The organism is Variovorax sp. Soil_C_17 (assembly GCF_057657265.1).
On the sequence record NZ_JBDGIT010000002.1, the window covers coordinates 837267 to 1057930 of the forward strand.

General features: G+C 67.4%; 204 protein-coding genes, 5 tRNA genes and 1 riboswitch (2 of these 210 cut by a window edge). Of the genes, 90 read left to right on the top strand and 119 right to left on the bottom strand.

Annotated elements, in window-relative coordinates; all coding sequences use genetic code 11:
• The 14 genes from AC3A6Y_RS12450 to sctV all read right to left on the bottom strand — a co-directional run.
• Positions 1 to 921, bottom strand: the 5' end (the start) of a protein-coding gene (locus tag AC3A6Y_RS12450) for a DUF4781 domain-containing protein (protein ID WP_487868534.1). It extends 7929 nt beyond the left edge of the window; 921 of the gene's 8850 nt are visible here — the first part of the coding sequence; it begins with the start codon at positions 919 to 921; its stop codon lies beyond the left edge, outside the window.
• A gap of 43 nt (positions 922 to 964) precedes the next feature.
• A complete protein-coding gene (locus tag AC3A6Y_RS12455) occupies positions 965 to 1996 on the bottom strand; it encodes an EscU/YscU/HrcU family type III secretion system export apparatus switch protein (RefSeq protein WP_487868535.1) in 1032 nt (343 codons plus the stop codon).
• A 6-nt stretch (positions 1997 to 2002) separates the two neighbouring features.
• Complete coding sequence (gene sctT, locus AC3A6Y_RS12460) at positions 2003 to 2785, bottom strand: type III secretion system export apparatus subunit SctT (protein WP_106558162.1); 783 nt, start codon at positions 2783 to 2785, stop codon at positions 2003 to 2005.
• Between the two features lie 2 nt (positions 2786 to 2787).
• The gene (locus tag AC3A6Y_RS12465) at positions 2788 to 3291 is read right to left on the bottom strand and encodes a serine kinase (RefSeq protein ID WP_487868536.1); all 504 of its coding nucleotides are present in this window, start codon (positions 3289 to 3291) and stop codon (positions 2788 to 2790) included.
• 2 nt (positions 3292 to 3293) lie between these two features.
• Positions 3294 to 4631: a FliI/YscN family ATPase gene (locus AC3A6Y_RS12470; protein WP_487868537.1), complete on the bottom strand. Its 1338-nt coding sequence runs from the start codon at positions 4629 to 4631 to the stop codon at positions 3294 to 3296.
• The gene (gene sctL / locus AC3A6Y_RS12475) at positions 4628 to 5266 is read right to left on the bottom strand and encodes a type III secretion system stator protein SctL (RefSeq protein WP_487868538.1); all 639 of its coding nucleotides are present in this window, start codon (positions 5264 to 5266) and stop codon (positions 4628 to 4630) included. The genes AC3A6Y_RS12470 and sctL overlap by 4 nt, the downstream gene beginning before the upstream one ends.
• A complete protein-coding gene (locus AC3A6Y_RS12480; protein WP_487868539.1) occupies positions 5248 to 5940 on the bottom strand; it encodes a SctK family type III secretion system sorting platform protein in 693 nt (230 codons plus the stop codon). The genes sctL and AC3A6Y_RS12480 overlap by 19 nt, the downstream gene beginning before the upstream one ends.
• A 16-nt stretch (positions 5941 to 5956) precedes the next feature.
• On the bottom strand, positions 5957 to 6739 hold the full coding sequence (sctJ, locus tag AC3A6Y_RS12485) for a type III secretion system inner membrane ring lipoprotein SctJ (RefSeq protein WP_487868540.1): 783 nt from the start codon (positions 6737 to 6739) through the stop codon (positions 5957 to 5959).
• A gap of 7 nt (positions 6740 to 6746) precedes the next feature.
• The gene (locus AC3A6Y_RS12490) at positions 6747 to 7169 is read right to left on the bottom strand and encodes a hypothetical protein (protein WP_487868541.1); all 423 of its coding nucleotides are present in this window, start codon (positions 7167 to 7169) and stop codon (positions 6747 to 6749) included.
• A gap of 71 nt (positions 7170 to 7240) precedes the next feature.
• Positions 7241 to 7447: a hypothetical protein gene (locus tag AC3A6Y_RS12495; RefSeq protein WP_068672726.1), complete on the bottom strand. Its 207-nt coding sequence runs from the start codon at positions 7445 to 7447 to the stop codon at positions 7241 to 7243.
• Between the two features lie 144 nt (positions 7448 to 7591).
• Entirely contained in the window at positions 7592 to 8740 is a 1149-nt protein-coding gene (locus tag AC3A6Y_RS12500; RefSeq protein WP_487868542.1) for an FHA domain-containing protein, read from the bottom strand.
• 5 nt (positions 8741 to 8745) lie between these two features.
• Entirely contained in the window at positions 8746 to 10575 is a 1830-nt protein-coding gene (gene sctC, locus AC3A6Y_RS12505; protein ID WP_487868543.1) for a type III secretion system outer membrane ring subunit SctC, read from the bottom strand.
• Positions 10576 to 10592: 17 nt separating this feature from the next.
• Positions 10593 to 10859: a type III secretion system export apparatus subunit SctS gene (gene sctS / locus AC3A6Y_RS12510; RefSeq protein WP_487868544.1), complete on the bottom strand. Its 267-nt coding sequence runs from the start codon at positions 10857 to 10859 to the stop codon at positions 10593 to 10595.
• 43 nt (positions 10860 to 10902) lie between these two features.
• Positions 10903 to 12978, bottom strand: coding sequence for a type III secretion system export apparatus subunit SctV (gene sctV, locus AC3A6Y_RS12515; protein WP_487868545.1), 2076 nt, complete (start codon positions 12976 to 12978; stop codon positions 10903 to 10905).
• A gap of 288 nt (positions 12979 to 13266) precedes the next feature.
• Here sctV and sctQ point away from each other — a divergent pair, with 288 nt between their 5' ends.
• Both sctQ and sctR read left to right on the top strand, forming a co-directional pair.
• A complete protein-coding gene (gene sctQ, locus AC3A6Y_RS12520; protein WP_487868546.1) occupies positions 13267 to 14346 on the top strand; it encodes a type III secretion system cytoplasmic ring protein SctQ in 1080 nt (359 codons plus the stop codon).
• Between the two features lie 17 nt (positions 14347 to 14363).
• Positions 14364 to 15023 carry a type III secretion system export apparatus subunit SctR gene (gene sctR / locus AC3A6Y_RS12525; RefSeq protein ID WP_309903936.1) on the top strand — a complete coding sequence of 220 codons (660 nt, stop codon included), beginning with the start codon at positions 14364 to 14366 and terminating at the stop codon, positions 15021 to 15023.
• A gap of 9 nt (positions 15024 to 15032) precedes the next feature.
• Here the strand turns inward: sctR and AC3A6Y_RS12530 are convergent, their stop codons facing one another.
• On the bottom strand, positions 15033 to 15437 hold the full coding sequence (locus AC3A6Y_RS12530; RefSeq protein WP_487868547.1) for a RidA family protein: 405 nt from the start codon (positions 15435 to 15437) through the stop codon (positions 15033 to 15035).
• Positions 15434 to 16132, bottom strand: a complete 699-nt coding sequence (locus AC3A6Y_RS12535) for an FMN-dependent NADH-azoreductase (RefSeq protein WP_487868548.1) — start codon at positions 16130 to 16132, stop codon at positions 15434 to 15436. Before AC3A6Y_RS12535 ends, AC3A6Y_RS12530 begins: the two co-directional genes overlap by 4 nt.
• Before the next feature lie 124 nt (positions 16133 to 16256).
• Between AC3A6Y_RS12535 and AC3A6Y_RS12540 the strand changes: the two genes are divergently transcribed.
• Entirely contained in the window at positions 16257 to 17186 is a 930-nt protein-coding gene (locus AC3A6Y_RS12540) for a LysR substrate-binding domain-containing protein (protein ID WP_487868549.1), read from the top strand.
• A 13-nt stretch (positions 17187 to 17199) separates the two neighbouring features.
• On the opposite strand, the gene AC3A6Y_RS12545 is transcribed toward AC3A6Y_RS12540, so the two are convergent.
• The 20 genes from AC3A6Y_RS12545 to AC3A6Y_RS12640 form a co-directional block, all read right to left on the bottom strand.
• Positions 17200 to 17559, bottom strand: a complete 360-nt coding sequence (locus AC3A6Y_RS12545; RefSeq protein ID WP_487868550.1) for a DUF1428 domain-containing protein — start codon at positions 17557 to 17559, stop codon at positions 17200 to 17202.
• 260 nt (positions 17560 to 17819) lie between these two features.
• Entirely contained in the window at positions 17820 to 18290 is a 471-nt protein-coding gene (locus AC3A6Y_RS12550; RefSeq protein ID WP_487868551.1) for a hypothetical protein, read from the bottom strand.
• An 83-nt stretch (positions 18291 to 18373) separates the two neighbouring features.
• Positions 18374 to 19282, bottom strand: a complete 909-nt coding sequence (locus tag AC3A6Y_RS12555; protein WP_487868552.1) for an SDR family oxidoreductase — start codon at positions 19280 to 19282, stop codon at positions 18374 to 18376.
• 103 nt (positions 19283 to 19385) lie between these two features.
• Positions 19386 to 20324 carry a glutathione S-transferase family protein gene (locus AC3A6Y_RS12560; protein WP_487868553.1) on the bottom strand — a complete coding sequence of 313 codons (939 nt, stop codon included), beginning with the start codon at positions 20322 to 20324 and terminating at the stop codon, positions 19386 to 19388.
• Positions 20325 to 20346: 22 nt separating this feature from the next.
• On the bottom strand, positions 20347 to 21984 hold the full coding sequence (locus AC3A6Y_RS12565; protein WP_487868554.1) for an isovaleryl-CoA dehydrogenase: 1638 nt from the start codon (positions 21982 to 21984) through the stop codon (positions 20347 to 20349).
• 25 nt (positions 21985 to 22009) lie between these two features.
• Entirely contained in the window at positions 22010 to 23026 is a 1017-nt protein-coding gene (locus AC3A6Y_RS12570) for an NADP-dependent oxidoreductase (RefSeq protein WP_487868555.1), read from the bottom strand.
• Between the two features lie 12 nt (positions 23027 to 23038).
• Positions 23039 to 23500 (bottom strand): PaaI family thioesterase, encoded by a 462-nt coding sequence (locus AC3A6Y_RS12575; RefSeq protein WP_487868556.1) that lies wholly within the window; start codon positions 23498 to 23500, stop codon positions 23039 to 23041.
• Positions 23501 to 23676: 176 nt separating this feature from the next.
• Positions 23677 to 24471, bottom strand: coding sequence for an SDR family oxidoreductase (locus AC3A6Y_RS12580; protein WP_487868557.1), 795 nt, complete (start codon positions 24469 to 24471; stop codon positions 23677 to 23679).
• A gap of 43 nt (positions 24472 to 24514) precedes the next feature.
• Entirely contained in the window at positions 24515 to 24718 is a 204-nt protein-coding gene (locus AC3A6Y_RS12585) for a hypothetical protein (protein WP_487868558.1), read from the bottom strand.
• Positions 24718 to 26550 carry an acyl-CoA dehydrogenase gene (locus AC3A6Y_RS12590; RefSeq protein ID WP_487868559.1) on the bottom strand — a complete coding sequence of 611 codons (1833 nt, stop codon included), beginning with the start codon at positions 26548 to 26550 and terminating at the stop codon, positions 24718 to 24720. Before AC3A6Y_RS12590 ends, AC3A6Y_RS12585 begins: the two co-directional genes overlap by 1 nt.
• A 3-nt stretch (positions 26551 to 26553) precedes the next feature.
• Entirely contained in the window at positions 26554 to 27729 is a 1176-nt protein-coding gene (locus AC3A6Y_RS12595; protein WP_487868560.1) for an acetyl-CoA C-acyltransferase, read from the bottom strand.
• A 28-nt stretch (positions 27730 to 27757) separates the two neighbouring features.
• Positions 27758 to 29329 (bottom strand): M20 family peptidase, encoded by a 1572-nt coding sequence (locus AC3A6Y_RS12600; protein WP_487869052.1) that lies wholly within the window; start codon positions 29327 to 29329, stop codon positions 27758 to 27760.
• On the bottom strand, positions 29250 to 31352 hold the full coding sequence (locus AC3A6Y_RS12605) for a 3-hydroxyacyl-CoA dehydrogenase NAD-binding domain-containing protein (protein ID WP_487868561.1): 2103 nt from the start codon (positions 31350 to 31352) through the stop codon (positions 29250 to 29252). The genes AC3A6Y_RS12600 and AC3A6Y_RS12605 overlap by 80 nt, the downstream gene beginning before the upstream one ends.
• 180 nt (positions 31353 to 31532) lie before the next feature.
• Complete coding sequence (locus tag AC3A6Y_RS12610) at positions 31533 to 32228, bottom strand: ABC transporter ATP-binding protein (protein ID WP_487868562.1); 696 nt, start codon at positions 32226 to 32228, stop codon at positions 31533 to 31535.
• Between the two features lie 2 nt (positions 32229 to 32230).
• Positions 32231 to 33001, bottom strand: a complete 771-nt coding sequence (locus AC3A6Y_RS12615; RefSeq protein WP_487868563.1) for an ABC transporter ATP-binding protein — start codon at positions 32999 to 33001, stop codon at positions 32231 to 32233.
• A complete protein-coding gene (locus AC3A6Y_RS12620; RefSeq protein WP_487868564.1) occupies positions 32998 to 34371 on the bottom strand; it encodes a branched-chain amino acid ABC transporter permease in 1374 nt (457 codons plus the stop codon). The genes AC3A6Y_RS12615 and AC3A6Y_RS12620 overlap by 4 nt, the downstream gene beginning before the upstream one ends.
• A gap of 2 nt (positions 34372 to 34373) precedes the next feature.
• Positions 34374 to 35321 (bottom strand): branched-chain amino acid ABC transporter permease, encoded by a 948-nt coding sequence (locus AC3A6Y_RS12625; protein ID WP_487868565.1) that lies wholly within the window; start codon positions 35319 to 35321, stop codon positions 34374 to 34376.
• Positions 35322 to 35420: 99 nt separating this feature from the next.
• Entirely contained in the window at positions 35421 to 36659 is a 1239-nt protein-coding gene (locus AC3A6Y_RS12630) for a branched-chain amino acid ABC transporter substrate-binding protein (protein ID WP_487868566.1), read from the bottom strand.
• Positions 36660 to 36821: 162 nt separating this feature from the next.
• The gene (locus AC3A6Y_RS12635; RefSeq protein ID WP_487868567.1) at positions 36822 to 38468 is read right to left on the bottom strand and encodes a 3-(methylthio)propionyl-CoA ligase; all 1647 of its coding nucleotides are present in this window, start codon (positions 38466 to 38468) and stop codon (positions 36822 to 36824) included.
• Positions 38469 to 38619: 151 nt separating this feature from the next.
• A complete protein-coding gene (locus AC3A6Y_RS12640; protein WP_487868568.1) occupies positions 38620 to 39921 on the bottom strand; it encodes a UDP-N-acetylglucosamine 1-carboxyvinyltransferase in 1302 nt (433 codons plus the stop codon).
• 170 nt (positions 39922 to 40091) lie between these two features.
• Here AC3A6Y_RS12640 and AC3A6Y_RS12645 point away from each other — a divergent pair, with 170 nt between their 5' ends.
• The 5 genes from AC3A6Y_RS12645 to AC3A6Y_RS12665 are packed head-to-tail and all read left to right on the top strand — an operon-like array spanning position 40092 to position 43611.
• Positions 40092 to 41573 carry a protein adenylyltransferase SelO gene (locus AC3A6Y_RS12645; RefSeq protein ID WP_487868569.1) on the top strand — a complete coding sequence of 494 codons (1482 nt, stop codon included), beginning with the start codon at positions 40092 to 40094 and terminating at the stop codon, positions 41571 to 41573.
• Positions 41570 to 41980: a peptide-methionine (R)-S-oxide reductase MsrB gene (gene msrB, locus AC3A6Y_RS12650; protein ID WP_487868570.1), complete on the top strand. Its 411-nt coding sequence runs from the start codon at positions 41570 to 41572 to the stop codon at positions 41978 to 41980. The genes AC3A6Y_RS12645 and msrB overlap by 4 nt, the downstream gene beginning before the upstream one ends.
• Before the next feature lie 2 nt (positions 41981 to 41982).
• Positions 41983 to 42522, top strand: coding sequence for a septation protein A (locus AC3A6Y_RS12655; RefSeq protein WP_487868571.1), 540 nt, complete (start codon positions 41983 to 41985; stop codon positions 42520 to 42522).
• A complete protein-coding gene (locus tag AC3A6Y_RS12660) occupies positions 42519 to 42782 on the top strand; it encodes a BolA family protein (protein WP_309962319.1) in 264 nt (87 codons plus the stop codon). The genes AC3A6Y_RS12655 and AC3A6Y_RS12660 overlap by 4 nt, the downstream gene beginning before the upstream one ends.
• Before the next feature lie 49 nt (positions 42783 to 42831).
• Positions 42832 to 43611 (top strand): peptidylprolyl isomerase, encoded by a 780-nt coding sequence (locus AC3A6Y_RS12665; RefSeq protein WP_487868572.1) that lies wholly within the window; start codon positions 42832 to 42834, stop codon positions 43609 to 43611.
• A gap of 199 nt (positions 43612 to 43810) precedes the next feature.
• Here the strand turns inward: AC3A6Y_RS12665 and purL are convergent, their stop codons facing one another.
• Positions 43811 to 47860, bottom strand: a complete 4050-nt coding sequence (purL, locus tag AC3A6Y_RS12670) for a phosphoribosylformylglycinamidine synthase (protein ID WP_487868573.1) — start codon at positions 47858 to 47860, stop codon at positions 43811 to 43813.
• Between the two features lie 120 nt (positions 47861 to 47980).
• Here purL and map point away from each other — a divergent pair, with 120 nt between their 5' ends.
• The 3 genes from map (at position 47981) to AC3A6Y_RS12685 (ending at position 51932) form a co-directional block, all read left to right on the top strand.
• Positions 47981 to 48805 carry a type I methionyl aminopeptidase gene (gene map, locus AC3A6Y_RS12675; protein ID WP_487868574.1) on the top strand — a complete coding sequence of 275 codons (825 nt, stop codon included), beginning with the start codon at positions 47981 to 47983 and terminating at the stop codon, positions 48803 to 48805.
• Entirely contained in the window at positions 48805 to 51423 is a 2619-nt protein-coding gene (locus AC3A6Y_RS12680) for a [protein-PII] uridylyltransferase (protein ID WP_487868575.1), read from the top strand. Before map ends, AC3A6Y_RS12680 begins: the two co-directional genes overlap by 1 nt.
• Before the next feature lie 104 nt (positions 51424 to 51527).
• On the top strand, positions 51528 to 51932 hold the full coding sequence (locus tag AC3A6Y_RS12685) for a DoxX family protein (RefSeq protein ID WP_487868576.1): 405 nt from the start codon (positions 51528 to 51530) through the stop codon (positions 51930 to 51932).
• Positions 51933 to 51941: 9 nt separating this feature from the next.
• Here AC3A6Y_RS12685 and def read toward each other — a convergent pair whose 3' ends face one another.
• From def to smc, 5 genes are all read right to left on the bottom strand, one after another.
• Positions 51942 to 52481: a peptide deformylase gene (def, locus tag AC3A6Y_RS12690; RefSeq protein ID WP_487868577.1), complete on the bottom strand. Its 540-nt coding sequence runs from the start codon at positions 52479 to 52481 to the stop codon at positions 51942 to 51944.
• Between the two features lie 38 nt (positions 52482 to 52519).
• Complete coding sequence (locus tag AC3A6Y_RS12695; protein ID WP_487868578.1) at positions 52520 to 52945, bottom strand: hypothetical protein; 426 nt, start codon at positions 52943 to 52945, stop codon at positions 52520 to 52522.
• A gap of 101 nt (positions 52946 to 53046) precedes the next feature.
• The gene (gene ligA / locus AC3A6Y_RS12700) at positions 53047 to 55134 is read right to left on the bottom strand and encodes an NAD-dependent DNA ligase LigA (protein ID WP_487868579.1); all 2088 of its coding nucleotides are present in this window, start codon (positions 55132 to 55134) and stop codon (positions 53047 to 53049) included.
• Between the two features lie 27 nt (positions 55135 to 55161).
• Positions 55162 to 56259 carry a cell division protein ZipA C-terminal FtsZ-binding domain-containing protein gene (locus tag AC3A6Y_RS12705; protein ID WP_487868580.1) on the bottom strand — a complete coding sequence of 366 codons (1098 nt, stop codon included), beginning with the start codon at positions 56257 to 56259 and terminating at the stop codon, positions 55162 to 55164.
• Positions 56256 to 59771 carry a chromosome segregation protein SMC gene (gene smc, locus AC3A6Y_RS12710; RefSeq protein ID WP_487868581.1) on the bottom strand — a complete coding sequence of 1172 codons (3516 nt, stop codon included), beginning with the start codon at positions 59769 to 59771 and terminating at the stop codon, positions 56256 to 56258. Before smc ends, AC3A6Y_RS12705 begins: the two co-directional genes overlap by 4 nt.
• 108 nt (positions 59772 to 59879) lie before the next feature.
• On the opposite strand from smc, the gene AC3A6Y_RS12715 reads away from it, so the two are divergent.
• The 3 genes from AC3A6Y_RS12715 (at position 59880) to AC3A6Y_RS12725 (ending at position 62572) form a co-directional block, all read left to right on the top strand.
• Positions 59880 to 60635, top strand: coding sequence for a hypothetical protein (locus tag AC3A6Y_RS12715; protein ID WP_487868582.1), 756 nt, complete (start codon positions 59880 to 59882; stop codon positions 60633 to 60635).
• Between the two features lie 340 nt (positions 60636 to 60975).
• Positions 60976 to 61440 carry a type III secretion system chaperone gene (locus tag AC3A6Y_RS12720; protein ID WP_487868583.1) on the top strand — a complete coding sequence of 155 codons (465 nt, stop codon included), beginning with the start codon at positions 60976 to 60978 and terminating at the stop codon, positions 61438 to 61440.
• Between the two features lie 46 nt (positions 61441 to 61486).
• On the top strand, positions 61487 to 62572 hold the full coding sequence (locus AC3A6Y_RS12725; RefSeq protein WP_487868584.1) for a hypothetical protein: 1086 nt from the start codon (positions 61487 to 61489) through the stop codon (positions 62570 to 62572).
• Between the two features lie 321 nt (positions 62573 to 62893).
• On the opposite strand, the gene AC3A6Y_RS12730 is transcribed toward AC3A6Y_RS12725, so the two are convergent.
• Positions 62894 to 63052 (bottom strand): hypothetical protein, encoded by a 159-nt coding sequence (locus AC3A6Y_RS12730; protein WP_487868585.1) that lies wholly within the window; start codon positions 63050 to 63052, stop codon positions 62894 to 62896.
• Between the two features lie 294 nt (positions 63053 to 63346).
• On the opposite strand from AC3A6Y_RS12730, the gene AC3A6Y_RS12735 reads away from it, so the two are divergent.
• The 6 genes from AC3A6Y_RS12735 to AC3A6Y_RS12760 all read left to right on the top strand — a co-directional run bounded on the left by AC3A6Y_RS12735 (position 63347) and on the right by AC3A6Y_RS12760 (position 69449).
• On the top strand, positions 63347 to 64297 hold the full coding sequence (locus AC3A6Y_RS12735; protein WP_487868586.1) for an ADP-ribosyltransferase: 951 nt from the start codon (positions 63347 to 63349) through the stop codon (positions 64295 to 64297).
• 189 nt (positions 64298 to 64486) lie between these two features.
• Complete coding sequence (locus AC3A6Y_RS12740; RefSeq protein ID WP_487868587.1) at positions 64487 to 64633, top strand: hypothetical protein; 147 nt, start codon at positions 64487 to 64489, stop codon at positions 64631 to 64633.
• A gap of 119 nt (positions 64634 to 64752) precedes the next feature.
• Positions 64753 to 65190, top strand: a complete 438-nt coding sequence (locus tag AC3A6Y_RS12745) for a CesT family type III secretion system chaperone (protein WP_487868588.1) — start codon at positions 64753 to 64755, stop codon at positions 65188 to 65190.
• Between the two features lie 44 nt (positions 65191 to 65234).
• Entirely contained in the window at positions 65235 to 66713 is a 1479-nt protein-coding gene (locus AC3A6Y_RS12750) for a hypothetical protein (protein WP_487868589.1), read from the top strand.
• 513 nt (positions 66714 to 67226) lie between these two features.
• On the top strand, positions 67227 to 68612 hold the full coding sequence (locus tag AC3A6Y_RS12755; RefSeq protein WP_487868590.1) for a hypothetical protein: 1386 nt from the start codon (positions 67227 to 67229) through the stop codon (positions 68610 to 68612).
• Between the two features lie 144 nt (positions 68613 to 68756).
• Positions 68757 to 69449 (top strand): P-loop NTPase family protein, encoded by a 693-nt coding sequence (locus AC3A6Y_RS12760; protein WP_487868591.1) that lies wholly within the window; start codon positions 68757 to 68759, stop codon positions 69447 to 69449.
• Here AC3A6Y_RS12760 and AC3A6Y_RS12765 read toward each other — a convergent pair.
• The 6 genes from AC3A6Y_RS12765 to AC3A6Y_RS12790 all read right to left on the bottom strand — a co-directional run bounded on the left by AC3A6Y_RS12765 (position 69419) and on the right by AC3A6Y_RS12790 (position 74924).
• Positions 69419 to 69955: a disulfide bond formation protein B gene (locus AC3A6Y_RS12765; protein WP_487868592.1), complete on the bottom strand. Its 537-nt coding sequence runs from the start codon at positions 69953 to 69955 to the stop codon at positions 69419 to 69421. The two genes, AC3A6Y_RS12760 and AC3A6Y_RS12765, sit on opposite strands and share 31 nt — an antisense overlap.
• Before the next feature lies 1 nt (position 69956).
• Positions 69957 to 71042 carry a sulfate/molybdate ABC transporter ATP-binding protein gene (locus tag AC3A6Y_RS12770; protein ID WP_487868593.1) on the bottom strand — a complete coding sequence of 362 codons (1086 nt, stop codon included), beginning with the start codon at positions 71040 to 71042 and terminating at the stop codon, positions 69957 to 69959.
• Positions 71043 to 71066: 24 nt separating this feature from the next.
• The gene (cysW, locus tag AC3A6Y_RS12775) at positions 71067 to 71966 is read right to left on the bottom strand and encodes a sulfate ABC transporter permease subunit CysW (RefSeq protein WP_487868594.1); all 900 of its coding nucleotides are present in this window, start codon (positions 71964 to 71966) and stop codon (positions 71067 to 71069) included.
• Complete coding sequence (gene cysT / locus AC3A6Y_RS12780) at positions 71963 to 72853, bottom strand: sulfate ABC transporter permease subunit CysT (RefSeq protein ID WP_309962276.1); 891 nt, start codon at positions 72851 to 72853, stop codon at positions 71963 to 71965. The genes cysW and cysT overlap by 4 nt, the downstream gene beginning before the upstream one ends.
• Positions 72854 to 73858, bottom strand: coding sequence for a sulfate ABC transporter substrate-binding protein (locus tag AC3A6Y_RS12785; protein WP_487868595.1), 1005 nt, complete (start codon positions 73856 to 73858; stop codon positions 72854 to 72856).
• Positions 73859 to 74006: 148 nt separating this feature from the next.
• Positions 74007 to 74924 (bottom strand): LysR family transcriptional regulator, encoded by a 918-nt coding sequence (locus AC3A6Y_RS12790; protein WP_487868596.1) that lies wholly within the window; start codon positions 74922 to 74924, stop codon positions 74007 to 74009.
• A 134-nt stretch (positions 74925 to 75058) separates the two neighbouring features.
• Here AC3A6Y_RS12790 and AC3A6Y_RS12795 point away from each other — a divergent pair, with 134 nt between their 5' ends.
• Complete coding sequence (locus tag AC3A6Y_RS12795) at positions 75059 to 75706, top strand: FMN-dependent NADH-azoreductase (RefSeq protein ID WP_487868597.1); 648 nt, start codon at positions 75059 to 75061, stop codon at positions 75704 to 75706.
• 98 nt (positions 75707 to 75804) lie between these two features.
• On the opposite strand, the gene AC3A6Y_RS12800 is transcribed toward AC3A6Y_RS12795, so the two are convergent.
• The 3 genes from AC3A6Y_RS12800 to AC3A6Y_RS12810 all read right to left on the bottom strand — a co-directional run bounded on the left by AC3A6Y_RS12800 (position 75805) and on the right by AC3A6Y_RS12810 (position 77868).
• The gene (locus tag AC3A6Y_RS12800; RefSeq protein WP_487868598.1) at positions 75805 to 76362 is read right to left on the bottom strand and encodes an NADPH-dependent FMN reductase; all 558 of its coding nucleotides are present in this window, start codon (positions 76360 to 76362) and stop codon (positions 75805 to 75807) included.
• Positions 76363 to 76427: 65 nt separating this feature from the next.
• A complete protein-coding gene (gene epsC / locus AC3A6Y_RS12805) occupies positions 76428 to 77333 on the bottom strand; it encodes a serine O-acetyltransferase EpsC (RefSeq protein WP_487868599.1) in 906 nt (301 codons plus the stop codon).
• 139 nt (positions 77334 to 77472) lie between these two features.
• Entirely contained in the window at positions 77473 to 77868 is a 396-nt protein-coding gene (locus AC3A6Y_RS12810; protein ID WP_487868600.1) for a calcium-binding protein, read from the bottom strand.
• On the opposite strand from AC3A6Y_RS12810, the gene AC3A6Y_RS12815 reads away from it, so the two are divergent.
• Positions 77843 to 79870 (top strand): calcium-binding protein, encoded by a 2028-nt coding sequence (locus AC3A6Y_RS12815; protein ID WP_487868601.1) that lies wholly within the window; start codon positions 77843 to 77845, stop codon positions 79868 to 79870. The two genes, AC3A6Y_RS12810 and AC3A6Y_RS12815, sit on opposite strands and share 26 nt — an antisense overlap.
• Positions 79871 to 80149: 279 nt before the next feature.
• Positions 80150 to 80461: a hypothetical protein gene (locus tag AC3A6Y_RS12820; RefSeq protein WP_487868602.1), complete on the top strand. Its 312-nt coding sequence runs from the start codon at positions 80150 to 80152 to the stop codon at positions 80459 to 80461.
• A gap of 54 nt (positions 80462 to 80515) precedes the next feature.
• Here AC3A6Y_RS12820 and AC3A6Y_RS12825 read toward each other — a convergent pair whose 3' ends face one another.
• The 6 genes from AC3A6Y_RS12825 to AC3A6Y_RS12850 form a co-directional block, all read right to left on the bottom strand.
• Positions 80516 to 81490, bottom strand: coding sequence for a hypothetical protein (locus AC3A6Y_RS12825; RefSeq protein WP_487868603.1), 975 nt, complete (start codon positions 81488 to 81490; stop codon positions 80516 to 80518).
• The gene (locus AC3A6Y_RS12830; RefSeq protein WP_487868604.1) at positions 81487 to 81954 is read right to left on the bottom strand and encodes a hypothetical protein; all 468 of its coding nucleotides are present in this window, start codon (positions 81952 to 81954) and stop codon (positions 81487 to 81489) included. The genes AC3A6Y_RS12825 and AC3A6Y_RS12830 overlap by 4 nt, the downstream gene beginning before the upstream one ends.
• 204 nt (positions 81955 to 82158) lie before the next feature.
• Positions 82159 to 82440 carry a response regulator transcription factor gene (locus tag AC3A6Y_RS12835; RefSeq protein WP_487868605.1) on the bottom strand — a complete coding sequence of 94 codons (282 nt, stop codon included), beginning with the start codon at positions 82438 to 82440 and terminating at the stop codon, positions 82159 to 82161.
• Positions 82437 to 83858 carry an HlyD family type I secretion periplasmic adaptor subunit gene (locus AC3A6Y_RS12840; RefSeq protein WP_487868606.1) on the bottom strand — a complete coding sequence of 474 codons (1422 nt, stop codon included), beginning with the start codon at positions 83856 to 83858 and terminating at the stop codon, positions 82437 to 82439. The genes AC3A6Y_RS12835 and AC3A6Y_RS12840 overlap by 4 nt, the downstream gene beginning before the upstream one ends.
• Positions 83855 to 85990, bottom strand: a complete 2136-nt coding sequence (locus AC3A6Y_RS12845; protein WP_487868607.1) for a type I secretion system permease/ATPase — start codon at positions 85988 to 85990, stop codon at positions 83855 to 83857. Before AC3A6Y_RS12845 ends, AC3A6Y_RS12840 begins: the two co-directional genes overlap by 4 nt.
• Positions 85991 to 86353: 363 nt before the next feature.
• Positions 86354 to 87376 carry a sulfate ABC transporter substrate-binding protein gene (locus tag AC3A6Y_RS12850; protein WP_487868608.1) on the bottom strand — a complete coding sequence of 341 codons (1023 nt, stop codon included), beginning with the start codon at positions 87374 to 87376 and terminating at the stop codon, positions 86354 to 86356.
• Between the two features lie 141 nt (positions 87377 to 87517).
• Here AC3A6Y_RS12850 and AC3A6Y_RS12855 point away from each other — a divergent pair, with 141 nt between their 5' ends.
• The 3 genes from AC3A6Y_RS12855 to AC3A6Y_RS12865 are packed head-to-tail and all read left to right on the top strand — an operon-like array spanning position 87518 to position 90622.
• Entirely contained in the window at positions 87518 to 87793 is a 276-nt protein-coding gene (locus AC3A6Y_RS12855; protein WP_106558389.1) for an oxidative damage protection protein, read from the top strand.
• Positions 87794 to 87809: 16 nt separating this feature from the next.
• On the top strand, positions 87810 to 89726 hold the full coding sequence (gene mnmC / locus AC3A6Y_RS12860; RefSeq protein WP_487868609.1) for a bifunctional tRNA (5-methylaminomethyl-2-thiouridine)(34)-methyltransferase MnmC2/FAD-dependent 5-carboxymethylaminomethyl-2-thiouridine(34) oxidoreductase MnmC1: 1917 nt from the start codon (positions 87810 to 87812) through the stop codon (positions 89724 to 89726).
• Entirely contained in the window at positions 89723 to 90622 is a 900-nt protein-coding gene (locus AC3A6Y_RS12865) for a transglutaminase family protein (protein ID WP_487868610.1), read from the top strand. Before mnmC ends, AC3A6Y_RS12865 begins: the two co-directional genes overlap by 4 nt.
• A 272-nt stretch (positions 90623 to 90894) precedes the next feature.
• Here the strand turns inward: AC3A6Y_RS12865 and AC3A6Y_RS12870 are convergent, their stop codons facing one another.
• Complete coding sequence (locus tag AC3A6Y_RS12870; protein ID WP_487868611.1) at positions 90895 to 91827, bottom strand: LysR family transcriptional regulator ArgP; 933 nt, start codon at positions 91825 to 91827, stop codon at positions 90895 to 90897.
• 70 nt (positions 91828 to 91897) lie between these two features.
• On the opposite strand from AC3A6Y_RS12870, the gene AC3A6Y_RS12875 reads away from it, so the two are divergent.
• The 4 genes from AC3A6Y_RS12875 to AC3A6Y_RS12890 all read left to right on the top strand — a co-directional run bounded on the left by AC3A6Y_RS12875 (position 91898) and on the right by AC3A6Y_RS12890 (position 95814).
• Positions 91898 to 92542, top strand: coding sequence for a LysE/ArgO family amino acid transporter (locus AC3A6Y_RS12875; RefSeq protein ID WP_487868612.1), 645 nt, complete (start codon positions 91898 to 91900; stop codon positions 92540 to 92542).
• Between the two features lie 228 nt (positions 92543 to 92770).
• On the top strand, positions 92771 to 93385 hold the full coding sequence (trhA, locus tag AC3A6Y_RS12880; RefSeq protein WP_487868613.1) for a PAQR family membrane homeostasis protein TrhA: 615 nt from the start codon (positions 92771 to 92773) through the stop codon (positions 93383 to 93385).
• A gap of 22 nt (positions 93386 to 93407) precedes the next feature.
• Entirely contained in the window at positions 93408 to 94157 is a 750-nt protein-coding gene (locus AC3A6Y_RS12885; RefSeq protein ID WP_487868614.1) for an extensin-like domain-containing protein, read from the top strand.
• A 49-nt stretch (positions 94158 to 94206) separates the two neighbouring features.
• Positions 94207 to 95814, top strand: a complete 1608-nt coding sequence (locus AC3A6Y_RS12890; protein ID WP_487868615.1) for an MFS transporter — start codon at positions 94207 to 94209, stop codon at positions 95812 to 95814.
• A 49-nt stretch (positions 95815 to 95863) separates the two neighbouring features.
• Here AC3A6Y_RS12890 and AC3A6Y_RS12895 read toward each other — a convergent pair whose 3' ends face one another.
• Positions 95864 to 96658 carry a hypothetical protein gene (locus AC3A6Y_RS12895; protein ID WP_487868616.1) on the bottom strand — a complete coding sequence of 265 codons (795 nt, stop codon included), beginning with the start codon at positions 96656 to 96658 and terminating at the stop codon, positions 95864 to 95866.
• A gap of 66 nt (positions 96659 to 96724) precedes the next feature.
• Positions 96725 to 97336 (bottom strand): tetratricopeptide repeat protein, encoded by a 612-nt coding sequence (locus tag AC3A6Y_RS12900; RefSeq protein ID WP_487868617.1) that lies wholly within the window; start codon positions 97334 to 97336, stop codon positions 96725 to 96727.
• Between the two features lie 205 nt (positions 97337 to 97541).
• On the opposite strand from AC3A6Y_RS12900, the gene AC3A6Y_RS12905 reads away from it, so the two are divergent.
• The 8 genes from AC3A6Y_RS12905 (at position 97542) to AC3A6Y_RS12940 (ending at position 104809) form a co-directional block, all read left to right on the top strand.
• Positions 97542 to 99320 (top strand): nitrite/sulfite reductase, encoded by a 1779-nt coding sequence (locus AC3A6Y_RS12905; RefSeq protein WP_487868618.1) that lies wholly within the window; start codon positions 97542 to 97544, stop codon positions 99318 to 99320.
• Between the two features lie 82 nt (positions 99321 to 99402).
• Positions 99403 to 99825 (top strand): DUF934 domain-containing protein, encoded by a 423-nt coding sequence (locus AC3A6Y_RS12910; protein WP_487868619.1) that lies wholly within the window; start codon positions 99403 to 99405, stop codon positions 99823 to 99825.
• Positions 99822 to 100442, top strand: coding sequence for a phosphoadenosine phosphosulfate reductase domain-containing protein (locus AC3A6Y_RS12915; protein ID WP_487868620.1), 621 nt, complete (start codon positions 99822 to 99824; stop codon positions 100440 to 100442). Before AC3A6Y_RS12910 ends, AC3A6Y_RS12915 begins: the two co-directional genes overlap by 4 nt.
• 43 nt (positions 100443 to 100485) lie before the next feature.
• A complete protein-coding gene (cysD, locus tag AC3A6Y_RS12920) occupies positions 100486 to 101439 on the top strand; it encodes a sulfate adenylyltransferase subunit CysD (RefSeq protein ID WP_487868621.1) in 954 nt (317 codons plus the stop codon).
• A complete protein-coding gene (locus AC3A6Y_RS12925) occupies positions 101439 to 102779 on the top strand; it encodes a sulfate adenylyltransferase subunit 1 (protein WP_487868622.1) in 1341 nt (446 codons plus the stop codon). The genes cysD and AC3A6Y_RS12925 overlap by 1 nt, the downstream gene beginning before the upstream one ends.
• A 36-nt stretch (positions 102780 to 102815) precedes the next feature.
• Positions 102816 to 103145, top strand: a complete 330-nt coding sequence (gene fdxA, locus AC3A6Y_RS12930; RefSeq protein WP_487868623.1) for a ferredoxin FdxA — start codon at positions 102816 to 102818, stop codon at positions 103143 to 103145.
• The gene (locus tag AC3A6Y_RS12935) at positions 103103 to 104164 is read left to right on the top strand and encodes an NAD(P)/FAD-dependent oxidoreductase (RefSeq protein ID WP_487868624.1); all 1062 of its coding nucleotides are present in this window, start codon (positions 103103 to 103105) and stop codon (positions 104162 to 104164) included. Before fdxA ends, AC3A6Y_RS12935 begins: the two co-directional genes overlap by 43 nt.
• A gap of 87 nt (positions 104165 to 104251) precedes the next feature.
• Positions 104252 to 104809, top strand: a complete 558-nt coding sequence (locus AC3A6Y_RS12940) for a phosphatase PAP2 family protein (RefSeq protein ID WP_487868625.1) — start codon at positions 104252 to 104254, stop codon at positions 104807 to 104809.
• Between the two features lie 12 nt (positions 104810 to 104821).
• Here the strand turns inward: AC3A6Y_RS12940 and AC3A6Y_RS12945 are convergent, their stop codons facing one another.
• On the bottom strand, positions 104822 to 105082 hold the full coding sequence (locus tag AC3A6Y_RS12945) for a TIGR04438 family Trp-rich protein (RefSeq protein WP_487868626.1): 261 nt from the start codon (positions 105080 to 105082) through the stop codon (positions 104822 to 104824).
• A 104-nt stretch (positions 105083 to 105186) separates the two neighbouring features.
• Here AC3A6Y_RS12945 and AC3A6Y_RS12950 point away from each other — a divergent pair, with 104 nt between their 5' ends.
• Positions 105187 to 105492, top strand: a complete 306-nt coding sequence (locus tag AC3A6Y_RS12950) for a c-type cytochrome (protein ID WP_487868627.1) — start codon at positions 105187 to 105189, stop codon at positions 105490 to 105492.
• Positions 105493 to 105498: 6 nt separating this feature from the next.
• Here AC3A6Y_RS12950 and AC3A6Y_RS12955 read toward each other — a convergent pair whose 3' ends face one another.
• Positions 105499 to 106020 carry a LapA family protein gene (locus tag AC3A6Y_RS12955; protein WP_487868628.1) on the bottom strand — a complete coding sequence of 174 codons (522 nt, stop codon included), beginning with the start codon at positions 106018 to 106020 and terminating at the stop codon, positions 105499 to 105501.
• 97 nt (positions 106021 to 106117) lie between these two features.
• Positions 106118 to 108106 carry an acetate--CoA ligase gene (acs, locus tag AC3A6Y_RS12960; RefSeq protein WP_487868629.1) on the bottom strand — a complete coding sequence of 663 codons (1989 nt, stop codon included), beginning with the start codon at positions 108104 to 108106 and terminating at the stop codon, positions 106118 to 106120.
• 189 nt (positions 108107 to 108295) lie between these two features.
• Here acs and AC3A6Y_RS12965 point away from each other — a divergent pair, with 189 nt between their 5' ends.
• Positions 108296 to 108916: a YqhA family protein gene (locus AC3A6Y_RS12965; protein ID WP_309962199.1), complete on the top strand. Its 621-nt coding sequence runs from the start codon at positions 108296 to 108298 to the stop codon at positions 108914 to 108916.
• A 7-nt stretch (positions 108917 to 108923) separates the two neighbouring features.
• Here the strand turns inward: AC3A6Y_RS12965 and fumC are convergent, their stop codons facing one another.
• A complete protein-coding gene (gene fumC, locus AC3A6Y_RS12970) occupies positions 108924 to 110321 on the bottom strand; it encodes a class II fumarate hydratase (RefSeq protein WP_487868630.1) in 1398 nt (465 codons plus the stop codon).
• A gap of 123 nt (positions 110322 to 110444) precedes the next feature.
• Here fumC and AC3A6Y_RS12975 point away from each other — a divergent pair, with 123 nt between their 5' ends.
• From AC3A6Y_RS12975 to AC3A6Y_RS12985, 3 genes are read left to right on the top strand one after another with little or no spacing between them, the layout of a single operon-like run.
• Positions 110445 to 111995: a fumarate hydratase gene (locus AC3A6Y_RS12975; RefSeq protein ID WP_487868631.1), complete on the top strand. Its 1551-nt coding sequence runs from the start codon at positions 110445 to 110447 to the stop codon at positions 111993 to 111995.
• Positions 111992 to 112798 (top strand): glutamate racemase, encoded by an 807-nt coding sequence (gene murI / locus AC3A6Y_RS12980; RefSeq protein ID WP_487868632.1) that lies wholly within the window; start codon positions 111992 to 111994, stop codon positions 112796 to 112798. Before AC3A6Y_RS12975 ends, murI begins: the two co-directional genes overlap by 4 nt.
• Positions 112799 to 112815: 17 nt before the next feature.
• The gene (locus AC3A6Y_RS12985) at positions 112816 to 113580 is read left to right on the top strand and encodes a PA3715 family protein (RefSeq protein WP_487868633.1); all 765 of its coding nucleotides are present in this window, start codon (positions 112816 to 112818) and stop codon (positions 113578 to 113580) included.
• On the opposite strand, the gene AC3A6Y_RS12990 is transcribed toward AC3A6Y_RS12985, so the two are convergent.
• The 13 genes from AC3A6Y_RS12990 to AC3A6Y_RS13050 all read right to left on the bottom strand — a co-directional run bounded on the left by AC3A6Y_RS12990 (position 113544) and on the right by AC3A6Y_RS13050 (position 128672).
• On the bottom strand, positions 113544 to 114884 hold the full coding sequence (locus AC3A6Y_RS12990; RefSeq protein ID WP_487868634.1) for an MFS transporter: 1341 nt from the start codon (positions 114882 to 114884) through the stop codon (positions 113544 to 113546). The genes AC3A6Y_RS12985 and AC3A6Y_RS12990 overlap by 37 nt on opposite strands.
• A gap of 81 nt (positions 114885 to 114965) precedes the next feature.
• Entirely contained in the window at positions 114966 to 115598 is a 633-nt protein-coding gene (locus AC3A6Y_RS12995; protein WP_487868635.1) for a DUF6806 family protein, read from the bottom strand.
• Positions 115599 to 115620: 22 nt separating this feature from the next.
• Positions 115621 to 115713 (bottom strand) — tRNA-Leu (locus tag AC3A6Y_RS13000).
• Positions 115714 to 115801: 88 nt separating this feature from the next.
• Positions 115802 to 115875 (bottom strand) — tRNA-Cys (locus tag AC3A6Y_RS13005).
• A gap of 76 nt (positions 115876 to 115951) precedes the next feature.
• Positions 115952 to 116027: transfer RNA gene (locus AC3A6Y_RS13010), tRNA-Gly, on the bottom strand.
• Positions 116028 to 116081: 54 nt separating this feature from the next.
• Positions 116082 to 118523 (bottom strand): endopeptidase La, encoded by a 2442-nt coding sequence (gene lon, locus AC3A6Y_RS13015; protein ID WP_487868636.1) that lies wholly within the window; start codon positions 118521 to 118523, stop codon positions 116082 to 116084.
• 123 nt (positions 118524 to 118646) lie between these two features.
• Positions 118647 to 119912 (bottom strand): ATP-dependent Clp protease ATP-binding subunit ClpX, encoded by a 1266-nt coding sequence (gene clpX, locus AC3A6Y_RS13020; protein WP_487868637.1) that lies wholly within the window; start codon positions 119910 to 119912, stop codon positions 118647 to 118649.
• Positions 119913 to 120051: 139 nt separating this feature from the next.
• The gene (gene clpP, locus AC3A6Y_RS13025) at positions 120052 to 120660 is read right to left on the bottom strand and encodes an ATP-dependent Clp endopeptidase proteolytic subunit ClpP (RefSeq protein WP_487868638.1); all 609 of its coding nucleotides are present in this window, start codon (positions 120658 to 120660) and stop codon (positions 120052 to 120054) included.
• A gap of 87 nt (positions 120661 to 120747) precedes the next feature.
• Entirely contained in the window at positions 120748 to 122061 is a 1314-nt protein-coding gene (tig, locus tag AC3A6Y_RS13030; protein WP_309962182.1) for a trigger factor, read from the bottom strand.
• A gap of 28 nt (positions 122062 to 122089) precedes the next feature.
• Positions 122090 to 122176: transfer RNA gene (locus AC3A6Y_RS13035), tRNA-Leu, on the bottom strand.
• A gap of 112 nt (positions 122177 to 122288) precedes the next feature.
• Positions 122289 to 125468, bottom strand: coding sequence for an efflux RND transporter permease subunit (locus tag AC3A6Y_RS13040; RefSeq protein WP_487868639.1), 3180 nt, complete (start codon positions 125466 to 125468; stop codon positions 122289 to 122291).
• A gap of 10 nt (positions 125469 to 125478) precedes the next feature.
• Positions 125479 to 126654: an efflux RND transporter periplasmic adaptor subunit gene (locus tag AC3A6Y_RS13045; protein WP_487868640.1), complete on the bottom strand. Its 1176-nt coding sequence runs from the start codon at positions 126652 to 126654 to the stop codon at positions 125479 to 125481.
• 104 nt (positions 126655 to 126758) lie between these two features.
• Positions 126759 to 128672: a potassium transporter Kup gene (locus tag AC3A6Y_RS13050; protein ID WP_487868641.1), complete on the bottom strand. Its 1914-nt coding sequence runs from the start codon at positions 128670 to 128672 to the stop codon at positions 126759 to 126761.
• A gap of 60 nt (positions 128673 to 128732) precedes the next feature.
• On the opposite strand from AC3A6Y_RS13050, the gene hpnC reads away from it, so the two are divergent.
• Genes hpnC through hpnE form a run of 3 tightly spaced genes read left to right on the top strand, consistent with a single transcriptional unit; the run spans position 128733 to position 131754 of the window.
• Positions 128733 to 129647 carry a squalene synthase HpnC gene (gene hpnC, locus AC3A6Y_RS13055; RefSeq protein ID WP_487868642.1) on the top strand — a complete coding sequence of 305 codons (915 nt, stop codon included), beginning with the start codon at positions 128733 to 128735 and terminating at the stop codon, positions 129645 to 129647.
• Positions 129644 to 130483 (top strand): presqualene diphosphate synthase HpnD, encoded by an 840-nt coding sequence (gene hpnD, locus AC3A6Y_RS13060; RefSeq protein ID WP_487868643.1) that lies wholly within the window; start codon positions 129644 to 129646, stop codon positions 130481 to 130483. The genes hpnC and hpnD overlap by 4 nt, the downstream gene beginning before the upstream one ends.
• Positions 130480 to 131754, top strand: a complete 1275-nt coding sequence (hpnE, locus tag AC3A6Y_RS13065) for a hydroxysqualene dehydroxylase HpnE (protein ID WP_487868644.1) — start codon at positions 130480 to 130482, stop codon at positions 131752 to 131754. Before hpnD ends, hpnE begins: the two co-directional genes overlap by 4 nt.
• Before the next feature lie 73 nt (positions 131755 to 131827).
• Here hpnE and AC3A6Y_RS13070 read toward each other — a convergent pair whose 3' ends face one another.
• Positions 131828 to 132553 (bottom strand): HAD family hydrolase, encoded by a 726-nt coding sequence (locus tag AC3A6Y_RS13070; protein WP_487868645.1) that lies wholly within the window; start codon positions 132551 to 132553, stop codon positions 131828 to 131830.
• A 15-nt stretch (positions 132554 to 132568) separates the two neighbouring features.
• On the opposite strand from AC3A6Y_RS13070, the gene hemH reads away from it, so the two are divergent.
• Positions 132569 to 133597 (top strand): ferrochelatase, encoded by a 1029-nt coding sequence (hemH, locus tag AC3A6Y_RS13075; RefSeq protein WP_487868646.1) that lies wholly within the window; start codon positions 132569 to 132571, stop codon positions 133595 to 133597.
• A gap of 12 nt (positions 133598 to 133609) precedes the next feature.
• Here the strand turns inward: hemH and AC3A6Y_RS13080 are convergent, their stop codons facing one another.
• The 8 genes from AC3A6Y_RS13080 to AC3A6Y_RS13115 form a co-directional block, all read right to left on the bottom strand.
• Positions 133610 to 134116, bottom strand: coding sequence for a DUF1993 domain-containing protein (locus AC3A6Y_RS13080; RefSeq protein WP_487868647.1), 507 nt, complete (start codon positions 134114 to 134116; stop codon positions 133610 to 133612).
• Positions 134117 to 134162: 46 nt separating this feature from the next.
• Positions 134163 to 135038 carry an alpha/beta fold hydrolase gene (locus AC3A6Y_RS13085; RefSeq protein ID WP_487868648.1) on the bottom strand — a complete coding sequence of 292 codons (876 nt, stop codon included), beginning with the start codon at positions 135036 to 135038 and terminating at the stop codon, positions 134163 to 134165.
• Positions 135035 to 136099 carry a branched-chain amino acid ABC transporter permease gene (locus AC3A6Y_RS13090; protein WP_487868649.1) on the bottom strand — a complete coding sequence of 355 codons (1065 nt, stop codon included), beginning with the start codon at positions 136097 to 136099 and terminating at the stop codon, positions 135035 to 135037. Before AC3A6Y_RS13090 ends, AC3A6Y_RS13085 begins: the two co-directional genes overlap by 4 nt.
• A gap of 10 nt (positions 136100 to 136109) precedes the next feature.
• A complete protein-coding gene (locus AC3A6Y_RS13095) occupies positions 136110 to 137096 on the bottom strand; it encodes a branched-chain amino acid ABC transporter permease (protein WP_487868650.1) in 987 nt (328 codons plus the stop codon).
• 19 nt (positions 137097 to 137115) lie between these two features.
• Entirely contained in the window at positions 137116 to 137844 is a 729-nt protein-coding gene (locus AC3A6Y_RS13100) for an ABC transporter ATP-binding protein (protein WP_487868651.1), read from the bottom strand.
• Positions 137841 to 138674 carry an ABC transporter ATP-binding protein gene (locus AC3A6Y_RS13105; RefSeq protein ID WP_487868652.1) on the bottom strand — a complete coding sequence of 278 codons (834 nt, stop codon included), beginning with the start codon at positions 138672 to 138674 and terminating at the stop codon, positions 137841 to 137843. Before AC3A6Y_RS13105 ends, AC3A6Y_RS13100 begins: the two co-directional genes overlap by 4 nt.
• A gap of 7 nt (positions 138675 to 138681) precedes the next feature.
• Entirely contained in the window at positions 138682 to 139878 is a 1197-nt protein-coding gene (locus AC3A6Y_RS13110) for a substrate-binding domain-containing protein (RefSeq protein ID WP_487868653.1), read from the bottom strand.
• 267 nt (positions 139879 to 140145) lie between these two features.
• Entirely contained in the window at positions 140146 to 141678 is a 1533-nt protein-coding gene (locus AC3A6Y_RS13115; protein WP_487868654.1) for a sigma-54 interaction domain-containing protein, read from the bottom strand.
• Positions 141679 to 141898: 220 nt separating this feature from the next.
• Here AC3A6Y_RS13115 and AC3A6Y_RS13120 point away from each other — a divergent pair, with 220 nt between their 5' ends.
• The 4 genes from AC3A6Y_RS13120 (at position 141899) to AC3A6Y_RS13135 (ending at position 148137) form a co-directional block, all read left to right on the top strand.
• Positions 141899 to 143383 (top strand): efflux transporter outer membrane subunit, encoded by a 1485-nt coding sequence (locus tag AC3A6Y_RS13120; protein WP_487868655.1) that lies wholly within the window; start codon positions 141899 to 141901, stop codon positions 143381 to 143383.
• 14 nt (positions 143384 to 143397) lie between these two features.
• Positions 143398 to 144552 (top strand): efflux RND transporter periplasmic adaptor subunit, encoded by a 1155-nt coding sequence (locus tag AC3A6Y_RS13125; RefSeq protein ID WP_487868656.1) that lies wholly within the window; start codon positions 143398 to 143400, stop codon positions 144550 to 144552.
• The gene (locus tag AC3A6Y_RS13130) at positions 144552 to 147683 is read left to right on the top strand and encodes an efflux RND transporter permease subunit (RefSeq protein WP_487868657.1); all 3132 of its coding nucleotides are present in this window, start codon (positions 144552 to 144554) and stop codon (positions 147681 to 147683) included. Before AC3A6Y_RS13125 ends, AC3A6Y_RS13130 begins: the two co-directional genes overlap by 1 nt.
• Before the next feature lie 100 nt (positions 147684 to 147783).
• Positions 147784 to 148137 (top strand): hypothetical protein, encoded by a 354-nt coding sequence (locus AC3A6Y_RS13135; protein WP_487868658.1) that lies wholly within the window; start codon positions 147784 to 147786, stop codon positions 148135 to 148137.
• 18 nt (positions 148138 to 148155) lie between these two features.
• Here AC3A6Y_RS13135 and AC3A6Y_RS13140 read toward each other — a convergent pair whose 3' ends face one another.
• The 3 genes from AC3A6Y_RS13140 to AC3A6Y_RS13150 all read right to left on the bottom strand — a co-directional run bounded on the left by AC3A6Y_RS13140 (position 148156) and on the right by AC3A6Y_RS13150 (position 151467).
• Positions 148156 to 149436 (bottom strand): erythromycin esterase family protein, encoded by a 1281-nt coding sequence (locus AC3A6Y_RS13140; RefSeq protein ID WP_487868659.1) that lies wholly within the window; start codon positions 149434 to 149436, stop codon positions 148156 to 148158.
• Between the two features lie 14 nt (positions 149437 to 149450).
• Entirely contained in the window at positions 149451 to 150248 is a 798-nt protein-coding gene (locus AC3A6Y_RS13145) for a hypothetical protein (protein WP_487868660.1), read from the bottom strand.
• 145 nt (positions 150249 to 150393) lie between these two features.
• Positions 150394 to 151467, bottom strand: a complete 1074-nt coding sequence (locus AC3A6Y_RS13150; protein ID WP_487868661.1) for an alpha/beta fold hydrolase — start codon at positions 151465 to 151467, stop codon at positions 150394 to 150396.
• Between the two features lie 125 nt (positions 151468 to 151592).
• Here AC3A6Y_RS13150 and AC3A6Y_RS13155 point away from each other — a divergent pair, with 125 nt between their 5' ends.
• Entirely contained in the window at positions 151593 to 152252 is a 660-nt protein-coding gene (locus AC3A6Y_RS13155; RefSeq protein ID WP_487868662.1) for a trimeric intracellular cation channel family protein, read from the top strand.
• Positions 152253 to 152264: 12 nt separating this feature from the next.
• Here the strand turns inward: AC3A6Y_RS13155 and AC3A6Y_RS13160 are convergent, their stop codons facing one another.
• Complete coding sequence (locus AC3A6Y_RS13160; RefSeq protein WP_487868663.1) at positions 152265 to 152966, bottom strand: Crp/Fnr family transcriptional regulator; 702 nt, start codon at positions 152964 to 152966, stop codon at positions 152265 to 152267.
• A 189-nt stretch (positions 152967 to 153155) separates the two neighbouring features.
• Here AC3A6Y_RS13160 and AC3A6Y_RS13165 point away from each other — a divergent pair, with 189 nt between their 5' ends.
• Positions 153156 to 153557: a hypothetical protein gene (locus AC3A6Y_RS13165; RefSeq protein ID WP_487868664.1), complete on the top strand. Its 402-nt coding sequence runs from the start codon at positions 153156 to 153158 to the stop codon at positions 153555 to 153557.
• A gap of 39 nt (positions 153558 to 153596) precedes the next feature.
• On the opposite strand, the gene AC3A6Y_RS13170 is transcribed toward AC3A6Y_RS13165, so the two are convergent.
• The 3 genes from AC3A6Y_RS13170 to AC3A6Y_RS13180 form a co-directional block, all read right to left on the bottom strand.
• Positions 153597 to 155114: a tripartite tricarboxylate transporter permease gene (locus AC3A6Y_RS13170; RefSeq protein WP_487868665.1), complete on the bottom strand. Its 1518-nt coding sequence runs from the start codon at positions 155112 to 155114 to the stop codon at positions 153597 to 153599.
• 1 nt (position 155115) lies between these two features.
• On the bottom strand, positions 155116 to 155673 hold the full coding sequence (locus AC3A6Y_RS13175) for a tripartite tricarboxylate transporter TctB family protein (protein ID WP_487868666.1): 558 nt from the start codon (positions 155671 to 155673) through the stop codon (positions 155116 to 155118).
• A gap of 85 nt (positions 155674 to 155758) precedes the next feature.
• Positions 155759 to 156718, bottom strand: a complete 960-nt coding sequence (locus AC3A6Y_RS13180) for a Bug family tripartite tricarboxylate transporter substrate binding protein (RefSeq protein ID WP_487868667.1) — start codon at positions 156716 to 156718, stop codon at positions 155759 to 155761.
• Between the two features lie 104 nt (positions 156719 to 156822).
• Between AC3A6Y_RS13180 and AC3A6Y_RS13185 the strand changes: the two genes are divergently transcribed.
• From AC3A6Y_RS13185 to AC3A6Y_RS13225, 9 genes are all read left to right on the top strand, one after another.
• Positions 156823 to 157503, top strand: a complete 681-nt coding sequence (locus tag AC3A6Y_RS13185) for a response regulator (RefSeq protein WP_487868668.1) — start codon at positions 156823 to 156825, stop codon at positions 157501 to 157503.
• Positions 157500 to 158915, top strand: coding sequence for a sensor histidine kinase (locus AC3A6Y_RS13190; RefSeq protein ID WP_487868669.1), 1416 nt, complete (start codon positions 157500 to 157502; stop codon positions 158913 to 158915). The genes AC3A6Y_RS13185 and AC3A6Y_RS13190 overlap by 4 nt, the downstream gene beginning before the upstream one ends.
• 17 nt (positions 158916 to 158932) lie before the next feature.
• Entirely contained in the window at positions 158933 to 159361 is a 429-nt protein-coding gene (locus AC3A6Y_RS13195; RefSeq protein WP_487869053.1) for an RNA-binding S4 domain-containing protein, read from the top strand.
• A gap of 44 nt (positions 159362 to 159405) precedes the next feature.
• On the top strand, positions 159406 to 160215 hold the full coding sequence (locus AC3A6Y_RS13200) for a PPK2 family polyphosphate kinase (RefSeq protein WP_487868670.1): 810 nt from the start codon (positions 159406 to 159408) through the stop codon (positions 160213 to 160215).
• Between the two features lie 129 nt (positions 160216 to 160344).
• Positions 160345 to 160521 carry a hypothetical protein gene (locus AC3A6Y_RS13205; RefSeq protein ID WP_487868671.1) on the top strand — a complete coding sequence of 59 codons (177 nt, stop codon included), beginning with the start codon at positions 160345 to 160347 and terminating at the stop codon, positions 160519 to 160521.
• 183 nt (positions 160522 to 160704) lie between these two features.
• On the top strand, positions 160705 to 160836 hold the full coding sequence (locus AC3A6Y_RS13210) for a hypothetical protein (RefSeq protein WP_487868672.1): 132 nt from the start codon (positions 160705 to 160707) through the stop codon (positions 160834 to 160836).
• The gene (locus AC3A6Y_RS13215; RefSeq protein ID WP_487868673.1) at positions 160823 to 162049 is read left to right on the top strand and encodes an NAD(P)/FAD-dependent oxidoreductase; all 1227 of its coding nucleotides are present in this window, start codon (positions 160823 to 160825) and stop codon (positions 162047 to 162049) included. The genes AC3A6Y_RS13210 and AC3A6Y_RS13215 overlap by 14 nt, the downstream gene beginning before the upstream one ends.
• 99 nt (positions 162050 to 162148) lie before the next feature.
• Positions 162149 to 162748 carry a hypothetical protein gene (locus tag AC3A6Y_RS13220; protein WP_487868674.1) on the top strand — a complete coding sequence of 200 codons (600 nt, stop codon included), beginning with the start codon at positions 162149 to 162151 and terminating at the stop codon, positions 162746 to 162748.
• A 256-nt stretch (positions 162749 to 163004) separates the two neighbouring features.
• Entirely contained in the window at positions 163005 to 164024 is a 1020-nt protein-coding gene (locus AC3A6Y_RS13225; RefSeq protein WP_487868675.1) for a S1 family peptidase, read from the top strand.
• A 326-nt stretch (positions 164025 to 164350) separates the two neighbouring features.
• Here the strand turns inward: AC3A6Y_RS13225 and AC3A6Y_RS13230 are convergent.
• From AC3A6Y_RS13230 to cysS, 6 genes are all read right to left on the bottom strand, one after another.
• Positions 164351 to 164443: transfer RNA gene (locus tag AC3A6Y_RS13230), tRNA-Ser, on the bottom strand.
• 22 nt (positions 164444 to 164465) lie between these two features.
• Complete coding sequence (locus AC3A6Y_RS13235; protein ID WP_487868676.1) at positions 164466 to 165734, bottom strand: aspartate kinase; 1269 nt, start codon at positions 165732 to 165734, stop codon at positions 164466 to 164468.
• A gap of 82 nt (positions 165735 to 165816) precedes the next feature.
• Positions 165817 to 166785, bottom strand: a complete 969-nt coding sequence (tilS, locus tag AC3A6Y_RS13240; RefSeq protein WP_487868677.1) for a tRNA lysidine(34) synthetase TilS — start codon at positions 166783 to 166785, stop codon at positions 165817 to 165819.
• A 35-nt stretch (positions 166786 to 166820) separates the two neighbouring features.
• The gene (locus AC3A6Y_RS13245) at positions 166821 to 167801 is read right to left on the bottom strand and encodes an acetyl-CoA carboxylase carboxyltransferase subunit alpha (protein ID WP_487868678.1); all 981 of its coding nucleotides are present in this window, start codon (positions 167799 to 167801) and stop codon (positions 166821 to 166823) included.
• Between the two features lie 15 nt (positions 167802 to 167816).
• Complete coding sequence (locus tag AC3A6Y_RS13250) at positions 167817 to 168473, bottom strand: DNA-3-methyladenine glycosylase family protein (protein WP_487868679.1); 657 nt, start codon at positions 168471 to 168473, stop codon at positions 167817 to 167819.
• A 16-nt stretch (positions 168474 to 168489) separates the two neighbouring features.
• A complete protein-coding gene (gene cysS, locus AC3A6Y_RS13255) occupies positions 168490 to 169869 on the bottom strand; it encodes a cysteine--tRNA ligase (RefSeq protein WP_487868680.1) in 1380 nt (459 codons plus the stop codon).
• Positions 169870 to 170063: 194 nt separating this feature from the next.
• Between cysS and AC3A6Y_RS13260 the strand changes: the two genes are divergently transcribed.
• The 5 genes from AC3A6Y_RS13260 (at position 170064) to AC3A6Y_RS13280 (ending at position 173378) form a co-directional block, all read left to right on the top strand.
• A complete protein-coding gene (locus AC3A6Y_RS13260) occupies positions 170064 to 170648 on the top strand; it encodes a tetratricopeptide repeat protein (RefSeq protein WP_487868681.1) in 585 nt (194 codons plus the stop codon).
• A 63-nt stretch (positions 170649 to 170711) separates the two neighbouring features.
• Entirely contained in the window at positions 170712 to 171287 is a 576-nt protein-coding gene (locus AC3A6Y_RS13265) for a peptidylprolyl isomerase (protein ID WP_487868682.1), read from the top strand.
• Between the two features lie 20 nt (positions 171288 to 171307).
• Entirely contained in the window at positions 171308 to 171817 is a 510-nt protein-coding gene (locus AC3A6Y_RS13270; RefSeq protein WP_106558751.1) for a peptidylprolyl isomerase, read from the top strand.
• 2 nt (positions 171818 to 171819) lie between these two features.
• Complete coding sequence (locus tag AC3A6Y_RS13275) at positions 171820 to 172581, top strand: UDP-2,3-diacylglucosamine diphosphatase (protein ID WP_487868683.1); 762 nt, start codon at positions 171820 to 171822, stop codon at positions 172579 to 172581.
• The gene (locus AC3A6Y_RS13280) at positions 172581 to 173378 is read left to right on the top strand and encodes a M90 family metallopeptidase (protein ID WP_487868684.1); all 798 of its coding nucleotides are present in this window, start codon (positions 172581 to 172583) and stop codon (positions 173376 to 173378) included. The genes AC3A6Y_RS13275 and AC3A6Y_RS13280 overlap by 1 nt, the downstream gene beginning before the upstream one ends.
• A 15-nt stretch (positions 173379 to 173393) precedes the next feature.
• On the opposite strand, the gene AC3A6Y_RS13285 is transcribed toward AC3A6Y_RS13280, so the two are convergent.
• Both AC3A6Y_RS13285 and AC3A6Y_RS13290 read right to left on the bottom strand, forming a co-directional pair.
• Positions 173394 to 176219, bottom strand: coding sequence for a DUF349 domain-containing protein (locus tag AC3A6Y_RS13285; RefSeq protein WP_487868685.1), 2826 nt, complete (start codon positions 176217 to 176219; stop codon positions 173394 to 173396).
• Between the two features lie 94 nt (positions 176220 to 176313).
• Positions 176314 to 180117 (bottom strand): DUF748 domain-containing protein, encoded by a 3804-nt coding sequence (locus tag AC3A6Y_RS13290; protein WP_487868686.1) that lies wholly within the window; start codon positions 180115 to 180117, stop codon positions 176314 to 176316.
• Between the two features lie 595 nt (positions 180118 to 180712).
• On the opposite strand from AC3A6Y_RS13290, the gene AC3A6Y_RS13295 reads away from it, so the two are divergent.
• From AC3A6Y_RS13295 to nrdR, 3 genes are all read left to right on the top strand, one after another.
• Positions 180713 to 181555 (top strand): lytic transglycosylase domain-containing protein, encoded by an 843-nt coding sequence (locus AC3A6Y_RS13295; protein WP_487868687.1) that lies wholly within the window; start codon positions 180713 to 180715, stop codon positions 181553 to 181555.
• A 37-nt stretch (positions 181556 to 181592) separates the two neighbouring features.
• A riboswitch (ZMP/ZTP riboswitch) is annotated at positions 181593 to 181719 on the top strand.
• A gap of 42 nt (positions 181720 to 181761) precedes the next feature.
• On the top strand, positions 181762 to 183006 hold the full coding sequence (gene glyA / locus AC3A6Y_RS13300) for a serine hydroxymethyltransferase (protein ID WP_487868688.1): 1245 nt from the start codon (positions 181762 to 181764) through the stop codon (positions 183004 to 183006).
• 19 nt (positions 183007 to 183025) lie between these two features.
• The gene (gene nrdR / locus AC3A6Y_RS13305) at positions 183026 to 183469 is read left to right on the top strand and encodes a transcriptional regulator NrdR (RefSeq protein WP_487868689.1); all 444 of its coding nucleotides are present in this window, start codon (positions 183026 to 183028) and stop codon (positions 183467 to 183469) included.
• Here nrdR and AC3A6Y_RS13310 read toward each other — a convergent pair whose 3' ends face one another.
• The 6 genes from AC3A6Y_RS13310 to AC3A6Y_RS13335 are packed head-to-tail and all read right to left on the bottom strand — an operon-like array spanning position 183470 to position 190047.
• Positions 183470 to 183931, bottom strand: coding sequence for a type IV pilin protein (locus AC3A6Y_RS13310; RefSeq protein ID WP_487868690.1), 462 nt, complete (start codon positions 183929 to 183931; stop codon positions 183470 to 183472).
• Between the two features lie 7 nt (positions 183932 to 183938).
• Positions 183939 to 187373, bottom strand: a complete 3435-nt coding sequence (locus AC3A6Y_RS13315) for a pilus assembly protein (protein ID WP_487868691.1) — start codon at positions 187371 to 187373, stop codon at positions 183939 to 183941.
• A 25-nt stretch (positions 187374 to 187398) separates the two neighbouring features.
• Positions 187399 to 187974, bottom strand: coding sequence for a pilus assembly PilX family protein (locus AC3A6Y_RS13320; RefSeq protein WP_487868692.1), 576 nt, complete (start codon positions 187972 to 187974; stop codon positions 187399 to 187401).
• Positions 187971 to 188930: a PilW family protein gene (locus AC3A6Y_RS13325; protein WP_487868693.1), complete on the bottom strand. Its 960-nt coding sequence runs from the start codon at positions 188928 to 188930 to the stop codon at positions 187971 to 187973. Before AC3A6Y_RS13325 ends, AC3A6Y_RS13320 begins: the two co-directional genes overlap by 4 nt.
• Positions 188927 to 189481 (bottom strand): type IV pilus modification protein PilV, encoded by a 555-nt coding sequence (pilV, locus tag AC3A6Y_RS13330; RefSeq protein WP_487868694.1) that lies wholly within the window; start codon positions 189479 to 189481, stop codon positions 188927 to 188929. The genes AC3A6Y_RS13325 and pilV overlap by 4 nt, the downstream gene beginning before the upstream one ends.
• The gene (locus AC3A6Y_RS13335) at positions 189478 to 190047 is read right to left on the bottom strand and encodes a GspH/FimT family pseudopilin (protein WP_487868695.1); all 570 of its coding nucleotides are present in this window, start codon (positions 190045 to 190047) and stop codon (positions 189478 to 189480) included. The genes pilV and AC3A6Y_RS13335 overlap by 4 nt, the downstream gene beginning before the upstream one ends.
• A gap of 169 nt (positions 190048 to 190216) precedes the next feature.
• Here AC3A6Y_RS13335 and ribD point away from each other — a divergent pair, with 169 nt between their 5' ends.
• The 11 genes from ribD (at position 190217) to AC3A6Y_RS13390 (ending at position 199836) form a co-directional block, all read left to right on the top strand.
• Entirely contained in the window at positions 190217 to 191335 is a 1119-nt protein-coding gene (gene ribD / locus AC3A6Y_RS13340; protein ID WP_487868696.1) for a bifunctional diaminohydroxyphosphoribosylaminopyrimidine deaminase/5-amino-6-(5-phosphoribosylamino)uracil reductase RibD, read from the top strand.
• 44 nt (positions 191336 to 191379) lie between these two features.
• Entirely contained in the window at positions 191380 to 192033 is a 654-nt protein-coding gene (locus AC3A6Y_RS13345) for a riboflavin synthase (protein WP_487868697.1), read from the top strand.
• On the top strand, positions 192030 to 193190 hold the full coding sequence (gene ribBA, locus AC3A6Y_RS13350; protein WP_487868698.1) for a bifunctional 3,4-dihydroxy-2-butanone-4-phosphate synthase/GTP cyclohydrolase II: 1161 nt from the start codon (positions 192030 to 192032) through the stop codon (positions 193188 to 193190). The genes AC3A6Y_RS13345 and ribBA overlap by 4 nt, the downstream gene beginning before the upstream one ends.
• Before the next feature lie 31 nt (positions 193191 to 193221).
• Positions 193222 to 193692, top strand: a complete 471-nt coding sequence (ribH, locus tag AC3A6Y_RS13355) for a 6,7-dimethyl-8-ribityllumazine synthase (protein WP_487868699.1) — start codon at positions 193222 to 193224, stop codon at positions 193690 to 193692.
• An 11-nt stretch (positions 193693 to 193703) separates the two neighbouring features.
• On the top strand, positions 193704 to 194237 hold the full coding sequence (gene nusB / locus AC3A6Y_RS13360; protein ID WP_487868700.1) for a transcription antitermination factor NusB: 534 nt from the start codon (positions 193704 to 193706) through the stop codon (positions 194235 to 194237).
• 82 nt (positions 194238 to 194319) lie between these two features.
• The gene (locus AC3A6Y_RS13365; protein ID WP_487868701.1) at positions 194320 to 195519 is read left to right on the top strand and encodes a pyridoxal phosphate-dependent aminotransferase; all 1200 of its coding nucleotides are present in this window, start codon (positions 194320 to 194322) and stop codon (positions 195517 to 195519) included.
• Entirely contained in the window at positions 195516 to 195980 is a 465-nt protein-coding gene (gene ybgC, locus AC3A6Y_RS13370) for a tol-pal system-associated acyl-CoA thioesterase (protein ID WP_487868702.1), read from the top strand. The genes AC3A6Y_RS13365 and ybgC overlap by 4 nt, the downstream gene beginning before the upstream one ends.
• A complete protein-coding gene (gene tolQ / locus AC3A6Y_RS13375; protein WP_106558768.1) occupies positions 195977 to 196693 on the top strand; it encodes a protein TolQ in 717 nt (238 codons plus the stop codon). Before ybgC ends, tolQ begins: the two co-directional genes overlap by 4 nt.
• 19 nt (positions 196694 to 196712) lie before the next feature.
• Positions 196713 to 197150 (top strand): biopolymer transporter ExbD, encoded by a 438-nt coding sequence (locus AC3A6Y_RS13380; protein ID WP_106558769.1) that lies wholly within the window; start codon positions 196713 to 196715, stop codon positions 197148 to 197150.
• A 3-nt stretch (positions 197151 to 197153) separates the two neighbouring features.
• Positions 197154 to 198119 (top strand): cell envelope integrity protein TolA, encoded by a 966-nt coding sequence (tolA, locus tag AC3A6Y_RS13385; RefSeq protein WP_487868703.1) that lies wholly within the window; start codon positions 197154 to 197156, stop codon positions 198117 to 198119.
• Positions 198120 to 198384: 265 nt separating this feature from the next.
• Positions 198385 to 199836, top strand: a complete 1452-nt coding sequence (locus AC3A6Y_RS13390) for a hypothetical protein (protein ID WP_487868704.1) — start codon at positions 198385 to 198387, stop codon at positions 199834 to 199836.
• A gap of 44 nt (positions 199837 to 199880) precedes the next feature.
• On the opposite strand, the gene dnaE is transcribed toward AC3A6Y_RS13390, so the two are convergent.
• Positions 199881 to 203381: a DNA polymerase III subunit alpha gene (gene dnaE / locus AC3A6Y_RS13395; RefSeq protein ID WP_487868705.1), complete on the bottom strand. Its 3501-nt coding sequence runs from the start codon at positions 203379 to 203381 to the stop codon at positions 199881 to 199883.
• A gap of 63 nt (positions 203382 to 203444) precedes the next feature.
• Between dnaE and AC3A6Y_RS13400 the strand changes: the two genes are divergently transcribed.
• Positions 203445 to 204230: a sulfurtransferase gene (locus AC3A6Y_RS13400; protein ID WP_487868706.1), complete on the top strand. Its 786-nt coding sequence runs from the start codon at positions 203445 to 203447 to the stop codon at positions 204228 to 204230.
• 31 nt (positions 204231 to 204261) lie between these two features.
• Here the strand turns inward: AC3A6Y_RS13400 and AC3A6Y_RS13405 are convergent, their stop codons facing one another.
• The 4 genes from AC3A6Y_RS13405 to AC3A6Y_RS13420 are packed head-to-tail and all read right to left on the bottom strand — an operon-like array spanning position 204262 to position 206983.
• On the bottom strand, positions 204262 to 205179 hold the full coding sequence (locus tag AC3A6Y_RS13405) for a pirin family protein (RefSeq protein WP_487868707.1): 918 nt from the start codon (positions 205177 to 205179) through the stop codon (positions 204262 to 204264).
• A gap of 16 nt (positions 205180 to 205195) precedes the next feature.
• The gene (locus AC3A6Y_RS13410) at positions 205196 to 205759 is read right to left on the bottom strand and encodes a flavodoxin family protein (RefSeq protein WP_487868708.1); all 564 of its coding nucleotides are present in this window, start codon (positions 205757 to 205759) and stop codon (positions 205196 to 205198) included.
• Positions 205760 to 205789: 30 nt separating this feature from the next.
• Positions 205790 to 206230 (bottom strand): DoxX family protein, encoded by a 441-nt coding sequence (locus tag AC3A6Y_RS13415; RefSeq protein ID WP_487868709.1) that lies wholly within the window; start codon positions 206228 to 206230, stop codon positions 205790 to 205792.
• A 51-nt stretch (positions 206231 to 206281) separates the two neighbouring features.
• Complete coding sequence (locus AC3A6Y_RS13420) at positions 206282 to 206983, bottom strand: pirin family protein (protein ID WP_487868710.1); 702 nt, start codon at positions 206981 to 206983, stop codon at positions 206282 to 206284.
• Between the two features lie 156 nt (positions 206984 to 207139).
• Here AC3A6Y_RS13420 and AC3A6Y_RS13425 point away from each other — a divergent pair, with 156 nt between their 5' ends.
• The 4 genes from AC3A6Y_RS13425 to trmB all read left to right on the top strand — a co-directional run bounded on the left by AC3A6Y_RS13425 (position 207140) and on the right by trmB (position 210894).
• Positions 207140 to 208093 (top strand): LysR family transcriptional regulator, encoded by a 954-nt coding sequence (locus AC3A6Y_RS13425; RefSeq protein ID WP_487868711.1) that lies wholly within the window; start codon positions 207140 to 207142, stop codon positions 208091 to 208093.
• A 67-nt stretch (positions 208094 to 208160) separates the two neighbouring features.
• Entirely contained in the window at positions 208161 to 209231 is a 1071-nt protein-coding gene (locus AC3A6Y_RS13430) for an NAD(P)/FAD-dependent oxidoreductase (protein ID WP_487868712.1), read from the top strand.
• Positions 209232 to 209245: 14 nt separating this feature from the next.
• The gene (gene gluQRS, locus AC3A6Y_RS13435) at positions 209246 to 210160 is read left to right on the top strand and encodes a tRNA glutamyl-Q(34) synthetase GluQRS (RefSeq protein WP_487868713.1); all 915 of its coding nucleotides are present in this window, start codon (positions 209246 to 209248) and stop codon (positions 210158 to 210160) included.
• Entirely contained in the window at positions 210160 to 210894 is a 735-nt protein-coding gene (trmB, locus tag AC3A6Y_RS13440; protein WP_487868714.1) for a tRNA (guanosine(46)-N7)-methyltransferase TrmB, read from the top strand. Before gluQRS ends, trmB begins: the two co-directional genes overlap by 1 nt.
• Before the next feature lie 3 nt (positions 210895 to 210897).
• Here trmB and AC3A6Y_RS13445 read toward each other — a convergent pair whose 3' ends face one another.
• Entirely contained in the window at positions 210898 to 211335 is a 438-nt protein-coding gene (locus AC3A6Y_RS13445; protein ID WP_487868715.1) for a hypothetical protein, read from the bottom strand.
• A gap of 209 nt (positions 211336 to 211544) precedes the next feature.
• Here AC3A6Y_RS13445 and AC3A6Y_RS13450 point away from each other — a divergent pair, with 209 nt between their 5' ends.
• The 3 genes from AC3A6Y_RS13450 (at position 211545) to AC3A6Y_RS13460 (ending at position 214727) form a co-directional block, all read left to right on the top strand.
• On the top strand, positions 211545 to 212705 hold the full coding sequence (locus AC3A6Y_RS13450) for an ABC transporter substrate-binding protein (protein WP_487868716.1): 1161 nt from the start codon (positions 211545 to 211547) through the stop codon (positions 212703 to 212705).
• A 156-nt stretch (positions 212706 to 212861) separates the two neighbouring features.
• The gene (gene ku, locus AC3A6Y_RS13455) at positions 212862 to 213809 is read left to right on the top strand and encodes a non-homologous end joining protein Ku (protein WP_487868717.1); all 948 of its coding nucleotides are present in this window, start codon (positions 212862 to 212864) and stop codon (positions 213807 to 213809) included.
• Between the two features lie 84 nt (positions 213810 to 213893).
• Positions 213894 to 214727: a tetratricopeptide repeat protein gene (locus AC3A6Y_RS13460; protein WP_487868718.1), complete on the top strand. Its 834-nt coding sequence runs from the start codon at positions 213894 to 213896 to the stop codon at positions 214725 to 214727.
• A gap of 162 nt (positions 214728 to 214889) precedes the next feature.
• On the opposite strand, the gene AC3A6Y_RS13465 is transcribed toward AC3A6Y_RS13460, so the two are convergent.
• The 4 genes from AC3A6Y_RS13465 to AC3A6Y_RS13480 form a co-directional block, all read right to left on the bottom strand.
• Complete coding sequence (locus tag AC3A6Y_RS13465) at positions 214890 to 216323, bottom strand: methyl-accepting chemotaxis protein (protein ID WP_487868719.1); 1434 nt, start codon at positions 216321 to 216323, stop codon at positions 214890 to 214892.
• Positions 216324 to 216467: 144 nt separating this feature from the next.
• Positions 216468 to 216686 carry a hypothetical protein gene (locus tag AC3A6Y_RS13470; RefSeq protein ID WP_487868720.1) on the bottom strand — a complete coding sequence of 73 codons (219 nt, stop codon included), beginning with the start codon at positions 216684 to 216686 and terminating at the stop codon, positions 216468 to 216470.
• 109 nt (positions 216687 to 216795) lie between these two features.
• A complete protein-coding gene (locus AC3A6Y_RS13475; RefSeq protein ID WP_487868721.1) occupies positions 216796 to 218184 on the bottom strand; it encodes a phenylacetate--CoA ligase family protein in 1389 nt (462 codons plus the stop codon).
• A 103-nt stretch (positions 218185 to 218287) separates the two neighbouring features.
• A complete protein-coding gene (locus tag AC3A6Y_RS13480; RefSeq protein WP_487868722.1) occupies positions 218288 to 219235 on the bottom strand; it encodes an adenylate/guanylate cyclase domain-containing protein in 948 nt (315 codons plus the stop codon).
• Positions 219236 to 219614: 379 nt separating this feature from the next.
• On the opposite strand from AC3A6Y_RS13480, the gene AC3A6Y_RS13485 reads away from it, so the two are divergent.
• Positions 219615 to 219872: a hypothetical protein gene (locus AC3A6Y_RS13485; protein WP_487868723.1), complete on the top strand. Its 258-nt coding sequence runs from the start codon at positions 219615 to 219617 to the stop codon at positions 219870 to 219872.
• A gap of 61 nt (positions 219873 to 219933) precedes the next feature.
• Here the strand turns inward: AC3A6Y_RS13485 and AC3A6Y_RS13490 are convergent, their stop codons facing one another.
• Positions 219934 to 220664, bottom strand: the 3' portion of a protein-coding gene (locus AC3A6Y_RS13490; RefSeq protein WP_487868724.1) for an LD-carboxypeptidase. It continues 208 nt past the right edge of the window; only the last 731 of its 939 coding nucleotides appear in the window; its start codon lies beyond the right edge, outside the window — the gene reads right to left on this strand; it ends in the stop codon at positions 219934 to 219936.

Genomic DNA, 220664 nt, shown 5'->3' on the forward strand with positions numbered 1-220664 from the left:
ATCGGCGTCCTTCGCGGCCTGGCGGCCGTCGGCCACCTGCTGCTCGCCGTCCTTCTGCACGGTGTACTGCTCGCTGCGCAGCTGCCGCATCGCGGGGCTCTCGGCCTTGACGGCGTCCTTGGCCTGGTCGAGGTACTTGTCGATGCTGGCGGGATCGATCTCCTCGCCCTTCTCCACCGCTTCGCGCAGCTTGGCGGCCTGGGCCGCGATCGCCTTGTCCGGGTCCTCGCCCTGGGCCTGGGCCTGCACCGCCGCCTCGCGCATGTCCTGCGCGGCAGCCGCCTGCCATTCGTCGACCGCCCCGTCGAGCTTGGCCAGGTCCTCCGCCTTGGGGTCCTCGCCGCGGGCCTGGGCGGCGAAGACAGGCTTGGCGGCCTTCTCGGCCTTGTCGAGCAGGGCCTGGGTCTGCGGGTCGGCAGGCCGTTCGGCGGCGGGCGCTGCACCGGGTGGCGCGTCGTAGAGGGCCACCGTCTTCTTCGCGGCATCGACCTCGCTCTGCGCCGCGCGCGTGCCCTCGGAGGGATCGTTCTGCGGCCGGCGCTGGCGCACGTCGTCCAGCTTGGAATCGGCCAGCGTCTTCTCCTTGTCGCGCAGGCTGGCGGTGGCCTCCTTCTTGAGCGCGTCGGTCTCGTCCTTGCCGGACTGGGCGCGCAGCTTCTCGGCGTCGGCCTGGTCGTTCTTGTCCTTGCTTTGGGCCGCCTTGGCCTCGGCCGCCTCCGCCGCCTTGCGCGCCTCGTCGGCCTTCTTGCGCGCCTCTTCCGCGAGGCGCCGCGCTTCCTCGGCACGGCGCTTGGCCTCCTCGGCCGCGCGGCGTGCCGCTTCTTCCGCGCGCCGTCGCGCTTCCTCGGCGGCGCGCAATGCGGCCGCGTTGTCGATCGCGGCCTGGCCTGAGAGATGGGAGGAACCAGCGGGTGCAACCATGGTGTGGTCTCGGTGTCGTTCAGTTACTAGAAGGAAAAGGGGTCTACTCGACCCCTTGCGCCCATCGCAGCAGCTTCGCCACCGGCGCGAACAGCGAGCGCGGAATGGCCTGGTCGACCGGCACCTCGGCATAAAGACGCTCTGCCAGCTGCGGCTCGAACTCCATCGGGACCAGGCCTTCGCCCGCATGCCGCCGGATCTGCGCCGCAACCTCGCCTTCGCCGCGCGCAATCACCCGCGGCAGGTCCTTCTCGCCCAGGTACTGCAGCGCCACCGCGGTGCGCGCCGAATGGATCACCGCCGAGGCCGTGCGCACCCGGTCGCCCAGGCTCGCATACACCGCCTCGAAATGGGCCGAGCGGCGCCGCGACTGGTTGAGCGGATCGCCCTCGACCTCCTTGTATTCCTGGCGCAGCTCCTCGATGGACATGCGCTGCTGCTTCATGAACTCGTAGTGCTCGTGCGCGTAGTCCACCATCGCCATCAGCGCATAGATCACCACCGCCCAGCCGAAGGCCACCAGCACCATGTGGGCCGCCGCCCGCATGATGGTGCCGGGGAAGGCATAGCCCAGCTTCAGCGCGCTGTCGACGAAGCCGCGCACCACGATGTACATCAGCGCCGCGAGCAGCATCGTCTTCACGCTCATCTTCAGCAGGTTGACGAGGTTGCGCGTCGAGAAGATGCGCTTGGCGCCCTCGGCGGGGTTCATGCGGTTGACATCGGGCTTGATCCGCTCCCAGGCCGCGACCCCGCCCACCTGGAACAGCGAGCCCGCGATGCCCGCCACCGCGGCGATCGCCATGATGGGCAGCGTGCCCCACAGCAGCGCCTCGCCGGTGTGCAGCAGCAGCTCGGCGAAGCGGTCGTCGGGCCGCGTCAGCAGCGCGGCGCTGGTGGCATGCAGCCACAGCTCGCGCAACAGGCTGTAGAGCGCCTCGCCGCCCAGCCAGACCGACACCAGCACCACCGCGAACACGCTGGTGGAGGCGACGTCGGCGCTGAACACCACCTCGCCCCGCTTGCGCGCATCGCGCAGGCGCTTGGGGGTGGGCTTCTGGTCCTTCTCGGCCATCGTCGGCTACAGGGTGGCTCTCAAGAAGTCGAGCACCCCGTTCTCCGGCCGCAGGAATTCCTGCAGCGACTCGTACACGAAGAAGACGAAGAGCAGCATCATCAGGTGCGCCAGCAGGCTCTTGAGCGGCTGCGAGAACACGAAGACGTTGAGCTGCGGCGCCACGCGGCTGATCAGGCCCATGCCCAGCTCGACCAGCAGCAGCACGAAGATCACCGGCGAGGCGAGCTTCACGATCCACAGGAACAGCGTGTCGCCCTGCCGGATCGCGAACTGCTCCAGCACCGCGCCCACGTTGGGGAAGAAAGAGCCCACCGGCCACAGCCGGTAGGAGTCGACGATCACCCCCAGCATCGCCAGCAGCCCGCCGGCTGCCACGAAGAGCGTGATCACCAGCCAGCCCAGGAATTCGCCGGTGGGCCCGTTCTCGTGGCCGGCCACCGGGTCGAAGAAGGAGGCGTTGGCCGAGCCGGTCTGGAAATCGATCAGGTCGCCCACGCTCTGGATCGCCCAGATGAAGATGCCGAAGCCCAGGCCCAGCAGCAGGCCGATCAGCGCCTCCTTGCCGGCGATCAGCACCCAGGTGCCGATGCCCACCTCGGGCATGGCACCGGCGGCCGGCGACATGAAGATCGCGAGCATCAGCAAGAGCCCGTTGCGCACGATGCCGGTCATCATCCCGCCCGAGAGGAAAGGCACGACCGCGAAGATCGCGAACAGGCGCGGCAGCGTGAGCACCACCGACGAGAAGAACTTCTCGATGTTGGCGAGCTCGAGGGCGCTTTCCATGGCTACACGGTTCTCTGCGCGGCCCAGGCCTGCGAGGCTGCTTCGTCGGCGGCCTCGTCCTGGCGCGTCTCCTGCAAGGCCAGGCGCTCGGCGCGGGCGCGCTGCTGCATCTGCCGCGCCTTCTCCAGCTCGCCGCTGGCGTCCCGCAGCGCCTGGCGGCTGCGGGCCAGCACATCTTCGCGCTGCGCATGCAACTCGCCCGCCTGCACGGCCTGCCGTTGCGCCTGCGCGATCTGCGCATCGAGCGCGCCGCTCCAGGCGCCGGCATGGCGCAGCTGCGCGACATTGCATTGCCCGCCGGCCAGCGCGCCGACCGTGGCCTGCCAGTGGGCGGCCTTGCTCTGCACCTGCGCTTCGCGCCGGGCCTCGGCCTGCCGCAGCTGCGCGCGGCTTTGCTCGGCCGCGTCGCGGTCGCGCGCGACCACGCCCAGGGCAGCGGTCTTCTGGCGCTCGCGCACGTCGATCAGCAGCTTCCAGTCGATGCCGCCGGCGTTGCTGCCGCTCATGGTCAGGCCTCCTCCCGGAAGCGCTGCAACGCGGCCAGGCAGGCGTCGTAGTCCTGCCGCGAATCGGGCGGCTGCGCAAGAAAATCCAGCATCGCGGGCCGGGCCCGGATGGCCGCGTCCGCCAGCGCATCGCTGCCCGGCTTGTACTCACCGATCTGCACCAGCAGCTCCATCTCCTGGTACTTGGCCAGCAGGCCGCGGAAATGCGCCGCGGCCTCGCGGTGCGCGCGCGAAGTCACCAGCGGCATCACGCGGCTGATGCTGGCCAGCACGTCGATGGCCGGGTAGCGGCCGGCGGCGGCGAGCTTGCGCGAGAGCACGATGTGGCCGTCGAGGATGGAGCGCACCTCCTCGGCGATCGGGTCGTTCTCCTCGTCGCCCTCGGTCAGCACCGAGTACACGGCGGTGATGGAACCGGTGCGGCCCTGCCCCGCGCGCTCCAGCAGCTGCGGCAGCATCGAGAAGATCGAGGGCGGGTAGCTGCGCCGCGTCGGCGGCTCGCCGCTGGCCAGGCCGATCTCGCGCTGGGCGCGCGCAAAGCGCGTGAGCGAATCCACCAGCAGCAGCACCTTCCTGCCCTGGTCGCGGAAATGCTCGGCGATGGTGGTGGCCACATAGGCCGACTTGATGCGCTCCATCGGCGGCCGGTCGGAGGTGGAGACCACCATCACCGTCTTCGCCAGGCCCTCGGGGCCCAGGCTGTGGGCGATGAACTCCTGCACTTCGCGCCCGCGCTCGCCGATCAGCGCGATCACGTTGACCTCGGCGCTGGAACCGCGCGCCAGCATGCCGAGCAAGGTGCTCTTGCCCACGCCCGGCGGCGAGAACACGCCGACGCGCTGGCCTTCGCCCAGCGTGAGCAGCGCATCGACGGCGCGGATGCCGGTGGGCAGCGGCGCCTCGATCATGCGGCGCTCCAGCGGGCTCACGGGCTCGCGGTGCACCGGCAGCTGCGTGCGCGCGGCGAGCGGGCCGCGCGCGTCGATGGGCTGGCCCAGGGCGTCGAGCACCCGGCCCAGCAGCGCATCGCCCACCGGGCAGGCATGGCCGCGGCCGGTGGGCAGCACCTCGGTCAGCGCCGAAATGCCGGTGATGGGGCCGAGCGGCGTGAGGATGGCGGTGTTGCCGCGAAAGCCCACCACTTCGGCCAGCAGCGGCGGCTCGCCCGGCGTGACCAGCTCGCACAGCTCGCCCACGTGGGCCTGGATGCCGGAGGCGTCGATCAGCATGCCCACCGCCTTGCTCACGCGCCCGCGCATGGCCACCGGCGTGATTCGCCCGAAGGCCTGCTCGAGGTCGGCGACGATGTCGAGGGCGCTGGCGGCCGGCCCCCGGCTCATGACGCAGCTCCTGCCGCGGGCAGCAGGCCGCCGCGCTCCACCGCGCGGCGGAAGGCCTCGAGCTGGGCCTCGACGCCGATCTCCAGCACGCCCGAGGCGGTCTGCACCACGCAGGCACCGGGTGCCAGCGTGGGGTCGGGCGCGAGGCTCAGGCTCATGGTCCATTGCGCCTCGTGGCGCAGCCGAGCCAGCACTTCGCGCAGCGTCGCTTCCTGGGCCGGCGCGACGCGCACGGTGACGAAAGGCTCGCTGCGGATCAGCGTGTCGACGCGCAGCAGCGCGGCTTCGAACAGTGCGGCCGGATCGGCGCCGGCGACGAACTGCCCCACCGCCTTGACCACGATCTGCGCCATCGACGTGCGCAGCGCCTGCATCTGGCGCTCCGCCGCCAGCGCCTCGGACACCAGTTGCGTCGCGTATTCGGCCTTGGCCTGCTGCAGGCCCTGCTCGTAGCCCTGGCGGCGGCTGGCCTCCGCCTCCTGCTGCGCCTGCCGCGAGATGTGCCGCGCCTCGCGGCGCGCGGCCTCGACCACGGCCGAGGCGTCGAGCAGGGCCGCGTACTCGTGTTCCTTGAGCACCTTGCGCTCGCTCAGGAGCTGCAGGTTCTCGGTGGTGATCAGAAAAGCCAGTCCCATTGCGGCAGTCTTTCGGGAACGATGCAGGAGAGCATCAGCTCGTGGAGTTGGCGGGCCTGGTGCGGCTCGAAGCGAGGCAGCGCCAGCGAAGAGACACGCCGCGGCAGCTTGTGCTGCAGGCGGCGCAGCACCGCCTCGCCCTCGGGCGCGAAGGCGCCCAGCAGCAGGCGATGGCCGCGCTCCAGCACGATGCGGCCGGCGGCGATGGGGCGCTGCTCCAGGGTCGAGTGGTTCATGCGCAGCTCGCCGAGCTGCGGCACGCGCTCCAGCACGAAGTCCGCCGCGTCGGCATCGAAGCGGCAAGCCTGGCGGCGCAGCTGCCGGCCCGCGCCCGCGCGCAGCCGGAACAGCGGCAGATGGGCGCAGAAGCCGAGGTAGGCGGCGAGCCGGCGCAGCGCGCGCGCATCGAGCAGGGCCAGGCGCTTGAGGCGCGAATCGAAGTTGTAGTCCGCCGAGGACGGTGGCGCCTGGTCGCGCCGCAGCAGATCGGCCAGCACCGCGCGGCCGCCCTCCCCCAGCCTCGCGGGCACGCGGTGCTGCGCGGGCCAGTGAGCGGGCAGCCAGCTGGGATGCAGGTCGTGCTCGGGATGCAGGTTGAAGCGCATCACCAGGCGCACCAGGTCCATCGGGCCCGGGGCGGCCTGGGGCGGGCTGGTTTCGGCGGCGACCGGCATGGGCGTGCGAAAGCCTTCAGCGCCTGAAGACCTGGCTGCGCGACCAGCTGCGCCAATCCAGGCCTTGGCGGCGCAGCAGGCCGGGCAGCACCATGAGGCACACGGCCGCCGCGAGCAGCAGGCCGAGCAGCAGCATCGCCGTCTGCGTGGAGAGAAGGCCCAGCACCAGCGGCTGCGTCGCGGCGTGAGCCGCCGGCGTCGCCGCGGACCGGCGCGCCTCGAACAGCGAGAGCGAGACCTGGTCGTGCGTCAGCCCTTCGATGCTGTGCGCCACCATGTCCTTCACCGCCGGCGCGAGCAGGCGCAGGTCCACGTCGGGCCGGTGCTTGATGAAGACCGCCGCCGACGAGGGCCGGATCTTCTCGGACAAGGGATCGTTGGCCGGAATGACCACGTGCACGCGCGCGGCGACCACGCCATCGACATTGCGCAGGGTCTGCGACAGCTCCTGCGAGACGGCGTAGATGTAGCGCATGCGCTCCTCGGAAGGCGTGGACACCAGGCCCTGCTTCTGGAACACCTCGCCCATGGTGGTGTAGCGCTCGGCCGGCAGGCCCTGCGTGCGCAGCACGTCGAGCGCCTGGCCCAGGCGGCCCTGCTCCACTTCGACCTGCCAGCTCGTGCCTTCGAGCTTGCTCTTGGCGGCGTCGATGCCCTCGCCGGACAGGGCGGCCACGATCTCGTTGGCCTCCTGCTCGTTGAGGTTGGAGTACAGCGGGACCTTGCAGCCGGCCAGCGCGAAGAGCAGCAGCAAGACGGCCAGCCAGCGGATGCGGGCGATGAAGGCGATGGGGTTCACGGCTGCCTCACTGCTGGTTCTTCAGCAGCGTGCCGAACAGGCTGGTCGCGGCGCTGGCCAACCCGGTGGAGATGTGCATCTTGGCGAACATCATGTGCGCCTCCATCGCGTGGTCGGTCATCACGAACATGGTCTTGATCGGGTCCGACAGGTCGATGGACTCGAGCATGCTGTGGCGCATCTCCTCGTAGGAGCGCACGTTGCCCGAGAACTGCGCGGCCAGCGACTTGGCCGCATCGCCGATGGCGCTGGGCCCGGCCACGGCCGGCGGCGGGGCCTGCACGCCCTGCATCATGTTGGCGAACATGCGGGTGTCGCCCGGATCGAAGCGCGTGTTGCCCGCGCCCTGTTGTTGCTGCTGCGCCGCGCCGGGCCCGGCGACTTCGGGCGGCGGCGCACTGGCGGCGGCCGACGCGATGGGATCGGTCATGGTTCAGCTCCTGCGGAAGGAAGAAACGGCCGCGCGATGCTCCTGGGGAAGCAGCGCGCGACCCGGGGCCATCAGGACGACTTCGCCGACTGGCGGATGTCGTTGCCGGTGGACTTGGCGACTTCGCCGCCGGCGGCGCTGGCACCGTTCACCGTGTGGGCGGTGGAGGCCGCACCCTGGATGCTGGTCGATGCCGCCATGCTGGCGGACATCAGGCGCGCGTTGTCGGCCGCGGCCTGGTTCATTTGCTGGATCGAGTTGTCGACAGAGCCTGCCATTTCATTACTCCTGGTTGATGGGGAATCACTGCGGTTTGAAAGCCCCGTCCGGGTAGGACGAAGCCATTCCACGCGGCGCGCAGGGTCGCTGTCGCCGCATGAAATCGGGAGGCGGGCGCGGAGTGCCTTCGTGCATGCATCTCCTCACCTCGCAGGTTTGCCGTTGTTGGGCACGCCGCCGCTCAGGACCAGCCCGTCGGCGTCGATGCGCTTGAGCTCGGCGCCGGAGCGCAGCACCGAGCCCTCGTAGTAGCGGTTGCCGTTGGACAGCTGGATGTGGCGCAGGCCGTTGCCGTCCTCGGTGATGCTCACCATGCGCGCGGGCAGCACGCTCTGCCAGCCCTGCCATTGCGCGCGCAGGTCGGCGTCCTTGTTGTCGGGCTGCGGCTTCTCGCGGTACTGCACCTTGTCGGAAACCAGCACGGCAGGATGCAGGTCCTCGCTCAGGCGCCGGATCTTCTGGCGCACCGCGGCATCCTCCACCGTGCCGCTCAGCACCAGGCGGCCCTGGCCCGTGTAGGTGACGGCCACGCCGGGGTCGCCGACGTAGCGCCGCGCCTGCTCGACCATGTCTTCCGCCGAATGCACGTTGACGGCGACCTTGCCGCCGAAGGGCGCCATCGCGCGCTGCAGGGTCTCGCGGCGCTGCTTCGATTCGACATAGCCCTTCACGCCGAACTGCCCGCCCGGTGCCGCGACCACCTCGACCTCGGGGAAGGGTGCGAGCGCCTTCTCGACCTCGGCCAGGTTCACCCGGCCCAGGCCGGCCGCGGACGCGCCGCGCTCGCCGCCCACCCACAGGGCCGCGAGGCCGAGCACGGCCAGGAGCGCCACGACGCCGCCGGCCCAGTGACCCACGCGCGGCCCGCGGCGCTGCGGCGCCAGCGCGTTCGCCTGCGCATGGGCCGCGGCATCGGGCGCGGCGGCGAACATGCGGTCCTCCTGCACGGCGGCCGGGTAGCTGCGGTCGAGCTGGAAGTCGATCTGCCCCACGCTCACGATGTCGCCGGCCACCACGCTGCGGCGCGGCTGCTGCATCTCCTCGCCGTTGAGCCGGGCCGAGGCCGTGCCCAGGCGCTGCATGGAGACGACCAGCTCGCCGACGGTGAAGACGAGGTGGCGCGGCAGCACGTCGCCGCCCGGCAGCATCACCTCGCACTCGCCGCCCGAGCCCAGCACGTTGATGCCGGGCTTCAGCGCGATGGTGCGGCCCTTGACCGCGCCGCTCAGGAAGCGCAGGCACCAGCCGGCGTTGGGGGCCGGTGCGGGGTCGAAGGCAGGGTCTTCGCGCATCGCCGTCACTCTCCGGGCGTCGCCGGCGGCGTGGCCATCGACACCGGCGTGGCCCTGGGTGCCGGCATGGGTGCCGGGGTGGAGATCGGCCCCAGCGGCAACACCGGCGCCGAGGCCGCGGCGCCCGGCACCACGAGGCGCGGGGTCAGCAGGTAGAAGCGCTCCATGTTGACCTGCTTCTTGTCGCTGTACTTGAAGAGGTTGCCCACGCCCGGGATGTCCTTGAGCACCGGCACGCCGGTGGTCGCGTTGGTGCGCTCCTCCGACGAGTAGCCGGCGATCAGCAGGCTCGCGCCCTCGTCCACCAGCGCCTGGGTGTTGACGGTGCGGCGCCGCACGATCGGGATGCGGTCCACGGCCTGGCTGCTGAGGTCGCCGTCCACGATGTCGATGGACATCATCACGCCGCGGCCGCTCTTCTCCTCGATGATCAGCGGCGTCACGCGCACCGCGGTACCGGCGGTGATGCTGAAGAGGCCCGCGTCCTGGAAGCCGTCGACGCGCACGTAGAACTCGCTCAGGTTCTCGAGCACGGCCTCGGTGTTGTCCAGCGTCATCACCTTGGGCCGCGCGACGAAGTTGGCGTCGCCGTTGGTGGCCAGCGCCGTGACGCGGGCCAGCAGGTAGTTGCGCGCGCTGTTGCCGATGGCGGCGGTGAGCATGCTGCCCAGCGGCGTCACCGGCTGGCCGGCGGCATTGAAGCCGCCGATCTGCCCGGCTTCGGAGGTCGCGCTGTCCCAGGTCAGCGGGCCGCGGTCGCCGCGGCCGGTCTGGAAGTCGCCGTGCCGGCCGTGCAGGCGCCAGTCGATGCCCAGGCTGCTCAGCGTGTCGGAGCTGATGTCCATGATCGTCACTTCGATCTCGATCAGCCGCGGGCGCACGTCCATCGATTCGATCAGGCGCTGGTACTGGCCCATGCGCTCGGGCGTGTCGCGCACCAGCACCGCGTTCATGCGGGTGTCGGCCTGGAACTGCGGCAGCTCGTTGCCGAAGCCCGCGGGCATGCCCACGCCGCCTGCGTCTGCGCTCGCGGGGCCCGCGCCGGGCATCTCGATCTTGGGCGCGTTGATCGACTCGCCGCTGCGCAGCTTGATCTGCCGGCTGGGCCCGACCGAGAAAGGCGCGCTCGGCCCGCGGCCGCTGCTGCTGCCCGGCGCATTGCCGTTGCGGCCGTAGAGGCTGCGCAGCACGTTGGCCACGCCGGGGATGACGGTCTCCTTGCCCGAGCGGTTGATCTTGAAGTCGGCCGCCCAGGCGTACTTGAGCGGGAACAGCCGGATCTCCGCGCCATCGGCCAGCGCGCTGCGCTGGTCGGCGAGCTTGACCGCCTGGCGCACCATCTCGACGTAGCGCCTGGGCCCGGTCACGTGCACGCTGGCATCGCTCTCGCTGATCGACAGCGGATAACGCTCGTCGGAGATGCGCAGGCGCACCAGGGTCTCGGCGATGCGGCTGGCGTTCTCGGGCGCGATCGGCAGCACGTCGCTGCGCGAATCCGCCGCCAGGTCGATGTAGAGGAAGGCGCCGTCGTAATACCAGGTCAGACCGTTGACCGCACACACGCTGTTGAGGATGTGCTGCGCCGGCCCCGAGAACTTGCCGCTGATCACGCCGCTCACCTTCGGATCGATCACCGCCGTGATGTTCTGCGAGGTGGCGAGCTCGCGCAGGAAGTCGGCCATCGGCTTCTCGTTGGCGACGATCTGGAAGGGCCGGTTGTTGCTCCAGCGCAGCTCGGCCGCCCCCGCGGGCTGCGCGGCGGCGAGCAGCAGCGTGGCCAGGCCCAGCAGCAGCCAGGCCTGCTGCCCGGCGCTGCGGGCTTTGCGCAAGGGCATGACGACCATGGCCCAGCTCACGGCAAGGAGGTGAGCGTGTGGAAGGCACGCTCGGCGAAACCCATCACGTCGCGGCCCATCCAGCCGGCGGTGGCGATGATGGCGACCATCACCGCGATCATCCGGATCGACTGGCCGATGCTCTGGTCCTGCACCTGCGTCACCGCCTGCAGCACCGCCACCACCAGCGCGGTGACGGTGGCCACCACCACCACCGGCAGCGAGATCCAGAGCACGAGCAGCAGGCCCTCGCGGGTGATGTCCAGGATGTTCTGCGGTGTCATGGGGCTGTGGGCTTCGCTCGGTGCGCAAGGGGCGGTTCATCGATCAATGGGCCTGCGGATTGGTGACCCAGCCCACCGGCTGCAGGGCCACGTCTTCGTCGACTTCCTGGTAGGACAGCACGGGGAGCGTCGGCGCCACCGGCTCGATCAGGGTCTTGATGTAGCGGCGCACGTCGGAAGACGCGATGGCCACGACGCGGTTGGCGGTCGAGCCGAGGATGCGGCGCACCTGCTCGCGGATGTCCTGCGTCACGGCCGGGCTCAGCAGCAGCAGGTTGCCGCGCGGCGAACGCTCGACCGCGTTCTGCACGCGCTCGAGCAGGCTGGATTCGAAGAGGATGGCCTCGAGCTGGCGGCTCGGGCCGACGTAGCGGCTGGTGATGTAGCGGCCGAGGTGGATGCGCACCAGCTCGGTCAGCGCGATCGAGTCCTGCTCCTTGGGTGCCCAGATGGCGAGGCATTCGAAGATGGCATGCAGGTTGCGGATCGGGATGCCCTCCTGCAGCAGCCGGCGCAGCACCTCGGCGATGCGCTGCGGCGAGGCCACGCGCGCCACCTCGGCCGCGAGCTCGGGCGCATCGCGCTGTACGGAATGCAGCAGGCGCTGCACTTCCTGCAGGCCGATCAGCTCGCGCACGTTGCGGCGCACCGCATGGTCGACGTGCAGGCCCACCACCGCCTCCGCCTCCCAGCTGCGGAGGCCGGGCTGCGCGCCCTGCACCCACACCACGCGCGCGAAGGGGCCGAAGGGTTCGGCCACCTGCGCGCCTGCGGGCGGCGTGGCGGCCTCGGCCGGGTCGAGCAACTGCCACCCCGGCCGGAGCAAGCCTTCGGACACCACCACGTCATGCACCAGCACCTGGTAGCCGTGCTCGGGCAGGCCGGCCGCATGGGCCAGCTGCAGGCGCGGGAACACCGGGCCCAGGTCGGATTCGACCGCGGTCTTGACGCCGGCGAGCTGCTGGTCGAGCGCATGGCGGTCCACGGCGCCGCGCAGCGTGTCGGACAGCCGCACCGCGAGCGGCGAGGCGATCGCGTGGCCGCTCTCGCCCTCCTCCTCCTCGGGCACGCCTTCGCGGTGCGAGATCCAGCCCGGCGTGCGCCGCCGCGCGCGCACGCTGCGCATCGCCAGGCCCAGGCCGATGATCGCCGCGGCCAGCAAGCCGAACACCCACTTGGGAAAGCCCGGCACCACCAGGAAGCTGGCCACCGCAAGGCCCGCGATGATCAGCGCGCGCGGATGCGCCATCAGCTGCTCGCCGATCTGGCTGGCCAGCTGCGCGTCGCGGCGCTCGCCGCTGCCCACGCGGGTGATCACGATGCCGGCAGCGATCGAGACCAGCAGCGAGGGGATCTGCGAGACCATGCCGTCGCCCACGGTGAGGATGGCGTAGCGCTGCAGCGCGCCGGACAGGCTCATCTCGTGCATCAGCGTGCCGATGGCGATGCCCGCGAGGATGTTGACCAGCGCGATCACGATGCTCGCGATGGCGTCGCCCTTGACGAACTTCATCGCACCATCCATTGCGCCGTGCAGCTGGCATTCCTGCTCCAGCACCTGGCGCCGCTTCTGCGCCTGGGCCGAGGAAAGCACGCCGGCGCGCACGTCGGCGTCGATGCTCATCTGCTTGCCCGGCATGGCGTCCAGCGCGAAGCGCGCCGCCACCTCGGCCACGCGCTCCGAGCCCTTGGCGATCACGATGAACTGGACGATGGCGATGATGAGGAAGACCACGCCGCCGACCACCACGTTGTTGCCGACGATCAGCTTGCCGAAGGTGTCGATGATGTGGCCCGCGTTGGCCTGCAGCAGGATCAGCTTGGTGGAGGCGATGTTGAGCGCGAGCCGGAACAGCGTGGTGAAGAGCAGGAGCGATGGAAAGGTGGAGAGCGACAGCGCCGAGGGCACGTACATCGCCACGATCAGCAGCACCAGGCTGATCGCCAGGTTGCTCGCGATCAGCAGGTCCAGCAGCGGCGTCGGCAACGGCAGCACGAAGAGTGCGACCACCACCACGAGAAGGCCCGCGAGCAGCAGATCGTTGTAGCGGCCGGCGTTCGCGAACAGGTCGCGCAGGCTGCCGCGGTACGGCTGCAAGGAGGGGGCGGGGCTCGCCATGGTGGTGTTGCTGTTGGAGTTTGCTGGCCTTGCGGACCGGCGCCACGCGCCGGCCTCGAACGTGAAAAAGATCACGTCGCGGCGGACTCTAAGTGGCACCCTCTGTTTACGGCAACCACGAGTTCTCGTAGGAATCTGCGCTCCTGTCGCACGGATGGCACTACGCATTTGCGTACTACCTGCCCCGGGTTGCTTTCGCTAAGCTGCGCCGCAATGCGACAGCGGCCCGCTGCCCGCGCGGAATGTGGACAGTGACAGGACCCAGCGATTTGTTCAACGAAAGCACGCATGCCCGCGCAGGCCGCTGAGCCGGTGACCGCGCTCGGCGAGGCGCGTGCGCTGCCGCGGGCCGATCCTGCGAACGTGCGTGCGCTCAACCGCTTGTACGGCGGCGCGCCGCCGCGCGAGCTGGTGGCGCGCGACGTGCGCTATCGCCTCGCGTGGCGGCACGACACGGCGCCGGCGCCCGTGGTGCGCGAGAGCTTTCGCTTCAAGCTCGGCGCGCATGCGGGCCACCTGGGCCTGGATGCACCGAGCCTGCAGGCGCTGCTCGGCGAGCGCCGCCTCGAGCTGCTGCCGCGCGAGCTGCGCTACATCCTCTTGGCCGACGCGCTGCATCCGGTGGCCGATGCGCTGGAGAAGGCGCTGCGCCTGCATTTCGAATGGCAGCCGCCGGAGGCCAGCGATGCCGTCGCGCCGGCTTGCGACCCGGAACGCGCGGCCTTCTTCGTCGCCACGGCGGCCGAGGGCGGCGCGGCCTTGCGCGGCTTCGTCCAGTTCGACGACGGCGCGACGCTCGATGCCCTGGTGCCGGCCGATGCGCAGCGCCATGCGGCGCGTGGGGGCGCCGCCTTCGATGCGTTGCGGCTGCCCGTTCATTTCGCGATCGGCAGCACGCCGATCCAGCTGCGCGAGATCAACAGCATCCGCGCCGGCGACATCGTCGGCATCGAGCAATGGAGTTCCTCGGGCGCCGCGATCGTGGTCACGGCCGCGCTCGGCGGGCCTGCGGGCCGGCAGCTCACGGCCTTTGCCGAGGGCTCGCGCATCACCGTTTCGCAAACCAAAGACAGCGCCATGAAGCCAGACACCCCCGCCCCCACCGCCGCTGACGCCAGCGTCAACCTGCCGATCGACCGGCTCGATGCGCTGGAGGTGGCGCTGCGCTTCGAGGTCGGCGAGCTGTCGCTGTCGCTCGGCGAGCTGAAGAGCATCCGCGCCGGCCACGTGTTCGAGCTCGGCCAGCCGCTCAACCGCAGCCCGGTGCGCATCCTGGCGCACGGCAATGTGCTGGGCAAGGGCTACCTGGTCGCGGTGGGCGACCGGCTGGGGGTGCGCGTGTCGGAGTTCGCGCCCGGCGAAGTCTGAGCGGGCTGGCGGCAAAGATGCAGGGCGGACTCCCCGAACCCCTCACGCTGGTCGCGCTGATCGTCGCCTTCGGCGTCGCGCCCTTCGTGGCGCTGATGGTGACCAGCTACACCAAGCTGGTGATCGTGTTCGGCCTGCTGCGCACTGCGCTGGGGCTGCAGCAGACGCCGCCGAACATGGTGCTCAACGGCATCGCGATCATCCTGTCGGTCTACATCATGGCGCCGGTGGGCATGGACGTGGGCGACGCGCTGCGCAACCGCAGCTTCGGCGCCAAGGGCGAAGGGCTCAACGACATCGTGGCGGTGATCGATGCGGCCAAGGCGCCGCTCAAGGAATTCCTGCAGAAGCACACGCACGAGCGGGAGCGGCAGTTCTTCCTGAAGTCGGCCTCCAACATCTGGCCCCAGGCCCGGGCCGAGCAGCTGCGGGCCGACGACTTCATGGTGCTGGTGCCGAGCTTCACCCTGAGCGAGCTGACGCGGGCCTTCCAGATCGGCTTCATCATCTACCTGGTGTTCGTCGTGGTGGACCTGATCGTGGCCACCGTGCTGCTCGCCCTGGGAATGTCGATGATCGCGCCCACGACGATTTCATTGCCCTTCAAGCTGCTGCTGTTCGTGATGCTGGATGGGTGGACGCGGCTGGTGCACGGGTTGGTGTTGTCGTATCGGTGATGGCCGGCCCTAGGCGAGCACCACCGCCGTCGCCTCGACCTCGAACAGCATCCCGTCCAGCGCCAGCCGCGGCACCGGCACCAGCGTGCAGGCGGGCTTCGGCGCGTCGCCCCAGACGCGGTCGAGTTCCGCGGTGATCGCCTTCAGCCGCTCTTCGTCGTGGCCCACCACCAGCAACAGCAGCCGCGCCACGTCCGCGGGCTCGGCATCGACGGACGCGAGCGCGATGCGCATGTTCGAGAGGGCATTGCGCACCTGCGCAGAGAAATCGGCTGGCAATGTACCGTCGGTCCTCTCGGCGCCCTGCCCCGACACGAGCACGAACCGGCATCCCGGAGGGACGTTGGCGAGATGCGAGTAGCCATTGGGGCCCGGGTCGTAGAGGCCGCGCGGGTTGACGAACTGTATGGTCATGCGTTTTCCGTAATGAGTTGAACATGCTGGGCAGAGAGCTGGTCGACCAGGCGATCGACCGCACGCTCGGCCTGCACCAGCGACTGTGCCAGCATCTCGCCGCCGAATTCATCGTATTCGACCGCGAGTTCATGCACCTCCTCGATGCCCATGTAGCCGAACACCGAGCGCACGCTGGCTTCCGTGTGGTTGAGGTGCGCGATGCGCTCGCCCTTGCCGTAGCCGAAGTCGCCGCGCGAGCCCAGCAGCACCAGGCGCTTGCCCGCGTCGGCCAGCAAGGGCCAGTAGGGTACCTCGCCGCGCGCACGGTCGAAGCCGAAGGTGCGGCCCACGCGCACGATGTTGTCGATGTAGGCCTTGAACTGCGCGGGCACGCCGAAGTTGTACATGGGCAAGCCCACCACGATCAGGTCGGCCGCGATCAGCTGGTCGACGAGTCGATCGCTCTCGGCCAGGGCCTCGCCCATCCACGGCTCGCGCGCCTCCGGCGGGGTGAAGGCGGCGTGGATCCATGGGCCCGTCACGTGCGAAGGCGGCCGGGCGCCGACGTCGAGGTAGTCGATGCGGTCCTGCGGGCGTGCCGCACGCCAGCGCTCGACGAAGCGCGCCGAGAGCCGGCGCGTGTGGGAACCATGGGGATCGATGCCGGAGCGCCCCGGCCGGGCGCTGGCGTCGATGTGCAAAAGCGTGCTCATGAAGAAGGCCTTCCTTGGAATCGATGGATGAAACTGGCTCGTGTGTCGTACCCTCGGGCGACACCCTTGCCTGCATCGAATCTAGAGCTGCTTTCGCCGCGCCGCAAATGACGATTTCTTTCCGATGGATGAGCTGAATTCACTCGTGAGGCCACCTCGCCGGCTTCCGCCGCTGTCCGCGTTGCGGGCCTTCGAGGCGGCCGCTGCGCATGCGAGCTTCCAGCGCGCCGCGGCCGAGCTCTCGGTCACGCCCACCGCCATCAGCCACCAGGTGCGCGGCCTCGAAAGCACGCTGGGCCAGCCGCTGTTCCGACGCCTGACGCGCCAGCTGGCACTGACGCCCGCGGGCCTGCGCCTGTTCCATGCGCTGCGCGAAGGCTTCGACACGCTCGAAGCGGGCGTGCAGGCCTTGCGCGCGCGGGCCGAGGGCGAGACGGTCACGCTCACGGCCAACACCGCCTTCGTCGCCAAGTGGGTGCTGCCGCGCATCGCGGCCTTTCGCAGCGCCTGCCCCGGCATCGAGCTGCGGCTCGATGCCAGCGATACGCTGGTCGACCTGGCGCGCGGCGATGCGGACCTCGCGATCCGCTCCGGCCGGGGCGACTGGCCCGGCCTCGCGACGGCGGAGCTGATGGCCGAGCGCTACGCGCCGCTGTGCAGTCCCGCGCTGGGCCTGAAGCGCGCGCGGGACCTGCCGCAGCACCGCCTGATTCATTGCAACTGGCAGCCGAACGCGAGTGCGCCCGCGCAATGGCCGCGCTGGTTCTCGGAAGCGGGCCTGGCGATGCCGAAAGCCCGCTCGCGCGCGGCGGCCGCGGGCCTCACCTTCTCTGACGAGACGCATGCGATGCTCGCCACGCTCGCCGGCCATGGCGTCGCATTGCTGAGCCTCACGCTCGCAGCCGAAGAACTGCGCAGCGGCGCGCTGGTGCAGCCCTTCGGACCGGCGCTCGACACCGGCCGCTATTTCCTGGCCGCGGCCAGGGGCCGCGAGCGCGAGCCGGCGATACGGGCCGTGTGGACGTGGATCGCGGCGCAGGCCGGCCGGGCCTGAGCCGCGTGCGGGATCAGACCGAGACCAGCGTCTCGAAGCCACCCCAGAACATGCGCTTGCCGTCGAAGGGCAAGGTCTTGGGGTCCATCATGTCGGCCAGCCGCGGATCGCTCATCACCTTGGCATTGACCTCGTCGCGGTGCGCGCGCGATTCGTACACGATGTACGAGAAGACGACGAGCTCGTCCTCCTTCAGATTCACGGCCTGCGGGAAGGACGTCACCTCGCCCGACTTCACATCGTCGGCCACGCACTCGCGGTACTCGAGGGCGCCGTGCTCGCGCCAGATCTTGCCCGCCTTGGTGGCCATCTCGCGGTACTGCTCGATGTTGCGCTTGGGGACCGGAAGAACATATCCGTCGACATAAGCCATGCAGATCTCCTTGGATGAGGGAGGCGACAGCGTAGTGCGTGCCGGGACGATCGCAAGTGCCGGCACAGAAGCCCTGACGGCACCTCGCCCTTCCTTGCCCTTGTGCAACATTCCTCGGAAATGTCCCCGCCGAAGGTGGACAAGCTTGTGGAAAACTGCGGGAGCAACTGCCCGAAGCCTTGTCCCACAAGGCCTGCCGCCGGATTGCCTGTTGAAGAAGCAGTGGGTTACAACAAAACGCAACAAGTACAACCAAAGAACTATTTTTCTCGGAGCCACGCCTCGGCGCAGGCCTCGAACAGCGGGATGCTCTGGTCGACTTCGTCGTGCAGGAAGCGACGCGCACCCTCCCGCGCATGGCCATCGAGCGCCAGCCAGGCCTCCCACAGGCGGCTGTCGGCGGGCGGCGGGGTCGCCTCCCAGACGAGCGCGACGATGGGCAGCGTCTCCGCGGGCGGCAGGTCGGACCAGATGATCCCGAGCCTGGACAGCATGTTCGGTTCGTCGCTCAGCTCGATGCCGGTGCGGACGTGGCCGTCCTCTTCGACGATCACCGGACTGAGGCCGCCGGAGAGGATGACGCTCAACAGCTCGGCAGGGCCCGCATGGCGGATCCATTCGTCGGCGCGTCGTGCCAGCTGGGCGCCGAGATCGGCTTTGGTCAGTTGCGCATGCACGGGGACGTAGTCGCGCCGCGCCGCTTCGGGCGTTGCGTAGGCGTGGTTCAGCATCGAGCCAGTGTGGCCGAAGCAGGCGAACTGTCTGCCAGCCAAGGCCTACGCGGAGGCCCTCCCCAGTCCGACCCGGCCCGGGATCAGTCGGCGCCGCGCAGCTGGGCGCGCAGCCGCGCGCCGATCTCGGGCCGCTCCAGGAAGGGATCGGCCGGATTGGCGATGGAGACGATGTTCTCCATGCGGCTCCTCACGTTGCCCAGCGCCTTGGGATGGCTGAACACGTAGAACTGGTTGGCGCTGATCGCTTCGAAGACCTGGTTCGCCACCTCGGCGGCCGTGACCTTGCCGCTGCTCACCGCCTTGTTGCTCATGGCCTGGCCGATCAGCTGGCTCCGGGTGGGCTTGTCGGCCGCCAGCGCGCCGGGCCGGTTGCGCTCGCTGCTGGTGATGCCGGTGGGCACGAAGTAGGGGCACAGCAGGCTCGCGCCGACCTGGTCGGTGATGAGCTTGAGGTCCTGGTAGAGGGTTTCGGTGAGGCTCACGACCGCGGCCTTGGCGGTGTTGTAGATGCCCATGTTGGGCGGCGTCAGCAGGCCCGCCATGCTGGCGGTGTTGACGATGTGGCCGCGCCACGCCGGGTCCTTGGCGGCCGCCTCGAGCATCATCGGCGTGAACAGGCGAACGCCGTGGATCACGCCCCAGAGGTCGACGCCGAGCACCCATTCCCAGTCCGCGACGGTGTTCTCCCAGACCAGTCCGCCGGCACCCACGCCCGCGTTGTTGAAGACGAAATGCGGCGCGCCGAAGCGCTCCTTCACGTCCCTTGCAAGCTGTTCCATCTGGCCCGCGTCGGCCACGTCGACCTGGCGTGCCATGACCTGGGCACCGGCCGCCTCCATTTCGGCACGCGCCTTGTCCAGCGCGTCCGGCTGCACATCGACGAGCACGAGGTTCATGCCGCGCGCTGCGCCGATGCGCGCGCATTCGAGGCCGAAGCCGGAGCCGGCGCCGGTGAGAACGGCGGTGGTGCCTTGGAAGTCCTGGATCATCGGGGGTCCTTGTTTGCGAAAGAAGACATCCAAAATTCTGGCTGCCCTTCCGCGAGTTCTGCGTAACCTCTGCGACTTCTGCGCCCGGTCGACGCTTTCGCGTTCAGGCCTCGACCTTGCGCAGCGCGAACCCGATGCGCGGAAAGTGCACATGCACCGTGCCCGCACGCGGGTCGGTGCGGCGCAGCGTGTAGTGCGTGCGGGTTGCAGCCATCAGTTCGCCCTCGCTCGGCTCGGGGCCGAAGCTCTCCGCGGTGACCGTGACGCGCGTGCCGAGCGGGATGCCGTGCTCGTCCTGGAAGGTGCTGTCGGACAGCAGCGTGTGCGGCGTATTGGCGGCCGCCACCGCAATGGCCTGGGCGGCGTCGAAGGTCTCCATCGTGCCGTGGCCGATGGCGGCCATGCGGTCCATCCAGTCGCTCACCGCCGGCGTGATCTGCAGGATGCCGGCCATGGAGGGCGTGCGCTTGCGGGTGAACCACAGCGCGTGGTAGCAGGCGAAGTCGGCCACGGTGGGATAGGCGCCGACCAGGTAGTCGGTGTCGTCGAGCATGTCGGACATGCGCCGCAGGTAGGACTTGTAGGCCGCCGCGGCGTCGCCGGGCCGGTGCCGCACCATGTTGACGCTCATGGCCTTGCGGTCCTCGGCGAAGGCCTTCGCGGCCTCGGGCGGTGCCTTGGCGAAGAGGTCGGCGAGGCCCTGGCCGCTGATGCTGTAGGCCATGGAGGCCCAGAAGAGCGTGGTGTCGCCCCACTGGGCAACCACGCGCTCCAGGCCCTTGCCCGGCTCGGGGTACAGCGAAGGCAGCGGGGCCACGTGCTCCAGCACGTCGCAGATGAGCGAGGTGTCGCAGTAGATGTCGGCGCCGATCTGCAGCACCGGCGTGCGCCGGTAGCCGCCGGTGAGCGCGACCAGGTCGGGCTTGGGCGCGATGTTCGGAATGATCACGGACTTCCAGGCCAGCTTCTTGTAGCCGAGCACGAGGCGCAGCTTCTCGGAAAAGGGCGAGGTGGCGTAGTGGTGGAGGATCAGGTCGGGCATGGTTCTTTTTGCGTTCTTGCGCTCACCGGGGCTGGGCACGCGCGATGATCGAATCGAAATCGGTGCCGGCGCCCAGGGTGCCGAAGGCCTGGCCCCAGTCGCCGCCGAGGCGGGAGGCGCAGAAGGCGCCCGCCGCGGGCGATGCGGTCTGCACCAGCAGTGCGGCCTGCACGGCCAGTGCCACGTCCTGCGCGAGGCGGCGCGCCTCGGCTTCGGTGGCCATGGCCTCGATGCGCGCCGGGAGCGCGTCGGCCAGGCGGTCGAGCGCCACATCGCCGCCGCGCGCCGGCTTCAGCTCCTGCGCCAGGGCGGCGACGGCGTCGCCCTTGCGCAGGCCGCGCAGCAGGTCGAGCGCCATGATGTTGCCCGCACCTTCCCAGATGGAGTTGAGCGGCATCTCGCGGTAGATGCGCGCCATCGCGCCCTCGCCGCCCTCCTCCACGTAGCCGTTGCCGCCGAGGCATTCCATCGCCTCCTGCGCGAAGTGGCTGCCGCGCTTGCAGATCCAGAACTTGGCGACGGGTGTGAGCAGGCGCGCCATCAGGCGCTCGTGCGCGTCCTCGGGACGGTCGATGGCGCGCGCCAGGCGGATCGCCAGCGCGGTGGCGGCCTCGCTTTCGAGCGCGAGGTCGGCCAGCACGTTCTTCATCAGCGGCTGATCGACGAGCGGCTTGCCGAAGGCCTGCCGCTGGGACGTGTGGTCGAGCGCGAGGCTGAGGGCCTGGCGCATCAGGCCGCTGGTGCCCAGCGCGCAGTCCAGGCGCGTCATGGTGCCCATTTCGAGGATCTGCGGGATGCCGCGGCCCTCCTCGCCCACCAGCCAGGCGCTGGCGCCGTGGAACTCGACCTCGGCGCTGGCGTTGGCCTTGTTGCCCAGCTTGTCCTTCAGGCGCTGGATGCGGATCGCATTGCGGCTGCCGTCGTCCAGCACGCGCGGCAGGAAGAAGCAGCTGAGGCCCGCCGGGGCCTGCGCCAGCACCAGGAAGGCATCGCACATCGGCGCCGAGAAGAACCACTTGTGGCCGGTGACCTCGTAGCGCTCGCCCCAGCCATCGCTGCCGGCGCGCACGGCGCGGGTGGTGTTGGCCCGCACGTCGGAGCCGCCCTGCTTCTCGGTCATGCCCATGCCCATGGTCACGCCGGGCTTGTCGCGCCAGGGTTTGAGGGCCGGGTCGTACCAGAGGCTCGCGAGCTTGGGGCTCCAGTCGGCATGGATCGCCGCATTGCCGCGCAGGGCGGGCGTGACGGCGTAGCTCATGGAGATGGGGCAGAGGATGGAGGGCTCGAGCTCGGTGAAGAGCATGAAGCCGGCGGCGCGCTGCACGTGCGGGGAAGCCGACTCGCCCGTCCACGGCGTGCCGTGCAAGCCCGCCCCCACCGCCGCCTTCATCAATGCGTGGTAGCTCGGATGAAACTCGACCTCGTCGACGCGCCGCCCGAATCGATCGTGCGTGTGCAGCACCGGCGGGTGGGTGTTCGCGAGCCGCGCATGCACCTGCATCTCCCGTGAGCCGAGCACATCGCCCAGGTGTTCGAGCGGCGCAAGCTGCAGCTGCGGCGCGTTGAATTCGAGCGCGTCGCGCAACGGCCGGTTGGCGTCGAACAGGTTGTAGTCCGCCAGCGGCTCGGGCTGGTTGAAGACCTCGTGCGTCGCATCCATCACGGCCTCCTTGCGCGCGTGAAGCCTAGATCAGCTTCACCAGTTGCTTGCCGAAATTCTTGCCCTTGAGCAGCCCCAGGAAAGCCTCGGGCGCCGCCTCGATGCCCTGCGCGACCGACTCGCGCGGCCGCAGCTTGCCGCTCGCGACCAGCTGGCCCAGCTCGGCCAGCGCCTCGGGCCAGACTTCCATGTGCTCGCTGACAATGAAGCCCTCGAGCTTGATCCGGTTGATGAGGAACAGCGCCGGGTTGGCCAGCGGCAGCGGCTGGCCGTCATAGCCCGCGATCATGCCGCACAGCGCGATGCGCGCGAAGGCATTGGCGCGCAGCAGCACCGCGTCGAAGATGTAGCCGCCGACGTTCTCGAAGTAGCCGTCGATGCCGTCGGGGCAGGCTTCCTTGAGCGCGGCGCTCATGCTCTTGACGTCGGGGTGCTGGCGGTAGTCGATGCAGGCATCGAAGCCCAGCTCGTCCTTCACGTACCTGCACTTGTCCGCGCCGCCCGCAATGCCGACCACGCGGCAGCCGCGCGCCTTGGCCAGCGCGCCGAAGGCGCTGCCCACCGCCCCGGCAGCGGCGGTGACCACGAGCGTCTCGCCGGCCTTGGGAGCGATGATCTTCACCAGCCCGTACCAGGCGGTCACGCCCGGCATGCCGACGGCGCCGAGGTAGTGCGACAGCGGCACATGGGTGGTGTCCACCTTCTTCAGGGCGCCGGGCTGCGAGGCATCGACCACGCTGTATTCCTGCCAGCCGCCGAAGCCGACCACCTTGTCGCCGACCGCGTACTTGGGGTGCCGGCTCTCGACCACCTCGCCGGCGGTGCCGCCCTGCATCACCTGGCCGAGGGGCTGCGGCTGGGCATAGCTCTTGGCGTCGTTCATGCGGCCGCGCATGTACGGGTCCAGGCTCAGGTAATGGTGGCGCACCAGGACCTGGTTGTCCTTCAGCGGCGGCGTCTGCGCAGTGACGAGCTTGAAGTTGGAGGCGACGGCTTCGCCCTCGGGGCGGTTGTCGAGCAGTTGCTGGCGATTGGTGGGCATGTCGAATTTCAGTTAATCGGTGGAGGGCGGACGCATGGCGTTCGCGCTGCCGGGGCCGGTGGGAAGGCGACGCTTGACGTACTTGAAGGTGCCGGTGGCATGGGCGCAGACGCGCTCCTGTTCATCGTAGATCGTGGCTTCGGTGAAGGCCAGCGTGGCGGTGCGGTGCATCAGCCGGCCGCGCGCATGCAGCGGGCCGACCGAGGGCCGCATGAAGCTGGTCTTCATCTCGATGGTGACCACGCCGAGCTCGGGCGTCTGGCTGCGAGCGGCGGCGGCCATGGTGATGTCCAGCAGCGTCATGCAGGCGCCGCCGTGGGTCACGTCGAAGGTGTTGAGATGCTCGGGCTTCGCCGTGTAGCAGATCTCGGATTCGCCGCCCTCGAACTTCGTGAGCTCGAAGCCCAGGTGGCGCGCGAAGGGAATCCGGCTCGCGTAGGAGCGGATGTCGATGTCGTCGGCGCTGGAGGCCATGTCAGCGACCGCCCGGCCGCCCGAAGGGCGCTGAGCGCCCCCTCGGGGGGCAGCGATATACGAAGTGACGAGCGTGGCGGCCTTGCATATCAGCGCCCGCCCGGCCGCCCGAAGGGCGCTGAGCGCCCCCTCGGGGGGCAGCGATACACGAAGTGAGAGCGTGGGGACCTTGCATGTCACGCACCGAGGACCACGCTCACCCCGCCGTCGACGGCCAGCCACTGGCCGGTGATGTGCTTGCCGGCATCGCTCGCGTACAGCAGCGTGATGCCCTTGAGGTCTTCGTCGTCGCCCAGCCGGCCCAGCGGGGCATGGGAGGCCATCTTGTCCTCGCCCAGCGACTTGATCAGCCCGGCCGCCATCTTGGTCATGAAGAAGCCCGGGCAGATCGCGTTGACGTTGATGTGGTACTTGCCCCATTCGGCCGCCAGCGTGTGCGTGAAGCCGATCACCGCGCTCTTGGAGGTGTTGTAGGCGAGGGTCTGCATCTCGGGCGGATTGCCATTGAGGCCGGCGATGGAGGCGATGTTGATGATGCGCCCGCTCTTCTTCGGGATCATGTAGCCGCGCGCGACCTGCTGGGCGAGGATGAAGTAGCCGCGGACATTGAGGTTCATCACCTTGTCCCAGGCCTCCACCGGGTGGTCCTCGGCCGGCGCGCCCCAGCTGGCGCCCGCGTTGTTGACGAGGATGTCGATCGCGCCCATGCGCTCCAGGGTCTCGTCGGCGAGGCGCCGCGTGTCCTCTTCCTTCGAGCAGTCGGCGGCGATCCAGCGGGCATCGATGCCGGCCGCCTGCAGCTCGGCCGCGGCCTGCTCCAGGTCCTCGGCCTTGCGCGAGCTCAGCATGATCCTGGCGCCGGCCTCGCCCAGCGCGTGGGCCATCTGCAGGCCCAGGCCGCGGGAGCCGCCGGTGACCAGGGCGGTCTTGCCGCTCAGGTCGAACAGTTGCTGGATGCTTCGTGCGCTCATGATCTCTTCTCCGGGCTCGGGGGGGTTGTGTCGATGTGCCCGGTCATGGCTTGAGCCTCGATCGAACGTAGATGAGAACGACGCCGACGATGGCCAGCGCCACGCCCGGCATGGCCATCGACCAGCCCAGCGCCTCGTTCACCCGGCCGGTCGCGATGCCGAGGATCAGCAGGAACAGGCCGCCGTAGATCAGGACCCAGATCCATTTCTCGAGCCTGGCATGGGGCTTGGGAGGGGGTGTGGTCATCAGAAGGCTTCCTCGGGAAGGGTTGCGCAGGTCGGGTCGCGGCGCTCCACCACCTGGAGCCAGGCGCCGATCTTGGGCAACTCGTAGTGAAAGAAATAGTCGGTCGCGCCCACGCGTCCGGCCGTGGCCGGCAGGGCTTTGGAGGCATCGCCGGCCAGGGCATGCTCGGCGACGTCGAGCCAGATCCAGGCCAGCACCGTGTGGCCGAAGGCCTGCATGTAGGGCACGGCATTGGCCAGCGCTTCCTGCGGGTTGCCGGTGGCCCAGGCCGCGCGGGTGGCGCTGCCGATGTGCTGCAGGGCCTCGGCCAGCGCCTTGGCATGCGCAGCCAGCGAGGGCATGCGCGCGGCGCGCTCGATGGTGTCGGTGATGCGCCCGGCCAGCAGCTGCAGGCCGCGGCCCTCTTCCATGAGCACCTTGCGGCCGAGCAGGTCGGCGGCCTGGATGCCATGGGTGCCCTCGTGGATCATGTTCAGGCGGTTGTCGCGCCAGTACTGCTCCACCGGGAAGTCGCGCGTGTAGCCGTAGCCGCCATGCACCTGGATCGCCAGCGAGTTGGCCTCCAGGCACCACTCGCTGGGCCAGCTCTTGGCGATGGGCGTCAGCACCTCCAGCAGGAGGCGCGCGTCGTCGGCGGCCTGGGCGTCGCCGGTCTTCTGCTCGTCGACCAGGCGGGCGCAATAGAGCTCCAGTGCCAGCGCGCCTTCGCAATAGGACTTCTGTGCCAGCAGCATGCGGCGCACGTCGGCGTGCTCGATGATGCGCACCTGCGGCTTCGCGGCGTCCTTGCCGGCCGGGCCGGCGGGCCGGCCCTGCGGCCGGTTCCTTGCGTACTCCAGCGAGGCGTGGTAGCCGGCCATGCCGAGCATGGTGGCCGCGGTGCCCACGCCGATGCGGGCCTCGTTCATCATGTGGAACATGCAGTGCAGGCCCTTGCCGGGCTGGCCCACGAGGTAGCCCACCGCACCAGGCTTGCCGTCGACCGGGAACCTGCCTTCGCCGAAGTTGAGCAGCGTGTTGGTGGTGCCGCGCCAGCCGAGCTTGTGGTTGAGGCCGGCGAGTGCGACGTCGTTGCGCGCGCCGGTGAGCCGCCCTTCCGTGTCGACCATCTTCTTCGGCACGATGAACAGCGAGATGCCCCGCGTGCCCGGCACCAGCTTGCCGTTCTCGTCCGGGATCTTCGCCAGCACGATATGAACGATGTTCTCGGTCAGCTCATGGTCGCCCGCCGAGATCCACATCTTGTTGCCCGTGAGCCGATAGCGCGGCCCCAGCGGATCGTCCTGGAAGTCCGGGCCGTCGGGCACGGCGCGGGTCGCCACATCGCTGAGGCTGGAGCCCGCCTGCGGCTCCGACAGGCACATGGTGCCCGCCCACCGCCCCGAGAACTCGTACTTCGCGAACACCGCCTGCTGCATCGGCGTGCCGTGCACCATCAGCAGGTTGGCGTTGCCGCTGGTCAGCATGTTGGAGCCGATGCTGACCGAGGCCATGGCGAAGAAGCTGTTGGCCGCGGCCTGCAGGGTGTAGGGCAGCTGCATGCCGCCGATCTCGTAGTCCTGCGCGGCGCTGAGCATGCCCGATTCGACAAAGGCCTTGTGTGCATCGTGCGTGGCTTGCGGCAGGATCACCTTCTCGCCGTCGAAATGGGGCTCCTGCGTGTCGACGACGCGGTTGAAGGGCGCGTACTTCTCGCGCGCGATTCGTTCGCAGGTGTCGAGCACCGCGTCGAAGGTCTCACGCGAATGGTCGGCAAAGCGCTCCCGCTCGTTGAGGGACTCGGCGTGGAGCCAGTCGTAGAGCAGGAAGTCGAGCGTTGGGCGAAGGCTCATGGCTCAGAGAACCTCGAACACCCCTGCCGCGCCCATCCCGCCGCCGATGCACATCGTCACCACGACCTTCTTCGCACCGCGGCGCTTGCCCTCGATCAGCGCATGCCCGGTCAGGCGCTGGCCGCTCACGCCGTAGGGGTGGCCCACCGCGATGGCGCCGCCGTTGACGTTCAGGCGGTCCCCGGGAATGCCCAGCTTGTCGCGGCAGTAGATCACCTGCACGGCGAAGGCCTCGTTGAGTTCCCACAGGTCGATGTCGTCGATCTTCAGGCCGAGGCGCTTGAGCACCTTGGGGATCGCGAACACGGGGCCGATGCCCATCTCGTCGGGCTCGCAGCCCGCGACGGCGAAGCCGAGGAAGCGGCCCAGGGGCTTCAGGCCCTTCTTCTCGGCGTACGTCTCCTCCATCACCACGCAGGCGCCGCCGCCGTCGGAGAACTGGCTGGCGTTGCCGGCGGAGATCAGGCCGCCGGGAATGGCCGGGCGGATGCCGGCGATGCCTTCCTTGGTGGTGCCGGGGCGAATGCCCTCGTCGTTCTCGACCGTGACTTCCTTGGTGCGCAGGCCCATCACCGGGTCGGCCACGCCGGCCAGCACGGTGATCGGGGCGATCTCGTCCTTGAACAGGCCCTTCTCGAGCGCGGCCGCGGCCCTCTGCTGGCTGGCAGCGCCGTATTCGTCCATGGCGTCGCGGCCGATCTCGTAGCGCTTGGCCACCTGCTCGGCGGTCTGCAGCATGTTCCAGTAGATCTCGGGCTTGTGCTTGACCAGCCAGGGGTCGGCCAGCATGTGCTTGTTCATCTCGTTCTGCACGCAGGAGATGCTCTCTACGCCGCCGGCCACGTAGACCTCGCCCTCGCCCGCCACGATGCGCTGCGCGGCGGTCGCGATGGTCTGCAGGCCCGAGGAGCAGAAGCGGTTGATGGTCATGCCCGAGGTGGTGATGGGCAGGCCGGCGCGCAGCGCGATCTGGCGTGCGATGTTGGCGCCGGTCGCGCCCTCGGGGTTGGCGCAGCCCATGATGACGTCGTCGACCTCCGCGGCGTCGATGCCCGCACGCGCCACCGCGTGCTGCACGGCATGGCCGCCCAGGGTGGCGCCGTGCGTCATGTTGAAGGCGCCCTTCCAGCTCTTGGCGAGCGGCGTGCGGGCGGTGGAGACGATGACGGCGCGGGTCATGGTGAGGTCCTTTGAAGAGATTGGAGGATTACTGGGGCTGCGCGGTATTGCGCAGCAGCTGGTGATAGAAGCGGATCATCTCGACGTAGTTGGCGATCGAGATGCGCTCGTTGGTGCCGTGAAAGCGCGACAGGTCCTCGGGACGGGCGCGCACCGGCGAGAAGCGGTAGACCGCGTCGCTCAGGATCGTGAAATGGCGCGAGTCGGTGGCGGCGATCATCAGGCCGGGCGCCACGATGGCATCGGGGAACACCTGGCGCACCGACTGGGCGATGGCGCGGTAGCCCAGGCTGTCGGTGGGCGACACCGGCGATGGCTCCGAATTGCCGGGATAGGCCTTGATGGCGATCGCGTCGTTGTCGATGGTCTTGCGCAGATGGGCTTCGACCGAGGCGAGGCTGTCGCCCGGCAGCACGCGGAAGTTGACGGCCGCCTCGGCGCGGCCGGGCAGCACGTTGTCCTTGTTGCCGGCGCGCACGATGGTCAGCGCGGTGGTGGTGCGCAGCATGGCATTGCTGCTCGTGCCCTTCTCGAGCTGGCCCTGTACCAGCGGCCCGAACAGCCAGAGGTTGGACAGCGCGAGGCGGTTGAAGCCGGTCATCTCGGGCGCGAGCGTGGCGAACATCTCGCCGGCCACGCCGCCGATGGCGGCCGGCATGGGGTTGGCCTCGAGCCTGGCCAGCGCGGTGCTCATGCTGCCGATGGCGGTGCGCGGGGGCGGCATGGAAGAGTGGCCGGGCGCCTGGTCCAGCGAGAGGAAGAAGGTGCCGTAGCCCTTCTCGGCCAAGCCGATCAGGGCGGCCGGCTTGTCCAGGCCCGCGAGCACGCCATCGGTCACCAGCAGGCCTTCGTCGAGCACCCATTCGAGCCGCACGCCGCGCGACTTCAACAGCTCCGCGATCGGCTTGGCACCGCGCAGGCCGCCGACTTCCTCGTCGTCGCCCGCGACCAGGTAGATCGTCTGCCGCGGCTGGAAGCCCTGGGCCACCAGCATCTCGATGGCCTCCATCTGGGCCAGCAGGTTGGCCTTGTTGTCCCAGGTGCCGCGGCCCCAGACGAAGCCGTCCTTGATCTGGCCGCTGAAGGGATCGGCCGCCCAGGCCTTCTCGGTGCCCGGCGCGATGGGCACCACGTCCTGGTGCGCCATCAGCGCGATGGGCCTGGCCGAGGAATCGCTGCCGGTCCAGGTGTAGAGCAGCGCGTGGTCGCCCACCACCTCTTTCTTGAGCGTGGCATGCAGCTTGGGGAACTGCTGCGCCAGGTAGGCGTGGAGCTTCTTGAATTCCTCGCCGCCGGACTGCAGGCCGTCCATGCCCGAGACGGTGCGGATCGGGATGGCGCCCGCCAGCCGGTCGGCCGCCGCCTTCTCGTCGACCACCACCGGCTGCGCCGGCGGCACCTGCAGCTGCAGCGAGGGGCGGCGCCAGGTGTTGCCCGCGATCACCACCGCCAGCACGACCACGGCCAGCAGCAGCGTCCACAACACCCGTTTGACCATGGCCTGCCCTCGCTCGCCTGCGTCAGCTGAACTGCTTGCCTTCGGCCACCAGCTTGCGCAGCAGCGGCGCGGGCTGCCAGAAGCTCGCGTCGTCGCGCGGATTGCGGGCGAAGCGCTTCATGGCCTCGGCCACGTTGTAGAGGCCGACCTGGTTGGCATAGTGCATCGGGCCGCCGCGCCAGATCGGGAAGCCGTAGCCGGTGAGGTACACCATGTCGATGTCGCCGGACTTGGAAGCGATGCCGTCCTCGAGGATGTGCGCGCCCTCGTTGACCAGCGCATACACCAGGCGCTGCACGATCTCCTCGTCGGAGATCTTGCGCGGGGTGATGCCCAGCTCCTTGCGGTGCTCCTCGATCATCTTGTTGACCAGCTCCGAAGGGATCGCATCGCGCTTGCCCGCCTGGTAGTCGTACCACCCTGCCCCGGTCTTCTGGCCGTAGCGGCCGAGCTCGCACAGCTTGTCGGCCGTGCGGCTGTACTTCATGTCCGGGTACTCGACCGCGCGGCGCTTGCGGATGGCCCAGCCGATGTCGTTGCCGGCCAGGTCCCCCATGCGGAACGGGCCCATGGCAAAGCCGAACTTCTCGATGGCCTTGTCGACCTGCTGCGGCGTGGCGCCTTCGTCGAGCAGGAAGCCGGCCTGGCGCGAGTACTGCTCGATCATGCGGTTGCCGATGAAGCCGTCGCACACGCCCGAGACCACGGCGGTCTTCTTGATCTTCTTGGCGACTGCCATCACGGTGGCGAGCACGTCCTTGGCGGTCTCCTTGCCGCGCACCACTTCCAGCAGCTTCATCACGTTGGCCGGGCTGAAGAAGTGCATGCCGACCACGTCCTGCGGGCGCTTGGTGAAGGCGGCGATCTTGTCGACGTCGAGCGTGGAGGTGTTCGAAGCCAATATGGCGCCGGGCTTGGCCACCCGGTCCAGCTCCTTGAACACCTTCTCCTTGACGCCCAACTCCTCGAACACCGCCTCGATGATGAGGTCGGCGTCCTTCAGGTCGTCGTAGGCCAGGGTGGTGGACAGGAGCGCCATGCGCTGCTCGTACTTGTCGGCCTTGAGCTTGCCCTTCTTGACCTGGGCCTCGTAGTTCTTGCGGATGGTGGCGATGCCGCGGTCCAGCGCCTCCTGCTTCATCTCGAGGATCTTGACGGGGATGCCCGCGTTCAGGAAGTTCATCGTGATGCCGCCGCCCATGGTGCCGGCGCCGATCACGCCCACCGATCGGATGGTGCGCTGGGGCGTGTCTTCGGGCACGTCGGGAATGCGCGAAGCCGCGCGCTCGGCCATGAACAGGTGGCGCAGCGCCAGCGATTCGGGGGTGAACATGAGCGCGGTGAAGAGCCGGCGCTCCTCGGCCATGCCGTCGTCGAACTTCATCTGCGTGGCGGCCTGCACCGCGTCCACGCACTTCAGCGGCGCCGGGTAGTTCTTGGACATGCCGCCGACCATGTTGCGCGCGAACTGGAAGTACGCGTCGCCCTGCGGATGCTTGCACGGCAGGTTGCGCACCAGGGGCAGCTCGCCGCCCTTGGCGGCCACCGACTTGGCGAACTCGACCGCCTCCTCGAACAGCGACTCGGGCGAGGCGGCCAGCTTGTCGAAGAGCTTCTGGCCGGGCAGCGAGGCAAGCAGTTCGCTCTTGACGGGCTCGCCGCTCACGATCATGTTGAGCGCGGTTTCCACGCCCAGCACGCGCGGCAGGCGCTGCGTGCCGCCGGCGCCGGGCAACAGGCCCAGCTTGACCTCGGGCAGCGCGACATTGGTGCCGGGGGCGGCCACGCGGTAGTGGCAGCCCAGGGCGAGCTCGAGGCCGCCGCCCATGCAGACCGAATGGATGGCCGCGACGATGGGCTTGGTCGAGGCCTCGAGGGCGAGGATCACGCTCAGGAGATTGGGGTCCTGCAGCGCCTTGGGCGTGCCGAACTCCTTGATGTCGGCGCCGCCGGAGAAGGCCTTGCCGGCGCCGGTGATCACGATCGCCTTGACGGCCGCGTCCTCCAGGGCCTTGGACAGGCCGTCGGTGATGCCGGTGCGCGTCGAGAAACCGAGGCCGTTGACCGGGGGATTCGCCAGGGTGATCACGGCGACATCGCCGAGCACTTTGTATTCAGCCGTCATGCTGCGTTCCTTTGGGATGGGAGAGGATCGAAAAACCGGGTTGGAGGGATGCAGCATGCACCTGGCTACGCTGCACCGCATCTAAAAAGCACGGACGTTCTTTTTTTGGGAAATTCTAGGCCTTTCCCGGAGGCCGGCAACGGCCTCCAGTCGCTGGCGAGACAAAGTCCCGGCCAAAGATCAGACCTCGAGCCACTCCTTGCGCGTCGCGGCATCGGCGCGCAGGCTGTTCGGCGTGCCGTCGAAGACGATGCTGCCGTGGCCCATGACGAGCGCGCGGTCCGAAATCGCCATCGCGATGGTCAGCTTCTGCTCGATCAGCAGCACCGAGATGCCCTTGTCCTTGAGCGTGCGCAGGTACTGCCCCACCAGCTCGACGATCTTGGGCGCCAGGCCTTCGGTGGGCTCGTCGATGATGATCAGGTCGGGGTCGCCCATCAGGGTGCGGCACAGCGTCAGCATCTGCTGCTCGCCGCCCGAGAGCACGCCGGCCTCGGTGTGCTGGCGCTCCTTGAGGCGCGGGAACATGCCGTACATGTCGTCGAAGGACCAGCGGCTGCCCTTGCCGCTGCCCTTCTGCCCGAGCAGCAGGTTCTGGTGCACGGTGAGCTTGGGGAAGATGTCGCGGTTCTCGGGCACGTAGCCGATCCCCATGTGGGCGATCTCGTAGGCCTTGCAGCGCAGGATGTCCCGGCCCTTCCAGTGCAGGCCGCCCTCGGCATGCACCAGGCCCATGATGGCCTTGGCGGTGGTCGAGCGGCCGGAGCCGTTGCGGCCCAGCAGGGCCACGATTTCGCCGGGATTGACCCCGAAGGAAACGCCATGCAGCACATGGCTCTTGCCGTAGTAGGCGTGGATGTCTTCGAGCTTGAGCATGTTCAGTGCCCTCCTGCCTGGGCATCGGCCACCGACGAGCCGAGGTAGGCCTCCTGCACGCGCGCGTTGGCGCGCACCGCCGCCGGCTCGTCGAAGGCGATCACCTCGCCATACACCACCACCGCGATCTTGTCGGCCAGGCCGAAGACCACGCCCATGTCGTGCTCCACGGTGAGCAGGGTCTTGCCGACGGTCACCTGCTTGATCAGCGCGATGAAGTGCGCCGTCTCGGTCTTGCTCATGCCGGCGGTGGGCTCGTCCAGCAGGATCACGCTGGCGCCGCCGGCGATGGTGACGCCGATCTCCAGCGCGCGCTGCTCGGCGTAGGTGAGGTTCACCGCCAGCACATCGCGCTTCTTTTCCAGGTGGACCTGCCGCAGCAGTTCCTCGGTGCGCTCGTTGGCGTCGTCCAGGTTCGAGAGGAAGCGCAGGAAGGTGTAGCGGTAGCCCAGGCTCCACAGCACGCCGCAGCGCAGGTTTTCGAAGACGCTGAGCTTGGGGAAGATGTTGGTGATCTGGAAGCTGCGCGACAACCCCAGGCGGTTGATCTCGTAGGGCCGGCGGCCATCGATGCGCTGGCCGTGCAGCAGCACCTCCCCGCTGGTGGGCTCGAGGCGTCCGCTGACCAGGTTGAAGAGCGTGGACTTGCCGGCCCCGTTGGGCCCGATGATGGCGATGCGCTCGCCGGCTTCGACCGCCAGGTCCACGCCGCGGATGATTTCGGTCTTGCCGAAGTTCTTGCGAAGCGCCTTCAGTTCCAGTGCATGCGTCATGCCGTCTCCCTGCGCTTGATCTCGACTTCGATTTCCTCCTGCGCGTGGCCCCAGGCTTTCGCGAAGCGACGGCGCGCCCATTCCACCAGCGCCACGCCCACCACCAGCAGGGCGCCGGCACCGGCCCAGCTGGCCACGCTCGTGGTGTCGAGCTCGACCCCCATGAAGTTGAGCTTGGGCCCGATCGCCGCGTTGAGCTGGATGTGATAGATCATTTCGACCAAGGCCGCCGCGCCGACCACCATCACGGCGCCGGTGAGGATGAGAAGGCCGTACAGGCTCCACAGCGGCTTGAACTTGCCGAACTTGGCGACCCGCAGGTTCATCATGACCAGGCTCGCGATGCCGCCCGGCGCAAACATCACCATGAACAGGAACACCAGGCCCAGGTACAGCAGCCAGGCCTTGGTCAGCTCCGACAGCAGCACCGAGGCCAGCACCAGCAGCACGGCGCCGATGATCGGCCCGAAGAAGAAGGTGGCGCCGCCCAGGAAGGTGAACAGCAGGTAGCCGCCCGAGCGGACCGTGCTCAGGCTGTCCGAGGCGTTGACGATCTCGAAGTTGATGGACGCCAGCGCCCCGCCGATGCCGGCGAAGAAGCCGGCGATGATGAAGGCCAGGTAGCGCACCCATTGCGTGTCGTAGCCGATGAACTCGACGCGCTCGGGGTTGTCGCGCACCGCGTTGAGCATGCGGCCCAGCGGCGTGCCGGTAAAGGCGAACATCAGCGCCGTGGAGACGAAGCAGTAGGCCGCGATCAGGTAGTACACCTGGATCTGGGGTCCGAAGGTGAGGCCCAGGAAGGGCGTGCCGTAGACGCGGTTGGTGGTGACGCCGCCCTCCCCGCCGAAGAAGCCCGGGAACATCAGGGACATGGCCGCAACCAGTTCGCCGATGCCCAGGGTGATCATCGCGAAGGTGGTGCCGGACTTCTTGGTGGTCACGTAGCCCAGCAGGATGGCGAAGCCCGCGCCCGCGAGGCCGCCGACCAGCGGGATCGTCACCAGCGGCAGCGGCACCGCGCCCTTGGTGGCGAGGTTCATCGCATGCACCGCGATGAAGGCCCCCATGCCGGTGTACACCGCGTGGCCGAAGCTCAGCATGCCGCCCTGCCCGAGGAGGATGTTGTAGCTCAGGCAGATGATGATGAGATAGCCGATCTGCGACAGCATGGTCAGGGCCAGGCTGCTGCGGAAGACCAGCGGAGCGACGATCAGGCTCACGGCGAAGAGCGTCCAGATCAAGGCGCGCCCGATGTTCCAGGGCTTGAAGCGGTAGTACGCGACCGGTTGGCTTGCGCGCGCCGCTCCGGCCCGCTCCGCCGGGCCGCCCACCGGCTCGAAGCCGTCGTGCGCCACGTTCTTTGTCATGTTCATCCCTCCCGCTTACCCAGCAGGCCCTTGGGCCGGAAGATCAGGATCAGCACCAGCAGCAGGTACGGCAGGATCGGGGCGATCTGCGCGACGGTGAGCTGGAGCAGGTCGTAGCCCGGGGTGCTGGCCGTCACCGCGACGCCCAGCGCCTGCAACCCGGAGGCGAGCGACTCGTCGATGGCCACCGCAAAGGTCTGCAGCACGCCGATCAGCAGGGACGCCAGGAAGGCCCCGGCCAGCGAGCCCATGCCGCCGACCACCACCACCACGAACACGATCGATCCGACGGCGCCGGCCATGGCCGGTTCGGTCACGTAGGTGTTGCCGCCGATCACGCCGGCCAGGGCAGCCAGCGCCGCGCCGCCGCCGAACACCAGCATGAACACGCGCGGCACGTTGTGGCCCAGCGCCTCCACCGTTTCGGGGTGGGTCAGCGCGGCCTGGATCACCAACCCGATGCGGGTGCGGGTCAGCAGCAGCCAGACCGACACCAGCATCAGCAGCGCGAGCAGCATGATGAAGGAGCGCGACTTGGGGAACTGCGTTCCGAACAGGGTGAAGAGCGGCCCCTGCAGCTGCGGCGGCAGGCCGTAGGGGACGGTGGCGCGGCCCCACACCAGCTGCACCAGTTCCAGGATCAGGTAGGACAGCCCGAAGGTCACGAGCAGCTCGGGCACGTGGCCGAACTTGTGAACGCGCCGCAGGCTGTAGCGCTCGAACAGCGCGCCGAGCGCGCCGACCAGCAGAGGCGCCACGATCAGCGCGGGCCAGAAGCCCAGCACCCCGGAGATCGTGTACGCGAAGTAGGCACCCAGCATGTAGAAGCTGGTGTGCGCGAAGTTGAGCACGCCCATCATGCTGAAGATCAGCGTGAGGCCCGAGCTCAGCATGAACAGCAGCAGCCCGTAGCTGAGGCCGTTCAGGAGGGAGATGGCAAAGAATTCCACGAGGTCTTCGTCGTCGTTGCAGCCGCGATGGCCAGGGCTAAAAAAAGCGCCGGGGAGCGACTTGCATCACCCGCCGGCGTTTTGCTGGTGGAGCCTGGCTCAGGGCGCCGGACGCTTCATCTCGCACGACGTGGGCGTGCTGGCGATGTAGGGCTCGAGGTACTTCACGGGCGCGAAGGTGTAGCCCGTGTTCTCCACGTTGTACTTGTACTTGGCGTCGACCTTCTGCCACTTGGAGATCCAGAGGCCCTGCTGCAGCTGGTGGTCGGTCTTGCGCATCTCGGATTCGCCGTTGAAGCCCTTGAACTTCAGCCCTTCCAGGGACGCGGCGACCTTCATGGGGTCGGTCGACTTGGCCTTGGCCATGGCGTCGCCCAGCATCACGATCGCGTTGTAGATCGAGAAGGTGTAGAAGTCGTCGTTGAACTTCGCCTTGAACTCGTTCATGAGCGTGCCGAGCTCGCCGGTGTAGTTCGAGTGGTTGTAGGCGATCTGGTAGACCTCGAGGTCGCCGCCCGACGCGAGCGCCGTGGGGGTGCCGGACACGCCCGCGTAGTAGGCGTAGATCGGGATCTTCAGGCCGGAGTCGTTCAGCGCCTTGATCAGCAGCGTCATGTCCTGGCCCCAGTTGCCGGTGACGATGGTGTCGGCGCCCGACTGCCTGATCTTGGCCACGTAGGGCGCGAAGTCCTTGACCTGGCCCAGGGGGTGCAGGTCGTCGCCGACGATCTTGGCGTCGGGCCGGTTGCGCGCCAGGCCTTCCTTGAAGTACTTGGAGACCTGCTGGCCGTGCGAGTAGTTCTGGTTGATGAGGTAGACCTTCGAGATCTTGGGCTGGTCCTTCATGAAGGAGGTCAGCGCCGCCATCTTCATGGAGGTGTCGGCGTCGAGCCGGAAGTGCGAGTAGCTGCACTTCTCGTTGGTGAGCACCGGGTCGACCGCGGCGTAGTTCAGGTAGACGATTTCCTTGCCGGGGTTTCGCTCGTTGTGCTTGGCCACGGCGTCGGCCAGCGGCACCGCCACGTTCGAGCCGTTGCCCTGCGTGACATAGCGGAAGCCCTGGTCGCTGGCCGCCTTCAGCAGGTTGAGCGCCTCCTGCGGGGAGCTCTTGCTGTCCATGCCCACGACCTCGAACTTGACCCCGGCCGCGTTCCTGGCGCCGCTGAGCTTCTCGGTGACGAGCTGCCAGCTCTTGAGCTGGTTCTGGCCGACATTGGCGAAGGGGCCCGAAAGGCCCTCGATCATCGCGATCTTCACGGTCTCGCCCTTCTGGGCCAGAGCGCCGGTGGCGATGGCGGCGAGAATGGCCGCGCTTGCAAGTCTCAGTGCGAATTTCATTGCTGTCTCCTGGTCATGCTGCAATGCGAGATGAGGTTACTGGTCTTTGCACCCCCGCCCGTCAGGGAATGCCCGTAAGAAGCCCGCCGCGGGGGCGCTTTCTATCACCCAGGCGACAGGCCGCACCGCGCAGGTGCTACCGGCCGGTAGGATGGCCGGGCATCAGCACTCCGGCAGCTTGTAGTCGCGCAACTGCTCGCGCAGGCGGGTCTTGAGGATCTTGCCGGTCGCGCCCAGCGGGATCGCCTCGACGAAGACCACGTCGTCGGGCACCTGCCACTTGGCCACCGTCTTGCCGCCGTAGAAGGCCAGCAGCTCCTCGCGCGTGAGCTCGGCGCCGGGCTTCTTCACCACGACCACGATCGGCCGCTCGTCCCACTTGGGGTGCGCCACCCCGATGCAGGCCGCCATCGCGACTGCCGGATGCGCCACCGCGATGTTCTCGATGTCGATGGAGCTGATCCATTCGCCGCCGGACTTGATCACGTCCTTGCTGCGGTCGGTGATCTGCAGGAAGCCGTCGGGGTCGATGGTGGCGACGTCGCCGGTGGGGAACCAGCCGCGGCCGCGCGCGTCGGGCACCAGCGGATCGCCGCCCTCTCCCTTGAAGTACTCCTTGACCACCCACGGACCCTTGACCAGCAGGTCGCCGGAGGCCTTGCCGTCCCAGGGCAGTTCCTTGCCCTGGCCGTCGACGATCTTCATGTCGACGCCGAAGATGGCCCGGCCCTGCTTCATGCGGATCGCGGTCTGCTGCTCCGGCGGCTGCGAGAGATGCTTGTTCTTCAAGGTGCAGAGCGTGCCCAGCGGCGACATCTCGGTCATGCCCCAGGCGTGCAGCACGTCGACGCCGTACTGCTGCTGGAAGGCGTTGATCATGGCCGGCGGGCAGGCCGAGCCGCCGATCACGGTGCGCTTCAGGGTGGAGAAGCGCAGGTCCTGCGCCTGCATGTGGCCCAGCAGCATCTGCCAGACGGTGGGCACGCCGGCCGCGAAGGTGACGCGCTCGCTCTCGAGCAGCTCGTAGACCGACTTGCCGTCGAGTGCCGGGCCGGGGAACACCAGCTTGGCGCCGGTCAGCGCGGCCGAGTACGGGATGCCCCAGGCGTTGACGTGGAACATCGGCACCACGGGCAGGACGGAATCGCGGGCCGACAGGTCCATCACGTCCGGCAGCGCGGCGGCGTAGGCATGCAGCAGCGTGGAGCGGTGGCTGTAGAGCGCGGCCTTGGGGTTGCCGGTGGTGCCGCTGGTGTAGCACATGCTCGAGGCCGAGTTCTCGTCGAAGGTCGGCCAGTCGTACCGGTCGGACAGGGGGCCCATCCAGGCCTCGTAGCTGACCAGGTTGGGGATGCCGCTGTCGGCGGGCAGCTTGTCGGCGTCGCACAGCGCGATCCACTTCTTGACGGTGCCGCACTTGGCGTGCACGGCCTGTACCAGCGGCAGGAAGGTGAGGTCGAAGCACAGGATCTGGTCTTCGGCGTGGTTCGCGATCCAGGCGATCTGGTCCGGATGCAGCCGGGGGTTGATGGTGTGCAGCACGCGGCCGCTGCCGCTGACGCCGTAGTACAGCTCCAGATGGCGGTAGCCGTTCCAGGCCAGGGTGGCCACCCGGTCGCTGAAGATCAGCTGCTCCTGGTCCAGCGCGTTGGCGACCTGGCGCGCACGCGATGCGATCCGGCGCCAACTGCTGCGGTGAATGTCGCCTTCGACCCGCCGCGAGACGATTTCCCCGTCGCCGTTGTGGCGTTCGGCGAACTCGATCAGCGACGAGATCAGCAATGGTTGGTCCTGCATCAAACCCAGCATCGGAAGGCTCCTTCAAGCAACAGATCGTGAAAATGCGGGGGCCGCGGCAACGGCCCCTTCAGCACCTGAGATTCACGCAATCTTCGCGGGATTCGGCAATGACAAAAACCCGCAGAGCACTGGCCCGACCTGTCGCGTCGGCGTCTTCGCCCTACTCCTCCTGGGTCCACTCCACGCGCACCCCCAGGCTGCGCAGGTTCTCCACGAAGCGCGGATGCGCACGCCGGATCGGCGCCGCGTTGCGGATCTCCGAGCGCCCCTCGATGCTGGCCGCGACCATGAAGAGCGCGATCGCCACGCGGATGATGTAGGGGCTCTCGACCACCGCCGGCGCGAGCGGCCCGCCGCCGAAGGTGATCAGCCGGTGCGGGTCGGACGAGAACACGTGGGCGCCGAACTTCGACAGCTCCCCGGTCCAGCCCAGCGCGCCGTCGTACACCTTGTTCCAGAACATCGCGTTGCCCTGGGCGCGCACGCCCAGCGCGATGAAGATCGGCAGCAGGTCCACCGGGAAGTAAGGCCAGGGCGCGGCCTCGACCTTGGTCAGCACGTTGGGCGTGAAGGGGGCCTGCACCTTCAGCGGGCCGCTGCGGCGGGCCTCGGACCAGCCGTCGCGGTGCACGATCTGCACGCCGAACTTGGCGAAGGTGCGGTCGATCAGCGGGAACTGGCCGGGCGCGCTGTTGCGCACCTGCACCTCGCCGCCGGTGATCGCGCCCAGCGCCAGGAAGGTGGTGATCTCGTGGAAGTCCTCGTCGAAGCGGAATTCGCCGCCGGCCAGCGGCGCACCGCCATGCACGGTGAGCTTGGAGGTGCCGATGCCCTCGATGCGTGCGCCCATCATCGCCATGAAGCGGCAGAACTCCTGCACGTGGGGCTCGGAGGCGGCGTTCGTCAGCGTCGAGATGCCGGTGGCGGCCACGGCGCAGAGCACGAAGTTCTCGGTGGTGGTGACGGAGGCGTAGTCCAGCCAATGGTCCACGGGCCGCATGCCCTCGGACAGGCGCACCAGCAGCGAGCCCTCGGTGCGCTCGACATGCCCGCCGAAGTGGCGGAAGACCTCCACATGCGGGTCGATCTCGCGCACGCCCAGGGTGCAGCCCTTGACGTTGTCCTCCAGCCGCGCCACGCCGAAGCGGGCGAGCAGCGGCGGCACCAGCATGATCGAGGAGCGCATCTCCTCCGGCAGGCGGTGGCGCGTGGCGTCGAAGGCGGTGTCGCGGTGGTGCAGGTCGAGCGTGCCGGTCTCGCGGTCGAGCCGCACCTCGCTGCCCAGGGCCTGGAAGATCTCGAGGATCTTGCGCACGTCGGTGATGTCGGGCACCCCGTGCAGCCGCAGGGGCTCGCGCGTGAGCAGGGTGGCGCAGAGCACGGGCAGCACCGCGTTCTTGTTGGCCGACGGGCTGATCCGGCCGCGCAGGGGAGCGCCGCCGTGGACGATGAGACTGGACATGGAGGGAAGAACTTGGGGGTGGGGAGGCGCGAAGGAAATCGCGAGGCCGCACTCTAACGGCTGGCGGGAGCGGAAAGCTCGATATCGGCCCGATGCACACAAATGGAAACAGAAAGGCCGCGATGGCCTCTTCTCGGCCCGGGCATCGATGGGTACGGGACAATTGCCCCATGAGCATGCTTGCAGACGAAGCCGAAGTGGTCGACCTCGGACTGGACTGGACCGCCGGTTTCTCCACCCTGGGCCCTGCCTTCTTCACCGAGCTCAGGCCCACGCCCCTGCCCGCGCCCTACTGGGTCGGGCGCAGCGCTGGCCTGGCGCGCGAGATCGGTCTGGACGAAGCCCGCCTGGACTCGGACGACGGCCTCGCGGCCTTCACCGGCAACGTGCCGGTCGCCGGCACCCGCCCGCTGGCCAGCGTCTACAGCGGCCACCAGTTCGGCGTCTGGGCCGGCCAGCTGGGCGACGGCCGGGCCATCCTGCTCGGCGAGACCGCGAGCGGCTGGGAGCTGCAGCTCAAGGGCTCGGGGCGCACGCCCTACTCGCGCATGGGCGACGGCCGGGCGGTGCTGCGATCCAGCATCCGCGAGTTCCTCTGCAGCGAGGCGATGCAAGCGCTGGGCATCCCCACCACGCGGGCCTTGTGCGTGACCGGCTCCGATGCGCAGGTGGTGCGCGAGGAGATCGAAACCGCCGCGGTGGTCACGCGCGCCTCGCCCAGCTTCATCCGATTCGGCCACTTCGAACATTTCGCGGCCAACAACCGCGTCGACGAACTGCGCGCGCTGGCCGACTTCACGATCGACCGCTTCTACCCGGACTGCCGGACCAGCGAGCGCTTCGGCGGCAACGTCTATGCGGCCTTCCTCGAGGCGGTGAGCGAGCGCACCGCGGCGCTGCTCGCGCAATGGCAGGCCGTCGGCTTCTGCCACGGCGTGATGAACACCGACAACATGAGCATCCTCGGGCTCACCATCGACTACGGGCCCTTCCAGTTCCTCGACGGCTTCGACCCGCGCCACATCTGCAACCACAGCGACACGGGCGGACGCTATGCCTACAACCAGCAGCCCAACGTCGCCTACTGGAACCTGTTCTGCCTGGCCCAGGCGCTGCTGCCGCTGATCGGCGACCAGGAGGTCGCGGTGGCCGCGCTGGAGTCGTACAAGACGGTGTTCCCCGAGGCCTACGAGGCGCGCATGCGCGCCAAGCTGGGCCTGCCCGGGGCCGCGCCGGGTGACCGTGCGCTGATCGAAGGCGTGCTCAAGCTGCTGGCGCAGGAGAAGGTGGACTACACGATCTTCTGGCGCCGCCTCGCGGACCTGCAGGCGGGCGGCGACCCGGCCGCGGTGCGCGACCTGTTCCTCGACCGTGCCGGCATCGAGGGCTGGCTCCAGTCCTTCGGGCAGCGCCACGCGCAGGTGCCCCCGGCGCAGGCGGCACAATCGATGCGCGCGGCCAATCCGAAGTTCGTCCTGCGGAACCACCTGGGCCAGCAGGCGATCGAATCGGCGCAGAAAAAAGACTTCTCGGAAGTGGCGACCTTGCTGGAGCTGCTCGAAACCCCATTTGAAGACCACGCCGGCCACGAGGCCTATGCCGGCTTCCCGCCCGACTGGGCTTCCACCATCGAAATCAGCTGCTCATCATGACCGCACCCGTCCAGAAAACCGATGCCGAATGGAAGGCCATACTGGCCGAGAAAGGCGCCGAACCCGCCGCCTTCGAAGTCACCCGCCACGCCGCCACCGAACGCCCCTACACCGGCAAGTACGAGGCGCACTGGGAAGACGGCAGCTACCACTGCATCTGCTGCGGCGCCAAGCTCTTCGAATCCGCCACCAAGTTCGACGCCGGCTGCGGCTGGCCCAGCTTTTCGCAGGAGGCGGTGCCCGGCGCCATCAAGAACATCGTCGACCGCTCGCACGGCATGGTGCGCACCGAGAACGTCTGCGCCAACTGCGGCGCCCACCTGGGCCACGTGTTCCCCGACGGCCCGACCGAAACCGGCCTGCGCTACTGCATGAACTCGGCCTCGCTCGACTTCCAGAAGCGCTGAACATGAAGTTGCTGCTCGACTTCTTCCCGATCCTGCTGTTCTTCGGCGCTTTCAAGCTCTACGACATCTACACCGCCACCGGCGTGCTGATGGCGGCCACCGTGCTGCAGATGGGCATCGCCTGGTTCAGCGAGCGCCGGCTGGCGCCGATGCAGAAGGCCACCCTGGTGCTGATCCTGCTGTTCGGCTCGCTCACGCTGCTGCTGCACGACGACCGCTTCATCAAGTGGAAACCCACGGTGCTCTACGGCGCGATGGCGCTGGCGCTGGCGGTGGCGCTGTGGGGCTTCAAGAAGAACTTCCTGAAGATGCTGCTGGGCGCGCAGCTGGAGCTGCCGGCCCAGATCTGGGCGCGGCTGAACGTCGCGTGGATCGCCTACTGCGTGTTCATGGCCGTGATCAACGGCTACGTGGCGGCCTATTTCAGCACCGAGGCCTGGGTGAACTTCAAGCTCTGGGGCTATGCGTTCCCGATCGTGTTCCTGGTGGCGCAGGGGCTGTACATCTCGCCGTATCTCAAATCGGACAAGCCCGCAGCATGAGCCTTCCGACTTCTGCCGACCTCGAAGCGCGCCTGCGCGCGACGCTGCAGCCGACCGTGCTCGAGGTGATCGACGAGAGCGCGGCGCATGCCGGCCACGCGGGCGCCAATGCCGAGGGCTACGGCACCCATTTCCGGGTGCGCATTGCCTCTCCTCTCTTCGAGGGAAAGCCGCGCGTGGCGCGCCATCGGCTTGTGTATGATGCGTTGCAACTTTTCATCGCACAGGGCCTTCACGCCATCGCCATCGAGACGCTTTGAAGCGCTTTGTTTCCCGCCTCTCCGGGCGGCAAAAGTACCCCCTCCCCTTATGAAGAAACAACTCCTGCAGGCCGCAGCCGCCGTCGCCCTTCTTGCTGCCCTCCCCGCCTTCGCGCAGAACGCGGCCATCGTCAACGGCAAGCCGGTGCCCAAGGCGCGCATGGACGTGCTGGCCCAGCAACTGGCGGCCGCCGGCCGGCCGGTCACGCCGGAAATGCAGGGCCAGCTGCGTGAAGAAGTGGTCGCCCGCGAGATCTTCATGCAGGAAGCCCAGAAGCAGGGCCTGGACGCCACCGACGACTACAAGAACCAGTTGGAGCTCGCGCGCCAGGCCATCCTGATCCGCCAGCTGTTCGACAACTACCGTAAGGCCAACGCGGTGTCCGACGCCGATGCGCAGGCCGAGTACGACAAGTTCGTCGCGGCCAACGGCGGCAAGGAATACAAGGCGCGCCACATCCTCGTTGAGAAGGAAGACCAGGCCCAGAAGATCCTGGCCGACCTGAAGAAGGGCGCCAAGTTCGAGGACCTCGCCAAGAAGCAGAGCAAGGACCCGGGCTCCGGTGCCAACGGCGGCGACCTCGACTGGGCCGCGCCCGCGAGCTTCGTGCCCGAGTTCTCGGAAGCGATGATCAAGCTCAAGAAGGGCGAGACCACCCCGGCCCCGATCAAGTCGCAGTTCGGCTACCACGTCATCCGCGTGGACGACATCCGCCAGGCCCAGTTGCCCAAGCTGGACGAGGTCAAGCCGCAGATCGTGCAGCAGTTGCAGCAGCAGCGGCTGCAGAAGTACCAGGAAGAATTGCGGTCGAAGGCGAAGGTCGAGTAAGCGCGTCGGCTGCGCTCGACAAACAAAAACGCGGCCACTTGGCCGCGTTTTTCTTGGCACCCTCGAACCAGCGCAATACTGACTGGCCTTCGAACAATGGAACAGTTCGAGCTCGCCTTCGATCAACAAGAACCGTTCCAAGAACCGTTCGGGCTGAGCTTGTCGAAGCCTCGCGAAGCGCTTCGACCCTTCTGCCGCCCTACCCCACCCACTTGCGCGCGTTACGCCAGATCCGCATCCACGGGCTGAGCGCGCTCTTGTCCCCCGAGGTCCAGCTCATCTGGACATTGCGGAACACGCGCTCCGGATGCGGCATCAGCGCGGTGAATCGCCCGTCGGCCGTGGTCACCGAAGTCAGGCCGCCGGCACTGCCGTTGGGGTTGAAGGGATAGCGCTCGGTCGGCTGGCCGTCGTTGTCGACGTAGCGCATCGCGGCGATGGCCCTGGCCGGGTCGCCGCGGTGCTTGAAGTTCGCATAGCCCTCCCCGTGCGCCACCGCGATGGGCAGCCGGCTGCCGGCCATGCCGGCGAAGAACAGGCTGGGCGAGTCGAGTACCTCCACCATCGACAGCCGCGCCTCGAAGCGCTCGCTCTGGTTGGTGGTGAAGCGCGGCCAGGCTTCGGCGCCGGGGATGATGTCGGCCAGCTCGGCGAACATCTGGCAGCCGTTGCACACGCCCAGGCCGAAGGTGTCGGCGCGGCCGAAGAAAGCCTTGAACTGCTCGCTCAGCTTCGGGTTGAAGGTGATGCTGCGCGCCCAGCCGATGCCGGCACCCAGGGTGTCGCCGTAGCTGAAGCCGCCGCAGGCCACCACGCCCTTGAAGTCGGCCAGGTCCGCCCGGCCGGTCTGCAGGTCGGTCATGTGGACGTCGAAGGACTCGAAGCCGGCCTCGTGGAAGGCGTAGGCCATCTCGACGTGCGAGTTGACGCCCTGCTCGCGCAGGATCGCGACCTTGGGCCGCGCGAGGTTGAGGAAAGGCGCCGCCACGTTCTCCTCGGCGCCCGGCGCCAGGTGTACATGGCGGCCCGGGTCCTGCGGCTCGCCGGCGGCGGCGTGCTCGGCGTCGGCACAGTCGGGGTTGTCGCGCTCGCGGCAGATCTTCCAGCTCACGGCGTCCCAGACCTGGTGCAGGTCGTGCAGGCTGGCGCTGAAGACGGCCTTGGCATCGCGCCAGACCTCCACCTTGCCCTTGCCGGCTTCGATGGCCGAGGCGTCGGGGCGGGTCTTGCCGATGAAATGGCTGTAGGCGCTGAGGCCGTGCGCACGCAGCGTCTGCATCACCTCGTTGCGCTCGGCGGTGCGCACCTGCAGGAGCAGGCCCAGCTCTTCGTTGAAGAGCGCCTTCAGCGTGAGCTCCTCGCGCCGGGCGCTGACCTGGCCGGCCCAGTTCTTGGCGTCGCCGTACTCGGCGCGACTGTCGCTGATGCCGTCGCCCTCGGTCACCAGGAGGTCAACGTTGAGGGCGATGCCCACGTGGCCGGCAAAGGCCATTTCGCACGCGGCGGCGAACAGGCCGCCGTCGCTGCGGTCGTGCAGCGCCAGGATCTTGCCCTCGGCGCGCAGGGCGTTGACGGCGGCGACCAGCTTGACCAGGTCCTGCGGATCGTCGAGGTCCGGCACCACGTCGCCGCTCTGCCCCAGGGTCTGGGCCAGGATGCTGCCGGCCATGCGCTGCTTGCCGCGGCCCAGATCGATCAGGACCAGCGTGCTGTCGGCCTCGCTCGCATCCAGCTGCGGCGTGAGCGTGCCCCGCACATCGGCCAGCGTGGCGAAGGCGCTGACGATCAGGCTCACGGGCGAGCTGACCTTCTTCTGCTCGCCCTCTTCCTGCCACTGCGTGCGCATGGACAGCGAATCCTTGCCGACGGGGATCGAGATGCCGAGCGCCGGGCAGAGCTCCAGGCCCACGGCCTTGACCGTCTCGTACAGCGCAGCGTCCTCGCCCGGCTCGCCGCAGGCCGCCATCCAGTTGGCCGAGAGCTTGACGCGCGAGAGCTCGATGGGCGCCGCCAGCAGGTTGGTGATGGCCTCCGCCACGGCCATGCGGCCGGAGGCCGGCGCGTCGAGGGCGGCGAGCGGGGTGCGCTCGCCCATGCTCATGGCCTCGCCGGCAAAGCCGGTGTAGTCGGCCAGCGTCACGGCGCAGTCGGCGACCGGCACCTGCCAAGGGCCGACCATCTGGTCGCGATGGCTCAGGCCGCCGACGGTGCGGTCGCCGATGGTGACGAGAAAGCGCTTGGAGGCGACGGTGGGATGGGAGAGGACGTCGATGGCGGCTTTCTGCAGCTCGACGCCGGTGAGCTCGAGGGGCTTGAAGGTGCGGGCCATGGACTGCACGTCGCGCAGCATCTTCGGGGGCTTGCCCAGGAGGACGTCCATGGGCATGTCGACGGGCGGGGTGCCCTCACCCCTGTCATCGGCTTCCATCAGCCCATCTGCCACGATCAGCTGCCGCTCTTCCGTCGCGACACCCACCACGGCGAACGGGCAGCGCTCGCGCTCGCAAAAGGCCTTGAACAGTTCGAGCGACTCCGGCGCGATCGCCAGCACATAGCGCTCCTGGCTCTCGTTGCACCAGATCTCCTTGGGCGCCAGGCCCGACTCCTCCAGCGGCACGGCGCGCAGGTCGAAGCGCGCGCCGCGGCCGGCGTCGTTGCTGAGCTCGGGGAAGGCATTGCTCAAGCCGCCCGCGCCGACGTCGTGGATCGCCAGGATCGGGTTGGCATCGCCCTGCTGCCAGCAATGGTTGATGACCTCCTGCGCGCGCCGCTCGATCTCGGGGTTGCCGCGCTGCACCGAGTCGAAGTCCAGCTCGGCCGCATTGGCGCCGGTCGCCATGGAGCTCGCCGCGCTGCCGCCCATGCCGATGCGCATGCCGGGGCCGCCCAGCTGGATCAGGAGCGAGCCCGCCGGGAACCGGATCTTCTTCGTCTGCCCCGCATCGATGCTGCCCAGGCCGCCCGCGATCATGATCGGCTTGTGGTAGCCGCGCTGCAGCGTGTCGCGGTCGCTGAAAATCGCCTGCTCGTACTCGCGGAAGTAGCCCAGCAGGTTGGGCCGGCCGAACTCGTTGTTGAAGGCGGCGCCGCCGAGCGGGCCCTCGGTCATGATCTGCAGCGGACTGGCGATGTGCTCCGGCTTGCCGTAGCTGCCTTCGGCAGGCCAGAGCTTCGACACCGTGAAGCCCGTCAGCCCCGCCTTGGGCTTGGAGCCGCGGCCGGTGGCGCCCTCGTCGCGGATCTCGCCGCCGGCGCCGGTGGAAGCGCCCGGGAAGGGCGAGATCGCCGTCGGGTGGTTGTGCGTCTCGACCTTCATCAGCACGTGGTTCAGCGCGTCCTGCTTGCCGTAGCGGCCCGCGGCCGAGGCGGCGACGAAGCGCTCGACCGGCGAGCCCTCCATGATCGAGGCGTTGTCGGCGTAGGCCACCACCGTGTGCTGCGGGTTCTGGCGTTCGGTGTGCCTGATCATCGAGAACAGGCTCTGCGGCTGCGCTTCGCCGTCGATCACGAAATCGGCGTTGAAGATCTTGTGCCGGCAATGCTCGCTGTTGGCCTGCGCGAACATCATCAGCTCGACGTCGCTGGGGTTGCGGCCGAGGCGGGTGAAGGCGTCGACCAGGTAATCGATCTCGTCCTGCGCCAGCGCCAGGCCGAAGCGCGTATTGGCTTCGACCAGCGCGGCGCGCCCGCCGGCCAGCACGTCGACCTGCGCCATCGGCTGGCCCGGCAGCTCGGCGAACAGCGCCGCCGCCTGCTCCACGCCGGGGAGCACCGATTCGGTCATGCGGTCGTGCAGCAGCGCGCCCAGGGCGGCCAGCCGCTCGGTATCGAGCACCGGCGCCTTGCCCAGCAGCGGCGCCTTCAGCACGAGGTGGTACTGCGTGACGCGCTCGACACGGCGCAGCGCCAGGCCGCAGTTGTGGGCGATGTCCGTGGCCTTGGAGGCCCAGGGCGAGACCGTGCCCAGTCGCGGCGTGACCACCAGCGTCGGGCCTGACCTGGCGGGCGCCTCGAAGGGCTCGCCGTAGACCAGCAGGGCAGCGAAGCGCTCGCGCTCGGCGCCTTCCAGCGCGTGGTCGGTCGCGACCAGATGGACGAAGCGGGCCGAGAGGCCTTCGATGCGCGGCTCGATGGCCTGCAGCCGGGGCAGCAGCTGCCGGGCCCGGAAACCGCTGAGCGCGCTGCCGCCCTCGAAGAAGGTCACCACCGGGGCGACGGGATGGGAAGGCGCATTCAGGGGCAAGGTCACGATCGGGGTCGGCCGGCGGGCCGCGTTGGAAACCAGGGGAATGGAGGCGGCGGCCGCTGACTGGGGCCATCCGCGCCAAGCCCGCGATTTTAAACGGGCCGAATGGGATAATTCGGGCCCATGAGCATCACCTACAAAGACGCCGAGGGCGTGGCCGGCATGCGCATTGCATGCCGCCTCGCTTCCGAGGTGCTGGACTACCTGACCGCGCACGTCAAGCCCGGCGTGACCACCAACGAGATCGACAAGCTCGCGCACGACTACATCACGCAGGTGCAGGGCGCGATCCCCGCCCCCCTCAACTACATGGGCGCCTCCAGCGTGCCCTACCCCAAGTCCATCTGCACCTCGGTCAACCATGTGGTGTGCCATGGCATCCCGAACGACAAGCCGCTCAAGAAGGGCGACATCGTCAACGTCGACGTCACGGTCATCAAGGACGGCTGGCACGGCGACACCAGCCGCATGTTCGTCGTGGGCGACGCCTCGATCGCGGCCAAGCGCCTGTGCGTCTTCACCTACGAGGCCATGTGGCACGGCATCGTCAAGGTGAAGCCGGGCGTTCACCTGGGCGACATCGGCTTCGCCATCCAGCGCTTCGCCGAGAGCAACGGCTTCTCGGTGGTGCGCGAGTTCTGCGGCCACGGCATCGGCCGCGGCTTCCATGAAGAGCCGCAGGTGCTGCACTACGGCAAGCCCGGCACGCTGGACGAGCTCAAGCCCGGCATGACCTTCACCATCGAGCCCATGATCAACGCCGGCAAGCGCGACATCAAGGAAGACGCCCGGGGCGGCCAGTACGACGGCTGGACCATCGTCACGCGCGACCACTCGCTGTCGGCCCAGTGGGAGCACACGGTGCTGGTCACCGAGACCGGCTACGAGGTGCTCACGCTCTCGGCCGGCAGCCCGCCGCCGCCCGCCTTCGCCACCGCCTCGGCTTGATGCTGCCGGCGGGCCTTCGGGACGCAGACGTGGTGGACATCCCTTCGCTGCGCGACGCCTACCGCACGCACAAGCTGGCGCTGTTCGACCAGCTGCGCAGCGCGCGCGCGCCCACGCGCAGCGTCCACACCGTGCTGCGCCAGCTCGCGAGCCTGGCCGACGAGGCGCTCGCCGGGCTGTGGGACGACGCCGGCTTCGGCAACCGGCTCGCCCTGGTCGCGGTCGGCGGCTTCGGGCGCGGCGAGCTGTTCCCCTTTTCCGACGTCGACGTGCTGCTGCTGCTGCCGCAGGACCATGCGACCGATGTCGATCCGTCGCGCATCGAGGCCTTCATCGGCCATTGCTGGGACGTGGGGCTGGAGATCGGTTCCAGCGTGCGCACGGTGGACGAATGCCTGGCCGAAGCCGCCAAGGACGTCACGGTCCAGACCTCGCTGCTCGAATCCCGCCTCGTCGCCGGCGACAAGAAGCTCTATTCGGCCTTCCGCAAGAGCTTTCTCGCCGACATCGACCCGCACGCCTTCTTCGCCGCCAAGACGCAGGAGATGCGGCACCGGCACCAGAAGTACGAGAACACGCCCTACGCGCTGGAGCCCAACTGCAAGGAATCGCCCGGCGGGCTGCGCGACCTGCAGATCGTCCTGTGGGTGACCAAGGCGGCCGGCTTCGGCAGGCGCTGGGACGACCTGGCGAAGAACGGCCTGGCCACTGCCTTCGAGGTGCAGCAGATCAAGCGCAACGAGGCCCTGCTGAGCCTGATTCGCGCCCGCCTGCACCTGATCGCCAACCGGCGCGAGGACCGCCTGGTGTTCGACCTTCAAACGGCCGTGGCGGCCACCTTCGGCTACGTCGGCGAATCGCAGCGAAAGTCGAGCGAGGCGCTGATGCGCCGCTACTACTGGGCGGCCAAGGCGGTGACGCAGCTCAATCAGATCCTCTTGCTGAACATTGCCGAGCGGCTCAATCCGCAGGAGGAGCAGGCCACCCGTATCAACGACCGCTTCTTCGAGAAGGGCGGCCTGATCGAGGTCGCGAGCGACGACCTGTACCTCAAGGACCCGCACGCGATCCTCGAAACCTTCTTGCTCTTCCAGAAGACCATCGGCGTCAACGGCCTGTCGGCGCGCACGCTGCGCGCGCTCTACAACGCACGCCACGTGATGGACAGCAAGTTCCGCAACGACCGCGTGAACCACGCGACCTTCATGCGCATCCTGCTGGAGCCGCGCGGCATCACGCATGCTTTCAGGCTGATGAACCAGACCTCGGTGCTGGGCCGCTACCTGCGGGTGTTCCGCAGCATCGTCGGTCAGATGCAGCACGACCTGTTCCACGTCTACACGGTCGACCAGCACATCCTGATGGTGCTGCGCAACGTGCGGCGCTTCTTCATCGTCGAGCATGCGCACGAATACCCCTTCTGCTCGCAGCTCGCGGGCGGCTGGGACAAGCCGTGGATTCTCTATGTCGCGGCGCTGTTCCACGACATCGCCAAGGGCCGCGGAGGCGACCATTCGGAGCTCGGCGCGCGCGACGTGCGGCGCTTCTGCCGCCAGCACGAGATCCCGCGCGAGGACGCGCGGCTGATCGAGTTCCTGGTGTCGGAGCACCTGGTGATGAGCCAGGTCGCGCAGAAGCAGGACCTGAGCGACCCGGAGGTGATCGCCCGTTTTGCACAGCGCGTGGGCAACGAGCGCTACCTGACGGCGCTCTACCTGCTCACGATCGCCGACATCCGCGGCACGTCCCCGCGCGTGTGGAACGCCTGGAAGGGCAAGCTGCTCGAGGACCTCTACCGCTCGACGCTGCGCGCCCTGGGCGGCCGCATGCCCGACCCCGGCGCCGAGGTGGAGGCACGCAAGCGCGAAGCGCTGGTGCAGCTGGCGCTGCATGCGCAACCCTTCGAGGCCCACAAGGCGCTGTGGGAGACGCTCGACGTCGGCTACTTCATGCGCCACGACGCCTCCGAGATCGCCTGGCACACCAAGCAGCTGTCGCGGCACGTGCCGCCCAAGAATGTGCCCGTGGACCCGCACGCACCGGCCATGGTGCGTGCCCGGCTCTCGCCGGTGGGCGAGGGGTTGCAGGTGGTGGTCTACACGCCCGACCAGCCCGACCTGTTCGCGCGCATCTGCGGCTACTTCGAACAGTCCTCCTTCAGCATCCTCGACGCCAAGGTGCACACCGCCACCAACGGCTATGCGCTGGACACCTTCCAGGTCGTCACCACCTTCATTCCCGAGCACTACCGCGACCTGATCAGCATGGTCGAGACCGGCCTGGCCAGGACGCTGGACGAGGCCGGCCCCCTGCCCGCGCCCAGCAAGGGCCGCGTGTCGCGCCGGGTGCGCAGCTTCCCGATCAAGCCGCGAGTCAGCCTGCTGCCCGACGAGAAGGCGCAGCACTGGCTGCTCAACATCTCGGCCAGCGACCGCGTGGGCCTGCTGTACTCGGTGGCGCGCGTGCTCGCGCGCCATCACCTGAACCTGCAGCTCGCCAAGATCACGACCCTGGGCGAGCGCGTGGAAGACACCTTCCTGATCAGCGGGCCCGAGCTGCAGGGCCAGCGCACGCAGGCGGCGATCGAAACCGAGCTGCTCGAAGCGCTGGCGGCCTGAGCGGGCCGGGAGTCTCCCCAGGCCGTCAGAGGACGGTCCGGAAGAGGTGCGCGGAATCGACCACAATCGCCGCTGTTTTTTCAACGACAGAAAGGCTTTCGAACATGATCCGTTCCGACGACACCGGCAAACTCATCCTCCGCTTGGCCCTGGGCATCCTGATGCTGCTGCACGGCATCGCCAAGATCAACGGCGGCGTGGGCTTCGCGGCCAGCATGTTGGCCTCGCATGGACTGCCGACCGCCCTGGCCTACCTGGTCTATGTGGGTGAAATCGTCGCGCCGGTGCTGCTGATCATCGGCCTCTACACGCGGCCGGCGGCATGGATCGTGGTCATCAACATGCTCGTTGCGATCTGGCTGGTGCACATGAAGGAAATCGGCATGCTCAACAAGCAGGGCGGCTGGGCGCTCGAGCTGCAGGGCCTGTTCCTGTTCAGCGCGCTGGCCGTGGCCTTCCTGGGCGCGGGCCGCTTCAGCGTCGGCGGCACGGGCGGCCGCTACAACTGATCGTCCGCCCTACTCGTCTTCGGCCGCATCGAGACCCGGGAACAGGATCTCGGTGTAGCCGAAGCGCGAGAAATCCCGCACCCGCATCGGGTAGAGCTTGCCCAGCAGGTGATCGACCTCGTGCTGCACCACGCGTGCATGAAAGCCGCTGACGGTGCGGTCGATGGGGTCGCCGTAAGGGTCGAAGCCGGTGTAGCGGATGTGCGCGAAGCGCGGCACCACGCCACGCAGGCCCGGCACCGAGAGGCAGCCTTCCCAACCCTCTTCTTCCTCGTCGCCGATGGGCGTGACGACCGGGTTGAGGAGCACCGTCCGCGGCACGGCCGGTGCATCCGGATAGCGCGGATTGACGGCGTCGGTGCCGAAGATCACGAGCTGCTGGTCCACGCCGATCTGCGGCGCGGCGAGGCCGGCACCGTTCACCGCGTGCATGGTCTCGAACATGTCCCGAACCAGCAGGTGCAGCTCGTCGGTGTCGAAGGCGGCGACCGGCTGCGCGATGCGCAGCAGCCGGGGGTCGCCCATCTTGAGGATCTCGCGTACCGTCATGCGGGCATTATCGCCACCGCAGTCCGAGCGACCGGGACTCAGGGCGGCGTCTGGGTGCGCGAATCGGGCGAGTTCAGCATTTGATTGATTTCGCGCGGACTGCGGCCCGGCGGGACCGGCACCGTCACGCCGGCGCCGCCGCCGCTGCGGGGACCGGCGTGTGCCGGGGGCACGGGTACGACAGCGCTCGGGCGCCCGCCCCAGCCGGCGCGCGGGTAGCCCGGATGCGGGTAATAGCCGGGGCGACCGCCGTAGTACGGATAGGGGTAGCGCGGGCGGGAGTAATAGCCACGGCTATAGGAGCCGTCGATGTACACGTTCGGCTGGACCACCACCGGCCCCGGGTCCGCGTAATAGGGCTCGGAGTATCCGTACGAGCCGCCCGGCACGGCCACGCAGCCGCCGAGCAGCGCGGCGCCTCCGAGCACGGCACACACACCCCATAGACGGCGATTCTTGATCATGATGGACTCCTGGTCGGTATTGATGTGATCAACGTCCTCTTGTAGACCTTGTTGACTTCTATCGCATGAAGCTGCGTAACGCCCGGTAAAGCTCGGCGCGCTCAAAGGCCGTTGGCAAGGATTTCGAGCATCTGCGCCTCGTCGATCACGGCCACACCCAGCCCGGTCGCCTTGTCGAGCTTGCTGCCAGCCTCGGCGCCCGCCACCAGGAAATCGGTCTTCTTGCTGACCGACCCGGCGACCTTGGCGCCCGCTGACTCCAGTTTGTCCTTCGCCTCGTCGCGGCTGAGCGTAGGAAGGGTGCCGGTGATCACGAAGGTCTTGCCCGCGAGGGGCTTGGGCGCGCGGGCCGCCGGCTCGCCCTCTTCCCAGCTCACGCCGCAGGCGCGCAGCTGCTCGACCACCTCGCGGTTGTGCGCCTGGTCGAAGAAGGTGCGCAGGCTCTGCGCCACCACCGGCCCGACATCGTTGACCTCCAGCAGTTGCTCTTCGGTGGCGTCCATGATCGCGTCGAGCTTGCCGAAGTGCTTGGCCAGGTCCTTGGCGGTGCTTTCGCCGATATGGCGGATGCCCAGCCCGAAAAGGAAGCGCGGCAGCGTGGTCTTCTTCGACGCCTCCAGTGCGTCGACCAGGTTCTTCGCCGACTTGTGGGCCATGCGGTCCAACCCGGCCAGCGTCGTGAGGCCCAGCTTGTAGAGGTCGGGCAGCGTGCGGATCAGCTGCCCGTCCACCAGTTGCTCGACCAGCTTGTCGCCCAGGCCCTCGATGTCCAGGGCGCGGCGCGCCGCGAAGTGCAGGATGGCCTCCTTGCGCTGGGCGCCGCAGAACAGGCCGCCCGTGCAGCGGTAATCGACCTCGCCCTCCTCGCGCAGCGCGTCGGAGCCGCAGACGGGACACTTGTGCGGCATGGTGAAGACCGGGCCGCGCTGCGCCGGCGGCCGTGCCGCGCTCTCGGGCAGCACGCCCACCACTTCGGGGATCACGTCGCCGGCACGCCGCACGATCACCGTGTCGCCCACCCGCACGTCCTTGCGCCGGGCCTCGTCCTCGTTGTGCAGGGTGGCGTTGGTCACGGTGACGCCGCCCACGAACACCGGCGCCAGCTTGGCCACCGGCGTGAGCTTGCCGGTGCGGCCCACCTGCACCTCGATGCCCAGCACCTCGGTCAACTGCTCCTGCGCCGGATACTTGTGGGCCACCGCCCAGCGCGGCTCGCGCGAGACGAAGCCGAGCTGCCGCTGCAGCTCCAGGCTGTCGACCTTGTAGACCACGCCGTCGATGTCGTAGGGCAGCGCGTCGCGCTGGCGCGCGATGGTCTCGTGGAACGCGATCAGCTCGATCGCGCCGCGGGCGCGCTGCGTCTGCGTGCCGATCGGAAAGCCCCAGGCATGGAACTGCTGCAGCCAGTCGAACTGCGTGGCATGCGCGGGCCCGCCCTGCTCCGGCGGCGTGACTTCGCCGAGGCCGTAGGCGAAGAAGCTCAAGGGCCGGGCAGCGGCGATCGCCGGATCGAGCTGGCGCACCGCGCCGGCGGCGGCGTTGCGCGGGTTCACGAACACCTTCTCGTTCTTCTGGCCGGCGGCGATCTTCTCGCGCTGGCGCTCGTTCAGTTTCTCGAAGTCGTCGCGGCGCATGTAGACCTCGCCGCGCACCTCCACCACCGGCGGGATCTCCGCGCCATGGCCGTGCAGGCGCAACGGGATCTGCTGCACCGTGCGGATGCTCTGCGTGACGTCCTCGCCGATCTCGCCGTCCCCGCGGGTGGCGGCCTGCACCAGCACGCCCTGCTCGTAGCGCAAGTTGACGGCCAGGCCGTCGAACTTGAGCTCGCACACGTACTCGACCTGCGGGGCGTCCTCAGCCAGCCCCAGCTCGCGGCGCACCCGCGCGTCGAAGGCGCTGGCGCCGCCGGGCGTGATGTCCGTCTCGGTGCGGATCGACAGCATCGGCACCTTGTGGCGCACCTTGGCGAAGGCTTCCAGCGCCTTGCCGCCGACGCGCTGCGTGGGCGAGTCGGGCGTGCGCAGCTCGGGGTGTTCGGCCTCCAGCGCCTGCAGGCGCTGGAACAGGCGGTCGTACTCGGCATCGGGCAGCTCGGGGGCGTCGAGCACGTAGTAGAGATGGGCGTGGCGGCGCAGTTGCTCGCCCAGTGCGGCGGCTTCGCGAGCCGCGTCCTCGCGTGTGGTCATGGGAATCTCCGGGATCAGTGCCCGTTTTTAGCTGAAGAGGCGCCGGGCCAGGGGCGATCCGGCCGACAGCTCGCGCGAATCGAGGGTGTCGTAGAGCTGCTCGAGATCGGCGCCGATCGCGTCCATCGTTTCCTCGCGCAGCAGCTGGCCGTCGCTGTCGGTGACGACGCCGTCCATCTCGCGCGCCAGCGTCGCGGCGGTTTCGCGCATGCGCGCAAAGGGGCGCTCGCCGCGGTCGACCTGCGGCACGTCCAGGCTCAGCGTGAGCTCGCGGATGGCCGATTGGGCCGGGTCGTCGGCCAGCGCGGCCTGGGTGTCGAAGGACAGGCCCAGGATCGGCGGCAGGCCGAGCTCGCTCGCCGGCAGCACCATGCGGCCCGGAATGATCCCGGCCACGAAGCCCAGCCGCGCGGCGTTCTGCTGCACGTAGCCCGGGCTCCAGGCGGCGTGCAGCGCGCGCAGCACGAAGCTCAGCTGGGCATCGTGCGCGCTGGCGAACTGGTCGAGCTCGCGTGCCCGCGCCACCTCGTCGAGCATCTCGGGAAACTCGGGCGCGCCGTTGATCGCGTCGGCGAAGGCCTGGGCCTTGACCACGAACTCGGAATACTCGATCTCGTTGAGCGCCCCGGTGCGGTTGGCCAGCTGCACGCCGGCCTGGAAGGCGCCGTAGCGCTGGCCGGGCGCGGCCGGTTCCCATTCGCCGGTGTGCTCGTTGAGGCCTTCGATCGCCACCGGCTTGCTGCCGGCGCGGCGCGTGGCCGGCATGGCCGCGATGGCGGCGTCGCCGGACGCCAGGCCGTCCAGCGTGATGGGCGCGATCACGTCGATCAGCGGGTCCAGCCCGCCGCGCCGCTCGGCCGTCGGGATCGGCAGCGCGCTGGGCGCGGGCAGGTCGGGGTCGAACAGCGGCTCGTGCCGCTCGGCGCCGGCGACCGGGTGGCCCGTGACGTGCAGCACCGGCTCTTCCTCGCGGCGGAGGGGCGCCGGCGCCGTCTCCGGCGCATCGGCGTTGGGCGCATCGGGCTGGCGCGGCGCGTTGCGGCGCGACATCCAGGCGTTGTAGCCGACCACCACGGCCAGCACGAGGCCGCCGAGGATGGCCAGCGCGACGGTCAGATTGCTCATGCGGCCTCGGCCATCGATACGGCAGATTCCATGTCCACCGCCACGATGCGCGAGACGCCCTGCTCCTGCATGGTCACGCCGATCAGCTGCTCGGCCATCTCCATCGCGATCTTGTTGTGGCTGATGAAGAGGAACTGGGTTTCGCGGCTCATCGCCGTCACCAGCTTGGCGTAGCGCTCGGTGTTGGCGTCGTCCAGCGGCGCATCCACTTCGTCCAGCAGGCAGAAGGGCGCGGGGTTCAGCTGGAAGATCGCGAACACCAGCGCGATCGCGGTCAGCGCCTTCTCGCCGCCCGACAGCAGGTGGATGGTCTGGTTCTTCTTGCCGGGCGGCTGCGCCATCACCTGCACGCCGGAATCGAGGATCTCGTCGCCGGTCATCATGAGCCTGGCGTTGCCGCCGCCGAAGAGCTCCGGGAACATCCGGCTGAAATGCTCGTTGACGATCTTGAAGGTGCCGCCGAGCAGCTCGCGGGTCTCGCCGTCGATCTTGCGGATCGCATCTTCCAGCGTGTTGATGGCCTCGTTGAGGTCGGCCGACTGCGCGTCGAGGAAAGTCTTGCGCTCGCGCGCCACCGCCAGCTCGTCGAGGGCGGCCAGGTTGACGGCGCCCAGCGCGGCAACCTCGCGGTTGAGGCGGTCGATCTCGGACTGCAGGCCGGTCAGCCGCACCTTGTCCTCCTCGATCGAGCGCGCGACCGCCTCGAGGTCGGCCTGGGCATCGGTCAGCAGCTGCTGGTATTGCTCGAAGCCCAGGCGCGCGGCCTGCTCCTTCAGCTGCAGCTCGGTGATGCGCTGGCGCAGCGGGTCGAGCTCGCGCTCGAGCTGCAGGCGGCGCTCGTCGCTGGCGCGCAGCTTGAGCGTGAGGTCGTCGTACTGGCTGCGCGTGGCGCCCAGCGCCGTCTCGCGCTCCAGCTTGAGGGACAGCGCGTCCTGCAGGCCCGCCTGGGCAGCGGCGTCGGACAGGCGGCCCAGCTCGGCACGAGCGCGCTCGTTTTCTTCGGTGAGCGAAACCACCTGCTGGTTCGCCGTCTCGATGGCACGGTTGAGTTCGGCGCGGCGTGCTTCCAGCGTGCGCTGTGCGAAGACCGCCTCCTGCGCCTGGCGCTCCAGGCTGCGGTGCTGCTCGCGGCTGGCGGACAGGGCGCGGCCGGCTTCGATCACCCGCTCGTCGAGCTGGGCATGGCGCTCCTGGCTGTCGGCCAGCTGCATGTCCAGCTCTTCGAAGCGGCCCTCGGCGGCGACGCGCTTTTCCTGCAGCTCTTCCAGCTGGGCCTCGACCTCGCCGAGGTCGTTGGACAGTTGCTCGCTGCGTGCGCGGGTCTGCTCGGCCAGCTGCGTGAGGCGCAGCGTCTCGACCTGCAGCTCGTGCGCGCGCGACTGGGTGTCGGCCGCTTCGCGCCGCGCCGTGACCAGGCGCTGCGCCGCATCGCCGTAGGCGGATTCGGCACGGGCCAGCGCGGTGCGGGCCTCTTCGCTGATCAGCGTCTGGGCGCGCAGCTGGCGCTCCAGGTTTTCCATTTCCTGCTGGCGCGCCAGCAGGCCGGCCTGCTCGGAATCCTGCGCGTAGAAGCTGACGCTGTGGGCGGTGACCGCGTGGCCGCTCTGGACGAAGATCGCTTCGCCGGGCTGCAGCTTGTCGCGCTGGGCCAGTGCTTCTTCGAGCGTCGGCGCGGTGAAGCAGCCGTGCAGCCAGTCGGACAGCAGCGCCTGCTGGCCCGCATCGCCCAGGCGCAGCAGGTCCGCGAGGCGCGGCAGCGCGCCCTGGGCCTGCGGCACCGCGGCCGCGGGCGGGCTGTAGAAGGCCAGCTTGGCCGGCGGCGCGTCGCCGCCGAAGGCGCGGACCATGTCGAGTCGGCTGACTTCGAGCGCGCCGAGGCGCTCGCGCAGCGCGGCTTCGAGCGCGTTTTCCCAGCCCTGCTCGATGTGGATGCGGCTCCACAGGCCTTGCAGGCCTTCGAGGCCGTGCTTGGCCAGCCAGGGGGCGAGCTTGCCGTCGGTCTTGACCTTCTCCTGCAGCGCCTTCAGCGCTTCGAGCCGGGCCGACAGCTCGGCATGGCGCGCGCCCTCGGTGTTGACCGCCTGCTGCTTGCCGCGCCGGTCCTCGTCGAGCTGCGGCACGGCGTCCTGAAGCTCGTGCAGGCGGGCATCGGCTTCGCCGGCGGCTTCCTGCGCGGCGGCCAGTTGCTCCTGCAGGTCGCGCAGCCGCGCCTCGTCGGGCGCGGCGAGCGCGTTCTGATCGTTGCGCAGGCGCTCGGCGCGCTGCGTCAGCTGACGGGTCTGGTCCTCGATGTTGCGCTGATCGGCGGCCAGCACCTGGATCTGCTGCTGCACCTGCGCGACGCTGGCGCGCTGCGCGTTGGCCTCGTCCTGCGCGCGCTGCTGCGCCTCTTCGAGGCTGGGAATGCGTGCGTCATGCTCCTCCAGCTGAGCGGCCAGCAGCTCGGCCTGCTCCTCGGCATTCACGCCCTGGCCGGCGAGCGTCTCGATCTCGGCCTCGGCGTCTTCGCGGCGCGTGTTCCATTGCGCAATCTGCTCGCCGAGCTGCACCAGGCGCTGCTCCACCCGCTGGCGGCCTTCGACCACGAAGCGGATCTCGCCCTCCAGCCGGCCGACCTCGGCGCTGGCCTCGTAAAGCTTGCCCTGCGCCTGGTTGACCTGGTCTCCTGCCGCGTAGTGGGCCTGGCGCACGGTCTCGAGCTCGGATTCGACATGCCGCAGATCGGCCGTGCGCGATTCGAGGTCGTTGATCGCCTTTTCGCCATCGGCCTTGACCTTGGCCTGGTCGCCCTCGCTCTCGCTGCGCTTGAGAAACCACAGCTGGTGCTGCTTGCGCGTGGCGTCGGCCTGCAGCGTGTTGTAGCGGGTCGCGACCTCGGCCTGCTTCTCCAGCCGCTCCAGGTTGCTGCCGAGCTCGCGCAGGATGTCTTCGACGCGCGTCAGGTTCTCGCGGGTGTCGCCGAGCCGGTTCTCCGTTTCGCGGCGGCGCTCCTTGTACTTGGAAACGCCGGCCGCCTCTTCGAGGAAGAGCCGCAGCTCCTCGGGCTTGGATTCGATGATCCGGCTGATCGTCCCCTGCCCGATGATCGCGTAGGCGCGGGGGCCGAGGCCGGTGCCCAGGAACACGTCCTGCACGTCGCGCCGGCGCACCGGCTGGTTGTTGATGAAGTAGCTGGAATTGCCGTCGCGCGTCAGCACCCGCTTGACCGCGATCTCGGCGAACTGCGACCACTGGCCGCCGGCGCGGTGATCGGAGTTGTCGAACACCAGCTCCACGCTCGACCGGCTGGCCTGCTTGCGCGTGGTCGTGCCGTTGAAGATCACGTCCTGCATCGATTCGCCGCGCAGCTCGGAGGCGCGCGACTCGCCGAGCACCCAGCGCACCGCATCCATGATGTTCGACTTGCCGCAGCCATTGGGCCCCACCACGCCCACCAGTTGGCCGGGCAAAAGGAAATTGGTGGGTTCCGCGAAGGACTTGAAGCCGGAGAGCTTGATCGAATTGAGACGCACGGCTGGTCTGGCTTAGGTTGCCAAGGTATTGATTTGTAAGGGAATATTCGCCGGCCTCACCCTCCGGGACCGGCTGCAGCCCGAGGCGGCGATGATAACGTGCGGGCCATGCGCGAAACCCTCCGTTCTTCCCCTCTCGCACGCCGCCGTGCCCTGCTCCTGGGCGGCCTGGCCGCAAGCTTCCTCGGCCTGTCGGGCTGCGCCAGCACCGAGCGCGCCGAGCCTTATGGCAATAACGAGTGGCTGCAGTCCGGCGCCAACCGCATCGCCAACCTGGCGCTGCGCGACAACCTGCAATCGATACGGCGCGTGCAGCTCTCGCTGTACCGGCGCAATCCACGCGAGTGGCGCAAGTGGGCCTCGAGCGCGGAGGACGCGACCCAGCGCACCTGGGACGCCATCTCGCAGGACACCCCGCTGGCTCAGTTGCGGGGCGCCACCGGCATCGACGCCATTCGCCTCGCCTTCGAGACCCAGCCCAGGCCCTACGAGGGGGACCGCGTCGCGGCGCTGGTGGTCGGCTGGGCTTCCATGCTCAAGCAGGCCAACGGCGGCACCTGGGAGCAGACCCTGCTCGACGGCGTGAACGCGGAGAACAGCTACCGCGCTGCGCGCAACGTCGAGATCTCGCTGTGGCTCATCGGGTCGAAGACCGGGCCGGATGGCCAGCCGCTGCTGCTGGCCACCGAGATCAGCGAGCGCGGGCGCAACCTGGTGGTGGACCGCGAGCTCTCGAAGGTGGTGGCGCGGCTGGACCTGCTGGCTGCGCAGGCTGACGAGAAGTACCGGCGAGCGGCGCTGGACTTCAGCCAGAACTGGCTGCTGGGGAACTTCGGGCCGTTCTTTGCGATGGTGAACAGGTAGGTTGGACCTGGGCTCTTTGTAGCCAGTACTTTTGTTTGCTGATTTTCCGTGGTACTGAAAGCAAAGCGCGCGCCAAGGGCTGCCGAAGATGGGAGAAATATTGCCCATCTGCGCCTGATTTCCGAGTGAAGGCGCTTCCTTTTCCATTCTTCTGAACTGGTCAGAAAAGATCAACCGCCGGGGCTCCCTGGCTATGGAACCTTCGTTTGCAGCGGGTTACTGATCCGATGAGCAAACCGGGTCGACAAGGTTTCCGAGCTTCACAGGGGGTTTAACGTCGTGGCGAAGGGGCACGTCCTGAAGGGGCGGCTGGCGGCCACGTGCAAGCAGGCATGGGTCCATGACCATCGATTCAGACCAGGTAGCCCAGCTCCTCGTGGAGTTGGGCGAACGCACACCGCGCATCGAAAGCATCGTCCAGGAGGCCGGAGAGGCTCGCTGGGCCATCGAGTTGGACGACGGTCTCGTCGTTCTTGCGGAACTCGATGCAGAACGCAGCAGGCTCAGTCTCGAAACAGACCTGGGCCAACCGCCCGCGGAGCACCGGCTGGCGACTTGCGAGGCTTTGATGATGCTCACGTCCCTCGAGTACGCCTCGCGCAATTGGGCGATGGCGCTCAGCGAGCCGGGTGGCGAATTCCAGCTCTGTGGCCACATCGCGGTGCCGGACGCCAGCACGGCTGATCTGCAATCAGAGCTTTTCGCGTTCACCGATCAAGCGCAGCAATGGCGAGAAATCGTCGCTCGCGGCGCTCAGTCGAAAGTGGCAGCGAACGAGATTTACAGCCCTGCCTTCCTCGCATGATCGCGATGATCTCTTATACGTCCAGTTTTTTCACCAATTTCCCATCATGCGCCCAACCAACATTCAATCGCGCTCCATCCATATTACGCACAACACGACGATTGAAGATTTTCGTAAATTTGCAAACCATCTGGACGACAACGTCAAATTGCGCGCCAAAATTCAAAAAGATGGGACCTATATTCTCAAGGTCAGCAACAAAAGTTCAGGCACGGGCGTCAAGGATCGGCTTTTCGACACCGTAAAGCTGCGCAGAAACAATACCCGCATTGCAATCTGGAAATTCGCCAGTCAAGTCGGGGCAAGCGATCTGGCCTCGACGATGAGGGACCAGATGAACTCTGATCAGGAGCTGACCGGAGCCTACATTAAGCGCCTGCTGGCGGCAGAACTTCCGTCGGAGATGCAACCGCCCAAACGAACGTTGGACGAAGAGCTGAAATTTCTCCATATGCGCAACGGGGCGATCACGAAAGACAACGATGTAGGATTCACGCAATCCGAGCCTGCCGTCTTCAATTATTTTTCCGACATAAAGAAATACATGAATGTCGACCCTGCAAAAAGAGAGCAAGCAGGCAACGAGCATCTAGAGGAACTTGCAAATATTTGGGACAAGGCAATGTCCACTCAGAGGATGTTCACCGGAAAGGCATCAAATGAGGCAAACCAAATTCATGCCCTAACCAAGTCATTTTTGGACAAGGAAATGGATTCTCCCTTATCATTCCCCACCGGGCTTGAAATCTTTGCTACAGCCTCGATCCCGGAGCGCGTCATAGACATGACACTGAACTCGCTCTTGATTGCCGCAAAAAAAGGCGACCGCGAAAAAACCAAAAAATGCGCCGAAGAATTCAAGCTTGACCTTTGGTTGAGCAACCTAAAAACCGCGGCATCACTATTCACCAATGAGGCCTATCTGCGCAAGATCCCCGAAGACAGACGCATTCAAATTGGAATTGCCGGGCACAACATGGCGAAGCTGGCAGCAAAGTTCCAAGATCCGGCCGGTCAATATCAAGCACTGCGCCGTCTGGTAGAGGAAGCCAGGAAGTCGCCTGACGATTTCATTCTACTGGTGCAACGAACCCTCGTAGACAAAGGTCTTAATCCCAATGGATCCGACTGATACCGAGGTCGGAAAGCTATTTGGTCGCCCGAACATAGCTCTAAATTCTTTCTATCGGGAATTTTAAAGATGGATCACACAAAATTTCAGGATATTTGCGTGACGGCCGCTCGGGCCCTGCACGCCGACACATCGAAGCAGAATGGCCGCTGCTCGCTGACGATCGATGGTGGTGCTGGCCAAGCATACCCAACAAAATCCCGAGGGATTCGCTAAATTAGTAAAAGAATAAATCGGATCGCTGCAGTGATCAGCCGCGCGCGGTGGCAGCCGATGCGGCAGCCAGCGCGGTTTTCGGCTCTGCGCTGCTGGCTTGAAATCTCATCTGTCTAGCGACTCAATTCTTCGTGCACGCGCCCCTGCCAGGACGCGCGCGATCTTTGCGTCAACCTGCTCGATGCCATCGCGCTGAACGGCGACGAGCGTCAAACCATTGAACGGAGCTTTCTCATGGCGAATCCAATTGGCAAAGTAGTTCATCTTGGAGCGTACCGGAACCCTCTCCCCTCCGAGCCCAAATCGACAACTACAAACGAACGGAAAGATGCAAATTCGCTCTCGGATGTCGTTCCCGCTCCAAGGAACGTCCAATCGCCCATCTCGCCACGCAAACGACCCCAGTTGTCGAGTCAGCGAAACCCCGGAGTGCCCCGTTCAAGCAATAAAATAAAAAGGGAAAAGAGTCTTCAGCACCAACATGTTCGAATCAACATTCATAAGGAAAACATTCACGAAGAGCCCAGCTCGGAATCGGACCTTTCAGGTAGCACTGAATTGGACACGCCGAGCCCTGAACAATCACTTTCCTTAAGTAAGCATACGGAGGAGCACAAAGCGGTGCAGCAACATGGCTTTGGAAAAAAACTCCTTGATTTGATTCCACGCATCAAGAAGGAGAAAAAGCCGCCCTCCTACGCCGAGCAGCTGTTCAAGAAGGCGCTCAAGGAAATCAAGAATAACGATCCGCGATTCGATCGCAACGATGACATGGCCGCTCGAGTTCGCAAGGCGAACGAGCCTGTCGAGAGCAAGGATATTAATGCGGCCAATGCCAATGCTCTCGAGGCTTTCGGCATGAGCTTTCAAGAGGCGTTCTATAACCTTCGTATATCCGACCTCTATAATGATGCTCTGACCGGGGACAATGGTGATCTTTGCCTCATGACGCCGACAGCCTTGGAAGGCTACCTCAAGCTGGTGCTCAACGATCCCAACGCGCGAAAAGCGGCCGCTGAGAGCAAATTGACGCCCACTGAGGCAGTCGCTATCAGGTTCTACGGGCTTGAAGGCTTTCAGAACGTCCAGCCAGCACTCAGGGGGAAGCCGGATCCAGCTCAGGGCACCCCAAACCTTCCAGCGGAAGTCTTCACAAATTTGGTGAAAGAGTGCCAAAGCGGTTTTGCCAAATTGCCGCCACTGCCATCCGGCCAAATGCTCTTCCGAGGCACCAATTTCTTCGATCACGGCCTGCCTGGTGATGTTTACGAAGATCCGGCATTCGTTTCCACGAGCCTCGAAGAGGAAATCGCGAAGGGCAAGTTCGAGGGAAGCTACTTGCTCAAGTTCGACGCGTCAAGCGAGGCAGCTTGCCGCAACATCTCCGCCTTGACGGGCAACCCGAAGGAGGCTGAAGTCCTCTTTTTGCCCAACACGCAGTTCCGAATCGAGTCGCTCGTGCCGGGAGCCGAGGGCGAGCCGACAGTGGTCAGGCTCCGGCCTCTGTGAGCACCCTCACCTCGGCAACCGGCCCAACTACATCGCCTGCACCGCCATTCGGAGCGCGGCACTGCCTGCGCGGCGGGAGCGACGCCTCGCCGTTTTCTCGATGATGAACAGGTAATAAGACACGGCTTGTTTGCAGATAGTACTTTCGTTTTTTGATTCTCCATTCTGCTGCACGCAATGCGCGCGCCAATGTCTGCCGAAGATGGAGAAATATTGCTCATCAGCGCCCAGTTTTCGAGTGAAACCTGTTCCTTCCCCTTTCTTCTCGACGGGTCAGAAAAGTTCAACCGCCTGGCCTTGTTGACGCTGGAACCTTCGTTTGCAGCGGGTTACTGATCCCATGAGCAAACCGGGTCACAAAGGTTTCCGAGGTCACAGGGGGTTCCAAGTTATGGCGAAGAAGCTTGCCGTCGCGCTGCGGCTGTCTTCGTCAACCTTTATCAGGAGTCTTATTGATGGATTACACAGAATTCCAGGACATTTGCGTGACCGCCGCTCGGGCCCTGCACGCCGACGCAACGGAGCAGGACGGCCGCTGTTCACTAACGATCGATGGCATCGATGTGCTTGTCGATTTGAACGAGGAGGTTGACGCTCTGCATTGCTATATCGACTTGGGCACCCCAAGCTTGCATGATCGAGTGGAGGTCTGCGAGCAATTGTTGGCACTCAACCTGCACACCCATTCAAACCACCATGGTACTTATGCATTCGAACCGGGGTCGGCACGCGCGATCTTCTGCGCCGACCTTTCAGATGCCAGCACATTGGACGGCGATGAGTTTGCCGAGCTGCTGCGCTACTACGTCGACCAAACCGAAGAAGCGCGCGAAGTGGTGGGCGGCACCGTTACAAAGAGTCTCGGTGTCGTATTCGCCGGCGAGTTGGCCTAACTAGGTCGTTCCAATTTTCATTCAATCAATCAAGGAAATCATTCATGGCCAGATTCATAGGTAACCTACAAAGCAAGGTGCGCTCTGTCACTAAGTCGGAGCGAAAGCATGTCGGAAAAAAAGAAGATTTTTTAGCCGAGGAAAAAGATGAGTCGCCGCGCGAGAGAAAAGTCCTTCTTGATGTAGTTCCTAAACAAAAAAACAGGACATTCCAACCAATGGGGACTCATCGCATTGTTGACCCTGCGGACCAAGCATCGTCTTCTATTCCCGAAGAACTGGCGCTGACGGCAAATGAAAATGAATCAAAAAGCACCAGCACTGACGAAAGCTCAGGCAGCCTCTTGGACCTGCGCCGTCCGGAAACAACCCAGCCGCCACTGACATCTGTCATTTCCCCGAGGAGCAATTTCACGCCCGCTCAACCGTCGACGGAACTACAGCGAGCTCGAAGAATCAACTATGAACAATTCGCCAAGGGACAATTTCCCGGTGCGAAAAAGGAGGTTAATAAGTCGACAAGAAAAGCCGACAGGCGGGAAAGATTCCAAAAGGTCGACGCCAAAATTCTCGGCAAAAAAACCGACGTTGCGACCTCCATTCGTAAAATCTTGCCAACAGGTATGAAGATGGATGCCAATGGCAATGTATCTGGCCAGCATACATTCACCCACCACCCCTTGGATGGCTACGAATACTCGGGCATGCCTATCGACGAAGCTATACAAACTTTAGTTGGCAAGGCGCTTTCGCCCGAAACAACCGAATTCGTTGCAGGCGTAAAGGTCTGTTTCGATTTCACCAAGGATGCTTATAGAGTTATTTATAACATTCCCACAAACGACGGCCCAGCGGATCCAGCGCCCAGCGACGAACAAATCGCCCAACGTGCAGCCCAGCATGTAGCCGCATATAATGCCAAAATCACAGCAGAAGCGCTTGCGGCAGGGAAGAAGCCACCTAAAGAATTTATGGTGGGTGAAGGCCAGCTAATCGCAGCCAGAGACGAAATTCGCACAGAGAACGTTGCTGTTGCACTTCGAGATTTTGTTCGAGATAATGGCGCCGAACCTGTGAAGAATGAAAACGCTGCATTTGTGCTTTCGTCCGTGATGCTGCAGCAGATCGTGACTAAACTGCAGAGTGTGGTTTATGACCCAACTTTGCCCTTTACGGCCTTGGCATTGAGAACTGCGAGAAACATGGATGGACAAGCGCGGCCGCTAACCATTAAGGACTCTTCCGGTCAAACCCACCCTGTAGTCCCGACAGGCATCGGTGGTGTATTATACAATCTTTCCAAGGACGGTGATAATTTCAAAATTGCCTTTGACTATCCAACATACGCAGAGGCAAAGTATAAGAAGGGGCATGAATTTCCGTTGCATCAAGACGGCGTCATTGGCATTCACTTTAAAGCCGAAATTATTGTCGACGGAAACGAAGCCCGAGAAGGCAGGCTGAAGCTGACGATGCCGGAAGGCGTTCAAGTCGAATACTCTGGTCGCTTTAAGCTGGACTGAGCAAACCGGCCGATCACGTAGTCGGCATGATCCGGGGGCGAGCGCCCGTGGCCAGCAGCGTAGCAGTCCCATTCCGCTGCTGCTCACCCTAGAACCCCTCGGCATTCTTACCCCATCCCGAGACAGCGAAGCAAGGAGGTCGATGCTCATTGACACGAATGGCATCGATTCGCTCGTCGATCTGGACGAAGAGGCTGACGCCCTGCCCTGGCCGCTTGGGCAATCCCGATCCGCACGCCCGTATGAAAGTCTGCGAGCAACTATTTGCGAGCAATCTGGCATACCCGTTCAAAGCACCACGGCACGTATGCCTCGAGCCCGCCTCAGTAGGGTATTTTGGCAAAACCTTGCCAAGGCAACGTGACGTGGGAGGCGACGAATGAGACCTCGGAAGCACGGGAAATATCAGGCGGCATGGCGCCAAAGAGCTTTGGCATCTTGTATTTCTCCGAGCACGCTTAGCCAGCAGTCTGTGCTCGTCTATTTTGCATCCATCAAGAGAGTTGTTTTACCATGAGATTCCCAGGCACCAGCCCTAAGAAGATTTCTCCGCGCGCTCGAATAAAATCCGATCAATCCACTCCAGCGCCGCAACGACCGCAACAAAAAAGATTGCAAGCCATCATTGATAAGTCGCAGGAACAAAAGCGAGAAAGCCCCCCTAACAATGAGGAACGAGCCAAGCAAGCATCCAAGGAGCTTCTGATGGCTCTTGATTTCAATGAAGAGCTATTGCCGCCCACCCCCACTGTGATCTCATCTTTTCATCAGGTTGAATTACGCAATGTAGAAGTGACCGGCAAATCCTCGAAAGGAGATCATGGAACGGTCGGGATCGGCAGTCGCAGACATCAAACCAAGGGCGTCAAGGCTACGGTGACGAACTCGGCAAGGAAAATGGCGAACATTGTCAGTCCGAGAAGGCGAAAATCCTCTTCGAGCGACGAGACGCAATCACACAGTCCTCCCGCTTCTTCTCGGGACACCGCAAGAAGGGTCGCGTACCGTGTCGAGAGAAAACTGGATCGCATTCTGAAATATCTTCCTACTGGTGCCATTTTGGATAAGCACGGGAATTTATCAGGCAAATCTCTGTTCACGACATTTGCCTTAAATCATTTGCGTTTTCCGGCTTGCACCATTGAAGACGTTATCCACCAAGAGTTGGGATCTTTTCTAAATCTTGGGGGAGATGAAGAGCTGCGTCCGAAGGCGCTAGGCGGAGTACTCTTAGTCAATCTTGCCGATGCGGATTTTCATCGATTAAATTACCAATTTCAGGATGCCGATGGAACCATTAAACCAAAAGTACCTTTGCCAGATGTCAATCAAGTCAACGAATACTTGGAATACCACAACTTCTCGGAAAACATTAGAGAAACAGCCGAAAAAAAGCTGCGCTCGCGACAGATTGGTCAGGCTCTTCTAGACTTCGTCAGCGATGCTAACGCAGCACCAGAAGCAACAGACAACACTGCGCTCGTGCTTTCATCTCTTCTAACCCAGCGTGTTGGCGAGCTATTAACAGCCGTGGTTTACGGGGACAAGTCGCCCTTAAAGATGGCTTCCGAAGGTTCTACGAAATGGAGTAAACGCGAGGTCACGATCAAGGATGGCCTGGGCCAAACGATTCCGGTACACGCAAAGCAGTACGGCGCGCTCGTCTATACGCTGTCACGTGAGGGCAACGATTTCAAGGTGGCCATAGATTTTCCAACATATGCTGAAGCCAGAGATGGCTACAAGCGGGAAATTCCGTTGCACGAGAACGGCGTGATTGGCGTTCACATCAGCACCGAGATTTTCGTCAGTGGGGATGCAGCTCGAGATGGTGAATTGTCGATAAGGCTTCCGAGTGGAGTTCAGGTCGAGTATTCCGGTCGCTTCACGATTCAGTGAAACTTCATACGCGGCCATGTCCGGCATTCGTCCTCATGGTTAGCGTGTTTCGCTTCCACAGGTTCTGACTCCCAGGCCTGGTTGCGGGTTCATGACACCTAGAATGCCTCAGGCTTCGTCATTCCACTCTTTCCCAGCAACCTCATGAGCTCCCTCAACTTCATCGGCGGCGAAAAAGGCGGTGTCGGCAAGTCCGTCACCGCCCGGGTCCTGGCGCAGTACTTCATCGATCACAGCAAGCCCTTCGTGGGCTTCGACACCGATCGCTCGCACAGCTCCTTCACCCGCTTCTACGAAGGCTTCGCCTCGCCGGTGGTGGTCGACAGCTACGAGGGCCTGGACACGGTGGTCAACGGCTTCGAGACGCGTCCGCAGCAGAGCGTGATCGTCGACCTCGCAGCGCAGACGCTGGCGCCGCTGGCGCGCTGGATCAAGGATTCGGATCTCTTCGACGTCTTCGCCGAGCTCGGCGTGACGGTCAATTTCTGGCACGTGCTGGACGACGGCAAGGACTCGAGCGACTTGCTCGGCACGCTGGTCGACACCTTCGGCAACAAGCCCAACTACATCGTGGTGCAGAACTACGGCCGCGGCAACGACTTCGCGCTGCTGCTCGGCTCGCAGTCGCTCAGCAAGGCCACCGCGCACGGGGCCCGCGTGATCGCCCTGCCCCGCCTGCACGACGCCAGCATGCGCAAGATCGATGCGCGCAACACCAGCTTCTGGAAAGCCGTCAACGACCGTGAAGGCCCCAACGCACTCGGGCTGCTGGAGCGCCAGCGCGTGAAGAGCTGGCTCGCGGGATCTTACGCAGCCTTCGACACGCTGCCGCTCTGAGCGCGGCCGCCGCCGCTGCGCCGGAACAAAAGCCCCAGCAACAGCACGCCGAACACCACGAACGAAATAAAGGACCAGTTCGCAATCGACAGCCCCAGAAAGGTCCAGTCGATCTGCGTGCAGTCCCCGCCGCCGCGGAAGATCATCGGCAGCGCCCGCTTCAGCGGAAAGGTTTCGATCATCCCGTAGAGGTCGCGCCCGCAGGACACGACCTCGGGCGGATACCACTGCAGCCAGCTCTGCCGCGCGGCCGTATAGGCGCCGCCCACCGCCATCACCAACGCCAGCGTCGCGCCCGTAAGCTGCAGGCCGCGGCTTTTGCTCAGCGCCGCCAGGCCGGTGAAAACCGCCACCAGCAGCAGCGCATAGCGCTGCACGATGCACATGGGGCACGGCTCCAAGCCCACCACATGCTGCAGATAGAGCCCGAAGGCCAGCATCGCCAAACAGGCGGCGCAGATCAGCGCGAGCGCGCGGCGCGGCGCGCCGAAATACCAGTCAAACAAATCAATGCCCCTCTACGAAGACGCGGGCCCGGCGCGGCGTGGCAACCACCGTCTCGCCTTCGCGCAAGCCCAGATCCCGGAACTGTTGCGCAGGGAGTTGCGCCTCGATGATGGTTCCGGACCCCGGATTGTCTGGATTCGATTCGACCGGTTCGAGTTCCAGCCGCGCGATCGGCCCGACCACGATCGCCCGGCTCAAAGTCGCGACGATGCCGCTTGCGCCGGGCACATAGCGCTCGACGTCCAGGTCGTGCGGCCGCACATAGGCCAGGGCCTTGCCGTTGCGCAAGTCGCGGTGTTCGGGCGAATCGATGCGAACGCCCTCCAGGTGCACCTCGCCCTCGTGCGCGCGGCCGTGAAACAGGTTGACGTCGCCGAGAAAGCCGTAGACGAAAGGGCTGGCCGGGTGGTCCCACACGTCCTGCGGCGAGCCGACCTGCTCGATGCGGCCGCTGTTCATCAGCACCACGCGGTCGGCGACTTCGAGCGCCTCCTCCTGGTCGTGGGTGACGAAGATGCTGGTGACGTGCAGCTCGTCGTGCAGCCGGCGCAGCCAGCGGCGCAGCTCCTTGCGGACCTTGGCATCGAGGGCGCCGAAGGGCTCGTCGAGCAGCAGCACCTTGGGCTCGACGGCAAGCGCGCGGGCCAGGGCGATGCGCTGGCGCTGGCCGCCCGAGAGCTGGGCCGGGTAGCGGTCGGCCAGCCAGTCCAGCTGCACCAGCCCGAGCAGCTCGTGCACCTTGGCCTTGATCTGCGCCTCGCTCGGGCGCAGGCTGCGCGGCTTGACGCGCAGGCCGAAGGCCACGTTCTCGAACACCGTCATGTGGCGAAATAGCGCGTAGTGCTGGAACACGAAGCCGACCTGGCGCTCGCGCACATGCACGTCGGTGGTGTCTTCGCCGGCGAAAAGGATGCTGCCGGCATCGGCCGTCTCCAGGCCCGCGATGATGCGCAGCAAGGTGGTCTTGCCGCAGCCCGAGGGGCCCAGCAAGGCGACCAATTCGCCCGAGTCGACGTCGAGGCTGACATCGCGCAGCGCGTGGAAGTCGCCGAACTGCTTGCTGACGTTGCGAATTTCAATGCTCATGTCTTGTTCTCCTTCACGCCTTCTCTAGGCTTGCGCTGCCGAGAGCGGACGCTCGGGCGGCAGCTCGGCCAGGGCCTTCATCTCGCGCTCGTGGCGCCATTCGATGACGGACTTGATGACCAGCGTGACCAGCGCCAGGATGGCCAGCAGCGAGGCGACCGCGAAGGCAGCCACGGACTGGTATTCGTTGTAGAGCACTTCCACGTGCAGCGGCATGGTGTTGGTCTGGCCGCGGATATGGCCCGAGACCACGGAGACCGCGCCGAACTCGCCCATGGCGCGCGCGTTGCAGAGGATCACACCGTACAGCAACCCCCACTTGATGTTGGGCAGGGTCACGCGGCGGAAGGTCTGCCAGCCGGTGGCGCCGAGCACGATCGCGGCCTGCTCTTCCTCGGTGCCCTGGGCCTGCATCAGCGGGATCAGCTCGCGCGCGATGAAGGGGAAGGTCACGAAGACGGTGGCCAGCACGATGCCGGGCACCGCGAAGATGATCTTGATGTCGTGCGCCTGCAGCCAGGGCCCGAACCAGCCCTGAGCGCCGAAGACCAGCACGTAGATCAGGCCCGCGACCACCGGCGACACGGCGAATGGAAGATCGACCAGCGTGGTCAGCAACGCCTTGCCGCGGAACTCGAACTTGGCGATGGCCCAGGCGGCGGCGACGCCGAAGAGCAGGTTCAACGGCACCGCGATGGCGGCGGTGATGAGCGTGAGGCGGATCGCGCTCCAGGCATCGGGCTCCTGCAGCGCTTCGAGGTAGGCGCCCAGGCCCTTGCGCAGGGCCTCCGCCGCGACGGCGGCGAGCGGCAGCACGAGGAACAGGAACATGAAGGCCAGCGCCACGCCGATCAGGGTGTAGCGCACCCAGGCCGCCTCGGTGGTGCCGGCCTTGGCGCGGCGAACGGTGCGGGAGTTGCTCATGCCGACGCTCCACGACGCCGCTGCCAGGCCTGCAGCGCGTTGATGACCAAGAGCAGCGCGAAGGAGATCACCAGCATCACCAGCGCGACCGCGGTGGCGCCCGCAAAGTCATACTGCTCCAGCTTGCCGATGATGATCAGCGGCGTGATCTCCGAAATCATCGGCATGTTGCCGGCAATGAAGATCACCGAGCCGTACTCGCCGATCGCGCGGGCGAAGGCCATCGCGAAGCCGGTGAGCAGCGCCGGCGTGATGGAGGGCAGGATCACTTTGGTGAAGGTCTGCAGGCGGGTCGCGCCGAGGCTGGTGGCGGCCTCTTCCAGTTCCTTCTCGGTGTCTTCGAGCACCGGCTGCACGGTGCGCACCACGAAGGGCAGGCCGATGAAGATCAGCGCGATCACGATGCCCGCCGGCGTGAAGGCCAGCTTGATGCCCATGGGCTCCAGGTATTGGCCGATCCAGCCGTTGCCCGCGAGCAGCGCCGTGAGCGAGATGCCGGCCACGGCGGTCGGCAGCGCGAACGGCAGGTCGACCAGCGCGTCGACGATGCGCTTGCCCGGGAACTTGTAGCGCACCAGCACCCAGGCCACGAGCAGCCCGAAGACGAGGTTGACCAGCGCCGCGATCAGGGAGGCGCCGAAGGTCAGGCGGTACGAAGCCATCACGCGCGGCGCGGTCACCGCGGTCCAGAACTGCTCCCAGCTGAGCGCCGAGGTCTTGAAGACCAGCGCCGACAACGGGATCAGCACGATCAGGCAGAGATAGAAAAGCGAAAAGCCCAGCGTGAGATGAAAGCCGGGCAGCACGCGGCGCGAGACGCCTGGGCGTCCCGGACGTGCAGACGGCGCTGCCGGTGCCGGCAGCGCCGAAGAAAGAGCACCGCTCATTTACTTTGCGCCGGGCGTGTAGAGCTTGTCGAACTGCCCGCCGTCATTGAAGTGAACCTTCTGCGCTTCGCCAAGGCTGCCGAACAGTTCCTGCACGGTGAAGAGCTGCAAGGGCTTGAAGACGGCCGCGTGCTTCTTGAGCACGGCTTCCGAGCGCGGACGCAGCGCGTGCTTGGCCGCGATCTCTTGCGCCTCTTCGGAGTACAGGTAGTCGAGGTAGGCCTTGGCGAGCTCGCCGGTGCCCTTCTTGGCCACCGTCCGCTCGACCACTGCCACCGGGTTCTCGGCCAGGATGCTGATCGAGGGATAGATCGCATCGACCTTGCCGGAGCCGAACTCGCGGTCGATGGAGACCACTTCGGATTCGAAGGTGATCAGCACGTCGCCGATATTGCGCTGCAGGAAGGCGGTGGTGGCATCGCGGCCGCCGCGCGCCAGCACCGGCACGTTCTTGAACAGCTTGCCCACGAACTCGGCAGCCTGCGCGTCGGTGCCGCCCTTCTTCTTCACGTAGCCCCAGGCCGCGAGGTAGGCATAGCGGCCGTTGCCGCCGGTCTTCGGGTTGACGATCACGACCTGCACGCCGGGCTTGACGAGGTCGTCCCAGTCCTTGATGCCCTTGGGGTTGCCGTTGCGCGTGAGGAACAGCATGGTCGAGGTGGTGGGCGCCGCGTTCTGCGGGAAGCGCTTGGCCCAGTCCTTCGCGACCACGCCGGCGTTGGCGAGGAAGTCGATGTCGGTCGTGGTGTTCATGGTCACCACGTCGGCCTCCAGGCCGTCGGCCACCGCGCGCGCCTGGGCGCTGGAGCCGGCATGCGACTGGTCGATCTTGACGTCCTTGCCCGCGGTCTTCTTGTAGTGGGCCACGAAGGCGGCGTTGTAGTCCTTGTAGAACTCGCGCGCCACGTCGTAGGACACGTTGAGCAGGGTCTGGGCCGAGGCGGTGCCTGCGGCGGCAGCCAGCGCCAGGGCGGCGATGATCGTCTTCGTCGTCTTGAAAGTCATAGGGTTGCCAGTGGTTCTAAGGGGGGCGTGAGCCCGTCGGGCCATGAGCCCCCGAATCGGAGGATTCTCCGAAGCATTGCTTCAAAGCCAAACGAATATCTACTTGTTTGAATATGGCATATGGCGAATAAGGCCATTTTCAGCGTCTTCAGACCGAGAGCGTGAAGCCGCCGGCGCCGACGTGTTCGGCCAGGAAATCGATCAGCTTGCGGATCGCCGGCACCAGCGCCCGTCGCGAGGGAAAGACCGCATGCAGGATGCCCGGCGGCGGTCCCCAGCCCGGCAGCACCTCGACCAGGCGCCCCACCTCCAGATCGTCCTTGCACATGTAGTCCGGCAGCATGCTGGCGCCGACGCCCTCCACCACCGCGAATTTCAAGGTCAGCAGATCGTCCGCCAGATAGCGCGGCTGGTGCTGGAAGGTGTGCTTGGCGCCGCCCGGGCCTTCCAGGCACCAGCTGACGCGCCCGTTCGCGGCCGATTGCGACACCGTGTCCAGGCGCCCGAGCTCGTCCACCGTCTGGATCGGGCCGCCCTGGCGCCGGAGCTGGTCCGGGCTCGCCACCAGCACGCCGCGGGCGATGGCGAGCTGCTTGGCCACCAGCGTCGTGCTGTCTTCGATGACCGGCCGCACGCGCAGCGCCAGGTCGATGCCCTCCTCTATCGGATCGACGGGGCGGTTGAGGATGCGCATCTCGATCTGCACCGCGGGGTAGCGCAGCATGAACTGCGACACCAGCACGCCGACGCCGCTCTGCGCCAGCGTGATCGGGCAGCTGATGCGCACGACGCCGCGCGGCTCGGTCTGCACCTGGGCAATGGCCTCGGCGGCGGCCTGGGCCGCGTCGCGCATCGCGACGCTGTGGCGCAGGTAGAGCTCGCCGGCCGGCGTCAGCGACAGCTGCCGGGTGCTGCGCTGCAACAGCTGCACACCCAGCCGCCCTTCCAGTTCGGCCACGCGGCGCGACAGCCGCGACTTGGGGATGCCCAGCGCCCGGCCGGCTGCCGCAAAGCCGCCGCGCTCGGCCACCTCGGCGAAGAAAACCATGTCGTTGAGGTCCTGCATGGCCGGCATTGTTCCATCAACAGGACGAACTGTGTGAAATTTGCCGACTTATCACGGACTCACCTCAAAAATAGACTATCACCCATGCCGACCGATCCCCGCGCCGGCGCCACATCGAAAGAGAGCGATTGATCATGAAGCTGCTGCACATCGATTCCAGCGTCCTGGGTGACAACTCCGTTTCCCGTCAGCTGACGGCCGAAGCGGTCACCGCCTGGCGCAACAACCACCCCGGCACGGAGGTCGAGTACCTGGACCTGGCCGTTTCCGCCCCCTCCCACCTCGACGGCCATTCGCTAGGCTTCCGCGCACCGGCCGGCACCGAGTTCACCGAGCGCCAGCGCGCCGAGAACGCGGTTTCGGAAAAGCTGGTGACCCAGTTCCTGGCTGCCGACGTGATCGTCATCGGCGCTCCGTTCTACAACTTCTCGGTGCCCAGCCAGTTGAAGGCCTGGATCGACCGCATCGCACAGGTCGGCCGCACCTTCAAGTACACCGACAAGGGCCCCGTAGGCCTTGCCGGCGGCAAGACCGTGATCGTGGCCATCACCCGCGGCGGCATCTACTCGACGACCGAAGGCGGCCAGGCGATGGAGCACCAGGAGAGCTACCTGAAGGTGGTGCTGGGCTTCCTGGGCGTGACCGACGTGCGCTTCGTGCGCGCCGAAGGTCTGGCCATGGGCGATGCACCGAAGGCGGCCGCGCTCGGCGCAGCACGCGCCGACATCGGCGCGGTGGCGGGCGAAGCCGCCAACCAGGACGTCGCGTCCCTGGCCGCTTGATTGCAGAAAGTCGTACCGCGTGAGGCGCAGGCCTCACGCGCTTCCAAGGGCCGCCGTGCGGCCCGCCGGCGCTTCAGGCGCGCGGCGCCGCGAGTGCCTCAAGCGGTGGCGTGGCGCTTGATCCAGTCCACGTACTTGTCGACCCACCCCTGCAGGAACTTCTTGGTGCTCCCCTCGGCGATGTGTCCCTTGTCGTCGAACAGGCCTTCCTTGTTCTGGATGAAGGCTTCGGGCTGGCCGAGCGTGGGCACGTCCAGATAAGCCAGCACGGTGCGCAGCTGCTGCTGCGCGACGGCCGTTCCGATGGCGCCGACCGAGATGCCGATCACGCCGGCCGGCTTGCCGGCCCAGGCGCTCTGCCCGTAGGGGCGCGATGCGTGGTCGATTGCATTCTTCAGCACGCCGGGCAACGCACGGTTGTATTCCGGCGTCACGAAGATCAGCCCTTGCGCTGCGGCGATCTCGGATTTGAGCCGCTTCACCGCGGGTGCCTGGTTGCCGTCGTCGTCCTGGTTGTAGAGCGGCAAGTCATCGATGCGCAGCTGCTCCAGCGTGAAGTCCGAAGGCATCAGATGCGCGAGCGCGAGCGCAAGCTTGCGGTTGAAGGAATCCTTGCGCAGGCTGCCTACGATGACGGCAATGCGGGTCTGGCTCATGAAAGCTCCTTTGTGTTGGGGTGCGGCAAATTATGCGAAGCGCGTTTGACCTTTTCCAGAAAAGCTCAATCGCAGCCCGCCTTCTGGAGGCTGGCCTGCGTGATGTTCGCGCCGGCCGGCACATCGTCGGTGATCCAGGTGTTGCCGCCGATCACTGCGCCCTTGCCCAGCGTCACGCGGCCGAGGATGGTGGCGCCGGCATAGATCACCACGTCGTCCTCCACGATCGGATGCCGCGGCAGGCCCTTTTGCAGATTGCCTTCGGGGTCGACGGGAAAGCGCTTGGCGCCCAGGGTCACATGCTGGTAGAGGCGCACGCGCTTGCCGATCACCGTGGTCTCGCCGATCACGACGCCGGTGCCATGGTCGATGAAAAAGCCGGCATCGATGCGCGCGCCGGGATGGATGTCGATGCCGGTCTGCGCATGCGCGAGCTCGGCCACGATGCGCGCCAGCAGCGGCAGGCCCAACCCGTAGAGCTGGTGCGCGAGGCGGTGATGGATCATCGCGAGGATGCCGGGGTAGCACAGCAGCACTTCGTCGACGCTGTTCGCGGCCGGGTCGCCCTGGTAGGCGGCGAGCACGTCGCCGTCGAGCAGGCGGCGAATCGAGGGCAGCGCCGCGGCGAAGGCGCGCACCGCCTGCTCTGCCTCGGCATCGATGGCGGCCGGGTCGCGCGGCTGGTGGCGTGCGTTGTAGCGCAGTTCCAGCCGGCACTGCGCCAGCAGCGACTGCAGCGCCGAATCGAGCGTGTGGCCGACGTAGAAGTCCTCGCTCTCCTGGCGCAGCTCGGGTGGGCCCAGCCGCATGGGGAACAGCGCGCCCTTCAGCGATTCGACGATGGCGGCCAGCGCATCGCGCGAAGGGAACTCGCGGCTGCCCGGCTCTCGCGAGCGCTTCTGGGCATCGCGCCACTCCTCGCGCGCCCCGCGCAGCGCAGCAACGATCTCGTTGACTTCGAATCCGGCCATGGCATCTCTCCTTTTGGCACCCATTGTTACGGCAATGGGCGGCGGCCGCGGCCGGTGCGGGTTTAGAGGCCACTGCCCGGCCGCTCAGATCGGTGGGCGCATCAGCCAACGCGGCTTTCGATCGGTCGATCGCCGCGCTTCAACGCCAGTCGGCAGCCAGGAGCGGTGCCAGGCTGTTCTGGTAGGCCTGCGGCAAGGTGGTCTGCCCCGCAGCCGGCGGCGCGAAGCTCGCCATCGCCTGCACCAGGTTCTGCACCTGGGTGTCGATCAGCACATGGCCTTCGCTGGTTCTGAACTCCTCGACTTGGTAGCCGCTGCCCGCGTACCAGCTGTTCAGGGTGAGCTTGTCTTCGGTGCCGATGATGCTCACTTCGAGGTTGTTGCCTACTTGCCTGAACCACAGCTGGTCTGCCGTGATTCCGCTGGCGAACTGCACCGTGTCCTTGTTGCCTGCGGTGGCGTCGGCTTCGATGATCGTGTCGCTGCCCTGGCCGCGCGCCATGCGGTAGGTGAGCGGCGAGATCGAGATCGCCATCGGCGGCGATGGCAGCGACGTGCTGACGGGCAACGCGCTGAACAACGTGCTGCTCGGCGGGCGCGGTGCGGATGTGCTTGTGGGCGGCGAGGGCAACGACACGCTGGACGGCGGCCGGGGCAGCGATGTGCTCACGGGCGGTGCGGGCAGCGACCTGTTCATGATCGGCAAGGAAGCCGGTGCCCAGGACACGATCGTCGACCTGGGGGCCGGTGCGAGCGGGTCCGTCGTGGAAACCCTGGCACTGGTCGGATTCGGCAACCTGAGCTTCGCCACCCTGGCCCGCACGCAGGTGGGGGCCGATACCCGGCTGGACCTGGGGGGCGGCCAAGCCGTGTTGCTGCGCAACCAGCGGGCGAGCGAGCTGTCTGCCGGGCAATTCCGGTTCTTCGAATCGCAGGCGGCCTTGCAGGCGTGGCAGCAGGCCGGGCAAGCGGGCCAAGGCGGCGGGGCCACGGAGGGCGACGACGTGCTGCAAGGCACTGCGGGCGATGAGCTGCTGGCCGGGCTCGGCGGCAACGACAGCTTGTCAGGCGACGCCGGGAACGACCGGCTGCTGGGCGGCGCCGGGCAGGACACGCTCGATGGCGGCGCGGGCAACGATGTGCTGGTGCTGGACGGCGATCAAGGCGCGGTGTCTTATTTCACGGGCATGGCCGGGGTGGGCACGCGCACTGGGGGAGCCGGTGCCGATCGCTTCCTCGTGGCACCGGACGGCGGCGGATCGCTCGGGGTCGGCATGGTCGGGTCCGACTTGACCGCCAGCAACCTGATCGCCGACTTCGAAGTGGGCCAGGACAAGATCGACCTGAGCCGGTTCGCCTGGATCACGAGCTTCAGTCAGCTGACGGCGAACAAGGCCGTGAACATCAACGGCAAGTTCATCACACGTGTTTCAGCGCAGTCCGCGGGACAGCCAAGCGTTTCGATCGGGCTCATCGGCATCGAACCGGCAGCGTTGACGGCCGGCAGTTTCATCTTCGCGGGCAGTGCCGGTGCGACGCCGATGCCTGTGCCGGGCGCGAGCACGAGTACGGTCGCTGGGGCGGCGCCGTTGGCGCTGCCCGGGGTGCTGGTTGCTGCTGCGGCGCAGCCTGCGGTCATCAGCGGAACGGCCGGCACGGATGCGCTCACCGGCGACGCAGGCGCCAATGTCCTCGACGGCCTGGCTGGCGCCGACAGCATGACGGGCCGCACCGGCGACGACACGTACGTGGTCGACAACGTCGGCGACAAGGTGAACGAGTTGCCCGGCGGTGGCTATGACTCGGTGCAGTCCACCGTGAGCTATGCCCTGAGTGCAGATGTCGAGGCCTTGACGCTCGGCGGCACCGCCAGCGTCAACGCCACCGGCAATGCCCAGCGCAATCGCCTGGTCGGCAACGCCGGCGCCAACCGGCTCGATGGCGGCGCCGAAGCAGACGACATGGTGGGTGGCAGGGGCAACGACCTCTATGTTGTCGACAACCAGCTCGACACCGTGCTCGAGAACGCCGACGAAGGCACCGACACGATCGCATCCTCCGTCTCCTGGACCTTGGGCCAGAACATCGAGCACCTGTGGCTGACGGGCCGGGACGACATCAACGCCATCGTCGGTGATTGCGTTGCCCCTGGCGTTCTGGTCCGCGCGAATGCTGGAGAGCGTGCCGCCGGAGCCGAGAACGGCGGTGTAGGTGTTGCTGTAGGCGAATGGCAGTGCGCCGCTGGCGAGAGCGGGCTGACTCAAGACCGCCCCAGTGCTCGATCCCTGCCATGCGCGGGCATCGTTGGCGTCGAGGATGCCGTTGCCGCTGACTTGGATGCGGAACAGGCGCTCGGCGTCGAGTTGCCGTGCCACGGAGGACGGGACTTCGGCCCAATGCACGCCTCCGGCATAGCTGGTATCGCCCAGCGGTTGCACCCATTTGTTCGAGGCGCCATCGTAGAAGTAACCCTTGACGTAGTTGGGGTCGGCGATTGTGTCGGCGCCTACTCGACCGTATTCAAGAGCAATGGTTGAGAGGCGTACGCCCCAGGCGAAGTCGCTGCCGATCCCAGCCAGTGCGCTCTTCGCGTGGTCGACGTATCCACCACTCGTCATGTCGTCCCATGTGGCCTGCGCCGCGGCCAAGTTGCCGGCTTGCAAGTCGGGGCGCAGCGGTTCCCATGCGGTCCAGTAGTCGATGCCTAGGGCGGACTTGGAGTTGCCGCTGGCGTCAGTGGTCTTTTGGGACGCGCTCAAATGCGTTTCGTAAACGTCGTCTACAGGAATACTTAACGCCTTGACAGGATCCGGCGGTTGGCCATTCTTGCCTTGGAGATACTCGCGCCTGACTTCCAAATCTGCCGCAATCAATTCCAGGCCCAAGCGATTCCAATCAGTGGGCGTCATCGCGATTCCCTTCTCCGCCGCCACTGCCGCCGCGTACCGATTGGCGACCGCGCCATCGAAAGTGTTGTTCTGAACCACTTGGGCTGCCAGCACCGCATAGGCGTTATGGCGCCCTGTTTCACGCAGGGATACTGCATCCAGATAGTTCCAGTAGGCCAACCGTTCGTGACGATCGACGTAGCGTTGAAGAATGGCGATATCGGCTTGATTCAGTCCTGACATGTGAGGATTCCCTTGGCTAGTTGATGATTGGATTTCTTGATGGCGCGATACTCAGCGCGGCCGCCGACCAGCCTGTGCCGTCGGTGCTGCTTGAAGCGCAGCGTCCAGGAGGACCCGCGTTCGATCCTCGATCTGCTTCCAATGTGGCAGCAAGCTGAGGTGGTAGGTCAATCGAATCGTGGCGTTGAGTTGCACGTGATAAAAGTAGTGGTTGCAGTGCGGGTCCGTGTTCATGTACCAACCAGTCTTCTTCTTGTATGCGTCGGACCGGTAGTAGGCTTCCCGCTCTTCCGATGACATCGCCAACTCCTTATCAGCGCTGTTGGTTTTCAGGTACAGCCATGAGGCGCAAAGCATGTAGCTCGCGGCGCTTCGAGCATCGAGCGGAACGTACAGATCCTCCTGCCTCTCCATCCCGCATTGCTGCATCTCTCCCTCGAACTCGCACGGCTTCGCAAAGCGGGCGCGGCTGTAGTCGACGCCCCAGTGCTGCAAGCCGTGCTTGTCGGGATATCGCTTGGCTGCAGTTAGCCGTTCGATGTGCTCCTTGACTGACTTTTCGACCGTCGACTTCCACCAATGCGTTGGTTCGACGGACTTGACTGACATGACGTTGAAACGAACCAATGCAGGTCGACGGCCATTTCGAATGAACTCGCGGATGTTCTCGATCGATCGGGGCTGCATCTCAGGCCCGAGGGCGTTCAAGAAGATCTTCTGGTCTCGAAGTTCGCCACTGGACGCCGCCTGGATCGGATGGACATACCCCATCGGAATGTGAAGCGCCTTCCCCCCCAACGTCGTCTCATAGATCGCATCAGGAGGAGCAAGAAACAATCTCTGCACCTCCTTCCGATGGCACTCGGCCGGAGTGATCGTGCAGAGATAGTCCTTGAGACTGAACTGTTCCGCGCTGCCTGGGCCCATAGCCTCCTCGGTCTTGCCGCAACCGCAGATGATCAGCGCAACGGCAGCAAGCGCGATCTGCCCAAGAATCCATTCCCAATGTCTGGAACGCCCCCTCACGTGCGCGAGCTCCAGATCTCGTCGTTGGCCGAATGCCCAGGGCTGAAGATCTCCAACGTGAAGCTCATCGCGCCGCCGGACAACGTGTCGGGCGTGAAAAGGAACTCGCCGCTCTGTGTCACGCTGGCAGTACCGCTCATTGCTACTTCCGAGTCGGGCACCAACCGCTGCCCACCTTCGAGTTCATTGCGTCTGAACTTCAGCTCTGACTTGATCCAGTTCAACTCCTGCACTTCTTCATCGTCCGGCGGCATTTCGATCTGCAGTTCCGCTGCCACGATCGCCACGTACCGTCTGACGGCGGCGGTGCTCCAAACAATCTGTGCCGCCAACACGGCGTACGCGTCATGGCAACCTGTCTGGCGCAGGCTTACCGCATCCAGATAGTTCCAATAGGCCAATCGTTCGCCGCGATCGACATAGCGTTGAAGGATCGCGATATCGACTTGGTTCAGTCGTGACATGGGTGAGGATTCCCTTTCGTTGGTTATTCTTGTCGGCAGCTCGGGGGCTTGTTCTTGACTTGATCGACACAGAAACACAGGCCGAGATGTCTCATCGAGAGACCTGTACGCGCCATTCAGCAATGACGACCGCGAACCATATCGGCACTCCCGCCCGAACTCAATGGGACGAATGTCCCGATCTGCATGCCTCGCGACAATTGATCAGATTTGGACCCTGCGCATGAAGATCGCCACGGCCTCGGCGCGGTTGCGCGCGCCCAGCTTCGCGTACAAGCGAGTCAGTTGATTGCGCACCGTCTTCTCGCTGCGATTCACCAGTGCCCCAAGCTGCGCGTTCGTGTGGCCGGCCGTCATCGCGTGCATCAACGCCATCTCGTGAGTGCTGAGCAAGACCGGCGACGGGTTGTTCGGCGCAGGCCCTGCGGATTCCTTGCAAGCCAACTGAAGTCCAGCCATCCCGCTTTTCTCTGCTCGCAACTTCATCTCTCCCGCAAGCTTTCACTGGCCGCCCGTTGGATGGGGCTCAACAGGTACTCGATGATTCGCCGCCGGCCCGTCTTGATCTCCGCCGTCAAGTTCATCCCCGGGCTCAGCTTGACCGCCGTGCCGTCCACATCGACGTGGCTGCGCGCCAGCACCAGCGTCACCGGAAAGATCGCACCGCGCTTCTCGTCGTTCACCGCATCGGCCGTGACCGTGCGAACGACGGCGCCCACCGTGCCGTAGCGCGTGTAGGGAAAGGTCTCCAGCTTGATCTCGGCGCTCTGCCCCGCGCGGACGAAGCCGATGTCCTTGTTCTCCAGCGTGACCTCGGCCGTGACCTGCGCGCCCGTAGGCACGATGACCATGAGCGGCTGCGCCTCGGTGACCACGCCGCCTTCGGTATGCACGGCCAGTTGCTGCACCGTGCCGGCCACCGGCGCCTTGAGCGTGGCCAGGCGCTCGCGCTGGGCGGCCTTGGCCTGTTCCTGGATGCCCTGCTGGCGCTTGAGCTCGGCCGCGGCCTCGCGCTCGCTCAGGCCGCGGCGGGTCTCGGCCAGGAAGGCGGTGCGGGCGTTCTCGCTTTCCTTCAGGGTGGCCGCGGCCTCGGCGAGCCGCGCACGCTGGGTCGCGAGGTCGCGCTCCAGTTCGATGCGCTCGCGCGTGCGGTCCTGGTTGGCGTGCGCGGACATGAAGCCTTGCTCGGCCAGCTGCCTGAAGTCGGCCTCGCGCTGGCGTGCAATGGGCAGCGTGGTTTCCAGCTTGGCGATCATCTGGCGCACGGTGGCGATCTCGGCCCCGCGCCGCTGGATCTCGGCGGCGGCTCTGGCGAGCTTGGCGGTGATGTCGCTCCACTCGTCGTTCAGTTGAGCTCGCGCGGCCCGCGCGTCGGACTCGGACCAGCCGGCAGGCAAGACGCCACCGAGATCGGGCAGCAGCGCCGGCCGCTGAATCGCCTGCGACAAAGCGCGCGTGCGCAGCAGCTCCGACTGGGCCGACTTCAACTGTTCGTCGATGCTGGTCTTGTCGGCGCTGGCGCTGGTGGGGTCGAGCTCCACGAGCACCTGCCCGGCCTCGACAGGATCGCCATCCTTCACCAGCACGCGGCGGACCACGCTGCGCTCCAGGGGCTGGACGAGCTTGGTGCGCTCGCTCACCACGATGCGGCCCGAGGCCACGGCCACGATGTCGATCTGGCCGACGACGGACCACAGCAGTGCAATGAGGAACAGGGCGATCAGCGCGAAGGCCAAGCGGCGCGGGGCGGGATGCACGGGGGTCTCCTGCAGGCTCAGGGCAGCGGGCAGGAAGGCGAGCTCGTCGCTCAGGCGCTTGGGGCCGGCGAGCTCGTGCCGGGCTTGCCAGGCTTCATTGAAAACGGTGCGGTAGCGGGCGAGCAGGTCTTGCAAGGGGTGGTTCACGCTTCGGCTCCGTCGGTCGGCCGGCCACCCGCCTGCAGGGCCCACAGCCGCGCGTAGATGCCGCGCTCATCGGCCAGCAGCGCTTCGTGCCGGCCCTCCTCGGCGATGCGGCCCTTGTCCATCACGATGATGCGATGCGCATGCCGGACGGCGCTCAGGCGGTGCGCGATGACGAAGACGGTGCGGCCCGCGCAGATCTGCGCCATGTTGCGCTGGACGATGGCCTCGCTCTCGTAGTCGAGCGCGCTGGTCGCCTCGTCGAAGATCAGGATGCGCGGTTGGGTGAACAGCGCCCTGGCGATCGCGATGCGCTGGCGCTGGCCGCCGCTGAGGCTGGCGCCTTGCTCGCCCACCATCGTGTCGTAGCCCTCCGGCAACTCGCTGATGAACTCGTGCGCGCCGGCCAGCTGCGCGGCATGCATCACCATGTCGATGGGCGCAGCCGGGTCCGCGATCGCGATATTCGCCCGCACACTGCAGTTGAAGAGAACGTTCTCCTGCAGCACCACGCCGATCCTGCTTCGCAGCTGCGCCGCGTCGATCTGCCGGGTGTCGGTCCCATCCACCAGGAGGCGGCCTTGCTCCGGGATGTAGAGGCGCTGGACCAGCCTGGTCAGCGTGCTCTTGCCCGAGCCCGAGCGCCCGACGATGCCGATCACTTCGCCGGGATGGACGTCGAGGTTCAGGCCATCCAGCACGAGCGGTGCTTCCGGACGGTAGCGAAAGCTCAGGTTTTCCAGCGTCACTCGCCCCTCGAGGCTTGGGAGCTGTGCCATCGCGTGGGCCGGCACTTCGGTGCGTGTGTCGAGGATGTCGCCCAGCCGCGCGAGTGAGATGCCGGTCTGCTGGAAGTCGGTCCACAGCTGGGCCATGCGCATGATCGGTTGCGCCACGCGCTGCGCGAACATGTTGAAGGCGATGAACTGGCCGACACTGAGCTGGTTGTCCATCACCAGGCGCGCGCCCCACCAGAGCGTGGCCGCGCTGACCAGCTTGCCGATGAGGTTGATGCCCTCATGGGCCCAGCTCGCAAGGCTCTGGGTGCGGAAGCTGGCCGAGGCGTAGGCGGCAAGCTGCTCGTCCCAGCGGCGGCCGAAGACGGGTTCGAGCGCGGCGGCCTTGACGGTCTGGATGGCGCCGACGGTCTCCACCAGCAGCGCCTGGTTCTCGGCGCCGCGCGCGAACTTCTGGTCCAGGCGCCGGCGCAGCACAGGCACGACGGCGAGGCTCAGGCCGAAGTACAGCGGCAGGCTCGCGAGCACGACGAGGGTCAAAGAGACGCTGTAGAACAGCATGACGCCGATGAACATCGCCGAGAACAGCACGTCCAGCACGACGGTGAGCGCATTGCCGGTGAGAAAGCTGCGGATGTTCTCGAGCTCGCGCACGCGTGCCACCGAGTCGCCGATCCTGCGGGCCTGGAAATAGCCCAGGGGCAGCTGCACCAGATGGCGAAACAGCCGGGTGCCGAGCTCGACGTCGATGCGGGTGGTGGTGTGGCCGAAGATGTAGCCGCGCAGCCCATGGAGCAGGCTCTCGAACACCACCACCACGAGCAGGCCGACGACGAGGACATCGAGCGTGGTGAGGCCGCGATGCACCAGCACCTTGTCCATGACGACCTGAAAGAACAGCGGGCTCACCAGCGCGAACAGCTGGAGCATGAAAGAGATGGCCAGCACCTCGCCCAACAGGCGGCGGTGCTTGACGAGGCTGGGCACGAACCACGAGAAGTCGAACTTGGCCACCTCGCCCGCAAGGCTGGCGCGACTGGTGACGAGGACGATCTCGCCGGTCCATTGCTGGGCAAAGACCTCCACGGGCTCGATCACGGACCCGGTAGAGCCCCGGGAAGGGTCCTGCAACATCACGCGCTGCGCATCGCACCGGCCGAGGATCACGCAGCGCGTGCTGCCTTCGTCGCCATGCATCAGCGCGAGCACCGGCAGCGGTGTCATGCCGAGGCGTTCGAGCGTGGTGCGCGAGAGCTTGGCCTTGAGCCCCAGCAGCCTGGCCGCGCGCAGCACGACGGTGGTGTCGACCCGCTCGCAGGGACCGATACCCAGTTGATGCGCCAAGGTTGAAGGATCTGCCGCGACCTGATGCAGGCGTGCCAGCGTGCAAAGCGCCACGAGTGCCGGATGGGGCTTTGGTGAGGACGCTGTGGTCGTGGCCGGCGTGGCTGCACCCTCGCCCGATGCAAGGGGTCGTACCCGTTCATTCAACTGCTTCTCCCTGATCTTTTTAGGACGGCGGAAGATAGCTGAACAAAGTACGGGCGGCAATGTCGCGGTGAAGATTACCGACTTCAACCAAAGTCGCTAACTCTTCTGCTTTACACGACCTCAGTGCTGCATATCCAGGAGTTAATCCAATCGAAAGAACGAGGCTTGGGGACCCGCCGTCGCCGCGGATGATCTCGCGGACCTTGCCTTGAACCGGTTGCGGCCGACGGGCAGCCTGCAACCAGGAGAACCGTCAAGTTCTGGGCGCTCTTACTTTGCGCTGTAGATCTGGTCGAAGGACCCGCCGTCGGCGAAGTGCTCCTTGTCCGCCTTGGCCCAGCCGCCGAAGGCCTGGTCGACGGTGAAGAGCGTGAGCTTGGGGAACTGCTTCTCGTACTTGGCCTTTGCCTTGTCGGACGTCGGGCGGTAGTGGTTGCGGCCCGCGATGTCCTGGCCTTCGTCGGAGTACAGGTACTTGAGGTATTCCTCGGCCACGGCGCGCGTGCCCTTCTTGTCGACCACCTTGTCCACCACCGTCACCGTGGGCTCGGCCAGGATGCTGACCGAGGGCACCACGATCTCGAACTTCTCGGGGCCGAATTCCTTCAGTGCCAGGAAGGCCTCGTTCTCCCAGGCCAGCAGCACGTCGCCCACGCCGCGCTGGACGAAGGTGATGGTGGAGCCGCGCGCGCCGGTGTCCAGCACCGGGACGTTCCTGTAGAGCCTGGACACGAACTCCTTGGCCTTGGCATCGCCGCCGAACTTGCGCTTGCCGAATTCCCAGGCCGCCAGGTAGTTCCAGCGCGCGCCGCCCGAGGTCTTCGGGTTGGGCGTGATCACCTGCACGCCGGGCTTGGCGAGGTCGTCCCAGTCCTTCAGGCCCTTGGAATTGCCTTTCTTCACGAGGAACACGATGGTCGAGGTGTAGGGGGCCGAGTTGTGCGGCAGGCGCTTCTGCCAATCGGCCTTGACCAGGCCGCCATGCTTGACCAGCGCGTCGGTATCGCCGGCCAGCGCGAGCGTGGCGACGTCGGCGTCGATGCCGTCGATGATCGAGCGGGCCTGCTTGCCGGAGCCGCCATGCGACTGCTTGATCGTCACGGCCTGGCCGGTCTTGCTCTTCCAGTAGGCGGCGAAGGCCTTGTTGTAGTCCACGTAGAGCTCGCGCGTGGGGTCGTAGGAGACATTGAGCAGCGTCACGCCCTGCGCGAACGACGGCAACGCCGTGAGGGCGATGCCGGCCGCAGCGGCGGCGGCGAGGGAAAGCTTGATAAAGTCGCGGCGGTAGCTCATGGTCTTGTGCTTCAGGAAGGCATAACAGTGAAGCTGCGAATTCTGAATTCGGCATAAGGAATCTGGAACGACCGAGTTTTCAGTTCTAAATAGCCAAATCAACTAAGCAACCCCACCCCCCGTTTCTCAAGAGGCATCCAAATGGCACGCATGGTCCAGTGCATCAAGCTCGGCAAAGAGGCCGAGGGGCTCGATTTCCCGCCCTACCCGGGTGAACTCGGCAAGCGCATCTGGGAAAGCGTCAGCAAGGAGGCCTGGGCCGCCTGGCTCAAGCAGCAGACCATGCTGGTCAACGAGAACCGGCTGAACCTGGCCGATGCGCGTGCCCGCCAGTACCTGGCGCGCCAGATGGAAAAGCATTTCTTCGGCGAAGGCGCCGACGTCGCGCAGGGCTACGTTCCCCCGCCGCCCAACTGATCCCTTGGCTCGCGCGATGGCCGAGCCGGTTGCCTGGGGCGCCGACGGCGTGCCGCACAGCGCGCGCTTCGGCGACATCTATCATTCCGAAAGCGGTGCCGTGGCACAGGCCCGGCATGTGTTTCTGGGCGGCTGCGGCCTGCCCGATGCCTGGGCCGGACAGCCGCAATGGCGCATTCTCGAAACCGGCTTCGGGCTCGGTCTTTCTTTTCTGACAAGCTGGCAGGCCTGGCGGGCTGACCCGCAGCGGCCGCGGCTGCTGCATTTCGTCTCGATCGAGGCTTATCCGGTCGCGCGCGAAGACCTGCTGCAGGCCGCGGCGGCGCAGCCCGAGCTCGCACCGCTGGCTGTCGAGCTGGCCGCGCAGTGGTGGGGGCTGCTCCCCGGCTTTCACCGCCTGGTGTTCGAAGGCGGCCGGGTCATGCTCACGCTGTGCCTTGGCGATGTGCAGGCCATGCTGCGTGCCTTGCATCGCTTCGAGGCCGACAGCATTTTTCTGGACGGCTTCAGCCCGGAACGCAATCCGCAGATGTGGTCGGCCCAGACGCTCAAGGCCGTCGCCCGCTTCGCACGGCGCGGCACGCGGCTGGCGACCTGGACCGTGGCGCGGCAGGTGCGCGATGCGCTGGCGCCCTGCGGCTTCCAGCTGCACAAGGCAGCGGGCTTGCCGCCCAAGCGCGACTGCCTGCATGGCGTGTTCGAGCCGTCGTGGCCGCTTCGGCAACGCGCCCCGGACCCGGCAATCGTCTCGGCACCGGGCCGGTGCGTCGTGGTCGGCGCGGGGCTGGCCGGCGCTGCGGTCGCGGCGAGCCTGGCGCGGCGCGGCTGGCAGGTGCTGGTGCTGGAGGCCGGCGCCCATCCCGCGGCGGGCGCTTCGGGCCTGCCGGCAGGCGTGCTGGCGCCGCATGTCTCGCCCGACGATGCCCTGCTCTCGCGCCTCACGCGCGCAGGGGTGCGGGCCACCTGGCAACAGGCGCTCGCGCTGCTGGCCGAAGGCACGGACTGGCACGCCGGCGGCGTGCTCGAGCGCCGCAGCTCCGGCACCGCCCGTCTGCCGCAGGACTGGAGCGCCGAGGGGCCGAACGAGTCCTGGCACGCCTCGTCGGAACGGCTGCGCGAGGCCGGCCTGCCCGCCGATGCAATCGGGATCTGGCATGCGCGGGGCGGCTGGGTGCGGCCCGCGCGGCTGGTGGAGGCCTGGCTGGATCGGCCCGGCATCCGCGTACGGACGGGGTGCCGCGTGGCACGGATCGAAGGCGCCGGCCCTTGGCTGCTGCGCGGTGCCGAGGGCGAACTGCTGGCCGAGGCGGATCGCGTGGTGATCGCGGCCGGCCACGAAAGCGCGGCGCTGGCACCGGCCATGCCGCTGCAGCCGGTGCGTGGCCAGCTCGCCTGGGGACGCATGGCTGCCGATTTGCGCCTGCCCCCGATGCCCATCAACGGCGACGGCCACCTCATCGCCCACGTGCCCGATCCCGCCGGCCCGCTTTGGCTCACCGGCGCCACCTTCGACCGCGACGACGGCGACGCGAGTCTTCGCAGCGGCGACACCGAGTCCAACCGCGAGCGGCTCGCGCGCCAGCATCCGGAGGCGGCGCGGCAGCTCGCGCCGCTGTTCGAGCGCGGCGAGCTCGAGGCGTGGGCCGGCGTGCGCTGTGCCTCCAGCGACCGGCGGCCGCTGGTCGGGCCGCGGGATGCGGAGGCGCCGGGCGGCATCTGGCTGTGCACGGCGATGGGCTCGCGCGGGCTCAGCTTTGCCACGCTGTGCGCCGAATTGCTGGCGGCGCGCTGGCATGGCGAGCCCCTGCCGCTGCCGGCTGCGCAGGCCCGGGCGCTCGACGCGCAGCGCGGAGCGGCCGCCCGGCCCCACGGCGCGCCTGCGGCGACCGAAGGGATGGAGCCCGTGACATCGAAGCAAGACAATCCGCCATGACCATCCGCTACGACATCACCCACACCACCGTCTACCGCTACAAGCAGCCGGTGCGCTTCGGGCTGCACCGCGTGATGTTCAGGCCACGCGACAGCCACGACCTGCGCGTGCTCGCCACCGACCTGCAGATCAGCCCCGAGTCGCACGTGCGCATGATCCAGGACCCCTACTCCAACTCGATCGCTCTGGTGCAGCCGATGGGCGAGGCGACCGAGCTGCGCATCGTGTGCTCGTTCACCATCGAGCACGTGCCGGCGCCGCCGGACCTGCTCACGCTGGAGCCGGCCGCCGAATACCTGCCCTTCGCCTATTCGGTGCAGGAGCGGCTGGACCTGGAACACTACCTGCGCCCGCACCACGAGGACCCCGAAGGCACGCTGATCCGCTGGGCCCACCAGTTCCTGCACGTCGACAAGCCCAACGGGACGCTCGAGGTCCTGACCCGCATGAACGCCCACATCGGCCAGAGCCTCAAGTACACCTCGCGCGACGAGGAAGGCACGCAGACGCCGCTGGAGACGCTGGCGCTGGGCAGCGGCAGTTGCCGCGACTACGCGCTGCTGATGATGGAGGCGGCGCGCCGGCTCGGCGTGGCGACGCGCTTCGTCTCGGGCTATCTCTACGATTCGGCGCTCGACGGCGACGCGGCCGCGCCCGGCGAGACGATCATCGGCGCGGGCGCCACGCACGCCTGGCTGCACGCCTATCTGCCCGGCGCCGGCTGGGTGGCCTTCGATCCCACCAACAACCTGTTGATGGGCAGCGGCTCGCTCATCCGCGTGGGCGTGGCGCGCGATCCTTCGCTGGCGGCGCCCATCAGCGGGAGCTGGTTCGGCAAGCCCGAGGCCTACGAGGGCCTGGAGGCGACGGTGCAGGTGCGGCGCAGCGCCGGCTGAGGACGGGCGACGCGCTTCTTCCGAGCCGGATCGGTTTGGCAGGAGGGTGTCATGACACTGTATTTTTATACAGATAAGATGCCCTGCCTTCCCGAGAAAAATCCAAAGGCGACCCGGCATGCACACCCTCCATCCCCCCGCCTGCGCCTCGGCGCAGCGACCACATCTTTTCCTGATTCCTCATCAGATTCCCCCACTCCCGGGGCGGCGCGCGCCGCCGCTGCCCGCACCCGTGCGCGATCTGCGCACCCAGGCAGCGCGGGTGATCGCGGTCACCGTCCGCCACTGGTGGCCTTGACCTCGTCCCAGGGCTCCAGCCCCTCGCGCGCAGCCGCCGTCACGTCCTGCGTGAAGCGCTCCAGCATCGGGATGTTCAAGCGCACGTGGTGCCAGTAGAGCGGCACCTGCAGGTCGGCGCCGCGAACCAGCTCGACCAGGCTGCCGTCGCGCAGGTGCGGCTCCACCAGTGTCGCGGGGTTCATGCCCCAGCCCACGCCGGCGACGCTGGCCGCCACGAAGGCCTGGGTCGAGGGCAGCCAGTGCCGCGGCACCTCGACAGCCTGGCCGCACACCGCCTGCAGCCACTGGGCCTGCAGCTTGTCCTTGCGGCTGAAGGCCAGGCTCGGCGCCTGGGCCAGGGCCTTCGCCGTCACGCCACGCGCGAAGTACTTCTTCTTGAAAGCGGGGCTCGCAGTCGCGCGATAGCGCATGCGCCCCAGCGGCACGCTGCGGCAGCCCTGGCCGGGCTTGGGGCTGGCGGTCACGGCGGCGAGCACGGCGCCGGTGCGCAGCCATTCGGCCGTGTGCGTCTCGTCGTCGATGCTCAGGTCCACCAACGCCGGCTCGCGCGCGCCGAAGGCCGCGATGGCGGGCATGAGCCAGGTGCCCAGGCTGTCGGCGTTGACGGCAATGCGCAGCGTCACGCGCTGCTCGCCCGCGTCGAGCGCGCCGAGGGCCGGCAGGGCGCTGTGCAGCTCGCGCTCGAGCATGCCGACCTGCTCCACATGGCGGCACAACCAGGTGCCCGCCTCGGTCGCGACACAGGGCGTGCCGCGCACGATGAGCGCGAGGCCCAGCCGGTCCTCCAACTGCTTGACACGCTGCGACACAGCCGAGGGCGTGACGTGCAGGGCGCGGGCGGCGCGCTCGAAGCTGCCCTCGCGCACCACCTGCGCAACGGCCGAGAGAGAGAGGTAGTCGAGCAATGAAGTATTCCTAATGCAGTTGCAGATAAGTTAACTGGACTGATTCTGCAGCAGCGCCAATGATCGGCGGATGGACCGCTTTTTCCTCCCCTCCTTCACCACCGGATTCGCCCTGAGCCTGGGCCTGATCGTCGCCATCGGCGCGCAGAACGCCTTCGTGCTGCGGCAAGGCCTGCGGCGCGAGCATGTGCTGCCGGTGGTCCTGTTCTGCGCGGTGGCCGATGCGCTGCTGGTCGCGGTCGGTGTGCTCGGCATGGGCCGGGTGCTCGACAGCCTGCCGCCGCTGGCGCCCCTGCTGACGCTCGGCGGTGCCCTGTTCCTCCTCGCCTACGCGGCCCTGGCCTGGCGGCGCGCACTGAACCCCGGCGCGCTGCACGCGGCGCGTTCCGGCGGCGGTGCCACTCCGCTCCCGCGCGTCCTGGCGCAGACGGCCGCCTTCACGCTGCTCAACCCCCATGTGTACGTCGATACCGTGCTGCTGGTCGGCGCCGTCGGCGCGCAGCAGCCCGGCGCCGGCAAGGCCGCCTTCATCGCCGGCAGCGCGCTGGCCAGCGCGGGCTGGTTCGTGACGCTGGGGGCCGGCGCCCGCCTGCTGGCGCCGCTGTTCGCGCAGCCGGCTGCCTGGCGCTGGCTCGATGCCTTCGTGGGCTCCGTGATGCTGCTGCTGGGCGGGCTGCTGGCGAGCCAGGGGCTGTCGGCGCTGCTGTTGCGCTGAGGCGCGCGCCTGCGCCGGGGGGCTTCGAGCTCGGCGGCCACCACGGCATACGCTTGCCGCCCTTGGGACCCGCGGGCAAGCCGCAAGGCCAGTGCTTTCGGAGGTCCCCTGAATGCGGGATGTCTAAGCCCAACGGGTGATGTGCGGGCGCGACGTTCGTTGTCAGATGTCATGACGGCGCAGCAAAGCCGCGGCCCACTCGAACCCGATTCCTTTGAGGTGACCTGCATGTACCAAGGCGAACGCTTCAACGGCTACAGCCACCTGCTCGGCCTGATGCTGGCCACGGCCGGCTCCGTCCTGCTGCTGACGAAGACGATGCCCGGCAACGACCCGGCCAAGACCGCGAGCGCCCTGGTGTTCGGGCTGTCGATGGTCGCGCTGTACGGGGCCTCCACCCTGTTCCACAGCACGCGCGGCCGCACCAAGCTGTTCTGGCAGCGGGTGGACCACTGCGCGATCTACCTGCTGATCGCCGGCAGCTACACGCCCTTCGCGCTGGTCACACTGCAGGGGGCATGGGGCTGGGCACTGCTGGCCGCAGCCTGGGGCGCGGCTCTGCTCGGCATCGTGCGCGAGTTGCGGCCGGGCGAGGCGCCGGCGCCTTCGCTCGCGCTCTACCTGGGCATGGGCTGGCTGGGCGTGCTGGCGGCAGTGCCGCTGGTCGAGCGGCTCGACGGTGCCGGGCTGGCCTGGCTGCTGGTCGGCGCCCTCTGGTACTCGGCGGGCACGGTGTTCTACCGCAACCCGCTGGGCTGGCGGCATGCGCACGGCACCTGGCACCTGTTCGTGCTGGCGGGCACGGCGAGCCACTACGTGACGGTGGCGCACTTCGTCCTTTAAGGACCTCTAGACTCGGGGCGACGTGCCTGCCCCCTCCTCTTCCCGCGCTCGCCGCATCGTCGTTCGCCTGGCATGGATCGCCGTGCTGGCGGCACTGCTCTCGCTGGGCTGGGCCCTGCACAGCGGCTCGATCCGGATTCCCGAAGCCTTCAACCCGTGGGCACCGCTCGACGTGGCGGCCGAGCCGAACCTGCTGACCGGCTTCAAGCTTCGCCACGCGCGCCGCGACCCGGCACGCTGCCTGGCCGCGCTGGCCGGCACCGGCCTGGCCTACGACACAGTCGCCGACCGCAGCACCGGTCCCGGCTGCGGTTTCCAGAATGCGGTGCGCCTGCGCACCGGCCGGAGCCTGGCGCTTTCTTCGCCGACGGTGCTGAGCTGCGGGGCTGCACTGTCCTTCGCGATGTGGGAACGCCACGCGCTGCAGCCGGCGGCAGCGCTGCACCTCGGCCTGCCGATCGTGACGCTGGAGCACCTGGGCAGCTATGCCTGCCGCAATATCAACACGGGCGAAGGCCAGGCTGGAACGAGCGGCCGCCGCAGCCGCCACGCGACCGCGGATGCGCTCGACGTCGCGGGCTTCGTGCGCGAGGACCGGCGGCGCATCAGCGTACGGCGCGACTGGGAGGGCAGCGACGCCGAGGCGCTTTTCCTGCGAGACGCGCACGCCGGCGCTTGCCGTTTCTTCGACGGCGTGCTCGGCCCCGACTACAACGCCGTGCATGCGGATCACTTCCACTTCGAGGTCGGCGGGTGGGGCCTGTGCCGCTGAGCCGCGGCGGCCGCCTTCGCTAACATGCAGCGCCAACCTCGAACCGCGCATGAAGCCCCAGAACTTTTCCTTTCATCACCCCGTCGCCTTCTGGCTCGGCTGCATCGCCATCATCGGCGGCGTGCTGGCCCATGTGCCCATGTTCATGATGGGCCGCCACACCGGCTACCAGATGGTGGGCATGGAGATGGACGCCACCATGCTCGCCGGCATGGCCATGATCCCGCTGGGCGTGCTGCTGGCCATGTACGGCCTGATGCCGCGCATCGCGCAGATGAAGAAGAGCCTGCATGCGGACCGGCACCTGCAGTTCCACGTGGCCGACGGCGTGCCGCTCAACGGCGAGCACTGGAAGCTGGTGGTCGTGCTGGTGATCGCCCTCGCGGTCGACGTCCTCAAGCCCGCCACGCTGGGCTTCGTGATGCCGGGGATGACGAAGGAATACGAGATCGGCAAGCAGACCGCCGGCGTGTTGGCGCTGGTGGCGCTCACGGGCACCACCGTCGGCTCGGTGCTCTGGGGCCGGATGGCCGACGTGTTCGGGCGCCGCGCGGCGATCCTGCTGTCGGCACTGATGTTCATCGGCACCGCGATCTGCGGCGCGATGCCCTCATTCGGCTGGAACCTCGCGATGTGCTTTCTGATGGGCGCCTCGGCCGGCGGGCTGCTGCCCATCACCTTCACGCTGATGGCCGAGACCGTCCCGGCCGCGCACCGCGGCTGGCTGCTGGTGGCGTTGGGCGGCGTCGGCACCTCGGCCGGCTACCTGCTGGCGGCCGGATCTGCGGCGCTGCTGGTGCCGGAATTCAGCTGGCGCGCGCTGTGGCTGCTGGGCCTGCCGACCGGACTGCTGATCGTCTTCCTGGGCCGCTACATCCCCGAGTCGCCGCGTTTCCTCGCCAACGCGGGGCTCGACGACGAGGCACGCGCGGTGCTCGCGCGCTTCGCCGGCACCCGGGCCGCGAGCACCCGGCAGCCCGGCGCCGCCGGCGTCGTGGCCGAGGAGGAGCCGCCTGCCGGCGGCATCCGGCAACTGCTGCGCGGCAGCCACGCGCGCATCACCTGGGGCCTGATGGTCTGCGGCGTGGCGTGGGGCCTGGTGAACTTCGGCTTCCTGCTGTGGCTGCCGACCAACCTGGGCAGCATGGGCATGGACGCCACCGCCGCCAGCGCGCTGCTGGCGCGATCGGCCCTGCTGGCCCTGCCGGGCATCGCCATCGTCATCTGGCTCTACCACCGCTGGAGCAGCATCAAGGCGCTGGTGCTGTTCATCGCGCTCACGGCTGCGACGCTGCTGCTCTTTTTCGCCCTGGGGCTGGCGCGGGTGCAATCCAGCCTGGCGATGGTGCTGACCACCGCGCTGCTGCTGGTGAGTTCGAGCGGGGTGATCGCGATGCTGATTCCTTACGCCGCGGAGATCTACCCGGTCCACCTGCGCGGCACCGGATCGGGCGTGGTGGCTGCCGGCTCCAAGTTCGGCGGCATCCTGGGCGCGGGCTTCGGCGTGATGGGCGTGTTCGGCCATTTCGCCACCTCGGCACTGCTGATCGCGGTCCCGATGGCGGTGGCGGCACTGATGCTGGTGCGCAGCGGGATCGAGACGCGCGGGCGCGGACTGGAGGATATTCAGCAGGCGTTGGGCGGGACTTCGATCTAGTGTGCAGGCCAGCGGACTGAACCGCCGGGCCTGGGACAGTGCAACACCCTCACTTGAACCACCGCGCCTGCAGCGCAGCCACGACGGAAGAGATGAGCAAAGCTGAAAGACGCTGCGCGGCGAGGGGCACTGCACTCGAGTGTGCCTGTTGCTGCTGCTGCTGCTGCAGGTAATGGGCAAGGGCTATGGCGTAGGACGACAGATCGTCGCGTGGGGCATCCCCGGTATAGCAAGCATCGTAGATGCCGCGCGTGCCATATTTCCCGATGTCGGAGATGACCTCAAGATACCCGACGACCTGTTTCACCACATATTCACATGCATCGGGATCGCAGAGGTCGCATGCGTTGAGCCAGCCCCGAACGAGTTCGACCACCTCGTCCATTCCGGGCAAGTCCGGTTGACCGGGCTGGTTCGACGCAGCCCTGACATGCAAACCCCACCCGAGGCCAGCGACCGTCAGGACGCAGCTACAGAGAACGCCCACCGCAACGATCGTACGCCTGCCGGTACCACTGTTCAGCCAGGTGTTGGGATGACACGTTGCGACCCTGCTGTCGGGCACCGGGAGGTCGACACGCTCAATCACCTGGTCGCCCGTAGGCGCCGCGACCTCCTCGTTCTCGGAACTTTCATGAAGTTCCGACGGGTCGGAACGCTCCGAATGCTGGACGGTTATTTGGTTGAGGATGCTGACGCCAGCCTCCCACTCGCCGAAGGGCGCTGCGGCGTCACTGGACTCGTTCACCGGCTTGCTGTTTTCGCTGGAGTTCTCGCTGCTGGAACTGGAACCGGCATTGGCACCGGAAATGGAAGGGGAGAAGGAAGAGGAAGAGGGAGTCATGCTGGGGACGTGTGCGGTAGGTGGTCCGCGATGTTCAAACAAAAGAAATTTGGCGACAGAAAGTCGTCACCGCCCGCTGCGCAGCTGCTGCGCCTTCTTTTCGGCGATCGCCTGCAAGTGCATGTAGGCTGCATCGTCACGCGCCAGTTCGATGGCGCTCTCGAAGGCCTGGATCGCTTCTTGAGTGCGGCCCATCGCGGCAAGGCATTCGCCAGAGCGCAGCAAGGGTGCCGGCGTGATCTGCTCTCCCGCCATCAGGCCGCTCATTCCAAAGAGCCCTACCGCAAGGTCGGGCTGTTCCAGGCGTTGAAGACAGCTGGCTGCCATGAACACGTGGTGCGGCTTGCGCTCGCGCCCCATGGTCAAGTACAGCGCGATGGGCAGCGCACGCGCGAAGTCGCCTTCGTTGCAGAGATGCGCAGCCATTTGGTAAAGCGCCTCGGCATCGTGTGACGGGAACTCGTCGTCTGCAGCCGGTCCGGGCGAAGAGCCGACAAGCGACGCGATCAGCGCTCCAGGCGCTGCCCCGAGAGCTGCCAGGCGGGCGGTCAGTTGGCCCACAACGGACGAGATCTCGGGGTCGGGATGTGGATGCAGCGGTATAAGGTTCATGAGGTCGAAGCTTTTGTGGTCACAGCGGCTGAGTAACGGGTGGTGAACTTCGGTTCCGATGTCCACTGCCCAGACCGGGCGTCGGCCGCAACCTGCCCTTATCCGAAACAAGCCTTCCACCGCCCCGCAACCCGCATGAATGCTGGTGAATATGCTTATCCGCATAAAGCGCGAACCAAAAAATAGTTTGTTTCCATAAGGCGCGCTTCTAAAGTCCCGGCTCGCGTTGACGGGGCCGTGGACGCACGCCTTCCAGCAGCAGAAAAACACGATGTACCAATACACAGACTTCGACCGCCAGTTCGTGCACCAGCGCGCGGCGCAATTCCGAGACCAGCTCGAACGCTGGCAGGCCGGCAAGCTTGCCGAGGACGAATTCCGGCCGCTGCGCCTGCAGAACGGCTGGTACGTGCAGCGCTACGCGCCGATGCTGCGCGTGGCGGTGCCCTACGGGGAGCTCTCGAGCGCACAGCTGCGGGTGCTGGCGCGCATCGCGCGCGAGTACGACGAGCCCGAGGCCGAGGTCTACAAGACCGCGCAGAAGACCCAGGGCCTGCTCGGCACGCACAAGCTGCCCACGCACTACGGCCACTTCACCACGCGCCAGAACGTGCAATACAACTGGATCCCGCTGTCGAAGTCGGCCGACGTGATGGACCTGCTGGCCTCGGTCGACATGCACGGCATCCAGACCAGCGGCAACTGCATCCGCAACATCACCAGCGACGAACGCGCCGGCATCGCCGTGGACGAGGTCGCCGATCCGCGCCCCTTCGCCGAAATCATGCGGCAGTGGAGCACGCTGCATCCGGAGTTCGCCTTCCTGCCGCGCAAGTTCAAGATCGCCATCACCGGCGCCGCCGAGGACCGCGCCGCCACCGGCTGGCACGACGTCGGCCTGAAGCTGCTGAAGAACGAGGCCGGCGAGCTGGGCTTCCGCGTGCAGGTCGGCGGCGGCATGGGCCGCACGCCCATCGTCGGCACCGTGTTGCGCGAGTTCCTGCCCTGGAACCAGATCATGAACTACCTCGAGGCGGTGGTGCGGGTCTACAACCGCTACGGCCGCCGCGACAACATGTACAAGGCGCGCATCAAGATCCTGGTGAAGGCCGAGGGCCAGCGCTACATCGACGATGTCGAGGCCGAGTACAAGCAGATCCTCGAGCACGACGGCGCGCCGCACACCATTCCGCAGGCCGAGTTCGACCGCGTGGCGGCCTCCTTCGTGCCGCCCCAGCTCGCGACTCGCGTGTTCCAGAGCGCCGAGCAGACCGATGCCGAATTGCGTGCTCAGGCGGCCGACGACGTGATGTTCGCGCGCTGGCTGCAGCGCAACGTGGCGCCGCACAAGAACCCGGCGCTGCGCGCGGTCACGCTGTCCTTCAAGCGCATCGGGCAGGCCCCCGGCGACGCCTCGGCCGACCAGCTCGACACCGCGGCCCGGCTGGCCGACCGCTTCTCGGCCGGCGAGGCCCGCGTCACGCACGACCAGAACCTGCTCCTGCCGTGGGTGCATGCCGAGGACCTGCACGCGCTGTGGCTCGCCGCCCGCGAGGCCGGCTTCGCCAGCGCCAACGTGCATCTGCTGACCGACATGATCGCCTGCCCCGGCGGCGACTTCTGCGCGTTGGCCAATGCGCGCTCGATCCCGATCGCCGAGGCCATCACCGAGCGCTACCAGGACCTGGACGAGCTCGACGACCTGGGCGAGATCGACCTGCACATCAGCGGCTGCATCAACTCCTGCGGGCACCACCACAGCGGGCACATCGGCATCCTGGGCGTCGACAAGGACGGCAAGGAGTGGTACCAGGTCACGCTGGGCGGGTCCGACGGCTCGGCGCTGTCGGGCGCGGCGCAGCCGGGCAAGGTGGTCGGCCCGTCCTTCTCGGCGGCCGAAGTGCCGGAGGTGATCGAGGCGGTGCTCAACACCTACCGCGACACCCGCGAGGCCGGCGAAAGCTTCATCGACGCGCTGCGCCGCGTCGGTCTCGAGCCCTTCAAGGCCGCGGCCAACGGTGCGCGCTTCAAGGTGGAGGAGGCAGCATGAGCGCAGCGCTGAACCGCTTCAAGCCAGCCCGCGCCACCTTAGGAGGCAGCGAGGACACGACAGTGCCGAGCGTGGGGACCCTATGAACAAGACGCTTCGCATCCTTTCCGCCGAGGAGCACGTGGACGACGGCAGTCCGAACGTGCTGCAGCTTGCCAACGACGCCGACCCGCTGGCGATCGAGACCTGCCTCGACGACGTGGACCGCATCGACCTGGATTTCCCGAAATTCACCGACGGCCGCGCCTACAGCCAGGCCTTCCTGCTGCGCCGACGCCTGGGCTTCAAGGGCGACATCCGCGCCACCGGCGACGTGCTGATCGACCAGCTGGTGCAGATGCAGCGCACCGGCTTCTCCAGCGCCGTGCTGAGGGAAGGCGTGGACGCCTCGGCGGCCCAGCGCCAGTTCGACCGCTTCGCAACCTACTACCAGGGCGATGCGGTGCAGCCCGCGCCGCACTTCGCTTCGGCGGCATCCGAGCCCGCATCGGAGCCTTCGACATGAGCATCGATCTTGCACGCATCAACTCCGAACTCGGCCGCAACGCGGAGGGCCTGGTGGACTGGGCCATCGGCCTGGGCCAGCCCGCGATCGTCACCACGAATTTCCGCCCGTTCGAGGCCGTGATCCTGCACATGGTGACGCGCGCAAAAGCCGATGTTCCCGTGGTCTGGATGGACAACGGCTACAACACCGAGGCCACCTACCGGTTTGCCGACGAGGTGACGCGGCTGCTGGGCCTCGACCTGCACATCTATCTGCCGCGCCGCTCGCGGGCGCATCGCGAGGCGGTGGACGGCCCGACGCCGGCGCTCGACGATCCGCGCCATGCCGCTTTCACGGAAGAAGTGAAGCTGGAGCCCTTTGCCCGTGCGCTGCGCGAAACGGCACCGAAGGTCTGGTTCACCGCGCTTCGGGCCACCGACACCGCCGTGCGCGCGCAGATGGACGCGGTCAGCGTCAATCCGGACGGGTTGATCAAGGTCGCCCCGCTGCTGCACTGGTCGTCCAAGGATCTGTATGCGTACTGCGAAGCGCATGGCCTGCCCAACAACTTCGACTACGTGGACCCGACCAAGGGCGAAGAGAACCGCGAGTGCGGATTGCATCTCGCGCATTGAGCCCCGACGTTTCACAGATTTCCCGCACTGAGCTCCGCACCCGATGAACGCCAGAACCGAACACGACCTGCTGCTGCACACCGCGCACGCTCCGACCCGCCTGTCGAACACGCAGCTCGATGCGCTGGAGGAAGAAGCCATCTTCATCCTGCGCGAGGTCGCTGCCTCCTTCGAGCGGCCGACCCTGCTGTTCTCGGGCGGCAAGGACTCGCTGGTGCTCCTGAAGTGCGCCGAGAAGGCCTTCGGCGCCGGCCGCCTGCCCTACCCGCTGCTGATGATCGACACCGGCCACAACTTCCCCGAAGTGACGGCCTTCCGCGACCACCGCGCACAGGAACTGGGCGCCGAGCTGATCGTGCGCAGCGTCGAGGATTCGATGGCGCGCGGCACCGTGCGGCTGGCGCATCCGGGCGAGTCGCGCAACGTGCACCAGTCGGTGACCTTGCTCGAAGCGATCGAGGAATTCCGCTTCGACGCGCTGATCGGCGGCGCGCGGCGCGACGAGGAGAAGGCCCGCGCGAAGGAGCGCATCTTTTCCCACCGCGATGCCTTCGGGCAATGGCAGCCCAAGGACCAGCGGCCGGAGCTGTGGACCCTGTTCAACACCCGCCTGGCGCCCGGCGAGCACTTCCGCGTGTTCCCGATCTCGAACTGGACCGAGCTCGACGTGTGGCAGTACATCGAGCGCGAGAAGATCGCCCTGCCCTCGATCTACTACACCCACAAGCGCGAGGTGATCGAGCGCCGCGGCCTGCTGGTGCCGGTGACCGCGCTCACGCCGCCGCGCGACGGCGAGCAGATCGAGCTGCGCGACGTGCGCTTCCGCACCGTGGGCGACATCACCTGCACCTGCCCGGTCGAGAGCCTGGCGGCCGACGCCGCCGGCGTGGTGATCGAAACGCTGGCCGCCGAGGTCAGCGAGCGCGGTGCCACGCGCATGGACGACAAGACTTCCGAGGCTTCGATGGAAAAGCGCAAGAAAGACGGCTACTTCTGATGACTGCGACGACCACCCCTTCCCCCGCGGCCGCGGCCATCCACGGCGACACGGGCACGGCCCTGCGCTTCATCACCTGCGGCAGCGTCGACGACGGCAAGAGCACGCTGATCGGCCGCCTGCTGGTCGACAGCAAGACGGTGCTGCAGGACCAGCTCGCCGGCGTGCAGCGAGGCGGCGAGACCGACCTGGCGCTCTTGACCGACGGGCTCTCGGCCGAACGCGAACAAGGCATCACCATCGACGTCGCCTACCGCTACTTCTCCACGGCCCGGCGCAAGTTCATCATCGGCGACGCGCCGGGCCATGAGCAGTACACGCGCAACATGGTCACCGCCGCCTCCAGCGCCGACGCTGCGGTGGTGCTGGTCGACGCGACCAAGCTGGCCTGGGCCGCCGAGGTGGGCGACGGCGAGGTGGTCAAGCGCGAGCTGCTGCCGCAGACGCGCCGTCATACGCTCTTGTGCCACCTGCTGCGCGTGCAGTCCATCGTCTTCGCTGTCAACAAGCTCGATGCCATTGCCGATGCAGAGCTTGCCTTCGAGCGCATCTCGGAAGCACTCGCGAGCTTCGCAGAGGCCGCGGGCGTGAATGTCGCGGCCACGGTGCCGATCTCGGCGCTGAAGGGCTGGAACGTGGCTTCCCGCCATGCCGACTGGTGCGGCTACGAAGGTCCGAGCCTGATCGAGCTGCTGGAGGAGCTGCCCGTCACCCAGCAGGACGAGGCCGTGCCCTTCGCTTTTCCGGTCCAGTGGGTCGAGAAGTTCTCCGGCTCGGCCGACACTTCCAAGGGCCGCCGCGTGTTCTGGGGCCGGGTCGCCAGCGGCCACGTGGAGCCGGGCCAGCGCGTCGCCGTGCTGCCGGGCAACCAGGTCGCGACCGTGGCGCAGGTGCTGAGCCACACGCGCCAGCCCAAGACCGTGCATGCGGGCCACAGTGCCGGCATCGTGCTCGACCGGGAGCTCGACGTCTCGCGCGGCGACTGGCTGCTGGCGCCCGAGGCCTTCGAGCCCGTGCGCGAGATCACCGCCACCATCGCCTGGCTGGACGACGAGCCGCTGGCCGCGGGCCGCGTTTACTGGGCGCTGCAGGGCCACCGCTGGGTCAAGGCCAAGGTGGCGCGCATCATCGACCGCGTCAATATCACGACGCTCGATTCCGAGCCCGCGGACCGGCTGGAGCCCAACTCGATCGGCGACGTGGTGCTGTCGCTGCAGCAGCCGCTCGCCGTGCTGCCATTCGCGCAATCGCGCGCGCTGGGCTCGCTGGTGCTGGTCGACACCGCATCCCACCGCACCTCGGCGGCCGTGCTGGTGCAACCCGCGCCGGCAAAGGCCTAAAATTCCTGGTTTTCCCGAACGATCCAACGCCCCGCCATGACCCACGTCGTCTCCGAAGCCTGTATCCGCTGCAAGTACACCGATTGCGTCGATGTCTGTCCCGTGGACTGCTTCAGGGAAGGTCCCAACATGCTGGTGATCGATCCGGACGAGTGCATCGACTGCGCGGTCTGCATTCCCGAATGCCCGGTCAACGCGATCTATGCCGAGGAGGACCTCCCCAGCAATCAGCTCGCCTTCATCAAGCTCAACGCCGAGCTGGCCCTGGCCGACGGCTGGAAGAGCATCACCAAGCGCAAGCCGCCGCTGCCGGATGCCGACGAGTGGAAAGACAAGACCGACAAGATCGGGGAGCTGGTGCGCTGAGCACGCTCCCCGCGCCCATCGAGACCGACGCGCTGGTCATCGGCGCCGGCCCCGTCGGGCTGTTCCAGGCTTTCCAACTGGGTCTGCTCGAGATCCCCTGCCACATCGTCGACGCGCTGCCCGCGGCGGGCGGCCAGTGCGTGCAGCTCTACGGCGACAAGCCGATCTACGACATCCCAGGCATTCCGGCGACCAGCGGGCATGGCCTGGCAGCTGCGCTGCTGGAGCAGCTCGCGCCGCTGAAGCCCAGCTTCCATTTCGAGCAGCAGGTCGCGACGCTGGAACGTCAGCCCGACCGGCGCCTGCTGCTTCGCACCTCCAAGGAGACGGGCTTTCTTGCGAAAACCGTGTTCATCGCCGCGGGCGTCGGCGCCTTCGTTCCCAAGCGCATCGCGCTGGAGGGCATCCAGCGCTACGAAGGCACCGTGCTTTTCTATCATCCGGAATCGCTGGAACGCTTCGACGGCCAGGCCGTGGTGGTCAATGGCGGGGACGACGCTGCGCTGGCCACCGCGCTCGCGCTGGTCGGGCGGGCCCGCCAGGTCACGCTGGTGCACCGGCGCGATGGCTTCCAGGCCGACGAAGCGCTGGTGGCGCGCATGCGGACGGCGGTGGCCGAAGGCAGCATGCGCCTCGCCGTGGGCCAGCCCGCTGCCTTCGATGGCAAGGCGCTGCAGATCGCCACGCCCGAAGCGCAGACCCTGAGCCTGCCGCTCGATGCGCTCATCGCCTGCCTCGGCATCTCGCCCCGGCTCGGCCCCATCGCCGACTGGGGGCTGGACCTGGTGCGCAAGCAGATCCCGGTCGACACCGAACGCTTCCAGACGCACGAGCCCGGCGTGTTCGCGGTCGGCGACATCAACACCTACCCGGGCAAGAAGAAGCTGATCGTCTGCGGCTTCCACGAGGCGACGCTGGCAGCCTGGGGCGCCACCGAGATCGTGTTCCCCGGCAAGGCGGTGCCGCTGCAGTACACCACCACCAGCACCCGATTGCACCAGTTGCTGGGCGTGGATTGAGCCGGCGGTACCTTCCGAGACGATCCTGAACGGAGCGTTCAGGGTGCATTCATCAAATCGCCGCACCTCGGCTCTATCATGCCCGGCATGCAGGCGCTGAACATCGCACTCTTCCAGGTACTCGGCGCCGGCCACGATCCAGACCCGCTGCTTCTCTGGTTTGCCGGCAACGTGGCGGAGGGCGCTTCCTGGGTGTGCGTGGCCATGATGGCATGGGCCGCATGGCGCTGGCCCGCCCAGCGGCTCTATGCGTTGGCAGCGCTGGTCACGGCCGCCGCGGCCTCCTTGCTGGCCCATGAGTTGGCCGAAGTCTTCGCGATGCCGCGGCCCTTCGTGCTCGGTCTGAGCCCGGCATATATCGAGCATGGCATCCGCGGCTCGCTGCCGAGCGCGCATGCCACGGTGATGTTCACGGTCGGCCTGGTGTTCTGCATGCGGCCGGCACTCAGGAAGGTCGGGCTTGCAATTCTGGCGGTCGCCGTCCTGACGGGCTGGGCCCGCATCTACGTCGGCGTGCATTTTCCGTTCGACATCCTGGCCGGGCTGCTCCTGGCCGGCGCCATCGCCGCAGCCTTCTGGCTGCTCCACCAACTGGGCCGGCGATGCATTGCGCCACTGATCGCCCGCGATAGCCTGGGCGCCTAGGCAACGGCCGCCTCAGCGGCCGCGGCGGCGGCGGTTGGAGCGGCTGCTCAACAGGCCCATCTGGCTGCGCTGCCGGTCGATGCGCGCTTGCCGGCGTTCATTTTCGCGCTCGACCACCTTGCGCTTGGTGTAGCCCGAGGCATCGGCCCAGGCCCACCAGGCCATGGCGAGCCCGAAGGGAATGAGCACCACCCACCAACTCCATTGCGCCACGAAGCCGACTTCGAAGTACTTGAGGGCCACTGCGAGCAGGCCGAGCAATAGAAACCACATGTAGAAACTCCTCCGATCGTCCGGCCGGCATGAAGATGGACCGTGCACCGCGCTACCTACAATCGCGTTGGATCGACTTTAACGCACCCACGTCACGCAACCCCATGAAAAGAGCGCTTCTCGTCGCCGCGCTGGGCCTGGCCGCCTCGGCCCCGGCCCTGGCCGACCTGGCACTGGCCACCTCCAAGAACTGCATGAGCTGCCACGCAGTCGACCGCAAGATCCTCGGGCCCTCCTTCAAGGAGGTCGCGGCCAAGTACAAGGACAACAAGGGCGCGGCCGACATGCTGGCCACCAAGATCATCAAGGGCGGCTCCGGCGTCTGGGGCGCGGTGCCGATGCCCGCCAACAACCAGGTCAGCGAGGCCGACGCCAAGAAGCTGGCGGCCTGGGTCCTGTCGGCGAAGTAGCGGCGCTCAAACGGGCGGCGGCATGCCCGCGACGGGCGCCGCCACCGTCGTGGCCGGCGACCTGCGGTCGAAGCGGTCTTCGAGCTGGCCGATGTGCGCTGCCAGCGTGTTGTCGGTCTGGTCGGATCGCACCTTGATCATGGTCTCCAGCTGTTCGACGCGCGCCAGCAATGCGGCATGCCGCTCGGCGTTGCGTGCCATGTGGGCGTTCTCCTGCGCTTCCAGGAAGTTGCGCAGCTCGGTGAAGCGCGAGGCCTCGGCACGGTCGGCCAGGTCACGCTGGGCCTGCATCTCCTTCGTGTGGCGGCGCGTCTCGAGCAGCACCGTCGTCTGCAGATAGACCACATAGGCCACGAAGAAGATGCCCAGCAGCGCCGTGAGCGCCAGCATGATCAGGCCGAGCGGCGCCGTCACCTGCATGAAGCCGAGCGACATCGCGGTGGGCGCGGCGAGCACGCTCCAGTTCAGGGCCGCGAGCGCTGCGATCAGCAGCACGACCACCAGCAGCACGCCTGTTCTCAATCCCATGGAAGTCTCTCCTCGACATTCGATGGGTTGTTTGTAACGCATCCCGGCCGCCGCCCCTGTCGGACGGAGGCGCGGGTGCCGCGCCGGCGGACCGGGCCTAGTACGCCTGGCCCAGCTGCTCCAGGATGGCCGGGTTCTCGAGGGTCGAGGTGTCCTGCGTGATGGCCTCGCCCTTGGCGATGCTGCGCAGCAGCCGCCGCATGATCTTGCCGCTGCGGGTCTTGGGCAGGTTCTCGCCGAAGCGGATGTCCTTGGGCTTGGCGATCGGCCCGATCTCCTTGGCCACCCAGTTGCGCAGCTCGGCGGCCAGCTGCTTGGCTTCGTCCCCGCTCGGACGGCCGCGCTTGAGCACGACGAAGGCGCAGACCGCCTCGCCCGTCACGTCGTCGGGGCGGCCGACCACTGCGGCTTCCGCCACCAGGTCGGTCTTGGCGACCAGCGCCGACTCGATCTCCATCGTGCCGAGCCGGTGGCCCGAGACGTTGAGCACGTCGTCGATGCGCCCCGTGATGCGGAAGTAGCCGCGGTCGGCGCTGCGCACCGCACCATCGCCGGCCAGGTAGATGGTGCCGCCCATCTCCTCGGGGAAGTAGCTCTTCTTGAAGCGCTCGGGGTCGTTCCAGATGGTGCGGATCATCGAGGGCCAGGGCCGTTTGATCACCAGCATGCCGCCCGCGCCGTTCGGGATGTCCTTGCCGGTCTCGTCGACGATCGCAGCCATGATGCCGGGCAGCGGCAGGGTGCAGGAGCCGGGCACCAGGGGCGTGGCGCCGGGCAGCGGCGTGATCACGTGGCCGCCGGTCTCGGTCTGCCAGAAGGTGTCGACGATCGGACACTTCTCGTGGCCGACGTTCCGGTGGTACCACATCCAGGCTTCGGGATTGATCGGCTCGCCCACCGTGCCGAGGATGCGCAGCGTGGACAGGTCCCAGTTCTTGGGGTGCACCTTCTCGTCGCTGTCGGCGGCCTTGATCAGCGAGCGGATCGCGGTCGGTGCCGTGTAGAAGACCGTGACCTTGTGCTTCTCGATCATCTGCCAGAAGCGGCCCGCGTGCGGGAAGGTGGGAATGCCTTCGAACACCACCTGCGTGGCGCCGGCCGCGAGCGGACCGTAGGCGACGTAGGTGTGGCCGGTGATCCAGCCGATGTCGGCGGTGCACCAGAACACGTCTTCGGGCCGGATGTCGAAGGTCCAGTCCATGGTGAGCTTGGCCCACAGCAGGTAGCCGCCGGTGGCATGCTGCACGCCCTTGGGCTTGCCGGTCGAGCCCGAGGTGTAGAGGACGAAGAGCGGGTGCTCGGCGCCCACCGGCTCCGGCGGGCATTCGCTGCCCTGCCCCTTGAGCACCTCGTCGAAGGTCTTGTCGCGGCCCGCGACCATGTTGCAGGCGGTCGCGGTGCGCTGGTAGACGAGCACGGTCTTGAGCGTGTCGCAGCCGCCCAGCGCGAGTGCGTCGTCGACGATCGCCTTGAGCGGAAGCTCCTTGCCGCCGCGCAGCTGGAAGTTGGACGTGACCACCGCCACCGCGCCGGCGTCGATGATGCGCTCCTGCAGCGCCTTGGCCGAGAAGCCGCCGAACACCACGCTGTGCGTCGCGCCGATGCGGGCGCAAGCCTGCATTGCGATCACGCCTTCGATGGTCATCGGCATGTAGACGATGACGCGGTCGCCCTTGCGGATGCCCTGCGCCTTGAGCGCGTTGGCGAACTGCGAGACGCGCCCCAGCAACTCCTTGTACGTGACCTTTGTGACCGTGCCGTCGTCGGCCTCGAAGATGATGGCCGTCTTGTTCTCGACCGGCGTGCCCATGTGCTTGTCGAGGCAGTTGGCCGAGGCGTTGAGCTCGCCGTCCTCGAACCACTTGTAGAACGGCGCCTTGGATTCGTCGAGGGTGCGCGTGAAGGGCTTGGTCCACACCACGTTGGCCTTGGCCTGCCGGGCCCAGAAGCCCTCGAAGTCGTCGGCGGCCTCCTTGCACAGGGCCTCGTAGGCGGCCATGCTGTCGATGCGTGCGCCCTTTGCGGCGCGGGCATCGGGCGGGAACACGCGGTTCTCGATCAGGACGGACTCGATCGTGCTGCTCATTTTTTGCCTCCGGTAGATAGCTGGAAACTGACGGCCGCTAATGTCAGCGCCCGCACTTACGAATGACTGACGCCCCATGTTAGCGACTGCATCGTGACACATCGGCGGCCTGGGGGCACTCCGATCGGCGCCGCGTGGGCACTCTAGAATCGCGCGTTCCCCGCCCCCATCCCACCGGCCTGCCCACCGATGTCCAATCTCGACCCCATCCTCCAGAAACATGCCGGCAAGTCCTCGCCGCTGCGCCCCCTGCCCAACCTGATTTTCGCCAGCCGCTGGCTGCAGTTGCCGCTCTACCTGGGCCTGATCGTCGCGCAGGGCGTGTACGTGGTGCACTTCCTGGTCGAGCTGCTCCATCTGGTGGAAGCGGCCTTCGGCAGCGAAGAGGCGCTGAAGTCGCTGATCACCAGCATCGGCTACAAGACCACCGCGCCGGTCACCACGCTCAACGAGACGGTGATCATGCTGGTGGTGCTGGCGCTGATCGACGTGGTGATGATCTCCAACCTGCTGATCATGGTGATCGTCGGCGGCTACGAGACCTTCGTGAGCCGCATGAACCTCGAAGGCCACCGCGACCAGCCCGAGTGGCTGAGCCACGTGAATGCCTCGGTGCTGAAGGTCAAGCTGGCGACCGCCATCATCGGCATCAGCTCCATCCACCTGCTCAAGACCTTCATCAACGCCGACAACTACACCGATCGGGTGCTGATCGCGCAGACGGCGATCCACATCGCTTTCCTGCTGTCGGCGATGGCGATCGCGTTCACCGACCGGCTGATGGCGCCGCCGCCCTCCGCCGGTCACTGAGAAGGCCTCAGCGGCCGGTCATCTTCTCCGGCACCACCCACTGGTCGAACTGCTCGGCCGTGAGATGGCCGGAGGCGATCGCCGCCTCGCGCAGGCTGCTGCCTTCCTTGTGCGCCTTCTTCGCGATGAAGGCCGCCTTGTCGTAACCGATGTGGGTGTTCAGCGCCGTCACCAGCATCAGCGAACGCTGCACCAGCTCCGTGATGCGCTCGCGGTTGGGCTCGATGCCGACCGCGCAGTGGTCGTTGAAACTGCGCATGCCGTCGGCCAGGAGGCGCACGCTCTGCAGGAAGTTGTGGGCCACCATGGGGCGGAACACGTTGAGCTCGAAGTTGCCCGAGGCCCCGCCGATGTTGATCGCCACGTCGTTGCCGAACACCTGCGCGGCCAGCATGGTGACCGCCTCGCTCTGCGTCGGATTGACCTTGCCCGGCATGATCGACGAGCCCGGCTCGTTCTCCGGGATGCTCAGCTCGCCGATGCCGCTGCGCGGCCCGCTGGCCAGCCAGCGCACGTCGTTGGCAATCTTGGTCATGCTGGCGGCCAGTGTCTTGAGCGAGCCGTGCGCATGCACCAGCCCATCGACCGAGGCCATCGCCTCGAACTTGTTGGGCGCGGTGATGAAGGGCAGGCCGGTGAGCTTCGCGAGCTCCGCCGCCACCTGCTCGGCATAGCCCTTGGGCGCATTGAGCCCGGTGCCGACCGCGGTGCCGCCGAGCGCCAGTTCGCACAGATGCGGCAGCGCGGCGCGCACGTGCGCCTCGCCATGGGCCAGCTGGGCCACGTAGCCCGAGAACTCCTGGCCCAGCGTGAGCGGGGTTGCGTCCTGCAGGTGGGTGCGGCCGATCTTGACGATGTCGGCGAACTCCTGCGCCTTCTTGTCGAGCGTCTCGCGCAGCTGCGCGATGGCCGGCAGCAGCCGGTGCGTGAGCGCCTCGACGGCCGCGACATGCATCGCGGTCGGGAACACGTCGTTCGAGGATTGGCTGCGGTTCACGTCGTCGTTGGGATGCACGAGACGCCCTTCGCCGCGCTCGCCGCCCAGCAACTCGCTGGCGCGGTTCGCCAGCACCTCGTTCACGTTCATGTTGGTCTGCGTGCCCGAGCCGGTCTGCCAGACGACCAGAGGGAACTCGTCGCCGTGCCGGCCTGCGATCACCTCGTCGGCCGCCGCGACGATGGCCTGCGTCTTTTTCTCGTCCTGCAGGCCCAGCGCATGGTTCACCACTGCCGAAGCACGCTTGACCTGCGCCAGCGCCTTGATGATCTCGCGCGGCTGCTGCTCGCCGGAGATGTCGAAGTTCTGCAGCGAGCGCTGCGTCTGCGCGCCCCACAGCTTGCCGGCCGGCACCTCGATGGGGCCGAAGGTGTCGCGTTCGATTCGGGTCTGGGTGGATATCGCCATGAAAAAAGCTCCGCTGTCAAAATGGAGGGCGCGCCTGGCGCACCGGGGCATCCGCCCAGTATCGTTGCAAACAAGAACGGCTCGCATTTGTGCGAGTACTTTCCCCCTCCCACGGACTCTGCCATGACCATCATCCAGCAAACCGACCTGATCGAGTCGGTTGCCGCCGCGCTCCAGTACATCAGCTACTACCACCCCACCGACTACATCGCCCACCTGGCGCGCGCCTACGAGCGCGAGCAGAGCCCCGCGGCCAAGGACGCGATGGCGCAGATCCTGACCAACAGCAAGATGAGCGCGACCGGGCAGCGGCCGATCTGCCAGGACACCGGCATCGTCAACGTCTTCCTGAAGGTGGGCATGGACGTACGCTGGGGCGGCTTCACCGGCAGCCTTGATGAAGCGATCAACGAGGGCGTTCGCCGCGGCTACAACCACCCCGACAACATGTTGCGCGCCTCCGTGGTGGCCGATCCGCAGTTCGATCGCAAGAACACCAAGGACAACACGCCGGCGGTGATCTTCACCGAGATCGTCCCCGGCAACACGGTGGAGGTGACGGTAGCCGCCAAGGGCGGCGGCAGCGAGAACAAGAGCAAGCTGGTGATGCTGAACCCCGGCGACAGCGTGGTCGACTGGGTGCTCAAGACCGTGCCCACGATGGGCGCCGGCTGGTGCCCGCCGGGGATGCTCGGCATCGGCATCGGCGGCACGGCCGAGAAGGCGGCGCTGATGGCCAAGGAAAGCCTGATGGACGACCTCGACATGCACGAGCTGCTGGCGAAGAAGCGTTCGGGCGCCGAGCTGGACAAGGTGGAAGCGCTACGCGTGGAGCTCTACGAGAAGGTCAATGCGCTGGGCATCGGCGCGCAGGGACTGGGGGGCTTGGCCACGGTGCTCGACGTCAAGATCAAGATGTATCCCACGCATGCAGCCAGCAAGCCGGTGGCCATGATCCCGAACTGCGCCGCCACGCGGCACGCGCACTTCGTGCTCGACGGCTCGGGCCCCGTCTACCTCGAAGCCCCCTCGCTGGACCTGTGGCCCAAGATCGACTGGGCGCCCGACTACAACAAGAGCAAGCGGGTCGACCTCGACACCCTCACGCCGGCCGAGGTGGCGAGCTGGAAGCCGGGCGACACGCTGTTGCTCAAGGGCAAGATGCTGACCGGCCGCGACGCCGCGCACAAGCGCATCGCAGACATGCTGGCCAAGGGCGAGAAGCTGCCGGTGGACTTCACCAACCGGGTGATCTATTACGTGGGCCCGGTCGATCCGGTCAAGGGCGAGGCAGTGGGCCCGGCCGGCCCGACCACGGCCACCCGCATGGACGGCTTCACCGAGATGATGCTGGCAAAGACCGGCCTGATCGCGATGATCGGCAAGGCCGAGCGCGGGCCGGTGGCGATCGAGGCGATCCAGAAGCACAAGAGCGCCTATTTGATGGCCGTGGGCGGCGCCGCCTACCTGGTGAGCAAGGCCATCAAGACCGCCAAGGTGGTGGGCTTCGCCGACCTGGGCATGGAGGCGATCTACGAGTTCGACGTGGTCGACATGCCGGTGACGGTGGCAGTGGACGCCGGCGGCACCAGCGCCCACATCACCGGCCCCGCGGAATGGCAGAAGCGCATCGCCAGCGGGGAGTTCAAGACCATCATGATGGAAGAGGCTTGAGCCCCTCGCCCATCGGCGTGTTCGACAGCGGCGTGGGCGGGTTGAGCGTGCTCAACGCGCTGCGCGAGGAATTGCCGCATGAGCGCTTCGTGTACTTCGCCGACGCGGGCCACGCGCCCTACGGCGAGCGGGAAGACGCCTACGTGGCGATGCGCACCCGCACGGTCGCGCGCTACCTGCTGGAGCGGCACCGGATCAAGGCTCTGGTGGTCGCCTGCAACACCGCCACCGCGGCAGCCATCCACGAGCTGCGGAACGAACATCGGGCGCTGCCGGTGGTCGGCGTCGAGCCGGCCCTCAAGCCCGCGGTGGCGGCGACGCGCACCGGCCATATCGCGGTGATCGCGACCCGCGTGACACTGGAGAGCCGCAAGTTCGGGGCGCTGCATGCCTCGCTGGCCGGACAGGCGGACTTCCGCATCGTTCCTTGCGACGGACTGGCGGGCGCGATCGAATGCGGCGACACCGCCGAAATCGCCACCTTGAGCGAACGCTATCTGCGACACGCCGGCCGTTTCGGCAGCGCGCCCGGGGAGATCGACACCCTGGTGCTGGGCTGCACGCACTACCCCTTCATCGCGACCGAACTGCGCCGCCATTGCGGCGAATCGGTGCGCTTCATCGACACCGGTGCGCCCGTCGCGCTGCAGACGCGGCGGCTGCTGGCAGAGACCGGGCAGCTGGCCGCCGAAGGCGAAGGCAGCGTTGCCCTCCTGAGCAGCGCGGCCCCCGAGGCGCTCGATGCCGCGGCGGCGCGCTGGCTCGCGCGACCGGCAGAGACTGCGGCCGCGGCCAGCGCTTGATTCCTTCCGTTGCGCGCATGGCTCTTCGCCTGGTCCTTGCCTGTCTGCTGGCCCTGCTGAGCGCCACCGGCCACGCAGCCTGCGACACCGGCCTCGCGGAGCGCATGCACGCCAAGCTGCATCCGAAGCGGGCGCTCGACCACGAACGCGCCGTATGCCAGCCCTGGCGCGGCTTTGCGGGGCGCTTCATCGTCGTGCTGCCGTTGCCGCGCCCCTCTTCCGACCCCGGCGTAATGCAGTTCGATCTGGACGTGCTGGTGGTGCAGCAGGCGGACAACGGCAACACCGATCGCGCCACGGTCGTCAGCCGCCTGTACGAGGCCTCGGCCATGCGCGAGGATGCGGTCCGCATCAGCGAGATCAAGGTCGACACGGCGCGCTACACCCTGGCCGCCGACGCGCGCGCTTTCGGCCTGCGCATCGTGCGCCAGGGCTCGTCGCGCGTGAATCCCTACTCGAACGAGACGCTCACGCTGTACGTCCCGCAGGGCGCCAAGCTCGCGCGGGTGCTCGACGCCCTCGAGATGACGCTGGAGCGCGGCGAGTGGGACGCCAACTGTGCCGGCAACTTCGAGACCGTGCGCAGCAGCCTGTCCGTCGCGCGCAGCACGAGCCACGGCTGGGCGGACCTGCTCCTGCGCCGGACCCGCACCGAGACCCGCTCCAGCTCGCAGGGCGACGAATGCGTGACGCACGAGCGTCCGGCGAAGTTCTCGTCGCAGACGCTGCGCTTTGACGGAACGGCCTACCGCGCTGCCAAGGGTCGCTCTGCTTCCGACTGAGCCCCCTCTCCGCGCAGCGCCGCCGCCCGGCCCCGCCGCATGTCGATCGGCAGCAGCAGCAGCAGGCCTGCGACGAACAGCGTGCTGGTCGCGAGGATGGCGATGCGCTGGTTGCCGCCGGTAGCCCAGGTGATGGTCCCGTAGCTCAAGGGGCCGATGATCGCCGCCAAACGTGTGGCAAAGCTCCAGAGGCCGAAGAACTCCGCCAGCTGCCGCGGCGGCGCGAGCAAGCCGGTCATGGCGCGCCCCGCCGACTGGCTCGAACCCATGGCCAGGCCCGCGATCGTCGCGGCCCACCAGAACCCGCCCTTGGTCGTGACCGAGGCCGCGATGACGCACACTGCGATCCACGCCACCAGCGCACCCGACAGCGCGAGACGATGGCCGATGCGGTCCTGCAGATAGCCGAAGCCGAAGGCGCCCAGCGCCGCGGCAATGTTGAGCACGAAGATCAGCATCATGGTCTCGCTCGGCACGAAGCCGATCACCTGCTCCGCATAGATCGCCGCCAGCGTGATCGCCACCGCCACGCCGCCCTGGTAGCAGACGGTGCAGGCCAGCAGCCACATGAAGTCGCGGTAGGCGCGCGCCTGGCGGAAGGTGTCGCGCAGTTGCTGCCAGGCGCTGCGCCTGTCGGCTGCCAGCTGAGGCTGCGCCCGCTCGGGCAGCAGCGCAAAGGTGGCGCAGGCAGCCAGGCCGTAGATGGCTGCGGTGATCAGCATCGTGACCGGCACGAAGTGCGCGGCGGGCAGGCTCCGGGCCTGCGACCACAGCACATAGGCCAGGCACAACCCGAGCGCGAGCATGCCGCCGATGTAGCCGAAGGCCCAACCCCACCCGCTGACTTTGCCCATGCCTTCGGCCGTCGCCAGTTCCGGCAGGAAGGCGCCGGTGAGCGACTCGCCGTAGGAGTAGAAGGTGTTCGAGACCACCACCAGGCCCATCGCCAGCGCGACGGCGAAAGGGCCGCCGAGCTGCGGCGTGATCGCCAGCGCCGCAGTGCCGAGCACGCAGCCGGCCGTGACGATCGCCAGGATCCTTTTCTTCGCGGCATGGAGGTCGGCCCAGGCGCCGATCGCCGGCATGCTCAGCATGACGATCGCATAGGAGATGCTCAGGGCCACCGTCCACGCGAAAGGTCCCCAGGGCGCGCCCTTGGTGATCCCGCCGACGAAATAGGCGGCGAACACCGCCGTGATCACGACGGTGGTGTAGCCCGAGTTGGCGAAGTCGTACATTGCCCAACCGAACACTTCGCGCTTGCGCACGCCGGGACGGAGGGCGGACTGGGAAAAAAGGGCCAAGCGACTCTCCTCGTACAGAAGGTCGCAGAGCATAGCGGAGCGGGTTGACCGCTCCGTGGCGCAGCTTCAGCGCCTGCGTGCTCAGTGCAGGTGGCGCGGGCGGCGTCCGCCGCCATGGCCGCCGGCGCCCGGGCCACCGGTGCCGCCGCGGGGGCGCTTGCCGATCTCGAGCGAATTCACCAGCGCATCGAAGCGGTCGCCGAAGAGCTTGTCGATCTCGGCCACCACGCCACCGAGCTCGGCGCCGTCGAAGTGGCGCTCCATGAGGTTCACCACGTCCTCGACCAGGAGGTCGCGCTGGACCTGCATGATCGCGGCCGGGTTGGGGCCGATGAAGAGCATCAGGAAGTCGTCGCGGGACTCTTCATCGGGATCGCTCTCTTCCTCGTCGAAGTCGGTGTCGTAGAAGGTGACCTCGATCGCGGCGCCCTGCTCGGCGAGCTCGTTGAGGGCCATGCACATCTCGTCGAGCGCCTGGCGGAAATCTTCGTCGCCGGCAACCGTCCAGCAGATCTGGAGCATGTGCTCCTTCTGCTCGAAGCGGATGCCGGGCTCTTCCTCATAGACGCTGTTCGCGCCATCGGCCAGCGAACGGGCGCCAGCGTATTTCCAGAGCGGTTTCAGGGCTTCCTGAATCTGCTCGAAGCTCGCATCAGGGCGCAGCGGCACGTCGCCGTGGACGTGGATTTCGAACGGAGCGTTGTAGCGAGGCATGTCATGCTCCCTTGTGATGTGGTGGTGCCCGGAACCGGGGTCGAACCGGTACGCCCCTTATGCAGGAAGCGGCGGATTTTAAGTCCGATGTGTCTACCAATTTCACCATCCGGGCGTCCGGTTGGATAGGGACGATACCCGAAACGAGAACAGCCCCGACAACGATGGTTGGAGGGGCTGTTCTCTTCGATACCGAGGAAGGGTGGAGGCGCGACCCGGAGTCGAACCGGGCTAGACGGATTTGCAATCCGTTGCATAACCGCTTTGCTATCGCGCCACGCGTTGAATCGACGTTTTCTTCTTGCTTGGAACTCGCGAAAAAAAGGGAAGCTTGAAGCTTCCCTTTTGAAAACTGGAGCGGGAAAAGAGTCTCGAACTCTCGACCTCAACCTTGGCAAGGTTGCGCTCTACCAACTGAGCTATTCCCGCGTTTCAAGCCTTAAATTATATAGCACTTTTTCGAGCTCTCGCAAGGGCCGAGGCTCAATGCTTGATCGAGCCTTCCGCAGGCTGCGGTGCACGCTGCTTGGCCTGCTCGGCCATTGCTGCAGCGGAGGCCGCGACCTCCTCATCCGACAGCGGCGTCGGCTCCTTCTCCAGCGCGATCTCGAGCACCTTGTCGATCCACTTCACCGGCACGATCTCGAGGCCGTTCTTCACGTTCTCGGGGATGTCCTGCAGGTCCTTGGCGTTCTCCTCCGGGATCAGCACGGTCTTGATGCCGCCGCGCAGGGCGGCCAGCAGCTTTTCCTTCAGGCCGCCGATGGCAGTGACTTCTCCGCGCAGCGTGATCTCGCCGGTCATCGCGACGTCGGCGCGCACGGGGATGCCGGTCAGGGCCGACACGAAGGCGGTCGTCATCGCGGCGCCCGCACTCGGGCCGTCCTTGGGCGTGGCGCCGTCGGGCACGTGGATGTGGATGTCGCGCTTCTCGAACACCTCGTCCTTGATGCCGAGCCGGCGTGCGCGGCTGCGCACCACGGTGCGGGCGGCCTCCACCGACTCCTTCATGACGTCGCCGAGCGAGCCGGTGCGGCTGATCACGCCCTTGCCGGGCATCGTCACGGCCTCGATCGTGAGCAGGTCGCCACCGACTTCGGTCCATGCCAGGCCGACCACCTGGCCCACCTGATTCTGCTTCTCGGCTAGGCCGAAGGTGTACTTGCGCACGCCGAGGAAGTCGTTGAGGTTCTTGCCCTCGACCAAGACCTTGGGCGTCATCTTCTTGAGCAGCAGGCCCTTGACCGTCTTGCGGCAGATCTTGGAAAGCTCGCGCTCGAGCGAACGCACGCCGGCCTCGCGGGTGTAGTAGCGCACGATGTCGCGCACGGCCTCCTCGGTGATCAGGAGTTCGTCCTCCTTCACGCCGTTGTTCTTCATCTGCTTGGGCAGCAGGTACTTGAGCGCAATGTGCGTCTTCTCGTCCTCGGTGTAGCCCGCAAGGCGGATCACTTCCATCCGGTCCAGCAGCGCCGGCGGAATGTTCATCGAGTTCGAGGTGGCGACGAACATCACGTCGGAGAGGTCGAAGTCGACCTCGACGTAATGGTCGCCGAAGGTGTGGTTCTGCTCGGGGTCCAGCACTTCCAGCAGCGCGCTCGATGGATCGCCGCGGAAGTCGGTGCCCAGCTTGTCGATCTCGTCCAGCAGGAACAAGGGATTGCGCGTGCCCACCTTGTTCAGGCTCTGCAGCACCTTGCCCGGCAATGCGCCGATGTAGGTGCGGCGGTGCCCGCGGATCTCGGCCTCGTCGCGCATGCCGCCCAGCGCCATGCGCGTGTACTTGCGGCCGGTCGCCTTGGCGATCGACTGGCCCAGCGAGGTCTTGCCCACGCCCGGCGGACCCACGAGGCAGAGGATCGGCGCCTTCACCTTGTCGACGCGCTGCTGCACCGCAAGATATTCAAGGATTCGGTCCTTGACCTTTTCGAGACCGTAGTGGTCCTCGTTGAGCACCTCCTCGGCATGCGCGAGGTCGTGCTTGATCTTGGTCTTCTTGCTCCAGGGCAGGCCGATCAGCACGTCGATGTAGTTGCGCACCACGGTGGCCTCGGCCGACATGGGCGACATCAGCTTGAGCTTCTTGAGCTCGCCTTCGGCTTTCTTGAGCGCTTCCTTGGGCATCTTGGCGAGCTTGATCTTCTTCTCGATCTCCTCGACGTCGGCGCCCTCTTCGCCTTCGCCCAGTTCCTTCTGGATCGCCTTGACCTGCTCGTTCAGGTAGAAGTCGCGCTGGTTTTTCTCCATCTGGCGCTTGACGCGGCCGCGGATCTTCTTGTCGACATTGAGGATGTCGACCTCGCGCTCCAGCTGGCCGAACAGGTTCTCCAGCCGGGCCTTGATGTCGTCGAGGTCGAGCACCGCCTGCTTGTTGTCGAGCTTGAGCGGCAGGTGGGCGGCGATGGTGTCGGCCAGGCGGCCCGGATCGTCGATGCTCGAGATCGAGGTCAGGATCTCGGGCGGGATCTTCTTGTTGAGCTTGACGTACTGGTCGAACTGCTGCATCACCGCGCGGCGCAGCGCCTCGACCTCGGTGCCCTTCTGCACCGCGGCCTCGGGCACTTGCACGGGCGTCACGTTGGCGGAGAAATGCGTCTCGCCGTCGTCGATGCGGTTGACGCGCGCGCGCTGCTGGCCCTCGACCAGCACCTTCACCGTGCCGTCGGGCAGCTTCAGCATCTGCAGGATGGTCGAGATGCAGCCGACCTCGAACATGTCCTCGACAGACGGCTCGTCCTTGGCGGCGGCCTTCTGGGCGACCAGCATGATCCGGCGCTCCGCTTCCATTGCGAGCTCGAGCGCCTTGATGCTCTTGGGCCGGCCGACGAAAAGCGGGATCACCATGTGGGGGAAAACGACCACGTCGCGCAGCGGCAGCAGCGGCAGGTCGATTTCGGTGGCAGGCAGAGGGGTATGACCGGACATGGAAATCCTTTACTTGATCATGGAAAGATGGTCGGCCGCGCGCGCTTTTCAAGCCCGCGGGCACAGTAATCGCCGAAGACGCCGGTCGCCGGTATCCGAGGGGCCGGCCTGACAGTCACTCAATCAGGCCTTCTTGGCCGCCTCGCGGTACACGAGGAGCGGTGGCTTGTTTTCGTCGATTGTGGATTCTTCGACCACGACCTTGTCGACATTGGTGGCATTCGGCAGCTCGAACATGGTGTCGATCAGGGATTGCTCCAGGATCGAGCGCAGGCCGCGGGCACCGGTCTTGCGGGCCAGCGCCTTGCGCGCAATGGCCTTGAGCGCCGCCGGACGGATCTCGAGGTCGACGCCTTCCATCTGCAGCAGCTTGGTGAATTGCTTGACCACCGCGTTCTTCGGTTCGGTCAGGATCTGCACCAGGGCGTCCTCGCTGAGCTCGGCCAGTGACGCAACGACCGGCATGCGGCCGACCAGTTCCGGAATCAGGCCGAACTTGATCAAGTCCTCGGGCTCGACCTCGCGGAACACCTCGGTCAGGCTGCGTTGCTGCTTGCTCTTGACCGAAGCGCCGAAGCCGATGCCGGAGGCCTCGGTGCGGTTCTCGATCACCTTCTCCAATCCCGCGAAGGCACCGCCGCAGATGAACAGGATGTTGGTCGTGTCGATCTGCAGGAAGTCCTGATTGGGGTGCTTGCGCCCGCCCTGCGGCGGCACGCTGGCCATGGTGCCTTCGATCAGCTTGAGCAGCGCCTGCTGCACGCCCTCGCCCGACACGTCGCGGGTGATCGAGGGGTTGTCGGATTTGCGCGAGATCTTGTCGATCTCGTCGATGTAGACAATGCCGCGCTGCGCCCGCTCCACCTCGTAGTTGCAGCTCTGCAGCAGCTTCTGGATGATGTTCTCGACGTCCTCGCCCACATAGCCGGCCTCGGTCAGCGTGGTGGCGTCGGCCATCACGAAGGGCACGTCGAGCATGCGGGCCAGGGTCTGGGCCAGGAGGGTCTTGCCGGAACCGGTGGGGCCGATCAACAGGATGTTGCTCTTGCTGAGCTCGACGTCTTCGCCCTTGGCCTTGTCCTTGTGGCGCAGCCGCTTGTAGTGGTTGTAGACCGCCACCGACAGCATGCGCTTGGCAGGCTCCTGGCCGATGACGTAATTGTCGAGGTTGGCCTTGATCTCCAGCGGCGTCGGCAGGTCGCTGCGCGCCTCGCGCGATTCCTCGCCGGCGGGCAGCTCGTCGCGAATGATCTCGTTGCAGAGATCGATGCACTCGTCACAAATGAAAACCGACGGGCCGGCGATCAGCTTCTTGACCTCGTGCTGGCTCTTCCCGCAGAACGAGCAGTAAAGCGTTTTTTCGCTGGAAGAGCCTTTTTTCTCGGCCATGGACAGATGCCTCGTAACGGGGGTTTAACAATGATAGCGAAGAAGGAAGACCCTCGGCCCGTCCCCAACCCGAACAAAAACGGCGTTTTCCGTACGGAAAACGCCGTTGTCGCCGCCGGGGCGCCTCAGCGCCCCCGGCTCAGCTGCGCTTGGCGATCACCTGGTCGACCAGGCCGTAGTCCTTGGCTTCGTCCGCGGTCAGGAAGTAGTCCCGCTCGGTGTCGCGGGCGATCTTCTCCAGCGGCTGGCCGGTGCGCTCGGCCAGGATGCGGTTCATCTGCTCGCGCGTCTTCAGGATGTCGCGGGCATGGATCTCGATATCGGTCGCCTGGCCCCGGGCGCCGCCCAGAACCTGGTGGATCATGATCTTGGAGTTGGGCAGCGAAAAACGCTTGCCCTTCTCGCCCGCTGCCAGCAGGAAGGCGCCCATGCTGGCGGCGAAGCCCACGCACAGGGTCGACACGGCCGGCTTGATGAACTGCATGGTGTCGTAGATCGCCATGCCGGCGCTCACGCTGCCGCCGGGCGAGTTGATGTAGAACGAGATGTCCTTGTCCGGGTTCTCGCTTTCCAGAAAGAGCAGCTGCGCCACCACCAGGTTGGCGGTCTGGTCGTTGACCTCGCCCACCAGGAAGATCACCCGCTCCTTGAGCAGCCGCGAATAGATGTCGTAGGAACGCTCGCCGCGGCCCGATTGCTCGATGACCATCGGGATCATGCCGAGGCCTTGAATGTCCTGTGCGCTCATGTGTGCTCTCCAGAGAGGTTTTGTACTGTACCCAGACGACATGGGGCCCGTGCCACAAAGCACAAGCCCCACGAGGTGGCCGGCGCGTCAGCCCTGCTGGGCCATCAGCTCGTCGAAGGAGACCGACTTGGCATTGACCTTCGCTTGGCCGAGCACGAAATCCGTGACGTTGTTCTCGATCACCACCGCCTCGACCTCGGCCAGGCGGCGGTTGTCGCTGAAGTACCAGCGCACCACGTCGGCCGGCTTCTCGTAGCTGGCCGCCAACTCGTCGATGTGGGCCTTGATCTGCTCGGGCTTGGCCTGCAGGTTGTTGGCGCGCACCAGCTCAGCCACGACCAGGCCCAGACGCACGCGGCGCTCGGCCTGCGGGCGGAACACGTCGTCGGGGATCGGGGCCTTGTCGGCGTCCTTGATGCCACGCTGCTTGAGCTCGGCACGGGCGCCTTCGACCATGCGGTCGACCTCGGCCTGGACGCTCGACTTGGGCAGGTCCAGCTCGGCGTTGGCGATCAGCGCGTCCATCACGGCGTTCTTGTTGCGTGCCAGCAGGCGGAACTTGACTTCGCGCTCCAGGTTCTTCTTGATGTCGGCGCGCAGGCCTTCGACGGTGGCCTCGGCGATGCCGAGCGACTTGGCCAGCTGCTCGTTGACCTCGGGCAGGTGCGAGGCCTCGATCTTCTTGACCGTGACCATGAAGTCGGCCTGCTTGCCGGCCACGTCCTTGCCGTGGTAGTCGGCCGGGAAGGACAGCGGGAAGGTGCGGCTGTCGCCGGCCTTGAGGCCGCGCACGGCGTCCTCGAATTCCTTGAGCATCTGGCCCTCGCCGACGATGAACTGGAAGTCGTCGGCCTTGCCGCCCTGGAAGGGCTCGCCGTCGATCTTGCCCTCGAAGTCGACCGTCACGCGGTCCCCGTCCTGCACGGCGGCGTCCTGGGCGCGCTGGGCGAAGGTGCGGCGCTGCTTGCGCAGAATGTCGAGCGTCTTGTCGATCGCATCGTCGCCCACCTCGGCGCTGAGCTTCTCGACCTCGGCATTGGAGAGGTCGTTGATCTTGACGTCGGGGAAGACCTCGAAGACCGCGTCGAAGGCCAGCTGGCCCTCGGGCGCCTCTTCCTTCTCGGTGATGCGCGGCTGGCCGGCCACGCGCAGCTTGGCCTCGTTGGCGGCCTGCGAGAAGGCCTCGCCGACCTTGTCGTTCATGACCTCGTAGTGCACCGAGTAGCCGTAGCGCTGGGCCACCACGGTCATCGGCACCTTGCCGGGGCGGAAGCCGTCCATCTTGACGGTGCGGGCCAGCTTCTTGAGGCGTGAATCGACCTCGGACTGGATGGTGCCGACGGGCAAGGTCAGCGTGATCTTGCGCTCGAGCTTGTCGAGGGTTTCAACGTTCACGGTCATTTGTGTCTTCCTTGAGAGGGTCTTGTGCTGGTGCGCGGGGCCGGACTCGAACCGGCACGTTCTTGCGAACGTCAGGACCTAAACCTGGTGCGTCTACCAATTTCGCCACCCGCGCGGTTCCAGTTTTTTCAGGTGATGAATACGGAAGGCGGCCCGCAGGCCGCCTTCGCATTCGAATAGCAGCCGGCCGGGAAAGCCGACCGCCTGAAATCGGTCAACCGCGTATTTTAAGCGCGAACCAGGGCCTCCTCGGCCTCCTTGGCGGGGTTGGCTTCATCACGGCGCACGCGGAACCAGGCCGCGTACATTGCCGGCAGGGCCAGCAGCGTCAGCACGGTGGCAACGATGAGGCCGCCCATGATGGCGATCGCCATCGGCCCCCAGAAGACGCTGCGCGACAGCGGGATCATCGCCAGCACCGCCGCGGCCGCGGTCAGCACGATGGGGCGCAGCCGGCGCACCGCCGATTCGACGATCGCATCCCAGGTCGGCACGCCGGCCGCGCGGTCGTGCTCGATCTGGTCGATCAGGATCACGGCGTTGCGCTGGATCATGCCCATCAGCGCGATCACGCCCAACAGGGCCACGAAGCCGAAGGGCCGGTTCGTCACCAGCAGCGCGCCGGCCACGCCGGCGATGCCCAGCGGTCCGGTCAGGAAGACCAGCATCGAACGGCTGAAGCTGTGCAGCTGCAGCATGAGCAGCGTGAAGACCAGGAACAGCATGATCGGAATGCCCGCCACGATCGACGACGAGCCCTTGCTGCTCTCCTCCACCGCGCCCGCCACTTCGATGCGGTAGGCGCCCTGCCCTTCGGCATGCCACTTGGCCTCCAGCTTGCGTAACGCCGGCAGCAGCTGCTCGGTGACGGTGGCGCCCTGCAGCCCCTCGACGATGTCGCCCTGCACCGTGATCGCGTAGTCGCGGTTCTCGCGCCACATCACGCCGGGCTCCCAACTGAACACCGGCCGGGCGATCTGCGTCAGCGGGATCGAACGGCCGGAACTGGTGGGCAGGTAGGCGTTGCCGATGTCCGAGATCGCCTCGCGCTCGTCGGGCTGCTGGCGCAGCACGATGTCGATCAGCAGGTCGTTCTCGCGGTACTGGCCGATGGTGGTGCCGCTGAACATCGTGCGCGAGGCCTGCGCGATGGCCTGGCTGGTGACGCCGAGGGCGCGCGCCTTGTCCTGGTCCACCTCGAGCCGGATCACCTTGACCGACTCGTTCCAGTTGTCGTTCACGCCGCGCATGTTGGCGTTGTCGCGCATGATCGCCTTGACCTCGTCGGCATGCGTGCGCAGCAGTTCCGGCTCGGTCCCGATCACGCGGAACTGCACCGGATAGGCCACCGGCGGCCCGTTGGGCAGAAGCTTCACGCGGCCGCGGATCTCGGGGAACTCCTCCGCCAGCAGCCCCGGCAGCTTGAGGCGCAGCGACTCGCGGTACTTGAGGTCCTTGGCCAGCACGATCAATTGCGAGACGTTGGTCTGCGGGAACACCTGGTCCAGCGGCAGGTAGAAGCGCGGCACGCCGGAGCCGACCCAGGTGCTGACGGTGGTGATGCCCTCTTCCTTCAGCAGCCGCTGCTCGACGCGCTTGGCGACCTCCTCGTTGGCGGCGAAGGAGGTGCCTTCGGGGAACCACAGGTCGACCATGATCTCCGGCCGGCTCGAATCGGGAAAGAACTGCTGCTGCACCTTGCCCATGCCGACGATGCCCAGCGCGAAGGTCAGCAGGGTCGCGCCGATGGTCAGCCAGCGGTGCTTGACGCACCAGTTCACCGTGCGCCTGAAGGTGCTGTAGAAGGGCGAGTCGAACAGCTCGTGCGGCGGCTCCTCGGGATCGTGCGGCTTCACCTTCAGCAGCAAGGTGCCGAGGTAGGGCACGAAGTAGACCGAGACCAGCCAGCTCAGCACCAGCGCGATCACCGTCACCGCGAAGATCGCGAAGGTGTACTCGCCCGTCACCGACTTCGCGATGCCGATGGGCAGGAAGCCCGCGGCCGTGATCAGCGTGCCGGTCAGCATCGGCTTGGCCGTGACGTCGTAGGCGAAGGTGGCGGCACGAACCTTGTCGTAGCCCTCCTCCATCTTCCGCACCATCATCTCGACCGCGATGATCGCGTCGTCCACCAGGAGGCCGAGCGCGATGATCAGCGAACCCAGCGAGATCTTGTGCAGCCCGATGCCGAAGTAGTTCATCGCGAGGAAGGTCACGGCCAGCACCAGCGGAATGGTGATCGCCACCACCAGGCCCGGGCGGATGTCGATGTAGTACCCGAAGCGCCCGCCCTTGTGGAGCCCGAGCGCGATGAAGCTCACCGCCAGCACGATGGCCACAGCCTCGATCAGCACCCGCACGAACTCGTTCACCGAGGTCGAGACCGCCACCGGCTGGTTCTGCACCTGCGCCAGCTTCACGCCCGCCGGCAGGCGCTTGTCGATCTCGGCGGTGGCCGCGCGCAGGGACTCGCCGAGCGTGATGATGTCGCCGCCCTTGGCCATGGAGATGCCCAGCGCGATCACCTCCTTGCCCTGGTGCCGCACCTTGACCTGCGGCGGATCGACATAGTCCCGGCGGATTTCCGCGATGTCACCGAGGCGCATCTGGCTGCCCGAAGTGCCGCGGATCGGCATCGCGCGCAGCTGGTCCACGCTGGTGAACTGGCCGGCCACCCGCACCTGCACCACGTCCTGCGGCGCCTGGATCGTGCCGGCGCTCTCGATGGCGTTCTGCTGCCCCAGCTGCGACAGCACGGTGTTGAAGTCCAGCCCCAGCTGCGCCAGGCGTTTCTGCGAGACCTCGACGAAGACCTTCTCGTCCTGCACGCCGAACTGCTCGACCTTGGCCACGTCCTGCACGCGCAGCAGCTGCTGGCGCACGTCGTCGGCGAAGGTCTTGAGCTCGGCATATCTGAAGCCGTCGCTTTCCAGCGCATAGATCACGCCGTAGACGTCGCCGAAGTCGTCGTTGAAGAAGGGGCCCTGGATGCCCGCCGGAAGGGTGCCGCGGATGTCGCCGATCTTCTTGCGGACCGTGTACCAGACGTTGGCGACGTCGCCGGGCTTCGACGAGTCCTTGATCTGGAAGATGATCTGCGACTCGCCGGGCTTGGAGTAGCTGCGGATCTTGTCGGCGTAGGGTGCCTCCTGCAGCGTGCGCTCGAGCTTGTCGGTCACCTGCTCGGCCACCTGCTGCGCGGTCGCGCCGGGCCAGTAGGTGCGCACCACCATCGCGCGGAAGGTGAAGGGCGGGTCCTCGTCCTGGCCCAGCTGGAAGTAGGCCGCGAAGCCCAGCAGCATCAGCACCAGCATCAAATAGCGGGTGAGCGCGGGATGGTCCAGCGCCCACTTCGAGAGGTTGAAGCCGGGCTTGCCGGCGCCGGCGGCGGTGGTCTCTGGCGTCATCGAGCCGTCCTCAGCGGGTGGAGGAAACCGGGGTGACCCGGCCCGGCGCGTTCACGGCTTCCTGCGCCGCCGCAGCCCCGGCGGGCGCCGCCGTTTTCTCGCGGTAGATCGACACCTTCTGCCCCGGCGACAGCACATGCACGCCGGCCGTCACCACCAGCATTCCCGGCGTGAGGCCGCTGCCGATCACCGCCTCGTTGCCGTCTGCGGTGGCCACGTGCACCGGCTGCGAGCGCACCGTCATGCTCGCCTTGTCGAGCACCCAGACCGCGCTGCCCTTGCCTTCCTGGCGCAGCGCGCTGGTCGGCAGCTTCAGCACCGGCGTGCCGCTGCGCGACAGCGCCTGCGGGCGGGCGAAGACCGTGGAGCCCAGGGCCGGCGCCGTGGCGGCGTCGATCGCGACCTTGACGGTGTAGGTGCGCGTCACTGCGTCGGCACTGGCCGCCACCTCGCGCACCTTGCCTTCCAGCTCCTTGCCGTCGGACCAGCCGCGCACGGTCACCGGCGAACCCGGCTTGACCAGCGCGGCGCGGTCTTCCGGCACCGAGAAAACCACGTCGCGCGCGCCATCCTGCGCGATGCGCACGACCGGCGTGCCGGCCGTCACCACCTGGCCCGGCTCGGCCTCGATCGCCGTGATGATGCCCGGCACGTCGGCCACCAGCGTCGTGTACTGCGCCTGGTTGCCCTGCGAGGCCATCTGCGCCTGCGCCTGCTCGAGCTGGGCCTGGGCGGCCTTGTAGGTGCTCTCGCGCCGCTCAAGCTCGGCGGCACTGATGAAGTTCTGCTCGCGCAACCCGCGGTAGCGCTTGAGATCGGCCTGGGCGAGGTCGCGGTTGGTCAGCGCGGCGGCATGCTGGGCCCGGGCGGCCTCGGCCGCCAGCCGGTAGTCCTGGGGATCGAGTTGCGCCAGCACCTGGCCGGCCTTCACCTGCTGGCCGAGCTCGGCCTGCCGGCGGGTGATCTTGCCCGCCACACGAAAGCCCAGCCGCGATTCGATCCGGGGCCGCACCTCGGCGGAGAACTCGGGCTCGGTGTCGTAGGCGCTCGTGCCCACGGCCATCACCTTGACCGCGCGCAGCGGCTCTTCGGCGGGCGGGGGACGCGAACAACCCGCGAGCGCAAGGGCGGCCACAAGGAGCAGGCCAGCGTGACGGAAGGCGGGAAAAGCGGATGACGCGGTCATGGAGCACCCTGGGGAAGAACGATCGGGGTCATTAATGACCGGCCGGTTAGTAATTTAGGGTAAACGCGAACCGCTGTCAATGACGCTGGGATGCGTCGCGGTGCTCAGGTTCGCTGGCCGAGCTCCACCAGGCTGTTGCCGGGGATGCCGAAGTAGTCCGAGGCCCGCCCCGCATTGCGCTGCATCCAGGCGAACAGCGCCCGGCGCAGCGGGTTCATGCCCGGCAGCGGCTTGTCGCCCAGCGTGGCGCGCGAGACGAAGTAGGAGGTGCTCGTCGACTCGATCGCCAGCGTCTTCTGGTAGGCCAGGATGCGGATGAATTCGGGCACGTGCGCCCGCTCCATGAAGCCATGGCGCGCCGTCATGGCCCAGATGCCGTGGCCCAGGAAGCGCGCCTCGATGCGCTGCCTGGCGTCGACGCGTGGCGTATCGCAGGCCTCCACGCGCAGCAGGATCACCTGCTCGTGCAGCACCTGGTTGTGCTTGAGGTTGTGCAGCAGCGCATGCGGCACCGCATCGATGTCCGGGTTGAGGAAGACCGCGGTGCCGTGCACCCGATGCGGCATGCCGAGCGCCAGCGACGCCACGAAAGGTTCGAGCGGCACCTGCTGCGCCGCCGCGGCCGCCATGCCGAGGCGCCGCCCCTTGGCCCAGGTGGTGAAGATCAGCAGCGCGAACGCGGCCACGGCCAGCGTGAGCCAGCCGCCCTCCTGGATCTTGAGGCTGTTGGCCGCCACGAAGCCGAGGTCCACCGCCGCGAAGGCCAGCACGCCCAGCACCACCGCCACCCGGTTCCAGTGCCACAGCTTGAAGGCGACCACGCCGGCCAGCAGCGTGGTCGTGACCATCGTGACCGAGACTGCAATGCCGTAGGCCGCCGACAGGGCGCTGGAGCTGCGGAACCCCAGCACCAGCGCCAGCACGCCGGCCATCAGCAGCCAGTTGACGGTCGGCACGTAGATCTGGCCGATGGCCTCGCCGGAGGTCTGGACCACCCGCATCCGCGGCAGGTAGCCCATGCGCATGGCCTGCGCGGTCAGCGAGAAGGCGCCCGAGATCACCGCCTGCGAGGCGATCACCGTGGCCATCGCGGCGAGCACCACCATCGGCAGCACGCTCCAGCCCGGGAACATCCGGAAGAAGGGGTTGTCGACCGCCGCCGGATTGGCCAGGACCAGCGCCCCCTGCCCGAAGTAGTTGAGCGCCAGCCCGGGCAGCGCCAGGAACATCCAGGCCAGCCGGATCGGGCGGGCGCCGAAGTGCCCCATGTCGGCATACAGCGCCTCGCCGCCGGTGAAGGCCAGGAACACGGCGCCCAGCACCGCCAGCGACTGCGCATGGTGCGTCAGCAGGAAGCCCGCCGCCCGGCGCGGATCGAGGGCGGCCAGCACCTGCGGCTGCTGCAGCACCTGCCACAGACCTGCCAGCCCGATCACCAGGAACCACAGCAGCATCACCGGACCGAAGACCTTGCCCACGACGCCGGTGCCCTGGCGCTGTACCGCGAACAGGCCGACCAGGATCAGCAGGGTGATCGGGATCACGAAGGGCTTGAGCGCATGCGCCTCGACCTCCAGGCCCTCGACTGCCGAGAGCACCGAGATGGCCGGCGTGATGAGGCTGTCGCCGTAGAACATCGCCGCGCCGACGAGCCCCGAGGCGCCGATCGCCTTCCACACCCAGGGCCGCATTCCACTTCCGGCGACCGCGTTGCGCGCCAGCGCCTGCAGGGCCAGGATGCCGCCCTCGCCGTCGTGGTCGGCGCGCAGCACGAAGACCACGTACTTCAGCGTCACCACGAACATCAGGCCCCAGAAAATCAGCGACAGCAGGCCCAGCACCGCATCTGCGGAAAAAGCCACCCCATGGTCGGGATTGAGCGTTTCCTTGAAGGCATAGAGCGGCGAGGTGCCGATGTCGCCGAAGACCACGCCGAGCGCCGCGATCATCAGGCCGGGCCCGGCCTTGGCATGCGTGCCGGGATCGGCGGGGCTCAGCGTCTGCGCGGGAGAGGTCATGACAAAGGGGAGTGGCTGCGGCGCGACGATCGTACTGCGGGGTACACGACAATCCGCCGCGTGCCTTCCACGCCCAACCCTGCCGCCGCTGCGGCGCCCACGCACTACGAGAATTTTCCGGTCGCTTCCTGGCTGTGCCCGCCGCGGCTGCGGCCGCCGATCGCGGCGATCTATGCCTTCGCCCGCACGGCCGACGACATCGCCGACGAGGGCGTCGCGGCCGCAGCCCAGCGCCTCGAGGACCTGCACGCCTTCCGCGCCGAACTTGCCGCCGCGGCCCGCGGCGCCGCGACTTCGCCGCGCTGGCCCGAGGTCTTCGGCCCGCTCGCCAAGGCCATGCGCGACTTCGCCCTGCCCGAGTCCTTGCTGGCCGACCTGCTGTCGGCCTTCATGCAGGACATCGAAAAAACCCGCGACGCCGCCGGCTATGCCGACCGCGCCGAACTGCTCGACTACTGCCGCCGCTCGGCCAACCCGATCGGACGACTGCTGCTGCATCTCTACGGCGTGGACGACGCCCGCGCGCTCGCCCGGAGCGACGCCATCTGCAGCGCCCTGCAGCTGATCAACTTCTGGCAAGACTTGAGCGTCGACCTCCCGCGCGGCCGCCACTACCTGCCCGCGGCCGAAGTCGCGGCGCACGGCCTCGCGGCCGAGGATTTCGGCGGCTTCAGGCCGCTGGCGCCGGCTGCCCCGCCGCCGTCCGCCCTCGCGCTGGTTTCAGCCCAGGTGGCCTGGGCCCGCGAGCTGATGAACGAAGGCGCCCCGCTGGTGCATCGCCTGCCGGGCCGCGCCGGCTGGGAGCTGCGCTTCGTCGTGCAGGGCGGCTTGCGCATCCTCGACAAGATCGAGGCCCTGGGCTTCGATACGTGGTCGCAGCGCCCGACCATCGGCAAGGCCGATGCGCCGCTGCTGGCCTGGCGGGCCCTCCGGATGCGCAGACAATCCCCCGCGATGACGAGTTTTCCACGATGACGCCCGAGCAGTACGTCCAGGACAAGGCTGCCGCCTCGGGCAGCAGCTTCTATTACGCCTTCCTCTTCCTTCCCAAGCCGCGGCGCGCCGCCATCACGGCCTTCTACGCCTTCTGCCGCGAGGTCGACGACGTGGTCGACGAGGTCAGCGACCCCGGCGTCGCCGCCACCAAGCTGGCCTGGTGGCGCAAGGAAGTGGCGCAGGCCTTCGACGGCCATCCGCAGCATCCGGTGATGCAGGCGCTGATGCCGCACGCCGGCGCCTACGGCATCGAGGCGCGCCAGCTGCACGAAGTGATCGACGGCTGCCAGATGGACCTGGACCAGACCCGCTACCTCGACTTCGCGGCCCTCAAGCGCTACTGCCACCTGGTGGCCGGCGTGGTGGGCGAAGGCGCGGCGCGCATCTTCGGCCAGACCGACGCGCAAACCACCGCCTACGCCCACAAGCTGGGCCTGGCCCTGCAGCTGACCAACATCATCCGCGACGTCGGCGAGGACGCGCTGCGCGGGCGCATCTACCTCCCGGTCAACGAGCTGCAGCAATTCGACGTCAAGGCGCACGAGGTGCTCAACCGCCTGCATTCGGAGCGCTTCGTCGCCCTGATGAAGTTCCAGGCCGAGCGCGCCCATGCCGCCTACGACGAGGCGCTGGCCCTGCTGCCCCCGGCCGACCGCCGCGCGCAGAAGCCGGGGCTGATGATGGCCAGCATCTACCGCACCCTGCTGCGCGAGATCGAGCGCGACGACTTCCGGGTGCTGGACCAGCGCGTGAGCCTCACTCCCTTGCGCAAGCTCTGGCTGGCGTGGCGCGTGCAGGCCCTCGGCAGGTTGTGAAGACCGTCGGAATCATCGGCGCCGGCTGGGCCGGCCTGGCCTGCGCCATCGAGGCCACGCGCGCCGGCCACGCGGTGACCGTGTTCGAGGCCGCGCGCACCCTCGGCGGCCGCGCGCGGGCGCTGCCCGGGCAGCTGCCGGGCGGTGCGCCGGTGCTGCTCGACAACGGCCAGCACATCCTCATCGGCGCCTACAGCGCCACCCTGGGCCTGATGCGCGAGCTGGGCATCGATCCCGCGGCGGTGTTGCACCGCATGCCGCTGCGCCTGCGCTTTGCCGACGGCGGCGGCCTGGCGGTGCCGGCGGGCTGGCCGCCGCCGCTGGACCTCCTGGCCGGCATCCTCGGCGCGCGGGGCTGGTCGTGGCGCGACAAGGCCGCACTCCTGCGAAGCGCGCTCGCCTGGCGGGCGGGCCGCTTTCTCTGCGATCCGCTGACCTCGGTCGCCCAGCTGTGCGCCGGCCTGACGCCACGCGTGCGGCGCGAGCTGGTCGAGCCGCTGTGCATCTCGGCGCTCAACACCCCCATCGAACACGCCAGTGGCCAGGTCTTCCTGCGCGTGCTGCACGATGCCCTCTTCGCCGAACGCGGCGGCGCCGACCTGCTGCTGCCCCGCGTCGACCTCGGCGCCCTGCTGCCCGACGCGGCGGCGCGCTGGCTGGCCCGGCACGGAACGCGCGTCCTCGCCGGCACGCGCGTGCAGGCCATCGCCCGCGACAGCGCGGGCTGGCTGGCCGACGGCGAACGCTTCGATCGCGTGGTGCTCGCCTGCCCGCCCTGGGAAGCCGCGCGCCTCGCCGCCGGTGCCGGCCTGCTCGAAGCCGCGGCCTGGTCCCGATCGGCCCAGGCGCTGGCGCACGAAGCCATCGCCACCGTGTACGTCACCGGCGGACCGGCGCTGCCCGCGCCGATGCTAGCGCTGCGATCGTCTGCCGGCGCGCCCGCGCAGTTCGTCTTCGACCGCGGCCAGCTCGGCGGGCCGCCGGGCCTGCTGAGTTTCGTGGTCAGCGCCAGCAGCGAGGAACGCGAGGCGCTGCAGCTGCAGGTCCTGGCGCAGGCGCGCGAGCAGCTGGGCCTCGCAGGCCTGCAGCCGCTGCTGACGGTGATCGAGAAGCGCGCCACCTTCGCCTGCACGCCGGGGCTCGAACGCCCGCCGGCGCGCATCGCTCCCGGTCTCGTGGCCTGCGGCGACTACGTCGAGGGGCCGTACCCGGCGACGATCGAAGGCGCGGTGCGCAGCGGCAGGGCCGCGGGCGGCTTGGGCCCCGTGTGAGGCAGATGACCTCGCGTTCGGGCAGGGTACGCCGAGCGATGCGTTCAGCAGCAGGCCGCTGAGCGAGCGACGGTCAACCGGCCCCGAGGGCCATGCACAGCGCACGCAGATTCGGCACGATCAGCTGCGGCCGCGCGCCGTGCTCCCACGGCCGCTCGTCGCGCACCAGCCAGGCCGCCTGCATGCCGGCGCCGAGGGCGCCCACCACGTCCAGCGCTGCGTCGTCGCCCACGTGCAGCACATCCCCGGGCAGCAGGCCGACCGACGCGGCTGCGGCGCGGAAGATCGCCGCGTGCGGCTTGCCGCTGCCGAACTCGCGGGCACTGAAGGCGGCGCGGAACCAGCGCCCCACGCCGGCCAGGTGGATGTCGGCATTGCCGTTGGAGACCGCCACCAGCGGGTAGCGCTCGCTGAGCCACTCGAGCGCGGGCAAGGCGTCGTCGTAGAGCGTTACGCGCTGGCGCTCGGCGAAGAAGACCTCGAAGGCCGGGTCGGCCAGCGCCGGGTCCTCGTGCGCGCGCTTGAGCGCGGTGCGTATCGATTCGCGGCGCAGGGCGCTCAGGTCGTGGGCCAGGTCGGAACGCTCCTTCTCGGTGGCTTCGCGCAGCTCGCGCAGGACGCCGGGAGTGATGAGCAGGTTCGCGGTCTTCGGCGCCTCGCGCAGCAGCCATTCGTGGAGCACGCGCTCGGCGCGCTCGATGGTGGGCCAGATGGGCCACAGCGTGTCGTCGAGGTCGAGCGAGATCGCGGCGATGCGCTTCACGTCGAGCGACAGGGGATCGGGGGTCGCGAGGGCCATGGCCGAGAATAGCGCATGCCTTTTCGACCCGAAGCTCCTGCTGCCGCAACCAACCAGGAGCGCACCGCCGTGCTCTGGTGCAACCTCGGCTCGCCGGACGAACCGACGGCTCGCGCCGTGCGGCCCTACCTGGCCGACTTCCTGGGCGACCCGCGCGTGGTCGAGATCCCGAAGGCGCTCTGGGCACCGATCCTGTACGGCATCATCCTGCGCACGCGGCCTGCAAAGTCGGCCGCCAAGTACGCCGGCATCTGGATGCCCGAAGGCGCGCCGCTCAAGGTCTGGACGCAGAAGCAGGCGAAGCTGCTGGCCGGCTGGCTGGGCGAGCGCGGCCACAGGGTGACGGTGCGCGAGGCCATGCGCTACGGCCAGCCATCCATTGCGGCGCAGCTCGATGCGCTCACGGCCGAGGGCGCGACGCGCGTGCTGGTGCTGCAGGCCTATCCCCAGTACTCGGGCACCACCACCGCCAGCGTGATCGACGCCATCAACGCCTGGAGCGCGCGCATGCGACGCGTGCCGGCGTTCCGCTTCGTCAACGACTACCACGACGAGCCGCTCTACATCGAAGCGCTGGCCCGCAGCGTCGAAGAGCACTGGAGGCACCATGGCCGGCCGGACCGGCTGCTGATGAGCTTCCACGGCATTCCGGAGCGCAACATCCGCCTCGGCGACCCCTACCAGGCTCAGTGCCTCGCGACCGCGCGGCTGCTGGCAGAGCGCCTGAAGCTCGCGGAGTCGCACTACCGCATCACCTTCCAGTCGCGCTTCGGCCGCGCCAAATGGCTGGAGCCCTACACCGAGCCCACGCTGCGCGAGCTGGGCGCATCAGGGGTGGCGCGCGTCGACGTGCTGTGCCCTGGCTTTCCGGCGGACTGCCTGGAGACGCTGGAAGAAATCGCGATCGAGGGGCGCGACGCCTTCCTGCATGCGGGCGGCAAGGCGTTTCACTACATCCCCTGCCTCAACGACCGTGGCGACTGGATCACCGCGCTCGCGGCGATCGCGGAGCGTCACCTGAGCGGCTGGCCCACTCGGGCCTGAGACCGGCAGGCCTCAGAACCGGCCCAGGTAGTCCATCTTGCCCAGCGGCACGCCGCTGTGCCGCAGCACGCCGTAGGCGGTGGTCACGTGGAAGAAGAAATTCGGCAGCGCGAATTGCAGCAGGTAGCGCTGCGCGGTGAAGTTGAGCTCGTTGCCGCGCGCCTTCATCGTGACGGGCCGGTCTTCGAAGCCGTCGACCAGTGCGCGGTCCACGCTCTGCAGATACTCCACCGTTTTGGCGACGCGGGCCTGCAGTTCCGCGTAGGTGGTCTCGGTGTCGGGAAAGCTCGGCGCCGTGAGGCCGGCGATCCGCGCCGTGCCGAGCTTGGAAGCGTCGCTCGCGCTCTGGACCTGGCCGGCCAGCGTGTACATGTCGGGCGCGAGCCGCGCATCGACCAGCACCGCCGGGTCCTGGCCCGAGGCCTGCGCATGCGCGAGGCCCTTGTCGAGCAGATGGGAAAGCTGGCCGAGTCCGCGAAGGAAGACCGGGACCGAGATATCGTAGAACGAGAGCGCCATCGATGACTCCGAGTTGATTCGGCGTCGATTGTGGCGAGCTTGCCCCTTACGTGCCGGCGGCGCGCACAAAGGCCTCGATCGGGCCCAGATGCTCCGGCACATTGAGCGCCGGCGCATGGCCGCAGCCCGGCACCTCGATGATCTGCAGGCGGCCGGCTGCACCGGGTCCGCGGCGCTGCATCTCCACGAGCGTCCCGGGCAGCACCAGGTCCGATTCGGCGCCGCGCAGGCACAGCACGGGCGCCTCGATCGCATCGTAGTGCGGCCACAGCACATAGTCCTCCGGATGCACGACGAACTGCCGCACCATGGCCGGGTCGTAGTGCGGCGTCACCCGGCCGTCGGGCAGGCGCCGGGTCGAGGTCTCCGTGAGCCGCCGCCACTGCGCGTCGCTGAGCCAGCCGTAGGGCTTGTAGACCGTGCGGAAGAAGGCCTCGAGCTCGGCCACGGTGTCGAAGGCCGGCGGCTTGCCGGCATAGGAGCGGATGCGCTCGATGGCAGCTTCGGCGATCTGCGGCGCGATGTCGTTGAGCACCAGGCTGGCGATGCGTGCCTTCATGCGCGGCTCGAACAGCCCGCCCGCGCACACCAGGCCGATGGCACCGCCCATCGAGGTGCCGACCCAGTGCACGCGCTCGAGCGCCAGCGCATCGCACAAGCCGTTCGCCAGGCGGGCGTAGAAGGCCAGCTGGTATTCGTCGTCGGGCACCCGGCTCCACTGGCTCAGCCCGCGGCCGATGGTGTCGGGACAGATCACGCGGAAGCCGCGCTGCGCGAAATGCGCGGCCAGTTCGTCCATGTCGCGGCAGGTGCGCGCCAACCCGTGCCAGGCCACGATCACCGGGCCGCCCTGCCCGCCCCAGTCCATCCAGTGGATCTCGCGGCCGGCGATCTGCAGGTAGTTGGAAGTCGGTGTAGTCATCGCTTTGCTCTTGCTCGCAGGCGGCCGACGATGCCGGTCGGAAAGTAGTAGACCGACAGCACGAAGAGCACGCCCAGCCACAGCAGCCAGCGGTCCGGCGACAGCAGCGCCGCCAGCCACGACACGCTGCTCACGGCCTCGTTGCCCAGGCGCAGCAGGTCCTGCAGGTAGCTCTGTGCCACCACGAAGAGTGCGGCGCCGATGGCCGCGCCGTAGACCGTGCCCATGCCGCCGATCACCACGATCAGCAGCACGTCGATCATGATCTCGAAGGACAGCGAAGTGTCCGGCCCGTTGTAGCGCAGCCAGATCGCCAGCATCGCCCCGGCCAGCGTGGCGAAGAGCGCCGACAGCACCGAGGCGGTGGTGCGGTAGACCACCACCCGGTAGCCGATCGCCTCGGCACGGAACTCGTTCTCGCGGATCGCCTGCAGCACGCGGCCGAAGGGCGAGTTCACGATGCGCAACAGCGCCAGCACCAGCACCACCGCGGCGACGAAAAGCAGGTAGTAGCACAGCAGGCGGCCGTCGAGCGAGACGCCGAGGAAGGGCTCCTCGGCGAACTCGAAAGACGGCGAGATCAGCTCCGGCAGCCTGAAGGTCAGACCGTCCTCGCCGCCGGTGAAGTCCGACAGCTGCGAGGCCAAGGTCTGGAAGGCCGAGGCCACCGCCAGCGTGATCATCGCGAAGAAGATGGCCCGCACGCGCAGCGAGAACAGCCCGATCGCCAGCGACAGCAGCAGGGACACGGCGAGCGCCGCGCCCAGCCCCAGCAGCACCGCGCCCCAGCCCGGCCCCAGCCGCGTCGCCGAGATCGCGATGCCGTAGGCGCCGATGCCGAAGAACATCGTGTGGGCAAAGCTCACGATGCCGGTGTAGCCCAGCAGCAGGTCGAAGCTCGCGACCAGCACGATGAACACCAGCACCTTGGCCGCCACGCTCAGCGCCTTGACGCCCGGGAAGATGAAGGGCGCAAAGGCCAGCGCGATCAGCAGCGCGGCCAGCAGCACCGCCAGCACGCGGCTGCGCGGCAGGTCGTTGGACAGGAGTCGATTCAGCATTCGCCCGCCCTCACCGGCTGCTCGCCACGGGATACACGCCCTGCGGCCGCCACAGCAGGACCGCCACCATCAGCGCGATGCTGGCGAACTGCGTGGCCACGGGCAGCAGGAAGCCGGTGTAGTTGGTCATGAGGCCCACCAGCAACGCGCCGATCAGCGCGCCGGTGGTCGAGCCCAGGCCGCCGATGATGATCACGATGAAGATCAGCACGTTGACCTGCGCGCCCATCTGCGGGATGAGGTTCTGCTGGAACAGGCCCCACATCACGCCGCCCAGGCCGGCCAGCGCGCTGCCCACCACGAACACGCCGACGAAGAGCCGGCCGATGCGGTAGCCCAGCGACTCGACCATCTCGCGGTCCTGCACGCCGGCGCGGATGAGCAAGCCTATCTTGGTCCGGGCCAGCGTCCAGGCCAGCACCCCGAACACCAGGAGCCCGACCGCCACCGCGAGCAGGCGGTACTTGCTGATCGCCGCATCGCCCACCAGCAGCGAGCCGCGCAGGCCATCGGGCAAGGGCAGCGGGATCTGGCCCGGACCCCAGATGACCTTGATCAGCTCCTCGCCGATGATCATGCCGCCCATGGTGATCAGGATCTGCTTCAGGTGCTGGCCGTAGACCGGCCGCACGATGAAACGCTCGAAGGCCAGGCCGATCGCCCCAGCCACGGCCATCGCCACCAGCATGGCGGGGAACACCGCGACCAGGTTGCGCCAGACCTCCTGCGAGCCGGTCCAGTCGCCCATGCCGCCGAGCACCGCGCTGGCGACGAAGGCGCCCAACGCGATGAAGACGCCGTGGCCGAAGTTGAGCACGTCCATCAGGCCGAAGACCAGGGTCAGGCCCGAGGCGATGATGAAGACGATCATGCCCATGGCGAGGCCGGCGACGGTGAGGGTGAGCCAGGTGGAAAAGGAGCCGGTCAGGGGCAGCGCGAGGAGCGCGAGCACCGGGACGAGCAGGAGCGGCTTCCAATCGAAGTCGAGTATTTTCATGCGTCCCTTTCCTGCTTCCTCACAGGGCCAGCCCCAGCAGCGACCGCTGCAGTTCCTCATCCGCCGAGAAGGCCGCCATGCTGCCGCTGTGCACCACGCGCCCGTTGTCCATCACGGCCACGGCGTCTCCGAGCCGCTGCGCGAAGTGGATGTTCTGCTCCACCAGCAGGATCGTCACGCCGCTTTTCTTGAGCGCGTCGAAGGCCTGGATCATGTTGTTGATGATCGCGGGCGCCAGGCCCTTGCTGGGCTCGTCGACGATCAGCAGCTCGCGCGGCTCGACGATCGCGCGCGCGACGGCGAGCATCTGCTTCTGCCCGCCCGAGAGCTTGCCGGCCGGATGGTTCCAGAACTTCTGGACCGCGGGGAAGAGCTCGAAGATCCACTTCAAGCGCGCCTCGTCCATCTGCTCGGCGCGCTTCGCGCCGCGTGCCGCCAGCAGCATGTTCTCCTTGACGGTGAGGTCGGAGAAGATGCCCATGTTCTCGGGCACGTAGGCAATGCCCAGGGCGGCGACCTGCGGCGTGTGCAGGGCCGTGATGTCCTTGTCGCCGAAGCGCACGCGGCCTTGCGAGGCATGCCACAGGCCCATGATGGTCCGCAGCGTGGTGGTCTTGCCGGCGCCGTTGCGGCCGAGCAGCATGGTGAGCTGGCCCTTGGGGACGACGAGATCCACTCCATGAAGGATGTGGTACGCGCCGATGTGGGTGTGGACGCCTTCGAGTTGCAACATGCCGGGATGGCTCATGGCATTGCTCCTTCCCCCGCGCGGGGAAAGGCCGGGATGGGGGCGGTCACATGCCGCGAAGCGTCCTCGGCGCCGGCCGCAGGCAAGCCGAGGTACGCCTCCTGCACCACCGGCGAGGCAATCACCTCCGCCGGCTCTCCATCCGCCACCAACTGCCCGTTGTGCAGCACGATGATGCGGTCCGCCAGCTCGCGCACCACGTCCATCTTGTGCTCCACCAGCAGGATGGTCTTGCTGCGGTCCTTCTTGAGCGCGCGGATCAGGTCGAGGATCACCGGCGCCTCGGCCGCGTTCATGCCGGCTGTCGGCTCGTCGAACATGAAGACCTTGGGCTCCAGCGCCATCAGCAGCGCCACCTCCAGCTTGCGCTGGTCGCCATGCGGCAGGCTCGCGACCGTGGCGTGTTCCTTGGCCTTGAGCGCCACCTCGTCCAGGATCCGGTCGGCCCGCTCGGTCAGCGCGCGGTGGTCGCTCCAGATGCTCCACAGGTTGAGCCCGCGCCGGTGCGCCCCTTCCCGCGTGGCCTGCACGGCCAGGCGCACGTTCTCCAGCACCGTGAGGTTGGGAAAGAGATTGGTCAGCTGGAAGGCGCGCCCCAGCCCGGCACGCGTGCGTGCCGAGGCAGAAAGGCCCGACAGCACCTGGCCGTCCAGCGACACCGTGCCGGCGGTCGCCTTGAGCTGCCCCGAGATGAGATTGAAGTAAGTGGTCTTGCCCGCGCCGTTGGGGCCGACGATCGCGGTCAGCGTGCCAGGTGCGAAGCTGCAGCTGACATCGTTGACCGCGACATGGCCGCCGAAACGGACGGTGAGCCCGCGCGTCTCGAGCATCGGGAGATCAGCGCTTGTTCTTGACGGGGATGTCCATCTCCGACGCCTTGATCTCGTGCACCAGCTCCGGCACGCCCCAGGCGAAGGCAGGGTCGGCCTTGATCTTGAAGTGGTACATGCTCTGCAGCGCCTGGTGGTCTTCCTTGCGGAAGGTCATCGTGCCCTTGGGCGTGTCGAAGCTCATGCCTTCCATGGTTGCGATGAGCTTGTTGGTGCTGGTGTCGCCGCCCGTCTTCTTGAGTGCCGTCACCACCGCCATCGCGGCGCTGAAGCCGCCCGCAGTGAAGAAGTCCGGCGGCGTCTTGAATTCCTTGTAGTGGGCCGCGACCAGGGCCTCGTTCACCGGGTTCTTCGGGATGCCGAAGTAGTAGTAGGTCGCGCCCTCCATGCCCGGGAACTGCTTGTAGCTCGCCATGGCCGGCAGGATGTTGCCGCCGGTGGCGATCTCGATGCCGTAGCGTTTCAAATCCAGGTCGGCGATCTTGAAGGGGTTGCCCGCGCCGGCCCACACGACCCAGATCACCTTGCGGCCCGGCTGGTCCTTGAGCTTGTCGATCAGCCGCTGCGCACCGGCAGTGAAGTCGGTGGTGTTCTGCGGCAGGTACTCCTCGTGGACGATCTTGGCCTTCTTGACGGCGTCCTTGAAGGCCTTCACGCCGTCGCGGCCGAAAGCGTAGTCCTGCGCCAGCGTGGCGATGCTGACGCCGGGCTTGTCGAGCGCCACCGCGTTGCTGATCGCGTCCTGGCTGGAGTTGCGGCCGGTGCGGAAGATGTACTTGTTCCACTTGTCGCCGGTGATCGAATCGGCCACCGCGGGCTCGACCAGCAGGATCTTCTTGTACTCCTCGGCCACCGGCAGCATCGCCAGCGCAACGCCCGAGGAGGTGGGGCCCACCGCCAGCGCTGCCTTGTCGTCGGCGTAGGCCGCGGCCAGCAGCGACTTGCCGAGGTCGGGCTTGCCCTGGTCGTCCTTCTCGATCACGGTCAGCTTCTTGCCGTTGACGGTCATGGTGCCGCCGGTGGCGTAGTTCAGGCCCATCATGAAGCCGGTCTGCGTCTGCTTGCCGTAGGCTTCCAGCGGACCGGTCTTGCTGTAGATGTGGGCGATGCGGATCTCGTTGGACTGGGCCAGCGCGGGCGTGCTCAGCGCGGAAGCGCCCAGCGTGGCGATCGCCGCGAGGGCGACCAGATGGCGACGGTGCATTCTTTGTCTCCTGAAATGGATGACTGAATATTGCACAGTCCGTGCCAGGCGCAAATGAGGAAGAAGCACGGGACTTTCCCTTGCGTGCCGAGTGAAAAGCCTGGAATCAGTACATTCGAGTTGCCCTCGTTTTAGACAATTGCACGTTTATCAGTCAGGGTTTTCCAGACCTGCTGTCAGATGACGCCGTCCAGCGGCTGGAAGTTGGGGCGGCGAGCCCTGCAAGTCGAGGAGGCTTCGCGTGCGACCTTGCCGCCCAGGGGTCGCTCAGTCCGCGCCGTCCAGTCGCTCGTAGAGGGTCGCGCGCGAGATCTTCAGGAGCCGCGAGGCCGCCAGCTTGTTGCCGCCGGTCGCCGCCATCGCCGCGGCAATGGCCCTGCGCTCCAGCTCCGCGACCTGCTCGGCCAGCGGACGCAGCAGCAGCGCCTTGTCGTCGGCTGCGGTCGCCCCCGGCGCTGTTTGCAGCGGATCGGGCGCCGCGATCTTCTCCTGCCCGGTCTCGCGCAGGATGCGCTCCAGCTGCGCAGCGTCGATGCGCTGCGAGTCGCTGCGCATGGTCACCTGTTCCAGCACGTTGCGCAGCTCGCGGATGTTGCCGCGCCAATGCTGCGCCGCCAGCAGCGCCAGCGCATCGGGCAGCAGCTCGGGCGGGGCCTCGCCGCTGCGCAGCGCCATGTCCTCGCCCAGGGCCTCGACCAGCGCAGGGATGTCCGCGCGCCGCTCGCGCAGCGGCGGCACGCGCACGGGCAGCACGTTGAGGCGGTAATAGAGGTCCTCGCGAAAACGCCCTTCCCTCACCAGCGCCGGCAGGTCGCGCGAGGTGGCGGCGATCACGCGCGCATCGAAGGGCACCAGCTTGTTCGAGCCCAGCGGCTCGATCTCGCCCTCCTGCAGCGCGCGCAGCAGCTTGGCCTGCAGGGCCAGCGGCATGTCGCCGATCTCATCGAGGAAGAGCGTGCCGCCGTCGGCCAGCTTGAACTTGCCCTCGCGCGCCTTGCGGTCGGCGCCGGTGTAGGCGCCGGGTGCGACGCCGAAGAACTCGGCCTCCAGTAGCGTGTCGGGCACGGCCGCGATGTTCACGCTGACGAAGCTGTGGCGGGCCCGCGCCGAGGCGGCATGAATCGCATGCGCCAGCAGTTCCTTGCCGGTGCCGGTCTCGCCCAGCAGCAGCACCGGGCTGGAGGACTGCGCGGCGCGGCGCGCATGGCGCTTGACCTCCACCGCCGCCGGGCTGGAGCCGATGAAGCTGGCGAAGGTGTATTTCGATCGCCGCTGCCCCTCGGCCGACTGCTGCCAGAGCGGGTTGTTGCGCTGGGTGGCCAGCTCGCGCCGTGCGTCGTCGAGGTCGCGCTGCAGCAGCGCGAACTTGCTGATCAGCGGCTTCAGCGTGTCTTCGGGGTGGTCGAAGAGCACGATGCCGATGGCACCGATCACCGCGCCGGCCGCCCCGTCGTCGCGCTCCTCGCGCAGCGGGAGGCGGCTGACCACGAAGGTGCCGGCCTTGTTGGTGAGCAGGTCGATCAGGATCGGCTCGCCGGTCTCCAGCACGCGCTGCATGAGCGTGTTGGGCACCACCTCCTCGACCGGGTGGCCGAGGAACTGGTCGATGGACGAGAAGCCCAGCGCCGGCAGGAAGCGGCGGTAGCCCTCGTTGACCCAGACGATGCGGCCGCCGCGATCGACCAGGAACATGCCCTGGCTGATGCTGGAAAAAAGATGAAACATCGAGCGCGCTGCCAGCGCCAGGATGCCTTCGGCATCGAGCGGCAGTGCGGCTGTGGGCGCGGTGATGGCTGACATGGCGGGATCGTAGCCTGTGCATCAATGGACGCCTCCAACGTCATCAATGGCGCTGGCGCAACTGGCTACGATGCAGGGTTATTCGATCTGCAGTAGGGGCTTGATTTGCGGAGCGCGCAGTCTTGCTATGCTGCGCGCCTTGCCCGGCCCACCCGGCTGCACCCGGCGCCAGCGACGCGACCTACCCGATCGCCAGCCACGCCACTTTTTGCGGAACCTCATGAGGAACTCCCGGCTTCGAGCGCTGAGCTTTGCGCTCCCTTTCGCGCTCCCTTTGGTCTTCTCGGCCTGCACGCTCCCACGCCCGCCGGAGAAGGTCACGGCCCCGACACCCCCGCAGTGGCGCACGCCCCTGCCCCATGGCGGCTCGCTGCCCGTGCTGGCCGACTGGTGGCGCCAGCTCGACGATCCGCTCCTGGTCGAGCTGATCGACGCGGCCCAGGCCGTGAGCCCCAATGTGGCCAGCGCCGCCGCGCGCATCGCCGAGGCGCGCGCGTCGCGCGTGGCGGCCGGCGCGGCGTTGGCGCCCAATCTCACCGCCAATGCCTCGGCCACGCGCAGCAACTCGCCCACCAGCGGCTTCGGCGGCCTGGGGGGCACCGGCAGCGGCTCGGCGAGCACCTCGATCCCGGCGATCACCACCCTCCAGGCCGGCCTGCAGTCGAATTGGGAGATCGACCTCTTCGGCGGCCTGCGCGCCACCCGCGACGCCAGCCAGGCCCGGCTCGACAGCGCCGACGCCAGGTGGCACGAGGCACGGGTGTCGGTGGCGGCCGAGACGGCCAACGCCTATTTCGGCGAGCGTGCCTGCCGGCGCCAGCTCGCCGTGGCGACTGCCGATACGCAGTCGCGGGCCGAGACCGCGCGCCTCAACGATCTGTCGGCGCGCGCCGGCTTCACCGCGCCTGCGGATGCCGCGCTGGCACGCGCCGGCGCCTCCGACGCCGCGGCCCGACTGACGCAGCAGCGCGCGCAATGTGCCCTGCTGCAGCAGTCGCTGATCGCGCTGACCGGCATCGATGCGCCCACGCTGCAGGCCCGGCTCGACGCCGCGCCGGTGGACCGCGCGCTGCCGGCCGTGCATGCGATCGCCAGCGTGCCCGCCCAGGTGCTGGCCCAGCGGCCCGACATCTACGCGGCCGAGCTCGGCGTGGCTGCCGCCAGCGCCGAAGCCGGCTCCGCGCTGGCGCAGCGCTTCCCGCGCCTGACGCTGCAGGGTTCGATCGGCCGCCTGCAGTTCCGCACCAGCGGCTTGCGCGACACCGTCGACACCTGGAGCATCGGCCCGGTGGCACTGTCGGTGCCGATCTTCGACGGCGGCGCCCTGGCCGCCAATGTGGACGCCGCGCGGGCGCGCTACGACGAGGCCGTGGCGCTCTACCGCGGCAACGCCCGCCAGGCGGTGCGCGAGGTCGAGGAGGCGCTGATCAACCTGCAGAGCACCGACCAGCGCGCCGGCGATGCCGACACCGCAGTGCAGAACTACCAGGCCTCCTTCGATGCCACCAGCGCGCGCTACCAGGGCGGGCTGGCCAGCCTGTTCGAGCTGGAGGATTCGCGCCGCACCCTGTTCGCGGCGCAGACCTCGCGCGTCGCGCTGCAGCGCGAGCGGGCCGAGGCCTGGGTCGCGCTCTACCGCACGACCGGCGGCGGCTGGGCGCGGCCCGGTGCCGAGACAACCAACACCTCGTCGATCGCGAAGTAAGTGAAGTGGCTCCCATGACAAGAATGAAGCGTTCCACCCTCCTCATCATTGCCGCCGTGCTGGTGCTGCTGCTCGCGGCCGCCGCCTTCCTGTTCACGCGCGGCAAGCCCGCGGAGCAAGGCGCCGCCAAGCCCAAGGAGGCCGCCGCCCAGCCGAGGCCGGCGCTCACGGTGACGGTGGCCCGGCCCGAGACCAGCGAGCTCACCATCACGCTGGCCGCCAACGGCAATGTCGCGGCGTGGCAGGAGGCCAGCATCGGCTCCGAGTCCAACGGCCTGCGGCTGGCCGAAGTGCGTGTCAACGTGGGCGATGTGGTGAAAAAGGGCCAGGTGCTCGCGACCTTCTCGCCAGAGACGGTGCAGGCCGACGTGGCCCAGGCCCGCGCGTCGCTGGCCGAGGCCAAGGCGACGGCCGCCGATGCGGCCGGCAACGCCGCGCGCGCCCGCACCCTGCAGGCCACCGGCGCCCTGAGCCAGCAGCAGATCAACCAGTACCAGACGGCCGAGCAAACCGCCAAGGCGCGCGTCGCGGCGGCCGAGGCCATGCTGGCCGCGCAGCAGGTGCGCGGCCGCAACACGCAGGTGCTGGCGCCGGACGACGGCGTGATCTCCTCGCGCACGGCCACCGTGGGCAGCGTGCTCAGCGCGGGCACCGAGCTGTTCCGGCTGATCCGCCAGGGCCGTCTCGAATGGCGCGCCGAGGTGACCTCGGCCGAGCTGGCTCGCGTTGCCGTGGGCACCCCCGCCGTGATCACCAGCGCCAGCGGCGCCCAGGTCAGCGGCAAGGTGCGCAGCATCGCGCCGACGGTGGACCCGCAGACGCGCAATGCCCTGGTCTACGTCGACATCCCGGGCGTGCAGCAGACGAGCGCCGTCAAGGCCGGCATGTTCGCCCGCGGCGAATTCCAGCTCGGCCGCAGCGGCGCCTTGACGGTGCCGCTGGCGTCCGTGGTGCCGCGCGACGGCTTCAACCACCTGCTCGTGCTGCAGCCCGACAGCCGCGTCGCCCAGCTGAAAGTCGAGACCGGCCGCCGCGTGGGCGACCGCATCGAGATCATGACCAAGCTGCCGGAAGACGCACGCATCGTGGTCCAGGGCGCCGGTTTCCTGAACGACGGCGACCTGGTCCGGGTGGTGGATGCGCTGCCGGCGAAGCGGAGTGCGCCCTGATGAACGTCTCCGCCTGGTCCATCCGCAACCCCATTCCGGCGGTGATGCTGTTCGTGCTGCTCACCTTCGCCGGCCTGCTGTCCTTCAACGCGATGAAGGTGCAGAACTTCCCCGACATCGACCTGCCCACGGTCACGGTCTCGGTCGCGCTGCCGGGCGCGGCGCCCTCGCAGCTCGAGAACGACGTGGCGCGCAAGATCGAGAACTCGATCGCCACCGTCCAGGGCCTCAAGCACATCACGTCCAAGGTGCAGGACGGCGCGGCGACGATGATCGTCGAGTTCCGGCTCGAAAAGCCGGTGCAGGAAGCCGTCGACGACGTGCGCTCGGCGGTGCAGCGCGTGCGCGCCGACCTGCCGGCCGACGTGCGCGACCCGGTGATCAACAAGCTGGACTTCGCGGCCCAGCCCGTGCTGGCCTTCACCATCGCCTCTTCGCGCATGGACCCGGAGGCGCTGAGCTGGTTCGTCGACGACACCGTGACCAAGAAGCTGCTGGCCATCAGCGGCGTGGGGGCGGTCAACCGTGTGGGCGGGGTCACGCGCCAGGTCCACGTCGACCTCGATCCGGGCCGGCTGCAGTCGCTGGGCGCGACCGCGGCCGACATCTCGCGCCAGCTGCGCCAGGTGCAGACCGAGAGCGCCGGCGGCCGCACCGACCTGGGCGGCAGCGAGCAGCCGGTGCGCACGCTGGCGACCGTGCGCTCGGCCGAGGAGCTGCGCGACATGCAGATCCCGCTGTCGGACGGCCGCAGCATCCGGCTCGACCAGGTCGCCCGCGTCTCCGACACCATCGCCGAGCCGCGCGCCGCCGCCCTGCTCGACGGCAAGCCGGTGGTCGGCTTCGAGGTCGCACGCAGCCGTGGCGCCAGCGAGGTGGAGGTGGGCGCCGCGGTGCAAAAGACATTGCGCGATCTGCGTGCCCAGCATCCCGACATCCAGCTCACCGAAGCCTTTAATTTCGTCGACCCGGTGCAGGAGGAATACGACGGCTCGCTGCACCTGCTCTACGAAGGCGCGCTGCTCGCGGTGCTGGTGGTCTGGCTGTTCCTGCGCGACTGGCGCGCCACCTTCGTCTCGGCCGTCGCGCTGCCGATGTCGGCCATCCCGGCTTTCGTCGGCATGTACCTGCTGGGCTTCTCGATCAACGTCGTCACGCTGCTGGCCCTGTCGCTGGTGGTGGGCATCCTGGTGGACGATGCGATCGTCGAGGTCGAGAACATCGTGCGCCACCTGCGCATGGGCAAGTCGCCCTACCAGGCGGCGATGGAGGCGGCCGACGAAATCGGCCTGGCGGTGATCGCCACCACCTTCACGCTGATCGCCGTGTTCCTGCCCACCGCCTTCATGAGCGGCGTGGCCGGCAAGTTCTTCAAGCAGTTCGGCTGGACCGCTTCGCTCGCGGTGTTCGCCTCGCTGGTGGTGGCGCGGATGCTCACGCCGATGATGGCGGCCTACATCCTGAAGCCCCTGGTGGGCGCCGAGAAGGAGCCGCGCTGGCTCAGCTTCTACATGCGCCTGGCCGAGCGCAGCCTGCGGCACCGCTTCACCACCATGGTGCTGGCCACCCTGTTCTTCTTCGGCTCGATCGCGCTGATCCCGCTGCTCAAGACCGGCTTCATTCCGGCCGACGACAACTCGCAGACCCAGGTCTACCTCTCCCTGCCGCCGGGCGCGACGCTGGAACAGACCCTGGCCACGGCGGAGGAGACGCGCCGGCGCGTGATGGGGGTGGAGCACGTGAAGAGCGTCTACACCACCGTGGGCGGCGGCAGCGCGGGCGGGGACCCCTTTGCCAGCTTCGGCACGCCGGAGACCCGCAAGGCCACGCTGACCATCCAGCTCGCGCCGCGCGGCGACCGCCCGCGCAAGCAGGGCATCGAGAACAACATCCGCAAGGCGCTCGAAACCCTGCCCGGCGTGCGCACCACGGTCGGCCTGGGCGGCTCGGGCGAGAAGTACATCCTGGTGCTGACGGGCGAGGAGCCCACCGCGCTCACCGCCGCGGCGCGCGCGGTCGAGAAGGACCTGCGCACCATTCCCGGCCTGGGCAACATCACCTCCACCGCCAGCCTGATCCGGCCCGAGATCGCGGTGCGGCCCGACTTCGCGCGCGCCGCCGACCTGGGCGTCACCAGCTCGGCCATTGCCGAAACCCTGCGCGTGGCCACGCTGGGCGACTACGACCAGGCGCTGCCCAAGCTCAACCTGGCGCAGCGCCAGGTGCCGATCGTGGTCAAGCTGGAGGATTCGGCGCGGCAGGACCTGTCGCTGCTGGAACGCCTGACCGTGCCCGGTGCGCGCGGCCCGGTGATGCTGAGCCAGGTCGCCAAGCTCACGATGGAGGGCGGCCCGGCGGTGATCGACCGTTACGACCGCTCGCGCAACGTGAACTTCGAGATCGAGCTCTCCGGCGTCGGCCTGGGCGATGCCAAGACGGCGGTGGAGGCCCTGCCCTCGGTGCGCAACCTGCCGCCCGGCGTGCGGGTGGCCGAGGTGGGCGACGCCGAGATGATGGGCGAGCTGTTCGCCAGCTTCGGCCTGGCGATGCTGACCGGCGTGCTGTGCATCTACATCGTGCTGGTGCTGCTGTTCAAGGACTTCCTGCACCCGGTGACGATCCTGTGCGCGCTGCCGCTGGCGCTGGGCGGGGCCTTCATCGGCCTGCTGTTGGGGCAGCAGGCGCTGTCGATGCCCTCGATGATCGGCTTCATCATGCTCATGGGCGTGGCCACCAAAAATTCGATCCTGCTGGTGGAATACGCCATCGTGGCGCGCCGCGACCATGGCATGAGCCGCTGGGAAGCCCTGCGCGACGCCTGCCACAAGCGCGCGCGGCCCATCATCATGACCACGCTGGCCATGGGCGCGGGCATGGCGCCCATCGCCTTCGGCCTGAGCGCGGCCGATTCCAGCTTCCGCGCGCCGATGGCGATGGCGGTGATCGGCGGGCTGATCACCTCCACCGTGCTGAGCCTCCTGGTGGTGCCGGCGGTGTTCACCTACGTCGACGACATCGAGCACTGGCTGCACCGCATGGTGGCGCGCATCCGCGGGCGCAAGCCCGATCCGGCCGATGCACCGGAAGGGCCGCCGCCGCTGCAGCGCGCAGAGCAGCCGGCGGCGAACTGAGACCGGGCCGGGGCGCGCGCTGCGCCTACCCGCACTCGCTGCACGCTCGCACAGCGCGGCGGCCCGCGCGGTGCGATGCTGCAGCGGACTGGAGAAGCTCATGAAGCGATTTCTTCCCCTCCTCTGCGCCGGACTGGCAACGGCCCTGAGCGCCTTCGCCCAGCCCGCGCGCGACGCGCTGCAGCAACGCTACGAGCGCGAGATCGCCGCCTGCAACAACGGCAGCCTGGCCGCACCGGCGCGCGAGGCCTGCATCCGCGCTGCCGGCCATGCGCTCGATCGGGCCCGTGGCGGACCACCGGCCGAGGTGCCGCAATCGTCCGCCGACGGCCGCGCCACCATCGTGGCGCCGGCCGGGTCCACGCCGCCATCCGGCGGCTCGGACGCCATCACCTCCCGCGACGGGCGCGCCACCATCGTGCTGCCGGCCGATCGTGCTGCGCCCCAGCGCTAGCGTGCCGGGCGCCGCCCCTCAGTCCAACGCCTCCAGGGCCGCGCTGTGATCCAGGTGAACCAGCGCGTCGAACTGCTCGCCGACCCGCGCATGGAAGTAGTGGCTCTGCCGCTCCGTCGCCGGCGCATAGATCACGCCGATGGCGCGCTGCAGGCGCGCGCCGGCCAAGGCCTGCGCGAGCACTTCGTTGTTGCGCAGGATCAGCGCGAAGCGTCCGAGTCCGGCCTCTTGCAGCAGCGCCTCGATGCTGCCCGCCAGCGGCGGATTGACGCGCTTGCGCTCCGCTTCCCCGTCCCAGGCCGAGGCGGCGGTGACTTCGCCGGTGGCCGTGGTGAAGCCGACGTTGAAGCACTGCGGCCCGTAGCGCTCGCGAATCAGCTGGCCCACGTTGAGCTCGCCGATGTCCGCCATCTCCGTGGCGCGTGCATCGCCGAGGTGCGAGTTGTGGGCCCACACGGCGATGCGTGCGGGCCGGGACCGCTGGCTGGTCAAATGCGAATCCAGCGCTTCCAGCGTCTGCGCCATGTGCCGGTCGCGCAGATTCCATGAGGCCACGCGGCCCTTGAACATGGTGCGGTAGTAGTGCTCGGCATTGCGCACCAGCCGCGCGTTCTGCTCGGCATGGAAATGCGCCTCCACGCCGACAGGGTCGGCCCTCTTCTCGAGCAGCTCCCTCAATTGCGCCACTGCGGCTTCCTCGCAGCTCGCGCTCAGGCCGAAGGCGGCGGCGTGGCCGTAGGCCTGCGTGTCCTCGCCGAAGTGATCGAAGCAGCCGTAGCGTTGGCGCGCCCGCCGCGCGGCTTCGGGGTCGACCCGATCCAGGTAGTCCAGCACCGAGGCGATGGAGGTATAGAGACTGTAGAGATCGATGCCATAGAAGCCGACCCGCTCCCCGGCCGGCTTCTTCTGGTTCGAGGCGCGCAGCCAGTCGACGAACTCGCGCACCGGCTGGTTGCGCCACATCCACGCCGGAAAGCGCCGGAAATCGCCGAGCGCCTGCAGCGCACTCGAATCGTCGGACGCACCACGCACGAAGCGATCGGCCCGCAGGGCGTCCGGCCAGTCAGCCTCCACCGCGACGGCGTCGAAAGCCTTGTCCTCGATCAGCCGTTTCGTGATCGCCGCGCGCTCGCGGTAGAAGTCATCGGTGCCATGCGAAGCCTCCCCCAGCAGCACGAAGCGCGCGTCCGCGATGGCGAAGAGCAGCGCCGCATGGCAATGCGGCGAGACCTCGAGCGGGCATGCCGCGGCGCGGATCGCACGGACCGCATGATCGTCGTCGGGTCCGGCGCCGCGCATCGCGTATCAGGGCTTCAGCCCTGTTGCTTGGTCTCGGAACCCTTGACGCCGCCGCTTGTCGCCATGCCCGAAGAGGTGCTGGCGCTGCGCGAGGACGGCGACGCGCTGCCGGAGCCCCCGGTGCCCGTCGTCGCACCGGGGCCGGCCGCGGGCGACTGGCTGGCGCGATTTGCCCGCCAGGTGTTGAACTCCTCGGAGAACTTGCCGTAGCGCTCCTTGCGGAAGGCTTCGTAGTCCTCGTCCAGGCGGCGCAGCTGCTCGCTGCGCCACTGGTGGTAGTCCGGGTCCCACTGGCGCTCCTGCTCGCGTCCGGCGCCATATCCGCCGGCCCGGCCGTACTCGCCGCTCCAGCCGCGCGCGGTCCCCGTGTGGCGGGGCATGCCCGATCCTTGCCAAGGCTCCTGCTGGGCACTGCCGTAATCGCTCATGACGCTGCCGCCGACGCCGCCGCCTTGCTCGCGGTCGAAGCCGCCGTAGCGCGATTCGTCCGAGCCATGGGTGCGCCAGCTGTCGCGGCCCTGGTAGACCCGGCCGTAGGCGCCGCCGCGCGGGCGCTCGTACATGCGCTGCTGCTCGTCGCCGCGCCAGAAGGAGGTCTCGCCGCTGCCGTAGTCGGAGCCGCCCGCCCCGCGGCCGTACTCCTGGCCCTGCTCGTAGGGGTCGTAGCCGCCCATCTGGGTGCCGCGTCCCTGGAACGCTTCCTGCTGCCCGCGGCCCTGGAAGCCGCCGCGCCGCTCGTCATCGCCGCGCCAGTCGCGGGCCGTTCCGTAGGCACCGCGGCGCCGTGCATCGTCGTCATCGCGTGAGTGCATATGCCATCTCCTGCATCGAAATGAAGTGGAGATCACAGACTAGGCTTGCACCCCGCCGATCGTGTCGGACCGGGCCGTTCGCTGCGTAGGAATGCAGCGCGCCGCGCTCGGCCGTGCAGGCCCGGGCGGATTCCGGGCGGGCCCCTCAGGCGCCGCGGCCCAGTCCGGCCTCGCGCGCCCGCACGATCGCCTGCGGCCGGTTCTCGACCTGGAGCTTCGCGAAGACGCTGGTGACGTGGTTGCGCACGGTCTTCTCGCTCAGCTGCAGCGCCGCCGCCACTTGTGCGTTGTCGCGGCCTTGGGCGATGAGCTCCAGCACCTCGCGCTCGCGCACGGTCAGGCCGGCCAGCACCGGGTCCGGCACGGCCGCATCCGGACCGCCAAGGAAGCTGCGCACCTCCTCCACCCAGCGCGGCCAGACCTCGTCCTGCCGGAGCACCAGGTGATGCGCACTGTGCAGCGGCACGAAGCGGGCCTGCGCGATCCCGGCGGCGATGATCCGCCCCTCGTCGAAGGGCACCCGCAGGTCGCCGGTGGAATGCAGCACCAGGGTCGGGCATTGCACCTCGGGCAGCAGCGCCGAGACGTCGATGCGGTCGAACTCGCGCAGCATGCGCGCCGCGTTCTGCGGCGAAGTCGAGACATGCGCCAGCTCATTGAACCAGCGATGCTGCTCGGGCGTGCCTTCCGGCAGGAACTGGCTGGTGAAGAACTGGCGGAAGGCAGGGTCCGAGCGGCCCCAGCCGATCTCCATCAGCTTGGCCTGGGTTTCGGATTCCTCGTCCAGCGCCTGGCCGCCGCCCCGCATCCGGCGCCCGCGCGCGTAGCCGCCCTGGAGCACCAGGTGGCTCACCCGCTCGGGGTGGCGCGCGGCGTAGGTGATGGCCAGGCTCACGCCCTGGGAGATCGCCAGCATCGGGAAGCGCACGAGCCCGGCGGCGTCGGCCACGGTTTCCATGTCCTTCAGCCAGATCTCGAAGGACATCTGCTCGATCTCGCGGTCCGACAGGCCGGTGCCGCGCTGGTCGTAGCGCACCAGGGTGTGGGTTTCGCACAGCGCCTCCAGCACATGGCCCCAGACCGGGCTGGTGAGGTCGAACTCCATGTGCGAGAGCCAGTTGCCGACCTTGAACAGCGGCGGCCCCCGCCCCGCGGTCGCATAGGCGATGCGGACACCGTCGGGCGCGGTGCAGTAGCGGATCTGCTGCTTCAGCGGCATGGCGTGTGTCAGTGGACGACCGGGGGGCGCGGCGGCTGCGCGCGGCGTCGATCGTGCCATGGCGCACGGGGCCTGTCAGCGGCGAACTACCATCGACACACCTTGTTTCGCCGTCGTCGCCCACCATGTCGAGCCTGCCGCTGTCCCAGGTGCTGTCCCTGTCCCACGCCCAGATCGCGATCGAGGCGGCGGCCACGCTGGCGTTTGCGCTCTCGGGGCTGATCGAGGCGGCGCGCAAGCGCCTGGACGCGGTCGGCGTCTGCGTGGTGGCCGGCCTCGCGGCCTTCGGCGGCGGCACGCTGCGCGACGTGCTGCTGGACCGCCGTCCCTTCTTCTGGGTCCAGCATGCGGCCTGGCTCTGGGTGCTGCTCGCGCTGTGCGTGGGCGCCATGTTCTTCATGCGCACGCGCCATTTCGCGCTGACCGAGCGCGCCATGCAGTGGCCCGATGCGCTGGGCCTGGGCCTGTTCACCGCCGGCGGCACCCAGATCGCGATCGACGCCGCGATGCCGGCCATCGTCGCCGTCTTCATGGGCATGGTGACGGCGGTGTGCGGCGGCGTGCTGCGCGACATCGTCTGCAACGAGATCCCGCGCGCCTTCAGCGACCACCGGCCCTATGCGCTGTGCGCCTTCGCAGGGGCCTGGCTGGTGGTGCTGGCCCATGAGCTCGCGATGCCGCAATGGCTGGGGCTGGTGGCGGCGGCGGGCTGCGTCACCCTGCTGCGGGCCCTGGCCATGCTGACGGGCTGGAAGCTGCCGGCCTGGCGGGCCGACGGCGAGTAGGCTGCGGCGGCGCTAGGCGCCGCGCACCTCTCCCACCATTCGCTCGAGCCGTTGCGCATCGGTCAGCACCAGCGCCCGGCCGTCCTTGGCCAGCAGGCCCTCGCGGCGCAGGGCATTGAGCTCGCGCGTCACCTGCTCGCGATTGGTGCTGATCTGATTGGCCAGCTCGGCATGGGTCGGCGCCGGCTCCAGGCGCGCCTTGTTGCCGGCGATGCCCGCGGCCTGCGCCAGGCGCAGCAGCTCGGCGTGAACGCGGTTCTGCACGCCCAGCGTGCTGAGATCGATGACGCGCTCGGACAGCTGGCGCACCAGCGCGGCCAGGCTGCGCATGACGCGCTCGGCGACCACCGGCTCGTCGCGCAGCAGCTCGAGAAAGGCGGCGCGATCGAGGCTCGCGACCACGCTCGGCGTGAGCGTCACCACGTCGGCCGAGCGCGGCTGCCCGTCGATGGCGGCGATCTCGCCGAAATGCTCGCCCTCGACGGAGTCGCGGAAGGTGACCTGCCGGCCGTTGGCCGCGTAGATCGTCACCCGCAGCCGGCCCGAGACCAGGAAGAAGACATCGCTCTTGCGCTCGGAGCGCAGCAGCAGCGGCTTGCCCGCCGGCAGGGCTTGCCACAGGCAACGCTGGGCGAGCTGGTCCAGGCGCTCGCGGGAGAGGCCCTCCAGCAGCGCGATGTGCTGCAAGGCCAGGCTGGAGCGGTCAGGCGGCATGGCTGAACTCCACCGTCGGCAGGACCCGCCGGTTGCAAAAACCTGTGCGCAAACGCACAGCCCCGAAGGCGGCGGCTCCTCACAGTACGCCTGTGATGGCTGCGATCCCCGCACGCCGCACACCCGAGGAGTGATTTCATCATGAATACAAAAGTTCTTGCTCTTTTAGCTGTCACATTCACCGGTTTCGTGTCTGCCCAAACGGTGCCGCCGGAGCAATGGGTCGGCGCGCCGATCCCGGCCGCCAGCACCCTGAGCCGCTCGGCGGTGATGGGCGACTATCTGGCTTCGGCACCCGCCGACGCACGCACGCCGCAGGAGTTCCGGGTCGGCCCGCCCGATCCGCAGCCCGGCGCATTGAGCCGCGCCGAGGCGGTGGCTGACCTGAACCTGTGGCTGCGTTCCGGCCTCGGCCAGAGCGCGTGGCGCGACGACTTCGATCCCATGCGTGGGAGCTATCGTGCGCAAGTGGCCATGTACCAGCGGCTGCGCCACGGTCCGGAGTTCACCGCGGAGGTCGCGCGCGTCCAGGGCGCGGGCAGCGGATTCGCGACCACGGCGCAGTCCACTGCGCTCCCGGCCGACGAGTGAGGCTCCGGCAGTCTGCGCGCCGCGCCTGCGGACGGCAGGTCAGCCGGCGACGGCGCGCAACTGCTTCCTGTCGCCCAGGTACTTGGCCAGGCGCGGCAGCAGCAGCACCGCCAGGATGACCAGGATCAGCACCAGCGACATCGGCCGCTGGAAGAACACCGCCGCACTGCCCTCGCCGATCGACATGGCGTTGCGCAGCTGCGCCTCGGCCAGCGGGCCCAGGATCATGCCCACCACCACCGGGGCGGTCGGGAAGTCGAAGCGGCGCATCACCACGCCCAGCACGCCGATCACGAAGAGCAGCACCAGGTCGAAAGCGCTCTGGCGCATGCCGTAGGCGCCCACCGTGGCGAAGATCAGGATGCCGGCGTAGAGCTGCGGCTTCGGAATCTTGAGCAGCTTGACCCACAAGCCCACCATCGGCAGGTTCAACACCAGCAGCATCACGTTGCCGATGTAGAGCGAGGCGATCAGCGCCCACACCAACGCAGCCGAGGTGGTGAAGAGTTGCGGTCCGGGCTGGATGCCGTAGTTCTGGAAGGCGCCCAGCAGGATGGCGGTGGTGTTGGAGGTCGGGATGCCCAGCGTGAGCAGCGGGATCAGCGCCGCCGTGACGGTGGCGTTGTTGGCGGCCTCGGGGCCGGCCACGCCTTCGATCGCGCCCCGGGTGCCGAACTCGGCCTTGTCCCGCGGGTCCTTCGCCAGCTTCTTCTCGGTGGCGTAACTCAGGAAGGTCGGGATCTCGGTGCCGCCGGCCGGGATGCACCCGAAGGGGGTGCCGATTGCGGTGCCGCGCAGCCAGGCCGGCACCGAGCGGCGCCAGTCGCGCGCCGTCATGTGCACGCGGCTGAGCTTGTTCTGGCTCTCGACCACCCGGCCTTCGTACAGCACCGCATAAAGCACCTCGGCCACCGCGAACAGGCCGACCGCGACCAGCACGATCTCGATGCCGTCGAGCAGTTCCGGAATGCCGCCGGTGTAGCGGCCCTGGCCGGAGATCTGGTCGAGGCCGATGCAGCCGGCGGCCAGGCCGATGAACAGCGCCGTCAGCCCGCGCAGCGTGCTCTTGCCCAGCACGGCGCTGACGGTGGTGAAGGCCAGCAGCATCAGCAGGAAATACTCCGGCGGCCCCAGCTTGACTGCAAAGTCGGCCACGAAGGGCGCGAACAGCGTGACGACCACGGTGGCGACGCTGCCCGCGACGAAGGAGCCGATGGCGGCGGTCGCCAGCGCGGCGCCCGCGCGGCCGCTCTTGGCCATCTTGTTGCCCTCCATCGCCGTCACCATGCTGGCCGTTTCGCCCGGGGTGTTCAGCAGGATGGAGGTGGTCGAGCCACCGTACATGGCGCCGTAATAGATGCCCGAGAAGAAGATCATCGAGGCCGTGATGTCGACCTTGCCGGTGATCGGCAGCAGCATGGCAACCGCCACCGCAGGACCGATGCCGGGCAGCACGCCGACGGCCGTGCCGAGGGCGCAACCCACCAGGCACCAGAGCAGGTTCGCGGGCGTGATCGCGGCGGCGAAGCCCTGCAGCAAGGCGTTGAAGATATCCATGTCAGATCCAGCCCGTGGCAGTCAGGCCCGGCAGGTTGATGGCCAGGAACTTGGTGAACATCCAGAAAACAGGCGCCGAGATCAGCAGCCCCGTGACGATGTCGATGAGCCAGGTGCGCGGCGAATTGACGCCGGCCTGCCCCTTCGAACGCCGCAGCCCCTGCACCGCCAGCAGGTAGCACAGCGTGCAGCTCAGGATGAAGCCGATGGTGGTGATCAACGCCGCATTGAGCAGCAGGCCGGCAGAGACCCAGACCAGGCCGCTCCAGTAGGCGGGCTCGTCCGAGGGCGCATCCATCTGGCGGAAGCCGCCGGTGCGCGATTCCCAGACGATCCAGGCACCGCAGAGCGTGAGCGCCACCGACACGAGCCAGGGCAGAAAGTTGGGGCCGACGCCGCCGTAGCCCGCTTCCGACGAAATGCTGCTGGCGCCGTAAGCCAGGGCCAGGCCGGTGAGCAGAATGCCGGCGCCGACAAGCGTCTGCGGCCACACCGCATGCGGCCGCGATTCGGGCTCGAGCGGCACGTGCCCGCTCGAATGGGGGTCGATGTTGGACATTGTTCTGGACCTCGCGTGTGATCGGGGAAAAGATGGGAGCGCGGCCCGCGCCGCACTCCCGCACGCTCGCGCCGCACCCGGCGCGTCAGACCATGCCGGACTTGACCATCGTCGCGCGCAGGCTCGCGAACTCCTCGTCCACGAACTTGGCGAAGGCGTCGCCCGACAGGACGGCAGGCGTCCAGTCGTTCTTCTTCATGGCATCGGCCCAGGTCGGCGTCTTGAGCGCGGCAAGCACCAGGTCGGTCAGCGCCTTGCGCTGTTCCGGGGTGATGCCGGGAGCGCCGTAGACGCCGCGCCAGTTGCCGATTTCGACATCGATGCCCTGCTCCTTGAGCGTCGGCACGTTGATGCCCGGCAGGCGCTGCGCCGACGTGACGGCGATCGCGCGCATCTTACCGTCGGCGATGTAGGGCGCGAACTCGCTGTAGCCGCTGCCGCCGACCGTGACGTTGCCGCCCAGGATGGCCGCGGTGGCCTCGCCGCCGCCGCGGAAGGCCACGTAGTTGATCTTGGACGGATCGGCACCGACCTTCTGCGCGATCATCGCCGCCGCGATGTGCTCGGTGGAGCCGCGCGAGCCGCCGCCCCACTTGACGCTGCCGGGGTCTTTCTTGAGCTGCTCGACGACGTCCTTCATGGTCTTCAGGGGCGAGCTGGCCGGCAGCACGAACACGTTGTATTCGCTGGTCAGGCGCGCCAGCGGCGTGGCCTGCGAGAGGTTGACCGGCGGCTTGCCGGTGATGATGCCGCCCAGCATCACGGCGCCCATCACCATCAGCGCGTTCGGGTCACCCTTGGACCCGTTGACGAACTGCGCCAGGCCCAGCGCGCCGGCGGCGCCGCCCTTGTTGTCGTAGGTGACCGTATCGGCCAGCTTGCCGTCGGTCATGGCCTTGCCGAGTGCACGGCCCGTGGTGTCCCAGCCACCGCCCGGATTGGCCGGGATCATCATCTTGACGTTGGGTGCGGCCCAGGCCGACATCGGCAGGGCTCCGGCGGCGGCCAGCGCGGCCATGGATTTCAGGAAGGTGTCTCGACGCATGCATGTCTCCTTGGGGAACTGGAAGGCTGGAACGCCGCTATGATGCGCGCGCCCGCTGTCAGTTGGCTGTCCTGCGCACTGGGGAAAACACCGAAGTACCGGCCATGAAGCTGCTGTTAGTCGAAGACGACCCCTCGATGCAAACCACCCTGCAGCGCACCCTCGGCCGCCGCATGATCGACGTGCGCCTGTGCGGCGACGGCGCGCAGGCGCTGTCGCAATGGCGCGCGCTCGAGCCCGACGTGGTCGCGCTGGACCTGAGCCTGCCCAACGCCGATGGCCTGCAGGTGCTGGCGCAGGCGCGCGCCGAAGGCCTGCGCACGCCCGTGCTGCTGCTGACCGCCCGGGGCACGGTGGGCGATCGCGTGGTGGGCCTCAACACCGGCGCCGACGACTACCTGCCCAAGCCCTTCGACCTCGACGAGCTGGAAGCGCGCCTTCGCGCGTTGCACCGGCGCCACCAGAGCGCCGGGCCGGAGGCCGCAAACAACCCCCAGCAGGTCGGCAGCCTGCGCTACGAGCCCGACAACGGCGCCATCTACCATCGTGCCGAGGTGCTGGAACTCACGCCACGCGAGCTCGCCCTGCTGAAGGCGCTGATGGTGAAGCCGGGGCATGCAGTGGCCAAGGAGCGCCTGTTCGAGCTGGTCTTTCCCGGCGAGAGCGAGGTGCAGTACGAGGCGATCGAAGTGGTGGTGTACCGGCTGCGCAAGAAGCTGGCCGGTACCGGCGCCGCCTTGATGACCTTGCGCGGCCTCGGCTACCTGCTGCGCGAAGAGTCGTGATGCGCGCCGCCTCGCTGCGCGCCAGGCTGCTCATCGGCATCCTGGCGCCGATCGCGCTGTTCATCGTGATCAACAGCGTGAGCCTGTATCGCCAGAGCCTCGCGGCCGCCACCACCGCCTACGACCGCACCCTGCTCGCCTCCGCCAAGACGATCGGCGAGCAGCTCGACGTCGAGGGCTACGACGAGAAGGCATCGCTGCGCGCCATCGTTCCCTATTCCGCACTGGAGGCCTTCGAGGCCGACAACCAGAGCAAGATCTTCTACCGGGTCTCCACGCTCGGCGGCGAAATGATCTCCGGCTTCGCCGAGCTGCCCTTCTGGCACGGCCGGCTGCCCGACCGGCCTCCTTACGCGGCGTTGGTCGACTTCTACGATGCGCGCTTCCGCGAGCAGCCGGTGCGCATGGCCGTGCTGCTGCAGCCGGTGGCGAGCGCACGCGGGCGCGGCATGGCGGTGGTGCAGGTGGCCGAGACGCTGGAGCTGCGCGAGACGCTGGTGCGCAAGCTGCTTCTCGACATGCTCTGGCGCCAGCTGGTGCTGCTGGGCGTGATCGCCGCAGTGACGGTGTTCGTGGTGCAGCGCGCGACCCGCCCGGTGCGCCACCTCGGGGAGTTGATCGAGTCCCGCGCGGCCGACGACCTCTCGCCCATCGACGCGCCCGACACGCCGCGCGAGCTGCGCCCGCTGGTCGACGCCACCACCGAGGTCATGGGCCGGCTGCAGCGGCTGCTCGACCACCAGAAGCGCTTCGTGCGCGACAGCGCGCACCAGCTGCGCACGCCGCTGGCGGTGCTCAAGGCCCAGGTGCAGTCGGCGCGCCGCGGCGACGTGCCGACCGGGCAGGCGCTCACGGAGATCAGCGACACGGTGGAGCGCGCCACCACGGTGGCCAACCAGATGCTGTCGCTGGCCAAGGTCGAGCAGTTGCGCCAGCAGCCGGAGTGGCAAGTGCTGGACCTCGGCGAGACGGTGCGCCAGCTCGCGCTCGACTTGTCGCCGCTGATGGCCGACAAGGCACTCGACGTCGAGCTCTCCGCCGGCGCCGCGCCGATGCTGGTGCGCGCCCACCGCTGGATGCTGCAGGAACTGGCGCGCAACCTGCTGCACAACGCCATCAAGCACAGCCCGCGCCGCGGCGCGCTGCGGGTGAGCGTGCGTGCCGAGGGCGAAAGCGCGGTCTTCGTGGTCAGCGACCAGGGCCCGGGCATCTCGGACGAACTGCGCCAGCGGCTGTTCGCGCCCTTCGCGGCCGGCGACGTGGCCAGCGGCTCGGGCCTGGGGCTGGCGATCTGCCGCGAAATCGTGCTGGCCCTTGGCGGCAGCATCGCCCTCGAAAACCGGGAAGCCGGCGGACAACGCGATGGGCTCGATGCCGTCGTGCAACTGCCGCTGGCGGGCGACAATCCTTGAAACCACTCACACGGGACATGGACCGCCTGCGCATCGACAAATGGCTTTGGGCCGCACGTTTCTACAAGACGCGCACCCTGGCCGCCGAGGAGATCGGCAAGAACCGCGTGCAGATCAACGGCGAGGTGGCCAAGGCCTCGCGCGAAGTGAAGGCCGGCGACCTGGTCGCGATGCGGGTCGGGGGCGGGGTCGATCGCATCGTGCGGGTGCGCGGGCTCAGCGGCCAGCGCGGGCCGGCGCCGGTGGCGCAGCAGCTCTACGAGGAGACGCCCGAAAGCCTCGCTGTCCAGGCCGCCGCACGCGAGCAGCGGCGCATGGGCAGCGAGCCGGCGCTCAGCATCGTGCAGGGACGGCCCACCAAGCGCGACCGGCGCGAGCTCGACGAGGCCCGGCATGTCGATTGGGACAAGCGCTGGAGCGCATCGCTGGATCCCGACGAAGACTGAACATCGCTTACCCTCGGGCTCGTTGCGACAAAGGAGTCCCGCGCATGGCCAGCTTCAAGAAGTACCGCGTCGACGGCAGCAAGTTCAGCCTCGCGAGCATCGACCCTGCCGCATCGCCCTTTCTGGAAGGCGACGAGCAGGCCCAGCGGGATCGGCTCGAACAGCTGGCCGGCGAGCTCGACGAGCTGCAGAACCTGCTTCATGCGGAGGGCCGGCGCAAGGTGCTCCTGGTGCTGCAGGGCATGGACACCAGCGGCAAGGACGGCACCATCCGCTGGGTGTTCTCGCGCACCTCGCCGCTGGGCGTTCGCGTGACGGCTTTCAAGGCACCCAACGAGGACGAACGCGCTCGCGATTACCTGTGGCGCTGCCACGCCAACGTGCCGCGCGGCGGCGAGATCATGGTGTGGAACCGCAGCCACTACGAGGACGTGCTGGTGCCCTGGGTCGAAGGCTGGATCGACAAGGCCGAGCTGCGGCGCCGCTACGCGCAGATCCAGGACTTCGAGCGCCTGCTCGCCGAGACCGGCACGGTGGTCGTCAAGTGCATGCTGCACATCAGCAAGAAGGTGCAGCGCGAACGCCTGCAGGCACGCATCGACGACCCTGAAAAGCGCTGGAAATTCCATCGCACCGATCTGGACGTGCGCAAGAAGTGGGCGGCCTACCAGCACGCCTACGAACAGGCGCTGGCCGCCACTTCCAGCAGGCACGCGCCCTGGCACGTCATCCCCGCCGACAGCAAGCCCCATCGCAACCTGATGATCGCCCAGCTGCTGGTCAAGACCTTGCGCGGCATGAAGCTCGCGGTGCCACCCGCCGATCCATCACTGGACGGGCTGGTCGTGGTGTAGGACAGCACCGCATCTTCTGCTTTGTCCGACCTTCGTCTCTCCTCCAAATGGCGTATTGAGAGATCGCGGCGGACGTTGGAGACTGCGTGCCTGCTCATCCCGAGCCCCAGCTACTCCAAGGACCCAAAGATGGACGTCGTGACTTCTTCCGAGCTGATGACCGGCCTTCTTTCGGCGATCGGCACCGGCATTCTGCTCGTGATGGCCACCAGCCGGGCGCCGAAGACACTGCATGACGAGATCGCGCTGCGCGTCGAGCGCTCGATCGCGCTGATCGACACCTGCAAGGACTCCCGCACCGGTTGAGCCTTACGGCCGGCGCTTTCGGAGGTCGGCCAGGTCAGGGTCGATGTCGGCGCGCCGCCTTCAGCAGCCGCGGCACTCCAGTCGCCGCAGCACCTGTGGTGCCGCCACCGACGCATGCCAAGATGTCGTATTGATCAACGACGAGGCACGTAATACAGTGCGCCCTTTTCCGGCAAAGCCCTCATGCTGCCACTCCCCTTCCTGATCGCCCTGCTCCGGACCCCGCTGCACCGCAACGACACCTCCAACCATCGGGCGCGCGAGCTGTTCCTCCTGGGCAGACGCCGGCGCTCCGGCTTGCATGCCGTGGTCTGAACCGCGGGTCGCCGTCGTTGGCGCCGGCGTGGTCGGCAGCTGCATCGCACTGGCGCTGCGCAAGCGTGGCGCGAGCGTCACGCTGATCGACCGCGACGAGCCCGGCCGCGGCTGCAGCTACGGCAACTCGGGCGCCATCAGCCCGGGCTCGGTGGCGCCGCTGGCCATGCCCGGCATCCTCTCGGCGGTGCCGCGCATGCTGCTGGACGAGGAGAGCCCGCTGCATCTGCCCTTGTCTTACCTGCCGAAGGCGGCGCCGTGGCTGATGCGCTTCGTCGCCTCCGCCAAGCCCTCGCGGGTGGCGCTCGCGGCCGCCAAGCTGGCCGCACTGCACACGGGCGCCGTCGACCGCCACGAAGCGCTGGCGCGTGAGCTCGGCGTGCCCGAGCTCTTCGTGCGGCGCGGCCACCTGCACCTGTACCCCGATGCGCGCGCCTTGGCGAAGGACGCTGACGGCTGGCGCATGCGGCAGCACTACGGCTACCCGTTCCAGAAGCTGGACCGCGATGGCATCCTGGCGCTGGAACCGCGCGTGGGCGAGCGTTACCGCATCGGGGTGTTCGTGGCCGACCACGCGACCATCGTCAATCCTTACCGCTATGTGCAGGCCATGGTGCGTGCCTTCACCGCACGCGGCGGCCGGCTGCGGCGCGAGGACGTGCGCGCGATGACGCCTCTGGACGGCGGGCGCTGGCGCCTCGCCACGGCGGGCGCGGACCCTGGCGCCGAGGACAGCTTCGATCACGTGGTGGTGGCTGCCGGTGCCTGGTCGCGCCGGCTGCTGGACCCGTTGGGCCTGCGCCTGGCGCTGGAGAGCCAGCGCGGCTACCACGTGCAGTTCCAGGGTGGACGCGACACCGTTTCGCGCACGGTGGTCCTGGCCGATCGCAAGATCTTCGTCACGCCGATGGAAGACGGCCTGCGCGTCGGCGGTACGGTGGAGATCGGCGGCCTCGAGCACCCGCCCGATCCGCGTCGCGCCGCAATCCTGGAGCGCATCGCGCGCGAGACCTTCGACGGCCTCGACGACCTGCAGACCACGCAATGGATGGGCCATCGCCCCTGCATGCCGGACTCGGTGCCGGTCATCGGCCCGGCGGCCGGCCGTCCCGGCCTGTGGCTGGCGGTCGGCCATGGTCACCTGGGGCTCACGGATTCCATCAACACCGCGCAGTCCATCGCGAGCGGCATGCTCGTGAAGGGCCGACCGTGATCCGCTTCATGCGGGTCGGTCTTGGCGCGCCCAACAGGATCGGCGGTGGCGGGTCATGGGCACCGAAGTGAAAAGTATCAATGCAGCTCGGCTGCCGTAATGCCCAGCCCACGGTCTGCATGCCGGAAGCGTCGACGATTTAACAACGCGCGTGCATTTCTGGCGATCTCCTGCCCTGGCTTCACTCGCAACAACGACACTTCGACAGGTTTGAAACAACATGAAGGACTTCGAGGACTGGACATGGAATCACCCGATCTTGAAACAGTTGAGAAGGCACGCGCCCTGGTGGAGGAAATCATCGCCGGCCGCAGCCCGATGGCGGCGGCGGTGCCCTACTTCGCACCGACGGACATCGGCTGCCTGACGCCTGCAAGGCAGGAAGCCGAATCGCGCATTCAGGAGGAGAACGACTTCGGCAACCGCCTGCGCGCCGCCATCCAGATGAGCCTTGCGGCCGCGGCTGCCTCTTTGCGCGTCAGCGAATCCCTGATGCAGGATTTCGCGCAGCTGAGCCTTCCAGAGCGCCAGAAGGAACTCGCGCGCTGCGCCTGCGACGCGCAGGCGTGCAGGGACATTGCAGGCCATGTCGCGCCGATCCTCTCGGGCAAGGAGGCACCGAAGCTGGATGCGCTGATGGAGATCAAGAGGCTCAAGTCGGCGATCTACGAGCGCTTTGGGCGTTGGCCGGGGGGTTGAGCTTGCAGGCCCTGCAGGCCGGGCAGCGACACCCATGGGCGGGCACGCGCTCGATCGAGGAGCCACGCCTTGATCCGCGGGCGCGATGTCGATCCGGCGTACACTGCACTGCACCAGCATGACGCCGAGGGGGCCCCAGTCCTCCAACATTCGCGCTGCACACGATCTTCGCGCAGACCCTCGCGATATGCGCGGCAGCCCCTATCTCGAGAACGCGGCTTGACCGCGTTTCTTTTTTCGGAAGGCGCACGCGACCATGAAGACTCTTCGAGATGCCGGCGAACGCATCTGCGAACTCAAGGGGAGCTTGATGGCGATCGACGCTCTCCTTCCCGCGCTGATGGAGGCACTGCCGGTCGCGTCCCATGGTCACCTGGTGCGTTCGTTCGAAGTGCATGCCCAGGCCGCGCGCACGGTGATGCAGCACGCACCCCTCTTCGACCAGGTCCTTTCCACCTTCGAGCGCGAGATTGCCCGCATGCGCGCGGTGCTCGCCGGCACGGCGCCAGCCGCGCCGCGCACTGCCACCGAAGCCGCGCTCCTGACCACGACGCGCGTCAGCACCTTCCAAGGGGCTTGTTCCCTGTCAGGCGCCAGCGGCTTTTTCTTTCGCCGCGACGAGCGGCTGTTCCTGGTCACCAGCCGGCATGTCCTTGCCGACGAAACAAGCAGCCACTACCCCGACCGCATCGAGATCGAGGTGCATACCGACAAGCTCAACCTGACGCGCTACGCGGCCGTTTCGGTACCGCTGTATCGCGGTGGCCTGAGCCAATGGCGCCAGGCAGCCGACACCGCCGGCGACGTGGATGTGGCCGCCATCGAGATCGACCTCGGCTGCTTGCCTGACCCCTGCATGCTGCATGCGTTCGGCCCCGAGCACCTCGATCCCCCGGGCGGGGTGGCCGAGGTCGGAGATGCGCTGGTCATCGTCGGCTTCCCGCTGGGCTTCCATGACACGGTGCATCATTTGCCCGTGGTGCGCAGTGCATCCATTGCCTCGGCATTCGGCGTGCGCTTCCAGCAGCAGGGCTATTTCCTGACCGATGCCCGCACCCATCGAGGCAGCAGCGGTGCCCCGGTGCTGCGGCGCATCCACCACCCGAGCGCAGACGGATTGCAGTTGCCTTGGCAACTTCTCGGGGTGCACTCCACGCGCATGGACATGCGAACACGCGACCTCGTGCAGGACGAATCGCTTGGGCTCAATTGCGCCTGGTATGCGGACGTGCTCATGGCCCTGACCGAGCCCTCCCAACACACGATGGCAGCCTGAATCGCGGGCGTCTCACCGGGCGTGGTAGACTCCGCCCTTGCTCAAGTTGCTGAGCAAATGCCTGCGCAGGCAAAGCCGGATCTCACAACGGCACGTCGAACAAGAGCTACCACGACGAGAAAAACACAAGGTGGCTCCTGCAAGTGAACATGCCGTAACGTGGGCCGCGTAAGTGCCCACGGCCAAACAAGCGAAAGCCGCCCATCGAGGCGGCTTTTTCATGTCCGACCGATGCCGGCAGTCGGCAGCATCGAGGACCATGGGAACATGGAGTGGCCGGAAATGAAAAAAGCCGTTGGGTCGCAACGGCTTTTTTCATTCGGGTCTGGCGGAAACGGAGGGATTCGAACCCTCGATGAGGCTCTACACCCCATACTCCCTTAGCAGGGGAGCACCTTCGGCCACTCGGTCACGTTTCCAGGAAAAAGCGATTATGCCAGCTTAAGAGGCCGGTTGATCGAGATCGAAGGCCTTGTGCAGCGCGCGAACGGCGAGTTCCATGTACTTCTCGTCGATCACGACCGAGGTCTTGATCTCGCTGGTGGAGATCATCTGGATGTTGATGCCCTCCTCGCTCAGCACTCGGAACATCTTGCTGGCCACGCCCACGTGGCTGCGCATGCCGATGCCGACGATGCTGACCTTGCAGATCTTGGTGTCGCCGACGATGTCGGTCGCGCCCAGGGTGGGCAACACCTTTTCCTTGAGCAGGTCGACGGTCTTGGCGTAGTCGTTGCGGTGGACCGTGAAGCTGAAGTCGGTGCGGCCGTCCTTGCTCAGGTTCTGGATGATGACGTCCACCTCGACGTTGGCATCGGCCACGGCGCCCAGGATGTGGTACGCGATGCCCGGCTTGTCGGGCACGCCGAGCACGGAGATCTTGGCTTCGTCACGGTTGAACGCGATGCCGGATACGACGGCTTGTTCCATGTTTTCGTCTTCCTCGAATGTGATCAGGGTGCCCGAGCGGGCCTCTTCCTTGATGTCGATGTCCCAGGGCGTGAAGCTGGACAGCACCCGCAGCGGCACCTTGTATTTGCCGGCGAACTCGACCGAGCGGATCTGCAGCACCTTGGAGCCCAGGCTCGCCATCTCGAGCATCTCCTCGAAGCTCACGGTGGTGAGGCGGCGTGCATCGGGTTCGACACGCGGGTCGGTGGTGTAGACCCCGTCGACGTCGGTGTAGATCAGGCACTCGTGCGCCTTCATTGCCGCCGCGATCGCGACCGCCGAAGTGTCGCTGCCGCCACGACCCAGCGTGGTGATATTGCCGGCTTCGTCCACGCCCTGGAAGCCGGTGATGACGACCACCTTGCCGGCATCGAGATCGGCGCGCACGCGCTCGTCTTCGATGCGCTCGATGCGGGCCTTCGTAAAGGCGCTGTCGGTCCTCACCTGCACCTGCCAGCCGGCGTAGCTGACGGCCTGCATGCCCTCGGCCTGCAGCGCGATCGCCAGCAGCGCCGACGAGGCCTGCTCGCCGGTGGCCGCGAGCATGTCGAGCTCCCGGTTGTGGTCGTCGTCGACCTTGCCGGGTGCGAGCTCTTTGGCCAGGCCGAGCAGGCGATTGGTCTCGCCGCTCATGGCGCTCGGGACCACCACCATCTGGTGGCCGGCGCGCGCCCACTTGGCGACGCGCTTGGCGACATTTCGGATGCGCTCGGTCGAGCCCATCGACGTGCCGCCGTATTTGTGAACGATCAATGCCATGGGTGAAGTCAAGGAGAAGGATTCGGATGCCTGCCGCAGTGCCGGCGTCCGGGATTTCTGCCGCATGCCTGGGGTGCCTGCTTCAACGCAAGGCTGCGGGCTGCGACGGAGGCCGGGCATTGTACCAACGCAGAATGTCGCCCTCGCGCTGGACGTAACCGTCAGCAACCTTGAGGCGGATGCGGTGGCCGCGGGTGCTGCAGGCCTCGATCTGGTCGAGCAGCTGTTCGAGCTGGGCCTCGCTGGGCACCGCGTCGTGCTCGCGCCTGAGCCAATGGCGCAACACGTTGGCGAGCCGCCCCCGCGGCAAGCTGCGCAAGGCCTCCAGCGCGGGCGGCGAGCCCGCGGCCTCGATGTCGGCGGCGGCGACCTCGGCCAGCAACCGCGAGGCCTTGGCGGCGTTGCGCGCCGAGCGGGCAAAGGTCTCGCGGAACTGCGGCAGCGTTGCGGCGAGCGCCGGCAGCAGCAGCTGCCTGATCCGGTTTCGCGTATAGCGCAGATCGGCGTTGCTGGGGTCGTCGATGTGGGCAGTGCCGCTCTCGGCGATCCACTCGCGCAGCGCCACGGCGTGCACCTCCAGCAACGGCCGGTGGAAGTTCACGCCATGCCGCTGCATCCGCTGCGGCATGCCGGCCAGTCCGTCGAGCCCGGCGCCGCGGCTGAGTGCGATGAGCATGGTCTCGACCTGGTCGTCGGCATGCTGGGCCAGCGCCACATCGCTCAGGCCGTGCGCGCGGGCCAGCGCCGCCAGCGTCACATAGCGCGCCCGCCGCGCCGCATCTTCGGGACTTTCGCCGGGCGCGTGCCGCGCGTCGACGTGGCCCACCTGCAGCGGCACGCCCAAGGCCTCGCAGGTCGCGCGGCAGTGTGCTTCGAATTCATCGGCCGCCGCCTGCAGCCCGTGATGCACGTGCAGGGCCTGCACCTGCCCAGGCCACCGCCGTGCGGCCGCGTGCAGCAACGCGGTGGAGTCGGCGCCGCCGCTGTAGGCGATGCCCAGCGGAAGCGGCGCCGCCCAGGACGCAAGCGCAAGGGCGGCGGGATTCTCCATCGGGGATTGGCGGGCTGCAGGCAGCCCGCAAAGGGCTACTTGGCGCTCTCGGCCTTGGTGTCGGCGAAGCGACCGTAGCTCTGCAGGCGCTCGTAGCGGCGGTCGAGCAATTCCTTGGGCCGCAGGTCGGCGACCTGGCGGAAGGCATCGTTGAGCGCGCGCTTGAGGAAGGCGGCCATCTGCCGGTGGTCGCGGTGCGCACCGCCGACCGGCTCGTTGACGATCTTGTCGACCAGGCCCAGGGCCTTCAGCCGGTGGGCGGTGATGCCCAGCGCATCGGCCGCATCCTGGGCCTTGTCACTGGTCTTCCAGAGGATGGAGGCGCAGCCTTCGGGGCTGATCACCGAGTAGACCGAGTACTGCAGCATCAGCACCTGGTCGCCGACCGAGATGGCCAGCGCGCCGCCGGAGCCGCCCTCGCCGATGATGGTGACGATCACCGGCACCTCGAGCTGCGCCATCTCGAAGATGTTGCGGCCGATGGCCTCGGACTGGCCGCGCTCCTCGGCGTCGATGCCGGGATAGGCGCCCGGCGTGTCGACGAAGGTGAAGACCGGCAGCTTGAACTTCTCGGCCGTCTTCATGAGCCGCAGCGCCTTGCGGTAGCCCTCGGGCTTGCTCATGCCGAAGTTGCGCGCAGTGCGCTCCTTGGTGTCTCGGCCCTTCTGGTGGCCCAGCACCATGCAGGGGGTGCCGTTGAAGCGCGCCAGGCCGCCAACGATCGACAGGTCGTCCGCGAAATGGCGGTCGCCGTGAAGCTCGACGAAGTCGGTGAAGATCTCGTGGACGTAGTCCAGCGTGTACGGGCGCTCGGGATGCCGGGCGATCTTGGTGATCTGCCAGGGCGTCAGGTCGCTGTAGATTTCCTTGGTGAGCTGAAGGCTCTTCTTGCCGAGCTGGTCGATCTCTTCCGAGATGTCGACCGCCGACTCGGTCTGCACATAGCGCAGTTCTTCGATCTTGGATTCGAGCTCCGCGACGGGCTGCTCGAAGTCGAGAAAGGTTCGTTTCGCCAACGTCTTCTCCTCTTGTCAGTATGCGACCACCGGCAGGGGGTCGAGCGATCGCCAAATATACCAAGTCGCGACGCTGCAGTAAGGGGCCCAGGCAACGGCAACCTCGCGCGCATCGCTGCGGCTGACCGGATCGCCCGAGAAATAGCTGCGGCTGATGCCGGCGATCAGCCCGGCATCGTCCAGCGGCAGCACGTTGGGCCGCATGAGGTGAAAGATCAGGAACATCTCGGCGGTCCAGCGGCCGATGCCGCGGATCGCGACCAGCTCCGCGATGATCATCTCGTCGGACATGTCTTTCCAGGCATCGACATGCACGGAGCCTGAGTCGAAATTCAGCGCCAGATCCACCAGGTACTCGACCTTGCGCGCCGACAGGCCGGCCGCGCGCATGTCGTCGACCTTGAGCTTGAGTACGTTCGCCGGCGTCATCTTGCGCGGCAACTCGGCGAAGCGGTCCCACACCGATTGGGCGGCCTTCACCGAGATCTGCTGGCCCACGATGCTGCGCGCCAGCGTGGTGAAGGCATCGCCCCGCGACTCCAGGCAGGCGTCGCCGAACTGCGGGATCAGGCGCTTCATGACGCGGTCTTTCCGCGCCAGGTACTTGCAGGCCTCCTCCCAATACGGCGGCGTGTGGATTTCGATGAGGGGGGACTTCTTGGCGGGAGGCATTGTTGTTCTCAGGCCCTCACTTGACGGTGGTCCAGGTAGTGCCGGACGGCGAATCCTTGAGCACGATGCCCTGAGCCAGCAACTCGCCGCGGATGCGATCCGCCTCGGCGAAGTTCTTCGCCGCCTTGGCCTCGGCGCGCCGCGCGATCAGGGCCTGGATCGAGGCATCGTCGAGGGTGCTGCCGGCCTGCAGGAAGGCCTCGGGGTCGGCCTGCAGCAGGCCCAGGCAGGCACCCAGCGCCTTCAGGAGCCCGGCGGCCCGGGCCGACTTCGTGCGGTTCACTTCACCGGCCAGCTCGAAGAGCACGGCCACCGCCTCGGGCGTGCCGAAGTCCTCGTCCATCGCGGCCTTGAAGCGGGCGGCATGGGGCTCGGTCCAGTCGATGGTGGCGAGATCGGCCGGCGCTACCAGGTGCAACGCCGTGTACAGGCGCTTGAGCGAGGCACGTGCATCGTCCAAGTGCACGTCGCTGTAGTTGAGCGGACTGCGGTAGTGCGCGCGCACGACGAAGAAGCGCACGGTCTCGGCATCGAACTCCTTCAGCACGTCGCGAATGAGGAAGAAGTTGCCCAGGCTCTTGGACATCTTCTCGTCGTCGATGTTGATGAAGCCGTTGTGCATCCAGATGCGGGCCAGCGGCTTGCCGTTGGCACCCTCGCTCTGCGCGATCTCGTTCTCGTGGTGGGGGAACTGCAGGTCCATGCCGCCGCCGTGGATGTCGATGGTCTCGCCGAGCAGCTGGCAGGCCATGGCCGAGCATTCGATGTGCCAGCCGGGGCGGCCGGGACCGAACTCGCTGGGCCACTTCACCTCCTCGGGCTCGGTGGGCTTGGCGCTCTTCCAGAGCACCGGGTCGAGCGGGTCGTCCTTGCCGTCCAGCACGGCCACGCGCTCGCCGGCATGGAGCTCGTCCAGCGACTTGCCGCTGAGCTTGCCGTAGCCGGGGAACTTGCGCACCGCGTAGTTGACGTCGCCGTTGGTCGAGCGGTAGGCCAGGCCCTTCTGCTCGAGCGTGGAGATCATCGACAGCATCTGCGGCACGTACTCGGTGGCGCGCGGCTGGTGCGTGGGGCGCTCGATGCCCAGGGAGTCGGCGTCCTCCTGCAGGGCCTGGATCATGCGGTCGGTCAATGCGCGGATGCTCTCGCCGTTCTCCACGGCTCGCCGGATGATCTTGTCGTCGATGTCGGTGATGTTGCGCACGTACACGACCTCGAGACCGGAGGCCTTGAACCAGCGCTGCACCACGTCGAAGGCCACCATCGAACGCGCATGGCCGAGATGGCAGTAGTCGTAGACCGTCATCCCGCACACGTACATGCGCACCCGACCGGGTTGCAGAGGAGAAAAATCCTCCAGTTCACGCGACAGCGTGTTGTAGATGCGAAGACTCATGAGACAGGGGAAATGCCGGATTCGCCCACGCGACATGGGCGAGCGACAGAGATTTTTTCAGGGGTGAGGATGCTATGGCAACGAGAGGATGAAGGGAGCCCCTCGGCTACAATCCCGCGTCAGTATAAACGGCCGGTCCCGTTATTTTCCCTGGTGTTTTCGAGGCCCGCGTTCCTCCCCATTTCTCGAGGCTCATGAAGCACGCCGCTGCCCCCTCTCCCTCTTTCATCCCGCGCTTCCTGTCGGTTCTGTTGCTCGCCTTCGCGGCCGTCGCGGCGCATGCCGACGACTACCTCGACGTCAACACCCTGCTGCGCCAGGGCAAGGCGGCCGAGGCGCTGACCAAGGCCGACGCCTACATCGCCGGCAAGCCGCGCGACCCGCAAATGCGCTTCCTGCGCGGCGTGATCCTGACCGAGCAGGGCAAGCAGGCCGAGGCGATCACGGCCTTCACGCAGCTCACCCAGGACTTTCCCGAATTGCCCGAGCCCTACAACAACCTCGCCGCCCTCTACGCCTCGCAGAGCCAGTTCGACAAGGCGCGGGCGGCGTTGGAAATGGCGATCAAGCTCAATCCGAGCTACGCCACTGCACACGAGAACCTGGGCGACATCTACGCCCGTCTCGCCGGTCAGTCCTATGGCCGCGCGCAGCAGCTCGAGGCGAGCAACACCAGCATCGCGCCCAAACTCGCGCTGATCCGCCAGCTGTTCAGCGCGCCAGGCAGCACCACGCTGCCGGCAGCGCAGCCCGAGGCCCGCAAGCCGGTGCGCCGCTAGCTGCCGCTGTTGGGCGCACGAGCGTCCAGGCGCGTTTCTTCAAGCCCGTTCCACTTCCACACCATGCACATTCTTTCCCGTCGCACGGCACTCATCCTCGTCTCGACGCTGAGCCTGGCAGGCGCCACGTGGGCGCAACAGAGCGCGCCACGCGTCAAGCTCGCCACGTCGGCCGGCGACATCGTGGTCGAGCTCGCGCCCGACAAGGCACCCAAGACCGTCGACAACTTCCTGCAGTACGTGCGCGACAAGCACTACGACGGCACGGTGTTCCACCGCGTGATCGACGGCTTCATGATCCAGGGCGGCGGCTTCACGCCCGAGCTGCAGCAAAAGCCCACGCGCGCGCCGGTCCCGCTGGAAGCCAGCAATGGCCTGAAGAACGACAAGTACACGATCGCAATGGCGCGCACCGCCAATCCCAATTCCGCCACCTCGCAGTTCTTCATCAACGTGAAGGACAACGCGATGCTCAACGCGCCCAACCCGGACGGCCATGGCTACACCGTGTTCGGCAAGGTGGTCTCGGGCACCGAGGTCGTCGACAAAATCCGCGCCGTGCGCACGGGCAACAAGGGCGGCATGCAGGACGTGCCGCTCGAAAGCGTCACCATTCAATCCGCCACCGTGGCGAAGTAAGCCATCAACAAGGAGCCCTCATGAGCAATCCCCAAGTCGAACTGCACATCAAGAACCAGGGCGTCATCACGCTCGAGCTGGACCAGGACAAGGCGCCGAAGTCGGTCGAGAACTTCCTTGCCTACGTCACCAAGGGCCACTACGACAACACGGTGTTCCACCGCGTGATCCCCGGCTTCATGGTGCAAGGCGGCGGCTTCGAGCCGGGCATGTCGCAGAAGCCGACGGGTGCCGAGATCCAGAACGAGGCCAACAACGGCCTGAAGAACGACAACTACACCGTGGCCATGGCCCGCACCAGCGCGCCGCACTCGGCGACGGCCCAGTTCTTCATCAACGTGGCCGACAACGGCTTCCTCAACCACACTGCACCCTCGGCACAAGGCTGGGGCTATGCGGTGTTCGGCAAGGTCATCGACGGCAAGGAAGTGGTCGACAAGATCAAGGCCGTGAAGACCGGCCGCAAAGGCTTCCACGACGACGTGCCGCTGGAAGACGTGATCATCGAGAAGGCCGTCGTCAAGGGCTGAAGATGACGGCTTTCGCCGAGCTCGCGGCTCCCGCGGCGTGGCGCACGGTCGACCTCATCTCCGACCTCCACCTGCAGTGCTCGGACCCGGCGACCTTCGAGGCGTGGCGCGGCTACCTGCAGACCACGCCGGCGGATGCCGTCTTCATTCTCGGCGACCTGTTCGAGGTCTGGGTCGGCGACGACGCGGCAGCCGAGCCCGGCTTCGAGGCCCAGTGCGCCGAGGTGCTGCGCGAAGCCGCTGCGCGCCGGCCGCTGTTCTTCATGCACGGCAACCGCGATTTCCTGCTCGGCGCCGCTTTCGCCGCGCAATGCGGCATGCAACTGCTCGACGACCCGACCGTGCTGGCCCTGCATGACCGGCGCTGGCTGCTGAGCCACGGCGATCTTCTCTGCCTCGCGGACACCGAGTACCTGCGCTTCCGCGCCGAGGTGCGCACCCCTGCCTGGCAGGGCGCTTTCCTCGCCCGACCGCTGGCGCAGCGGCGCGCCCTCGCCCGCTCGATGCGCGCGCAGAGCGAGGACCGCAAGCGCAGCCCCGGCATGGTCTGGGCCGATGTCGATGCCGAAGCCGCGTGCAGCTGGCTGCGGCAGGCCGGCGCGACGACGCTGGTCCACGGCCACACCCACCGGCCCGCGGACCATGCGCTCGGCGACGGGCTGCAGCGACTCGTGCTGAGCGACTGGGACCTCAAGGCCCATCCGGCCCGCGCGCAGCTGCTGTGCCTGTCGAGCGCAGGTCCGCAACGCGTCGATCTGCGCTGATGTTCGGTTGGCTGCGCGGGCTGCGCACTGCGCCCCCCATCCCCGAGCCCGCATGGCGCGCGACTCTCGCGCGCTACCCTTTTCTTGCCGATCGGCCCGGTGCCGACCTGGAGCGCCTGCGCCGTCTGGCGGCGGAGTTCCTGCGCGACAAGGAATTCCACGGCGCCCACGGCTTCGTCATCACCGACGAAGTCGCGCTCGCCGTGGCGGCCCAGGCCGTGCTTCCGGTGCTGCACCTGCCGGGCGGCCTGCGCTGGTACGACGATTTCGTCGGCATCGTGATCCATCCTTCCGAAGCCGTGGCCCGGCGCAAGACGGTCGACGAGACCGGCGTGGTCCACGAGTACGACGAGATCCTGGCCGGCGAGGCGATGGACCGCGGCCCGGTGATGCTGAGCTGGCAGGACGTGCTGGCGGGCAGCGTGACGCAGGACGCGGGCTACAACGTCGTGATCCACGAGTTCGCCCACAAGATCGACATGAAGAGCGGCGCGGCCGACGGCTGTCCGCTGCTGCCGGCCGGCTTTGCGGGCACGACGAGCGCGCGCGCCGCGCGCATCGCCTGGTTCGCGGTGCTGCAACCGGCCTACGAGGACTTCCGCGAGAGAACCATCGTTGCCGAGCGCTTCGGCGGCGAGGCGCCTTGGCTCGATGCCTACGGCGCCGCATCGCCGGGCGAGTTCTTCGCCGTGGCCTGCGAGGCCTATTTCGTGAACCGCACCAAGCTGGCGTTGGAATTCGCCGGCCTGGTCGCGCTGTTCGACGAGTTCTTCAGGCGCCCGGCCCCGCAGGCCTAGGCGCCCTCCTCCACCTCACTTGCGCAGCAGCGCCTTGAGCGCGTTCTGCAGGCGGCGCGCCGAGGCGGCGTCGTGCGCCGTCGCGAGCACCGTGCCGGCGTCCTGACCCCAGGTCTGCGCCGGGGCGGGATCGCCGCGCCGCGTCAGCAGTTTCAGCTGCAGCGCTCGGCGCGCGTCGAGCTGCTCGGCCGGCGTCGGCACTTCGGCCGCCATCTCCAGCCGAAGCAGGGCCTCGGCGGCCTCGTCGGGCTTGGCCGAGGGGCCGGACGTCAGGGCCTGCGACCACTGCCCGCGCACGGCGGGCGTGACAGCGCGGCCCAGCTCCTGCACGCTGGGCAGCTTCGACGCATCGCGCTGCTCCCACGCGCCCAGCACCTGGGTCAGCGCTTCGCCGTGGGCCTGGGCGGCGAGCTTGCGCAGGGCCTGCTCGGCACGCTCCAGTGCGTCGCGCTGGGCGCGGAAGGCGGTGTCGCCGAGGCGGGGGCCACGCTCTTCGCGCGGCGGACGGTCGCCGAAGCGGCCGGCGCCCGGGCCTCCTCGATCGCCGGCGCGCGGCGGGCGCTCGTTGGCGCGACCGGGCGGGCCACTGCGGCTGTCCCGGCGATCGCCGCCGAAGCGGCTGGTGCCGCGTCCCATCGGCGCCGCCTCGGCCTTCTTGTTGCCGGGCCGGTCGTCGCCGCGCACCGCGATGACGGGCTTGGGTGCCGGTTTGGGCGGCGCTGCGGGCGCCGGTGCGCTTTCTGCTTCTGCCCCCGTCTCGCCGGCGTCTGTGCGGGCAGAGGCATCGGCGCCATCGGCAGGCGCAACCAGGTCCGGCGTCGGCGGCGCGGCATCTGCGGCGGCCGACGGGGGCGAAGCCTCGGCATCGCCCGACGCGGGCGCCTGCTCGGCGCTCTCGCCGAACTCGGCGGCCGCCTGACCGGGGGCCACGACGCCAGTCGCTCCGACAGAGGGCCCGTCGGCCGCTGCAGTCTTCGGCGCGGGCGGCGGCGCCTCACCGCGCAGGGCACCTTCGAGCCGAGCCACTGCGGCGCGAATCTTCTGCGCATCCCCCGTGGCATTCGCGGCTTCCAGCGCCTTCGAGGCTTCGAGCACGTTGCGGTCGTGCTCGCTCATGGCCGCGGCCGCCTTCTCGCGCTCGGCGCTCTTGCGATTGAAGGCCTCGTCGATCGGGGCGCGGAAGGTGTCCCACAGCTTCTGTTCCTGGCGGCGGTCCAGCGGCACCGTCTGGGCCTCGGCTTGCCAGCGCTGTTGGAGGGCCTTCACGGCATCGATGCGCAGCATCGGCGCGGCGCCGAGCTCCGTGGCCTCGGCGATCATGGCCTGGCGGCGCTCGATGCTGGCCTTTTGCTCCAGCTCGAAGGGAGCGCGCGCCGCGCCGAAGGCCGCGTTCCACTGGGGCTGCAGCTCGGCGAACACCTTTTCGCCCACATGGCCGGCGTCGCGCCAGCGATCGGCGAACTGGTGCAACGCGCGGTTGTAGGCCTTGAGGTCGGTGTTGCCGGCCTGCGCCTCGGCCCAGGCCTTCACCTCCTCGATCAGCGCCAGGCGCTGGGCCCGGTGCTCGGCCGCATCGGCCCGCACCTTCTCGAGCCAGGCCTCCACCACCTTGTGGGCCTCGTTGCAGGCCTCGTCGAAACGCTTCCACAGCGCGTGGTTGGGCACGCCGCCCTGGTCGGCCTGCTTCCATTGCTCGCGCAGGCTGCGCAGCGTCTCCTGCATCTTGCGGCCGCCCAGGGCCTGGCCCTCGGGACGCTTGAGCAGGCTTTCGGCCTTGGCCACCAGGTCCTCGCGCACCTTGTCGGCGCTCCAGCGCTGCCAGCCTTCGAGCTCCCCGGCGGCGACCAGCGCCGCATGCACGCGGGCTTCCAGCGGGGCATCGACCATCTTGCCGTGCTCCTTGAGCACGGCACGCAAGGCCGCGGCGGCGCCGGCGCTGGCCTTGCCATGGCCTTCGGCGGTTTCCTGCTCGAGCTTGGCCAACGCGGCCTCCACGGCGGCCTGGGCGGCAGCCCGCTTCTCGGGATCGACCTTCGGCGCCGGCGGCTTCTGCGCGGCGGGAGGCGCCGCTTCGGGTGCGCCTCCGCGGGCCACGCGCAATTCGTCGGCCCAGACCGGAACCGGCGGCAGGGGCGCCGCCGCATCCTCGGCGGCGGCCACGGTCTGCGCCAGCGCCTGGTGGAAGGCATCCGACACCACGAGCAGTTGCGACTTGGAAGACTCCAGCTGCGGCGCGAACTTGGCGTCCAGGCTGGTCCAGTTGGGGTCGGCTGCGATCTCGGCGGCCTGCTGCTGCCAGTGCGCCACGTCGGCGCGCAGCGCTTCTTCGGCCGCCTGGGCGTCGCGCCAGCCCTTGGTCGACAGCACCTCGAAGCGCTGCGCCAGCAGCACGGCCGCTTCGCGATGCACCTGCGCGCGGTGCTGCAGGTCCTCGATGCCCTTCACGCGCTCGGCCAGGCGCGCCTTGAAGCTCGCCAGCGGCTCACGCGACAAGGGGGCGCCGGCCTTGGCCGCATCCCGCTGCCAGGCGAGCGCATCGGCAATGTTGAGCTTGGGCTGGGCCAGCAGGGCCTCGGCCTTCTGGGCCCATTCGGCGGCGATGGCCTCCTGGCCGCGGGCGCGCTTGAGCTCGTCGAGCTTCTCGCGCAGGAGACGTGCGGCGCCCTTGTCGCGGCCGCTCAATTCCTTGAACACCTCCTGCATCTGCTCGGGCGCCGGATTGCCGGCCAGCCACTCGCGGATACGCTGGGCACGCTCCCCGGAGGTTGGTGCAGTGAAGGCGCCGCCCGTCATCGTGTCGAGGGACTGGAGGTCGTGGGGCTTGGTCGAAGTTGAAGTCACTGCGCGAATAAAACCTGATCTGAAGAGGAAAAGCGAAGGCGCCGGCATTTTGCCGGCGCACGTCGCCATTTTCGCCGAGTTGCGGCGCGTGGGGTCAGCGGGTGGCCAGATTCAGCTCCGCGCCGGGTTTCCAGCTGGCGTCGCCGCCCTTGGTGCGTACCGCGCCGAGGAACAACCGCTCGCTGGGCAGCTTCTGCGCCAGCAGGTAGTCGCGCACGGCGGCGCCGCGCTCGACGGCCAGCTGGCGCATCGACTCTTCGTCGACCGGGATGCTGGCCATCAGCAAGTCTTCCATCTCCTTCACAGGAACGTCCTTGGCCAGGCCGATCATGTTGCGGGGCTTGGTCTTGAGGTCGGAGCGCTGGTACACCGCGGCCAGCAGCTCGGGGTATTCGGCGTCGGTGACCGGCGTCACGTCGGCCGCATTCTGGTTGCTGCGCACTGCCGCGCGCCGCTTCTCGGACTGGGCGAGGTCGCGCACGCGCTGCCGCTGGTAGGCCTCACGCTCCTGCTCGAGGCTGGAGGTGCCCACCACCGTCATGCGCAGCGCGGGCCGGTCGGTGAGCGCCTTCGCGACCTTGTCCAGGCCCTGCTTCGCCTCGGCCGAAAGCGCCGCGCTGCCGGGCGCGAAGGCGATGGTGCTCGAATCGCCGCCGCCGCCGCCGAGCCCGCCCGTCAGCAAGGCGAAAGGCGCGGTCGCTGCCTTGGCGATCAGGTTGACGATCGCCTTCAGGATCAGCGGCCCGATGCTGAACTGCGGGTCGTTGAGGGAGCCGCTGATCGGGAAGTCGATGTCGATCACGCCGTTGCGGTCGGCCAGCAGGGCGACGGCGAGGCGCACCGGCAGGCTGTTGGGCGCGCCCTGCACCTCCTCGCCGAACTGCAGCTGGTTCAGCACCAGCTTGTTGGAGGCGGTGAGCTGGCCGTCCGGCGTGATCTTGTAGTTCACGTCCATGCTGAGCTTGCCGCGCTCGATGCCATGGCCGGCGTAGCGCACCGAGTACGGCGACAGCGGCGGCAGGTCGAGCTCCCGCATTTTGGCGGTGATGTCGAGTTCCAGCGGCTTGGCCAGCGGGTTGAGCTTGCCGGTGATCTCCAGCGCGGCCGTCTGCTGGGCCTTGCCGCGCAGCTCGAGGTCCGCCAGCGCCGGCCTGTCGCCTTGCGGCTTGGACGAGAAGGCGCTGAGCTTGCCGGTGAGTTCACTGAGATCGGCCGAGTAGTTGGGCTTGACAAACAGGTCGCTGAAGTCGATGCGCCCGTTGACCAAGTTCATGGGGCCGAAATTGATGATAGGCGCGGGACCGCCGCTCTCGGGCGCCGGTGCCTTCGCGGTCGCCGCGGGCGTCGCGGCGGCAGGCGGCGTGGGCGCACCGCCGGCCATCGCCTCGGCGGACAACGGGGCCCCGCCAGCAGGTCCCGTCTGCTTCTTGACGGTCGTGGTTGTCGTGGTGCCGCCGAGACTGCGCCGCGTCCTGGTCTCGCCGGCCGGCATCGGCGCCGGCTCCCCGGGCTTCTTGGTGAGATCCTGCAGATTGAGGCGGCCTGTCGGGTCGATGATCACGCGCGCGAAGAAGTCGGTCAGCGTGGTCTCGCGCACGTCCACCGCAAGCGGCGCCTGGGGCGCCAGGTTGACTTGCAGCCCGCGCAGGTTGAGGGTCTTCCACCTCAGCAACTGGTTGCTGCGATTGGCCTGCCCGGCCGATTGGGTCAGGGTCGCGCTGTTGGCGCGGAAGTCTTCCAGCGCCGTATCGCCCGCCAGTTTCACACTCATGCCCGCGGGCGTGGTGCTGTACTTGACCGTACCGCGATAGCTTGCAAAGGCGCGTCGGATATCGATATTGAGCGCGTCGGCGTAGTAGGCCTTGAAGGCGTGCGCCGGGACAGAGGCCACTTCCAGCCGGCCCTCGGCCGCCACCGGCTTGAGCGCCACCGTGCCCTTGTAGTCGAAGCGCCCCGCTTCCGCGCGGCCGGCGGCGATGCGCCCGGACAGCTGCAGCGGCGAGGCGGTGTCCGTGTTGGGCGCGATCTTCTGGGCGTTGACCTTCAGGGCACTGATTTCGAAGGCCACCGGCGCCGCCCCTGCCTTGTCGGAATAGGACAGCGCACCGTTGTCGACCGCTACGGTGCCGATGGACAGCTCCCAGGGCTTGGTGTTGGCATCGGCGGCGGGCGCCTTCGCATTTCTGGGCGCGGCGGCCGTGGCCTCCGTGGCCGCGGCCTGGCTGCCGCCTCGCGGTGCCTTGAGCCAGCGCTCGAACATCCAGCGCTTCTCGTCGTCCCGCTCGACAAGCACCTTGGGGCTGTTGGCGCTGAACGAGGCGATGCTCAGCGTGTGCTTCGTCATGTCGACTTCGGCATCGGCCAGCTCGAAACGCCCCACGCTGGCCAACGCTGCCTTCGCCTGCGTGAGTGCCAGCCCGTCGACCGCGACTCGGCTGGCCTTGAACTTCAGGTTGGGCTGATTCCAGGCGACGTCGATCTGGCCGCTGAGCTTGCCGTCGAGCGTGGGCTCCAGGCTCTGCGCCAGGTACGGGGCCGCCAGCGACAGCGGCAGGGCCTCGACCTCGGCGCGTACTTTGGCAACCTTGTCGGTCGCCTCGCCGCCGAACTTGAGTGCGGCGCCGCCCACGGCGGTGGAACCGTTGAAGATGGCCGGCTTCTCCATCGGCCAGGCGATGGCGCTGGCATCGATCTGGAGCTGCTTCATGTCGACCGCCGCCGCGGGCTGGATGCTTTGGTCGCGCCATCCGATCTCGCCGCCGGACAGAGCCAGCTTGTCGACCTGCACGCGCCAGCCCGGCGCCGCGCCCGCCACGGGCTTGACGCCGGCCTCGCCGTTCGGCGGAGCGTCGGGAGGCGGCGCCTTCTCGGCTGCACTGGCGCCCGGGGCGGGCAGCAGGTTGAGCCGGCCGGCCGCGTCGCGCGCCACCACCAGCTGCGGCGCTGCCAGCGCCACCTCGCTCAAGTGCAGCACGCGCTCCAGCGGGCGCACATCGGCCAGTGCCACCTTGAGCGAGTCGAAGCGAAGCAGGTCGCGCGCCTTCGAGTCGGCAAGCTGGATGCTGTGCGCCGCCACCGTTCCGGTGATCTTGAGTCCGGCGGTGGCCGCCTGCACGAAATCGATCTTCAGGTCCGCGTCGAGTTTGCCGGCCTGCAGGGCGACCGGCAGGCCGCCAGGGATGTAGCCCAGATAGGGCACCAGGTCCAGATCCTTGAAGCTGATCTGGGCATCGGTCTTGCGGTCGTCGGCGAAAGGCGTGGTGGCGGCCGCCGAATCGAAGGCGCTGCCGTTGAGCACGAAGGCCAGCTTGGGCTCCGTCTTGATCGTCCGCTGCGAAGGGAGATTGCTCAGGAACGGCACCTTGAGCACGAAGTTGCGCAGCTCATGCGTGCGCTTGACGGCCCGGTCGTCGAAGTCCAGCGACCCGTTGGTGATGGCGATGTTGTAGATGGCGAAGCGCGGCGGCTCGCTCTTGGGCGTCTCGGGGGCGCTGGCGAGCTTGGCCAGGATGTCGTCGATGTCGTACTTGCCGTCCGCCTGGTGGGTCAACAGGATGGCGGGCGCATCGACGCTGACCGCGTCGATCACCGGTGCCAGCCGCACGATCGACTGCAGTTCGGCGTCTGCATAGATGCGCGCGATGGCCAGTTGCGGACGGCTGCCGTCGGCGGTCGCGATGCGCAGGTCGTCGAGCGTGAGCTCCAGCGTCCAGGGCTTGAAGTCGATCTTGCCGACGCTGACCTGGCGACCGAGTTTCTCGCTCGCGATTTTCTGGATCTGGCTTTTGGCGATGAGCGGCACGGCGAGCCAGGCGAGGGCCCAGACCGCGAGCAACACCAGCAAGGCCAGCACCGCCCGCCGCACCCACTTGTTTTGTTTCAGCGAAGCAGCATTCATCGGAGGGCGAGTTTGCCCCAAACGAATGGAGCTTCCCAGAAACCAGAAAGCCCGGCTGCCTGACTTTATGTCTGGCCTCCGGGCTCGATGGCGGGCGCCACGCCCATGCCATCTTTTCGCTCGACCGGAAGTTGGATTGTTCCGGTCATGCTGGCAGCAAGAGATTGCCACCATGGGGCCTCGGCCTCTGAACCGTTCGATGGATCTCTCCCGGCTACCGGACCTCGGTTAAACGCCTGAAACCTCAGGCCACCTGAGGGTAGGCTTGCCGTGACGAGATTGCAAATAAGCTTTTCAATGGGCGGGCCGCGGGCGATGCACACCCCTTCCAAAGCCTGTAAATAGCATAACTTGTCATTTCTTTATGCTTGACCGGGTATTAAGCGCCTCCTAGAATTCGCGCTGCCCCAACCGCTCATTTGCCGGTCGGATCTGTCCTACACCCGCTGCTGAATTCTTTCGGCTTAAATCAGGCGGCCGCGCTCTCAACCCCTTTCGCGCGGTACCTGATTCGTACCAATCCACAAGCGCCGCCGCCTTCGACCACCGCCTTCCGGCGCTGCGACCCAGGTGCCGCACAGAAGGAGGAAGAGCGATGAAACAGGCGTTTGCCGCCACAGCCCGAGGGCTGCGGACTTTCATGTCCGACGTGGCCGAAGGCTTTTTCGAAGTGACCCACAACGGCTTCGCCCTGCTCGGGCTCGCCCTGGTGTTTGCCGTGCTGGCGCTCGCCGCGCGGCCGGACCTGCGCCAGTCGGGCGAAGAACAGCTCATGGGCTGGCTGCAGGCGCGCAAGCCCCCGGCCGAACCCACCATCGATCTCGAGCCCACCGCCATCGACCGCACCACAGCCGCCAGCCCCCATGAACTGACGAAGCCGCAGGCTGCGGTGGCCTACTGGTTGAGCAAGAAGTACCGAGTGGCGGTCGAGCCGCTGAGCGTGCTGGTGTCGGAAGCCTTCGAGCTCGGCAAGCGCTCCAAGCTCGACCCGACGCTGATCCTGGCCATCGTGGCGGTCGAGTCCAGCTTCAACCCCTTCGCCCAGAGCCATGTCGGCGCTCAGGGCCTGATGCAGGTGATGACGCGGGTGCATGGCGAGAAGTACGAAAGTGCGGGCGGCACCCTCACCGCCTTCGATCCGGTGACCAACATGCGCGTCGGCGTCAAGGTGCTGCAGGAATGCATCGCGCGGGCCGGTTCGCTGGAAGGCGGCCTCAAGTACTACGTGGGTGCGGCCAACCTGCCGGACGACGGCGGCTATGCCGGCAAGGTGATGGCAGAGCATGCGCGCCTGCAACAGGTGATCGCCGGCCGCGCGCCTTCCACCGCCCCCACTCCCACGCCCCCCGGCATGCGCGCGCAGCCCCTGCCGGTGGTGGCGCCCGCCAAGCCCGAAGGCAACAGCGCACAGAACGTGGCGCTGGCCTCGGAGCTCTAGGCCTTTTTACGGCGGCAGCCGGGCCGTCGGCTACACTCCCACGGCGCGCGACTGGCGATAGGCGCAGCCCCATTTCAGGTGCTGGTGCTGACGTGGATGACCACTGGGAAGCGTGCCGCCTGCGGTGCCAAGCAGGCGTTCAGCCGTTCGCCTGGGCAGCCCTTGTTTGGTTGAAGAACAAGGACCATCGTTCTTAAAGGACTGCCATGTACAACCGGAACATCCTGGTCGAACAGACCGATCCCGAAATCTGGGCCGCCATTCAAGCCGAGCACGCGCGGCAGGAACAGCACATCGAGCTCATTGCGAGCGAAAACTACGCCTCCCCGGCCGTCATGGCTGCGCAAGGCTCGCAACTCACCAACAAATACGCCGAAGGCTATCCCGGCAAGCGCTACTACGGCGGCTGCGAGCATGTCGACGTCGCCGAGCAGTTGGCCATCGACCGCGTCAAGCAGCTCTTCGGCGCCGATGCCGCCAACGTGCAGGCCCATTGCGGCGCCTCCGCGAACGAGGCCGTGATGCTGGCTTTCTTGAAGCCCGGCGACACCATCATGGGCATGAGCCTGGCCGAAGGCGGCCACCTGACCCATGGCATGCCGCTCAACATGAGCGGAAAGTGGTTCAACGTCGTGAGCTATGGCCTCAACGACAAGGAAGAAATCGACTACGACGCGATGGAGCGCAAGGCGCACGACGCCATGCCCAAGCTGATCATCGCCGGCGCCTCGGCCTATTCGCTGCGCATTGATTTCGAGCGCTTCGCCAAGGTCGCCAAGGACGTCGGCGCCATCTTCATGGTCGACATCGCCCACTACGCCGGCCTGGTCGCGGCAGGCGTGTATCCCAACCCCGTGCCGCACGCGGACGTGGTGACCTCCACCACCCACAAGAGCCTGCGGGGCCCGCGCGGCGGCATCATCCTGATGAAGTCGCAGCACGAAAAGGCGATCAACAGCGCGATCTTCCCGGGCCTGCAGGGCGGCCCGCTCATGCACGTGATCGCGGCCAAGGCCGTGGCCTTCAAGGAAGCACTGTCGCCGGAATTCAAGGCCTACCAGCAGCAGGTCGTGAAGAACGCGCAGATCGTCGCCGAAACGCTGAGCGCGCGTGGCCTGCGCATCGTCAGCGGCCGCACGGAAAGCCACGTGATGCTGGTCGACCTGCGTGCCAAGGGCATCACGGGCAAGGAAGCCGAGGCCGTGCTGGGCAGCGCCCACATGACCATCAACAAGAACGCCATCCCCAACGACCCCGAGAAGCCGATGGTGACCAGCGGCGTGCGCATCGGCACGCCTGCCTTGACCACGCGCGGCTTCAAGGACGAAGAGGCACGCCTCACCGCGAACCTGATCGCCGATGTGCTGGACAACCCGCGCGACGCCGCCACCATCGAGGCGGTGCGCGCCAAGGTGCATGCGCTGACCAGCCGCTTCCCGGTGTACCGCTGATCACCCGCCTGGCGTCCGCATGAAGTGCCCTTTCTGCGGTCATCTCGAAACGCAGGTCGTCGAGACCCGCGTATCGGAGGATGCCGACTTCGTGCGGCGCCGCCGCCAGTGCAGCACCTGCGAAAAGCGCTTTACCACCTACGAGCGGCCGGACGTCAACTTCCCGGTGGTGGTCAAGAAGGACGGCAGCCGCGCCGACTTCGACGCCAAGAAAGTCCGCGCCTCGATGATGCTGGCGCTGCGCAAGCGGCCGGTGAGCATCGAGCAGATCGACCACGCGCTGCTGCGCATCGAGCAGAAGCTGCTGTCCAGCGGATTGCGCGAGATCGAATCGACGAAGGTGGGCGAGCTTGTCATGCGCGAACTCAAGCGCCTGGACAAGGTGGCTTACGTGCGCTTTGCCTCGGTGTATCGCAGCTTCGAGGACGTGGACGAGTTCAGGCAGTTGCTGCGCGATATTTGATCAGCGCCAGCAGTCACTGGGGCTTAAGCCGGACTTGGCATTCGCAATCCCCCGAACCCCTGTGTTGTCGAGTCGCAGCGATCCGCAGCGGTCTCCCTCCATCGACCCCGTTGGCACCGCCTCGAGATTGAAAGAGCTGGCGGTATGCGTCACGAACTGAATCGTGTAAGTTGTCGCCCCTCCCCGTGGCACAGACGCCAATGCGGGCGGAAGCGTCATGTCTGACTTTGTGTTGTCGTTGAGGACCTTCAGGAAACTGTCGTTCTGCGAGTAAAAGCGTTGCATGTACTGCGCCGCTTCCATGAGCTGTGCGCGTGCCTCGGCGCGCTTCGACTTGCGCACGGACTCGAGATAGCTCGGATAGGCGATCGCGGCCAGGATGGCGACGATCGCGACCACGATCATCACCTCGATGAGGGTGAAGCCGCCGTGGCGCCGGCGTGGCTGGTTGATCAATGTCATTGCTTGTTCAGTAAGAAGGAGGCGAGATGATCTGCCGCCATTGGCGCTTAACAGGCGTTCCTCCCAGCTTGACCTTTTTGGTGGAATCCGCGCCCAGAGGACTTCCGGGTGTTCCAGGACCTTCAAGCCGGACCTCGGAACTTCCAGGAACCCGCACAATCCGGCGCTGCCCGATCGATGAGAAGTGCGTCACGGCGGCAGTGACGTTGTCCGCTGCCGTGAACGAGCCGTCATTGCTGGTATCGAAAGTTGGGCCGTCCTGGCTCGGCGCACCCGTGAAGGGATCGAGCACGAAGGTATAACCCTGGGGCTGCGTCGCAGTGCAGCCGGTGGCTGTGCCGCCGGGCACCATGGTGTCGAAGAGCACACGACCCGATTCGATCTGGGGTGAGTAAATCTGCCGCTGGCCGGGGGCGATAGTCATTCGGATCTTCCAGCCGCGTTTCTTCGCGGCAGAGCCGGTGCCATAGTCCACGCTGTTGCTGCTGATAGCGAAGTATTCGCCAGTGCTGCCATTTATCGTCAAAGGGGTGATGGTCTGCGTCACGAGATCGGCCGCACTCACAACGCCACCCAGCGGTGCCTTGTCCCAGATCCCGTAGAGACTTTGCTCGCTCGTGCTGGATGCGTCATCGCTCTCGAACAGCTTGCCCGTTCCTGCAAGGACCATGACGCCGCCGAGCGGATGGGGCAGCACGGTGGGCGCGGCCGTGATCGGCTCTGGCTTACCCTCGCTATTGGACGCATTGAAGAACGGATTGTTAGAAAAAGCCACACCCCATTCCGAACGATCGGCTGACGAGAAGTCAAACTTCCAGATAAAGCCCAAAAGATCACCCGCATAGGCGGCCACAACGCGCTTGTTGGCGTCACGTACCAGCTTTACGCCACCGAGACCAGCGGAGGAGCTGCTGAGAGCCGGGCTCAGGACCTTGATGCGCGCGCCTGTCTGCGCATCAATCACATACAACCGGGAACGTCCGCTGGCGCTGCCATAGCCATTCCCGGTGATGATGACCGAGGTACCGTCTTGCATGATGCCGGCCTCCGGCGCCTGCAGTACGTGCCCCAGCTCGCTGTAGTCCGGGTTGTCACTGTTGATTTCCCACAAGATGTCGGTCGCTCCGGGCGCCGATTGCTGGGCAGTCAGCGCCGTCGGATTGCCGCTCTCCACGGATGGGACGGGCACATTGATTGCAAACAGGTTCTTCGCGCCAGCGCCGCCGGTCCCGATGACCAGGTTTCGCCATTTACTGGCGGTGGTGTCGTAGACATCGGCCTCGGTCAATGGGCCGTCGACGAAATACTTGTGGTCATATGCGGGATTCGCCAATTCCCTGAGTCTTCCCATGACGCTGCGAGGCACGAAGGCAAAACTTTCAGTGCCACTTTCTGCATTGAAAGCATGCAGCATGCCGTCGTTGGCACCCACGAAGAGTTGAGGCGTGCGGAATTTCTTGCTCTTCAGATAGCGCAGATAGCTGCTCTTGCCGGGCATGGTATCCGGGAGAAAGTCGTACTGGCTGTCGACAAGATCCTTCACCAGCACGGGAGTGGAATTGACGATATCGCCTAGCAGCGACACCCTCTTGCGGTAGGTGCTTTGCTCTTCGGATCGATCGCCGCGCACGTAGCCGATCAACTTTGCGGGGTCGGCAACGCCGAGCGCTGCCTGCGTTGGGGCACTCATCGCCGCGGCGGTGAAAGGCACCCCGGTGGAATCTTCCTGCTTGAGTGTGTAGATGTTGCGGTCCGCCGAAGCCGGCAGCATCTTCGAAGCCGACCAGAGCGTGCTGCCGTCGCTCAGCCGCTGGGCTTCGACCTCGCCCGTCCAGTCGCCGGGCTTGTAGCTGGGGATGTACTTGACCGTTGTGGGTGCATAGCTGCGCCCCGACACGGCAATACCGGCCTCCCTGCCGCCACCGCTGGCGACCATTGTTTGAACCATCAACTTTAGCGCGTTGGTGTATTCCGATACGCTGTTGGCAAGCGCCGACCTGCCTCGGCTGTTGACAGCGGCGTGCCAGAGGTCGTCTGCATTTGCAATATCGTAGTTCTTTGGTGCACCCCAACCCACCGTTCCGGCGAGCAAGTTGGGCCAATCTTTTGGGTTGTCCAAGTGGCCCTTGATGCCAAGTCCAATGGTGTAATTAACCAGATGCTGCCAGTACGCCGGGTTTGAATTCGGAGTATCGATATCACTTGCCGGCACATCGTTCTTGAGATCGGGCCGCAGATCCCTGCTCCAGTAGTACATCGCGACGTCGGCAAGGGTGGGATCGCTGGCGCCGCGATAGGGAGCAACGGGCTTGTACAGGAAAGTCTTGGTCCCATTGGCATGAGTGATCAAAGGACCATCCATGTTGTCGACGTCCTGATTGGCACCGGGTGTGTTGGCGGGCCCGTCGTTCCACATTCCATCGGTCATCAGAACATGGAACGAACGTCGACAGCTTAGATGCACGGCGGATGACTCTCCCAGCTCCGGATCCGCAGCCCAAGGCGAACGAGAATCCGCCCGCGAAAAGTACTGGCCCACGTCATCCATGGCACGGCGAAGCGGGGTACCACCCACAAACCCCGCACCCAGCAGCAGATCGTAGAACCGCGCGCGCCCCGATGAGAATGGCCTGACGCCCATCATGACAGTGCCATTGGAAACGCCGTCAACAACCCCTCCGCCGGCACTGATGACGCCAAAGCCGACGCGAAACGCTGAGGGCACGGAGGCAAAAGCCTCGGCCGTTCCACCTTTCGCCACTTTCATTCGATTGCGCGCGTAGGTGAACCAGTTGGAGAAATTCTGTGCTTCTTCCTTGTAGGTGCACGTGCTGCCGGCACAGTCGTTGCGGAAGATTCCCTTGGGGTAACTATCAGTCTCGGGTGAAATAATGACCTGCTTGTAGTCAGCCGTGCTCCACCCCGTCCCGCTAACGAGCTTGTGATACTGCGCAGGCCAGGCAGTTTCGGTGGTGTTTTCGACTCCGCGGCGCGTGTACCACCGAGCAGTGACGGTCTGCATTGAAACGAGATTCTTCCTTTCGGAAAGAAGTCCTGGATCGAGTGGAGCTTGGTCGGCGGGATACTGCGGGTGGCGCTCCCCGTTTGCCTTCAACCATGGTAAGTAACGCACCTCCGGGTTGTAGTAGATCGGATTGAAAGCCGCCGAACGCAGTTGCCGGTTATAAAGATGCTCGGGGTCGTAGCTCAGACGCAGATCCTGAGAGCCCCCCTCGCGCCAAGGAGTCGTTTGGGCATAGCTGCACGCATCCGGCACGCACTCGTAGTACATGGATGTGGAGTTGTCCAGCGTGAATATCAGGTTTGGCGCCACCGAGGCAGTCGATCCCGTCAGCGGAATCTGAGACATCGCAGCGCCCACTTCACCAATCAGCAATACGCCGAGCATGAGCGCACCGAGTCGCTTCATCCAGTTTGTCATTTGCTTTTTCCTCTCTTTGTCCGGTTCAGGGCCGCCGTGTGATCGTCGACTGCAGCCAAACCTCACTACCTGAATCCGGAGTTCCCTTGGCGTTGGTGCGGTAGTCCGGGCTGTATCCCACCGAAGTGATCAGGAAAGCCTCGATCTCCGCGCCCTCCTCGTTGGGCAGCCGCAAGCGCTCTACCATGCAGCGTGGCAGCACCGCATCCTTCAGTGTTCTCGCGGCGGCGTCCGTGGAGTTGACGACGGACGTGTCGATGGCAATTGCCTTTTTGGATGAAAGCTCCCAGTTGGCACGCGTCTTCCACAGCGAGGGACTACTCCCATCCTCCGGGTAGTCGGCAGGCTCCAAGGTGCTCGTGCCGCTGTTCACCTTGGTGTTCTTCAGGATCTGGTCCTCGCAGAAGCGCAGTGCAGTTTCGGCCGCCTGAAAGGCGACTGTCTGTGTTCGAAGCCCCTTGGATACTTGCTCCCCCGTCGTCGCGCGCCGAATCGCCACCGTCGCGATCAGCGAAATCATGATGAGCAGAATTAGCGCCATGATCAGCACGATGCCGCGCTGACGCAGGGTGCTGCGTGATGAGTCAACGCAGGACTTCATGATGCAGACCCGACGAAGCCGCTCCGATTGCGCAGCGCAATCGTCTGAACGTAGGCCCGGCGAATCACGTTGTCGCTCGGCGTCACCGTACCGCCATCGCAGTCGACGTACTTGCTGCCGACGCCGGCCGGGGCCGAGTCGGCGCTGCGCATGAGCAGGCACAGCCTTACAGTGACCACCCTGGACCAGTTCTGGTCAACACTTCCTCCCAGCGCGTCGACGCCAGCTGCTGTCTCGAGGTACTGGACGACATCGAAACTCTGGCCATCCTTGGCCACCCCGAAGCGCAGCCTGATGTCCTCCACGTACTGCACCAGCGGTTGAGGGGAAAAGTTCTTTCCATTTCCGGCGCAAGACAGGTCAGACGTGCCACTCGAGCTGTTGACAGCGGCCCAGAATCGCGACTCGACCAAGGGGTATGCAACTCCGAGCGCGCCCGTTGTGTACTTCGTTGAGTCAACCTCATTGCCGAGGCAATCGGAGTTGAGAGGAAGCAACGCTCGCAGGCTGTCGGTTCCTGTGGGATCTGCGCCTTCGAAGCGCAGAGCGAAGGCTGCCGGCCCCGTCGACGCCGAGCTGCACGAAAGGTCAGCAAAGGTCGCCGTAGTGGCGTTCGTGAAGCCGTGGTCACATGCACGGACGCCAGCACCAGCAAAATTCCGGTCAGGGGGGGAAGTCTTGACACCATCCACCAGCGCAGCGACGGGAAGCGTGCCCCGGCGCGGCAAGCTGAAGCCCGCCATGCGCAGTTGCGGACCGATGAAGCTCAGGGCAGTCGCCGCGTCTTCGTTCATGCGCGCAACCGCAGTGGATTGCCGGCCGCTAAGGCTGGTGGAGAGGTAGACGACCGTCAATGCACCGAGGACCACGATGCCGATCGTGATGGCGATCAGCAGTTCAACTAGCGTTCGCCCACGCGTGGTCCAGTTGGCAGAAGAGGATTGGCGGCGGTTCATAGGCTGATCCGGTAGTACATGCAGCGCGGTGTCGGTGCTAGCCCCTTCACTGCGGTGGCAGGGCAGTCGGTGTTGGCGGCTACGGAAAGTTCGGAGGTGCTGGGATCGATCCAGAGAATCCAGATGTCGGTCGCCAGGGTGTTCGTGGTGTCGCGCTGGACAAAGGCATCACCGCCTGGCAGGCGCCGCTGAAGTTCGTTGACCCACTCCGCCATGTCCTTCGCCGCCATCTCGGCGACGGTGCAGGCAGTGTCATTGGCACAGGACGGTACTGTGACTGTCACCGTGGAATAGGCCGAGGCCCGTACATAACCACCGCTTTGGAAGCCTGCGACATTGCCGCGCATGCGCTCCCCGAGATCCGAAGCCAGCGCCATGCCGACGGACTGGAACTGGGCCATCTTCACGTACTGTTGCGCCGCCGCGGCAAGCCCTCCCAGTGCAAGCAGTCCGAAGGACATGATGAGAACGGCGATGAGCACTTCGAGCAGCGAACTGCCCTTCTGGCGTTTCTGCCCCACAGGCGCAAGCGTCGCGAGCCTTGCCATCATGAGCATTCACCTTCGATGACGCGAGCCCTTCCGCCGACCCCGATACAAAGCTTGCGCGCGAACGATCTGCCGGGGGACTCGAATGCGAAGCTTGTAAAGGCAGAGATCAGTGTCCCTGTGGGCTGGAACACGATGCTCCTGTAGCCGTTCTGATCGAGCTTGCCGTTCTTCTCAAGGCTGCCCTGCACGCGCAGCAGGACGTCGCCGCTGCCGGCATCGAAGCTGCCATCGCCCCCGAAGTCCACGAACACCAGCCAGCCGGTATTCCAAGCGGTGTTCGCATTGCAAGAAGGCGTGCCGTTCTCGGCGTCGGTGCTACGGCACAAGGCGACGGGGAAGCCCCGCTTGATCGCCTCGGCCCGCGCGAACGCGATGCTGCTCGTCAAGCTTTCCATGCTCTCGTTGAGGCCATTGCGCTCGATCAGGTTGCGCATCGATGGTGCGGCGAGCCCTACGAGAATGGCGGAGATCGCGATCACGACCATGGCCTCCACCAGGGTGAAACCGCCCTCCCTGCGACGGGGTGCGCCTGGCATTGGCTTTGACGAGTAGAACAATCGCTTCATGACGAGCCGGACTTCCTGTTGACGGACCACCAAAATTCCTGGTGAATTGGACACAGGCATGACCCACATCCGCCGTCCGACAGACGGCGCAGATTGACCACTCATCCAGGAAATGTCGCGAACTGTTTTTTGCTTGGACAGAATTCGAGGTATTGATGGAAAGAAAAGCATGAGCCTTCAACCCAACGCCATGGCCGAAGCCATCGAACTGGCTCGCCACGCCAGCCTCGACACCGCACCCAACCCGCGCGTCGGCTGCGTTCTCCTCGACGAACGGGGCGGCGTCATCGGCCGCGGCGCCACGCAGGCCGTGGGCGGCCCGCACGCCGAGGTGATGGCGCTGCGGGACGCGCAGGCCAAGGGCCTTTCGGTGATCGGCGCCACGGCCTTCGTGACGCTGGAACCCTGCTCCCACCACGGCCGCACCGGGCCCTGTTGCGATGCGCTAGCGGCGGCCGGTGTTCGAAAAGTCGTGGCCTCCCTGGCCGATCCCAATCCGCTGGTCGCTGGCCAAGGCTTCGAGCGCCTGCGCGCCGCGGGCGTCGAAGTCGAGATCGGCCCCGGCGCCGAGGAAGCCCGCGAACTCAACATCGGCTTCTTCAGCCGCATGATCCGCAAGACTCCCTGGGTCCGCCTCAAGGTCGCTGCGTCGCTCGACGGCAAGACCGCCCTGACCGACGGCACCAGCCAATGGATCACTTCCGAAGCCGCGCGCGCCGACGGCCATGCCTGGCGCGCGCGCGCCGGCGCCGTGCTCACCGGCGTCGGCACCGTGCTCGAGGACGATCCGCGGCTGGACGTGCGTCTGGCCGAAACGCGGCGCCAGCCGCCCCTGGTGGTGGTCGACAGCCAGTTGCAGACCCCTCCTGCCGCACGCATCTTCGAGCCCGCCCGACCCGTCTGGATCTACGCCGCGGCCCCCGATGCGGCCGCGCAAGCCGCCCTCGAGGCCCGGGGCGCCACGGTTCGCTTCCTTCCCAACCCCCACGGCAAGGTGGACCTCGCTGCCGTGCTGCGCGACCTCGCTGCCCGCGAGGTCAACGAGCTCCATGTCGAGGCCGGCCACAAGCTCAACGGGTCCCTGCTGCGCGAGGGGCTGGTCGACGAACTGCTGCTCTACCTCGCCCCCAAGCTCATCGGCGAGGGCCTGGGCATCGCGAACCAGCCGCATGCCGCCGGCGCCCTGACCCGCCTGGACCAAGCCCTGGCCCTCGAATTCAAGTCCTTCGAGCGCCTCGGTCCGGACCTGCGGATCGTCGCCCGCATCGCCGGCCGGGACCGCTTCTAGCCTGCCCCGCCGGGGCGGCTTCGCATCTCTGCGAAAATGCCGCGATGTTCACCGGAATCATCACCGGCGTGGGGCGCATCGCCGCCGTCCACGACCTCGGCAGCTCTTCATCCCACGGCAAGCGGCTCGGCATCGCAGCGCCCGCCGGCTACCTGGACGACGTGGGCCTCGGCGACAGCATCGCGCTCAACGGCGCCTGCATGACCGTCACCACCCTCGATCCCGCGCAGCAGCTCTTCACCATCGACATCTCGGCCGAATCGCTCGACAAGACGGCCGGCCTCGCCGAGCCCGGCGCCCGCGTCAACCTCGAGAAAGCCCTGCGTGCCAGCGACCGCCTGGGCGGCCACATCGTCTCCGGCCATGTGGACGGCATCGGCACCGTCAGCCGCTTCGCCCCCGTGGGGGAGAGCTGGGAGCTGCGGGTGCTGGCGCCCCCGGCACTGGCCCGCTTCCTCGCGTACAAGGGCTCGATCACCGTCAACGGCGTGAGCCTCACCGTCAACAGCGTGAGCGACGGCCCCGAAGGCAGCGAGATCAGCATCAACCTCATCCCCCACACCGTCGAGAACACCGCCCTGGGCAGCCTCGAAGCCGGCAGCCGCGTGAACCTCGAAATCGACACCGTCGCGCGCTACGTGGAGCGCATGCTCCAGGCCGGCGCTCTGCCCACCACCCCCAAGGACACCACCCCATGAACGCCACCGTCACGCCCATCGGCGCCCCGCGCAGCAGCCTGACGCCCGCGCCGATTTCACCGGTCGAGGACATCGTGGCCGAGCTGCGCGCGGGCCGCATGGTGATCCTGGTCGACGAAGAAGATCGCGAGAACGAAGGCGACATCGTCATCGCGGCCGACCACATCACGCCCGAGGCCATCAACTTCATGGCGCGCCATGCCCGCGGCCTGATCTGCCTCACCCTGTCGCGCGAAATGTGCGAGCGGCTGCAGCTGCCGCCCATGGTGGCGCGCAACGGCGCCAAGCATTCGACCGCCTTCACCGTCTCGATCGAGGCAGCCGAGGGCGTGACCACCGGCATCTCCGCCGCCGACCGCGCGCGCACCGTGCAGGCCGCTGTCGCGCCCAACGCCGTGGCCGCCGACCTGGTGCAGCCCGGCCACATCTTCCCGCTGCAGGCGGTCGACGGCGGCGTGCTGATGCGCGCCGGCCATACCGAGGCCGGCTGCGACCTCGCCGCCATGGCCGGCTGCTCGCCGGCGTCCGTGATCTGCGAGGTCATGAACGAGGACGGCACCATGGCCCGCCTGCCCGACCTGCAGCTCTTCGCCACCGAACACGGCATCAAGATCGGCACCATCGCCGCGCTGATCGAGCACCGCAGCCGCACCGAGACGCTGGTCGAGAAGGTCGGCTGCCGCGAGATCCAGACCGCCTGGGGCTGGTTCACCGCCCACGCCTTCCGCGACAAACCCAGCCACGGCGTGCACCTGGCGCTGGTGCGCGGCAAATGGAATGCCAGCGACACGGTGGACGTGCGCGTGCACGAGCCGCTCTCGGTGCTGGACGCGCTGGAGGTCAATCGCTCGCTGCACTCCTGGAGCGTCGATGCCAGCCTGGCCCACATCGCGGCCGAGGGCAAGGGCGTGGCGGTCTTCCTCAACTGCGGCGAGACCGGCGCCGAGCTGCTGTCGCAGTTCGACGGCACCGCGCGGCCCGCGCAGGCACCCGAGCGAGGCCGCATGGACCTGCGCAGCTACGGCATCGGCGCGCAGATCCTGCGCGAATGCGGCGTACACCGGATGAACCTGCTGGGCACGCCGCGCCGCATGCCCAGCATGGCGGCAGGCTACGGCCTGGAGATCGCCGGCTACCTCACGAAGGACGAGAAATGAACAGCAAGCACCCGGGAAGGCAGGAACACTGATGCAGGACGCGAACAAGGGCAGCGCCGCCACGCTCGACGGCAAGGGCCTGCGCATCGGCATCGTGCAGGCGCGCTTCAACGAGGACATCACCGATGCGCTGGCCACGGCCTGCCTCGGCGAGCTCGAGCAGCTCGGCGTGGCGGCCGACGACATCGACCGGATGAGCGTGCCGGGCGCGCTCGAGGTGCCCATCGCGCTGCAGGCCATGGCCGAGCGCAAGCGCTACCACGCGCTGATCGCGCTGGGCTGCATCATCCGCGGCGAGACCTACCACTTCGAGCTGGTGGCCAACGAATCCGGCGCCGGCGTGAGCCGCGTGGCGCTCGATCACCGCATTCCGGTCGCCAACGCCATCCTCACCACCGAGAACCTCGACCAGGCACTCGCACGCCAGACCGACAAGGGCCGCGACGCGGCGCGCGTCGCGGTCGAGATGGCGCGCCTTCTCGGGTCTGCCACCAGGCCCTGATCCACTTCTTCATGACCGACGACACCAAGACCAGCGGCGAGCGGCCGCGCCAGTCGCGAACCGGGCTCACCAGCACCGGCGCGCGCAAGGCCTCCGCCAAATCCACGCGCAGCCGCGCGCGCGAATTCGCGCTCCAGGCGCTCTACCAGCATCTGGTGGGGCGCAACGACGCCGCCTCCATCGACCAGTTCACCCGCGACCTGGCCGGCTTCCACAAGGCCGATGCGGCCCACTACGACGCACTCCTGCACGGCGCCATCGCCGCCGCGCAGGAGCTCGATGCGCTGATCGTGCCCCTGCTCGACCGCAAGCTCGAGGAGATCTCTCCCATCGAGCACGCCGTGATGTGGATCGGCGTCTACGAGTTCCAGCACTGCCTCGACGTGCCCTGGCGCGTGGTGCTCAATGAATGCATCGAGCTGGCCAAGGAGTTCGGCGGCACCGATGGCCACAAGTACGTGAACGCAGTGCTCAACGGCCTCGCGCCCAAGCTGCGCCCCGCCGAAGTGGAAGCCGATCGCGCGAGCGGCAAGGCCCGGCCATGAGCGCTGCACCGGGCTGTTCGAGGCATGCCAACGCCCCCTTCGGGGGCAGCGAGCAAACGTCAGTGCCGAGCGTGGGGGCCTCATGAAGATTGCGAAGCGCGCCGAGCGCATCGAGCCCTTCTACGTGATGGAGGTCGCCAAGGCCGCTTCGGCGGTCGCGCGCGAGGTCGCGCACACCGACCGGCCGATGATCTTCCTCAACATCGGCGAGCCCGACTTCACCGCGCCACTGCCGGTGCAGGAAGCGGCCCTGCGCGCCGTTCGCGCCGGCGCCACCCAGTACACGCATGCCACCGGTCTCGAGGTGCTGCGCGAGCGCATCAGCGGCTGGTACCGCGATCGCTTCAACGTCGACGTGCCTGCCCGCCGCATCGTGGTCACGGCCGGTGCTTCGGCCGCGCTGCAATTGGCCTGCCTGGCGCTGATCGAGGCCGGCGACGAGATCCTGCTGCCCGACCCCAGCTATCCCTGCAACCGCCACTTCGTGAGCGCCGCCGATGGCCGCGCGGTGCTGATCCCGACCACGGCCGAGGAGCGCTTCCAGCTCAGCGCCGCCAAGGTCGAGGCCGCCTGGACCGATCGCACGCGCGGCGTGCTGCTGGCTTCGCCCTCCAATCCCACCGGCACCTCCATCGAGCCGGGCGAGTTGCGCCGCATTCACGAAGTGGTGACGCGGCGCGGCGGCATCACGCTGATCGACGAGATCTACCTCGGCCTCTCGTACGACGAGACCTTCGGACAGAGCGCGCTGGGCATCGACGACCAGATCATCAGCATCAACAGCTTCAGCAAGTACTTCAGCATGACCGGCTGGCGCCTGGGCTGGCTGGTGGTGCCGGAGCCGCTGGTGCCGGTGGTCGAGCGCCTCGCGCAGAACCTCTTCATCTGCGCCAGCACGGTCTCGCAGTACGCCGCCCTGGCCTGCTTCGAGCCCGAGAGCATCGCCGAGTACGAGCGCCGCCGCGCTGAATTCAAGGCCCGGCGCGACTGGTTCATCCCGCAGCTCGAGGCCTTGGGCTTCAAGGTGCCCGTGGTGCCCGACGGCGCCTTCTACGCCTGGGCCGACTGCTCCGCCTTCGGCGAAAAGCTGGGCATCGCCAACAGCTGGGATTTTTCTTTCGAGGCGATGAAGAAGGCCCATCTCGCCGTCACGCCCGGTCGCGACTTCGGCTCGGCCGAGACCGCCCGCTTTGTGCGCTTCTCGACCGCCAGTTCGATGGCACACCTGCAGGAGTCGGTAGAACGCCTGCGGGCCTGGGCGAGTGCCGCAGTTTCCGCATGAGCTTTGCCTTTCCGATCCGCGTCTACTGGGAAGACACCGATGCAGGCGGCATCGTGTTCTACGCCAACTATCTCAAGTACATGGAGCGTGCGCGCACCGAGTGGCTGCGCTCGCTGGGCATTGCGCAGCGCCAGCTGCGCGAAGAAACCGGCGGCATCTTCGTGGTCAGCGAAACCCAGCTCAAGTACCACCGCCCCGCCAGGCTCGACGACGAACTGCTGGTGACCGCCGAGCTGCGCCAGATCGGCTCGGCGTCCCTGATAATCGGCCAGCGTGTGCTGGCCCGGCCGGCCCACGCCCCCACTGCCGATACAACGGCCGATGCACCAGTGCTCTGCGAAGGCAGCATCCGCATCGGCTGGGTCCACGCCGACACGCTGCGGCCCGCGCGCATCCCCGCGCAGGTTTCGGGAACCCTTGCGCGCTACGCGGGCTCCATGTCTCAACCCCAGAAGTCATGAATCAAGAACTCTCGATCCTCTCCCTCCTGCTGCATGCCAGCCTTCCGGTGCAGCTCGTCGTGCTCCTGCTGATCGTGGTCTCGATCGCCAGCTGGGCCGCCATCTTCCGCAAGTATTTCTCGCTCAAGCGCACGCGCTCGCTCAATGAAGACTTCGAGCGCGAGTTCTGGTCGGGCACCAGCCTGAACGAGCTCTTCTCCTCGGCCGCCCAGCACGCCAAGTTCGCCGGCCCGATGGAACGCATCTTTGCCTCCGGCATGCGCGAGTACCAGAAGCTGCGCGAGCGCCACGTGTCCGACGCCGTCACGCTGCTCGACGGCGCGCGCCGCGCGATGCGCGCGAGCTTCCAGCGCGAGCTCGACGCGGTGGAGCAGAACCTCTCCTTTCTCGCCACCGTCGGCTCGGTCTCGCCCTACGTCGGCCTGTTCGGCACGGTCTGGGGGATCATGCATGCCTTCACCGGCCTGGCCGCCCTGGCGCAAGTGACGCTTGCGACCGTGGCGCCCGGCATCGCCGAGGCGCTGGTCGCCACTGCCATCGGCCTGTTCGCCGCCATCCCGGCCGTGGTCGCCTACAACCGCTTCGCCCGCGAGATCGACAAGATCGCAATCGGGCTGGAAACCTTCATCGAGGAGTTCTCGAACATCCTGCAGCGCAACCTGACCGCCCACGTCGTCAACCCATCGCAGATGGGCCCGGCCACGGTGCGCTGACAGCCGGAAAGAATTCACCATGCCCGCCATGTCCTCCCGCGGCCGCGGCCGCCGAACGATCAACGAGATCAACATGGTCCCGTTCATCGACGTGATGCTGGTGCTGCTGATCATCTTCATGGTCACGGCGCCGCTGATCACGCCCAGCGTGATCAACCTGCCCACGGTGGACCGCGCCAACAAGCAGCCCGACCGGCCGGTCGAGATCGTGATCAAGAGCGACGACGAAGTCCAGATCAAGAAAGATGCGTCCACCGGCACCGGCGCCCTCTCGATCCCCATGACCCAGATCGGCAGCGCCGCGCGCACCGCGCAGAGCGGCGATGCGCAGCGGCCGGTGGTCATCAGTGCCGACAAGTCGGTCAAGTACGAGACGGTGGTCAAGGCGATGAACCAGCTCAAGGCCAGCGGCATCGAGCGCGTCGGCCTCTCGGTGCAGACCACGGGCGCCAAGTAAGCCATGTCGCTGGCCGCCGACCGTCCCGAGTTCGCGCCGCCGCCGCAGCGCGGCACCTTCCGTGCCGTCCTGCTGGCGCTGATCGCCCATGCCCTGCTGATCATTGCGCTGACCTGGGGCGTGAGCTGGCGGCGCGAAGCCGAGAACGATGCGGTCGAGGCCGAGCTGTGGTCCTCGACCATCCAGCAGGCAGCGCCGCGCGCGGTCGCACCGACGCCGCCGCCACCCGCACCCGCCCCCACGCCGGCACCGCCGCCACCCCCTCCTCCTCCGCCGCCGCCCCAGGCCGCGCGGCCGCCGGAACCGGCGCCGCCGCCACCCAAGGCGCCCGACATCGCGCTGGAACGCGAGAAGAAGCTCAAGGAGCAGAAGGAGCGCGAACGCGAAGAGGAAGTGGCTCGGCAACAGCAGCAGAAGAAGCTCGAAGCCGCGCGCAAGGCCGCGCAGGAAAAGAAGGAACAGGAAGCGAAGGAGCGCGAGCGCGCCGAGGAAGAGGCCGAGCGCAAGAAGGAACAGCAGCAGAAGCTGGCCGAGGCCAAGAAGAAGCAGGAAGCGGAGGCCGCCAAGAAGAAGGAAGCCGAAGCCAAGGCCGCCGCCCAGGCGGCTGCCGACCGCGCGGCCACGCTCAAGCGCATGCAGGCCATGGCCGGCACCGGCGGCGAGGGCAACGCCGCACGCTCCTCGGGCCCTTCGGGCAGCTACGGCGGCAAGGTCGCGGCTGCCGTGCGGCCCAATGTGGTGTTCCCCGAGGCGGAGCTGGTCAACGGCAACCCGGGCGCCGAGTTCGATGTTCGGCTGGCGCCCGACGGCACCATCGTTGGCACGCCGACGCTGGTCAAGACCAGCGGCCTGCCGAACTGGGACGAAGCCGCGCTGCGCGCATTGCAGAAGACCGAGAAGCTGCCGCGCGACGTCGATGGCACCGTGCCGCCACGGCTGATCGTTACCTTGCGGCCGAAGCGCGGCTGAGGCTCTTCTCAGCGCGCGTCGGCGAGCTGACTATCGAAGCGCCCCCGGCGGCGGCGCCCTCCCGAGACGGATCTGTTCGCAGCGCAGCGGAAAGCCGTCGAACCTTGACGCAAGCAGAGCCCTCAGCTCAAAAGACGCTGTCAAGGAACCCCCAGGCAGTTGTGGTTACGCATTGAAGCGCATCCGCGATTGGTCAATGGGTCACGCACGCTGTGACATTCATTCAGGTGACCGTGCGCACGCCCCGTAACTCAACCCGATAAACATGTCCATACCACGCACCCGCGGCAGCAGCGAGTCGTCCTCCAGCACGGATTCAAAATGGAGCAGGCAGGCCAAATCCGAAACAAGCTCAGCACCCAAACTTCTCGAGATCGTGCCACGCCCAAATGACTCAAGAATCCAAATGGGTCGCCACAAGATCGAGCGCCCCACTTCTCCGCCTTCGAAGCCTGACATGACTTTGAAGAGAGAACCCAAGAGTCAAAAGAAATATAGCAAAGACATAAAGGTGAATCTGGATGATCCAGACCCCGTTCCGACTCACCAAAATGAATCCGGCGCCCTCCGTAAAAACAAATCAATATTTACGAATATTATCTCCAAACGCGCCCAATCGACATCTGAAAAAACAAGAATCAACAAGGCTGATCGAAAAAAACTGAACGCCGCAAAACAACTTGCAACTGCTTTGTTTTGCATATCCCTCTCAGATCTTGAAATGGCAAATCTCGAGACCAAATGCAGCGAATACCTCAACAACATCCAGCGGGGAACTCCTTCTAACTGCATTACAGAGCTGACTTGGGATTTTTACGCCGCCGCCTCGATTAAGCGTAGGTACTGCCCGAGCGCCGATGTCACGGTTCCTCAGGAACTTGTCGATTATCTGGAGGACATGCGAGACGCGTGCATGAACGAGCCAGCTACCAGTTTCCACGGAAAAATGGTGGCTGAAGCGATCGGCACGCTGGCAGAGTGGTGGCGTTCGGACTGCGAAGGCCACGAACTCAAGCCGGACTGGGCCGAGCCCATCAGCATGAGCGTCACTTCCGATAAAGCACTTCGCGCACTTCAAGCGAGCTGCTTCGAAGAGGTCAAAAGGCTCCAAGGGGATGTGCCACAAAACTTTTTTTCAGACGGAACCAAGGCAGCCAAAATATTTAAGAACCTGTTTGCCTCCGAACTTTTGCTTCTGTCCAAATCTTTCATCGGGATTGTCGACGCCCATCTCAAGACGATAGACATCAGAGCACTCGAGCTCAAGATGAGTTTGAAAGACAATTTTCAATGGGAAGATTTCATGAGCAAACTTCTGCCTGACATTTCCAATTGGATCAAAATGACTATCCTCCCGCTGCAAGTCGAGAAATCCTTGGCCGACATTTTCAGGATGATCAATGCCGCCGAATTGGCAGGCAATAACGAGACCGAAGAGATCAATGAGATCAAGAGCCACGCCAAGCAACGGGTGATTTATCAGCTCTTTATGCGCCCGATGATTGGCGCGGTCACTCAACGTCTGGAGGAGTTCCGCGCACACAGCTTCAGCACCAAGGTTAGGCTGGCCATTGAAATTTCGACCGATCAAAATTTCCCGCCGAGTCAAAGGAAACAGATCGAAAGCACCCAGGCTATAGCTTTTGCGAACGGCACAAGCAGCGGCCAGCACGCGCTTCTTGAAAAGGTTCTAAAGCTGGAGCAGCAAGGTATCTAACCCCAAGGCTCCCTAGAGCACTGGCGCTCGCGGCCTGGTCGAGCTCAGTCGTACACCACCGAGGCCTTCCCCGCCTCCGCCTGCGCCATCCAGCTCGCCAGCGCCGCATCGGTCGGAAAGAACTTCGCCCGCTCCCCCAGCTGCAGCTCCACCTGCGCCCCGCCGCGCGCCATCGACAGGCGCACGCCCAGCCCCTGCAGCAGCTCGCCGTGCTCGCTCTGCTCCGTGCGCGGCGGGAACTCGCGCACCAGCCGCGCGATATCCGGCGCCTTGCCGTTGACGGCCACGCGCAGGAACTTGCCGAAGCGGCAGCGCGCAGTGGCCAAGTCCCACACCTGCTGCACCTGGAAACGCGCCTCGAAGCCGCCGCGGCCGGGCTGCAGGCGCCCGCTCACGATGACCAGCTCGTCGTCCTTCAGCGTGTTGCGGTTGTTGTTGATCAGCGCCTCGTCGGCCGTGGCCTCGATGGAGGCGGACTTGTCATCCAGCTTGAAGATCGCCAGCCGGCCGCGCTGCCCGTTGATCACGCGCAGGTCGCTCACGATGCCGGCAATCACCTGCTGCTCGCGACTGTCGATCAGGTCGTCGATCTCGCGCTTGCAGAAGCGCCGCACCTCGTGCGCCACCTCGTCGAACAGGTGGCCGGAAAGATAGAAGCCGATGGCCGTCTTCTCCAGCGTCAGCCGCTCCTTGACGCCCCAGGGTGTGGCGTCGACCAGCTCGGGCTCCTGCGTGGCCGAGCCGTGCTCGCACTCGCCGAAGATGTCGGCCTGCGCCGCATTGGCCTCGGTGGCGCTCGCGAACTCGAAGGCGCGGTCGATCGAGGCCACCAGCGCCGCGCGGTTCTGCTGCAAGGCATCGAAGGCGCCGGCCTTGATCAGTGCTTCCACCGTGCGCTTGTTGATGCGCTGGCGGTCCACCCGCACGCAGAAGTCGAACAGGCTATTGAAAGGCCCGCCCTCCTCCCGCGCCCGCACCACCGCCTCCACCGCGAGCTGGCCGGTGCCCTTGACGGCGCCCAGGCCATAGCGGATCACCTTGTCGGTCACCGGCTCGAAGCGGTAGTTGCCGCGGTTCACGTCCGGCGGCTCGAAAGTCATGCCGAAGTTCTTCTGCGCATCCTCGAACAACACCTTCAGCTTGTCGGTGTCGTCCATTTCCACGGTCATGTTGGCGCAGAAGAATTCGGCCGTGTAGTGGACCTTGAGCCAGCCGGTGTGATAGGCCAGCAGCGAGTAGGCGGCCGCATGCGACTTGTTGAAGCCGTAGCCCGCGAACTTCTCCATCAAGTCGAAGATCTCGTCGGCCTTCTCCTCGCTGATGCCGTTCTTGGCCGCGCCCGCACGGAAGGTCAGACGGTGCTCGGCCATCTCCTCGGCCTTCTTCTTGCCCATCGCACGGCGCAGCAGGTCGGCGCCGCCGAGCGAGTAGCCGCCCAGGATCTGCGCGGTCTGCATCACCTGCTCCTGATAGACCATGATCCCGTAGGTCTCCGAAAGCATGTCTTCCACGAGCGGATGCGGATACTCCACCGGCTCGCGACCGTGCTTGCGCGCGACGAAGCTGGGGATCAGGTCCATCGGGCCCGGCCGGTACAGCGCGTTCAGCGCGATCAGGTCTTCCAGCCGCGTCGGCCGTGCGTCCTTCAGCATGCCCTGCATGCCGCGCGATTCGAACTGGAACACGGCCTCGGTCTTGCCCTCGGCGAAGAGCTTGTAGGTGTGCGTGTCGTCGAGCCGGATGTTCTCGTAGGCGAAGCCCTCCTGGCCCTTGTGGCGCTTGACGATGAACTCCTTGGCGATCTCCAGGATGGTCAAGGTCGCCAGGCCCAGAAAGTCGAACTTGACCAGGCCGATGGCCTCCACGTCGTCCTTGTCGTACTGGCTCACGGCCGAGTCGCTGCCGGGCTGCTGGTAGAGCGGGCAGAAGTCGGTGAGCTTGCCCGGCGCGATCAGCACGCCGCCGGCGTGCATGCCGATGTTGCGCGTCATGCCTTCGAGCTTCTGCGCCAGCTCGACCAGCATGCGGACTTCTTCCTCCTTCTCGATGCGCGCCGCAAGCTGCGGCTCCATCTCGATCGCGTAGTTGTTCTTGTCGCCTTCGACCTTGGGCACGGGCGGGTACTGCAGCGTCACCGACATGCCCGGCTTGTTCGGGATCAGCTTGCTGATGCCGTCGCAGAAGGTGTAGCTCATGTCGAGCACGCGGCCCACGTCGCGGATGGCGGCGCGCGCGGCCATGGTGCCGAAGGTCGCGATCTGGCTCACGGCGTCGCGGCCGTACTTGTCCTTCACGTAGTCGATCACGCGGTCGCGGTTGCTCTGGCAGAAATCGATGTCGAAGTCGGGCATCGACACGCGCTCGGGGTTCAGGAAGCGCTCGAACAGCAGCTTGTATTCGAGCGGGTCCAGGTCGGTGATCTTCAGCGCATAGGCCACCAGCGAGCCGGCGCCCGAGCCCCGGCCCGGGCCGACGGGGCAGCCGTTCTTCTTGGCCCAGTTGATGAAGTCGCCCACGATCAGGAAGTAGCCCGGGAAGCCCATCTTGAGGATGGTGTTGATCTCGAACTCGAGCCGCTCGACGTAGCGGGGCCGCTCGGCATCCCGCTTCGCCGCATCGGGGTACAGGTGCGCGAGGCGTTCCTCCAGGCCCTCGAAGGAGGCATGGCGGAAGTACTCCTCGATCGGCATGCCGTTGGGCGTCGGAAAGTCGGGCAGTCTCGGCTTGCCCAGCGTGAGCGTGAGATTGCAGCGCTTGGCGATCTCCACCGTGTTGGCGATGGCGCTCGGCACGTCGGCGAAAAGCTGCGCCATCTCGGCGGCAGACTTGAAGTACTGCTGCGGCGTGAAGCGGCGCACGCGGCGCGCGTTGCCGAGGATCTCGCCCTCGGAGATGCACACACGCGCCTCGTGCGCCTCGAAGTCCTCGGCGGTCGCGAACTGCACCGGATGCGTGGCGACCACCGGCAGGTTCAGGCGCGCCGCCAGTTGAACCGCCGCCACCACGTGCGGCTCGTCCTCGGGACGGCCGGCGCGCTGCAGCTCGATGTAGAAGCGGTGCGGGAACAGGCCTGCAAGCTTCAGCGCGACCTCGGCCGCGCGCTCGGCCTGGCCCTGCAGCAGCGGCGCGCCCAGCGGGCCGGCCTGCGCGCCCGACAGCGCGATCAGGCCGCCTTGGAGCTCTTCGATCCATGCCAGCTTGCAGACCGCCTGCGCCTGCCCGCGGCCCACGTTCTGGGTCCAGGCTCGCGCCAGCAGCTCGGACAGGTGCAGGTAGCCTTCGAAGTTCTGCACCAGCAGCAGCATGCGCGCGAGCATGCCGGGTTCGGTGCCCAGGCCGTCGACGAAGACCTCCGCGCCCAGCAGCGGCTTGACGCCCTTGCCGCGCGCTTCCTTGTAGAACTTGACGCCGCCGAAGAGGTTGTTGAGGTCGGTGATCGCCAGCGCGGGCTGCTTGTCGGCGGCGGCTGCCTTGACGACTTCATCGATGCGATTGGTGCCGTCGACGACGGAGAACTCGGTGTGCAGGCGCAGGTGAACGAACATGGGCTCGATTGTAGAAAGCCGCCTTCCCACCCTGTGAGTTGGCGATCCCTACAATCCGCCCCCGTGCAAGAGATTTTGAATATCGCGGCCTACAAGTTCGTGGCCATCGAGGACGGCGAGGCCCTGCGCGAGTCGCTGCGCACGCGCACCCATGCGCTCGCGCTCAAGGGGACCATCCTGTTGGCGCCGGAGGGCATCAACCTGTTCGTTGCCGGTGGGGCCGCTGCGGTGGAGTCCTTCCTCGACGGCCTGCGCGCCGATGCGCGCTTCGCCGACCTGGAGGCCAAGAAGAGCTGGTCCCAGGCCCAGCCCTTCCGCCGCATGCTGGTCAAGCTCAAGCGCGAGATCATCCGCATGGACCACCCTGCCATCCAGCCCGCCGCCGGCCGCGCGCCCAGCGTGGACGCCCCCACGCTCAAGCGCTGGCTCGACCAGGGCCACGACGATGCGGGCAAGCCCATCGCGCTGCTCGACACGCGCAATGCCTTCGAGGTCGACCACGGCAGCTTCGAGGGCGCGATCGACTGGCGCATCCACAAGTTCACCGAGTTCCCGAAGGCGCTGCGCACGCACCGCGAGCAATTGGCCGGCAAGACGGTGGTGAGCTTCTGCACCGGCGGCATCCGCTGCGAGAAGGCCGCGATCCTGATGCGCGAGGAAGGCCTGGCCGAGGTGCTGCAGCTCGAGGGCGGCATCCTCAAGTACTTCGAGCAGGTGGGCGGGGCGCACTACCGCGGGGAGTGCTTCGTGTTCGACGGGCGCGAGACGCTGGCGCCCGATCTGAGTGCGCGCTCGAACCGGGCCAGCGCCCGGGCCGCGGAAGATCCGGACCTGGCGATCAAAGGCTGAGGGATCGCGCTGCCGCCCGCGTGGGCAGCCTTCAAACAGGCGTCGTCTTCACATCCGGCTCCTGCCCCTGCACCTTGAACGGATGCCCCGGCAGCGGGATGAACTCGGTCTCGCCCGGCACCTGGCCCATGCGCTGCGCGGCCCATGCGTCGCCGGCTTCCAGGATGCGCTCGCGGCGGCTGGAGACGAAGTTCCAGGTGATGTAGCGCGGGCCATTGAGCGGTTCGCCGCCGATGATCACGATGCGCACCGCATCGTCGGCCTCGAGCACGCCGCCCTGGCCGTCCGGCAGCGTGGCCATCTGGTGCTGCGCCACCGGCGCGCCGTCGAGCCGCAGGGGCCCGTCGACCGCGTAGACCGCCATCTCATCGGCCAGCGCGGGCAGCTCGAAGCGCGCGCCGGCCGGCAAGGACAGGTCGAGGTAGAGGGTCTTCGAGAAGGTCTCGACGGGCGAGCTCGCGCCGAAGGCCTCGCCCACCAGCACCCGCACCGCCACGCCCTGCACTTCGACGGCCGGGATCTGGTCGGCCGCGGTGTGCGAGAAGCTGGGCTCGACCTCCTCGAAGGCCCGCGGCAGCGCGGCCCAGAGCTGCAGGCCGTGGTTGACGTAGGTGTCTTCCAGCAGCCGCTCGGGCTTGCGCTCGGAGTGCACGATGCCGCGGCCGGCCGTCATCCAGTTGATCGCGCCGGGACGGATCTCCTGCACCACGCCCAGGCTGTCGCGGTGCATCATCGCGCCCTCGAAAAGATAGGTCACCGTCGCCAGGCCGATGTGCGGATGAGGCCGCACGTCATGTTCGTTGCCGGGCCTCTCGGTGGCCGGGCCGAAATGGTCGAAGAACACGAAGGGGCCGACCGAGCGCCGCTTCGCCGCGGGCAGCAGGCGGCGGACCTTGAAGCCGCCGCCCAGGTCCTTGTCATGCGCTTGGAGCAGGAGTGCTTCGCTCATCTTGGTTCTCCGTGGGTCATGCCGGCGAGCGGCCGCGGGATCTTGCCACCTCGGCCACATGCTCGCCGAAGGCGATGGCGGTCTCGAGGTCGCCCTTGGCCATCTCGGCCGGGCTGGAATCGCTCGGCGACGTGGTCAAGAGGCCGTTGTAGCCGCCCACATAGTTGATCGAATCGCGCCGCGCCGCCTTGTCGTTGCTCGGCTTGATGCCGATCGGCACCCACAGCCCGCCGTGCTGGCTGGCAAAGTGCCACAGGTAGGTCAGCGTGGCGTCCTTGTCGCCGTTCATGCCGGCGCTGTTGGTGAAGCCGGCGAAGAGCTTGTTCTTCCAGCCCTGGACGTACCAGACCTTGGAAGAGGCATCGGCGAACTTCTTGAACTGCCAGCTCGCGCCGCCCATGTAGGTGGGCGAGCCCATGATGATCGCGTCGGCCGCGGCCAGCAGATCCCAGCCCTCGGACGGCAGGTTGCCGTCGGCGTCGATCTGCAGCAGCCGGGCCTCCGCGCCATCGGCCACCGCTTGCGCGACGCGCTGCGTGTGGCCGTATCCCGAATGAAAAACAACAACGATGTCGGTCATCGCGGGATTATTGGCGATAGCGCTCTGCGATCAGCGCCTGTCGATGCTGAAGCGCCCTGCGCCGATGGCGGCAAAGGCCAGCAGGCCGCCTGCCACCGCGATGTTCTTGAAGAACATCAGCTGGTTCACAAAGGCCTTGTCGGCCGGCAGGGCCCAGTAGTTGTGGAAGAAGATGCTCGCGGCGACGGTGAACACCGCGAGCACGATGGCGGCGATGCGGGTCTTGTAGCCCACGAGGAACATCAGGCCGACGACCAGCTCGACGACGATCGCGATCACGGCGCCTGCCTGCGGCAGCGGCAGCCCGACCGAGCCGATATAGCCGACGGTGCCGGCGAAGCCCATGAGCTTGCCGAAGCCGGCCGGCACGAACAGCAGCGCGATCAGCACGCGGCCGATCAGGGCCAGCGCGTCCTGTGCGGGGCTGGCGGTGGCCGGTGCGGCAAAGGTCGATGCAGTGGTGGTGGACATGGGAAGAAACTCCTTTGGTTGATGAAAAAAAAGAAAAGATGGCGGCGGCCGTCAGGCCGCGAGGTCGAACACCAGCACCTCGGCGTTCTTGCCGGCGCCGAGCGTAAGCTGCGATTCGCGCTCGATCAGCGCGGCATCGCCGGTCGCAAGCTTCGTGCCGTTGACCTCGATCTCGCCCTTCACGAGATGCACATAGCTCTTGCGCTCCGGGTCGAGTGCCAGGTCGGCCTTCTCGTCGCCGTCGAGCAGGCCGGCGTACAGCCGCGCATCCGCATGCACGAGCACCGAACCCTCGGCCCCGTCGGGCGAAGCCACCAGGCGAAGCCGGCCGCGCTTCTCGGCGTCCGGAAAGGCCTTCTGCTCGTAGCCCGGCGCGATGCCGCGCACGTTGGGCTCGATCCAGATCTGCAGGAAATGCGTGGTCTCGTCGGGCTTGTGGTTGAACTCGCTGTGCATCACCCCGCGGCCCGCGCTCATGCGCTGCACGTCGCCGGGCGGGATCGACTCGACATTGCCCATGCTGTCCTTGTGGGCCAGTTCGCCCGAGAGCACGTAGCTGATGATCTCCATGTCGCGGTGGTCGTGCGTGCCGAAGCCGGCACCGGCGGCCACGCGGTCCTCGTTGATCACCCGCAGGTTGCCCCAGCCCATGTAGGCCGGGTCGTAATAGCCCGCGAAGGAGAAGCTGTGGAAGGAGCGCAGCCAGCCATGATCGGCATAACCGCGCTCCTGGGATTTGCGAACCTTCAACATCTCTGAACCTCCTGCTCCGGCGCCTGAGAATCTGCGCGGAGCCTTCGTATGCCGCGCCGGATGCGCAGCGGATGGGATGAACTTTAGGGCCCCGGCCGGACCTCGAAAGCGCCCGGATTTGATGGCATCATTCGAATTATTTGAAGGCTCTTGGCCATGTCCAGCCCCCGCGACGTCCTCACGCCCGATGCCTTTGCGATGCTGCAGACCGTGGTGGAGGCCGGCAGCTTCGCCGCCGCCGCGCGCCGGCTGGACCTGGTGCCCAGCGCCCTGAGCTACCGCGTGCGCCAGATCGAAGACGCGCTCGACGTGCTCCTCTTCGACCGCAGCGCGCGGCAGGCGCGCCTCACCGAGGCCGGCGCCGAGCTGCTGCGCGAGGCCTCGTGGCTGTTGAACGAGATCGATGCGGTCGCCAACCGGGTCAGGCGGGTCGCGACCGGCTGGGAGCCGATGCTCACCATCGCGATGGACAGCGTGATCGCCCGCGACCCGATGCTCGACCTGGCCACTGCCTTCTTCGCCCTCGACCCGCCCACGAGGCTCAAGCTGCGCGACGAGACCCTGCTGGGCACCATCGAGGCGGTGACCCGAGGCGAGGCCGACATCGCCGTGGGCGCCGTGCTGGACGCGTCCAGCCTGGCCTTCGGCACCATGGGCATCCGCAGCCGGCCGCTGGGCAACCTGCGCTTCGTCTATGCCGTGGCACCGCACCATCCGCTGGCGCGCATCGACGTCCCGCTGTCCGACGCCGTGCTGCGCCAGCATCGCGCCGTGGCCGCTGCCGATTCGACGCGGCTGGGCCGGGGCATGACGGTCAACCTGGTGAGCGGGCAGGACGTGCTCACCGTGCCCTCCACCCAGGCCAAGCTGGCCGCGCAGCTGCACGGCCTGGGCGGCGGCTTCCTGCCGGAACCCATGGCGCGGCCCTACATCGAGGCCGGCCACCTGGTCGAGCTCAGGACCGAGCGCGCGCCCCCCCTGGCCACCATGCACTGCGCCTGGCGCGAGCGCACCGCGGGCAAGCCGGGGCGCGCGCTGAAATGGTGGCTCGATCAGTTCGAGCACGAGGGCACGCGCCGCGCGCTGCTGGAACGCCATCGCGGGCGATGAAGAAATGAGCCGCGCCGGGCCGGTTAGAGTCAGCTCTGCCCGCCAACCACCGACCCGAGACAGCACCATGATCCTTCGCCCGCCCGCCGACCGCCACCGATATCCCGCTTCGCGCCACTACGCCATCGTCGGCGCCGGCATGGCCGGCGTGGCCTGCGCCCGTACCCTGGTCCAGGCCGGGCACCGCGTCAGCGTGTTCGAACGCGAGGCCGCGCCCGGCGGCCGCATGGCGAGCGAATCCACGCCCTTCGGCAGCTTCGACAGCGGCGCCCAGTACTTCACCGTGCGCGACGCGCGCTTCGCCCGGGCCCTCGAAACTGCCGACGCCTGCTGCCGGCCCTGGAGCGCCAACCTCGTGCGCGTGCTCGACGCCCACGGACGCGTCGCCGAGGCCGCCTTGCCCGGCCTCGAGCAGCACTGGGTGGCGCAGCCCGGCATGGACGCCCTGCTCGCACACTGGGCGGCGCCGCTGGGCGATGCGCTCATCCCCCGCACCCGCGTGACGGCCATCGAGCCCGATGCGCTCGACGCGCGGCGCTGGCAGTTGCGCACCGAGGGCGCCGAGGAGGCGCAGCACGTCTATTCGGGCTTCGATGCCGTCCTGCTGGCCGTGCCGCCCGGAAGTGCGCGCGCCCTGCTCGGCGGCAGCGCGGCGACGGCGAAGCTGCGCGACGCCATCGAGGCGGTGCGCATCGCGCCCTGCTGGACCTTGATGATCGCCTTCCCGCAGGCCAGCCAGCCGAGCTTGCCGCACCTGGGCCCGCAGTGGAACGCCGCGCGCAGCAACCACCATCGCGTGGCCTGGCTGGCGCGCGAGTCTTCCAAGCCGGGTCGCGAGCGCATCGAGCGCTGGACCCTGCAGGCCAGCCCCGCCTGGTCCAGCGAGCACCTGCGCGACGATGCCGCGCGCGTCGAGGCCAAGTTGCTGCGCGCCTTCTCCGAGATCACCGGCATCCGCGCCACGCCCTCGCATGCGCAGACCCGCTGCTGGCCCGAAGCGCAGACCCAGGTCCCCGTCGGCGCGCCGCATCTGTGGGACGCCAAGGTCCGCGTGGGTGTGGCCGGCGACTGGTGCACCGGGCACCGCGTGGAAGATGCATTCCTGTCGGGCCTCACCCTGGCGTTGAAGGTGGCCTGAACCGAGCGCGCGCCATGACTGCCGTCGGCCGCTTCGCGCCCTCGCCCACCGGCCCCTTGCATGCCGGCTCGCTGGTCGCGGCGCTCGCGAGCTGGCTCGACGTGCGCGCCCGCGGCCCGCAGGCGCGCTGGCTGGTGCGCATCGAGGATGCCGACACCGAGCGCTGCCTGCCCGGCATGGGCGAGCACATCCTGTCGCAACTGGCCGACTGCGCCTTGCTGCCCGACGCGCCGCCAGTCTGGCAGACGCAGCGAGGTGCGCTCTACGCGCGCGCCCTCGAGCACCTCAAGGCCCTGCAGCTGGCCTACCCCTGCGGCTGCTCGCGCAAGGACATCGACGAGGCGCTGGCGCTGCGCGGCGAGCAGCACCAGCGGCACGGCGAGCGCGTGTACCCGGGCACCTGCCGCGACGGCCTGCACGGCAAGCCGCCGCGGGCCTGGCGCTTCGCCGCCGAGCAGTACGAGGCGGCCCGCACGTCGAGGCGGCTCTGCTGGACCGACCGCCGCCTCGGCTGCCAATACCAGGACGTCGCGCACGAGGTCGGCGACTTCGTGCTCAAGCGGGCGGACGGGCCCTGGGCCTACCAGCTCTGCGTGGTGGTCGACGATGCCGACCAGGGCGTGACCGACGTGGTGCGCGGCGTGGATCTCGCCGACAACACCGCCCGCCAGATCCTGCTGCAGCGCGCGCTCGGCCTGCCCCAGCCGCGCTACCTGCACACGCCGCTGGTGCTGGGCAGCGACGGCGAGAAACTGTCCAAGCAGAACGGCGCCACCCCCATCGACACCGCCACGCCCGCTGCCGCCGTGGCCGCGCTGAATGCCGCCGCGCAGGTGCTGGGATTGGCTGCAAGCGCAGCATCGACTCCCGCCGAAGCCCTGGGCGGATGGGTCGAGGGCTGGCGCGCTCTTTACAATCCGCGCCCGTGATGACCCTGCCCCACAACGAGCCCACCCACGATGGGGACCCGCGCTCCGACGACACCCCGCCGCATCCCCTGCATCGCCGCCTCAAGAGCTTCGTCCGGCGCGCGGGCCGCACCACCGACGGCCAGGCACGCGCCTTTGCCGAGCTGGGCCCGATCTTCCTGCTTCCCTACCGGGCCGAGCCGCTGGACCTCGAGGCTGCCTTCGGCCGCGCCGCGCCCACGGTGCTGGAGATCGGCTTCGGCATGGGCGAGGCCACGGCGCACATCGCTGCGCTGAAGCCCGAGACCAATTTCCTGTGCTGCGAAGTCCACGAGCCCGGCGTCGGGGCGCTGCTCAAGCGCATCGGCGAGCAGCAGCTCTCGAACATCCGCATCTGCGCGCACGACGCGGTCGAGGTGCTCGACCACATGCTGCTGCCCGGCACGCTTGCCGGGGTGCATGTGTTCTTCCCCGACCCCTGGCACAAGAAGCGCCACAACAAGCGCCGCCTGATCCAGGCGCCCCTGGTGCGCAAGCTGGCCGACCGGCTGATGCCCGGCGGCTACCTGCATTGCGCGACCGACTGGCAGCCCTATGCCGAGCAGATGCTGGAGGTGCTGTCGCAGGAGCCGCTGCTGCGCAACACGGCCGATGCCTATGCGCCCAAGCCGGACTACCGGCCGCTCACGAAGTTCGAGAACCGCGGCCTCAAGCTGGGCCACGGGGTGTGGGATCTGGTGTTCGAGCGCGTCTAGCGCTCAGTGGGCGAGCCCGCTGCAGACCTTCTCGGACTGCCGTTCGCCCTGCGCCTCCAGCACGTGCTTTTGCGCCGCCATGATCAGCGCCGCGCGATAGGCCGAGCGGCTCGCGATCTTGGTGTGGGCGATGATGGTCTGCCACTCGCGCTCCAGGGTCTGGGGCGAGCGGTCGACGCTGCGGTTCATCAGCGCCTGGCTCACGTCGATCAGCGCAGCGGCCGAGCTCAGGCAGATGTTGATCGCCGACTGCGCGGCGCTGGTCCGGAAACGATTGTCACCGCCGCTCGATTCGGGCCGCTGCAGGGCATCCAGCGGCTGGTGGGTGGTCGGGCCGAGGTACGGCGCACCTTGCATGTCGCTGTCGGCACGCGCCAGCACCTGCTCGATGGTGGAGAGGGCGCTTTCCAGCAGGTCGATATCAGAGGGCTTTTTCGTCATGAGGTGGCCGGGAGGACATCCGGATCGAGCAGGATGTTGCCATCGCAGCCCTCTTTTGCCGCGTGCAAAAAGCCACGGACCAAATACAAAAGTTAACAATCATCGAGGTGCCCAGGCCACGGAACTGTGGGCCTCAACGTGACTTACTACCTTCGTATAAGGCACCGAAGTTGCTACATTTTTTTGATCGATGTAGCGAAAGGTTTCCCATGGATCGGTCACGCAGGCTCTTGTTGGGCAAGGCGGGTGCGGCGCTGCTGCTGGGCGGTGGACTGGCCGGCAGCAGGCTCGCCCAGGCGCAGGCCGCCCGAGCTGCCTCCCGCACCGTGATCCTCGGGCAGTCGGTCCCGCTGACCGGCGCGGCCAGCGAGATCGGCCTGGCCTTCGCGGCGGGCTGCCGGCTGTATGCGACCCAGTTCAACGACGCTCACGCAGCCGGCGGCCTCCAGCTCAAGCTGGTGCAGCTCGACGACGGCTACGACGCCCAGCGCGCGGCGGCCAATGCGCGCACCCTGCTGGTCAACGACAAGGCCGACATGCTGTTCGGCTTTGTCGGCACCGCCAGCAGCGAAGCCGGCGCCAAGGCCGCGGCCCAGCAGGGCACGGTGCTGTTCGCGCCCTTCGCCGCCGCCGACAGCCTGCGCACGGCCACCCATCCGAACGTATTCCATGTACGCCCCAGCATGGCCGACGAGGCCATCAAGATCGTGCGCCAATGCGCGACCGTGGGGCAGAGCCGCATCGCGCTGGTGGGCGACGACGATGCGATGGGCCGCTCCGGCCTGGCCGCGGTGCAGCAGGCGATGAGCGACCAGAAGCTCGGCGCGCTGGTGGCCAGCGCGCTGGTGCCGACGTCCGGCGGCAAGCTCGACGCCGCACTGGAGGACGTGTTGAAGGCCTCGCCGCAGGCCATCGTGCTGGTGTCCCTCTCGGGCACCACCGCCGACGCCATCCGCAAGCTGCGACGCAGCGGCTACGGCGGCAGCTTCATGGCCTTCTCGATCGTCGGCATCGACCCGCTCTACGCGACGCTGGGCAAGGACATTCGCGGGATCGTGATCGCCCAGGTGGTGCCCTCGCCGCGCTCCGCGGCGATCCCGATCGTCAAGGAATACCTCGCTGCCATTGACAACTCGGACCAGACGGCCTCCTACGAAGGCCTCGAAGGCTTCATCGCCGCCAAGGCCGCCGGAGAAGCGGTGCGCCGCGCCGGACACGCGTTCACGGCATCGAGCCTGCAGCGAACGATGGCGGGCATGACCGACTACGACGTCGGGGGCTTCCGCATCAACCTGCGGCCGGGCCTGCGCGATCCGCAGCGCACCATCGACCTGATCAGCATCACGGCCGACGGGCGGGTGCTGCGCTAGGCGCGGCTCACGCAGCCTGCGGGACCGCGGGCATGCGTTGCCAGTGGGACGCAGGCAACGTCCTACGTGACAGCCTGCCGCCCAGCGCATAGGATTTGGCGATCCCGCGGCACCCTCGCCCGCGGCACCCGCCATCCGGGCGCGAAGGACCACACCATGGCCGCACGTTCCATTGCCTCGCTGACGCTGAGTTTCGGGTTGGTCTCCATCCCCGTGCGTCTTTATTCGGCGACCGAGAGCGCCGCCACCATCAGGTTCAACCTGCTGACCAAGGACGGCTCCCGCGTGAAGCAGCAGTACGTGTCCGAGAAGGACCAGAGCGTGGTGCCGCGCGCCGAGATGGTGAAGGGCTACGAGTTCGAGAAGGACCGATTCGTGCTCTTCACGCCCGACGAGCTCAAGGCGCTCGAGGAAGGCAGCAGCCACATCGTCGAGATCACGGCCTTCATTCCCGAGAGCGCCGTCGATCCCATCTACTACGACAAGGCCTATTTCCTGGCCCCCGACAAGCGCGGCGGCAAGCCTTACGCCCTGCTTTCGGAAGCCATGCGCAAGAGCGGACGCTGCGCCCTGGCCAAGTGGTCGTGGAAAGCAAAGCAGTACGTGGTGCAGATCCGGCCCGCCGAAGATGGGCTGATCCTGCAGCAGCTCCTCTATGCCGACGAGGTGCGCTCGATGAAGGAGCTCGACATCGAGAAGGTCAGCGTCTCCCCGGCGGAGCTGCAGCTCGCGCTGCAATTGATCGACCAGATCTCGGAAGACGAATACGACCCGAGCCAGTACCAGGACGAGGAAAAGAAGCGCGTGCTCGCGGCGATCGACGAGAAGATCGCCGGCAAGCACATCGTCGCCTCCGCACGTGCCGAAGAAACGGGCGGCGGCGGCCAGGTCATCGACCTCATGGATGCGCTCAAGGCCAGCCTCGGCAAGAAGCCGCGCCCCGCAACCGCAGCGCCTGCCGTGCCCGCGAAGACGGCCGCCAAGGCAGCGCGCGAGAACGTCTCGCCCATGTTCGAGGCCGGCGAAAGAAAGTCGGCCAAGCGGGCCGCCAAGAGCGACGAAGCCCCCGCGACGCCGGCCCGCGCGCGGGCCAGGAAGGGGTGACCAGCCTGGGGGAGTCCGTTCGATGAGCGCGGCCCGGTCGCCCGAAGGCGCTCGCACCGCGGCGCGTGGCGCGGAGCTTCCCTTATGAGCGCTGCCGCAGCCGCGTCGCCGTACACCTTGCGGCGCGTACAGCAGATGCTCGGCATGTCGCGCATCGCGATCCAGCGCCTCGTGCACGCGGGCTTCGTCACGCCCACGCGCGGCGCACGCAACGAGTTCCGCTTCAGCTTCCAGGACCTGATGCTGCTGCGCACCGCCCAGGGCCTGCAGGAGGCGCAGATCCCGCCGCGCAAGATCCTGCGCTCGCTGCGCCAGCTGCGCGCGACGCTGCCGGGCGAGCTGCCGCTGACGGGCATGCGCATCACGGCCGTGGGTACCGACGTCGCCGTGCGCGATCGCCACAGCACCTGGGAGGCGGGCTCGGGGCAACTGCTGCTGGACTTCGAGGTTGCGCCGGTCGAGGGCAGCGTGGCCTTCCTGGCGCCGAGTCCGGCCCCGAAGCCCGGCGACGCCGACGCGCGGCAACTGCTGGCCGACGGGGAGGCCCTGGAGAGCACCGACCCGGCCGGCGCCGAAGCGGCCTACCGCGCGGCGATCGCCGCGGCGCCCGACCACGTCGACGCCTACGTCAATCTCGGAGCCCTGCTCTGCGACCTGCAGCGCTACGAGGAAGCCGTCCAGCTCCACGAGTACGCACTGCCCCGCTGCCCGCACTCGGCCCTGCTGTTCTTCAACCACGCGATCGCGCTGGAGGAGCTCGGGCGCCTGCGCATCGCCGCGCTGAACTACGAGCGCAGCCTGCAGCTCGACCCGGACTTCGCCGATGCGCACTACAACCTGGGCCGGCTGCAGGAGCTCTTCGGCGACGCCCGCGGCGCGCTGCGCCACCTCAATGCGTACCGGCGACTGACCCGTTGAGCCTCCCCGGCCGCGCTTAAGTTTCCCCTAAGACTGGGGGCACACACTGCGTACCGGCAGCCCGTTCTCCTCCTCCCTCCTCCCTCAATCAGGGCTGTCCTTCACCCGCTTCGGCGGGTTTTTTCTTGGCTGCTCGAAATGTGCCGGGGCTGGTACGGTCAGCTAGAAGCTTTCCCAGTCGCCGCCGGCAGGCAGGGCCGCCGCAGGCTTGGGCGGTGACGCGGCGGCGATCCGGCGGACGGGCGGCTTCGCGCGCGCAGCCGCTTCGGGCGCCGGCCGGATCTGCACCGGCATGACCGGCATGACCGGCGCGGACGGCGCTTCGCCCTCATCGAGCTTGAAGGTGCCGACCACCTGCGAAAGCTTGCCGGCCTGCTCCTGCATCGACTGCGCCGCGGCTGCAGCTTCTTCCACCAGCGCCGCGTTCTGCTGCGTCACCTGGTCCATCTGAGTGATGGCCTGGTTGATCTGCTCGATGCCTTGCGTCTGCTCGTGGCTCGCCGCGCTGATCTCGCCGACGATGTCGGTCACCCGGCGGATGCTGCCCACGATCTCTTCCATGGTCTTGCCGGCTTCGCCCACCAGCGCGCTGCCGGCGTCCACCTTGCCCACCGAGTCGTCGATCAGGCCCTTGATCTCCTTGGCGGCGGCAGCGGAGCGTTGCGCCAGGTTGCGCACTTCGGAGGCCACCACCGCGAAGCCGCGGCCCTGCTCGCCGGCGCGCGCCGCTTCCACCGCGGCATTGAGCGCGAGGATGTTGGTCTGGAAGGCGATGCCGTCGATCACGCCGATGATGTCGACGATCTTCTTCGACGAGGCATTGATCGAGGCCATGGTGCTCACCACCTGGCCCACCACATTGCCGCCCTTCACCGCCACGTCGGAAGCCGACAGCGCCAGCTGGTTCGCCTGCCGCGCGTTGTCGGCGTTCTGCTTGACCGTGGAGGTCAGCTCTTCCATCGAGGCGGCCGTCTGCTCGAGCGCGCTGGCCTGCTCCTCGGTGCGCGAGGACAGGTCCTGGTTGCCGGCGGCGATCTCCCGCGACGCGGTCACGATGGAATCGGTCGACGCCTTGATGCGGGTCACCACGTCGGTCAGCGTGTCCTCCATCTCGCCCATGCCTCGCAGCAGGCGGCCGAACTCGCCCCCGCGCTCGGTCTCGAATTCCTTGCTGAGGTCGCCGGCCGCCACCGTCTCGGCGATGAAGATGGCCTCGTCCAGCGGCCGCACGATGCTGCGCACCAGCCCGACGGTCCAGCCGACGCCCGTCGCCAACGCCAGCAGACCCATCCCGATCAACAGCCGGCGCGTGCCGTCGATGGACTGCTCCAGCTCGGCAGCCGCGGCCCGATCCTGCCGATCCTGCACCTCGGCCAGCGCCGTGAGCTGCTTGTGCATCGCATCCGGCGCCGGGGTGCCCTGCGCAAGCTGCCGGATGCCGTTCTGCAGCGCTTCCTGCTGCACGGCCCGGGCCCGTTCGTGGATCTCGGCCATGCTGCGCAGACGCACCATCCCGATCGTGATCGCCACTGCCATCAACAGCAGGACGATCCCGAAACCCCACCCGAGGCGGGTCGCGATCTTCATATTCCGCATGCTTGTTCCTCCACGGCCGCCGAATGCGGGGCCTGGTCATGGAGGCTTATCGGCAGGCAGGCTGCGGAACTTGAGGGCCTGAATCTAGGTAAAAACCCTTGTCGACGAGGCGTGAGGGCAACCCGGGGGGCGCCGCAGCGGCAGCTACCCGTCCAGCGGCACGCCGCCACCGAAATGGACGACCCACTGGTCCCAGAGCTCCTGATTGACGGCTGCGAAAGGCCGCTGCCAGGCGGTCAGCATGTGCAGCTGGATCTGCTGCGCCTGCATCAGGCTCTGGATGATGGCGGCCTGCAGGTCGAGGACCGGCTGGAAGCTGCCATAAGCGCTAGGGGGCAGGTCGGCGGCGGCGGCAAAGGTCATGGCGGAGGGTCTCCATGGGAATTTGGATGGACGGCAGTCGTTGGCACGCAAGGCCGCGCCGCCTTGCGCCGAGTCGAAACATGAAGCCTAGTGGATGCCTTCCGCCGCATCAAGCCGTTTCGACAAGCACGCGCTGCACCTTGCCGCTGGCGCCTCGGCATTCGCGCTGCCCGCTCTTGCAGTGGATGTGCACGCCGTCGGCGCCCAGGCGCAGCAGGTAGGCCGACAGCGCCATGCGCGCGCGGCGCAGGCCCTCGACTGCCGCCTTGCCTTGCAGGCCGGTGCGCAGGAGCAGCTCGCAGGGGCCTTGCTGAACCAGCTGGAAGTCGAACAGGCCCGCATCGTCCTCCAGCACCGTGCTCACCGCCAGCGGGGGCACGCACACGGCGCGCCCGCCTGGCCGGCCGAGGCGCAGCGCATCGTCGTTGCGGCCTTCCACCTCGATCACGGGCAAGGCAGAGCCGCAGGGGCACGCCGCGGGATCGTGCCGGATGCTGTCCCCGAGCTCGTAGCGGATCAGCGGCTGCACATGGTTGGCGAGATTGGTCAGCAACGAGGTGGCGCCACGTTCGCCCGGCGGGACCGCACGCCCCTGCGCGTCCACCGACTCGAGGATCGCCCAATCGCTGTTGAAATGGAGCCGGCCGTGGCGGCATTCGCTGGCCAGAGTCAGGAATTCCGAGGCGCCGTAGTTGTCGATCACCGGGCAGCCCAGCGCCTGCTGCACGAAGCCGCGCCGCGTTGCCGACAGTTCCTCGCCGCCGGTCCACATCTCTTTCGGCACCGCGTTCAGCCGGCCGGCCAGGCGCTCCTCGGCCAGCAGCAGCGCGACGCTCGGATAGGTGGCGACCACGGTGGGCCGCAGGGCGTCGAGCTCGGCCGCAAGCGCCTCGGGGGATTGCAAAAAGGAGACGCCGCGCAGGCTCATCGAGAGGGCGGGGTTGAGCCGCCGCAGGCGCTCCATCGAAACCGTGCTCGCGAAATGCCCGTCCGTCGCCCCGACGAAGACGATGCGCTCGCCCAGCCCGAAAGGGTTCATCAGGCGCTCCAGCGAGCGCGCCGCCGGGCGGCGCAGGTATTCCAGCGCGTCGTAGACCGCCATCGCGTGGGCGTCCTGCACGAAGATGCCCGGCTCGCCGCTGCTGCCGGAACTCTCCCACACCACGTAGCGGCCGGCGAAGGGATCGGCGATGCGGGAGCGGTCGGCGGTGAAGCGGCGCAGCGCATCGAGGCGCAGCGCCGGGTCGGCGACCCAGTCGTCGAAGGCGTGCATCAGCTCGGCCTTGCGCACCACCGGCAGCTGGTCCAGCCGCGCGCGGGCCGGGTCCAAGCCTTGGAACCGTCGGCGATAGAAGGCAGATCCGCGCACGGCGGCGCGCAAGAGATCGGTCAGCCGCCGCGCCTGCCGCTCGGCCAGCCCCTGGGGGCCGGCCTGCGAGGCCGCGGCCGCATCGAGGGCGATGCGGCTCGTCAGCCAGGGATCGAAGGGCGGGAGCATGGGCACGGTGGAAAGGCAGAACCCGCCATGGTGGACGCAGCCGCCCGGCTTGCCAAGGAATATCAGCGCGGCGCGGCGGGCGATCCCGCGGCTGCGAGGTCCGTCAGCGCGCTTCGCGCCGCGCAAGCAGCACGTTGCCGCCGGTCGTGTTGAAGGAAATGGTCGGTGCGCTGAAGTCGCTCAGCGGCGCGCCCAGGCCGATTTCGCCGCTGCCGTGCAGCACGCATTCGTCGCGCCGCAGCGCGATCTCGCCGCTGGCGCCGGCAGTGCCGTGGAAGCGGACCCAGGTCCCGTAGGTGCTGATATCCACCAGCACGCAGCTGCCCTGCCGCGCCTCGATGCGCGCATGCAGGCGCGACACCCGCGGATCGTTGACGACGAACTGCGCCTCGTCCACGCGGCCCAGGTGGATGGGCAGCTCGGCGGCGCGGAACATGGAGCGCACATCGAGCCAGGCGAGCTCGATCTGGCCGAAGGAGGAGTCGGCCATGCGCGCGGACACGGGGAGCGAGGCCGGCATGGTGAGGAATTCGGTGACCTCGTCCTGCCAGTCGATGCGGTGAACGACCGGCATCTCGTTCTTGCCGCGGATGTTGATCGGGCCGAGGCTGCGATGCCGCACCTCGCCGCCCTGCAACTGGTCGATGACGGATTCGGTCGCCCAGATCTGGCTCGGGCCGGCCAGGTCGCTGAGCCGGGATGCCAGGTTGACGGCGTCGCCGTAGCAGTCGCCGTCGACCTCGACCACGTCGCCGCTCGCGACGCCGATCTGCAGTTCCATCCGCAGCGGGGCGGGCCAGGTCTGCAGGCGCTTCTGGTGGTTGCGCTGGAGCTCGAGCACGGCGCGCGTGGCATTGATGCCGTTGGTAAAGATTGCAAACACGCCGTCGCCCAGCGACTTGACGACACGGCCGCCGTGCGCCTCGCAGACGCCGCCGATCCATTGGATCAACCGGGTGACGGTCTCCGTGGCCCTGGCATTGCCCATGGCCTCGAAGACCCGCGTGCTCCCCGTCAGGTCAGCGAAAACGACAGTGGAATGACCGGTCATTTGTGCAATTTTTGGTAGCTCGCGCCGAAAGGATTATGGCAAAGCACGGTTCAAAGGCGCCGGAGGGGATCCAATCCAATCCGGTCCATTTCGGGCCGAGCGACCTGCATTTTCGTCGGAAACATTGGTTTACGTACGATGAATGTCGTCATTACAACTTAGGTATCACTTCTTCGCGCAGTGCATGAAGAAATTTGTGAAGTATGTTGTTTTTGATAATGAAATCTGGCGACTACTCTTGTGCGGTGAGATTTGTGGCCTTAACGTTGTAATCCTCTGGGCTCCTGGCAACCGCCTTAGTGACATGGCATTAATCCAAAGTATTCTTCGCGTTGTTTCGTTCCCTGTTTTGGGCCTGCGCCGCTCATCGGAGCGGCAAATGGGACAGATTCGCAATGCCATGCTGTCGCTGTTGCAGAACCATGGCGGCCATGGCGCCCAGCGCGTGGCACAGCGCGTTCGGTTCGCGGGCGATATGGAAGCGCTCTGGTACCTGCGCCAGGACGTGCTGACCGCCCTGAGCGCGGTCGACGGCGAAACCGCCGCCCGGCGCCAGATGCGCCAGATCAACCGCCTGTTCAAGGGTGGCCTGCCCGGCGCGATGGTGCCGCGGCCGCATCACCGCATCACCACCTGAGCGCCCACCGCTCCCGCAAAGGCCGCTGCCCGTGCAGCGGCTTTGTTTTTTGGGGATGCGTTCAGTGCGCGTGCGCGTGCCGGTGGCCCCACACCATGAAGACGTCCCGCCCATCGGCCGCGAGCTCGACCTGGGCGCCGACCGGCAGCAGGACCTTGGTCGGTACATGGCCGAAGGGCAGACCCGTGAGCACCGGCGCCTTGATCAGCGTGCGCAGCCGCGCGACCACCGTCTGCAGGTCGAAGCCCCGGTCGTGCGGCACTTTGCGCACGCCGGTGAAGTGGCCGAAGAGCACGGCCTTCTGGCGCGCCAGCACGCCGGCATGGCGCAACTGGTCGAGCATGCGCTCCACCCGGTAGGGGTGCTCGTTCACGTCTTCCAGGAAGAGCACGCCCTTGTCGATGGCCGGGAAGTACGGCGTGCCCAGCAGGCTCGCGAGCACGCAGAGATTGCCGCCCCACAGCGTGGCGCCATGCAGGCCGCGAAAGCCGTCGAGCGAATCGGCGTCGCGCTTGGACACGCGCCATCCGGTGCCTTCGCCCTGGCCGTGCAGCAGGTCGTCGAAGCAGGCTTCCATGATGTCGTCGGCACCGTCCTCGGCACCGAAGTCCTCGCCCACCGCGGGGCCCTGCCAGCTCACCGCGCCTGTCTTCGCCAGCAGCGCGCTCTGCAGCGCGGTGAAGTCGCTGAGCCCGACGAACTCGGTGCCGCGCTCGATGGCCTTGGCGAGCGCCTTGTAGGGAATGGCGTCGAGGATGCGCGTGAGGCCATAGCCGCCGCGCGAGATCAGCG

What these genes read in the sequence shown, in the direction of transcription:
- AC3A6Y_RS12455 (WP_487868535.1), bottom strand. Translation starts at nt 1,996, where the DNA reads ATGGCCGAGAAGGACCAGAAGCCCACCCCCAAGCGCCTGCGCGATGCG.
- sctT (WP_106558162.1), bottom strand. Translation starts at nt 2,785, where the DNA reads ATGGAAAGCGCCCTCGAGCTCGCCAACATCGAGAAGTTCTTCTCGTCG.
- AC3A6Y_RS12465 (WP_487868536.1), bottom strand. Translation starts at nt 3,291, where the DNA reads ATGAGCGGCAGCAACGCCGGCGGCATCGACTGGAAGCTGCTGATCGAC.
- AC3A6Y_RS12470 (WP_487868537.1), bottom strand. Translation starts at nt 4,631, where the DNA reads ATGAGCCGGGGGCCGGCCGCCAGCGCCCTCGACATCGTCGCCGACCTC.
- sctL (WP_487868538.1), bottom strand. Translation starts at nt 5,266, where the DNA reads ATGGGACTGGCTTTTCTGATCACCACCGAGAACCTGCAGCTCCTGAGC.
- AC3A6Y_RS12480 (WP_487868539.1), bottom strand. Translation starts at nt 5,940, where the DNA reads ATGCCGGTCGCCGCCGAAACCAGCCCGCCCCAGGCCGCCCCGGGCCCG.
- AC3A6Y_RS12490 (WP_487868541.1), bottom strand. Translation starts at nt 7,169, where the DNA reads ATGACCGATCCCATCGCGTCGGCCGCCGCCAGTGCGCCGCCGCCCGAA.
- AC3A6Y_RS12495 (WP_068672726.1), bottom strand. Translation starts at nt 7,447, where the DNA reads ATGGCAGGCTCTGTCGACAACTCGATCCAGCAAATGAACCAGGCCGCG.
- AC3A6Y_RS12500 (WP_487868542.1), bottom strand. Translation starts at nt 8,740, where the DNA reads ATGCGCGAAGACCCTGCCTTCGACCCCGCACCGGCCCCCAACGCCGGC.
- sctC (WP_487868543.1), bottom strand. Translation starts at nt 10,575, where the DNA reads ATGCCCTTGCGCAAAGCCCGCAGCGCCGGGCAGCAGGCCTGGCTGCTG.
- sctS (WP_487868544.1), bottom strand. Translation starts at nt 10,859, where the DNA reads ATGACACCGCAGAACATCCTGGACATCACCCGCGAGGGCCTGCTGCTC.
- sctV (WP_487868545.1), bottom strand. Translation starts at nt 12,978, where the DNA reads ATGGCGAGCCCCGCCCCCTCCTTGCAGCCGTACCGCGGCAGCCTGCGC.
- sctQ (WP_487868546.1), top strand. Translation starts at nt 13,267, where the DNA reads ATGCCCGCGCAGGCCGCTGAGCCGGTGACCGCGCTCGGCGAGGCGCGT.
- sctR (WP_309903936.1), top strand. Translation starts at nt 14,364, where the DNA reads ATGCAGGGCGGACTCCCCGAACCCCTCACGCTGGTCGCGCTGATCGTC.
- AC3A6Y_RS12530 (WP_487868547.1), bottom strand. Translation starts at nt 15,437, where the DNA reads ATGACCATACAGTTCGTCAACCCGCGCGGCCTCTACGACCCGGGCCCC.
- AC3A6Y_RS12535 (WP_487868548.1), bottom strand. Translation starts at nt 16,132, where the DNA reads ATGAGCACGCTTTTGCACATCGACGCCAGCGCCCGGCCGGGGCGCTCC.
- AC3A6Y_RS12540 (WP_487868549.1), top strand. Translation starts at nt 16,257, where the DNA reads ATGGATGAGCTGAATTCACTCGTGAGGCCACCTCGCCGGCTTCCGCCG.
- AC3A6Y_RS12545 (WP_487868550.1), bottom strand. Translation starts at nt 17,559, where the DNA reads ATGGCTTATGTCGACGGATATGTTCTTCCGGTCCCCAAGCGCAACATC.
- AC3A6Y_RS12550 (WP_487868551.1), bottom strand. Translation starts at nt 18,290, where the DNA reads ATGCTGAACCACGCCTACGCAACGCCCGAAGCGGCGCGGCGCGACTAC.
- AC3A6Y_RS12555 (WP_487868552.1), bottom strand. Translation starts at nt 19,282, where the DNA reads ATGATCCAGGACTTCCAAGGCACCACCGCCGTTCTCACCGGCGCCGGC.
- AC3A6Y_RS12560 (WP_487868553.1), bottom strand. Translation starts at nt 20,324, where the DNA reads ATGCCCGACCTGATCCTCCACCACTACGCCACCTCGCCCTTTTCCGAG.
- AC3A6Y_RS12565 (WP_487868554.1), bottom strand. Translation starts at nt 21,984, where the DNA reads ATGGATGCGACGCACGAGGTCTTCAACCAGCCCGAGCCGCTGGCGGAC.
- AC3A6Y_RS12570 (WP_487868555.1), bottom strand. Translation starts at nt 23,026, where the DNA reads ATGCCCACCAATCGCCAGCAACTGCTCGACAACCGCCCCGAGGGCGAA.
- AC3A6Y_RS12575 (WP_487868556.1), bottom strand. Translation starts at nt 23,500, where the DNA reads ATGGCCTCCAGCGCCGACGACATCGACATCCGCTCCTACGCGAGCCGG.
- AC3A6Y_RS12580 (WP_487868557.1), bottom strand. Translation starts at nt 24,471, where the DNA reads ATGAGCGCACGAAGCATCCAGCAACTGTTCGACCTGAGCGGCAAGACC.
- AC3A6Y_RS12585 (WP_487868558.1), bottom strand. Translation starts at nt 24,718, where the DNA reads ATGACCACACCCCCTCCCAAGCCCCATGCCAGGCTCGAGAAATGGATC.
- AC3A6Y_RS12590 (WP_487868559.1), bottom strand. Translation starts at nt 26,550, where the DNA reads ATGAGCCTTCGCCCAACGCTCGACTTCCTGCTCTACGACTGGCTCCAC.
- AC3A6Y_RS12595 (WP_487868560.1), bottom strand. Translation starts at nt 27,729, where the DNA reads ATGACCCGCGCCGTCATCGTCTCCACCGCCCGCACGCCGCTCGCCAAG.
- AC3A6Y_RS12605 (WP_487868561.1), bottom strand. Translation starts at nt 31,352, where the DNA reads ATGACGGCTGAATACAAAGTGCTCGGCGATGTCGCCGTGATCACCCTG.
- AC3A6Y_RS12610 (WP_487868562.1), bottom strand. Translation starts at nt 32,228, where the DNA reads ATGCTCAAGCTCGAAGACATCCACGCCTACTACGGCAAGAGCCATGTG.
- AC3A6Y_RS12615 (WP_487868563.1), bottom strand. Translation starts at nt 33,001, where the DNA reads ATGACGCATGCACTGGAACTGAAGGCGCTTCGCAAGAACTTCGGCAAG.
- AC3A6Y_RS12620 (WP_487868564.1), bottom strand. Translation starts at nt 34,371, where the DNA reads ATGACAAAGAACGTGGCGCACGACGGCTTCGAGCCGGTGGGCGGCCCG.
- AC3A6Y_RS12630 (WP_487868566.1), bottom strand. Translation starts at nt 36,659, where the DNA reads ATGAAATTCGCACTGAGACTTGCAAGCGCGGCCATTCTCGCCGCCATC.
- AC3A6Y_RS12635 (WP_487868567.1), bottom strand. Translation starts at nt 38,468, where the DNA reads ATGCTGGGTTTGATGCAGGACCAACCATTGCTGATCTCGTCGCTGATC.
- AC3A6Y_RS12640 (WP_487868568.1), bottom strand. Translation starts at nt 39,921, where the DNA reads ATGTCCAGTCTCATCGTCCACGGCGGCGCTCCCCTGCGCGGCCGGATC.
- AC3A6Y_RS12645 (WP_487868569.1), top strand. Translation starts at nt 40,092, where the DNA reads ATGAGCATGCTTGCAGACGAAGCCGAAGTGGTCGACCTCGGACTGGAC.
- msrB (WP_487868570.1), top strand. Translation starts at nt 41,570, where the DNA reads ATGACCGCACCCGTCCAGAAAACCGATGCCGAATGGAAGGCCATACTG.
- AC3A6Y_RS12655 (WP_487868571.1), top strand. Translation starts at nt 41,983, where the DNA reads ATGAAGTTGCTGCTCGACTTCTTCCCGATCCTGCTGTTCTTCGGCGCT.
- AC3A6Y_RS12660 (WP_309962319.1), top strand. Translation starts at nt 42,519, where the DNA reads ATGAGCCTTCCGACTTCTGCCGACCTCGAAGCGCGCCTGCGCGCGACG.
- AC3A6Y_RS12665 (WP_487868572.1), top strand. Translation starts at nt 42,832, where the DNA reads ATGAAGAAACAACTCCTGCAGGCCGCAGCCGCCGTCGCCCTTCTTGCT.
- map (WP_487868574.1), top strand. Translation starts at nt 47,981, where the DNA reads ATGAGCATCACCTACAAAGACGCCGAGGGCGTGGCCGGCATGCGCATT.
- AC3A6Y_RS12680 (WP_487868575.1), top strand. Translation starts at nt 48,805, where the DNA reads ATGCTGCCGGCGGGCCTTCGGGACGCAGACGTGGTGGACATCCCTTCG.
- AC3A6Y_RS12685 (WP_487868576.1), top strand. Translation starts at nt 51,528, where the DNA reads ATGATCCGTTCCGACGACACCGGCAAACTCATCCTCCGCTTGGCCCTG.
- def (WP_487868577.1), bottom strand. Translation starts at nt 52,481, where the DNA reads ATGACGGTACGCGAGATCCTCAAGATGGGCGACCCCCGGCTGCTGCGC.
- AC3A6Y_RS12695 (WP_487868578.1), bottom strand. Translation starts at nt 52,945, where the DNA reads ATGATCAAGAATCGCCGTCTATGGGGTGTGTGTGCCGTGCTCGGAGGC.
- ligA (WP_487868579.1), bottom strand. Translation starts at nt 55,134, where the DNA reads ATGACCACACGCGAGGACGCGGCTCGCGAAGCCGCCGCACTGGGCGAG.
- AC3A6Y_RS12705 (WP_487868580.1), bottom strand. Translation starts at nt 56,259, where the DNA reads ATGAGCAATCTGACCGTCGCGCTGGCCATCCTCGGCGGCCTCGTGCTG.
- AC3A6Y_RS12715 (WP_487868582.1), top strand. Translation starts at nt 59,880, where the DNA reads ATGCGCGAAACCCTCCGTTCTTCCCCTCTCGCACGCCGCCGTGCCCTG.
- AC3A6Y_RS12720 (WP_487868583.1), top strand. Translation starts at nt 60,976, where the DNA reads ATGACCATCGATTCAGACCAGGTAGCCCAGCTCCTCGTGGAGTTGGGC.
- AC3A6Y_RS12725 (WP_487868584.1), top strand. Translation starts at nt 61,487, where the DNA reads ATGCGCCCAACCAACATTCAATCGCGCTCCATCCATATTACGCACAAC.
- AC3A6Y_RS12730 (WP_487868585.1), bottom strand. Translation starts at nt 63,052, where the DNA reads ATGAACTACTTTGCCAATTGGATTCGCCATGAGAAAGCTCCGTTCAAT.
- AC3A6Y_RS12740 (WP_487868587.1), top strand. Translation starts at nt 64,487, where the DNA reads ATGTCTGCCGAAGATGGAGAAATATTGCTCATCAGCGCCCAGTTTTCG.
- AC3A6Y_RS12745 (WP_487868588.1), top strand. Translation starts at nt 64,753, where the DNA reads ATGGATTACACAGAATTCCAGGACATTTGCGTGACCGCCGCTCGGGCC.
- AC3A6Y_RS12750 (WP_487868589.1), top strand. Translation starts at nt 65,235, where the DNA reads ATGGCCAGATTCATAGGTAACCTACAAAGCAAGGTGCGCTCTGTCACT.
- AC3A6Y_RS12755 (WP_487868590.1), top strand. Translation starts at nt 67,227, where the DNA reads ATGAGATTCCCAGGCACCAGCCCTAAGAAGATTTCTCCGCGCGCTCGA.
- AC3A6Y_RS12760 (WP_487868591.1), top strand. Translation starts at nt 68,757, where the DNA reads ATGAGCTCCCTCAACTTCATCGGCGGCGAAAAAGGCGGTGTCGGCAAG.
- AC3A6Y_RS12770 (WP_487868593.1), bottom strand. Translation starts at nt 71,042, where the DNA reads ATGAGCATTGAAATTCGCAACGTCAGCAAGCAGTTCGGCGACTTCCAC.
- cysW (WP_487868594.1), bottom strand. Translation starts at nt 71,966, where the DNA reads ATGAGCAACTCCCGCACCGTTCGCCGCGCCAAGGCCGGCACCACCGAG.
- cysT (WP_309962276.1), bottom strand. Translation starts at nt 72,853, where the DNA reads ATGAGCGGTGCTCTTTCTTCGGCGCTGCCGGCACCGGCAGCGCCGTCT.
- AC3A6Y_RS12785 (WP_487868595.1), bottom strand. Translation starts at nt 73,858, where the DNA reads ATGACTTTCAAGACGACGAAGACGATCATCGCCGCCCTGGCGCTGGCT.
- AC3A6Y_RS12790 (WP_487868596.1), bottom strand. Translation starts at nt 74,924, where the DNA reads ATGCAGGACCTCAACGACATGGTTTTCTTCGCCGAGGTGGCCGAGCGC.
- AC3A6Y_RS12795 (WP_487868597.1), top strand. Translation starts at nt 75,059, where the DNA reads ATGAAGCTGCTGCACATCGATTCCAGCGTCCTGGGTGACAACTCCGTT.
- AC3A6Y_RS12800 (WP_487868598.1), bottom strand. Translation starts at nt 76,362, where the DNA reads ATGAGCCAGACCCGCATTGCCGTCATCGTAGGCAGCCTGCGCAAGGAT.
- epsC (WP_487868599.1), bottom strand. Translation starts at nt 77,333, where the DNA reads ATGGCCGGATTCGAAGTCAACGAGATCGTTGCTGCGCTGCGCGGGGCG.
- AC3A6Y_RS12810 (WP_487868600.1), bottom strand. Translation starts at nt 77,868, where the DNA reads ATGGCGATCTCGATCTCGCCGCTCACCTACCGCATGGCGCGCGGCCAG.
- AC3A6Y_RS12830 (WP_487868604.1), bottom strand. Translation starts at nt 81,954, where the DNA reads ATGTCACGACTGAACCAAGTCGATATCGCGATCCTTCAACGCTATGTC.
- AC3A6Y_RS12835 (WP_487868605.1), bottom strand. Translation starts at nt 82,440, where the DNA reads ATGAAGTTGCGAGCAGAGAAAAGCGGGATGGCTGGACTTCAGTTGGCT.
- AC3A6Y_RS12850 (WP_487868608.1), bottom strand. Translation starts at nt 87,376, where the DNA reads ATGAGCTACCGCCGCGACTTTATCAAGCTTTCCCTCGCCGCCGCCGCT.
- AC3A6Y_RS12855 (WP_106558389.1), top strand. Translation starts at nt 87,518, where the DNA reads ATGGCACGCATGGTCCAGTGCATCAAGCTCGGCAAAGAGGCCGAGGGG.
- mnmC (WP_487868609.1), top strand. Translation starts at nt 87,810, where the DNA reads ATGGCCGAGCCGGTTGCCTGGGGCGCCGACGGCGTGCCGCACAGCGCG.
- AC3A6Y_RS12865 (WP_487868610.1), top strand. Translation starts at nt 89,723, where the DNA reads ATGACCATCCGCTACGACATCACCCACACCACCGTCTACCGCTACAAG.
- AC3A6Y_RS12875 (WP_487868612.1), top strand. Translation starts at nt 91,898, where the DNA reads ATGGACCGCTTTTTCCTCCCCTCCTTCACCACCGGATTCGCCCTGAGC.
- trhA (WP_487868613.1), top strand. Translation starts at nt 92,771, where the DNA reads ATGTACCAAGGCGAACGCTTCAACGGCTACAGCCACCTGCTCGGCCTG.
- AC3A6Y_RS12890 (WP_487868615.1), top strand. Translation starts at nt 94,207, where the DNA reads ATGAAGCCCCAGAACTTTTCCTTTCATCACCCCGTCGCCTTCTGGCTC.
- AC3A6Y_RS12895 (WP_487868616.1), bottom strand. Translation starts at nt 96,658, where the DNA reads ATGACTCCCTCTTCCTCTTCCTTCTCCCCTTCCATTTCCGGTGCCAAT.
- AC3A6Y_RS12905 (WP_487868618.1), top strand. Translation starts at nt 97,542, where the DNA reads ATGTACCAATACACAGACTTCGACCGCCAGTTCGTGCACCAGCGCGCG.
- AC3A6Y_RS12910 (WP_487868619.1), top strand. Translation starts at nt 99,403, where the DNA reads ATGAACAAGACGCTTCGCATCCTTTCCGCCGAGGAGCACGTGGACGAC.
- AC3A6Y_RS12915 (WP_487868620.1), top strand. Translation starts at nt 99,822, where the DNA reads ATGAGCATCGATCTTGCACGCATCAACTCCGAACTCGGCCGCAACGCG.
- cysD (WP_487868621.1), top strand. Translation starts at nt 100,486, where the DNA reads ATGAACGCCAGAACCGAACACGACCTGCTGCTGCACACCGCGCACGCT.
- AC3A6Y_RS12925 (WP_487868622.1), top strand. Translation starts at nt 101,439, where the DNA reads ATGACTGCGACGACCACCCCTTCCCCCGCGGCCGCGGCCATCCACGGC.
- fdxA (WP_487868623.1), top strand. Translation starts at nt 102,816, where the DNA reads ATGACCCACGTCGTCTCCGAAGCCTGTATCCGCTGCAAGTACACCGAT.
- AC3A6Y_RS12940 (WP_487868625.1), top strand. Translation starts at nt 104,252, where the DNA reads ATGCAGGCGCTGAACATCGCACTCTTCCAGGTACTCGGCGCCGGCCAC.
- AC3A6Y_RS12945 (WP_487868626.1), bottom strand. Translation starts at nt 105,082, where the DNA reads ATGTGGTTTCTATTGCTCGGCCTGCTCGCAGTGGCCCTCAAGTACTTC.
- AC3A6Y_RS12950 (WP_487868627.1), top strand. Translation starts at nt 105,187, where the DNA reads ATGAAAAGAGCGCTTCTCGTCGCCGCGCTGGGCCTGGCCGCCTCGGCC.
- AC3A6Y_RS12955 (WP_487868628.1), bottom strand. Translation starts at nt 106,020, where the DNA reads ATGGGATTGAGAACAGGCGTGCTGCTGGTGGTCGTGCTGCTGATCGCA.
- acs (WP_487868629.1), bottom strand. Translation starts at nt 108,106, where the DNA reads ATGAGCAGCACGATCGAGTCCGTCCTGATCGAGAACCGCGTGTTCCCG.
- AC3A6Y_RS12965 (WP_309962199.1), top strand. Translation starts at nt 108,296, where the DNA reads ATGTCCAATCTCGACCCCATCCTCCAGAAACATGCCGGCAAGTCCTCG.
- fumC (WP_487868630.1), bottom strand. Translation starts at nt 110,321, where the DNA reads ATGGCGATATCCACCCAGACCCGAATCGAACGCGACACCTTCGGCCCC.
- AC3A6Y_RS12975 (WP_487868631.1), top strand. Translation starts at nt 110,445, where the DNA reads ATGACCATCATCCAGCAAACCGACCTGATCGAGTCGGTTGCCGCCGCG.
- AC3A6Y_RS12985 (WP_487868633.1), top strand. Translation starts at nt 112,816, where the DNA reads ATGGCTCTTCGCCTGGTCCTTGCCTGTCTGCTGGCCCTGCTGAGCGCC.
- AC3A6Y_RS12995 (WP_487868635.1), bottom strand. Translation starts at nt 115,598, where the DNA reads ATGCCTCGCTACAACGCTCCGTTCGAAATCCACGTCCACGGCGACGTG.
- lon (WP_487868636.1), bottom strand. Translation starts at nt 118,523, where the DNA reads ATGTCCGGTCATACCCCTCTGCCTGCCACCGAAATCGACCTGCCGCTG.
- clpX (WP_487868637.1), bottom strand. Translation starts at nt 119,912, where the DNA reads ATGGCCGAGAAAAAAGGCTCTTCCAGCGAAAAAACGCTTTACTGCTCG.
- clpP (WP_487868638.1), bottom strand. Translation starts at nt 120,660, where the DNA reads ATGAGCGCACAGGACATTCAAGGCCTCGGCATGATCCCGATGGTCATC.
- tig (WP_309962182.1), bottom strand. Translation starts at nt 122,061, where the DNA reads ATGACCGTGAACGTTGAAACCCTCGACAAGCTCGAGCGCAAGATCACG.
- AC3A6Y_RS13040 (WP_487868639.1), bottom strand. Translation starts at nt 125,468, where the DNA reads ATGACGCCAGAGACCACCGCCGCCGGCGCCGGCAAGCCCGGCTTCAAC.
- AC3A6Y_RS13045 (WP_487868640.1), bottom strand. Translation starts at nt 126,654, where the DNA reads ATGACCGCGTCATCCGCTTTTCCCGCCTTCCGTCACGCTGGCCTGCTC.
- AC3A6Y_RS13050 (WP_487868641.1), bottom strand. Translation starts at nt 128,672, where the DNA reads ATGACCTCTCCCGCGCAGACGCTGAGCCCCGCCGATCCCGGCACGCAT.
- hpnD (WP_487868643.1), top strand. Translation starts at nt 129,644, where the DNA reads ATGACGCCCGAGCAGTACGTCCAGGACAAGGCTGCCGCCTCGGGCAGC.
- AC3A6Y_RS13070 (WP_487868645.1), bottom strand. Translation starts at nt 132,553, where the DNA reads ATGGCCCTCGCGACCCCCGATCCCCTGTCGCTCGACGTGAAGCGCATC.
- hemH (WP_487868646.1), top strand. Translation starts at nt 132,569, where the DNA reads ATGCCTTTTCGACCCGAAGCTCCTGCTGCCGCAACCAACCAGGAGCGC.
- AC3A6Y_RS13080 (WP_487868647.1), bottom strand. Translation starts at nt 134,116, where the DNA reads ATGGCGCTCTCGTTCTACGATATCTCGGTCCCGGTCTTCCTTCGCGGA.
- AC3A6Y_RS13085 (WP_487868648.1), bottom strand. Translation starts at nt 135,038, where the DNA reads ATGACTACACCGACTTCCAACTACCTGCAGATCGCCGGCCGCGAGATC.
- AC3A6Y_RS13090 (WP_487868649.1), bottom strand. Translation starts at nt 136,099, where the DNA reads ATGCTGAATCGACTCCTGTCCAACGACCTGCCGCGCAGCCGCGTGCTG.
- AC3A6Y_RS13095 (WP_487868650.1), bottom strand. Translation starts at nt 137,096, where the DNA reads ATGAAAATACTCGACTTCGATTGGAAGCCGCTCCTGCTCGTCCCGGTG.
- AC3A6Y_RS13100 (WP_487868651.1), bottom strand. Translation starts at nt 137,844, where the DNA reads ATGAGCCATCCCGGCATGTTGCAACTCGAAGGCGTCCACACCCACATC.
- AC3A6Y_RS13105 (WP_487868652.1), bottom strand. Translation starts at nt 138,674, where the DNA reads ATGCTCGAGACGCGCGGGCTCACCGTCCGTTTCGGCGGCCATGTCGCG.
- AC3A6Y_RS13110 (WP_487868653.1), bottom strand. Translation starts at nt 139,878, where the DNA reads ATGCACCGTCGCCATCTGGTCGCCCTCGCGGCGATCGCCACGCTGGGC.
- AC3A6Y_RS13115 (WP_487868654.1), bottom strand. Translation starts at nt 141,678, where the DNA reads ATGTCAGCCATCACCGCGCCCACAGCCGCACTGCCGCTCGATGCCGAA.
- AC3A6Y_RS13120 (WP_487868655.1), top strand. Translation starts at nt 141,899, where the DNA reads ATGAGGAACTCCCGGCTTCGAGCGCTGAGCTTTGCGCTCCCTTTCGCG.
- AC3A6Y_RS13125 (WP_487868656.1), top strand. Translation starts at nt 143,398, where the DNA reads ATGACAAGAATGAAGCGTTCCACCCTCCTCATCATTGCCGCCGTGCTG.
- AC3A6Y_RS13130 (WP_487868657.1), top strand. Translation starts at nt 144,552, where the DNA reads ATGAACGTCTCCGCCTGGTCCATCCGCAACCCCATTCCGGCGGTGATG.
- AC3A6Y_RS13135 (WP_487868658.1), top strand. Translation starts at nt 147,784, where the DNA reads ATGAAGCGATTTCTTCCCCTCCTCTGCGCCGGACTGGCAACGGCCCTG.
- AC3A6Y_RS13140 (WP_487868659.1), bottom strand. Translation starts at nt 149,436, where the DNA reads ATGCGCGGCGCCGGACCCGACGACGATCATGCGGTCCGTGCGATCCGC.
- AC3A6Y_RS13145 (WP_487868660.1), bottom strand. Translation starts at nt 150,248, where the DNA reads ATGCACTCACGCGATGACGACGATGCACGGCGCCGCGGTGCCTACGGA.
- AC3A6Y_RS13150 (WP_487868661.1), bottom strand. Translation starts at nt 151,467, where the DNA reads ATGCCGCTGAAGCAGCAGATCCGCTACTGCACCGCGCCCGACGGTGTC.
- AC3A6Y_RS13155 (WP_487868662.1), top strand. Translation starts at nt 151,593, where the DNA reads ATGTCGAGCCTGCCGCTGTCCCAGGTGCTGTCCCTGTCCCACGCCCAG.
- AC3A6Y_RS13160 (WP_487868663.1), bottom strand. Translation starts at nt 152,966, where the DNA reads ATGCCGCCTGACCGCTCCAGCCTGGCCTTGCAGCACATCGCGCTGCTG.
- AC3A6Y_RS13170 (WP_487868665.1), bottom strand. Translation starts at nt 155,114, where the DNA reads ATGGATATCTTCAACGCCTTGCTGCAGGGCTTCGCCGCCGCGATCACG.
- AC3A6Y_RS13175 (WP_487868666.1), bottom strand. Translation starts at nt 155,673, where the DNA reads ATGTCCAACATCGACCCCCATTCGAGCGGGCACGTGCCGCTCGAGCCC.
- AC3A6Y_RS13180 (WP_487868667.1), bottom strand. Translation starts at nt 156,718, where the DNA reads ATGCGTCGAGACACCTTCCTGAAATCCATGGCCGCGCTGGCCGCCGCC.
- AC3A6Y_RS13185 (WP_487868668.1), top strand. Translation starts at nt 156,823, where the DNA reads ATGAAGCTGCTGTTAGTCGAAGACGACCCCTCGATGCAAACCACCCTG.
- AC3A6Y_RS13195 (WP_487869053.1), top strand. Translation starts at nt 158,933, where the DNA reads ATGGACCGCCTGCGCATCGACAAATGGCTTTGGGCCGCACGTTTCTAC.
- AC3A6Y_RS13200 (WP_487868670.1), top strand. Translation starts at nt 159,406, where the DNA reads ATGGCCAGCTTCAAGAAGTACCGCGTCGACGGCAGCAAGTTCAGCCTC.
- AC3A6Y_RS13205 (WP_487868671.1), top strand. Translation starts at nt 160,345, where the DNA reads ATGGACGTCGTGACTTCTTCCGAGCTGATGACCGGCCTTCTTTCGGCG.
- AC3A6Y_RS13210 (WP_487868672.1), top strand. Translation starts at nt 160,705, where the DNA reads ATGCTGCCACTCCCCTTCCTGATCGCCCTGCTCCGGACCCCGCTGCAC.
- AC3A6Y_RS13215 (WP_487868673.1), top strand. Translation starts at nt 160,823, where the DNA reads ATGCCGTGGTCTGAACCGCGGGTCGCCGTCGTTGGCGCCGGCGTGGTC.
- AC3A6Y_RS13220 (WP_487868674.1), top strand. Translation starts at nt 162,149, where the DNA reads ATGCCCAGCCCACGGTCTGCATGCCGGAAGCGTCGACGATTTAACAAC.
- AC3A6Y_RS13225 (WP_487868675.1), top strand. Translation starts at nt 163,005, where the DNA reads ATGAAGACTCTTCGAGATGCCGGCGAACGCATCTGCGAACTCAAGGGG.
- AC3A6Y_RS13235 (WP_487868676.1), bottom strand. Translation starts at nt 165,734, where the DNA reads ATGGCATTGATCGTTCACAAATACGGCGGCACGTCGATGGGCTCGACC.
- tilS (WP_487868677.1), bottom strand. Translation starts at nt 166,785, where the DNA reads ATGGAGAATCCCGCCGCCCTTGCGCTTGCGTCCTGGGCGGCGCCGCTT.
- AC3A6Y_RS13250 (WP_487868679.1), bottom strand. Translation starts at nt 168,473, where the DNA reads ATGCCTCCCGCCAAGAAGTCCCCCCTCATCGAAATCCACACGCCGCCG.
- cysS (WP_487868680.1), bottom strand. Translation starts at nt 169,869, where the DNA reads ATGAGTCTTCGCATCTACAACACGCTGTCGCGTGAACTGGAGGATTTT.
- AC3A6Y_RS13260 (WP_487868681.1), top strand. Translation starts at nt 170,064, where the DNA reads ATGAAGCACGCCGCTGCCCCCTCTCCCTCTTTCATCCCGCGCTTCCTG.
- AC3A6Y_RS13265 (WP_487868682.1), top strand. Translation starts at nt 170,712, where the DNA reads ATGCACATTCTTTCCCGTCGCACGGCACTCATCCTCGTCTCGACGCTG.
- AC3A6Y_RS13270 (WP_106558751.1), top strand. Translation starts at nt 171,308, where the DNA reads ATGAGCAATCCCCAAGTCGAACTGCACATCAAGAACCAGGGCGTCATC.
- AC3A6Y_RS13275 (WP_487868683.1), top strand. Translation starts at nt 171,820, where the DNA reads ATGACGGCTTTCGCCGAGCTCGCGGCTCCCGCGGCGTGGCGCACGGTC.
- AC3A6Y_RS13280 (WP_487868684.1), top strand. Translation starts at nt 172,581, where the DNA reads ATGTTCGGTTGGCTGCGCGGGCTGCGCACTGCGCCCCCCATCCCCGAG.
- AC3A6Y_RS13290 (WP_487868686.1), bottom strand. Translation starts at nt 180,117, where the DNA reads ATGAATGCTGCTTCGCTGAAACAAAACAAGTGGGTGCGGCGGGCGGTG.
- AC3A6Y_RS13295 (WP_487868687.1), top strand. Translation starts at nt 180,713, where the DNA reads ATGAAACAGGCGTTTGCCGCCACAGCCCGAGGGCTGCGGACTTTCATG.
- glyA (WP_487868688.1), top strand. Translation starts at nt 181,762, where the DNA reads ATGTACAACCGGAACATCCTGGTCGAACAGACCGATCCCGAAATCTGG.
- nrdR (WP_487868689.1), top strand. Translation starts at nt 183,026, where the DNA reads ATGAAGTGCCCTTTCTGCGGTCATCTCGAAACGCAGGTCGTCGAGACC.
- AC3A6Y_RS13310 (WP_487868690.1), bottom strand. Translation starts at nt 183,931, where the DNA reads ATGACATTGATCAACCAGCCACGCCGGCGCCACGGCGGCTTCACCCTC.
- AC3A6Y_RS13315 (WP_487868691.1), bottom strand. Translation starts at nt 187,373, where the DNA reads ATGACAAACTGGATGAAGCGACTCGGTGCGCTCATGCTCGGCGTATTG.
- AC3A6Y_RS13320 (WP_487868692.1), bottom strand. Translation starts at nt 187,974, where the DNA reads ATGAAGTCCTGCGTTGACTCATCACGCAGCACCCTGCGTCAGCGCGGC.
- AC3A6Y_RS13325 (WP_487868693.1), bottom strand. Translation starts at nt 188,930, where the DNA reads ATGAACCGCCGCCAATCCTCTTCTGCCAACTGGACCACGCGTGGGCGA.
- pilV (WP_487868694.1), bottom strand. Translation starts at nt 189,481, where the DNA reads ATGATGGCAAGGCTCGCGACGCTTGCGCCTGTGGGGCAGAAACGCCAG.
- AC3A6Y_RS13335 (WP_487868695.1), bottom strand. Translation starts at nt 190,047, where the DNA reads ATGAAGCGATTGTTCTACTCGTCAAAGCCAATGCCAGGCGCACCCCGT.
- ribD (WP_487868696.1), top strand. Translation starts at nt 190,217, where the DNA reads ATGAGCCTTCAACCCAACGCCATGGCCGAAGCCATCGAACTGGCTCGC.
- AC3A6Y_RS13345 (WP_487868697.1), top strand. Translation starts at nt 191,380, where the DNA reads ATGTTCACCGGAATCATCACCGGCGTGGGGCGCATCGCCGCCGTCCAC.
- ribBA (WP_487868698.1), top strand. Translation starts at nt 192,030, where the DNA reads ATGAACGCCACCGTCACGCCCATCGGCGCCCCGCGCAGCAGCCTGACG.
- ribH (WP_487868699.1), top strand. Translation starts at nt 193,222, where the DNA reads ATGCAGGACGCGAACAAGGGCAGCGCCGCCACGCTCGACGGCAAGGGC.
- nusB (WP_487868700.1), top strand. Translation starts at nt 193,704, where the DNA reads ATGACCGACGACACCAAGACCAGCGGCGAGCGGCCGCGCCAGTCGCGA.
- AC3A6Y_RS13365 (WP_487868701.1), top strand. Translation starts at nt 194,320, where the DNA reads ATGAAGATTGCGAAGCGCGCCGAGCGCATCGAGCCCTTCTACGTGATG.
- ybgC (WP_487868702.1), top strand. Translation starts at nt 195,516, where the DNA reads ATGAGCTTTGCCTTTCCGATCCGCGTCTACTGGGAAGACACCGATGCA.
- tolQ (WP_106558768.1), top strand. Translation starts at nt 195,977, where the DNA reads ATGAATCAAGAACTCTCGATCCTCTCCCTCCTGCTGCATGCCAGCCTT.
- AC3A6Y_RS13380 (WP_106558769.1), top strand. Translation starts at nt 196,713, where the DNA reads ATGCCCGCCATGTCCTCCCGCGGCCGCGGCCGCCGAACGATCAACGAG.
- tolA (WP_487868703.1), top strand. Translation starts at nt 197,154, where the DNA reads ATGTCGCTGGCCGCCGACCGTCCCGAGTTCGCGCCGCCGCCGCAGCGC.
- AC3A6Y_RS13390 (WP_487868704.1), top strand. Translation starts at nt 198,385, where the DNA reads ATGTCCATACCACGCACCCGCGGCAGCAGCGAGTCGTCCTCCAGCACG.
- dnaE (WP_487868705.1), bottom strand. Translation starts at nt 203,381, where the DNA reads ATGTTCGTTCACCTGCGCCTGCACACCGAGTTCTCCGTCGTCGACGGC.
- AC3A6Y_RS13405 (WP_487868707.1), bottom strand. Translation starts at nt 205,179, where the DNA reads ATGAGCGAAGCACTCCTGCTCCAAGCGCATGACAAGGACCTGGGCGGC.
- AC3A6Y_RS13410 (WP_487868708.1), bottom strand. Translation starts at nt 205,759, where the DNA reads ATGACCGACATCGTTGTTGTTTTTCATTCGGGATACGGCCACACGCAG.
- AC3A6Y_RS13415 (WP_487868709.1), bottom strand. Translation starts at nt 206,230, where the DNA reads ATGTCCACCACCACTGCATCGACCTTTGCCGCACCGGCCACCGCCAGC.
- AC3A6Y_RS13420 (WP_487868710.1), bottom strand. Translation starts at nt 206,983, where the DNA reads ATGTTGAAGGTTCGCAAATCCCAGGAGCGCGGTTATGCCGATCATGGC.
- AC3A6Y_RS13425 (WP_487868711.1), top strand. Translation starts at nt 207,140, where the DNA reads ATGTCCAGCCCCCGCGACGTCCTCACGCCCGATGCCTTTGCGATGCTG.
- AC3A6Y_RS13430 (WP_487868712.1), top strand. Translation starts at nt 208,161, where the DNA reads ATGATCCTTCGCCCGCCCGCCGACCGCCACCGATATCCCGCTTCGCGC.
- gluQRS (WP_487868713.1), top strand. Translation starts at nt 209,246, where the DNA reads ATGACTGCCGTCGGCCGCTTCGCGCCCTCGCCCACCGGCCCCTTGCAT.
- trmB (WP_487868714.1), top strand. Translation starts at nt 210,160, where the DNA reads ATGACCCTGCCCCACAACGAGCCCACCCACGATGGGGACCCGCGCTCC.
- AC3A6Y_RS13445 (WP_487868715.1), bottom strand. Translation starts at nt 211,335, where the DNA reads ATGACGAAAAAGCCCTCTGATATCGACCTGCTGGAAAGCGCCCTCTCC.
- AC3A6Y_RS13450 (WP_487868716.1), top strand. Translation starts at nt 211,545, where the DNA reads ATGGATCGGTCACGCAGGCTCTTGTTGGGCAAGGCGGGTGCGGCGCTG.
- ku (WP_487868717.1), top strand. Translation starts at nt 212,862, where the DNA reads ATGGCCGCACGTTCCATTGCCTCGCTGACGCTGAGTTTCGGGTTGGTC.
- AC3A6Y_RS13460 (WP_487868718.1), top strand. Translation starts at nt 213,894, where the DNA reads ATGAGCGCTGCCGCAGCCGCGTCGCCGTACACCTTGCGGCGCGTACAG.
- AC3A6Y_RS13465 (WP_487868719.1), bottom strand. Translation starts at nt 216,323, where the DNA reads ATGCGGAATATGAAGATCGCGACCCGCCTCGGGTGGGGTTTCGGGATC.
- AC3A6Y_RS13470 (WP_487868720.1), bottom strand. Translation starts at nt 216,686, where the DNA reads ATGACCTTTGCCGCCGCCGCCGACCTGCCCCCTAGCGCTTATGGCAGC.
- AC3A6Y_RS13475 (WP_487868721.1), bottom strand. Translation starts at nt 218,184, where the DNA reads ATGCTCCCGCCCTTCGATCCCTGGCTGACGAGCCGCATCGCCCTCGAT.
- AC3A6Y_RS13480 (WP_487868722.1), bottom strand. Translation starts at nt 219,235, where the DNA reads ATGACCGGTCATTCCACTGTCGTTTTCGCTGACCTGACGGGGAGCACG.
- AC3A6Y_RS13485 (WP_487868723.1), top strand. Translation starts at nt 219,615, where the DNA reads ATGGGACAGATTCGCAATGCCATGCTGTCGCTGTTGCAGAACCATGGC.